The sequence below is a fragment of the Bacillus sp. SJ-10 genome, assembly GCF_002843505.1.
In the GTDB taxonomy this organism is placed as follows: Bacteria; Bacillota; Bacilli; order Bacillales; family Bacillaceae; genus Bacillus; species Bacillus velezensis.
This window is the reverse complement of the sequence record NZ_CP025258.1, coordinates 1561224-1791909: the sequence shown is the minus strand read 5'-3', so window position 1 is coordinate 1791909 and position 230686 is coordinate 1561224. Positions and strand designations below refer to the sequence as shown.

Here is a 230686-nt window from a genome sequence, read left to right as displayed (position 1 = left end):
TTTGCAATGCGCAGTGACGCATCTATAATTCCTTTTTCCGCGTTAATGATCGGAAAATCCGCGTCAGGAGCAAAGCCGATGTCAGGCATTTTTTCGTGTTTGAAGTAGTGATCCACGCATCTCCAATCACTTTCTTCATCCGTTCCGATGATGATTCTCACGCGTTTGGATAAAGGAAGCTGCATGTCTTTGACGATTTTCAGCGCATAAAACGCCGCCATTGTCGGCCCTTTATCATCAATGGCGCCTCTGGCATATATCCGGCCGTCCCTGATATCGGCTGAAAACGGATCGCTCGTCCAGCCGTCTCCGGGCGGAACGACATCGACGTGGCACAGAACGCCGACGATTTCGTCACCCGTTCCCCATTCAATATGGCCCGCATAGCCGTCAAGATTCTTTACGGTGAAGCCTTCTTTTTCACCGAATTCCAGCAGTGACGTCAGGCTGGCATTGACGCCTTCTCCAAACGGCCGGCCGGGACCGGCTGTTGTTTCGTCCATTACGCTGTTGATCTGCAAAAACTTCTGCGTGTCACGGATCAGATCTTCTTTGTTTCTGATGACTTCAACTTCCCAGTTCATCACAAATCCCCTTTCTTGATAAAGACTTGCAAAATGTCGATAAAACGAATAATATAGATGATGTTTTGAAAAAATGTTCGTCATTGGAGGTACTTATGTTTCATCTCGACAAGCATCAAACGACAATAAAAAGAGAAATTACCGCGGGATTGACCACCTTTTTCACAATGGTATATATCATTGTCGTCAATCCGGTGATCCTTTCCAATGCGGGAATTCCGTTTGACCAGGTGTTCACCGCGACGATTATCGCTTCCATTGTCGGAACTTTATGGATGGCTCTCGCTGCGAATTTTCCGATCGCCATTGCCCCCGGCATGGGCTTAAACGCGTATCTCGCCTTTCACGTTGTCGGCACAGGCAGCGGCATTACGTATCAGACGGCTTTCAGCGCCGTTTTTATCGCGGGAGTCATCTTTATTATTTTATCGTTAACGCCTTTAAGAAAACAACTTATAGAAGCGATTCCGGACAATTTAAAATACGGAATTACGACCGGCATCGGCTTATTTATCGCTTTTATCGGCTTACGCCAATCCGGAATCATCACCGCTGATAAATCTAATCTGGTCGCACTCGGCGATCTTCATTCGCCCGCCGTCATTTTAACGCTTATCGGACTTATCATCAGTATTGTACTGATGGTGCTGAATGTAAACGGGGCTCTGTTCATCGGAATGGCGCTGACCGCTATCATTGCCTTTTTGACCGGACAGATCCATTTCGCGAAAGGATTCATGTCCTTCCCGCACCTGCCGGAGGGGCTTTTGATCACAAATCCGTTCGGTGCCCTCGGGGATGTCGTGCATCACGGTCTGTACGCCGTTGTGTTTTCTTTTCTTCTCGTTACGATTTTTGACACGACCGGCACCATGATCGGTGTCGCCGAACAAGCGGGATTGATCAAAAACAATCAGCTGCCGAATGCCAGAAGAGCGCTTTTGGCTGATTCGACCGCTACGACGGTGGGAAGCATCTTCGGCACCAGCCCGACGACCGCGTTCGTTGAATCTTCAGCAGGTGTGGCGGCCGGCGGAAGAACGGGTCTGACGGCGCTGACGATAGCCGTTATGTTTGCCGTTTCCATGTTTTTCAGCCCGCTTGTCAGCGTCTTATCGGAAGTGTCCGCGATTACGTCACCGGCTCTGATTATTGTCGGCAGCCTGATGATGGGCGCAGTCTCAAATATCCGCTGGAATGAGCTTGATGAAGCGTTCCCGGCCTTTCTCGTCATTTTGGCGATGCCTTTAACGTCCAGTATTTCAACCGGAATCGCACTCGGCTTCATTTCATATCCGCTTGTTAAAGCAGCTAAGAAAAAATGGCGCGAAATCCATCCTCTAGTCATCATCTTCGCCGTGCTGTTTTTTATTCAGCTTTTTATTTTGAACGGACATTAAGAAAAATCCCTTTCCTTTTTCGGAAAGGGATTTTCACATATAAAGAACGGAAAGAATCGCGGCAATGAGACACCAGGCGGAACAGATGATTTGAATGACGGTTAATGCGCTGTTTCGCGCCCTGAAATAGTCATCACTGTCTCTCTTGATACCGCTTAAAACCGGTTTATCCGTGATCCGGTCAAATAAAAGCGACGCGGCATAGCGGCTGACGATCGCAAATAAAATAAGGACTGCCGGCTTCACTAAGAGCGGAAGAACGAGAATAAGAGCCGTAAAAGCCGCGGTTAAAAGGTAAAGCTGCCGGAGATACCCGCCGTTTCGGATCAGCACTTTAAAGAACAATTCTTTCCACGCCGTATACGCCGACCGTTTTGTAAAGATGTGCTTTGAGCCGGGATATAAAAACGGCTTGCTCCGCCCTTTATTTTTACCATTCGGGAGCTGCACATCATGGCTGAGCATCAAAACAGAGGCCGCGAATGAAAGCTTGCGCCTGTTCTCTTCAAGCACTTCTTCCTCAAAGGCTGATAATGTCTCCGTCCCTTTCCAAGTCAAAAGAGCGGAACAGATGAACAATATACAGCCCGCCGGCCAAAGCCAATACCATTCGGCGGCAAAGACGATCATAAAAAACGCCCCCGCCATCAGAACCATCACTTTCAGCCAGCCCGCCGCCTGATTCCCGAATGTCCGCCTGCTGTTTTTTCTGTGCCGGTGCACCGCTAATATTGCAGTATGGAAGCCGAACAGACAGCAAAACATACCTGAATATGCCGGTAAGGTACAGTCACCGTATTGGCGCCATAAGGGAAATAACAATACGGCAAGCGCACCCCATTTGATAAGGGAAAGGAACATCGAATACAAAAGCGCATACCGTTTCAGCTTTTGCATCAGATGTTTTGCATGCACCAAAAATACGTGATCCGCTTCCAGCAAAAAGGTATGAATAAAACCCGTGCACAACAGCAGGGCACTGAATACATACAGCCAGCCCCACCCTAATACTCCTGCCGCTCCATTAAGAAGCCCCCTGCCGTTCAGCCAATCAGCATATTGATAAACGGCAAATGCGGCAGCGGGAAGAACGATATACAGCGCGACCGTCCAATCAATGACCGTCTGGAACACCTTCCATTGATAGCGCCAATAATGAAACAGCCTTTGAAAAAACAAAGCCCGCCCGGTCATCGCTGACTGCTCCGAACCGCTGAATAAAAGCAATCCAGCAGTGAACGGCTCCCCGTTTTTTCCTGAAGCTCCTCTAACGTGCCTTGAAGAAGCAGAGCGCCCTGATCCAGCAAATAAAACCGGTCGCAGATTTTTTCCGCCGTATCCAGAACATGAGTGCACATCAAAATCCCCGCGCCCCTTTCTTTCTCAGCAATCAGCATGTCGGTAAACAGCTTCGTTGAGATCGGATCAAGTCCGATAAAAGGCTCATCAATGATGTAAATATCCGGCTTCGCCAAAAATGCCTGTATGAGCATCAATTTTTGCTGCATCCCTTTTGAAAAGCCGGAAGGCAAATCATGTTTTACAGAAGTCAGCGAAAACTCTTCAAGCAGCCGCCCTGCCCGCTCACGGCATTCTTCCCCTTCTATACCCCGCAATGACCCGGTCAGCTCGAGGTGCTCCCAAAGCGTCAGTTCATCGTAAAAACTCGGACGCTCCGGTATGTAAGCATAAGATGAATCATTCCACTCAATACCGCCTTCTATATCCCGGGACAGCCCGAGAACCGCCTTTATCACTGTACTTTTCCCCGCGCCGTTCGCTCCGATTAAACCGGCAATTTCACCAGCGTTGACTGACAGAGATACATCAGAAATCACCTTCGGCCTGTCAGCATAACCGGCGCAGACAATGTTTGCATTCAATAATTCTCCCAAACTTCTCACTCCCCCGTTTTCATACGGACATGTATAAAAAAAGTTTCAGTTTCCATAATAATAAAAGCGGACCGGACATAGTAATGCACCAAGGCGGCACCCATTTGGAAAAAATTATCTGCGCTTATTCCTAGATTCATGTCGTCCATATCGTGTATAATGGAGGCAGTTAAAAGAGAAAAAACAGAATGTCATCCTTTGTTGCTTATTCGTACGAAGTTTTAGAGTCGAAAGTTGTGGTATATCAAGTCCATCCGATCTTATGATAGGGAGTGGTTTTTTGAAACCTTCAACAAATCGTATGCTGACTCGGATTAAATCAGTTTACATGTTCATCCAGGAAAAAGGCCTTGTGACAACACAGGAACTGGTTGATGAATTCGGCATTACACCTAGAACCATTCAGCGAGACTTAAATGTGTTAGCATACAATGATCTTGTTCATAGTCCTAGCCGAGGCAAGTGGGAGACAACACGAAAAAAAGTGAAAATTACATCTTAAGCGAACAATTACATAAGGCCCTTTTCGGCCTGACATGCTGCAAGGCAAAGCAGCGTCTTTGCCTTGTTTTTTGTTCCTCTATATAAAAAGCCCAAAACAAATCTGTTTTGGGCTTTTCTGATATCGATTACACTTCAGCGCCTCTCAGCGTTTCGAGCTCCTCTTCAGTCAGCTCGCGGAATTCTCCCGGTTTAAGATCCGGGTCAAGAGAAACAGCCCCCATCGAAAGCCGCTTCAAATAAGCCACTTCATTTCCGACAGCCTTTGCCATCAGCTTCACCTGATGATATTTGCCTTCTGTAATGGTCAAGTGAATCACCGTTTCATCCGGGCTTTCTGTAATGATTTCAACGGCTGCCGGCTTCGTCTTATAGCCTCCTTCAATGACGACGCCTCTTTCCAGATGAACGATGTCTTCCGGTGACAGGGGTGAAGTTAACCGGACCTCATATGTTTTAGGCACATGCTTTTTCGGAGAAAGCAGGCGATGAGCGAGCTGCCCGTCATTGGTCAAAAGCAAAAAGCCTTCCGTATCCTTATCAAGACGTCCCGCCGGAAACGGTTCAAATCGCTGTTCTTCAGGCGTCAGCAGATCAACCACCGTTTGCTGGCGGCTGTCTTCGGTAGCGGACAGCACTCCTTGCGGCTTATTCATCATGACATAAATAAATTCACGATAATCTGCCGGCTCTCCGTATACCGTGATGTCCTGTTTTTCCGGATCGACATGGGTTTTCACATCTTTCGCCGGCTCTCCGTCAATCATGACAGCCCCAGCCTTGACGATTTTTTTCACATCTTTTCTTGAGCCGAATCCGCTGTTGGCAAGCAGCTTATCAAGTCTCATCCTGATCCTCTCCTTTAAAAAGAAAAGCCCGCGATAAGCGGACTATTCATTATTCTTAATGGGCGGAATGCCTGCCTCTTCTCAAAACGCGGGGCAGACGGTTTCCAAACATTTTCTGTAAAAATCCGATTCGGTACGCGGCAAACATGTACACCGCACCGCCGACAGCGGCGCAGACAAAGACGACAATCGCCGCATGCACCTGGCCGCTTTGGTATGTTACAAAGAAGCTGAGCAGCCATTGAGTCAGCTTGACCGCGACTCCCATCAGGACGGACAGGACTGCGATTAAAATGACCCGTTTTATAAGTACCGTATACGAATAGCCCGCATGGCGCTTAATCATGATAAAACCGTACAGAAGAGAAGCGATATAACCGAGCGCCGTTGCCAAGATGGCCCCGTCCCCCTGAAACAGCTTGATCAGCGGCACGTTCAGCACCACTTTTATAATGACGCCGATGAAAAGGCTCACGACAGCAAATTTCTGTTTATTAATCCCTTGCAGGATCGCGGCGTTTACGGTAAACAGAGAAAACAGAATCGCGACAGGCGCGTACCAGAACAATATATCCTGTCCGATATCCGGGCGAAGACTTTCAGAGCCGTAGAAGAACGTATAGGCCGGACCCGATAACACGGACATCCCGACAACGGCGGGAATAACCAAAAACAGAATGATTTGCATCGTCTGGTTAATCTGCTGGTTCAAAAGCTTATAATTCCTGCTCGTAAACGATTCAGTAATCGTCGGAATCAGCGTCAGACCGAAAGCGGTCGCCAGAGAAACCGGGATCATAACAAGCTTCGGCACATAAAGGGTGACAATCGCAAGCATGTCCTGGCTGATATCCTTATGGCCCGCCGCAATCATCGCTTTATTAAACGTATTCGTATCGATATATGAATACAAAGGAATCGCCAGTCCGACAAATACGTAAGGAGCGGCATAACTGAAAAGCTCAATGAACATTTTTTTATAACTTAAGTTCGCAGACGGGACGAGATTCGGCTTCATCGCCAGGAGATCGCCCTTCCGCTTATTCCAGTAAATATAAAGGACGACAAGCCCTCCGAATGATCCGATCAGCGCCGCGAAAGTCGCGTATCCGACCGCGATGACAAGGCCGCCGTTGATCACTCTTAAAATCAAATACGTTGCGCCCAATAAAAAGATGATCCGGGCAAGCTGCTCCACAACCTGTGAAACGGCTGTCGGCCCCATCATCTGGTGACCTTGGAAAAAACCGCGCACAAGACTCATAATCGGCACGACCAAAAGTGCCAGACTGACCATCCGGATGACATAAACGACGTGGTCAATCGTAAGTCCGTTGTTACTCGTGCCGCCGAGAGATGTTTCCGCAAAAAACGGCGCCGAAATATAAAGAATTGAAAAAGCGATCATCCCGGTTACGAGCATAACCGACATTCCCGCTCTCAGCATCCGCCTGCTCGTCTCATAGTCTCCTTTGGAGTTATATTTCGAGACAAATTTTGAAACCGCGGCGGGAAATCCCATCGTGGCAATGTTTAAAAACAGTGTATATTGATTATATCCGTATTGAAACAAAGCTCCGCCCGTCGCTCCGACCATCGCTCCGAACGGGATCAGATAAATCATCCCTAAAATCCGCGATATATAGGTGCCGAGCGTCAGCACGAACGTGCCCCTTAACAATTTGCTTGACATGTTTCCTCATCACCATTTTCTACGAAGATTCAACTTTTCTATTTTAACACAACTGGGCAATTAGACGGTAATAATTACAGCGGGAAACTTTTTGGGAAAACCCTTTAAAAAACAAAATACGTTTAAGGATTCCCTTTCTTTCGCTATAATAGCAGAAAGCGGACATTTCCGCCTATTATACGTGAAAAAGAAAGTTGTTGATGAAATATGAAACATTATGACGTGATTGTGATCGGCGGCGGTCCGTCCGGTTTAATGGCTGCGATTGCCGCAGGCGAAGAAGGGGCGGACGTATTATTAATCGATAAAGGAAACAAGCTGGGACGGAAGCTGGCGATTTCCGGCGGCGGGCGCTGCAACGTGACCAACCGCCTCCCCGTTGAAGAAATCATCAAACACATCCCCGGCAACGGCCGCTTTTTATACAGCGCGTTTTCCGAATTTAATAATGAAGATATCATCGCCTTTTTTGAAAAACTCGGCATTCAGCTGAAAGAAGAAGACCACGGGCGCATGTTCCCGGTGACGGACAAAGCGCAAAGCGTTGTCGATGCGCTTTTGAACCGATTAAAACAACTGAATGTCACCATCCGCACAAATGAAAAAATCAAAGAAGTGCGGTACGAGAACGGCAGGACAGCAGGCATTACGACAAACAATGACGAACACATTAACGCAGACGCCGTCATTATCGCGGTCGGCGGAAAATCAGTCCCGCATACCGGCAGCACCGGAGACGGCTATGCATGGGCGGAAGCGGCCGGTCATACCGTGACCGAACTCTTTCCGACGGAAGTGCCGGTTACGTCGTCAGAACCGTTTATTAAACAAAAAACACTTCAGGGGCTGTCTCTTAGAAACACGGCCGTCAGCGTCCTGAATAAAAAAGGCAAACCAATCGTCACACATGTGATGGACATGCTGTTTACCCATTTCGGCTTGTCAGGCCCCGCCATTCTCCGCTGCAGCCAATTTGTCGTCAAAGAACTGAAAAAGCAGCCAGAGGTCAAACTCCGCATCGATCTGTTTCCCGGCATCAACGAGGAAGAGTTATTTCAAAAGATGCACAAGGAACTGAAAGACGCACCGAAAAAAGCGCTCAAAAACGCGCTGAAGCCGTGGATGCAGGAACGGTACCTGCTTTTTCTTCTGGAACGGAACGGTCTTGATCCGCAGACAAGCTTTACGGAACTGCCGAAGGATCAATTCAGGGCTTTTGTCAAAGACTGCAAACAATTTACGGTTGCCGCTGACGGAACGCTTTCTTTGGACAAAGCGTTTGTCACAGGCGGAGGTGTTTCCGTAAAAGAGATTGAGCCGAAACAAATGGCGTCTAAAAAAATGGAAGGCTTATATTTTTGCGGAGAAATACTCGACATTCACGGCTATACCGGGGGCTACAATATCACTTCAGCCTTTGTCACGGGTCGTCTCGCCGGTTTGAATGCAGGACGTTTCTCACGCTCGCTCTAAATGGTTTAAAGCGCATTTACCTGAGCGTCCCCGTTGATAATTGACCAAAAACATGATAGAGTTTTCTGCGTTTTGTTTCACCTGATTGAGGGAATAGGAAGAAAGGAATGATCTGCAATCGTACGACCACACTAAAACAAAATGGCGTATTGAAAAAAATAGTCAGAGGGTGAGAACGTTTGAAGAAGAACATCTCCAGTGTTTTTTGGATTGTGATTGTCATCACAGCAGCTGCGGTTTTATGGGGGGCCATTTCTCCTGACAGCCTGCAGCAAGTCACTGATACGGCACAAAAATTTATTACGGATTCTTTCGGCTGGTATTATCTGCTGGTCGTTTCTATATTTGTCGGTTTCTGTCTCTTTCTCATTGTGAGTCCGATCGGCACAATAAAACTCGGAAAACCCGGGGAAAAACCGGAATTCGGCTTATTATCATGGTTTGCCATGCTTTTCAGCGCAGGCATGGGAATCGGTTTGGTATTTTACGGGGCTGCGGAACCGATCAGCCATTACGCCATCAGCTCTCCCTCAGGTGAAACAGAAACGCCCCAAGCATTTCGTGATGCGCTCCGGTACACATTTTTCCACTGGGGGCTGCACGCTTGGGCCATCTATGCGGTCGTCGCTTTATGTATCGCATATTTTCAATTCAGAAAAGACGCGCCCGGTTTGATCAGCAGCACACTGACACCGCTTTTGGGCGATAAAGTAAACGGGCCGATCGGCAAAGCGATTGACTGTATCGCGGTGTTTGCGACCGTTGTCGGTGTGGCGACAAGCTTAGGGCTCGGAGCGACTCAGATCAACGGCGGTCTGCATTATTTATTCGGCATTCCAAAAACATTTTCCATTCAGCTGATCCTGATCGCTGTCGTGACCGTGTTATTTTTGATTTCTGCGTGGAGCGGAATCGGCAAAGGGATTAAATACTTAAGCAATACCAACATGGCGCTCGCGGGTATTTTAATGATCTTTATGCTCATTGCAGGCCCGACGGTGCTGATTATGAACTCATTTACCGATTCTATCGGCCAATACATCCAAAATATCGTGCAGATGAGCTTTCGCTTGTCTCCGAATGATCCCCAAAAACGCGAATGGATTAACAGCTGGACCATTTTCTATTGGGCCTGGTGGATATCCTGGTCGCCGTTTGTCGGCATTTTTATCGCCCGTGTATCAAGGGGCCGGACGATCCGGGAATTTTTAATCGGGGTGTTGGTGACACCTTGTATATTGGCTTTCTTATGGTTTGCGATCTTCGGTGTATCCGCGATGGATCTTCAGCAGAAAGGCGTATTCAATGTCGCGGGAATGTCAACGGATACGATGCTGTTCGGCGCACTCAGCCACTATCCGCTGACAATGGTGACATCCGTATTAACGCTTGTTCTGATCGCTGTATTCTTTATTACATCAGCGGATTCAGCGACATTTGTGCTTGGAATGCAAACGTCTTACGGCTCATTAGACCCTTCAAACCGGGTGAAAATCATCTGGGGCATCATCCAGTCCGCCGTGGCAGCGGTATTATTATATTCCGGCGGTCTGGCCGCACTGCAAAACACGGCCATTCTCGCCGCGGTTCCGTTTTCAGTCGTGATCCTTCTGATGATCGTGTCTCTGTACAAGTCATTAGCGAGCGAGAGAAAAGGAATCAAACAAGCGGAGAAATACCAAAAACCGAGAAGTCCCCGCGTCAAAAAAGCATAATGCACAAAGAAGCCCGGCATTTCGTCCGGGCTTTTTTATTTTCGGTATAAAATGAGAGCGGAAAAACAATAAAGCTGCTCACCTTCAGGATCACAGGCCGCCGCTACCGTATATTTAATATCAACGAGCTGTTCATCAGAAATCCCCTTTAAAAATGTATTGACTTCAGTCTGCAGATCCTTTTCATGCTCCTCATCAAAAACAGCTATCTTCAGCACATCACCCTCTCCTTTCTCTATCAATTTATTCCGGTTCAATTGAAATATGATAGAGAAAAACAGATTTTCTTTTTTACTGATTTTTACTAAAAGCAACCAAAAATAGTTATTGAAAACGCTTACTAACGTATGATAATATCATTTTAACAATAACCAGGTCATTTCTGTTTAGTAAATATTTAGTAAAAAGGAGATGCGAAATGGTCCGTCTCAAAGATATTGCCTTACAGGCATCTGTATCCAGCGCGACAGTATCGAGAATTTTAAATAAGGATGACTCTTTGGCCGTGACTGATGAAACAAGAGAAAAAGTTCTGAGGATCGCCGATGAGCTGGGCTATCAGCCGTCGGCAAAAAAACGGAAGAACCGCAGCCGCAGCGATTCAGCGCCCCTGATCGGCGTTGTCAGCTGCCTGTCACCCGAAGAAGAACGGCAGGATCCTTATTTTTCGGCGATCCGAAAAGGCATTGAGGAAGAATGCTTTCGGCAAAAAGTTTTTATCACATCTTCTATCCATCTCGGTTCTTTTCAAGAGCATATGTTTCACGAACTGGACGGCGTCATCGTCATCGGCAGCCTGCAAGACGAGGCGCTTACGAATATCAGCGCCGCTTTCAGGCACGCGGTATTTGTTAACGGCACACCCGATCCCGCCCGCTACGATTCCGTCAGCGTGGATTTTTATGCCGCAGCGCAGAAGGCGATAGAACATCTTCTGTCGCTCGGTTATCAGCGGCTAGGTTATATCGGCGGCCGGGAGCGGGAGCATACCGTCATAGACGGCGTAAACAGCAATAAAACGATTGAGGATAAGCGTCTGACCGCTTTCTTACAAATGGCCGGCGCCGAGCCGGAGCATGTACTGATCGGCGAATACAGCATGCACGAAGGGTTCCGGCTGATGAATGAAGCCATCAAAGGCGGAAGTCTCCCCGATGCCTTTTTTATCGCAAGTGATTCGATGGCTGTCGGCGCTTTAAAAGCCTTGCAGGAAGCCGGCCTTCAAGTCCCGCGCGATGCGGCGGTTGTCAGCTTCAACGGAATTGATGAGGCAGAATACGCCAGCACGCCGTTATCAACGGTAAAAGTATACACGGAAGAGATGGGCAGGACGGGTGTCAAATTGCTTCTCGACCGTTTAAACGGCAGAACCGTCCCGCTGGCCGTGACGCTCCCCACTTCATTGATTGTCAGACAAAGCTGCGGCTCACAAGAAAGGAGGTGACGTGTCCCGCAGCGTTTATATCATATTTAAAGGAGGAAAAGATGAAACGCTTACTGGCTTTGTTTCTTTCTTTTACTTGCATGATACTTCCCGGCTGCTCGGCAGAACAGAGCGGCGCCGGAGAAAAGCAGAAAACATTGACAGTCTATTCCACAATATCCTCAGACAGCGAACGCGCCGTATTCAGAAAGTTGGCTGATTCATTCCAAAAAGAACATCCGGACATTCAAGTAAACGTTCATTTCCCAGGCAATGACTACGAAAATATGATGAGGGTCAGAATGGCGGCCGGTGACATGCCCGATCTTTTCGACACACACGGCTGGGCCAAAATCCGCTACGGAGAATATACCGCCGACCTCAGCGGGATGTCTTGGACGAAGCGGCTCGATCCGAATTTAAACAGCATGCTCAAAGACGCCAAAGGCAGAATATACGCCTTCCCTCTGAATCAGGCAAAGGACGGACTGGCCTACAACCGCACGTTGTTGGAAAAATACGGAATCAAACCGCCGGAAACAATGGATGATTTTATGAAGGCACTGAGACAGATTAAAGAAAAAAGCGGCGGAACAGTCACCCCCTTCTGGTTTGCCGGCTATGAGAAAAGCTCATTTGCCCAATATTACGATCAATTCGCCGCACCGCTTCTCATCACAGATCCCGCACACCGTTACAAAAAACAGCTGTTAAACGGAACCTTCCGCTGGACACACTTCACCTATTTATCTGACAAACTGAAAGAGATGCAAAAGGAAAACCTGCTCAATATAGATGCCGTGACGGCAAAACGATCCCAGCTCATTGAACTGATGGCGCAAAACAAAATCGCCTTTACGCTGCAGGGCGGCACCCTCGGCCAAGACGTCGCTCAAATCAATCCGAAGGTAAAAGTCGGCATCATACCGACCCCGGCCGTCCACAAGGGAGACGCGCCGGTTTGGATCGGAGGCGAACGTTACACGCTGGCGGCATTCAAGGATTCCCCGCGGCTTGAAGAAGCGAAACAGTTTATCGCATTTATGGCCCGACCCGAGCATGCAAAATCAATTGCCGAAGCGACCTCGCTTCCGGCCGGATTAGTGAATGTACAAACGGACATTTTCTACGCAAATGACTATAAGCGCTATCAGCATATTAAGGTGCAGCCTTATTTTGACCGCCTTTATTTGCCGAACGGAATGTGGGATGTGATGGGAACAGCCGGGCAGGAGCTGATGGCCGATATCTTAACCCCCGCTGAAATTTCAGCGAAACTCGGCAGGGAATATAAGCGGCTCCGGCTTCAATCTGATTCACGGGGAGCTGAAAAAGAATGAGTGATCTTGCAAGAGAAACCCAAGGATTTCAACATCAAAAGCCGGTAAAACCCGCGTCACTGTGGTGGATGTACGTTCCCGCTCTTGCCACGGTTTTTATTTTCATGATTTTTCCGTTTGTCAAAGGCGCTTTTATTACGTTCACAAACTGGAACGGCTTCTCACAAACGTATCAATGGGTGGGAGTCACTCAATATAAAAGGCTTTTTACAGATCCAGACACGTGGCTTGTTGTGAAAAACACTTTGCTTTACGGCATCGGAAGCACTTTTTTTCAGAATATGCTCGGACTTTTATATGCGCTGCTTTTGAATCAAAGCCTAAAAATGAAGGCGCTCACAAGAACGATCATCTACTTGCCCGTCATTATCAGTCCGCTGATAATGGGATACATTTGGTATTTTATTTTCTCATATGACGGGGGTGCGCTGAATGATGTGCTTGGCGCACTGGGAATCGGTCCTGTCAACGCCTTGGCAAGCCCTGCGGCAAACCCGTGGATTATCGTGATGATTAACACGTATCAATACGCAGGCATTGCGATGATTGTATATTTAGCGGGGCTGCAAAGCATTCCGAAAGATTATTACGAAGCCGCAAAAATGGATGGCGCTGGAGGTCTTCAGCCGTTTTTCACCATCACCCTGCCTTTATTGATGCCGGCTGTCACCATCAACATGGTCATCAATATCATCGGCGGGCTGAAGCTGTTTGATGTCATTTTCGCGCTGACCGCAGGCGGGCCGGGCAATTCCTCTCAATCGATGTCGACGTTTATGTATGATTTATATTTTAAACGGCAGGATGCGGGATATGCCGCCGCCCAAGGAGTATTTATGTCCGTCATTATTCTTATCATCAGCTTTTCGGCTCTCGTGTATTTCAAGCGAAAGGAGACGGAAATGTCATGAAAACAGCCCGAATGCGGATTTTTACGCTGTTGGCAGCCGTTATCTCGTGCGTTCATATTGTCCCCTTTTATATTTTGCTGACCACGTCATTAAAAGCAAAAGGAGACTACAGTTCAAAATGGTCGCTGCCATCCGTCTTTTCATTTCAGAATTTTCGTGAAGCATGGGAACGTGCCTCTCTCGGGCAATCCTTTCTGAACACGATCATCATTACAGCCGTTTCCGCCGCTTTGTTAATTTTCATGGGTTCGCTTGCCGCATACCCGCTCGCAAGAAGAAATACAAAGCTGAACAAAATCGTCTTCGGCCTTTTGATTTCAATCATGATCATCCCGCCTTTGACTTCCATGGTTCCTTTATACAAGATGGTCGCTGATGCGGGGCTGATCAATACGCATGCCGCAGCCATTCTCATTAATACGGCTGCATATATGCCGCTGACCGTTTTCTTATATTCAGGGTTTATCCGCTCTTCCATTCCGAAAGAGCTTGAGGAAGCCGCCAGGATGGACGGCGCGGGATTGATCAGGACTTTTTATACAATCGTGTTTCCTTTGTTGAAACCGATTACCGCAACGGTCTGCATTATTTCCTGCGTGTTTATCTGGAACGATTACCAATTTGCGATTTTCTTTTTACAAGATCAACAGGTGCAGACATTGACCGTGGCCATGGCGGGATTCTTCGGCGAAAACGCGAACAATCTTCACTTAGTCGCCGCAGCCGCGATTATGGCGATGCTGCCGATGGTCGTATTGTTTTTGGCGCTTCAAAAATATTTTATCTCAGGGCTGTCCTCCGGGGCGGTCAAAGGCTGAGAAGAAAAGGGAGGAATTTCTGTTGAAGAAAATTACGTTTATCGGAGCGGGAAGCACGATTTTCGCAAAAAATGTACTGGGGGACTGCTTACTGACTGAAGCATTAAACGGGTTTGAATTCGCGCTTTATGATATTGACGCTGTACGGCTGAAAGAATCCCAGCTCATGCTGGAAAACATGAGAGACCGCTACAATACGAGTATATCCATCATCTCCTACGATGACCGAAAACAGGCGCTTAAACACGCCGGCTATGTGATAAACGCCATTCAGGTCGGAGGCTATAAACCCGCGACGGTTATTGACTTTGACATCCCGAAGCGGTACGGTCTCCGCCAGACGATTGCCGATACCGTCGGAATAGGCGGCATTTTCCGTTCCCTTCGCACCATCCCCGTTTTATTTGACATCGCAAAAGACATGGAAGAGGTCTGCCCGGATGCGTGGCTGTTAAACTATACAAATCCGATGGCCTCTCTGACCGGAGCGATGCTCAGACATACAAATGTCAAAACGGTCGGCCTGTGCCACAGCGTCCAGGTATGTACCAAAGATCTGTTTGACTCACTCGGCATGGATCATGAAGGTACGGAAGAACGCATTGCCGGCATCAACCACATGGCTTGGCTTTTGGAGATTAAAAAAGATGGAATTGATTTATATCCGGAAATTAAAAGACGGGCACGCGAAAAACAAAAGACGAAACATAAGGACATGGTGCGGTTTGAGCTGATGGATAAATTCGGCTGCTACGTAACGGAATCATCTGAGCATAATGCCGAATATCACCCGTATTTTATAAAAAGCCGGTATCCGGAGCTGATAGATGAACTCCAAATTCCGCTTGATGAATATCCGAGGAGATGCGCGGAACAAATCAACAATTGGGAAACGATGAGAGACGGCATCATCAACAACCAAAACCTGACGCATGAACGCTCAAAAGAATACGGTTCGAGAATTATAGAAGCGATGGAGACGGGCCGTCCGTTCACATTCGGCGGCAATGTGCTGAATACCGGGCTGATACCGAATCTGCCGGCGAAAGCGGTCGTTGAAGTGCCTTGCACAGCCGTCAAAAACCACATTATGCCGTCCTATTCGGGCGAACTTCCGGAGCAGCTCGCGGCGCTCAACAGAACAAACATTAACACACAGCTTTTAACCATCGAAGCGGCCGTTACATTAAAAAAGGAAGCTGTATATCAGGCGGCCATGCTTGACCCGCATACGAGCGCCGAGCTTTCCATGAATGACATCATATCTTTGTGCGATGACTTATTCGAAGCGCACAAAGACCGGCTTCCGGCTTATCACTGATCATTCGCGATCCGGCCCCGGAAAGGCTGGATCGCTTTATATGTTCAGCACCAGTTTGACCGTCTGTAAGGTGTGTCCCCTAAAGTCTTCTTCAAATTCACATACCCATTGAAACCCTTTCGCTTGATAAAAGGACAAGGCGATGCGGTTCTCTTTTTCTGCATGGACATAAAGCTTTTTTACCCCGCCGGACTGCCTGATGCATTCTTTAAGGAGTGCCGTTCCTATCCCGCTTCCCTGGCAATCCGGGTCAATATAGATGGCGGTCAGCTCCGCATTTCCGTCTTTTTGAACCGGAGTGACATTTGCAAAACCGAGCACTCGCCCCTCTTCTTCTGCCACAAAGAACAGAGAATGCAAGAGCCGGCGTTCCATCATCTCATCCTGATAGGCGGATTCGAGAAACTGATCCTGAATGTGTCTGGGAATAATCCCTTCATACGTATGATGCCAGCTGCGTTCTGCGACTTGCCGGACCTGTTTGATATCGTTTGTTTTCATAGCGCGGATCATCGGTTTCACCTGATTCGCCTCCCGTTTTTTTATAAAAAAAGAAGAAAAAGACGCACGTCCCTTTTCTTCTTCCACTTCAAAGCGTTATTTCTTCGGCTTTGTTTCGCCTTCCCACTCCAGCATGCCGCCTTCAACATTAACCGTACGGAAGCCCTGCTCATGTAAATACATACAAACGTTCATGCTTCTTTTTCCGGAACGGCAGATAAATACATATTCCTTGTCCTTGTCTAACGCATCCATCTTCTCAGGGATGTCTCCCATGCGGATGTGAACGGCCTGCGGAATCATTCCTTCGGCAACTTCTTCGTCTTCTCTGACATCAATCAGATACAGCTCTTCTCCCGCTTTTAATTTTTCTTCCAGTGCGGCTGTGCTGATTTCATTTATTTTCAATGTGTGACACTCCCATTCATCTTTATGGTGTTAAGTATACCAAAGCCTGCGGTGCAATTTCTATGATAGAGGCCTGATAAAAAAGCCCCTCTCTGTAGGAGAGGGGCTTCGTCCGGTCAGTTTGCCACGATATTGACAAGCTTGCCCGGTACGGCAATGATTTTTCGGATCGTTTTTCCTTCAAGCTGCTCTTTTACTTTTTCGTCAGCTTGTGCGAGCTGTTCTAATACTGCTTTATCAGCATCAGCCGGAACCATTAATTTCGCTTTTACTTTTCCGTTCAGCTGGACGACGATTTCCACTTCATCATCCACCAGTTTTGATTCGTCATAAGCAGGCCAAGCCTCGTATGCAATCGAACCTTCGTGGCCGAGTTTTTCCCACAGTTCTTCCGCCAAATGCGGCGCAATAGGAGAAAGCAGCTTCACAAAACCTTCGATATATTCTCTCGGCAGTTCATTCGCTTTGTAGGCTTCATTAATGAAGACCATCAGCTGAGAAATGCCCGTGTTAAAACGAAGGGCTTCGAAGTTTTCTGTCACTTTCATGACCGTTTCATGATAGACGCGCTCAAGAGTTTCGCCCGCGCCTTCTGTCACTTTGCCCGTCAGCTCGCCGTTTTCCTCGATAAACAAACGCCATACGCGGTCAAGGAAGCGGCGCGCTCCGTCAAGACCTGATTCAGACCAGGCGATAGATGCGTCAAGCGGCCCCATAAACATTTCGTACAGGCGGAGCGTATCTGCTCCGTGAGACGCCACAATTTCATCCGGATTGACGACGTTTCCGCGGGATTTACTCATTTTTTCATTGTTTTCCCCGAGAATCATTCCTTGGTTATACAGCTTTTGGAACGGTTCTTTCGTCGGCACGACACCGATATCGTAGAGGAATTTATGCCAGAAACGCGCGTACAGAAGGTGAAGCACGGCATGCTCCGCTCCTCCGATGTAAATATCAACGGGCAGCCATTTATCCAGTTTCTCAGGTGAAGCGAGCTGATCCGGATTTTTCGGGTCGATAAAGCGGAGGAAATACCAGCAGCTTCCCGCCCATTGCGGCATCGTGTTCGTTTCTCTTCTGCCTTTTTTGCCCGTTTCAGGATCAGTGACTTCCACCCACTCTTTAATGTTGGCAAGCGGTGATTCACCTGTTCCGCTCGGTTTGATCTCATCGGTTTTCGGCAGAATCAGCGGCAGCTCTTCCGCAGGAACGGCTGTTGACGTGCCGTCTTCCCAATGAATAACCGGAATCGGCTCGCCCCAATAGCGCTGGCGGCTGAACAGCCAATCACGCAGGCGGTATGTCACTTTTTTCTCACCGTTTTTCGTTTCTTCAAGCCAGGCGATCATTTTTTCAATCGCTTCCGCTTTATTCAGTCCGTTCAGAAAGCCGGAATTGACATGCTCTCCGTCTCCCGTGTACGCTTCTTCTTCCGTGTTTCCGCCTTTTACGACTTCTTTGACAGGCAGGCTGAACACTTTGGCGAATTCAAAATCACGTTCATCATGCGCCGGCACGGCCATTACAGCGCCCGTTCCGTAAGAGGCGAGGACATAATCCGCTATCCAGATCGGCAGCTTTTCTCCGTTTGCAGGGTTTACGGCATATGCGCCCGTGAAGACGCCCGTTTTTGTTTTCGCAAGATCCGTCCGTTCCAGGTCACTTTTCGCCTGAACTTCTTTAACATAAGCGTCTACCGCTTCTTTTTGTTCAGGCGTCGTGATGGCCTCCACAAGCTCATGCTCAGGAGCCAGTACGGCATAAGCCGCGCCGAACAGCGTGTCCGGTCTTGTCGTAAACACCGTAAACGTGTCATCAGTGCCGTCGATCGCGAAATGCACGTTTGCGCCTTCTGAGCGTCCGATCCAGTTGCGCTGCATGTCTTTAATGCTTTCCGGCCAGTCAAGTTCTTCTAAATCTTCAAGAAGCCTGTCCGCATAAGCGGTGATTTTCAGCATCCATTGTCTCATCGGGCGGCGTTCAACCGGATGGCCGCCCCGCTCGCTTTTGCCGTCAATGACTTCTTCGTTCGCAAGCACCGTTCCGAGCGCCGGGCACCAGTTGACCGGCACTTCGTCTACGTAAGCGAGCCCTTTTTCGTACAGCTTAGTGAAGATCCACTGCGTCCATTTGTAATAGTCCGGATCAGTCGTATTGATTTCACGATCCCAATCATATGAAAATCCGAGTGATTGGATCTGGCGGCGGAAATTATCTATATTTTGTTTTGTGAACTCAGCCGGATCATTCCCCGTGTCAAGCGCGTATTGCTCGGCAGGAAGCCCGAACGCGTCCCATCCCATCGGATGAAGCACATTGTATCCTTGCATGCGTCTCATGCGCGAAAGGATATCGGTTGCCGTATAGCCTTCCGGATGTCCGACATGAAGGCCGGCTCCTGAAGGATACGGAAACATGTCAAGCGCGTAAAACTTCGGCTTGTCATTCTCTTCACTGACGGCAAACGTTTTATGATCCAACCAGTAATTCTGCCATTTCTTTTCTATTTTTTCGTGCTGAAAACTCAACGTAAAAACCTCCTTCTGATTGAATACGGCGTATGTAGTCCAAGTATTGACGGGATGAGGAAGATTATATTCAGATTATTCTAAAACTAAAAAAACTCCCTCATCCCAAAAAGGGACGAGAGATTTTTGTTTCCCGCGGTACCACCCTCGTTAGCGCGCTTTTAAGCCGCACTCACTTGATACTTTTAACGCAGTTATGCGTCAGCGGTTTTGCCGCTGCAACTCTGAGGCGAGTTCGGAAACAGACTTGATTGACTTGCACCGGCCGTCAACTCTCTGATTGCAAAATCTGCTTCTTACTGCTCCTCTTCACTGTTCTTATCGCTACCGTAATCTTACCTGTATTTTATAGAATTCTGTTCATAAGTGCAAGCAGGTTTGTATACAATGGGAATGTACCCGGAACGGGTCGTGAGCGGGGATATTATTTTGATGGAGGATTTTTTTGCTGGTGTGGTTTTGCTTCGGCCGAATCACTGTTTTGTTCTCTGACAAAATCAAAGCTCCTGAGAACAGCTTCTCCGCCGTAGCCTGCGATTATGGATAAGATGACGAGTTGAATTCCTGAATCGGGGTCAGCGGATAAGACAAGTAAGATGGAAGCAGCCATTCCGATAAAACCATCTTCCAAAAAACCGAGATAGATAAACCGCTTTGTCATTCTGGGTTTCTCCAGCCTGCCTCTCTTTTTCACATGACCGAGAACCCCCATGATTCCTCCAATTACACAAGCAATTATTACCTGATGCAGCATCTTCATCACCTTCCTAAAGCCCTTATTTAGTAAAGCGACTTCAGGCCATCCAGCCCCCTTACGAATACGATGATTTTCGATATCTACATACCGGCGATTGAGCAGGAAAGTAAAAAGCTTGTTTCTTCCATTATATGTGAACACATGATCGGTAAGCTTGATGCATTAGATTCATTTTTCACCCAGTGACAATGACCTAGTCACTTACTTAGCGATGATGTGCCTTCCCCTTATATATTCAGTGTATATGAGGACAAGCCCGAATGACAAATTGCAAACTTCGGCTGCTTGAATCAGAACATATGTTATGCTACGGTTACTGTAGATTCATTTAAAAAGGGGAGAAACAATGGCTGAAAAAGCGCGCAGCTTTACGGCCAAAAGGGGGTTTTACATGGCTGACTCAAATGTATTCGGAAAACTGGAGCAGCTGGAGCTTATCAAAAAGGCGCTTGATCACGCACGTATCGGCGTGGTGATTACAGACCCCTCTCTTGAGGACAATCCCATCATATATACAAATCAGGGATTTATGGATATGACAGGCTACTCTTCCGAAGAGATATTAGGTAAGAACTGCAGATTTCTGCAAAGCAAAGAAACCGACCGTCAACAAGTCGCGAAAATAAGAAAGAGCTTAAACCAGAAAGAAAAGATCACGGTGCGGCTGAAAAATGTCAAAAAAGACGGCACCCCATTTTGGAATGAACTCAACATTGATCCTCTGTATGTTGAAGACAAGCTCTATTTTGTCGGTTTTCAAAAAGACATCACAGAGCAGAAAGAATACGAAAAGCTCCTTGAGGATTCCCTCGCAGAAATCACGACGCTGTCAACGCCGATTGTTCCGATCCGAAACGGCATCTCCGCTTTGCCGTTAGTGGGAAACTTAACGGAAGAACGATTTGATTCAATCGTGACAACTTTGACGGACATATTAACCGCATCTAAAGATGATTACTTAATTATAGACTTATCAGGTCTGGCCGAGGTAAACGAACAGACCGCAGACCGGATTTTCAAATTGCACCACCTGCTTAAATTAATCGGCACGGAATTGATTATCACCGGGATCAAGCCTTCCCTCGCCATGAGAATGAATCAGCTTGATGCCAGCTTTTCTTCATTAAAGACATATTTAAACGTTAAGGACGCGGTCAACGTGCTTCCGGTCGTATAAACAAAAAAATCCCGCCGAAACAGCGGGATTTTTTTATGTCGTCATCGCACTTGGACGTTTTGTTTACTAACGGTTTTCAGGCGTTTGTCGTACAGTACCGTCGCTGCGATGCTGACAACAAGAAGCACCATCAGGATCAACAGCAGCACGCTCATTCCGTACTGATCGACCAGCACGCCGCCAAGGAGCGGCCCGATCATTCTGCCGCCCGTCGCCGCACTGTTGACGAATCCTTGGTAAAACCCTTCTTTCCCCTTAGGCGCAAGCTGATTGGCAATGGTAGGAACGGCAGGCCAGACAAGCATTTCTCCGACGGTTAAAATCACCATTGCGGTGAGGTACATCGGAAATTGCTTGGCGCTGAGAAGCACGCCGAACGAGACGATAAAAATACAAAAGCCGATGACCATCTGCGTTTTTAACGCACCGGACCATTTTTTCAGAACCGCTCCTATGAGAGGCTGTCCGGCGACAATTAATATTCCGTTTACGGTCCAGAGCACACTGTATAATGAAAGCGGCATACCGATGCTTTGAGTATGTGACGCAACGGTTGTGGACCACTGCGAATAGGCAATCCACCCGAGAACATACCCGCCGCTCAATATGAGAAGCGCCGTAAATTTCGTTCTGCTGCTGACAGGCTCGTAGTCCAGGACAGAAACCTGGCTCGCATTTCCGGTTTTGATATTTCGAAACCCGAAAAATACGATAAGGAAAAACAGCACATACAGCATAGCATTGGCTAAAAACACGTACGTAAACGAGTACGCCGCAACCATCCCGCCGAGTGCCGAGCCGACGGCGACACCTGCGTTCTGAGCTACATAAATCGCATTAAAAGCTCTCCGCCCGCCTTCTTTCCATACCGCTCCCGCCATGGCGTAACTGGCCGGAAACACGATACCGGAACCGAAGCCGACAATGATGAGCAGCCAAATATAAACAGGCCATTGGTGAAACAGAACGAGTCCGAGAAGACTTGCCAATGTGATCATAATGCCGAGCATAATGGATTTGAATCCGCCGATTTTATCAAACAAAAATCCGCCGCATAAATTCCCCGCCACACTGGCACCGGAATTCAGCATCAGAACAATCCCCGCAACAGTCAGCGATTTCCCTAAATGATTATGAATATAGATCGTATTCAGCGGCCACAAAAAAGATGCGCCCGTCACATTGATAAACATTCCGATGATTAATATCTTCAAAGCGCGCGGCATACCGATCCCCCTCTCTCTATAAAAAATCCCATGAAAAAACGGAAACCGCAAGCCGCGGCTCCGTATCGAACACGTTATCATAGCACATTCATTCTATCGCCGCGGACGTCTTTTTTCAACACCAGAATCTGAAAAAAATAATGCCGGAATGTTTAAAAAATTACAAATGATTGTATTCATAAAAACAGGCCGGCCTCATGCTCTTTTCCTCAGCAGCCAAAACGGGATATACAGAATGAAAAAGCTCAATATCACCGCCGCTTCCATTGATAGAAGATACCACGGCCAAGGTCCGAAAACGTTCAGAAGCGAAGCGGTCTTCGGTTTTTTCATTAAATATAGGTAATTTGCATTCAGCACACGGTCAATAAAAAAGACACACGCCCCGTACAGATTTACGATCAGCACCGATACCCACAGCCCGCGCGCCGACGGCCTGTACCTTTCTGAAGCGGCCATGAATAGACAGGTAAGAAAAACACAGCCGTGGGAGACGAAAAACACGATGTACCGAAAATGCGGGAAAGAATACGCCCCTAAATCAGGTGTTGCCATCGCCTGTACGGCGCTGCCCAAACCGGCAAAATAGAGGAAGGCGAACAGTTTTTCGCTTTTTGTCATGACCATCAGCATCGCCAAATAGACGGAAAGGTCGCTCAGCTGCAGCGGCAGAGCTGTTTTCAGCGACCAGGCATGATGACATAGCAGCCATATATGATAGCTGATCTGCGACACGGCAAGGAGAATGAATAGTACATAGCGGAAAACGCGATTCGGCCGCCTCTGGTTGAGCTTTTTCCGGAATACGATCACGCCCGTCCCCAGCAATCCGATGATCAACAGCGTGAAAATGTGTTCCTTGGAAAAAAGATGAAAGGCCCCTGTTTCAGATTTCAATTGAAAATATTTCTGCATAAGGCTCCCCCGCGCGAAAAAATGACGTATGTCTATTCTTTTAAAAATCGCTTTCTTCTATTCATACAAAAAAGCCTCCGCTTATGCGGAGGCTCCTCAACTTGTTTTACAAGGCGGATTGAATGACCTTTTTATAGTATAGCACCGACAGCATGCCGAAGATGGAGTACAGCAGCGTATACAGCGCCATGACGATGATCATCGGCGTCCACACTTCCGTTCCGAATAAAAACCATCCTGACTGAACGGCAAAATAGCTGTGGAACAGCCCGAGAACGAGCGGGATGCCGAAATGATACGCCTGCTTCCGGCGGATGCCTTTCAGCAGATCCCCCGTTGTGAAGCCGAGTTTCCGCAATATCGTGTAATCAGCCTTCTCATCCTCACACTCGCCCATTTGTTTAAAATAAAGGATACAGCCTGAGGTGATCAGAAAGGTTAATCCCAAAAAGCCGACAATAAACATGATCAGCCCCATGTTTTTCTTTTGGGTGTCAGCCGTTTCAAATTGCGAAAGCGCGCCGTCTGAATAGTGCTGCGCCTGAAACAGACCATCAGCTTTTTGGATGTCCTCTTCACGTTTGAGTGTAATGCCGAAAAACCGATTTGATTTTCCCTGAATGGACGGGTCGATATCTTTCTCGATCCGATCAAATACCTGCTGCGTGACGATAACGGTCGGCAGCCCTCCGCTTGTAAATGTATATGACAGGAGGAAGTCGTTCTTCAAGCCCTTATACGCCAGCGGTATTTTATCCGTTTTGCCGTTTATATCAATGGAACCTGACGTTTTCAGGTCGAGAAATCTTTTCATCATATCATTATATCCGGTAAACACGGCTTCTCCGTCAGAAAGCTCCGTCCCTTCTGCGTCTTTCTCGCTTATAATCGGCAGCGCCAAGCTGGACGGGTCTTGTTGAAAGCTTTTCATATCGCCGTTTATGATGTTCTTCATATTGACACCGGCTTGAATGGTCTTGATTGTTTTCACTTTGTGTTCAATTCCGTTTTTCTTCAATAAAGCGGTAAATGAGTCAGTCTCCTTTTGGTTATCAAACGCAAAGTCCGCGGCTGTATTTTGCTCAGCCGATTTTTCCGCGGAATAGTACGAGATATAGCTTAAAGACAGCAAACCGATTGCCAGCGCCGAAAGAGTCGTAATAATCGTCAGCAGGACGGCGTTTGACTTCATCCGGAACATGATGGATGACAAAGACAGCACTTCACTGACATTCAGATACCCGCCTTTTGATTTCCGGATGAGATTTGCCAGAAAGCTGACCGAACCTTTATAAAACAGATAGGTTCCGATAATGACCGAGCCGAGAATAAACACCATTGCCGAAAACAGTTCATTCATGCTCGTAAAACTGCCTCCGAATAAATCCGCGGACACGGCATAGCCGGCGATAATGGCCGCAATACCGACAACGCCGATCGACATCTGCACCCAAGAAAGCCGTCTTATGCCGCTTTCTGACGATGACGCGGTTTTAAATAAAGACAAAATGCTTTGCCGTTTAATAAATAAGTAATTCATCATCATAATCAGCAGGTAAATTGCCCCGAACACAATTAACGTCTGAACGAGCGCCTTGCTTGAAAAAAACAGTGAGACAGAGGCTTTCACACCGACTGTATGAAACAGCATCATCATACATAATTTCGAGAGAGAAAAGCCGGCAAAAATACCGATCCAAATCGATCCGAAATACAAAATGAAATTTTCTGCGCTGAGTATGCGGAAAATGTGCATTTTCGTCATGCCGATTAATCGGAATAAGCCGATTTCCCGGCCGCGCCGTTTAATAAAAATGGTGTTGGCGTATAAAAGAAATACCGACACGATCGCCACAAGCAGTACAGAGGCGGCCCGGATTGCCGCCGCTCCTTTTATGGAGCTTTTCATTTCATCAAGCGCCGGATCGTATTGCATCGTGACAAACGCGAAATAAAGGGCGGCGCTGAACACCAGCGCAAAAACGTAAAGGTAATAGTTTTTCATATTCTTTTTCAGGTTCTGGAAGATCAAATGATGAATACTCATACCTGAACTCCGCCCAATACACTTTGCGTTTTCATAATATCCTGAAAAAAGTCCGGTCTGTCCTGGCCGCCTTTATTCAGCTGTGTATACACACGGCCGTCTTTAATGAAAACCACACGTCCGGAATAGCTGGCGGCAACCGGATCATGCGTCACCATCACAATGGTGGCGCGGCGTTTTTGATTCAGACGGCTGAGTTTATTCAGTAAATCCATGGCAGCCTTTGAATCGAGCGCTCCGGTCGGCTCATCAGCAAAAATAATGCCCGGCTCGTGAATAACAGCTCTTGCGGCAGACGTCCGCTGTTTTTGCCCGCCGGAAATTTCACTCGGATACTTATGTCGCAAATCATAGATCCCAAGCTCCTCTGCCGTCTCGGCAAATCGCAGGTCCGCCTCTTTCTTAGACATTTTCGTAATGGATAACGGCAGGAGTATGTTTTCTTTCACGGTCAGGGTGTCCAATAAATTATAATCCTGAAAAATAAAGCCAAGATGCCGTTTTCTGAATTCGGCAAGCTGTTTTTCTTTCATGGATGTAATCTCCGTCTCATTCAGTTTAATGGTGCCCGCGCTCACTTTATCAATGGAGGAAAGCACATTCAAAAGGGTCGTTTTCCCTGATCCCGACGGGCCCATAATGCTGACGAATTCCCCTTTGTGAATCTGAAGATCAATTCCTTTCAGCACCTCTTGTCTATTCAGCTTGTTTCCGTAGCTTTTTTGTATATTGCCTGCTTCTAAAATCATCACGTTATGATTCTCCTTTTACATTGGTTATCTTTATTTTAAAAACAGAAACCGTTTTTTTCGTTTGATTAAGCGAACAAAAGAGAAAAGCATGTGACACTTTTGTCACACGCTGAACATGCTGACGGCATCGTTCTGTTTCGGAAACACCAAGGTAAAAACCGAGCCGCTTTCCGGCTCAGAGCGCACGCTGATCCGGATAAGAAGCGGAGCCGCGGCTTTTTGAGCCAAATACAGGCCCATCCCCGTTGACGCGTGATCACGCCTCATTCGCGTCGAGGTAAATCCCTTTTCAAAAATGCGCGGAAGATCTTTGGGCTCGATGCCGATGCCGCGGTCTTCGATATCCACATGCACCCGGCCGTTTTGTTCATAGCTCTTTAAGGTAATGTCATCCGCCTCACTGTATTTGACGGCATTGCTTAACAGCTGCCTGATGATGAAGGAAAGCCATTTTCCGTCACTGTGAACGTCTGGTGAATCAAGCTGAATGTCAAACCCGATCCCTTTTTGTATACACCATGATTGCAGATTTTTAATTTCTTTGAAAACGAGCGGTCTGAGCTGAATTCGCTGGAATGATAAATCATTTTCAATAAAGGACAATCGTTTCTGATGAAGCTGCTGGTCCAGGAGATGGTGAATCCGCAGCCATTCATACAGCAAAGGGGCTTTCAGCTGCTGTTCATCAAGGCGCTCGATCATGAGATGCATCGCTGTCAGCGGTGTTTTGACCTCGTGAATCCATGACATCAGATCGTCCTTTTCATGCTCTGACGCCGCCTGAAGATGAAGTGAGCTTTTTCTTAACTGCTCTGTCTGCCCTTCAATGCTTTCTTCAACGATAGACTCAAACGGACTGTCAGGCGCTTTAAGATAAGATATGTCTAAATTGGCGTCCCACTCTCTTAAGCTTTTATAATAGGCGGTCTCTTTACGATAGCGGAACAAGAGAAATACAAGAAACACAAGAAGCGACAGGTAAACGAAATACAGCACCGAAAAAAACGGAATAGACGGATCAATATATGCCGCAAAAAGGAGCACAGCCTGCTGCAAAAGAAACATCGCGATCCAGCTTTTTCTTTCGAGCAGAAATGACTTAATCATAAAGACCGTCTTCTTCCTTTGCGATGTATCCCTGCCCCACCTTGGTTTCAATCATTTTCCCGATGCCTAATTGATCGAGTTTTTTCCGCAGCCGGTTGACATTCACCGTCAGCGTATTATCACTGACGAAACGCTCATCATTCCATAGGCTTCTGATGAGTTCTTCCCGGCTGACGATTTTATTTTTCTGCTCAGCCAGCAGTTTTAAGATCAGCATTTCGTTTTTGGTCAGCTCGACCGAACCGTTTTTACGGCTGACCGTGTTGGTTTCTGTGTCAATGACCGCCCCGCACCATCTTTTCATCAGCGCCGGTTCTGTGCCGTATTGATGCACACGGCGGAACACCGCCTGTATTTTCGCGATTAACACATCAAAGTGAAAAGGCTTCTGAATAAAATCATCTGCCCCGAGCTGCATCGACATGACCATATCCGCGGGATGATCGCGCGAGGACAAAAAGAGAATCGGCACGTTTGATTGGGAGCGTATCATTCTGCACCAATGAAAGCCGTCAAATTTCGGCAGCTGTACATCAATGATCACCAAATCAGGCTTAATTTCGGAAAACTCCCGGATGACCCGGCTGAAATCTTTTATTCCGTGCACCGCAAATGACCAGCCCGTTAATCTCTCTTTCATCTCGTGAAACAAAGTGTTATCATCTTCTATTAACAAAATGTGAAACATGGTATCCGCCCTTTTCTGATAGATAGAGGAAAAACCGGCTGATGTCCAGCCGGCTTTTTTCCTTTACAGTTCTCTTCTTAATGCAGTCAGAACATTGGTTTTTGTCGCTTTGCGGGCCGGATTCATACCGGAAATCACCGCGACCCCCGCACAAATGACAACTGCGATCACAACGAGGCTGAGCGGGATATAGGAGAAGGTATAATGAAGATCTTCAGCTCCGGTGTTTCCCCCTACCGCTTTCAAGATAACCGGCACAGCCAGATTGACGGCAAAACTCACTCCGTAAGAAATGATAATCCCGATGACAGAACCTAATATCCCGATATAGGCGCTTTCCATCAGGAACATTCTGCGGATGATGGACGGGCTTGCGCCGATCGCTTTCATAATCCCGATTTCCTGCGTTCTTTCCGTAACCGCCATTGTCATCGTATTGAAAATACCGATGGCAGAAATCACGACGGCGATAAAGCCGACAAAGATCAGGCCGATTTTAAAGACGAGGAAAAAGGTATTGACGCCCTTCAGCTCGGTTGTGACAGACCTGACATAGAAGCCGTCATCCGTGAGGTCATGGGTAAGCTGATCGACATGATCGAATTTGTCCGCATACACATTGATGTTTTTTTCCACATTTCCATTCTTCAGATCCAAGAATGTTGAGAAGTCCTTCTTGAATTGATCACTCACAAAAATATTTGTATCTTCTATCCAATCTTGGGACGGTTTTTTTGTAATTCCGACTACTTTGAAGTCGTACGTTTTCGTTTTCTCAACGTCTCCGTCTTTGTTTGTTTTGGAGATGCTCAGCTGTATCGTTTTATTAAGCAGGTCTTTCGTATAGCCTTTTGGTTTTTTCACCTCCGACATGTCGCCTTGGTGATCCTTTAACTCTTTGTCGTAAGCGTCAGCCTCTTTTTTCGTCAATAGGTTCTTCGCAAAATCATAGCCGACCACGATTTCATTCTCTGTACGGGCGACCCTTCCCTGATCAAGCTCCATATTGGCTTTGACTTCATCGTTCATGTTTGTCAGCACAATGGCAGAATCTTCATTTGTTCGGTTTCCTAACGACGCTTTATTCGGTTCATACACTTGTGTTCTTTCAACGACAGACTTGACATTCTTATACTTTTCCAAGTCTGATTTCTTCACGGCTTTTCCGTTCTCTTGGCCGAGCACATTGATTTCCGTAACAATCTGCTGGCTCATCGTAATGTCTGTAATCGTTTTTTGGATGCCGAATCCGACGGACGCCAGCACGACCAAAAACGCGCACGCCATTGTCGTTGCCAGCACCGTCATGAAAACACGCAGCCGGTTTTTCTTCATATTTCTTCTGATAAAGTGAATCTGATCCTTAAATCTCAACAGTAACGCCCCCTTTTAATACACCGTCATGCAGCTGGAATTTTGAATGCGCGATCGAAGCGACTTCATCGTCATGCGTAATGATGACAAATGTAATCCCGCGCTCCCGGTTCAGCTGCTGAATTAACGCAAGCACCTCAAGCTCCGTTTCTGAATCGAGACTTCCCGTCGGCTCATCAGCTAAAATAATCGACGGATTTAAAATCAGGGCTCTTGCGATACTGACACGCTGCTGCTGGCCGCCTGACAGCTCATTCGGATAATGATTCGCATGATTCTCAAGTCCGACCCGTTTCAGCATGTCCGCGACTTTCTGCTTGCGTTCAGACGGTTTGACGCCTTTTAAGGCAAGCGGCATTTCAACATTTTCATAGGTTGTCAGACTCGGAATGAGCTGAAAACTTTGAAAAATAAAACCGAAATGCCCGAGGCGGAACTGCGCCCACTCTTTTTCACTGAAGCCCGTCACATCAGTGCCATTAATGACGATACGGCCCTTCGTCGGCGCTATGTATCCGGAAATTAAATTCAGAAGCGTTGATTTTCCGGAACCGCTCCGCCCGACGATACAGGCGATTTCCCCTTTTTCAACGGTCAAAGAAACATCCTTCAATACCGGAACCTCACTCTCTCTGCCTTTCCTGCCGATTTTAAATGAATGATCAATATGCTGTACTTCTATCATGTACACCACTCCCCCTTATATCTGTTTCGTTTTTTTATAGATGAAGTAATAACTGATGAAAAACCCGATCACCGCGCCGATAAGCATGCCGAATATGTAACCGGTATACGAACCGTTATAAGCATATCCGCATACCCCCGCACTTCCCAGCATACTGAGCACCATGACGAGCACTTGAATGGTGCGTTCAATGTGTTTGCTTAGGATAAAATGTCCGCTTCGTTCACTCGGCATTTTCAGGAAATTCGCATAGCCGAATAGATAGAAACAAAATCCCATAATTGCGGAAATTAACAATGCGTGTTTCATGTAATACATCCATGAGGTATGGATGTAAGCGGCAGGCATGAAATAGATCAGAAATCCGCTCCAAGGGAAATCAATATCCGGCACAGCCTGCCTGCCAAAAAGGAACTCAGCGTTTAACAAGTAAATCGTCATAACCACGATCGGAAAGACGGAAACCGTGAACGCCGTGATCAGCTGCGCCGCTAAATTGCCCGTTATCGTGCCAGCAGCTGTCACTAATGCATAAATCATCAAGCTGATGACCAGCATCCCTGAGCTGAATGATTGAAAATGATGGACAGCGTCAGGTTTAAGCGCTAGAAACAATAGGTCAGATACTCCGTAAGAAACAAACTGCGAGCCGGCTAACACGGCTGCTCCCAAGAAAAACTTCGTATGAAATATCCGGCTTCTCGAATACGGAAGACTCAGTGTAAACATCCTTTCAGCCCTGCCTCCTCTTATCAGAAAAAGCCCCATCATAACCGGAGGAATGAAATGCAGCCCAATCAAATTCCGATTGCTGTAATCAATGCTGAACGTACAAACTGAACCTGAATATTGATGAAGTGTTTTTAAACAATCCTTATAGTGAAAATACTCATTTATAATTGCCAAAGGGCCTAAAATAGCTAAGAACCCCGATGTAAGAAGCAGCAGCGTCTGCCGCTGCTTCCATTCTTTATAAAGCAAACCGCTAATCGGCACCTTGCCTTCCTCCAAACTGCTCATTTTCAAACAGATCTACATATGCTTTGACTTCCTGTAAACCGTAAAATAACTGATGAAAAACCCGATAATCGCGCCGAAGATAATGCCGGCTAAATAGCCGAACATCGTGTCTGTGACCCCATATCCGAAAACGCCGAAACCCATAACGGCAAAGGCAATCACCAAGATCTGCACCGGCCGGTCCAATTTTCTCCAAAGAAAGAATCTGCCGTTCCGTTCATTCGGATGTTTCAGAAAGCTGACGTAACCGATCAGATAAAAGACAAGGCTCATCACAATCGGAATGATTAAAATCAAATCCCTTTCTCTGATCCAGTCGTTAAACACATATCCAATAGGGGTTACAAATATAAAAAGACGGGATTCGATATAACTGCTGATAAAAGAAAATTGATCTCCGACACTAAAATCGAATACGACCTCCAAATTCGCGGCCGGCAGACCGATGAGTAAAAAGGGCAGAACTGTGACGGTAAACGCCGTTAACAGCTGGGCGAATATCTGTCCCGTTAATGCGCCGGATGCCATTAACAAGGCGTAAGCCATAAAACTGATGACAATCATTCCGATTGAAAAATGATCAAAATCGTACGTATGGCTCGGTTTCAGTAAAGATATCAGCAATGACGCCGCTCCATAGCCTATCGCCTGAGGAACAACAATGACTGCCCCGCCGAGCCAGAATTTCGTCTGAAAGATTTGGCCTCTGCTGTAAGGCATGCTTAACAAGGCATCCATCGTTCCCTTTGTCCGTTCCAAGCCTAATAAGAAGACGGCAATGATGACACTCACAATCCAGCTGAAGGAAAGAAGCGACCCATTCGTATAATTGACAACGAATTCACAATCTTGAAGAGCTGGGTTATTCAAACATTCTTGATATGTTGAGTAGTTGTTATAAACCATAAAAGGGTTTGCCGCCATTAAAAGAATGCCGCTGCATAAAAACAACCACTGATTTTTTTTCCATTCTGTGTACAACAATCCCCGCGGTATCATTCCGGTCCTCCTCTCTTACACATGCTTCGTTTTTTTATAAATCACAAAATAACTGACCAAAAATCCGATCGCTCCTCCGACCAGCATCCCGGCCACATACCCTGTCATCGTATGTCCCGTCGAGTACCCCGCCAGGCCAAAACCGAGAACGGCGATTATGATCACCACAATCTGAATGGGCCGGTCAAGCTGTCTCCAGAGAAAAAAACGGCCGTTCCGTTCCACCGGCTGCCTGACATAGCAAAAGTACCCGATGGCATAAAATACAATGCTCATCACTGCCGGAATGATTAATATATACTTGCTGGCAGATACCCAATCGGTATCACCGTACGTTATTGGATTCAGATATTGAAAAAAATTGTATACTTTGATATAAGCATCGACTGACGGCATCAGCTCATACATGCCGGCTCCGAAGATGACTTCTACATTGGACAATGGCAACGTAATGATCAAGTATGGTGATATCGACACAGTAAACGCCGTTAACAGCTGGGCGAACGTATTGCCCGTTAAGCAGCCTGCGCTCGCAACCAATGTAAAAGCCAAAACACTCACAATAATCTCTCCGACGCTGTAATGGTGAAAGAAATATACGCGCTCAGGCTTTAACAGAAGAATGAGCAGCTCAGCCAGCCCGTAGCCGATCACCTGAGCGCCGGTAATGAGCGCCGCTCCGAGCCAAAATTTAGTGTGAAACACCTGAGCGCGGGAATAAGGCAGACTGAACAGCGCATCAATCGTTCCTTTCGTACGCTCCAGTCCGAATAAGCAAACCGCCAAAATGACAGCGGGCGCCCAGTTCAAGTTCAGCATTCCGCTCTCCAAAGAATTCACATAAAACTTACAATATGCTCCGTGGGTATCCAGACAGCCCTGATAGACCAGATAGGTATTTAACACTTCAAATGGATTGACCGCCGCTAAAAAAATACCGACCATCACAAGAACAGTTCGATTCTGCACCCATTCTCTGTACAGCAATCCCCTGTCTACCATCTCCGGTTCCCTCCAAACTTCGCGATGAAGACTTCTTCTAAGTTCACAGGAAGTTCGTTCCATACTTTCGGCTGCAGCTCTTGCAGAAAGTTCTTTTTCTTTTCATCGTTCTTTTGAATCAGCACCGTATAAAACACACCGGCATGGTCGAGAATCGGTATGTTTTGTTCTCTGATCTTCAAGGCGACGTCCTCTTCAAATGCCATTTGGATTTTCATGTACTCTTCCTTCATATCATCCAAGTCCATCACATTCGTCAGCTGATTTCCTTCCAAAAACCCGATCCGGTTGCACATTCGCTCAATATCTTCTAAACGGTGTGAGGTAATCAGAATGCTCGTTTCCCGTTCAGCCACTTCATCCACCATAAGCTGAAGCACGTCATGACGCGTTACGGCGTCAATTCCGTCCGTCGGTTCATCCAAAAGGATAAGAGCCGGACGTGAAGCAAAGGCAAGGACGAGCGCAAGCTGTTTTTTCAGGCCTGTCGATAATTCACGGTATTTCTTCGTTTCCGGAATGCCGTACCTGTTCATCAGCTCATTGGCGTAAGTCACATCAAAATTCGGATAGATTCTGCTTACAATCGCAACAAGCTGCTTATATGTATACTTGTCATAAAAAGGATTTTCAACAGGCATATAAATGATGTTCTGTTTTACTTTCGGATGCCGCTTTATTTCCACCTGATTAAATAAAACCGTCCCTTGATCCGGCAGCAGAATCTGCTGAATGAGCCGGAGCAGCGTTGTTTTCCCTGATCCGTTTCGCCCGAGCAGCCCGAAAATTTCCCCTTTTCCGATGGTGAGCGAAATATCCTTGAGCACTTCTTTACCGTCTATTGTTTTTGAGAGATTCCGCAATTCAATCATGATCCTTGCCTCCTTTCAGATCAGCGCTGATTTCCTTTATCCATTCCTGCAGCTTCTCTAGCTCAACTCCCGCGTAATGGGCATCGATGATGAGCTGTTTCAATTGCTCTTTTATCATCGTCATCTTCCCTTCAACCAATGTCGTTTTTGCATTCTCCGATATATACGTTCCTCTTCCCCTCAGCGTTTCAATGACACCATCGCGTTCGAGCTCCTTGTACGCTTTGCTGACTGTGTTCGGATTGGCGATAATGATCGTTGCCAATTCCCTGACAGAAGGAAGTTTATCCCCCGGCTTCATGATCCCTTTTAAACAAAGCTCTTTCAGTTGCTGTATGATCTGCTCATAAATCGGAGTTGAGCTTCTCGGATCGATTTGAATCATTTACTTCCCTTCTTTCTTTTACGAGCTGCTCTCTTTCTTTAAATGTTCTGCCATTGAAATCCGATGACGACAAGAACGGCAAACAGACTGCTGGCCAAAACCGAGGCGGCGATAATAAGAGGCACATCTTGTTTTACGGATCTTTTGTTTTTCATGAAAGTTCCCCTTCCCTATGCTTAACATTTATATGTCGATTTCATTTTTTGAGTGTTTTATGTGTATTACATCAAGTAGTACACGTAATACAATAAACACACTCAGGCCTATTGTCAATTCTTTTTTAAAAGAAATACAAAAAAACCCGCCGGGATTCCGGCAGGTTTGCTGAACCATTTGAAACGGCGCGGTCAGTAATCAAAATTACGTTGCAAAATCATATTGTTTTGCAAGGTCTGCAGCTGCAATCTCATTCGGTAAAGCTGCTCTCTTTGCTGATCATTCGCAGATAATGACAGCTTGTTTAATTCATTCACCGCGTTTTCAAGCATCATTTGCGCTTCACTGTACTCATTATCATTATAATGCTCTTGTTTCGAAGCGGTCATAAATTGCTCATTCGCAAATTCATACGCCTGTTCGCTTCTTTGGAGATGTTCATCTACTGATTGTCTTGTTGCCAACGAAACCCCTCCTCAGTGAATGGGAAATCAAACTTAGTTTGAGCGGACCAAAAATAATAACACCCGAAGGTTGAAGGAAAGAGAACCAAATTTTCCGTGTTTAACTAAAGGAATGAGAATCCTGCCTGCAGTCATAATAAACAAAAGAAAGCCGCATCCTGTTTTCAGATTGTGAACCCCCATCATTCATGCTACAATTTTAGGATGCATCTGATGTGAGGGAGGCTTTTTGAACATTGAACGAGAATAACCCTTTTCCTTATTCAAATACGGAAAAACGGTACCATACATTAAATTATCATCTGCGGGAGCATTTCGGGCATAAAGTGTTTAAAGTCGCGCTTGACGGCGGTTTTGACTGCCCGAATCGGGACGGCACGGTTGCACACGGAGGCTGCACATTCTGCAGCGCGGCGGGCTCCGGCGATTTTGCCGGCAATCGGGCCGATGACTTACTCACGCAATTTCACGATATTAAAAACCGCATGCACGAAAAGTGGAAAGACGGCAAATATATCGCATATTTCCAAGCGTTCACGAATACGCATGCCCCGGTAGAGGAGCTGCGTGAAAAATTCGAATCCGTCCTCAAGCTTGACGGCGTTGTCGGCATGTCGATCGCGACCCGTCCGGACTGCCTGCCGGACGATGTCGTGGAATATTTGGCCGAACTGAATGAGCGGACCTATTTATGGGTTGAACTCGGGTTGCAGACCGTGTATGAGCGGACCGCCCTTCTGATCAACCGCGCCCATGATTTTGACTGCTATGTTGAGGGTGTCAATAAACTGAGGAAACACGGCATCCGCGTTTGTTCCCATATCATTAACGGGCTTCCGCTTGAAAACAGGGACATGATGATGGAGACGGCCAAAGCCGTCGCTGATTTGGATGTGCAAGGCATTAAAATTCACCTGCTTCACTTATTAAAAGGCACACCGATGGTGAAGCAATATGAAAAAGGAAAGCTGGAGTTCCTTTCTCAAGAAGAATATGTAAGTCTTGTATGTGATCAGCTCGAAATCATTCCCCCGGAAATGATTGTTCACCGCATTACGGGAGACGGGCCGATCGAATTAATGGTCGGACCGATGTGGAGCGTCAATAAGTGGGAAGTACTGGGCGCCATTCAAAAAGAGCTGGAAACACGGGGAAGCTATCAAGGGAAGCTCTTCAGAAAGATCGGGGAGGAGACCGCCCTATGACCTTGATGCACATCCTCCCTTTCAGTAAAGAATTGCTGAAGTCCGCCGCACAGGAAGGTGATATCACGGTTGACGCGACGATGGGCAACGGACATGATACATATTTTCTGGCCGGCCTTGTCGGTGAGACAGGACATGTTCATGCTTTTGATATTCAAGCGGACGCACTCGCTAAAACGAAGGAGCGGCTCGGTGCCGACTTCGGCCCGCGCGTCACGCTTCACCATAAGAGCCATGATCAAATAAAGGCATCGCTGCCTGAAGATGCGCACGGTCGTGTGGCTTGCGCCGTCTTTAATCTCGGCTATCTGCCCGGCGGCGATAAAAGCATTACGACAAACGGTCACTCAACCATTTCCGCGATCGAACAGCTCCTTGAACTGCTGAAGGAGAACGGGCTGATCGTTCTCGTTGTGTACCACGGGCATCCTGAAGGCAAGACGGAAAAAAGTGCATTACTGGAGTACTGCAGCAATCTTGATCAGGAAAAAGCGCGCGTGCTGAGCTACGGCTTTCTCAACCAGCGAAACGACCCGCCGTTTATTATAGCGATTGAAAAGAAATCTGCCGGCAAATAAAGAATCGGCCTGTCATAAGCGGGCCGACTCTTTTTGTGTTTACTTTTCAAGAAAAATCAATTACTATGAAATAATGGAAAAAAGCACATCTTTAAGTGTAACATCTGGGAGGAGCGGCAGTTTGAATATTCTTCGCATCATATTTTCAAGTGTTCCCTATGTGATGTTCGTCATCATTTTATCAAGACATTTAGGATTTGAGTTCGCGAAAACCTATTACTGGTGGTTTGCTGCATTTTTTGTCATCGGGCTGATCGGCAAATTCGCAATGCACCTTGCGGCAAAAAAGAAACCGTTAAAAAAAGAGACAGCGTAAAATGCGCATGTCTCTTTTTATTTACTGTTTTGCAGCACGCTGCGTGTATAAGCGGGATTGTTTGTAAAGACACCATCTGCTTTTTGTTTCAGCATAATAGGCGTCAGCGTATGCTCGTCTTCCTTATCAAAAAACACGTGCACTTTCATCTTATTGTGATGAATGCGCTTCACGACTGCTTCATTTGCCAATTTGGCGTTGAGCCCGACTGTATCAGCATACGTTCTGATGGTTTGCAGCTGCTTATCATTTATCTCCTCAGCCTCGTTATCTTTTAATAATCGAACAAGAGGAACTTTTTTATTCATAGATCGAACTTTCTTTAAGCTCTTCCCGCTAAAAGACTCAATGACTGCTTTATGGCTGGAAATCAGCTTATGTTTTTGTAATATGTCAATCAGTTTCTTTTCCATCACCAGGCTGCCGTTGCTTTCTCTTGTCTCAATATAGTAATTGGCAGTTTGTCCGAATTTCTGTATGATTTCTTCTAATGTTAAAATCTTTTCTCCTTTTCCCGCATTCAGTTTCTTAATCTGAGCCAAAGACAGATCATCTGTCATCCCTTTACCATCTGTTGTCCGATCTACCGTTTTATCGTGAATTGCAATCAGATGGCCGTCCTTTGTCTCCCGTAAGTCTATCTCAATATAATCTGCTTTGTCTTTAATGGCACGCGCATAAGACAAAGCTGTATGTTCCGGCTCAATCGAAGAAGAGCCCCTGTGCGCTATCAAGACAGGATGATAGCCGGCGGAAGCATGGATGACGGAGCAGCCTCCGGAAATGGAAAGTAATGCTATGACCGCTAAATACTTTAATTTTTTCATAAAATTAAAGTATCATATTCTGCAGGCGCAAACAATGTTTCATTTCATACTTCACGTCATAAATAAAAAACTGCGCCGTCATGATTTACACGAGAGGCGCAGTTCACCCATTACGAACTTTTCGTCCAAGCCATCTTCTGAAATTTGCGGTAGGCTCTTCCGTTGATATAAAAGAAAAATGACGTTTTTCCGCTTGCCCTGATCAGCTTTCGCGCGAGGCGGCCCATTTCTTTTTGGCCGGCGACTTTGTCATCGGATAAATAGACGCCGAGCAGCCCCCTGTTGATCAGCCGGTGAAAATTTTCATGCGGAATGCCTTTCAAATGTTCATCCGCTTTTTCAATAAAATGCTGCAGTCTCTGCATCATTTCTTCATGAGACTGATAATACGTACAGAAATTCAGATCGCCTTCAAGCAGATCCTCTTCCTGGTCAATTAAATAATCGAGCAGTATATGCAGCCCTTGTATGTACGGAAAATAACTGCTGCGGATTTTCTCAGCGGTATGTTCGTTAAAATCAGGCTGGAATGAGTAAGCAACGAGACAGAAAATGCCTAACGTCGATCCGGCGCAGGCCGAGAATTCAAACCACTCCATTTCCGGAAGCTGTGACCGGTACTGCTCAAACCAGCCTTTAAGCCTCGGAACGCGTTCATGCTCAACGACATGCTTATGAACCTGAAGATCGCAATAATAATCACATAGCTCAAGCAAATAAGGTTTAATGATACCGTAATGTTCTATTGACCCGAGCACCCGCTGGCATGTTCTGACCAGCTCATGAAGATAACCGCCGTCATCCCGCTCCTCTCTGTACTGATAGTACGGCCGCACCTCGGCACCGACCGTCAGCGCGTCACGCATGGAGAGATGAAGCATGCGGAAGTCCTCGGGATCAAGCGAGGTGCTGCGGTCGCACAGATTGTCCAGATAATCACTGATTGTCTGATACGCGATGATAAATTGCACGCATTTCTGTTTCTGCTCTCCCGAAAGCAGGGCTAAAATGCCGCCTCCTTCACAATGAAACGATTTATCGCGGATACTTGCGGCCGCCTGCTGCCGCAGTTCGGTATTTTTAATGGAATCTGATTTTTCCCGCCACATGTTCAATTCCTGATGAACGAGCGGAAAAATTTCCCGATACACTTTTGCCATAAGGTTAAAAGGATGTTCCGGTACTGTCAACATATGCACCCCCAGCGAATTCAAATATACTGATCTGTAAAGGCTTTTGCCGCCTTAAACACAGTTTCTCTTTCCGGTTCATTAAAAATTTCATGATAAAGCCCTTCCCATTCCCGGTACGATTTATTATGGGAAGCCACACCGGAAAACCATTTGCGGACCTTCATTTTATCGACGATTTTGTCATCACCGCCCTGCATAAGCAAAAGCGGCACCTTTAAAAACGCATCAGTCGGCACCATAGCGGCATCAATGGTTTTTAAAAGCTCTCTGTACCATCTTACGGATACCTTCGTGACATATAAAGAGTCGTTTTGATCCGCTTCAATCATATCCGCATTCCTCGTTGCCATATCAGGTGATAAGCCGGAATCCACTCTGAGGGACGGAGCGAGGACGTTCAGTCCTTTAGACGCAAAATCTAGGACTTTATTGACTTTTATTTGCAGACCCAGACAAGGTGATGATAAAATGAGTGCCGTAATGCGGGGATTTCTCTGCTGCTTAAACCATTCTATCGCAATCAGGCCGCCCATGCTGTGGCCCAAAAGGAAAACGGGCGCTTCAAGCGTTCTCGCTTTATCAATCCATATATCTACTTCATCAATGTATTCTTGGAAAGAGCGAATATGCCCTCTGGCGCGGGTCGACGTTCCCTGACCGGGCAAATCGCCCATCACCACGTTATATCCGGAAGATCTCCACATTTCAACGAGCCATTTATAACGCCCGTGGTATTCGCTCGCCCCGTGGATAATGACAATGGTACCGACGGGCCTGTCTGCTTTCCAAGTCCACATGCAGTTCACCTCTTACATAAATTTAGAGAAAGAAGGATGAGACATGATAATCTACCCTTATAAACAATTTACGCCGGACATACATCCTGAAGCGTTCATTGCGGATAACGCCGTCATTACGGGCGACGTCGTGATCGGAGAACAATCAAGCATTTGGTTCTCAGCCGTCATCCGGGGGGATGTTGCGCCGACAAGGATCGGAAAAAGAGTCAGCATACAAGACTTGAGCTGTCTGCATCAAAGTCCGAACCGCCCGCTTCTTATTGAAGATGACGTCACGATCGGCCATCAGGTTACACTGCACAGCGCAATCATCAAAAAGAATGCTTTAATCGGTATGGGCTCCGTCATTCTTGACGGGGCGGAAATCGGAGAAGGCGCGTTTATCGGCGCCGGAAGTCTCGTTCCTCCGGGCAAAACCATTCCTCCCGGCTGTCTTGCGTTCGGCCGGCCCGCAAAGGTTATCCGCCGGCTGACAGAAGAAGACATACGGGACATGGAAAGAATCAGAACGGAATATGTTGAAAAAGGGCGATATTATAAAACACTGCAAAAGAAATAAAAATAGATCAGCTTTGTTTTTACTACTGTACCATTTTTCAAAATATTATTTAAGTAAAAACCATTTGCATTCTCCCGATTGTCAGGAAACAGAAGCAAAATGTTCAGGAATTTGTTTTATTCTTCCCCCGCCGGCCCGATCCTATGAAAAAAAGAGCCCATGTCCCGGGCTCTTTTTTTACGCTTTTTCGGCGAATGTCTGTCCGTTTTCCAGATCTATGTCTTTTCTTTTATGGAAACCTTTCCCGTAATAGGCGGCTAATAATATACCGAACCAGACAGGACCGATGATGACGGCCACCCTGGTCTCTGCATCAAAAGCCATCAGCACAACGACAAAAGCCAGAAATGCCAGCGAGATATATGAGGAAAAGGGGTATAAAGGCATTTTATATTTCAGTTTTTTCCGTTGTTCCGGCTGTAAGCTTTTACGATATTTCATTTGGGAAAGCAAAATAATCGACCATGTCCAAATCGCCCCGAACGTCGCAATGCTCGTCACCCACGTAAACACTTTCGCCGGCACCACGTAGTTCAGCAAAACGCCGATGCATAACGCGCCCGCTGAAACCAATACCGCTTTTCCCGGCACACCGCCTTTTGTGACCGTACCGTATGCTTTAGGCGCTTCATTTTGTTCCGCCAGATTGAACAGCATGCGCCCCGTGCTGAAGATCCCGCTGTTGCAGGAAGAAAGAGCCGCCGTCAATACGACAAAATTAATGATTCCGGCTGCAGCGGGGATTCCGATTTTTTCAAATGTCAAAACAAACGGGCTTCCGCCTGAACCGATTTCCTGCCACGGATAAATTGACATAATGACAAACAAAGCTCCGACGTAAAAAATGAGAATGCGCCAAAAAACAGTATCTATGGCCCGCGCCAGTGATTTTTCCGGATTTTTGACCTCACCGGCTGTGACACCGATCAGCTCAATCCCGAGATAGGCAAACATGACCATTTGAAGCGACAGCAGCACCCCTTTAATCCCATTCGGGAAAAAGCCGCCGTGGCTCCATAAATTACTGATTCCGAGCGCAACGCCTCCGTTTCCGAGACCGAATACGATCATCACCAGACCGATCGCGATCATTGACAGAATCGCCAAGACTTTAATGAGCGCAAACCAGAATTCAAGCTCACCGTACGCTTTGACCGCCAGAAAGTTGACAGCCGTCATAATGACGAGTGCACAAAGCGCCCAGATCCATGACGGCACGTCAGGGAACCAGTAGCCCATATAAATGCCGACCGCGGTGATTTCCGCCATGCAGGTAACCACCCATAAAAACCAATAGTTCCAGCCTGTTAAAAATCCGGCAAGCGGACCGAGATAATCTCTGGCATACCGGCTGAATGAGCCGGCTACAGGCTTTTGAATCGCCATTTCCCCTAATGCCCGCATAATAAAAAACATAATCAGTCCGCTGCAGGCGTAAGCGGCTAAAATCCCCGGCCCGGCAAGCTTTATGGCAGAAGCCGACCCGAGAAACAGCCCGACTCCTATCGCGGCGCCCAACGACATAAGCGAGATATGCCGCTCTTCCAAGCCGCGGTGAAGCGTTTTTTCTTTGTTTTGCATAACTCTCCCTCCCCCTGATTTTGACAAAGAAACAACAAACCGAGACGAAATAGCCAGAAAACACTTTCCGGAATCTACCCGATTAGTCCTATTATAACCTTTTTCTGAATATTGCGTAATACTTTGTCGAAAACAGAGCGGAATAGACGGTTTACAAAAAAACAATAGAAAAAAGGCTTTCGATAACATCGAAAGCCTTTTGGATTAAACGAAAATGACTTCTTTCGGCTGATGATTCAGCTCTTCCGGCACCAGTCTTTTTTCAACATTGATGCTGTGCCAGATCATGAAGATCAGCACGGTCCAGATTTTGCGGCTGTTGTCCGCTCTGTCGGCACAATGATCTTCCAGAAGCTGAAGGACATAATCCTTTTCAATATAAGCATCTGTTTCACTTTCACGAATGATGTTGCGAACCCATTCGTTCATTTCATTTTTCAGCCAGTGGCGGATCGGCACAGGGAAGCCGAGTTTTTTGCGGTTAAGCACATGATCAGGCACTACCCCTTCAGCAGCTTTGCGCAGAAGGTATTTCGTCGTGCCGTTTTTCGTTTTCAGTTCATCCGGAATTTTAGAAGCCACGTCAAACACGACTTTATCAAGGAACGGCACGCGCAGTTCCAATGAGTTGGCCATCGTCATTTTGTCAGCCTTTAACAGGATGTCGCCGCGCATCCACGTATGGATGTCAACATACTGCATTTTATTAATGTCGCTGTATGAACGGCTTTCCGTAAAGTACGGCTTCGTGACATCACGGTATGAAAGCTCTGGATTGTAATGTTTGAGCAGCTGTTTTTTCACGGGCTCTTCAAAAATCTTCGCATTACCGATATAACGCTCCTCAAGCGGTGTGCAGCCGCGGACTAAGAGGCTTTTCCCTCTCATTCCTTCAGGCATGACGGACGCCACATGAAGAAGCATTTTTTTCAGACCGGACGGAATGCGTTCAAACGGTTTAAGCGAAAGCGGTTCGCGGTAAATATTGTACCCGCCGAACAGCTCGTCCGCGCCTTCCCCGGATAACGCGACCGTTACATGTTTTTTCGCTTCTTTTGCGACAAAGTACAAAGGAATCGCCGCCGGATCTGCAAGCGGGTCATCAAAGTGCCAGACGATTTTCGGAAGCTCGTTCATATACTCCTCAGGAGAAATGACTTTGCTGATGTTTTCAATCCCGAGCGCGGCAGCCGTTTCCTTCGCTACGTCAACCTCACTGAAGCCCTGCTGCTCAAAACCGACGGAAAATGTTTTAAGGCTCGGGTGAAATTCTTTCGCAACTGAGACGATAAAAGAGGAGTCGATACCTCCGGATAGAAACGAACCGACAGGAACGTCACTTCTCATGTGAACTTTGACAGAGTCAAAGATTGCGTCTCTGACTTCTTTCACCAATTTATCTTCATCAGACTGAACAGGCTTAAAGTTCGCTTTAAAATATGTTTTAAACGCGATGTCGCCTTCCGGGCGGATCGTAAACTGGCTGCCCGGCTCGACTTTTTTCACTTCAGCGTCAAGCGTGCTCGGTTCAGGAACGAATTGGAAAGACATATATTGCTGTAAAGAAGCTGTATCAAGATCAATGCCGTTTTGAGCGGCCATTAAACTTTTTCTTTCAGATGCAAAATATACTTTGTCCCCGATGGTTGTGTAATACAGCGGCTTAATGCCGAACGGGTCTCTCGCGCCGTACATGACGCGGTCAGCTTTGTTCCAGATTAAAAACGCAAACATTCCGCGAAGCTTTGAAGCGGCTTCTTCTTTATAATGACGGTATGTCGCAAGGAGCACTTCAGTATCGGAATCTGTATTGAAAGTGTAGCCTTTCGCTTCAAGCTCTTCTCTCAATTCAATGTAGTTATAGATTTCGCCGTTAAAAATGATCCAATATTTTTCGTCTTCATATGATAAAGGCTGTCCGCCGTTTTCTACGTCAATAATACTGAGCCGTCTGAAGCCGAATCCGACGTGCTCGTCATGATAATACCCATCGCTGTCAGGACCGCGGTGAACGATCATTTGGTTCATTTGTTTGATTAGCTCTTCTTGATCTGCGGTTTGAGTTAATGGATGCTTATTAAAAACACCGACAAATCCACACATAGTATAGCCTCCATAAGTGTAATTTTCTAATTGGACCCCCTTTTTATAGACGCTGTGTTACGCCATTGGTTTCACGCTATGTAAAAATAAGCATGGCAGCATCTACAAAAAGGGAAAGCCGCTTAAGTAAGCGGCTATAAAATTATTCTCCTAGTGCTTCTTTGCGAAGCGCATCCGCCTTGTCAGTACGCTCCCAAGGAAGATCCACATCATGACGTCCGAAGTGGCCGTAAGCAGCAGTCTGCTTATAGATCGGGCGGCGCAGATCAAGCATTTTAATAATGCCGGCAGGTCTCAGGTCGAAGTTATTCCGTACGACTTCGATCAGTTTTTCTTCAGATGCTTTTCCTGTATCAAATGTATTGATGGAAATAGAAACAGGCTGTGCCACGCCGATTGCGTATGCAAGCTGCACTTCACAAGAATCAGCAAGACCTGCTGCCACGATGTTTTTCGCTACGTATCTCGCAGCGTATGCCGCAGAACGGTCTACCTTCGTCGCATCCTTACCGGAGAATGCGCCGCCGCCGTGGCGTGCATATCCGCCGTATGTGTCAACGATGATTTTACGGCCGGTAAGACCCGCATCACCTTGAGGTCCGCCGATTACGAAACGTCCCGTAGGGTTGATGAAGTATTTTGTTTCTTCATCGATCAGTTCCTCAGGCACGACAGGGTTAATGACATGCTCTTTCAGATTGCGCTGAATCTGCTCAAGCGTAATTTCCGGGTGGTGCTGAGTTGAAATGACGATCGCGTCGATGCGGACCGGCTTGTTGTTTTCATCATATTCAACGGTAACTTGCGTTTTGCCGTCAGGGCGAAGGTACGGAAGAATGTCTTCTTTGCGGACTTCGCTCAAACGGCGGGCTAATTTATGCGCCAAAGAGATCGGAAGCGGCATAAGCTCTTTCGTTTCGTTACACGCATAACCGAACATCAGGCCTTGGTCTCCCGCTCCGATTGCTTCGATTTCAGCATCGCTCATTGTGCCTTCACGTGCTTCAAGAGCCTGATCGACACCCATTGCGATATCCGCAGACTGTTCATCAATTGATGTTAAAACAGCGCAAGTCTCCGCATCAAATCCGTATTTGGCGCGTGTGTAGCCGATTTCTTTAATCGTTTCACGGACTGTTTTCGGAATGTCAACGTATGTTGATGTAGTAATCTCTCCGCTTACCAGCACAAGTCCTGTCGTTACAGATGTTTCGCAGGCCACGCGCGCGTTCGGGTCATTTTTTAAAATCTCATCTAAGATACTGTCAGAAATTTGGTCACAGATTTTGTCCGGATGACCCTCAGTAACAGATTCAGATGTAAATAGTCGACGGTTTTTACTCATTCACTTTTCCTCCTGAAAAAAGATCTTTTGCAAGACCTTCTCATATGATACGGAACTCGCTCCCTCTTAATACAATGTCATACTATATCAGAGAATGTTAATTGGCATATTTTATGAAATAAAAAAACCTTTTCCACTCGAGGAAAGGGTTTGGTCTGTGTGCCTTTCACTCTTATCGCTCAAGGAAAATATTAAACCTTGCATCAGGTTAGCACCTTGGTTTCCCACAGTGTTTTCACCTGCTTTTTTACAGAGAAACCGGTTGCTGGGCTTCATCGGGCCTGTCCCTCCGCCAGCTCGGGATAAGAGTATCCGCTCAATGAAATATCTTATCGTAAAAGGGCGGAAAGTGTCAATATGAATTAAAGCGATTACGCGCCTTTATTTCGGGAAGCAATGGAAAAACACAAACAAAAAACCGTAAATAGTATAGACTATTTTCAGATATATGTTATACTAATTCCACATTCAGCGAAATACAAATAAACCGGCAAAGGAAGGTTTTTATGAAATTAGTTGATTTAACCGCAGATCTTCAAGCATTACTTGCAAGTCCGAATGTGCATCATAATTTATCGGCTCCAAAACTTACCGAAAAAGTGATCAGCCGAAATGAAGGAACGCTGACATCAACGGGCGCCGTACGCGCCACCACCGGCGCTTATACAGGCAGGTCACCTAAAGATAAATTTATCGTCCGTGAACAAAGCACAGAAAATCAAATTGATTGGGGCGCGGTGAATCAGCCCATTTCTGAAGAGGCGTTTGAAAAGCTGTACGCCAAAGTCGTCAGCTACTTAAAACAGCGGGATGAACTGTTTGTTTTTGAAGGATTCGCAGGAGCGGATGAAAAATACAGACTCCCGATTACGGTCGTAAATGAATTTGCATGGCACAATTTATTCGCACGCCAGCTGTTTATCAGACCGGAGACGGATGAAAGAGATCCGCAAGCGCAGCCTTTCACCATTCTCTCGGCTCCGCATTTTAAAGCAGATCCGGAGACGGACGGCACGCATTCGGAAACATTTATCATTGTCTCTTTCGAAAAGCGCGTCATTTTAATCGGCGGCACCGAATACGCCGGAGAAATGAAAAAATCAATATTCTCCATTATGAACTTCCTGCTTCCGCAGCAGGATATACTGCCGATGCACTGCTCAGCCAATGTCGGTGAAAAAGGCGATGTCGCCCTGTTTTTCGGTCTTTCCGGCACAGGGAAAACGACGCTTTCAGCCGATGCGGACCGCAAACTGATCGGCGATGACGAGCACGGCTGGTCAGATTCCGGCGTTTTCAACATTGAAGGCGGATGTTACGCTAAATGTATCAATCTGAGCGAGGAAAAAGAACCGCAGATTTTTCGTGCGATCCGCTTCGGGTCTGTTCTTGAGAATGTCGTGCTTGATGAAAAAACGGGTGAAGCGGATTACGATAATTCCTTCTACACGGAAAACACAAGAGCCGCATATCCGATTGAGATGATCGGCAATATCGTGCAGCCGAGCATTGCCGGCCATCCGCAGGCAATCGTCTTTTTAACGGCGGACGCATTCGGTGTGCTCCCTCCGATCAGCAAACTGACGAAGGAACAGGCGATGTATCACTTCTTAAGCGGGTACACCAGTAAACTCGCGGGAACCGAGCGCGGCGTGACATCTCCGCAAACGACTTTCTCGACGTGCTTCGGTTCACCGTTCCTTCCGCTTCCGGCGCATGTATATGCCGAAATGCTCGGGCATAAAATCGACGAACACGGCGTTCAAGTCTTCCTGGTCAACACAGGCTGGACCGGCGGAGGGTACGGAGTCGGAGAACGGATGAAACTTTCGTATACAAGAGCGATGGTCAAGGCCGCTATTGAAGGCAGACTGAACCAGACTGACATGACGGCAGACAGCATTTTCGGCCTGCGCAGTCCCGTTCATGTTCCGGGCGTTCCGGATGAAGTTCTTCAGCCTGAAAACACATGGAGCGATAAACAAGCATACAACGAAAAAGCGCTGTTTTTAGCCAATGAGTTTAAAGAAAACTTTAAAAAGTTTTCCCATGCAGACTCGATTGCCAAAGCCGGCGGACCTCTCGTGTAATCAAAAAAGCCAAGGGCGTTTATGCCCTCGGCTTTTGTTTTTTCAGTTTGTCGAATGAAGCGACGTGAGTCTGTATGTAATGCTTGTCCGGCCGTTCGCCCATTCGAGCTTTTGGACCTCGCCGGTGCCGGATTTCTCGCCGGTTTTCGTTTTGCGCACGTCCATCGGAATATCAAGAGGATAGACGCGATAGCCCTCTTTCTCCAATAAAAAGATATTTTCCTCTATCCGTTTTTCATTGCCTTTTGTCACAATCATGGTATTAAATTCAACAGGCATTCCCAAAATGAAAATCCCCTTTCATTCTCTTATTCTTTATTATCATATCATAAATCAGGCATCTTACCGTGTCTTCATCCATTCCGCCAGCCGCCGGACAATGCGTCTGTTTTCCTGCGGCGGAAAATAATGCGTAAAACCGCTGTAATACCAGGTTTCCACCGGTTTCCCCGCCTCTTTCAGCTTGTCCTCGATCATCCGGGCGTGTTCGATCGAAACATTCTCATCATTCTCTCCATGGATGAGCAGCACAGGGGCCTGAATGCGGTCTGCTTTTTCAAACGGCGAACGCCATCTGTATTCATCCGGCACCTTTTTCGGCGTGCCGCCGATCACACGCTTCATCATCCGCCGCATATCCTTCCGCTCTTCATAAGTAAGCACCATATCGCTCACACCGCCCCATGATACGAGCGAAGCCGCTTGATGCCCCATTTCAATCGCGGTCAAAAGCCCCATGATTCCGCCCCGGGAAAAACCGAAAATATGCACCCGCCCTTCCCTGACGTTCGGATGCTCCCGAAGCAGGCGAAAAGCGGAAAACGCGTCCTCTCTGTCCTCTCCCGCAAAATCTTCATTTCCCTCGCCGCCCTGGTTGCCTCTGTAATAAGGCGCAAACACGACAAAGCCTTGGGAAGCGAATTGAACGATTCTTCCGGGGCGTACCATGCCGACATTTTTTATGCCGCCGCGCAAATATAAAAAACCGTCATATGTTCCCGGCTCAGCAGGCTCGGCAAGGAGCCCCTTTACCTTCAGCCCTTCTGACTCATAGCATACCGCAAAGAGGCGGACATGCGGACTCGGAGACGGGAACCTTTTCTTTTCTACCAGCAAAACAATGAGCCTCCTTATATCATCAGTTTTTTTATTCTTTCCCAACGTGAATATGGGCACTCACACATTTTTTATACCCATCATACGATATGTAAAGCAGAAAAGGTTATTTTAACGCTTAAAACAAGGAGGTTACACCGTGAACAAATGGCTCAAAACGGGCTGCGTTTTTGTCATATGCGCCTTTTTCCTGCTCATTCTTCCGGCCTGCAGACAGGAAGAAAGTCTGACGAAGGTAAAGGTGGCGGAAGTCACACACTCCATCTTCTACACGCCTATGTATGTCGCTGAAGCAAAAGGTTTCTTTAAAAAAGAAGGGCTCCAAGTGTCACTTCAAACAACATGGGGCGGAGACAAAACGATGACATCGCTTTTGTCAAACGGGTCTGATATCGCGCTGGTCGGTTCTGAAACATCCATTTACGTGGAGGCGCAGGGAGCAAAAGATCCAGTCATCAACTTCGCGCAGCTGACACAGACGGACGGCACATTTCTCGTGTCGCGGAAGGATGAGAAATCATTCAAATGGAGCGATTTAAAAGGAAAAACATTTCTCGGCCAGCGAAAAGGCGGCATGCCTCAAATGGCCGGTGAGTACGTCCTGAAAAAGAATCACATAGAGCCGAAAAAAGACATTAACCTCGTTCAAAACATTGATTTCGCCAATATTTCCAACGCATTCGCATCCGGAACGGGTGATTATGTGCAGCTGTTTGAACCGACGGCATCCCAATTTGAAAAAGAAGGCATCGGCCATATCGTCGCATCCTTCGGAGAAGCTTCCGGCCAAGTGCCATACACAACCTTTATGGCAAAAGAAAGTTATTTGAAAAGCAATGAAAAGACGGCGGAAAAATTCACCCGCGCCATCTATCGCGCCCAGCAATGGGTGGAAAGCCATCCGGCCAAAGACATCGCAAAAACGATTCAGAAGGAATTTGCCGATACAGATCCGGCCATTATCGAAACATCAATAGAGCGCTATAAAAAACAAAAGTCATTCTCTGCAGACCCAGTTCTGCAAAAGGATGAATGGGAACAGCTTCAATCTATTATGGATGAAGCCGGAGAGCTCCCGAAACACATTCCGTACAGCAAACTCGTCAACACAAAAATCGCCAAAAAAGTCACCTCAGAACAATAGGAGGAACATGAATGTCTTTTTTACATGTCGATCATGTAACACATACTTATTTCTCGCTGAAAGAAAAGACAACCGCCGTGAAAGATATACATTTTCAGATTGAAAAAGGGGATTTCATCTCCTTTCTCGGGCCGAGCGGATGCGGAAAAACCACACTCCTGTCCATTCTGGCCGGCCTTATCACCCCTGCGCAAGGCCGGGTGCTGATTGAAGGAAGCGTGCCGAACCATAAAGAACACCAAATCGGTTATATGCTTCAGCAGGATTATTTATTTCCTTGGAAATCAATTGAGGAAAACGTGCTGCTCGGTTTACACATTTCAAAAACATTAACAGAAGAAAAAAGAGCTGAAGTTCTCAGCCTTCTGCCTAAGCTCGGATTAATCGGCGTTGAAAAGAAATACCCGAAAGAGCTGTCAGGCGGGATGCGGCAGCGGGCGGCACTTGCCAGAACTCTTGCGCCGGACCCGGGCCTGCTGCTCCTTGATGAACCGTTTTCCGCGCTGGACTTTCAAACGAAGCTTTCTTTAGAAAACCTTGTCTTCAGAACATTAAAGGATTTTCAAAAAACCGCCGTGCTCGTCACCCACGATATCGGTGAAGCCATCGCCATGAGCGATACGATCTATTTATTTTCGAATCAGCCGGGCACCATCCACCAAATATTCACCGTGCCTAAGGAGCTCGCGGCTTTAGATCCGTTTGACGCGCGTCAGGATCCGGCCTTTCAGCCGCTGTTTCAAACCATATGGAAGGAGCTGAATTCCCTTGAAAAACAGCAGCGGCACGATTGAACAGCTTCATCAGCAGTTTAAGAAAAGACACCAAAAAGAAAAGCTCCGGATCCGTGCGTATCAGGCCGCCATTTTCATCGTATTTTTTGCCGGATGGGAAATATCGAGCAGGGCGGGCTGGATCGATCCGTTAATCTTCAGCTCACCCTCCGCCGTTTGCAGGCTTTTAGTTGAAAAGATTGCGGACGGATCCCTTGCGGCGCACATCGGCGTAACCTTAGGAGAAACCGTTCTCGGCTTTTTGCTCGGCACGCTTCTCGGCACATGCCTCGCCGCTCTGTTATGGTGGTCAAACAGGCTCGCCCGGGTTTTAGACCCGTACCTCGTCATTTTAAACGCGATGCCGAAGGTCGCACTCGGACCGATTCTCATCGTGGCTCTCGGACCGAATTTCACAAGCATTGTCGCCATGGGAGCAGTCATCAGTGTCATTATCACGACAATCGTCGTCTTTACGGCTTTTCAGGAAGTGGATGAAAACTATATTAAGGTCATGAAAACCTTCGGAGCGAAAAGAAGCATCATGTTTAAAGAAGTCATTTTGCCGGCGTGCGCCCCCGCGATTATTTCCGCGCTTAAAGTGAACGTCGGTTTATCCTGGGTCGGTGTCATCGTCGGCGAGTTTCTCGTTTCCGAAAAAGGTCTGGGCTACATGATCATTTACGGATTCCAGGTCTTCAATTTCACTCTTGTGTTCTTAAGCCTTCTGATCATCGCGATTTTTGCGACATTGATGTATCAGGGAGTCGAACTGTTAGAAAGAAAATGGACGAAAGGAAAAATATAAAAAAGACCCGTGCGTAAACGCCGGGTCTTCGTTTTTATGATTGAAATACGCCGTCCTCTTTCAGCTTTTTCAGACTGATCGGAAGCACCGAATCTTTCATAATGAAACTGAATTTTTTATTTCGGGGGAGATTCTCCGGCAGTTCGCTGAACAGCACCGGCCCCTTTGTTTCAAAATAGTCAGCCTGTTTTTCAAGCTTTTCAATATCGGCAAAATAAATATTCTTCACGATTACCTTTTCCCTGCCGAGAACTTTATACTGTCCGACGTACTTCAGATGTCTTACCGCGGCGCCGGTTTCTTCTTTCACCTCGCGCAGGGCCGCTTCCTCCGCACATTCCATCGGCTCCACTTTTCCGCCCGGAAATTCAAACCCCCGGTCTTCATGCTCGGTCAAAAGCCACTTATCTCCATATCGGCATATGACCCATACGTGCTTCGGGCTGTCTGAAAAAGGCTGGTGTTCAAAGGAGAGCTGAACAGTGTTCTGATAATAGTCTTTAAACTCGTACATGTTTATCCCTCTAATCCGTTCCTTCATATCTTCCATACATCATACCACAGTTGCGTTTGTTCGGAAGCCCTTTATCAAAAATTCAGAGGAAAACCATCATACCCGCTAGTATAGCCTCCTTTGAAGCAAATGTTACGGTTTGCGCTTGAATTTATTTTTCAGGGTATCCAATAGGTCGACGAGCACCTGCGGAACCGGTATGCCCAGCGAGCTTGCCGTAATCACGATCTGAACCGATTCGTATAAGATATAAAACATGATAGCCAAATTACGGATGGCGCCTTCGGTATGAAGCAGCTGGTCAAAAAAATGGCAAACTGAGACTAATGCCAGGGTCACGATTTTTTTGACCAGCCGCGCAAAAAGCTTTCTTGCGCTCAGCTGCTGCAAAAGAGATTCTTTTAAGCTTGTACTGATAAACTCAATCGCCATGACCGATAGCAAAATCAGAAACGAATACTGAAAACCTCCGAAGAAAAACCCCGCTGCCGACACGATCACTGCAAAAAACGAAAAGATGCCAAAGTCTTTGCCCACTTGATCCAACATCCTTTCACAGAAACGGCCTTACATTATTCTATGAAAAGTGAATGGAACGGACTGGATTTTTCAGAAAAATGGACAACACCTCTCTTCGGCAGCCAAATAAAAGACCGAGTGCTTTATAGCCCCGGTCTTCCCTTGTTGATTATCCTAAATACGCTTTCAGCATCCAGTTATGTTTCTCGATATTCTGGTGAATGGCAAGCAGCATATCACCGGTCGTTTCGTCTCCTACCTCATCTGCGAGGTCCATGCCGCTTTTCAGCTCTTCCGCAATGACAGTGAAATCATCATAAATGTTCTGTACCATTTGTTCTGCGCTCTCATTGCCTTCCGCTTCTTTTACAGACGCTGTCTTCAATGATTCCGTCATTGTGCCGATCGGCTTGCCGTTTAATGCCAGCAGACGTTCTGCCAGATCATCAATATATGTAGCCGTTTCGTTATACAGCTCCTCGAACTTTTCATGCAATGTGAAAAAGTCCTTCCCTTTGACGTACCAATGATAGTTATGTAATTTCACATACATGACCGTCCAGTTTGCAACTTGCTTATTGACTGCATCCAATAGTTTTTCTGACATGCCTATCTTCCTCCTTTGGTTTACTATTGATATACCCTATATATCGTGTGTTAAAACATAAATTTTTAGCCCTTGATTTTACGGATGGAAAATATGTTATGATTTGTTAAAAAGGAGGGATTTCATGCTGCTTCTTCTGAGCTTCGGCTTTCTTATCGTGCTCGCCGTGCTGCTTTTATCCATCTGGTCGACTGTAAGAGCTTATAATGTAAAACATACGATTGACCCGCCGGAGGACGCATCAAAAGGCTTGACGGATAAAAAAAATCCTTAATGATGATGCGTCTGTTCCTTATGGCCGGAGGAATCATCGGCAGCTTCAGCATCCCCGACACGCACTTTTACAGTCGGCATATTATGCTGCTGTTTTGCCGTTACGTGGGATTGAACGGTATAGACACCCTCTTCATCAAATTCAGTCCGCAGGTGATACGCCCCTTTTTCCTCCTTGGCCTTGCTTGTTTTGCTGCTGCCTTTTTTTCCTTCTTTCCATACTTCAAACATGACTTCATCCGCATCCGTGACACGCTTGCCGCCGTAAAAAACCTCCGCCTTGTATTCCGCTTTTTCATGCGGTGCTGCCGTTTCCGGTCCTGTAAGCTTGACCTCAAGCGCTTTAGGCTCCTCATCCGCGGAGGTTTTGTCCGAATTACCCCCGCAGGAAGATAATAGAAATACCATACCGCACATACCTGCCAATACAGCCCGTTTCATCCCATCACTCCTTTATGTTTGCTTCTATTTTAGCAAACGCTTACACACAAGGTGTGACATTTTTTAGAAATATGTAAAAAAGCCTTTTTGCATGTCAGCAAAAAGGCCTGTTTTTTATCCGAACACTTTCAGCAAATCTTCTTTATCCTGTGACAGCCAGAAACGCATCAGGCGTTTCGCGCCTTCTAAATCATGAAGTTTCGCCTGGCCGCACTGTTTTTCGTTGGCCGCCGGAATCTCCGTAATATCGATGGCTTCTTTCAGCGTAGCGTCAAGCAGGTCTACAATTTCTTCCGCTGTCGGCTCGCCGCTGACAACAAGATAATAGCCTGTCTGGCAGCCCATCGGTGAGATATCTATGATGTCGAAGTGATCGTATTTCTCAGAATGTGTGCGAATCGTAAACGCAAGCAAGTGCTCAAGCGTATGAATCGTATCCGGCTTCATCGCCTGTTTGTTCGGCTGGCAGAAGCGAATGTCAAACTTATTCACGACGCCGTCTGTTCCGACTTTATGCACTCCGCAATGTCTTACATACGGAGCCACAACCGCATTATGGTCAAGCTCAAAACTTTCTACTGAAGGCATAATGGCACTCCCTTTTTTCAGAATATGCATCCATTATAACACAGTTTTCCGATAAGAATTGTGGCGGAAGCTTTTCAATCTGAAATTTTTTTTCTATACTAGCATCAGAAAGGTGGTTTTTTGATGAAAACCATAATGATTGCGTTCATCCGCGGATACCAGAAGTTCATCTCTCCGCTGACGCCGCCGTCATGCCGCTTTTATCCGACGTGTTCGCAGTACGGAATCGAAGCCGTCAAGACTCACGGCGCATTAAAAGGCGGATGGCTGACACTGAAACGGATTTTAAAGTGCCACCCTTTTCATCCGGGCGGTGTTGATCCCGTACCGGACAAAAAACAAAAACATTAGTCCATATGCTGGTAGCCGTCGATCACCAGATCAAGTTTACCGGTTTCAGGATCAATCACCAGACCGTGCACCGGCACATTGTCAGGGAATAGCGGATGGTGTTTAATGACGTTTACGCTGTCTGTAACACTCGCTTCTACTGAATCAAAGCTTTTCAGCCATTGATCAAGATCAACTCCTGAGTGCTTCAGCATGTCAATCCGCTCTTTCGGAATACCGCGGTCGATAATTTTATCAAGCATATCCTCGCTGTTGATTTTGCTCATGCCGCAATCATGGTGGCCGATAACGCAGACTTCATCGGCGTTTAATTCGTATACGGCCACTAAAAGGCTGCGCATGATACTTCCGAACGGGTGGGCGACAAGCGCGCCGGCACTTTTAATAATTTTCACATCGCCGTTTCGCATGTTCATCGCATGCGGAAGCAATTCTACAAGACGCGTGTCCATACAGGACAAAATCGCCATCTTTTTATCCGGGAATTTAGATGTTTGGTATTTTTCATAATCTTTGTTTTTAGTGAACTGCTCATTAAATTGCATGATATCGTTTAGAAGACTCATCTTGGTGTTTCCTTTCTGCTTTTTATTCACAATATAACATAAGGCGGGGCATTTCGTCACTCCCCGCACGAGATGACAAAGTGCTCAATAAATAAGACAAACCCCATTGGGCTTGTCTTATTTCCCCATATTGTATTTTTTGTTGAACTGTTCGACTCTCCCGCCTTTTTCGTTGAATTTTTGGCGGCCTGTATAAAACGGATGCGTATCTGAGCTGACTTCTACTTTAATCAGCGGGTATGTTTTTCCGTCTTCCCACTCTGCCGTTTCCTCTGACGTTTTCGTAGAATGGCTTAAAAAGCGGTAGCCGCTGTTCACATCTTGAAAAATCACCTGATGGTTATCCGGATGAATATCTTTTTTCATGCTGATCTCCCTTTCTCAAATCGTAATAATTACGTTTTATTTTAAACCTTAAATAACCGCTTGTCAATCATATATGCCCTGATCCCTTGGTTTCTAAACCCTGCACATATATGGAATCAGAAGAATAATCTAATCGCTTCAGCAAATAATATAACCACATTACATAAAACGGTAATTTAGAAAGGCGGTTTATGATCGTGGATGATTTAGTGTTAGCCAGAAGCCTGTTCGGGACAACCATGGGCTTTCATATTATTTTTGCGACGCTTGGTGTCGGCTTGCCTCTGATGATTTTAATGGCTGAATTGATTTATCAGAAAACAAAAGATCCGCATTATGCCATTATGGCGAAAAGGTGGACGAAGGCGCAGGCTGTTCTGCTCGGCGTGGCGATACCGACCGGAACGATCGCGGGTACACAGCTTGCCCTTTTGTGGCCCGGATTCATGGAAGTCATCGGCAGGGTGATGTCACTCCCGTTTCAGATTGAAATTTATGCTTTCTTTATCGAAGCGCTGTTTATGTCCATTTATGTCTACGCCGCTGACCGGCTGACTCCGGCGATGCGCATCATTGCCGTTATTTTCGTTTTGATCGGCGCCGCGGCATCCGCCGTCTTAATCACAAATGTTCACGCATTTGAAGGAACGCCGGCCGGCTTTAAAATTTTAAACGGCAAAATCACTGACGTCGAACCTTGGGCAGCGTTTTTTAATCCAAGCTTTTTCACCACCGCGGGCCATGTCGTACTGACGGCTTTCATGACCGGTGCATTTATCGTTGCGTCAGTTGCGGCTTATAAAATGCTGAGAACGAGAAAACAGGAGCAGGTATACCGCTTTCACCGAAAAGCGCTGCTGCTCGCCTTAACGATCGGCGGAATCTTTTCCATTCTTGCCTCTTTAAACGGTCACGAGTCAGCCCAGCTTCTTTACGAATACCAGCCTGAGAAGCTTGCGGGCGCAGAAGGGCTGTTTGAAACTAGATCACACGCTCCGCTTGCGATCGGGGGTTTTACTGACGCAAAAGAAGAAAAAGTAAAATGGGCGATAGAAGTACCCTGGGCTTTAAGCTTTTTGGCTGCAAACAGCTTTGATACCGTCGTCAAAGGATTGAACGCGTTTCCGAAAGACGAGTGGCCGCCTTTATTCATCCATACACTTTTTAACGGAATGGTCGGCATCGGGATGCTGCTCATTTTGTACTCAATCGTCGGCATCGTCTGGAGAAAAATTTTAAAGAAAGACAGCTTTCCGACTTGGCTTTTGATTTTATTTTTAACCGCAGGACCGCTTAGTCTGATCGGAATTGAATTCGGGTGGATATTCGCTTGTACGGGACGGCAGCCATGGGTGATTTACCATCTCCTGAAAACGTCTGATGTCGTCACGACAACCGGTTCAATCGGTTTGCTGTTCATCCTGTTTACGGTCGTTTACGCCATTTTGGCAGCCGCAGTCATTTATGTGCTGCTTTATTATTTCCGCAAACATCCCGTTGAGGAGGATGTAAAAGCGGCGGAATCCTAACAATAGAAAGGGCTGAATTGAAATGGACATTACCATGGATGCTCTCATTGCGATATCAATCGTATGGGGCTTCGTGTTTATCTACGCGGTCATGGCAACGATGGACTTCGGAGCAGGCTTTTGGTCGATGATTTATTTAAATAGAGAACAAACAAAGGCGACAAACATCGCCAACCGTTATTTGTCCCCGACATGGGAAGTGACCAACGTCTTTATCGTCGCGATCGTTGTCGCCCTATTCAGCTTCTTTCCAGGGGCAACCTTCGTGCTGGGAACCGTTTTATTGATCCCGGGGAGTATTATTTTGCTGCTTTTGGCCATCCGCAGCGGCTTTCTCGTCTTCTCCAATACGGCGAAGGAAAGAAAAATCATGAGATATATCTCCGGAATTTCGGGCTTCATTATTCCCGCTGTTCTGATTTTGGTCCTTCCGGTCACACACGGAGGATTTATTGAGAAGACGGGCGGAGTGTATCACCTGAATTTGGCAAATGTCTTTACAAGCCTTAATGCGTATGCGTTTATCGGCTTTGCCATTTTAAGCACTTTATTTTTATCTTCACTGCTTCTGGCCGATTTTTCAAATGTTGCGGAAGAGGAGCATGCGTACCGCATCTACAGACGGAGCTCTTTACTAACAGGGCCGCTGTCGCTTCTGTTTGCCTTCTTCATTATGCTGACATTACGCTCTGAAGCCGGCTGGCTGTATACGGGGATGATGAAAGACAAGACATGGCTCATTCTGTCTGTCATTACATTTATCATTGCCGGCGTGGCTCTGTTTTTGCCGAATAAGCGCTTCGGCCGCAACCTCGGCAAACCGAGAATCGCCATGATCGCCATTGCGCTTCAATACTTTCTGGCAAGCTATGCATACGGACGGGCGCATCTTCCTTATATGATTTATCCGGATATTACGGTCATGTCAGGATTTACGGAGCCGGCAACCTTCAGGGCGCTGTTTATGACGTATATCGTCGCTTTCATCATTTTGTTTCCCGGGTTTTATTTCTTCTGGAAGCTCTTTATGAAAGACAGACGTTATATCCGCCAGGAGGAATAACAGAAATCAGGGCGGCTCATACTAATGGCGTACCTTTTATCTTGGAGGGGAGCCAGCATGGACCAAAAAATTCTGTGTGAAGTCAATAACTGTTCATATTGGGGCAGAGGAAACAAATGCACGGCCGACGCTATTTATGTGGTCAGCCATACAGGCGAAACCGCTGAAAAAAGTGAAGAAACGGATTGCAAAACCTTTAAACCGCATGATTTATAAAAAAAAAGAGCTGTTTTATACAGCTCTTTTTAATTTCCGCGCCGCAAGCCTTTTTGAAATCAGCCCCTGAGCCGGAGAAAACAGAAAAGCCAGCAGAAAAAACACGCCGGTCATCGCAGCCATCGCACCTGAAATTGACACGTTGAGCCATGTGGCGGCGCCATATCCCAATACGGCTGACAGCCCGCCGATACCCGCGCTGATGAAAAGCATGGAAGAAAGGCGGTTTGTCAGTAAATAGGCGGCTGCAGGCGGTACAATCAGCATCGCAACGACTAAAACCGCTCCCACTGAATCAAAAGAAGCAACCGTCGTAAGCGACAGCATACCCATCTGCACATAATGAATGACCAGGACAGGAATGCCGATGGCTATCGCCATTTCCGGGTCAAAGGCGGCGATTTTAAATTCTTTATAGCAGCAGACAATCAGCAGCACATTGATGATAAGCACAGATAAAATCATCCAAAACGCTTTAGGGCCGATATCGAAGCCGAACAGCTGAGCTGTATTCCACGGAACGAAAGCAATTTCTCCCATAAGCGAATGTTCTATATCAAGATGTACATGCTTGCCGTATACAGACAGCAGAATGACGCCGACCGCAAACAAGGACGTAAAGACGACACCGATAGCCGCGTCAGACTGCACGCCTTTACTGTGCAGAAACTGTACGAAAAAAGCCGTCAGCAGCCCGGATGCCGCAGCCCCGATAAACATCGGAATTCCGTTAAGGGCTCCCGTCACAAGGAAAGCGCCGACAATTCCGAGCAGCACCGTGTGGCTGATCGCGTCAGCAAGCATCGCCATGTTTCTCAGCACAAGAAAAGTGCCGATTAACGCGCAGCTCACGCCGACTAAGATTCCCGTTGCGATAATCCACGCTTCATAACTCATTGTAAGCGCCTCCTTTCTCCTTTTGAAGTGATTCATTCGGCATTCGCCCGTGCAATCGTAAAAGCTGCAAAAGCTTTTCTTTCAGTTCTTTCGGCAGAAGATCCGGATGAAATTCGTCCCTGGCGGCCGTTTCTATACCGGCCAGTTCCGTTTCATGCATGAGGTAAACTTCATACATGCGCTGTGATAAGACAATTTCGTATCCCTTCGTCAGCCCTGCCTCCGTCATCCGCCATTGTTCGGCTCCGCTGCGCTTGAGGTATCCCTTTTTCTCCAGTTTCCTGATAGGGCGCTCCCATTCTTTTTTCAACATCTGCCCGGTGACTGAGGTTTCATTCGTTTGTTCACTCATCTCGTAAATAGCTGAGAGCGTTTGCTCAAAAGCGGTCTTTTTTCTCAGCCGGAAAAGTTTAACCGTCTTTGACACCAGTCCGCGATCCGGAGCGAATAATAGAGAAAACAGAAAAACGGAAGCCGCGCTTAAAATAATTAACGGCCCGGTCGCCATACCGTCCGTCGTCGTACTTAAAAGCGTTCCCGCCACACCGGATAACCCGCCGATTAATCCGGACAGCACGATCATGACCGTTAAACGCTCCGTCCAATACCTTGCGGCGATCGCCGGCGTAATAAGCATGGCCGCCATTAAGATGACACCGACCGTCTGCAGCCCGATCACAACCGCACAAACAATTAAAAAAACCAGCAGTCCGTTCAGAAACCTGACAGGCAGTCCCGCCCCTTTCGCAAATGCCATATCAAATGTGATCAATTTGAATTCCTTAAAAAAGACGGCGCACAATAAAAGCAGAACGGCAGAAATGACTCCGATGATGACAATGTCCTGTTTAACGAGTGACGCCGCCTGACCGAATAAAAAAGAATCAAGCCCGCTCTGGCTTCCGGAACCGAGTCTTTGAATATAGGTCAGAAGAATAATGCCGATCCCGAAAAACACGGACAATACGATGCCGATCGCAGAATCCTCCTTCGTTTTTGAATGCTCCGTGATGTTCTGGATGCACCAAGTTCCAGCAAGCCCCGCGGCAGCCGCTCCGATCAAGAAGAACAGCATCGTCTTTTCTCCGGCAATGAGAAACGCAAGACATACTCCGGGCAAAGCCGAATGAGCCATGGCGTCGCCGATCAGACTCTGCCTCCTGAGAAGCACAAAGCTTCCCAGCACGCCGCTTGCCATGCCGAGAAGCAAAGTTCCCGCCAACACCCATTGGGTATTCGGTTCCTGAAGCTGAAGCCATATATGATGCAGCGCCATCAGCCCGTTCCCCCTTCGGCCAGGAGGTGATCTTTCAAAAATGCAAGCCTTCCTCCGTACGTTTTTTGTAAATTTTCGATTGTAAACACGTGTTCAGTCGGTCCGAAAGCAATCTTTCTCATGTTCAGCAGCAGCATCCAATCGAAATACTCCTTTGCCGTCTGCAGGTCATGATGGACGACGAGCACGGTTTTTCCTTTTTGTTTTAATTCCGTCAACAGCGTGATAATCGCCCGCTCCGTAGCGGCGTCAACTCCCACAAACGGTTCATCCATAAAGTATATATCCGCATCCTGACATAAAGCCCGGGCCAGAAAAACCCGCTGCTGCTGGCCTCCTGAAAGCTGGCTGATCTGCCTTTTGGCATAATCAAGCATACCGATCTTATCCAAACAGGCTTCAGCAAAATCAATATCACGTTTTTTCGGACGCCTGCACCAGCCGATATGCCCATATCTTCCCATTAAAACGACATCCAGAGCGCTTGTCGGAAAATCCCAATCCACAGAACCGCGCTGCGGAACATAGCCGATCCTCTTCCGCTCCTTTTCTGATGATTTCCCATAAATAGAGACCGTTCCGGAGGCGCTTGGCGTTAATCCTAAAACAGCTTTTATCAACGTTGATTTTCCGGCTCCGTTCGGCCCGATAATCCCGATCAGTTTTCCTTCCGGCACCTGCATGGTGACGTTCTGCAGGACCGGTTTTTTGTGATAGGCTACCGTCACATTTTCAATGCTGACAGGATACACGTCATTCTCTCCCTTCCTGTTTATTTTAATGAGCTGACAATCGTATCTATGTTATGGGCGAACATACCGGCGTACGTGCCCTCTTTTGTCCCCTTTTCGCCCATGGCATCTGAATACAGCCAGCCGCCGACCGAAACATCATGACCTTTTTCTTTGGCGCCCTCAACAACCGCGTTTATTGACTTTTTCGATACGCTGCTTTCCGTAAACACAGCTTTAATTTCCTTATCCGCAAGCAGACTGACAAGCTTTTGAACATCTTTCAGTCCGTAATCAGAGTCCGTGCTCAGCCCTTGAAGTCCTCTGACCTCAAATCCGTATTCCTTGCCAAAATACGCAAAGGCATCATGTGCCGTAACTAGTACACGGCTTTTTTCGGGAATTGTCCCGATCTTTTCTCTCGATTTTTTATCTAAAGATTTCAAATTCTCTTTATACTCTTGGGCGTTTTTTGTAAAGTCGTCTGCATATTCCGGTTTTGCTTTTTTTAATTGCGCTTCGATTTCGTCAACGGCATACAGCCATAACGGAATGCTGAACCATACATGCGGATCATACATATTCTCACCCGCTGGAATCAATTTCTCCTTCGGTATTGATTCAGCCACTGCTGCGGACGGCTTTTGCCTGCTGATTTTCGTTAACATATGCTCCATTTTCCCCTCTAAGTGAAGTCCGCTGTATAAAACAACATCCGCCTCCGTTAATTTTTTCGTATCTCCTTGTGATGCTTTATAAAGATGCGGGTCGACTCCAGGCCCCATCAGTGACGTCACTTCAACATGGTCTCCGCCGATATGTTCAGCGGCGTCAGCCACCTGAGAAGTGGTAGCCGTAATCGTGAGCTTTCCTTTTTGTCCGCCTGAAGATTCAGAGCTGCATGAAGACAATGCAAAACAAACCATCAGCACAGACGCCATTACACTGCTTTTTTTCATATCCGTCCCCTTTCCTTTGTCCCGTTCTCTTTTAAATGTGATGTTGATGTCAGTCTTATGACAATTCTTTATATTTAAGAACAAATGATTGATACAGGACAAAAAGTTTCCTTTGTGCAAAATTATCGCACACACTCACATTTGTCAAGTGTCCGCTCATTAAAAAAACCGGCTGATACAGCCGGTTCAAACGGGGGAAGGGGTGATGATGAACAGTTTCAATATAACAGCAGCATACAGGCAGCTCAACTCGCTGAAATGTCTTTTTATCAGTTGTTTGTCGTAAAAACGTCCATTTGGGTGACGTATTTTCTCATTATTTCCTGATTGACTTCGACACCCAGTCCGGGACCGTCCGGAACAGAGATGAACCCCTCTTCGATATGGATGTCGGGAGTGACAATATCCTCCTCCCAGTATCGGTCTGATGAGGAAATATCACCCGGTATCGTAAATTGCGGCAGCGAAGCAAGCGCGACTGTCTGCGCTCTCGAAATGCCGGTTTCAAACATTCCGCCGCACCAAACCGGCATGTGATGCTCTCTGCATAAGTCATGTATTTTTAAAGCCTCTGTCAGGCCTCCTACACGCGCCGGTTTTATGTTAATGATTTTACAGCTCCCAAGCTCAATCGCCCGCCTTGCGTCATCATATGAGCATATGCTTTCATCAAGGCATACCGCGGTTCTCAAGTGTTTCTGCAGGTGGCGGTGATCGACAATATCATCTGCCTGAAGCGGCTGTTCTATCATCATGAGCTGGAATTCATCCAACTCTTTCAGCCTGCTGATGTCTTTCAGTTCATATGCCGAGTTGGCATCCGCCATCAGCGGTACGTTCGGAAAACGGCTGCGGATGGCTCTGACCAGATCAACGTCATGGCCGGGCTGAATTTTTATTTTTATACGTTGATAACCTTCTTTTACGTATTGCTCAATTTCCCGAAGCATCTCATCAGCCGAAGCCAGACCCACCGCCACGCCGGCGGGCACTTTATCTCTTTTGCCCCCTAAGGCTTCTGCGAGTGATATCCCTTTTTTCTTGGCATATAGATCCCACACGGCTGATTCAAGCCCCGCTTTTGCCATGCGGTTTCCTTTGAAACGCGCGAGACTGTCAGGCACCTCTGACGGATGGAAAAACTCGCGGCCTACGACATTCGGGATGAAAAAATCTCTCAGCATATGCGCGCATGTCTGAATCGTTTCTTCTGTATACCACGGAGAAGAAAACGCCGATACCTCCCCCCAGCCGGTTCTCCCGGTTTCATCGATCGCTTCCACGATCAAAAATTTACGGTCCTGCAGCGTTTCAATACTTGTTTTAAACGGTTTTTTCAGCCTCATACTTACATGATAAAGGGTGATTTTTTCAATCTTAATCATGACAATTCTCCTTTACGAAGCTCATTCAGCCGATGTCTCATCAGTTTATTGGACGCGTTCCGCGGGAGCTCGTCAACCTCGAAAAAAGCAGCCGGTATTTTATATTTTGCAAGCCGCTCACGGCAAAAGACGGTCAGCTCCTCAGAACTGACAGAAGAAGTCAGCACGAGAAAAGCATGCGGCACTTTCCCCCACTTCGGATCTTCGGCTCCCGAAACACCGGCCTCCGCTACAGCCGGATGGGCAAGCAGCGCCGCTTCCACTTCTGCCGGGTAGATGTTCTCTCCGCCTGAAATAATGAGGTCCGACCGCCTGTCCAGCACGTATAAAAACCCTTCATCATCCAAATAGCCAAGATCGCCCGTTTTAAACCATCCATTATGAAAAGCGGCCTGGTTTGCGTCGTCACGATGGTAATACCCTTTCATTACATTCGGGCCTTTCACCGTAATTTCACCGTGTTCAAACGGCGCACAAGGGTTTCCGTCTTTTTCAATTCTAATTTCGCATGAAAACAGCGGTTTACCGGCCGAGCCGAGCTTGTCCATGCTGAATTCCGGAGAAAGCGTGACAATCTGCGAGCAGGTTTCAGTCAAGCCGTAAGATTGGAATACCGGAAATTGTTTCCTGCGGCATTCTTCAAGGAGCGGCAGCGGTGCCGGCCCCCCGCCAAGCAGAATGCAGCGCAGTGATTCAGGACATTGTTCAGTTTCCGCAAGCAGGCCCGAAAGCATGGTCTGCACCGCTGAAATGATCGTGACCTGATGGGAGCTGATGCTGTCCAGCACATCGGTGACAGAAAATTTTTGATGAAGCACGACAGGCATGCCGTAAATGACCGACTTAAACAGCGCAGACAGACCGCTGATATGAAACAGCGGCAGCGCAATAAGCCAGCGGTCCCGCTCCGTGACCCCCAGATTCAGCGCAGACGATACAGCGCTGGAATAATGATTACCGAAAGTCTGCTGCACCCCCTTCGGCCTTCCCGTTGTTCCTGACGTATACATAAGAGTCGCCGTATCATCAAGCGTTACATAAGCTTCAGGTTCAATGTCTCCCGCGGCTTTGGCCTGCAGCTCGTCCACGTCCGCGGCGGCGACCGCAGATTCATAATCTTCGCGGCAAAAACCGTCCTCCGTCAATAAAAGCTTTGCCTGTGAATCTTCGAGCTGAAACAACCGTTCCTGTTTTGAGAGTTTCGTATTCAACAGCACAGCTTCCGCCCCTAATAAGAAGCATGCATGAACGGCATAAACCATTTCCGGTCTGTTAGAAAGCAAAATCGCGGCACGGTCTCCTTTTTTAAGCGAGCAGTATTTGGACAGCCGCGCGGCCATTTGTTTAGAAGCATGATATAATTCTCTGAATGTCATCTGTTTGTTTTCAAATATGAGAGCGATTCTCTCTGGTGTCAGCTGAGCCCTTTGAATGAGCCAATTCGGCTGTTCTGTCAGCATGTTATCATCTCCGAGGTAAAAGTACTTTTTTTGAAAAGAAAACAGCTTGGACCAGAGCGGCTCAAGCTGTTTCGTAGTGTCATCTGATCACGGAAAACGAGGGAATTGACCGAAATCGGGACTGCGTTTCTCTTTAAAGGAATCGCGGCCTTCTTTCGCTTCGTCAGTCGTGTAATAAAGAAGCGTTGCATCTCCTGCAAATTGCTGAATTCCGGCGAGGCCGTCTGTATCTGCGTTAAATGCCGCTTTAAGGAAACGAAGGGCTGTAGGGCTTTTCTCAAGCATTTCTTCACACCATTTAATTGTTTCCTCTTCAAGTTTCTCTAATGGGACAACCGTATTGACAAGCCCCATGTCGAGCGCTTCCTGCGCGTTGTATTGACGGCACAGGTACCAGATTTCACGGGCTTTCTTATGTCCGACGATACGCGCCAGGTAACCTGAGCCGTAACCGGCATCAAAGCTTCCCACTTTCGGTCCGGTTTGGCCGAAAATCGCGTTATCGGCTGCAATCGTTAAATCACAGACGATATGAAGCACATGGCCTCCGCCGATGGCATAGCCTGATACCATCGCTACGACCGGTTTAGGAATCACGCGGATCAAACGCTGAAGATCAAGCACATTCAGACGCGGGATCTGATCGTCTCCGACATATCCGCCGTGACCGCGGACTTTTTGGTCACCGCCTGAACAGAATGCTTTATCTCCCGCTCCCGCAAGAACGATAACACCAATATTGGAGTCATCACGCGCACAAGCAAACGCGTCAATCATTTCTGATACCGTCTTAGGAGTAAATGCGTTATGTACCTCCGGGCGGTTAATTGTTATTTTTGCAATACCGTTATACGTCTCGTACAGGATTTCATCGTACTGACGTTCACTTTTCCATTCTGCAGCCATTGATATGACCTCCTTCATTTTTGCCTGAGTCCGGCCGAAAAGCTATTTTCTTTATGCTTTACAAGCCGTATAAAAACTCACTTACTATCTTACCAAAAATTCGCGGCTGTTCCACATGTACCGTGTGCCCCGCCTGTTTGACAACCTCTATTTTACTTGATGGGAGCAGGTTATGCACCTTTTGATTAATAGCGCAAAACTTTTCATCCCATTCACCGCATATGAGCAGGACGGGCGCCTTGATGCGGTGTAATGCCTCCCACCAGGAAGGCTGTGAGCCCGTCCCCATTCCGAGCAGGCTTCCTGCAAGTCCGGACGGATTATTTTTCAGCCTGCCGGCACGGATGGACGCCTTTACGCTGTCCGGCAGAGAAAGCTGCGAGGCAAACAACGGAATGCCCTCCCAATAATCGACAAACGATGTTATACCTTCTCGCAATATAAAGTCAGCAAGCTTCCGGTCTGACTGAATCCGCTTTTTGCGTTCCTGAAGCGTGCTGAGGCCCGGGGTTGTACTTTCCAAAACAAGCGCTGACACCCGATGCGGAAATGCCTGTGCAAAGGAATACGCAAGTCTTCCCCCCATAGAATAACCAATAAGTTTCACTTTGTGAAGTTTTAATTGATCAAAAACGGCGGCAAGGTCCGCAACCTGCCGGCTCGCACTGTACCTTGCCGCTTGCACAGGCGCGTCTGTCTCCCCGTGACCCAGGCAGTCAATCATCACCATTCGTTCGCCGGGAAACATGCCGCGTAAAAACATCCATGATTCTTTGCTGCCCGTAAATCCATGCAGACAAACAATAGCTTCAGATGATTCGTGTCCGCTATCAGCAGCTCGATAGCATACGCCGTCGGCCGTTTTAACTGTTACAGTTTCCATTCTTTTTTCACTTCCCGCACTGCGGCCTGCAGCAGATCGCGATGGAATTGAACTCTTGATGTCCGATCTGTTTTCAGCTCGATTATATGAAGTCCGGGCTTGTCCGCCTGCGGCTGATACGCATCCTTAAATGCTTCCCATGTCTCAGGGCAAGTATACGTCCCGCCGTACAGTGCGGCGGCATGCCGGAAATCAAGACCCGTCGGCGTACCGAACAGTTCTTCAAAATGAGTCTTATCAGATGCCTGCGGCAAAAACGAGAAAATCCCGCCGCCATCATTGTTTATTAAAATAACCGTAAGCGGAATTCCAAGTTTTTTAGCCGCTAATAGCCCGTTTAAATCATGGTAAAACGATAAATCTCCAATTACAAGCGTGACAGGAGCTTTTGTACCCTCACACAGTCCCATAGCCGAGGAGACAACTCCGTCAATTCCGTTAGCGCCGCGGTTGGCATAGACACGGAAGGAGCGATCTTGTTTTTCAAAGAACGTATCCACGTCGCGAATCGGCATGCTGTTGCCGACAAAAATCGAACTGCCTTCAGGGACAAGGTGCTGAAGCTGACGATATACATTTCCTTCAAATGATAAATCATCCATGCTCGCGGCCTGTAAATGACTCCGGAACCGGTCATTGACAAATTGCCATTTCTCAAGCCATCCGGACGGCCGTTTTCCGGTTTCAGCTGAACGGACCGCTTCCAAAAACACAGACGGATGGCAATGAATCATATGCGCGCCGGCCTGGGTGGGATCTCTCCATCCTCCGCCTTCATCGACGATAAACTGCTCAATGGCAGGATCATCTCTGAGCCATAAAAAGAGCGGTTTGGAAACCGGCATCGGACCGAAGCGGATCACAGCGTCAGGGCGCAGCGCCTCTTTTATTTCTTCATCTTTTAAAAACGAGTCATAAGCATCAATAATCAGCGTCTTATCATGCTCCCCGTTTCGGAGGTTTGAAAGCGGATCAGCCAAAATCGGGAACTGAAGCATCTCGGCAAGCGCGATGATTTGCTGCTTTTCTGCTTCACCGTGAATTTCGCCGCAGACGATCATACCTCTTTCGGTCCCCGCGAGACGCTCTGTAATATGACAGAGAGAATCTTGATCAGCTGACTGAATCCCTGTTGTGACTGAGACGTGCCGCCCCTTTCTCATTCTTTCAAAAGGTCCGGCTGATAAATCCGGCATCAAAGGCTCTCTGAGCGGCACATTGATATGGACCGGCCCCATCGGGCGCTTCCCGGCTTCACTTACGGCTCTGCCGGCCAATGTTCTGATATAGCTCAGCATTTGAGGATTTTCCTCAGGCAGAGCCGAGTCTGTGAAAAACTTAACAAAGTTACCGAACAGAAAATGCTGGTTAATCGCCTGAGGCGCCCCCACTTCCCTCAATTCATGAGGCCGGTCAGCAGTCAGGACAATAAGAGGCACTCTTGAATAATGAGCTTCAATCACGGCCGGATAGAAGTTAGCCGCTGCCGTTCCTGACGTACAAATCAGCATGACCGGACGCTGGCGGGCTTTTGCAAGACCGAGTGCGAAAAAACCTGCGGATCGTTCATCAATCTGTATATGGACTTGAATATCCGGGTGGGCCGCCGCCAAAACCGCCAAGGGAGTTGACCTCGACCCCGGGCAAACAACCGCGTCGGTGACACCCGATAGAGCGAATTCATCAATAAAGCTTCCGATATAATGTGTAATCGGGTTTGTCAAAGCCTTTCACCTCCTAAAGCAGAGATCATCGGCTTTAGTTTAATTTGTGTTTCTTCATATTCTGATTGCGGATCTGAATCTTCAACAATGCCGCAGCCTGCGAAAAGCCGCGCACTTTTGCCTTCAATCAGTCCTGATCGGATAGCCACGACAAATTCTCCGTTTTCCCCGCCGTCCATCCAGCCGATCGGTGCCGCGTACCATCCGCGTGTCATCGGTTCAATATCAGCGATAACTTCAACAGCTTTCTGCTGGGGAGCTCCGCCCAATGCCGGTGTGGGATGCAGCTTTTCAATTAAATCAAACAGCGAAGCGGACGTTTTAAGATGGCCTGTGATCGGCGTATATAGATGCTGAACACTTTTTGTTTTATATAATTGCGGACCTGCAGGCTTTTTCACATCGCTGCAGCTCGACAAGAAAGAATCGTGTATCATCTGAACCACAAAATCATGTTCCGCGAGATTTTTTTCGTCATGCAGCAATTCCTTGCCGAGACGCTCATCTTCTTGTTGATTTTCTCCGCGCTTAATTGAACCTGCCAGACAGGTGGACATGACGTCTTTGCCGGATTTTTTGATCAGCCGTTCCGGTGAAGCGCCGACAAAGCATTTATCTCCCTGCTCAATCGCAAAAACATAGCTTGTCGTTTGGTCCGTCAAAAGCTTACGGACAACGCTCTCTGCCGGAATAGGCCCATCATATGACAAAACGACTTCCCTTGCCAGCACGACTTTATCATATTGATTTGCTTTCATATCATTTGTTGCTGTTTTAATGGCTTCAAGCCAGTTTTCCACATCAAGTTCTTCCGCTTTTGTTAAAACAGGATATTCTTCATACTCGATTGAAGAAACTGAAAAAGCTTCCGAAAAAGATTTCAGACGTTTCAGCGTATCTTCTGCCTGATTACCGTCTGCCGCCCATTGATTGACGGTTAAATAATCACCATCTGCCGTCTTTGTCAGCATGAGTGAGGGAATAAAGAACAGTCCTTCTTCGAACCCGTTCCATTCGTCTCCTCTCTCTTCAGCGGGATTAAATGAAAAGCCGCCGAATAAAACAGGGCCGACCGCGGTATGCGCCGCCTCTTCTTCTTCATGAATATGAAAAGCCGTCTTTTTAAAGCGCTCCCATTGTTCAAAAACGTCGTGATAACGCTTTCCATTTTTTTCATTCGATTGGAACAGCGCTTCTGTGCCAAGACCGACTATTGTTAATTCACTACCGGGTTCTGACCAAAAAAATCGTTTGCCTTTATATTTTTTTGCTCCGTCTTTGAAAAATGATAGAGGGTCTAAAGACGCAATACGTCTTGAATAGCTCAATAAGACAGCATGGTTGACTTGTTTGGCTTTATGTAATGCATGATCTGCTTCCTCTCGGAACGTATGCTGCACCGTTGTCACCATGAGACATTCCTCCATAATCCGTTAAATGCTTTTAATACAATACACCTGTGATGACTTTGTGTCAAACACACAGATTTGAGCACGACAAAATGCCTGCATTTCTTATTATAAACCTTTTTGCGCAAATGAATAAAGAAACAAACTTGAATTTTCTTTCCCCACTCTCGGCAATCACTGTATCCTTTTACTTCCTCATGGGAAAATGACTATTTTTATCCACCATTTTTCTGCGCAAAAGCGTTCATACTAACAGTAAGCATCACATAGAAACGAGGGATTGATGTGCTTACAAACGAACAGATCACACACTTAAAAAAAGAATTGGAAGAAGCCAGACATGATATTTTAAGCCGCTTTAAAGAAAATGATCAATTTCAGTTAACTGATGAATTCCCGTATCAGTCATCCGGCGAATTGTCTTCCTATGACAATCATCCCGGCGATCAGGCGACCGAATTATACGAGCGGGAAAAAGACCTGGCTCTGCTCGACCATGAACGGGAGCACCTTCGCGACATTGATTACTCTCTGAAACAAATTGAAAACGGCACATACGGCACATGTGAAGTCAGCGGCAAGGACATTCCTTATGACAGGCTCGAAGCTCTGCCGACGGCTACGACATTGGCGGAATATTCCTCTCAGGATGCCGTTTCCAAAGACAGGCCGATTGAAGAGGAAACACCGTTCGGACAGTTTGAATTTGATGATGATGAATCAATTCGGGCGGCTTACGATAGTGAAGATGCTTATCAGGATGTTGAGGAATACGGAAACTCAGAAACGCCTCAGGATTTAGAGGATCCGCCGCTCAGCTATGGGGATATGACAATGAACTCAGAAGAAAACATCGGCTATGCTGAGGATTATGAAAACTTTATCGCGACAGATATTACCGGCAAAAACATTTCCGTGTATCCAAGCAAAGCACACGAAAAATATGAACAGGAACTGGACAAAGAAGGAATAATGACGACCTTTGGCGATCTTCATGCTGATTAAAACCCCGGCCTGCCGGGGTTTTTGAATACAAATAAATGGTTTGCTGCATTTTCACACTGAAAACCCATACACTTAATGGTGCATGAACCTTTTAAAAGGTTTAATATTTCCAAAAAAGGGAACTAACGTATTAACATTGAATGGCGGAGGGAACAAATGAAAAAGAAGTATATCGGTGCGATTATTGTATTTATCATTACATATGTCTTGTTTTCTTTAGCGGGGTTTCTCTTTCCCATCGACCGGGAATGGTATGACGCGCTGCAAAAACCTGACTGGACGCCGAGCGGATCAGTGATCGGCATCATATGGGCGGTTTTGTTTGCGCTTATTTCGCTCTCAGCAGCCTTGATATACGCAAAGTTTTCATGTAAAGAATCCAAAGCTTTTTGGGTGATGCTTCTCATCAATTATATCGTGAATCAAGGATTCAGCTATTTTCAATTCACACAGAAAAATTTGCTTGCTGCATCTATCGATTGCCTGCTTGTGGCGGTGACAACACTCATTCTGTTGCTCATGGCCGGTAAATACAGTAAAGCTTCAGCCTGGCTTCTGGTTCCTTATTTATTATGGAGCGCTTTTGCCACATACCTGTCTTTTACCATTTACGCTATGAACGCATAATAAAAAACCTTGCATAGTATGCAAGGTTTTTTAATGACCCGTACGGGATTCGAACCCGTGTTACCGCCGTGAAAGGGCGGTGTCTTAACCGCTTGACCAACGGGCCTTATGGCGGAGAAGGAGGGATTTGAACCCTCGCGCCGCTTACACGGCCTACACCCTTAGCAGGGGCGCCTCTTCAGCCACTTGAGTACTTCTCCGTATGGCTCCACAGGCAGGATTCGAACCTGCGACCGATCGGTTAACAGCCGATAGCTCTACCACTGAGCTACTGTGGAAAAATCATCATGGTGGGCCTGAGTGGACTCGAACCACCGACCTCACGCTTATCAGGCGTGCGCTCTAACCAGCTGAGCTACAGGCCCATGACAATATAAAAATGGAGCGGGTGATGGGAATCGAACCCACGACATCAGCTTGGAAGGCTGAGGTTTTACCACTAAACTACACCCGCATGTTGTTTGGGGCGATTGATGGGAATCGAACCCACGAGTGCCAGAGCCACAATCTGGTGCGTTAACCACTTCGCCACAACCGCCAAAACAATATTAAATTAAATGGTGGCTCGGGACGGAATCGAACCGCCGACACACGGATTTTCAGTCCGTTGCTCTACCAACTGAGCTACCGAGCCTTTTTATAAATGGCGGTCCGGACGGGACTCGAACCCGCGACCTCCTGCGTGACAGGCAGGCATTCTAACCAACTGAACTACCGGACCATTTTTTGGTTGCGGGGGCAGGATTTGAACCTGCGACCTTCGGGTTATGAGCCCGACGAGCTACCGAACTGCTCCACCCCGCGATGATAATTAAATTAGATATGGCGGAGGAAGAGGGATTCGAACCCCCGCGGGCTTTGACACCCCTGTCGGTTTTCAAGACCGATCCCTTCAGCCAGACTTGGGTATTCCTCCGTATAAGTGGTGGACCTTGTAGGACTCGAACCTACGACCGGACGGTTATGAGCCGTCTGCTCTAACCAACTGAGCTAAAGGTCCAATGGTAGCGGCGGAGGGGATCGAACCCCCGACCTCACGGGTATGAACCGTACGCTCTAGCCAGCTGAGCTACACCGCCAAAAAACAATTAAAATCAAGTGGAGCCTAGCGGGATCGAACCGCTGACCTCCTGCGTGCAAAGCAGGCGCTCTCCCAGCTGAGCTAAGGCCCCAAAATGGTCGGGAAGACAGGATTCGAACCTGCGACCCCATGGTCCCAAACCATGTGCTCTACCAAGCTGAGCTACTTCCCGTTTTCAAAAGTATGTATGGCGCGCCCGAGAGGAGTCGAACCCCTAACCTTTTGATCCGTAGTCAAACGCTCTATCCAATTGAGCTACGGGCGCAACAATAAGTGCCGAGGGCCGGACTTGAACCGGCACGGTAGTCACCTACCGCAGGATTTTAAGTCCTGTGTGTCTGCCAATTCCACCACCCCGGCATGGATGTTATAGTATAGTTGGAGCGGAAGACGGGATTCGAACCCGCGACCCCCACCTTGGCAAGGTGATGTTCTACCACTGAACTACTTCCGCGTTTGGCAATGCGGATGAAGGGACTTGAACCCCCACGTCTGTAAAGACACTAGAGCCTGATTCTAGCGCGTCTGCCAATTCCGCCACATCCGCAAGAAAAACATGGTGAGCCATGAAGGACTCGAACCTTCGACCCTCTGATTAAAAGTCAGATGCTCTACCAACTGAGCTAATGGCTCTTATTACAAGAGACTTATATAGTATAACATATAAAGGTGGTGCCGGCAAGAGGACTTGAACCCCCAACCTACTGATTACAAGTCAGTTGCTCTACCAATTGAGCTACACCGGCTTAATACGCCAACTTATGTATGATAGGAATGGTGGAGGATGACGGGCTCGAACCGCCGACCCTCTGCTTGTAAGGCAGATGCTCTCCCAGCTGAGCTAATCCTCCATATATTACACTTACGTGTAATGGCTTGGCGGCGTCCTACTCTCACAGGGGGAAACCCCCGACTACCATCGGCGCTGAAGAGCTTAACTTCCGTGTTCGGCATGGGAACGGGTGTGACCTCTTCGCTATCGCCACCAAACCATTGAGAGTGTTCTCTCAAAACTAGATAACAGTAAGCATACATTCAAATTGGTTAAGTCCTCGATCGATTAGTATCTGTCAGCTCCATGTGTCGCCACACTTCCACCTCAGACCTATCAACCTGATCATCTTTCAGGGATCTTACTTCCTTGCGGAATGGGAAATCTCATCTTGAGGGGGGCTTCATGCTTAGATGCTTTCAGCACTTATCCCGTCCGCACATAGCTACCCAGCGATGCCCTTGGCAGAACAACTGGTACACCAGCGGTGCGTCCATCCCGGTCCTCTCGTACTAAGGACAGCTCCTCTCAAATTTCCTGCGCCCGCGACGGATAGGGACCGAACTGTCTCACGACGTTCTGAACCCAGCTCGCGTACCGCTTTAATGGGCGAACAGCCCAACCCTTGGGACCGACTACAGCCCCAGGATGCGATGAGCCGACATCGAGGTGCCAAACCTCCCCGTCGATGTGGACTCTTGGGGGAGATAAGCCTGTTATCCCCGGGGTAGCTTTTATCCGTTGAGCGATGGCCCTTCCATGCGGAACCACCGGATCACTAAGCCCGACTTTCGTCCCTGCTCGACTTGTAGGTCTCGCAGTCAAGCTCCCTTGTGCCTTTACACTCTGCGAATGATTTCCAACCATTCTGAGGGAACCTTTGGGCGCCTCCGTTACCTTTTAGGAGGCGACCGCCCCAGTCAAACTGCCCACCTGACACTGTCTCCCCGCCCGATAAGGGCGGCGGGTTAGAAGGTCAATACAGCCAGGGTAGTATCCCACCGATGCCTCCACCGAAGCTGGCGCTCCGGTTTCCAAGGCTCCTACCTATCCTGTACAAGCTGTACCAACATTCAATATCAGGCTGCAGTAAAGCTCCACGGGGTCTTTCCGTCCTGTCGCGGGTAACCTGCATCTTCACAGGTACTATAATTTCACCGAGTCTCTCGTTGAGACAGTGCCCAGATCGTTGCGCCTTTCGTGCGGGTCGGAACTTACCCGACAAGGAATTTCGCTACCTTAGGACCGTTATAGTTACGGCCGCCGTTTACTGGGGCTTCAATTCGCACCTTCGCTTACGCTAAGCGCTCCTCTTAACCTTCCAGCACCGGGCAGGCGTCAGCCCCTATACTTCGCCTTACGGCTTCGCAGAGACCTGTGTTTTTGCTAAACAGTCGCCTGGGCCTATTCACTGCGGCTCTCTCGGGCTTGCACCCTAACAGAGCACCCCTTCTCCCGAAGTTACGGGGTCATTTTGCCGAGTTCCTTAACGAGAGTTCTCTCGATCACCTTAGGATTCTCTCCTCGCCTACCTGTGTCGGTTTGCGGTACGGGCACCTCTCACCTCGCTAGAGGCTTTTCTTGGCAGTGTGGAATCAGGAACTTCGCTACTATAATTCGCTCGCCATCACAGCTCAGCCTTCACGGGAAACGGATTTGCCTATTTCCCAGCCTAACTGCTTGGACGCGGATATCCAATACCGCGCTTACCCTATCCTCCTGCGTCCCCCCATTGCTCAAATGGTGAGGAGGTGGTACAGGAATATCAACCTGTTATCCATCGCCTACGCCTTTCGGCCTCGGCTTAGGTCCCGACTAACCCTGAGCGGACGAGCCTTCCTCAGGAAACCTTAGGCATTCGGTGGAGGGGATTCTCACCCCTCTTTCGCTACTCATACCGGCATTCTCACTTCTAAGCGCTCCACAAGTCCTTCCGGTCTTGCTTCACAGCCCTTAGAACGCTCTCCTACCACTGTTCGAAGAACAGTCCGCAGCTTCGGTGATACGTTTAGCCCCGGTACATTTTCGGCGCAGAGTCACTCGACCAGTGAGCTATTACGCACTCTTTAAATGGTGGCTGCTTCTAAGCCAACATCCTGGTTGTCTAAGCAACTCCACATCCTTTTCCACTTAACGTATACTTTGGGACCTTAGCTGGCGGTCTGGGCTGTTTCCCTTTCGACTACGGATCTTATCACTCGCAGTCTGACTCCCAAGGATAAGTCATCGGCATTCGGAGTTTGACTGAATTCGGTAACCCGGTAGGGGCCCCTAGTCCAATCAGTGCTCTACCTCCGAGACTCTTACCTTGAGGCTAGCCCTAAAGCTATTTCGGAGAGAACCAGCTATCTCCAGGTTCGATTGGCATTTCACCCCTACCCACACCTCATCCCCGCACTTTTCAACGTGCGTGGGTTCGGGCCTCCATTCAGTGTTACCTGAACTTCACCCTGGACATGGGTAGATCACCTGGTTTCGGGTCTACGACCACGTACTCAATTCGCCCTATTCAGACTCGCTTTCGCTGCGGCTCCGCATCTTCTGCTTAACCTTGCACGGGATCGTAACTCGCCGGTTCATTCTACAAAAGGCACGCCATCACCCGTTAACGGGCTCTGACTACTTGTAGGCACACGGTTTCAGGATCTCTTTCACTCCCCTTCCGGGGTGCTTTTCACCTTTCCCTCACGGTACTGGTTCACTATCGGTCACTAGGGAGTATTTAGCCTTGGGAGATGGTCCTCCCGGATTCCGACGGAATTTCACGTGTTCCGCCGTACTCAGGATCCACTCAGGAGAGAACGAAGTTTTGACTACAGGGCTGTTACCTCCTATGGCGGGCCTTTCCAGACCTCTTCATCTACCTCGTTCCTTTGTAACTCCGTACAGAGTGTCCTACAACCCCAAGAGGCAAGCCTCTTGGTTTGGGCTGGTCCCGTTTCGCTCGCCGCTACTCAGGGAATCGCATTTGCTTTCTCTTCCTCCGGGTACTTAGATGTTTCAGTTCCCCGGGTCTGCCTTCTCATATCCTATGTATTCAGATATGGATACCACTCCATTACGAGTGGTGGGTTTCCCCATTCGGAAATCTCCGGATCAAAGCTTGCTTACAGCTCCCCGAAGCATATCGGTGTTCGTCCCGTCCTTCATCGGCTCCTAGTGCCAAGGCATCCACCGTGCGCCCTTTCTAACTTAACCGTTAAAAAGAATCACTACGTGATATCTTGCATTACTAATTGAATGTGAATTACTTCTGTTATCTAGTTTTCAAAGAACAACGCATAGGACATGCTAACACATGCGTTGCCACAGGAAGTGGCGCATTTAGCAGGTGTTCCTATGTTTTGAAGGAATGATCCTTCAAAACTAAACAAGACAGGGAACGTTCTGTTTATAAGACCCAAGGTCTTATATTCCGTTAAAATCCTTAGAAAGGAGGTGATCCAGCCGCACCTTCCGATACGGCTACCTTGTTACGACTTCACCCCAATCATCTGTCCCACCTTCGGCGGCTGGCTCCAAAAAGGTTACCTCACCGACTTCGGGTGTTACAAACTCTCGTGGTGTGACGGGCGGTGTGTACAAGGCCCGGGAACGTATTCACCGCGGCATGCTGATCCGCGATTACTAGCGATTCCAGCTTCACGCAGTCGAGTTGCAGACTGCGATCCGAACTGAGAACAGATTTGTGGGATTGGCTTAACCTCGCGGTTTCGCTGCCCTTTGTTCTGTCCATTGTAGCACGTGTGTAGCCCAGGTCATAAGGGGCATGATGATTTGACGTCATCCCCACCTTCCTCCGGTTTGTCACCGGCAGTCACCTTAGAGTGCCCAACTGAATGCTGGCAACTAAGATCAAGGGTTGCGCTCGTTGCGGGACTTAACCCAACATCTCACGACACGAGCTGACGACAACCATGCACCACCTGTCACTCTGCCCCCGAAGGGGACGTCCTATCTCTAGGATTGTCAGAGGATGTCAAGACCTGGTAAGGTTCTTCGCGTTGCTTCGAATTAAACCACATGCTCCACCGCTTGTGCGGGCCCCCGTCAATTCCTTTGAGTTTCAGTCTTGCGACCGTACTCCCCAGGCGGAGTGCTTAATGCGTTAGCTGCAGCACTAAGGGGCGGAAACCCCCTAACACTTAGCACTCATCGTTTACGGCGTGGACTACCAGGGTATCTAATCCTGTTCGCTCCCCACGCTTTCGCTCCTCAGCGTCAGTTACAGACCAGAGAGTCGCCTTCGCCACTGGTGTTCCTCCACATCTCTACGCATTTCACCGCTACACGTGGAATTCCACTCTCCTCTTCTGCACTCAAGTTCCCCAGTTTCCAATGACCCTCCCCGGTTGAGCCGGGGGCTTTCACATCAGACTTAAGAAACCGCCTGCGAGCCCTTTACGCCCAATAATTCCGGACAACGCTTGCCACCTACGTATTACCGCGGCTGCTGGCACGTAGTTAGCCGTGGCTTTCTGGTTAGGTACCGTCAAGGTGCCGCCCTATTTGAACGGCACTTGTTCTTCCCTAACAACAGAGCTTTACGATCCGAAAACCTTCATCACTCACGCGGCGTTGCTCCGTCAGACTTTCGTCCATTGCGGAAGATTCCCTACTGCTGCCTCCCGTAGGAGTCTGGGCCGTGTCTCAGTCCCAGTGTGGCCGATCACCCTCTCAGGTCGGCTACGCATCGTTGCCTTGGTGAGCCGTTACCTCACCAACTAGCTAATGCGCCGCGGGTCCATCTGTAAGTGGTAGCCGAAGCCACCTTTTATGTCTGAACCATGCGGTTCAAACAACCATCCGGTATTAGCCCCGGTTTCCCGGAGTTATCCCAGTCTTACAGGCAGGTTACCCACGTGTTACTCACCCGTCCGCCGCTAACATCAGGGAGCAAGCTCCCATCTGTCCGCTCGACTTGCATGTATTAGGCACGCCGCCAGCGTTCGTCCTGAGCCAGGATCAAACTCTCCGATAAAGTAGTTTGACTGACTACGCACATCGCTGTGCGATTTATTTAAAACTTTGAATTAACAGGTACGTTTTGTCTTGTTTAGTTTTCAAAGATCATTACCGCTTGTTGAAGCAGCTTTATTATCTTACCACTCAGCTTCTTTTATGTCAACAACTTTTTTAAGTTATTTCCGAAGCTTTTCGTTGTTGTCTGCTGTTCATCAGCGACGTTTAATAATATAACACCCTTTTGAAAATATGACAATAGTTTTTTTTAAAAAAATCATTAATTATTTTCTTTCATACTTATTTCAGTTTCTCTTCTATAGAAAGATAAGCTGTCTTGTGGTTTGGCATATTTTCTTGTATAGTAAGATTGAACTAAATACTTGATGACCACAAGGGGAGCATTAAAGCTGAGAGTGAACGTTTTGTTCTGACCCTTTGAACCTGTTAGTTAACGCTGGCGTAGGGATGTGGCAAAGCCAAATGATTTGCAGTTTATGTAAGCAGCGCGCGGACCTTTTCCCATCCTTCCCCGCGCTGCTTTTTTGTTTATCCTTGATACGGTTGTCTGACCAGGGGGAAAACTATGAATCATTCAACACAGCTTGTGCGCTTAATTGAAATAGCGATTATGACCGGGGCGGCTGTCATTCTTGACATTGTCTCAGGTATGTTTCTCCGGATGCCCCAAGGCGGTTCGGTCTCTATTATGATGATTCCGATTTTTTTGATTTCATTCCGCTGGGGAGTGAAGGCCGGGCTTACGACAGGCTTTTTAACAGGGTTTGTCCAGATCGCCATCGGCAATTTGTTTTTGCAGCATCCGGTGCAGCTATTTCTTGATTACATCGCGGCATTTGCAGTCCTCGGTTTCAGCGGCTTGTTTGCTTCCGGTGTACGGGAATCGGCATTGAATAAAAAAAGAGGCGCTTTAACGATGTATGTTATAGGCGGTGTTTTCATCGGCAGTGTGCTGCGTTATGCGGCACATGTGGTCTCCGGAGCTGTCTTTTTCGGAAGCTATGCTCCGAAGGGCACGCCGGTATGGATTTATTCGTCCGTCTATAACGCGACTTATATGATTCCTTCTTTTATCCTTTCGGCCATTGTCCTTATCTTATTATTCATGACTGCGCCGCGGCTTCTTGAAGCTAAGCGGACGAACTGAAACAGCAGGCGGTTTACGCCTGCTGTTTTTTTATTCCGGGCTGTGCCGTTCGTTTGAATCACTCAGTTCTTTTGTAAGTTCATTTATACTTTGTTTTATGTTTCCTTTGCCTGAAAAATTCTCAATAAGCTCTTTTACATTGATTCCGGAAGATGCTTTTAAGCTTTCCTGAAGACCGGCCATTAAATTGGTTGCGTAGCCTGTGACTTTATTGGCCCCGCCGTTTTCACCGCTTCCTCCCGTATCAACGACGGTTATTTTATCAATGTTGGAAAGAGGCGCTGAGACTTGCTTCGCATATTCAGGCAGCATTTTCACAATCATATCAAGGATTGCAGCCTGCCCGTATTTTTCGAATGCTTCGGCGATTTTTTCTTTAGCTTCAGCTTCTGCGAGACCTTTCAGGCGGATGACTTCCGCTTCGGTTTCTCCTCTCGCCTTTTCAGCCTCCGCTTTAGCAAGACCGTCAATTCTCACGCGTTCCGCTTCCGCCTTGGCCATCGCTTCGATGCTGTACTGCTCGGCATCCGCTTCGGCGAGCTGCTTCGCTTTTGCGGCTTCGGCCGCTTGTTCCACCGAGTAACGGTCAGCATCGGCTTTTTTCTTCACTTCAGAGTCATATTGGCGCTCACGGCGCAGGATTTCTTTTTCTTCCAATTCAATCTGCTTTTGCCGCTCAATAATTTTAATTTGCATTTCCTGCTCTGTCACCTGCTGGCGGGCTTTTGCTGTTTCAAGATCATATGCCTGATCGGCATTGGCTTTTGCTGTATCCTGCTCTCTTCTGTATTCCGCCATTTTCAGCTGATTGATTTTTTCCGCTTCAGCTATTTCCGTCGCCCGCTCCAGTTCTGATTTTTTTGCGTCTTTATCAGCGGCCGCGCGTTTAATCCTCGTCTCTTTATCCGCTTCTGCCGTGGCAATGTCCGCATCCCGCTTGACTTGGGCGATTCTCGGCTTACCTAATGATTCAAGATAGCCGTTTTTATCGCGGACGTCTTTAATCGTAAAAGAAACGATCATCAGCCCCATTTTAGCAAGATCCTGAGACGCGACCCGCTGGACTTCCTGAGAAAACTTTTCCCTGTTTTTATAAATCTCTTCAACGGTCATGGAGCCGAGGATGGAGCGCAGATGGCCTTCCAGCACCTCCCGTGCCTCCTGCTCACGGTCTTCCTTAGATTTCCCCAAAAATTGTTCAGCTGCTGTTGCGATTTCACCGATGGAGCCTCCGATTTTAATAATGGCGGTTCCGTCGGCCATTACCGGCACGCCTTGTTCTGTATAGACTTCAGGTGTAGAGACATCAAGTTTGCTTGACAGTAAACTGAGAGGTTCTGCCTGCTGGAATACCGGGAGCACAAAAGTTCCCCCGCCCCGGACGATTTTCAGACGATTTCCGCCTTCATCAATGTGGACGTTCTTATTTCCCAAATAACTTCCGGTCACGATAAGGGCTTCGTCCGGCCCCGCCGTCCGGTACTTCGTAATAAATACAGCAATAAGTGCGATGAGTAAAAAGAATACGATTCCGATAACGATGATAATCGGCATAGTCATAACAGTTCCCCCTTAGATATCAGATTGGTTCATGCGGCGTCACAAAAAGCACTCCGTCTTTCACGTCAATCACTAATACGGCCGTTCCGTACTTGATCTGTTCTTGATCAAAGCTGACGGCTGATTTAGAAATGGCGCCCCCTATTCCCTCTATGATCACTTCTCCATAGCCGTCTTTCGGGACGGAAGTAATGACCCTGCCGACTCTGCCCTTTAAATCCGTCTCCCGATATGCGAGCGATTCTTCCGCTGATGAAAGCGGGACAAGGACGAAGAAGTGAAGCAGGCTGACCAAAAGAACCGAAAGAACAAATGAAAGCAACGCAATGACAGGACTTGATAGCGGAGCGGCGATTTCGCCGATATAACCTGAGGCTGAAAAGATTGTTAAAAAAGACAGAATCAATGCAGGGTTTAAAAATGAAACAGGAATGGCTTCCGAGAGGCCGTGAAACACATCTTGAAAAAACAGAATCAAAAGCGTGAGACTTCCCGAAATAATCAATGTGTAAAGATAGACCGTTTCAAGCGGCAGATGAAATATGTTCATCTTCTATCCTCCTTTCGGCCGAGGTGTCGGAGTGTTACTTTATATACGGATGTAAAGGTAAATGGTTTCAATTTTCTGATAAGGAAGGCTGATTACATGATTATCCAATCCGGATATGATATGTTTACTCTAAAGGAGGAGATAGGATGAGCATTTTTAATGAAGCCAGACAGCAGACCTGGGAAGAACTGAAAGGACTCTCTGATGAGGAATTCAACCGAAAGCCCGCGGCTGATGAGTGGAGCGTGCGGGAAGTCCTTGACCATTTAAAGAAAATTGACGAAACAGCGCAGACCCTTTTATCAAAGCAGGCAAAAGACGCACCGTTTAAAAAAATCGAAGAAAAACCGATGGAGTTTATAGAGGACAGAACAAATAAACGGCCGGCGCCGTCACACCTAGAACCTGAGCAAAACCGAATATCAGTCATTGAAGCAAAACAAGAATTAGATACGGCAAGACAGCAGCTGACCGCAGTTATTTCATCATTAAACGAGGAAGACTTAGAACGTGTGCTTCCCCATCCTGTTTTTCAAGAACTGACGATCCGCCAGTGGATTGATTTTATCGGCCATCATGAAAAGCGTCACATCAATCAAATAGAAGAAATCAAACAAAAAATCGAAAAGGTCTGAGTCAGACCTTCTCGATTTTTTTCTTGGCGCGTTTCGGTTCATAAGAATGGATGGTGACCGCATCGCCCGTGCATATATCACCCGGGCGTTCAACAATACAGACAATTCCTCTTCTGCCCATCGCGTGCCTCACAAACGCCGCGGCGAGTTTTGGCTGATCCGGATAAAAGGATTGAATGACTTCTCCCGGCTGAATGCACGGATCATTTTCTCCCTCGCACAACAGAGACGCACCGCTTGGAAATATTATTCTGCTTCCTTCTTTAAGCGGCGTCAGTGCAGAAAAACCGCTGATTGCGATGTTAGCGCCGAGCCATTCGGGAAAGATATGAGAAATCCCCATCTTCTCCGCAATGTCATCACATTCCTCCATGGACACGATTGAAATTTGTCTCCGGTTAAAAATTTCTGTTCCTCTTTCATACATCGGCTCACGCGCGCCGGCCTTTTTTGTCAGTCCGAAATGCAGGTCACCGGGGAACCCGCCGTATTCCGCACGAAGCTTGTCCATCTTTTTGGTAACAAATTGTTCGGTATCCGCTATATATACGCCTTCCGTCTTTGCTGTTATGCGTTTCCACATCAGCCATCACCGCCTTTTTCTTGACATTATCCTTAAAAAACCCCGCTCTGTAAAGGAGCGGGGTTCATTTATTATACCGTTTTCGGCGTTAAGTCAAAGCAGCGTTTGTAAATCCAGTTGTATGCTTTCTCATTCAAATCTCTTGGATTTCCGAATGTTTGCGGATCTTTCATGGCTTCTTTTGATAAACGTTCAATCATGTCCGGAGACACACCTTGTTCTTCTAAACTCGGCACCTCTAAATCTTTTACAAGATCATACATCCAGTTGACGGACGCTTTTGCCGCTTCATCGGTTGTCATGTTGCTTGTATCGATTCCGAATGCTTTGGCGATGCGGGCGAATTTTTCCGGATAGCCTTTCCAGTTGTATTCCATTACCGGCCCCATCATAGCTGCGACGCATTGTCCGTGAGCGACAGGGATGATGCCGCCGAGCGTCTGGCTCATCGCATGCGCCGCGCCTGCTGATTCACTGCCGTATGAAAGGCCGGCAAGCATCGCCGCCTGCGCCATGCCGTATCTTGCTTCCAAATCCTCCCCGTCCGCAAACGCGCGCTTAATATAATGCGCCGCATATTCAATGGCCATTAAAGCGACGGCATCAGTGATCGGCTGCGCGAATTTCATCGTATAGCACTCGATGGCGTGCGCAAGTGCGTCAATACCTGTCATGGCCGTTACATGCGGAGGCATGGACGTGTGCAGCTCAGGGTCAATGACCGTTAAATGCGCGGCGATAAGCGGTCCGCCCGTATTGAATTTAAATTCTCTTTCTTCATCTGTAATGACCGCCCATTGTGTAACCTCTGAACCTGTTCCCGCAGTCGTCGGGATCGTTGTCAGCGGAGGAATACGGTTTTCCAGCGGCTTTTTGCCTTCCGCGGCTTCATAATCAAGCACGCTTCCTTCGTGTGTCGCTTCTACCCCGATCGCTTTCGCTGTATCCATGGAGCTTCCGCCGCCGACAGCCACAAGGCCGTTGCAGTTTTCTTTTTTATACAGTTCTGATCCTTCGTTTACAAGACGTACAGGCGGGTTCGGCTCCACTTTGTTAAACAGGACGACTTCGATGCCCGCTTCCTGCAAAGATTCAATGACCGGGTTTGCCACTCCCGCGTTATAAATTCCCGGGTCTGTTACGAGCAGCGCTTTTGTGACACCAAGCGCTCTGACTTCACTTCCCGCGTGCTGAATCGCGCCGATTCCGTGTTTAATGACTGTCGGGATTTCGAATGTATGGAATTTATGCATGCTTTCTACTTTCATATTTAATGTCATATTGTATCTCCTCCTCGTTATGCTTGAAACCAGTTCACAGCCGCAGGTTTCGTGTTGCGGTAAATATGTTTGATTTCCGTGTATTCTTCCAGGCCGATTTTGCCGAGTTCGCGGCCGAAGCCCGATTGTTTGTACCCGCCCCATGGCGCTTGCGCGAAATACGGGTGGAAATCATTGATCCATACCGTTCCCATCCGCAGTTTGGCGGCTACGCGTTCGCATTTTTCAATATCCTTTGACCATACCGCTCCGGCCAGCCCATAAATGGTATCGTTGGCAAGTCTGATCACTTCTTCTTCAGAAGAAAATGACTCAACTGTTAAAACGGGGCCGAAGATCTCCTCTTGGACTATCCGCATATCAGACTTGCAGTTTGAGAAAATAGTAGGTTCATAGAAAAAACCGTTTTGAAGGGCGGGATCATCAGGACGTTTGCCGCCTGTTTCCAGTTTTGCCCCTTCTTCGATGCCGATTTCTACGTATTTTTCGACTTTAGCCCGATGCTCGGCGGAAATCAGCGGACCGCTTTCCGTATCTTCATGAAAACCGTTTCCTAATTTGATGCGTTTCGTACGCTTGATCAGCTCGGCTAAAAATTCATCATGAATGGCTTCGTCCACCAATAGACGTGACCCTGCCGAACAAACTTGGCCGGCATGGAAAAACACGGCGTTCAGCGCTTGATCTGCAGCTGTTTCGAGATCTGCATCTTGAAATACGATATTCGGATTTTTGCCGCCAAGCTCCAGGGCAATCTTTTTCACGTTGCCGCTTGCCGCCTGCATGATTTTTTTGCCTGTTTCAATTCCGCCCGTAAAAGAGACCAAATCGACGTCGAGGTTTCTCGCCAGCTCGTCGCCGACAGAGGCGCCCGGCCCCAGTACGAGATTGGCGACCCCTTTCGGAATACCGGCTTCTTCTATTAATTGAAAGACTTTAATGGTTGTCAGCGGAGTAATCTCGCTCGGCTTTAAAACGATCGTGTTTCCGGCCGCAAGAGCGGGAGCGATTTTCCAGCTCGCCTGAAGGAGCGGATAATTCCACGGCGTAATTTGTCCGCATACGCCAATGGGCTCTCTGACGATTTTACTTACGGAATCAGGAATCGGAGATGAAATGACCTCGCCTCCGTCTTTATCCGCCAAACCGGCATAATATTGAAATACATTTGCGATATCATCCATATCGGCTTTACTTTCTTCAATCGTTTTTCCTGTATCGAGCGATTCCAGCTCAGCTAATTCGTTCAGATCGCGTCTGATTAATTCCGCAATTTTCAGAACAAATTGTCCGCGCTCGAGCCCGGAAAGCACCGGCCACTCCCCTTCATCAAATGCTTTTCTGGCTGCGGCGATGGCTTTCACCGCATCGTTCCGGTCTCCTTCGCATACCGTTGCAATTTCTTCTTGATTAAATGGATTAATGATACGGCGGGTCTGTTTTTTTTCTGCACTGATCCATTCGCCGCCGATATAAAGCGTTTTGCTCATAAGAGTCCTCCTTACCGAAAAGTAAGTTTGTTAAATAAAAATTTAATGTTTTTAACAATATTAATTTAACACATGTTTTTTGGCCTGTCAAAACCCGGTCAGTCCGTTTAGATTTTGACATTTTGTCATGATTCGTTAAGATTAAGAACATAAAGAAATGACTTAACAAATTTAAACTTCAAGAGGAAAAGAGGGACAATATGGATGAGAATCCAGAATTCGCAGCTATAGAACAAGCCAGGGATCTTGTCATTGATTCCATTGCAGAGACGATGGATCTTTACGGAATCACACGGAGTGTCGGGATTTTATACGGAACAATGTATATGAGGGATGAAATGACGCTTGACGAAATGCGTGAGGAACTGCAGATGAGCAAACCGAGTATGAGCACAGGCGTCAAAAAGCTGCAGGATTTAAATGTGGTCAAAAAAACCTTTCACCGCGGCACACGGAAGCATACGTTTGTAGCGGAAAAAGATTTCTTTACGTTTTTCACGAATTTCTTCCCACCGAAATGGGATCGTGAAGTTCAGGTGAATTTGTCCGCCATCGTACAGGCCCAGGCGGATTTGCAGTCCGTTTTGCTGGCCGAGGAAGGCAACGCGGAATTACAGGAAGAAGCGCGGCAGTTATATGATCAGCTTGAAAGTTCGAAAGCTTATTATGATTGGCTGAAGCGGCTCGCCGACTCGGTTCAGAGCGGGGAGATTTTTAAATTTATTCCGATAGAAACGGACGAAAAAAACGCCTGAATCAAAATCAGGCGTTTTTTGTCGTGATTTGATTATTTTTGAGAAAATATAGGAATATAACCCCATTTACTTCCATTAAAATTGATGGTAAATTTTTATAGGTATGGTCGTTCTTTTTTAAGAACAATCAGCAAATTTTTTTTAGGGGGATTTATGAAAATGAAACACAAGTTTTTCTCAACTGTCATGGCAAGTTTATTCGGCCTGGTTTTGCTTCTTTCTCTGCCGACAGCGTCATTCGCCGCTGAGTCAGGCTCAACCGTTCACGAGCCGGAAATGTCCACGAAAGCGACTGCTACCTTATTTGCAAAATATACAGGTGCCAGCCAGCAGGAATGGTCATTTTCTGATATCGAATTGACGTACCGTCCGAACACGATCCTGAGCTTAGGCGTTATGGAATTTACCCTTCCTAGCGGATTTGCGGCTACAACAAAAGATACAGTCAACGGACACGCTTTGCGTGAAAGACAAATTCTGAATAACGGCAAAACAGTCAGACTTCCGTTAAACATTGATTTGCTCGGCGCAGCGGAATTTAAGCTTTCTCTTAATAATAAAACATTGCCTGCTGCAGGTACATATAAGTTCCGTGCAGAAAATAAATCATTAAGCATCGGCTCTAAATTCTATGCTGAGGACACAATTGTTGTTCAAAAACGAAGCACACCGCCGACACAGCCTTGCGACTGCTAATAATTGCGAAAAAAGACCGGCACAAGCCCCTCGCTTGTCATCCGGTCTTTTTTTTGTGCTGTTTTCTTTCTTCCGGCCCTCGCATTGACAAACCCTTGAAACAGGAGTACATTCTTGTTTGTTGTATTTGGAGTGACGAAAACAGTTTCTTAAGGAGTTATGAGGATTGGGAAAAATCAAAAATAAACAATTTGCCGTCATCGGACTCGGCCGTTTCGGCGGAAGCATCTGTAAAGAGCTTTTTAAAATGGGGCATGAGGTGCTTGCGGTCGATATCAGCGAAGAGCGGGTCAACGCATACTCCTCTTATGCCACGCATGCTGTGCGGGCAAATTCAACGGAAGAAAGCGAGCTTCAGTCGCTCGGCATCAGAAATTTTGAATATGTCATCGTAGCAATCGGCGCCAACATTCAGGCAAGTACGCTGACGACGCTGTTATTGAAGGAGCTGAACATCCCTAATATTTGGGTGAAAGCGCAAAACTATTATCATCACAAAGTGCTTGAAAAGATCGGTGCTGATCGTATTATCCATCCCGAAAAGGATATGGGCGTGCGGATTGCGCAAAGCCTTTCGGATGAAAACGTCTTAAATTATATTGATTTGTCAGATGAATACAGCATCGTGGAGCTTTCAGCCACGAAAAAGCTGCATTTAAAATCCATTCTTGATCTCGGCGTCCGGGCCAGATTCGGCTGCACCATTCTTGCCGTGAAACATAACGGAGACATTCAGCTGTCCCCTTCTCCGGAGACTGTCATTCATGAATGTGACTGCCTTGTGCTGATGGGGCATAAACGTGATATTAAAAGGTTTGAAACTGAAGGGATGTAAAAAAAGCCGGCGGGCTGCCGGCTTTTTTTGATGCTTATGTTTCTTCACTTAACTGGACGGCGGTTTGGTCAACCCAGCCGATCAGCTCATCTTTCACTTGAATTTGGTACCAGACGGATTCTCCGTTTTGTTTTTCAGATACGACTTTAATATGCTGGCCGGTAAACTTTTGCGCCGATGCCAGTTTTATAGAATGCCGCTCTTTTGACGGCTTCGACCACACGTCTTCAATGGCGTGGTCTTTGATGGCGCCTTTCATATTAACTGCTTTAAGAGAGGCATTGATTTTGTCATATTCATTCAGGTTATAGGTTTCTATGACATCTTTAATTTTTTCAGCATAGCCGGGGTCTGTGGCGTAGCCGGATTTTTGAAGGGCAGCCGCCGCTGTTTTATAATTGTCCGCTTCAATGACGGGCTTGTACTTCTTTTTATTCCAAGACGTTCCGTTGACAAATAATTTGGCATGGTCATCCATTGACTCAAAAAACGTGCTGTATTTACGGAATTTTGCCCGAATCGTTTTTCGTTTTCCTTTTTCAAATTCATCCGTTTTCATCGTGACGTGTTTTCCTTTATAATCACCTTTTACACCGAACAGGTTGCGCGCTTTCCCCGCAAGCTCACTGTTCCCCCAGTCCGATTCGAGAATGGCCTGTGCGAGGGTGATGCTCGGAAGGACATGATATTTCTCATATAAAATTTGAGCATGCCCGGAAAGGCTGTCAATAAAGACCTGCTGCTCGTCCACCTCTTCAGGCGGTTTTTCTTCCGTCACTATGAATTTCGAAAACACCATTGATACCAGAAATAATCCGAATATAAGAGATACAGCAAAAAGGCACCCAAGCACCCTTTTGGTCTTTGCTTTCTTTTTCATATCAACCTTCCTTTAATTCCGGAATCACTAGATTTATAATTTTACTGGTCATTGATGAAAATTTCAATAAAATAGGGAAAAAGACGGAGAAAGAACACATTGTGCAAATAAAAAAGACTCCTTTTTGAGGAGTCTTTTTTGTTATGCCATGCTCAGCTGAGGGCCGAACAATTCATATTGAACGGAATCAGAGTCAAACCCGAGGGCAAGAACCATGTCTTTCATTTGTGTCATAAACTGCGCTGATCCGCACAAGTAAAATTCAGCATCTTGATTCAGATGAAGCTGCTCCAGGAAGGTTTGATCAATCCTGCCGCTGTAAAAAGGCTTGTCTCCTGATCGGTCTTGTTCTGCCGGTTCACTGTATACATAAATGACGTTAATATTCGGATGATTCTCCGCAGCTTGTTCAGCCTCTTTGCGGAACGCGGCGTACTCTCCGTTTTTCGCGGCATGAATAAAAGTAACGGAACGCTCCGGCTGTTTTTCGGCGGCTGTTTTCAGCATGCTCATCATCGGCGTGATTCCGGAGCCGGCACTGATAAGAACAACCGGTTTTTCGGAAGAAGACAGCTTGAAATCCCCGGCGGGTGCGCTGACTTCAAGTTTATCTCCCTCTTGAACTTCATTGTGGAGATGAGAAGAAACCGCTCCGTCCTTTTTCACAGAAATCCGATATGCCCCTTTTTGAGAAGCATCAGACAGGCTGTACTGGCGAATGTGCGTATAAGGAGAATCCGCAATCCGCACTTTAATGCTGATATATTGTCCCGCTTCAAATCCAGGAAGCGAAGAGCCGTCACTCGGTTTGATATAAAATGATGTAATATCTTTGCTTTCTTTCGTTTTCTGTATAACCGTAAATTCTTTATACCCCTGCCATCCGGCTTCATTGTACATGTCTTGTTCAATGCCGATGAAAGCCTCCGCAATAACACCGTAAGCTTTTTCCCATGCCTGCATAATCTCAGGAGTTGCGGCATCCTGCAGCACATCCTTAATTGCCAGAAGCAGATACTTTCCGACAATCGGATAATGTTCCGGTTTTACACCGATGCTTGTGTGTTTATGGCCGATCTGTCTGACCGCCGGAATGATTTGTTCTAATTGATCAATATTCGCCGCAGCCGCAATGACTGCATTTGCCAATGCTGCGCGCTGAGTCTGTTTCTTTTGGTTCGTTTGGTTAAACATATTTAACAGTTCGGGATGATCTTGAAACATCAGGTTATAAAAGCGTCCGGTGATGTTTTCTCCATGTGTTTTCAATACGGGTACTGTGCTTTTGATGATGTCTATTGTTCTCTCATCCAGCATGTTAATCCTCAACCCTTCTAAAGATGTATTTTCAATATATCTTTATAGTAAGAGATATTTCGAATAAAAGATATATTGAAAATGAATCTTTAAAAAAGTCGTCACAATATTGTGTTGGATTTGGAATTTATGGATTTCACCTCCTTTTTTTATCACCCGGTGAAACAGGGACACATATATTTGGGAATATACGTTTAAAGATGAAAGCGGGGGAGTGCATGGTTTCCGATATCGATTACACGTCTCCGAATACACAATTCACTTATGATGTGAATGAGAGCCGTTTTTTTACGAAAGATGCTCGGAACTTTATCAATGTATTGGGGATTAAACAGTTAAACACGCTTGAAAATATTTCATTATTAGATATCTTTCTGAGCAAAACAAATGTGATTGAACCGCATACCCATCAAAACGCCGCTGAATTGGTGTACTGTATTTCGGGTTCCGCGGTGGTGTCGATGCTGAATCCGTTCACCCAGAAAATACGGAATTATCCGATCTCTCCAGGACAAGTGGCGAATGTTCCGCAGGGGTGGTGGCATTATGAAGTCGCCACTTCAGACAAAACCCACCTTTTGGCCATATTTGACGCCCCTTCGCCTGAAGTGATATACGGCTCGGATATTCTCCGTCTGACGCCGCCTGAGATCATGGCGCATACGTACTGTCTGAATGAGCATGAGTGGGAAAAAGCCGTTTCACCGATCCGGCAATCAACTGTGATAGGTCCCGATAAATACTGCGGACAGACTGAAAACACGGGTATTCTTGATATGAATAAGCCTTATCAGCCAAATACGCATTATCCGAATGATCCGTATCGGCATTATGATACGCCGTTATATTGGGGATATTAAACGGAGAGCCGGAGCGGCATTCAGCTCGACAGAAAGAGCCCCTCATTGGAGAGGGGCTCTTGATCATTACGGTCCGGTTCCGCAGCTTACTTTGTACTCGCCTTCGGACGATTTTTTTGAATAACATACGTGCGGCGTCTGTCCGGTTTCATCTTTCCAATTGAACCAATTTACATAATAAAGGTTCCCGGCCTCTCCGCCGTCTTCTTCTTTTTGAAGAATCGCAAAGTAGCTTTGATACGGATATCCTTTTTTATAAATGTCATGCCTGATGGCTCCTTTTTCTGAAGCAGACGTGAAGATGACAGGAGAAAGAGCCAGAAGCGCTGTCAAAAAAAGCGCCAGTGCCGCTGACAGAGATAATATAAGATAGATTTTCTTTTTCATTTTCTCTCTTTCCTTTATTTTGAGTTGTTAGAAATGAAGCAGAACACAGAGGCTGCCGCAGAAGATGAAAAAACAAAAAAACCCTTATTTATAGAATAAGGGTTTAAAGGTATGGAGCCAAGGGGGCTCGAACCCCTGACCTCTACGCTGCCAGCGTAGCGCTCTCCCAGCTGAGCTATGGCCCCGTGCTGTAACGTCATGTTTTATTATAGACGAGTCTTCTTTGAATTTCAAGCAGAAAATTCAGTTTGCTCATATTTTCCTGAGACGTTTTTCGAACATAAAAAGAAGACCCTCCGGGGGCCTCTTCGTTTATCGCACGAGCATGATTAAAATGATGCCGAGGATGACACGGTAAATGGCGAACGGGACAAGCTTAATCCGATTGATGAGCCGAAGAAAAAACTTGACGACTAAGAGGGCGACGACAAAGGCGCAGATAAAGCCGACAAGAAAAAACGGAATCATGTCATAAGAAAGACTGCTCCAGTATTTCACCAGCTTCAGAAGGCTTGCGCCCGCCATAATCGGAATAGCCATAATAAATGTGAAGTCTGCGGCTGCCCGGTGATTCAAGCCGACAATGACACCTCCGGCAATCGTTGAGCCTGAGCGGGAAAATCCGGGCCATAAAGCGAGACACTGGAATAATCCGACACAGAAAGCCTGTTTGTAGGTGATTCTGTCCACCGTATCGATCGTTTCTTTCCTTTTATTGATCCAGTCCGCTATAAGCATAAGCACGGCTCCGGCAATTAATCCGTAAGCGACCGTTCTGACGGAGAATAAATAGCGGTCAATGAAATCCTCAAATAAAAAGCCGAGCACCGCCGCCGGAACAAGACCGACGGCGATTTGCGCGATGGTCAGCCTGTATCCCTTCTGCTGATCGCGCGTGACGTTTTTTTTGAGGCCGAGTAAATGTAATATCCGATCCTTAAACACAATGGCCACCGCCAGAATCGAACCGAGCTGAATCACCACTTTGAAGGAATTGGCGGCTTCCGGATTCATCAGGCTTCCGGATTTCAGCCAGATGTCATCCGCTATGATCATATGTCCCGTGGAAGAAACCGGCGCGTACTCCGTCAGCCCTTCCACGATTCCCAAAACGGCTGCTGTGAACATCTCCCATAGTGTCATCCCATTCTTCCCTTCATTCATCATTTACAAAAGAGAAGCTCTCCTCTGAAGGAAAGCCTGTCTTATAATAAATATCATGTCCGTTCCGGTTTTATGACTTCGATACAGCATCATTTTTTTCTTCTTCATATAAATGCGAACGCATTTTGAACCAATCAAACAGATGGGTCGTAACCACTTTGATGACCGCATACCCCGGGATGGCTAAAATAATGCCGACAACCCCGAACAGCTTTCCGGCGGTTAAAAGAACAAAGATGATGGTAATCGGGTGAATGTGAAGATTTTTCCCCATGATCTGCGGCGAAATTAATTTCCCTTCCACGAGCTGGACAACGGTCCATACAATCGCAAGCTTCAGCAGCATAAGGGGCGAAGTGACCAACGCGATAATAATCGCCGGCGTGATGGCAATGGTCGGCCCTAAATACGGAACAACGCTCGTACAAGCGGCAATGACCGCAAGCAGGGACGCATAATCAAGTCCGATAATCAGATAGCCGATAAATAATAAAAACCCGATGCAGAAGCTGACGATGACCTGTCCTCTGATATAGGAGCTTAATCTGTGGTTCATTTCACTCAGCATCGTATACGTTTGTTCTTTCAGACGGGTGGGCACAAACTTTAAGATATAGATTGGCAGTTTTTTGCCGTCTTTCAGCAAATAGAACAGAATAAACGGCACGGTTACAATCGAAATAATCACTTCCGTCAGCGCGCCGATAAAATTCCCGACTCCGGTAAATGTGCTGTTTGCAATTGTCGCCGCCTGCGCCGATACTTTATTAGCAAGATCGGAAATGTTGATATTCATCGTCTTTTGCGCCTGATTTACAAAATCGCTTCCGATCAGGCTTTTCGTCTGATCTTCAACAATATCCACATATTTCGGCAGGTTGTCGATCAGGCTCATGATCTGTTCCTTTAAAAACGGAATAATTGAAACGACCGTAATCGAAATCAGCCCGATAATAATGAGGTAAAGGAGCAGGATGGAATAGACTCTTTTCACTCTTATTTTTTCCAATATATCTACGATCGGATTAAGCAGATAATAAACAATTCCTGTCAAAATGACGGGGAGCGCAATCGTTTTGAGCAGGACGATAATAGGTGTGAAAATAAATGATGTCTTCATAAAGACAAGGATATTGAGACCGATGAGCAGCAATACAAGCAAAAACAAGACAAATTTATTGTCTAAGAAAAACTGTTTAAATCTGCCGCCCCATGTTTGCAATGTTTCCACTATTGTTCCTCCATCATATGTATTTTACTTAAATTGTACACTATCGTTCCTGTAATGAAAAATAATAACCGGTCTCTATGGGAATTTTTCCTATCCCTTTAGCTGGCAGCCTTTTTTCCATTTATGTTTCTCAGAAAAAAAGCTATAATGTAAGCCAATACATAGAAGGAGCGATAGCAATGATTCGATTTGCAACAGTCGGAACGAATTGGATTACAGAACGATTTCTGGAGGCGGCTTCTGCTATTGATGATTTTCAATTAACGGCGGTTTATTCCAGAACTGAGGAACGTGCGGCGGAATTCGCCGGCAAACACGGCGCTGCTCATTATTTCACCAGCCTGAAAGAAATGGCGGAAAGCGAAGCCTATGACGCGGTGTATCTCGCCAGCCCGAATGCATTTCACAAAGAGCAGGCGGTTCTTTTTATGGATCACGGCAAGCACGTACTGTGCGAAAAACCGTTTGCGTCTAACGCAAGGGAAACGGATGAAATGATTCACGCAGCCAAAACGAACGGCGTTCTCTTGATGGAAGCCATGAAAACAACGTTCCTGCCGAACTTCAGCATGCTTCAAAACCACTTACATAAAATCGGACCCGTCAGGAGATTCACGGCAAGCTACTGCCAATATTCATCACGATATGATGCATATAAAAACGGTACGGTGCTAAACGCGTTTAAGCCTGAATTATCGAACGGTTCGTTAATGGACATCGGCGTGTACTGCATTTATCCGGCCGTCGTCCTGTTCGGCAAACCGAAAAACGTCATTGCGACCGGTCATAAACTAGCATCCGGCGTTGACGGCGAAGGCACGGTAATTCTGTCATACGACGGATTTGAAGCGGTGCTGATGCATTCGAAAATCTCAAATTCGTTTGCCCCGGCGGAAATTCAGGGTGAGGACGGCACGATCGTGCTGGACAGCATTCACGGGCCGGAACGGGCGGAAATCCGCTATCGTGACGGAAGGACGGAAGACATTTCAGTCCCTGATCTGAAACCGTCGATGTACTACGAAACGGCTGAATTCATTTATCTTCTTCGAAACGGACAGCGGGAGTCTTCCGAAAATACATTTGAACGTTCTTTCATTACGGCAAGCATTATGGAAGAAGCGAGAAAACAAATCGGAATTGTCTTTCCCGCCGATCAAAACTAAAAACATCCGCCCAGATTCGGGCGGATGTTTTTTATTTGGACGCTAACAGATCAGCAAACGCTTTTGCATACTGCGGAAGGTCGGGCGGGCGGCGGCTTGATACAATGTGGCCGTCAGTTACGACAGCTTCATCCAGCCACTGTGCCCCTGCATTTGTCATGTCGTCTTTGATGCCGGGCGTGCTCGTTACTTTTTTTCCTGCGAGAATTCCGGCAGATATGAGCACCCAGCCCGCATGGCAGATCTGGCCGATCGGCTTTTTCTGCTCGTTCATCGTACGGATGATCTCCAAAACTTCAGGATATCTTCGCAGTTTGTCAGGAGCCCAGCCGCCAGGCACGAGCACGGCATCATACTCCTGAATAATCAGGCTCTTAAAATCGTAATCCGCCGTCGCGGGCACGCCGTATTTTCCTTTGTATGAACGGCCCGCTTCTTCTCCTATTAAATGAACGATCGCGCCTTCCTCTCTCAGCCGGTAGACGGGATACCAAAGCTCTAGGTCTTCAAAATCGTCACTGACAAGCGCTATGACTTTTTTGCCTTCTAATCTCATCACTGCCACTCCCTTCTTTTATATTAGTGTATCGCTTTTTTCAGATGAGGAAAAGAAACAGCTCGCTACAGCTGTTCTTCGTCTTCAGACTGAATCGTAAATTTCCGTGTGACCTGCTGCAGTTCTTCAGCCATATGCGCAAGCGTTTCGGCGGATGAACTGATTTCTTCCATGGAGGCCAGCTGCTCTTCAGCTGAGGCGGCGATGTCTTGAATGCCGGCGGACCCTTCTTTGGCGACTGAGGTAATGTCCTCCACCGCGTTTGTCACATTTTGCGACCCGGCTGCAAGCTTCTCAAGCGTTCCGTTCATATGCTGTAAGGCGCCTGAAATCTGAGTCGTCATTTCTGAGATTTTTTTGAAGCTTTCGGCCGTTTGATCCGTAATATCGAGGCCTTCCTTCACATCTTGATTCACCGCTTGGAATACGGAAAGCGATGTGGCGATTTCTTTGACGATTTCCTGAATCAGCGTTTCGATTTCCTTCGCGGAGCCGGCTGATTGTACGGCAAGCTTTCTCACTTCTTCCGCAACGACGGAGAAGCCCCGCCCGTATTCGCCTGCTCTGGCGGCTTCAATGGCAGCGTTTAAGGCAAGCAGATTTGTTTGATCGGCAATGCCGTTAATGACGTTCAGAATGCTCTTAATGTCGTGCGACTTCGTTTCCAGCCCTTTTACGACCGCTTCCGCCTGCTGTACGGAACGATCAATTGTTTTCATCTGGCCGACCGTTTTCGCCACTAATTCTTCTCCGCTTCCGGCCGTTTCAGAGGTTTGGATGGCGGATTCAGTGATTTCCGCCGATACATTCGCCGTCTCGGCAATGCCCGCATTCATTTGGGAAAGGTGATCAGCACTTTCTTCCAATTTCTCGCTTTGTGATTCGTTTCCGTTTGAGAATTGTTCAATCGCCAGTGTAATATGCTCTGTCGCCTTGCTTGTCTGTCCGGCGGATGCCGTCAGCTCTTCGGATGAAGAAGCGACATGTTCGACCGATGATTGGATGACGCCGATGACAGACCGGAGTGATGCCGACATCTCATTGAAGCTTTGGCTGAGCTGCCCGAATTCATTTTTTGACTTTATGTCAATGACTTCCGTTAAATCGCCGTCACTGATTTTAGCTGATGTCGAAACAAGTTTTTTGAGCGGTTTTGCAATCGAGCGAATGATAAAAAAGATTAAAACCCCGCCGACGATAAGAGAAACCGCCAGGATGATCAGCGCCATTTTCATGACAGGCGAGGCTGCGTCATGGATCTCACTGACAAAAAATGTGCCGGCGATTTTCCAGCCCGTCAGTTTGTTTGTCGTGAAGGCCATTTTCTTCTGCTGTCCTTCAAACATGTATTCAAACGAACCGCTCGATTTGGAAAACACTTCTTTCGTCCACTCTCCGGAGCCTTCCGTTCCCGCTTTTATAGTCGGATGAGCGATGTATTTTTTATCTCCCGTTGTAATGAAGGCAAATCCTTTATGACCGATCTGGACGCGTTCGGAAGCGTTCAGCAGGTCGCCAAGATTAATATCAAGCGCCACAACGCCTGATCCGTCTTTTGTCTGCTGGGCAATCGTAACGACCGTCTGTCCGGTTGCAGCGTCTTTATAAGGCTCGGTAAACATCGGCTGTCCGCTTTTTTCAACCGCTTTTGTATACCACTCGCGCGTGAGCGGATTATAATCGGACGGCATATCAGCGGACGGATATTTCACGAACGCTTTGTCGCGAGACGCGGCGTAAATTGACGCGACATCGTCATTTACGGTGACGTACTGCTTCATATTGTCGAGCAGTACCGATTTATTTTTTGTGTTCAGTTTTTCCTTAGTGATTGATTCGCTGTAGTAGTCAATCGCTTTGAGCTTGCCTTCGAGCATGTTTTCCAGCACGCTGTTCAGTTCGCTGACATTTCCCTGAGCGCTGTGGGTCAGTTCGCTTTCTAGTGAATTCCCCGCCGTTTGGTAGCTGAAGTAGGCGAGTATGCCGACCGGAAGCACCAATACGGCTAAAAATGCCGCGATCAGCGGCTTGCTGATGGATGGCTGTTTGATCCAATGTATCAGTTGTTTCATTTTTTCAGTCTCCTTCTTTGAAAAGCTAAATCTAATATCGTCAGATAGGACAAAAGATTTATTAAAAAAACTAAAAAAAACACCCAAACAGCACATTTGGGTGTTCTATGACCTATTAATCTATTTTAAATCGTTTCGTCATATCACGTAATTCTTCCGCCATTTGGGATAACGTTTCCGAAGACGAACTGATTTCTTCCATTGAAGCCAGCTGTTCTTCGGCGGAGGCCGCGATATCCTGAATGCTGGCGGAGCTTTCTTTTGCAATGGACGCGATTTGCTCAGAAGCTCCTGAAATCTGCTGAGATCCTGCTGTCAGCTGTTCTACCGTCGCATTCATATTTTGAATTTCTCCGGCGATCTGGTTCGTCATTTCAGAAATCCGTTTGAAGCTCGTTTCGGTCTGATTCGTAATATCCAGTCCGCTCTCCACCTCTTTGTTGACGGATTGGAACATGCCGAGAGATGTATTGATTTCGTTGACGATTTCTATAATTAAGCTTTCGATTTCTTTCGCTGAATCGGCAGACTGGACCGCAAGTTTTCTGACCTCTTCGGCGACGACTGAGAAGCCCCGGCCGTATTCACCCGCACGCGCGGCTTCAATTGCCGCGTTCAGCGCAAGAAGGTTTGTCTGATCAGCGATTCCGTTAATGACACGGAGAATGTTTGTAATGTCTTTTGATTTTGTTTCAAGTCCGCGCACCACTTGTTCAGCTTCTTTCACTGACCGGTCAATGACGTTCATTTGGCCGACCGTCTGGTGGACGAGCTTTCCGCCTGAATTGGCGACTTCCGCTGATGTGGCGGAGGATTCGGTAATGACGGCAGATGCTTTCGCCATATCTTTAAGCCCGCTGTTCATTTGGTAAATATGTTCCGCCGCGCTTTCAATATTTTCACTTTGGCTTTCATTTCCGTTAGAAAATTGTTCGATCGCCAATGTGATATGTTCGGTTGCCTTGCTTGTCTGCTCCGCTGAAGCCGTCAGCTCCTCTGAGGAAGATGCGACGTTATTCACGGAATCCTGGATGGCATGGATGAGAGACCTGAGCGAAGCGGCCATATTGTTAAAGCTTTTGCCAAGCTCGCCTAATTCATCTTTTGACTGGATCTCGATCGTTTCTGTTAAATCGCCTTCACTGATCTGTTTCGATGATGTCACAAGCTGCTTGAGCGGTTTTGTGATTGAACGGATAATCAGCACCATGACGATGGTTCCGATCACAATCGCTAATACGAGAACGAGCAGGGACAGATGAAGAATCGGCAGGGCCGCTTCATGAATTTCGTCCAGATACATCGTTCCGGTAATCTTCCAGCCTGTCAGCTTGTTCGTATCATAAACCATTTTCTTTTCCTGGCCGTCGTATTTGTATTGAAAATCACCTTTTTTGCTGGTGAACAGCCGTTCGGCCCACTCCCCGTTTAATACTGTGCCTGATGTGCGGTTCGGGTGGGCGACCACTTTTTTGTCTTTCGTCAGGATAAAAGCGTAGCCGGATTTTCCGATGTTCACTTTCTTTGTCGTTTTCAGAAGCTCATCGATTTTCATATTGATGGCGACGACTCCTGAGCCGTCTTTCGTCTGCTGAACGACCGTCACGACCATCGTATTGGTGGAAGCCGTGCGGTAAGGATCTGTTACAACAACTTTCCCCTTATTTTCCACGGCCTTTTTATACCAGTCTCTTTCAATCGGATTATATCCTTTAGGCATCTGCAGATCCGGATACCGTGTGAAATGTCCTTCCGTGTCACTCGTAAAAATGGATTCCACGTCTTTATTGATCTTCATGTACTCTGTGAATTTATCGGTAATTTGCGATTGGTTTTTCGGCTTGTACCGATCCTTTGTGAGCCAATCGCTGAAATATGCCGTTCCGTCTTCCTTTTGGCTGATGCTTGTGTTGATCATATCGTTAATCTGCTGCACATTATCTAATGCGCTTCCCATCATCTGCCTGTCAAGCGTGCTTACCGCCGATTGATAGGCGATAAAAGCCAGCGTTGAAATAGGAAGAATGAGAATGGCCAAAAAAGAAATGAGCAGTTTTCTTGTAAGCGATCTCTGCTTGATGATTTGCACAATTTTTTTCATCTGCTATATCTCCTCTTGCGTGTTTACCCTTCATATCGGCAATTATGGGTAATTATACACATCCAAAAAGAAGAAATATAACGAAACGTACTTTTTACCTATTGTTAAATTAGTCTTTTAGACTCAATTAAGAGTTTATCTTAAAACGCTTTGTCAGTTCGCGTAATTCTTCCGCCATTTTTTCCAGCGTGACGGCGGAGGAACTGATCTCCTCCATGGACGCAAGCTGCTCTTCAGCTGAAGCCGCGATGTCCTGAATGCCGGCCGCGCTTTGTCTGGAGACGGCCGCGATATCCTCTGAAGCGTTTGATACTTCCTGAGACCCGGCAGAAAGCTGTTCCACGGTTGCATTCATATTTTGCAGTTCACCGGCAATCTGATTTGTTTTAACGGAAATGTCCCGGAAGCTTTTTTCCGTTTCGTCCGTTAACTGAAGTCCGCTTTTCACCTCGTGATTGACGGATTCCAGCATTCCGAGCGAAGTATGAATTTCTTTGACGATTTCATGAATTAAGGATTCGATTTCTTTCGCTGAATCGGCGGATTGGACGGCAAGCTTTCTCACTTCTTCGGCAACGACTGAAAAACCGCGTCCGTATTCTCCCGCTCTTGCCGCTTCAATGGCTGCATTTAAAGCAAGGAGATTCGTTTGATCGGCAATGCCGTTAATGACGCGCAAAATGCTGTTGATGTCCTGCGATTTGAGTTCAAGCCCTTGTACGACTTGCTCCGCTTTGCTTACGGATTGGTCAATGGCGCCCATCTGGCCGGCTGTTTTCTTGACAAGCCGCTCACCGGCGCCGGATATCTCCGCCGATTCAATTGAAGTTTCCGTCACCACGGCTGCCGCTTCCGCCAGATCGCTGAGCCCGTCTTTCATCTCATTCACTTGGGCGGTCGCTTTATCAATACTCTCACTTTGGTCTTCCGTTCCATTAGAAAACTGTTCAATCGCAAGGGTGATATGTTCCGTTGCTTTGCTCGTCTGCTCAGCCGAAGCCGTCAGCTCCTCTGAGGAAGAAGCGACATGTTCAACAGAGTCCTGAATTCCTTGAATAAGCGAACGGAGTGAATCTGTCATATGATTAAAACTTTTCCCGAGCACGCCGAGCTCATCTTGAGAGCTGACATCAATGGTTTCCGTCAGATCTCCGCTGCTGATTTTTTCTGCTGAAGCTACGAGATGTTTTAACGGTTTGGTAATTGAGCGGATGACAAAATAAATGAAAATCATCCCTGCGGCAATGGCTATCGCCAATATGATAACGGCCAGAGTCAGAACCGGTCTTGCCGCATCTTTGATTTCATCCACAGACATGGTTCCGCTGATCTTCCAGCCCGTCGCTTCATTGGTCACGTACGCCATTTTTTTCGCTTTCCCGTTCAGCGTATATTCATAGACGCCTTTTTGCCCGCTGTATAATGTATCAACCCATTTTCCCGATACCGCCGAGCCGGCTTTTTCATCACTGTAGGCAACGGCTTTTTTATTTTTGCTGAGGATAAAGGCGTATCCTTCTTTTCCGATGTTCACTTCTTTTGTCATCGTGATGAGATCGTCGATTTTTATATCAATGGCGACGACGCCTGATCCGTCTTTCGCCGCGCGGGCCATGGTGACGACCATCTTTTTGTTTGAGATGGACTCATAAGGGTCCGTGATGATGGTTTGGCCTTTATTCTCCATGGCTTCCTGATACCATCTTCTTTCAAGCGGATTGAAATCGGCCGGCATATCGGCATGCGGATAACGGGTAAACGTTCCTTCCTTGCTGCTTGAAAATACGGCGGACGCTTTATCATTGCTTTCAATAAACTGCTTGAACCTTTCTTGCATTTCCGTTTGGTTTTTTTCTTTAAATTTAGCGCTTGTCGCCCATTCGCTGAAATATGCTGAGCTTTTTGTAAACATTCCGATCCGGTCATCAATCATATTGTTTAAGATTTGCACATTTCCTTCGGCGCTTTCCATCATTTGCTTTTCAACGGATGAAGCCGCCGAACGGTAGGCGCCGGCAGCCAATACTGCTACCGGAATAATTAAGATCAGTAAAAATGAAATGATAAGTTTTTTGGCTATTGATTTTCTGGCGATTTTTTTTGCTGTTTTTTTCAATTTTGTAAACCTCTTTCAATCATTTACTGTTTATATCGGCCGACTCCCTTTTTATTACATTGAAAATGAAGTCATAAATGAAAAATAGTTCTATGTACTCCCTTTGTATGCAAGACTTTTTATTTAATTATCCGGCTGTCACTATAAAAAAGGACGCCTTCCATCCGGAAAGCGTCCTTTTTTACTAGTTGATTTTAAATTGTTTCGTTAATTCCCGCAGTTCTTCGGCCATTTGCGCCAAAGTATCGGCTGATGTGCTGATTTCTTCCATTGATGCAAGCTGTTCTTCTGCAGATGCGGCAATATCCTGAATGCTTGCTGCGCTTTCCCTAGATACGTCCGCAATATCCGTCACCGCGGCTGAAACGTGCTGGGAGCTGTCTGACAGCTGTTCAACCGTGCCGTTCATCGATTGAAGCTTCTCGGCGATATCGTTTGTCATGCCGAAGATATTCTGGAAGCTTTCTTTCGTGCGGTCCGTTACGGCAAGTCCTGATTGAACTTCTTCATTAACGGATGTGAACATGTGAAGCGATGTATTAATCTCAGCCGTGATTTCCTGAATGAGTTTTTCAATCTCTTTGGCAGAACCGGCAGATTGGACGGCAAGCTTGCGCACTTCTTCGGCTACCACTGAGAAGCCTCGGCCGTATTCACCGGCTCTTGCCGCTTCAATGGCTGCATTTAACGCAAGCAGGTTTGTCTGATCGGCAATGCCGTTGATGACTCTTAAAATATGAGTGATGTCTTTTGATTTGGCCTCAAGGCCTTTTACAACCGCTTCCGCCTGCTGGACCGATTGATTGATGAGATTCATCTGCCCGACTGTTTGCTGCACATATTCTTCCCCGGTGCCGGCAGCTTCCTTCGATTGTTTAGATGCTTCCGTAATGGATGATGATGTGCGGGAAACGGCGGCGAGTCCGTCATTTATATGATTCAGCTTGACTGAGCTTGAATCGACTTTTTCGCTTTGCTCTTCGTTTCCGTTTGAAAACTGCTCAATCGCCATTGTAATATGTTCCGTCGCTTTGCTTGTCTGCGAAGCTGAAGCGGTCAGCTCTTCCGATGACGCGGCCACGTTGTCGACAGAGTTTTGGATCGCGCTGATCAGTCCGCGCAGAGATTCTCCCATTTCATTAAAGCTCGCGCCGAGTTCGCCCAATTCATCTTTCGAGCGGATATCAATGGTTTCGGTCAAGTCTCCGCCGCTGATTTGTTTAGAAGAGCGGACAAGCCGTTTCAGCGGTGACGTAATGGATCTGACAATCAACAGAATTAAAATGCCCCCGATGATAATGGATGCTGCAAGGACGATCATTCCCATCGTCAGCACCGGTTGTGAGGCGTCTTTAATTTCGTTGAGCTCCATGCTCCCTTCTATTTTCCATCCGGTCAGTTTATTTGTCGTAAACGCCATTTTTTTATTTTGATCATCGAGCTTGTATGAAATAATGCCGCTGTCTTTGCTGTATACCTCATTCAGCCACGGGGTTGAAACTTTATCGCCCGGTTTGTGGTCTTTATGCGCGACATAGGTTTTATTTTTGGACGTGATAAACACGAAGCCTTTTTGCCCGATTTTGATTCCCTGCATCTGCTTCAGCAGCTGGTCAATCGTAATATCCATGGCCACTACGCCTGTTCCGTCCTGCATCTGCTTTGCCACGGTGACGACCATCCTGCCGTCGCTTGCCGCGGTGTAAGGGTCGGTGACAACGAGCGTGCCGCCGGCCTTCACAGCGTCTTTATACCAAGTGCGTGTTCTCGGATCGTAATCGGCCGGAGTATTCTCCTTCGGCGCCTGTGCGTAGCTGCCGTCTTCCGTTCCTCCGTAAATGCGGGCTACGTCCTTATGAATAGACGTGTATTGCCCGAACTTTTCTTCAAGAGCAGACATGTTTTTCTTTGAGAAGGATGACCCTTTTAACGTTTCACTGAAAAATTCAATCGCCTTTGCTTTTGCGCCGATATCATTTGTAATCGTTGTGTTAAAAGATTCGATGTTATTTTTCGCGTTGCCTGAAATCTGATCATCCAGCGAATTGCTCGCCGTATGGTATGAACTGAATTCTAACACGAGAATCGGTATGATTAAGATCACGATAAATGAAATGATTAATTTACGTGAAATCGATGCCTTTGTGCACCAATTAATGAATTTTTTCATATTAAGCTGCTCCCTCAAGTGTGATACCTTATATATCGGCTCAGTCTTCACATTTTGTTAACATTTCCTCCTTTTTTATGACTTGATTTTCATTGCCCAAGCTTCCTGCATATCTTATAAAAAAAGAGAAAGGGGCGCGCAGATGATTATCATATCCGGCCAAGTGCTTCGGCCTCAGGACATCGCGAACTGGCAGACGGAAGAAAGCCTTGTTCCGTATATAAATGAACTGCTCAATTCTCCCGTACAATTCGATTACGGGTCGATTGCTGAACTGATGTTCGAGGTGCGGCTGCGCCGCCATATTGTGGAAGCCGCAAGAGAACTGCACGGATCAGGTGTGAAATTTGCAACTTTCGCCAAAACATACGGAAATACGGCTTATTGGAGAGTGACGCCGGAAGGAGCCTTGGAGCTGAAGTACAGAATCCCCGCTTCAAAAGCGATTCGGGACATTATTGAAAATGGGGCGTTTTACGCATTTGAATGCGCTACCGCCATTGTTGTGATTTATTATCTGGCCGTCTTAAAGACAATGGGTGAAGAACGGTTTAACCGGCGTTTCCGGGATATCACTTTGTATGACTGGCACTATGAGCATCTGCCGATCTACACGGAAACCGGCAGCCACTTTTTACGGGGAGATTGTTTATATTTTAAAAATCCTGATTTTAATCCTGCAAAGGCTCAGTGGCGGGGAGAGAATGTCATTGTGATGGGGAATGATCAATATTTCGCCCACGGTCTCGGGATTCTGACGGCTGAACAAATCATCCAGAGATTGAATTCTTTAAGAAAAAAAAATGCCGTGCAGCCGGCTTATCTGCTTAACCAGGCAACAAGGCTTGATGCACCCGCGCTTTATCAGATCATGCATTAAAACAATCCCATCGTCTGTCATTTTGACGATGGGATGCGGAATGCTTTTCTTTTCCGGTAAAAAGCCGTCGTGCCGAGCGCTTGGTTTGCAGCCCATTCAAACTTCTCTAAATCATGTCGGGTGACGGCTCTGTCCCGTCGGCTCCATTTAATGGCGCGGACAAAGTAATACCCTTTAATCGGCGCCATGGTGACTTTGGAATGCGGAAAATCTTCAAAGACAAACTCAATAGTCCCTCTTTTTTTGTAGGACATTTGAAGAATCTTCATCATCCATCACCTCACGATTTCTGGATTATGATTCGCACAATCCGTCCAAAACGGTTTTCACGTCTGTCGGCCCTTCAAGTTTCGCGGCGGACTGGCCGGCCCATAAAGACATATACTCCGCGTCTCCTGATTGAGCCGCGTGCCCGCGCATCGGCTTTGTCAGCGTATTATGCAGCGGATAAGGCAGCGTATTTCCCTCGTCAGCCTCATATGTTTTCATGAACTGATTCACGATTCCCCGCGCCTGTTTTCCCGAAAACAGGGTGGTCAGCCGCGTGTCGGCTCCTTTTGATTCGGCAATCGCTTTTTGATATGCCGGTGAGGCGCTGCTTTCTTCACAAAGGAGAAACGGTGTTCCTACTTGAACGCCGTCTGCACCCAAACATCGGGCCGCCTGCACGCCGCGGCGGTCAAAAATGCCGCCTGCCGCAATGACCGGGATATTCAGCGCGTCTTTAGCCTGCGGAATCAGCGCCATAAGGCCGAGAGCCGGTTCTCCTTTAACCGGCAGAAACGACCCGCGATGTCCGCCGGCTTCTATTCCCTGAAGGATAACGGCGTCCATCCCCCGTTCTTCAAAAGCCTTCGCTTCCTCCGGCGTTGTCGCCGTGCCGAAAAGGAAACAACCGCTTTTCTTCAGCTTTTCCGCCGTTTCTTCCGGCGGCAGGCCGAAGGTGAATGAACACGCTTTGACTCCGTAACGGATCAGAAGCTCCGCTTTTTCCTCGAAATCATTCCATTCTTCTTTCAGATCAGAGAACGGCTTGGCGTCTTTTGCCCTCGGGATGCGGGCTTTCCATTTTTCAACCAGTTCCGCCTCAGGCATCTGCCTTTCTTCCGGGACGAAAAGATTTACTTGAAAGGAGCGGTCCGTCAGGTCTTTCATCTCGATAAGCTGTTTTTCAAGCGCTTGCGGGCTGACGTATCCTGAAGCGAGGCTTCCGAGCGCCCCTTCATTTGATACCGCCGAAGCCAGACGCGGCGTGACCAGCCCGCCGGCCATCGGCGCCTGAATGACGGGCTTTGTTAATGATAATGCACTCATCCACTCACTCATTTGTGTTTTCCTCCGTTTCAGCCTGTATTTTGATATAACAGGTTCTGTTTCGCGGACCGTCAAATTCGCAAAAATAAACGCCCTGCCATGTTCCGAGTATCAGGCGCCCGTCTTCTATGATGACATGCTGGGAGGCGCCGGTTGTACTCGCTTTCATATGTGCCGCCGTATTTCCCTCCATATGCCGGTCCAGTTCGTGTTCCCACGGATACATTTCATCAAACCTTCTGAGCATATCCCTCTTCACATCCGGATCGGCATTTTCATTTATGGTAATGCCGGCGGTTGTATGGGGACAGTATATGAGCGCCAAACCGTTTTTTACGCCTGTTTTGCGGAGAAACGCTACAGCTTCATGTGTGATGTCGATCATTTCATCCCGTCTGTTTGTTTGAATCTGCAATTTTTTCAGCATATGAATGCCTCCTTTCTTTTTCTCTTCCTTTCCCATATTCGTTTCTGTATTTGTCTTTTCCTGTCGGATCGCGATGATAAACGCAGATCACAAAAAACTTCAGCCTCGGGACTGAAGTTTTTCACCATATATATACGCGGGCCTCATAAGGCTTTAAAAGAAAGGACGTCACATGGCGGTGCGCTTCTGTTTCCGCGTTTGCAAGCACGAGAGAATCGGAGTCAAGCGGATAACCGGGATGCCTGTATAAAGCGGGGGTTCGGGACAGATTTGTGATGATCAGGGCGGTTTTTGTTCCGTTTTTTCTTAGATAGGCATAAATCTGCCGGTCATTCGGAAGCAGCAATTCATATGTGCCGCTGATCAATACACCGTGTTCTTTTCTGAGGGCGAGCAGCCGTTTGTAGAAATGGTATACGGATGTTTCATCCTGCATTTGTGATGCAGCATTCAGCCATGTGTGGTTCGGATTCACTCCGAGCCACGGAGAAGCATCAGAAAACCCGCCGTTCGCCTCACCGCTCCATTGCATCGGTGTCCGTGAATTATCCCGGCCCTTCTTCCAGATGATCTTCATCACTTTTTCATGCGGAACGCCGCGGGACGTCTCTTTTTCATACAGATATTTCATTGCGGCGTCATCATAATCTTCAATGGATGGAAACGAAACATTGGTCATTCCGAGCTCCTGCCCCTGGTAAATAAACGGCGTGCCTTTCATCAGCATATACATCGCGGCGAGTGCCTTGGCGCTTTCTGTCAAAAACCGTTCGTCACCCCATACCGAGACGGAACGGGGCTGATCGTGGTTCTCCATAAACAACGCGTTCCAACCCTTTCCTTCAAGACTGTTCTGCCAGCCGGACAAGACGCGCTTAAGCGCCGGAATGGAAATGCTTTGATCATCTTCCGTATCCCAGAGGCCGAGATGTTCAAATTGAAAAATCATTTGAAAGACGCCGTTTTCTTCACCGGCCCAATCAGCCGCCTCCCAAGCCGCCACTCCGTTCGCCTCGCCGACCGTCATGATCGGATAGCGCGAAAATGTTTCCCGTTTCAGCTCTTTCAAGAGATCCATTATGCCTTCCCCATTCATATGATACGGGAAAGACGGGACGTATGGGAGACCGTCCGGATTCGGCATGTCAGGGAGCCCTTTTTTTTTCTTAATGTGAGAAATGGCATCCACCCGGAAGCCGTCTATGCCTTTATCAAGCCACCAGCGGACCATCTCATAAACGGACTGCCTCATCGCTTCGTTTTCCCAATTTAAATCAGGCTGTTTTTTGTCAAACAGGTGCAGGTAATACTGGCCGGTCTCTTGATCATATTCCCACGCCGATCCGCCGAAAATGCTTTCCCAATTGTTCGGCTCTTTGCCGTTTTTTCCGTCTCTCCAGATGTACCAGTCCCGTTTTTCGGAATCTTTCGCTGAGCGTGATTCGATAAACCAAGGGTGCTCATCGCTTGTATGGTTGATGACGAGGTCTATAATCAGCTTCATGCCGAGTGCATGGACATCCGCAAGGAGCCGGTCAAAATCCTCCATCGTCCCGAATTCGCCGGCAATTTGTTTATAATTCCGAATATCGTAGCCGTTGTCCGCGCCCGGCGAGTCAAAAACGGGACAAAGCCAGATCACATCCGCCCCCAACTCTTTTATGTAATGAAGCTTTGCTCTGATGCCGTTAATGTCGCCGATTCCGTCCCCGTTCGAATCCATAAAACTTCGGGGATAAATTTGATAGACGGCCGCCGTTTTCCACCAATCCGTTTTCATACCGACACTCCTTTCTTTACATCATATGAAGGAGCGGGACGAAGAAGCATTTTTCCCATAAAAAAAAGCCTCATTGCAAAAGCAGGAGGCTCAGAAATCAGTTTTTTTAATTTCAACGAAGCGGATATGATGGTCTTCCGCTTCCAGCACCTTAAATTCACACCCTTCGGCATGAAACACATCACCATTTTTCAGCTCCATTTTTTGTGTTAAGAGCCAGCCGGCAATCGTGTCAATGTCTTCATTTTCGATGGCGATATCAAGAAGATCATTCACCTCTTCTATGAGCGCCTTGCCGTCCATCACATAGTGGTGTTCGCCTTTTTTGACGATGTGGGGCATTTCATCCTGGTCATATTCATCACGGATTTCCCCGACGATTTCCTCCAATATGTCTTCGACGGTCACAAGCCCCGCCGTGCCGCCGTATTCGTCAACGAGAATCGCCATATGAATCCGCTCCTTCTGCATACGGATCAAAAGCTCCTGAACGGGGATGCTTTCAATGACTCTGATGACCGGACGCATAATTTCTTTTAATTCAATGGAGCGGCCGAGAAAATACGCTTTAAATAAATCCTTATTGTTAATAATGCCGAGAATGTGATCTTTGTCTTCCTTAATAACCGGATATCGCGTATACCGTTCGTTGATGATCAAATGTATGGCTTCATCAACTGACTGTTCAAGCGAGATGGCGGCGATTTCGGTGCGCGGCACCATGATTTCTCTGGCGACCCGGTTATCGAATTCAAATATCTTATTGACGTAACGGAATTCAGATTGATTGATTTGACCTTTTTTATAGCTTTCGGACAAAATCAGCCGCAATTCCTCTTCACTGACCACGACCTCATGTTCTTTCACCGAATGAAAACCGAACAGCTTGACCAAAAATCCGGCTGAGCCGTTTAACAGCTTAATAAACGGATACATCACTTTATAAAACAGAATGAGCGGTTTTGCCGTCCACAGACTGACGGCTTCGGCTTTTTGAATGGATATCGTTTTCGGCGCAAGCTCTCCGATGACGACGTGCAGATACGTAACGGCGATAAACGCCGCAATAAACGTGACGACGTGCGTAATAGATGACGGCATTCCGATCAGGCTGAAAACAGGATGAAGAAGCCGCTGAATCGTCGGTTCACCGAGCCAGCCGAGTCCGAGCGCCGTAATCGTAATGCCGAGCTGGCACGCTGATAAATATTCATCGAGATTTGAAATCACCCTGTGCGCCGCGAGCGCCCGGCTGTCTCCGGTTTCAACCAGCTCCGCAATTTTTGAACCGCGGATTTTGACAATCGCAAATTCCGCAGCGACAAAGATGGCCGTTAATCCGATTAACAGCATAATGAGAATCAGTTTTAATATAAGCAAAAAAACCCCTACCGCAAACGGTAAGGGGCCACCTCCTTCGTGTTAATTCTCATCACGACCATTTAAGAAAATCATCACAAAACGAAGCAGCTCGAATAATGAAACGAGCGCCGCAGCCACATACGTCAGCGCGGCGGCGTTCAGCACTTTATTCACGCCGTGTTCTTCACTGTTGCGAATGAATCCTTCCGACACGATAATCCGCTTCGCCCTCGCGCTGGCATTAAACTCGACAGGCAGTGTGACAAGCTGGAAAAAAACAGCGGCCGAAAACAAAATAATGCCGAGTCCGATTAAGTTCAAGCTGCCCAGGAGCATCCCGCCCAAGAAAAGCAGAGGGGCAACCCCGGAGGCAAAATTGACGACCGGAAAAATTTTGTGCCTCAGCACAAGCGCGCCGTATGATTCCTGATGCTGCAAAGCATGTCCGACTTCATGGGAAGCGACGGAAATGGCGGAAATGGAGCGGCCGTAATATACCGGCTCAGATAAACGCACCACCCGCTCCGTCGGGTCGTAATGGTCTGTTAAAGTGCCTCTTACCGGTTCTACCGGCACATCATATAAACCGTTAATATCAAGAATCCGTCTTGCCGTTTCCGCCCCCGTCCGCTGACTGGAAGCTTCTACGTCTGAGTATTTCTGAAAATTGCTTTTCACTTTAAATTGTGCCCAAAACGACAATCCCAATGCAGCAATTGTTAAAAAGATAAACAGCATATTATCCTCTTCCTTTTTCTCTTATATCGTACGATCTGCTTATATATTATTTTAATGATTGTCCGCTTTCCTGTACAGAAATCCGCTTCTTTTTTCTGACAGGAATCAATCCTCCGAGCATGATGAGGATACACCCGGCCATTCCGATGTAAAACGGAAACGTGCCTGCGGTCTCTTTTGCAAAAACAAGCCATGAAAATCCGCCGGACATATGATTGTGTCCATTCAAATCAAAAATAAGCAATACGGCCGCCGAAGCGAGCAGCTGCGCTCCGGCCAGCGCCGCCAGCAGTTTTTGAATGACTGTCATTCGACTCACCCTTTTTCGGTCCGCTTTCTTTATCATATGAAAAAATAAGGGTGAATATGTTTTCGTCGATTTTTGAAAGACATCAAACGAACTGGGACATACTGTATAAAAAAAGATACAGGTGTGATCGACATGAAAGTGACAAATGGCGAGAAAGAACAGCTGAGCAATGCGATAGACAGAATGAACGAGGGGCTTGACGCCTTTATCCAGCTCTATAATGAATCGGAAAACGACGAGCCTCTCATTCAGTTTGAAGATGAGACGGCCGATTTAATCAGACATGCGCGTGACTCATACGGCCAGGAACAGCTGGACGAAAAACTAAACACCATTATTAAGCAGATTTTATCCATCTCTCTGTCGAAAGAAGAGCCGGACGAATGAAATCAAACCGTATTTTTATTTCCTGGCTGAGATGGCCGTTATATGTTCGGATCGGACTGATCATTATCGCCTTGATCTTATTGTTCGGCCAACTCATTTACATGCTTGAACCGAAGCAATTCACGTCTGTGTTTGAAGGGGTTTGGTGGGCGGTTATTACGGTGGCCACGGTCGGCTACGGCGATTACGTTCCCCAGACGCCGCTCGGGCAGATTGCCGGCATGGTGCTTGTATTAAGCGGAGCGAGTTTTGTGACCGCCTATTTCGCCACGCTTTCTTCAGCCGTATTCAGCAAACAGCACCGCTATGTCGAAGGGAAGGTCGCCTTTAAAGGCAAAGGGCACGTCATTCTTATCGGATGGAATGAGAAATCGCATATGCTGCTGAAAGAACTGCAGCACATCGCGCCGTCAAAAACTGTCGTCCTGATTGATGATTCATTAAGGGAAGGGCCGCTTATTGAAAACGTCCATTTCATCCGCGGACATGCCGCTGATGACAGTACGCTCAATAAGGCGAATGTTACGGAAGCCGATACCGTCATTCTGACAGCGGATCAGCAGAAAAATGAATCCGAAGCTGATATGCTGTCGGTATTAACGCTTCTCGCCATCAAAGGGCTGCATCCGTCCGTTTATTGTATCGTGGAAATTTTAACGGAACGGTATGTCAAAAACGCCGAGCGCGCAGGAGCTAATAAGATTCTGTGCACATCACGGCTGTCGAGCCGGGTGATGTTTGAGCATTACCGGGTCAAGCTGCAGCTTGCCAAACCGCAAACGCTGTCAGATCTGACGCTGGAGAAAAAGGTTCGCATCATTCCCGTTCCCGGGGAATTAAAGGGCTCATCTTATCATGACTGTGCGCTCTATTATCTCAAACGGAATACCACGATCATCGGCATACAAAAAGAAGAGGGGCCAATGCTGACCCCTCCCCTGTCATACAAGGTGCTCGATACTGATCTGTTTTTGGCTCTTTAATGCAGCAGGACGTCTTCCAGCTCTTTCACAAGCGAGATGCCGATATCTGTATATGAGCGGTCAATTGCCGCATCCCGCCGTTTCGGCTCGGAGAATTGGTTGAATAATGACTCAAAAACACCGCCGCCTGCGTGATCATCCGTTGCCTGCTGATAGACGTGCCTCAGCAAAAAGGGTGTGCCGATTGTAACGGCGGCCCCCCGTTCATCCAGGTGTCCCTTATTTGCTTCAACAGGGATACGGAGAAATAAATAGCCGTCCTGATCGGAAATTTTGTAATCAAAGAAACCGCGGTCATACTCCCAGCCGCCTCCGATGGTATAACCGATCGGTTTCAGCACCTGTTCCAGTTCGCGGAGTAAAAACGATTGCCCTTCAAGTGAAGATGGTATGCTGATCATGTGCATATGCTCCTTTTTGTCTTTAGCGTCCCCGCTCTGCGGCATCTTCATACGGCGCCCGGGAAGAATCGGGAGCGGCAGACAGACGCCGGATAAAGATAACGGCGCATTCAATCAGAACATACGTCACAATTGCGGAGAGAACGGCTTCCGTTGAAATATAGAAAACGGCGGCATAGAGAGAGCACTTCGTGATCAGCGTATGCATCCGGCCAATCTTCAGTTTCAGCCGGACCATGTCCGTAAACAAGCCGAGAGGGAAAGCGAAAAACAGGATGGTTTGTAAGAGGGATTCAGGAGACAGTTTTAGTGCCGAATAGACAATAGCGGCGGAACAGACGGAAATGACGGCATGCTTACATAAGAGTCGTATCATTCATCAACACACCTTTCACGGTTTAAAAAAGGCTGACCCGTCATGCTGAGGGCCAGCCCTTCTTTTTATTTTTCAAGGCGTTTTTCAAGCTCTGCTTTTTTCTCTTCAAAGCCCGGTTTGCCGAGAAGCGCGAACATATTCACCTTATAGGCTTCAACACCCGGCTGATCAAACGGGTTGACTCCGAGCAGATAACCGCTCATCGCCACCGCTTTTTCAAAGAAATAGACGAGATATCCAAATGTATATGCATTAAGCTCCGGAATGTTGACAATTAAGTTCGGCACTTTTCCGTCTGTATGGGCAAGCATCGTGCCTTCGAACGCTTTTTTGTTGACGAAATCGACCGTTTTTCCGGCTAAGTAATTTAAGCCGTCGAGATCATTTTCCGCTTCTTCAATTGTCAGCTCATGCTTCGGTTTTTCAACGTTTAATACAGTTTCAAACAGATCGCGTCTGCCTTCCTGCACGTATTGACCGAGAGAGTGAAGGTCTGTTGAGAAGTTAGCGGAAGAAGGATAGATGCCTTTTTCATCTTTTCCTTCACTTTCGCCGAAGAGCTGCTTCCACCATTCCGCAAAGTATTGCAGCGCAGGCTCATAGTTGATGAGCATTTCAATGGTTCTTCCTTTATTATACAGAACGTTGCGGACGACGGCGTATTGGTAAGCCGCGTTCTCTTCTAATTCCGAGCTGGAAAAGTCTTTGCTTGCATCAAGAGCGCCTTTCATCATTTCATCGATATCAGCCCCGCTTACCGCAATCGGCAGAAGGCCTACCGCTGTCAGAACGGAGAAACGTCCGCCGACATCATCAGGAATAACGAATGATTCGAAGCCTTCTTCATTAGAAAGCGTTTTTAAAGCGCCGCGCTCTTTATCTGTCGTCGCGTAAATCCGCGCTTTCGCTTCTTCTTTTCCGTATTTTTCTTCAAGAAGTTTGCGGAAAATCCGGAAAGCGATTGCAGGTTCCGTCGTCGTGCCTGATTTAGAAATGACATTGATAGAGAAATCAGCGTCTTCTAAAAGATCCATAACATCTTTCATATAAGTTGAGCTGATATTGTTGCCGATAAAGATAACTTGAGGGTTTTTGCGCTTGTCTTTCGGCAGGACGTTATAGAAAGAATGATTGAGCGCTTCAATCGCCGCGCGGGCGCCTAAGTATGAACCGCCGATACCCACGACGAGAAGCACGTCTGAATCTGATTTGATTTTTTCAGCGCTTTTTTTAATGCGCGCGAATTCTTCTTTATCGTAGTTTTCAGGGAGGTCCACCCATCCTAAAAAGTCGCTTCCGGCGCCTGTTTTTTCATGGATATTATGGTGTGCCGTTTTTACGAAATCACGTGCGTATGTAAGTTCATGTTCATTGAAAAAAGGTAACGCTCTTGAGTAATCAAAGCGTACATGCGTCATTTGCTTGTCCCTCCATCACGGTGAATTGTTTTCTCTTTCACTTTATATGAACTCACCCGCTAAATCAAGTCATGAAGAAGGCCGGATGAATACGGGATTTGCGCTAAAGATGCGTTCATTTTTTATACAATATCCCGGATTCGATATGGTTATATTTGTAATAATCGTGAGAGGGGGAACGAATCGAATGTTGATGATCCAGGAACGTATCACCTTTACTTTGGAGCAGGATGACATCCATCGCCAATCCCGATGGGCCGGTTCTTTTTATATAGTACTCCTCTTGAGAGGCTGCCGCGAAGGCATATTAAGGCATAAATGTCCATTTTTAAAAATAGTGTCTATATTTGGAGTATCATGTTAAGATGAAAGTGATTTTAAACCGGGAGGTGATTTTATGACTAAAACCATTGGTCTTATTTGCGGAAGTTTACGAAAAAACTCGTATAATCGAGCAATTGCTCAATCATTGATTGACTTAGATAATGCGGCTCAATTTCGCTGGGTTGAAATAGACAGTCTTCCTTTTTTTAACGAAGATTTAGAAATTGCCGGAGCACCAGACTCCGTAACATCCTTTAGAGCTGATATACAAGACGTTGACGGCATCATCATTGTAAGTCCAGAGTACAATTCCGGAATCCCCGGGGTGTTAAAAAACGCATTGGACTGGGCATCGAGACCGCGGACCTCTTCTGTTTTAAACAGAAAACCGGTTGGCTTAATCGGAGCAACCCCCGGAGGGTTCGGCACTGCCTTTGGTCAAACGCAAATGAGGGAAGTACTCGAAGCTATGCAAGTCAATGTTTTGCCATTTCAAAAAATGCTGATTTCGCAAGTCCATGAGAAAATTGATTCCGCTCAAAACATACTTACGGATGAACAAACGAAATGTTATCTTCAACGCTATTTACAACAGTTCATCCATTGGATTGATTATGCTCCGGTTCCCGTTCCAGATTAATTGAAGGATCATCACCCTCACGAAAAGTCACCTCAGAAATAACTTTCTATCTATACAGCATATGAATAGATTTACCGTTTTCAATTCACAAACTTACTTGCCTTAATTCAAGGAGGATTATAAAATGTCTGATCTTTATTCCCGTCTTTCAAAAGATGATGCTGCCGTGCTTTTAGTTGACCATCAAACCGGCCTTATTTCCGGTCTCGTGCGTGACTATGGCGTTGATGAATTTAAAAACAATGTATTGGCTCTCGGTGATACGGCTAAATTCTTTGATTTACCGGTTATTTTAACAACCAGCTTTGAAAACGGACCCAACGGACCGCTCATGCAAGAACTCGTTGATCTCTTTCCTGATGCGCCAAAAATAGCCCGTCCCGGACAAATTAATGCATGGGACAATGAAGACTTTGTTAAAGCCATTGAAGCGACTGGCAAAAAACAGCTGATTATCGCAGGTGTAGTTACAGATGTCTGCGTTGCTTTTCCTGCGCTTTCTGCCATTAAAGCAGGCTACGAAGTGTTTGTTGTGACAGATGCTTCGGGGACGTTTAATAAGCAAGTAGCAGATGCATCACTAACCCGTATGGCTCATGGCGGCGCGCAGCTTATGAACTGGTTCAGCGTAGCATGCGAGCTTCAGCGTGATTGGCGCAACGATGTTGAAGGTTTTGGCGCATTAATCTCCAGTCATCTTCCCGGTTATCAAAACTTAATGGGAAGCTATATGGGGGCTCAGCGGGACCTTAGTACACAAAATGCATAAAAGGAGCGCTGATTGAATCAGCGCCCCTTTTTTAAATTCGAAGTATAGCAAGGCTCTTCATGATTTAGATTTTGTGTAAATAGATGATCGGCAATCGCAAAGTTAATTAATCCTTTTCTGCTAAATGTACAGAAACAGGGAGTCAAATCCGCAGCATGTGATTACATCTGCAGCTTGAAAATCTATTTCATCTTCACCCCGGCCGGGAATGTATCTTACAGTGACGCCTTTAAGATGGCAAGTACGTCATCTTTGTTCAGTTTTTGGAAATTGCCGAATCCGCCGTATTCCATTTCTTTTGCGGCGATGTCTGCGATCAGCTCAAGCTTGTCTTCACCGATGTCATAATCCGCAAGGCGGGACGGTGCACCGAGGCTTGTCCAGAACGCGGACAATTTATCGATCCCTTCAAGCGCAATTTCTTTATCCGTTTTGCCTTCAGTATCAATGTCAAACATGTTGAGCATCAGGTTTTTAAAACGGTCTACATTTGTATCCAGCGTGTATCTCATCCAGTTCGGGAACAGAATCGCAAGTCCTCCCGCGTGAGGGATGTCATACACCGCTGATACGGCGTGCTCCATCGTATGGGAAGCCCAATCGCCGAAATAGCCCATTTGCAGCGTGCCGTTTAATGCGATCGTACCCGCGTATAAAATCGTTTCACGGTGCTTATAGTTCTCAAGGTCTTCCAAAAGTTTCGGTGCTGTTTCAATTACCGTCTGAAGGACCGCAAAACACATTCTGTCCTGAAGCGGCGTGTTTTCAACATTGTGGAAGTATTGTTCAAATACGTGGCTCATCATATCCACCATGCCGTATACGGTTTGGTTTTCCGGAACGCTGAAAGTATTCTCAGGATCTAAAATGGAGAAACGCGGATGAGTGACATTGCTGCCCCATACGAATTTTTCGTTTGTTTCCCAATTTGTGATAACGGAATCAGGGTTCATTTCAGAGCCTGTCGCCGCAAGCGTCAGCACCGTGCCGAACGGGAGTGCGTCCTGCGCCGTTACTTTTTTGCTGTAAATGTCCCATGCGTCGCCGTCATATTTCGCACCGGCCGCAATCGCTTTTGTACAGTCGATGACACTTCCGCCGCCGACTGCGAGAAGGAAATCAATCTCATGCTGTCTGCACAGCTCAATTCCTTTATTTACCGTTTCCAGACGCGGGTTCGGTTCAACGCCCGCAAGCTCATGAACGGTTGCGCCTTCTTCTTTTAAGATGCCTGTTACTTGGTCATACAGGCCGTTTCGCTTAATGCTGCCGCCTCCGTAAACAAGCAGCACGTTTTTCCCGTATTGCTTCAGCTCTTTTTTCAATTGGTCGATTTGACCTTTTCCGAAAATCAGTTTCGTCGGATTGTAGTAAGTAAAGTTCTCCATTTATCATGACCTCCAAAAAAATCGTAAGGGAATTACTATAACACAGAAAAAAAGGAGCTGCCAATCCGGCCGCCCCCTTTATGTTATTACAATGATGCTTTCAGTATCGCAAGCACGTCTTCTTTCTGCAGTGACTTGAACTGTCCGAATGCTCCGTTTGCCATCGCTTTATCTGCAATCGTATCCAGCTTCTCATCAGAAATATCATAATCAGCGAGTCTGTTCGGAGCGCCGAGGCTCGTCCAGAAATCAGACAGCTTGCTGATTCCTTCAAGTGCGATCTCTTCATCTGATCTGCCTGTCTCGTCTATATCGAAAACACGGACGGCAAGCTGTTTAAAGCGGGCCGGATTTTCTTTGAGCACATGTCTCATCCAGTTCGGGAACAGAATCGCTAAACCTCCGGCGTGCGGTATATCGTAAACCGCTGATACCGCATGCTCGATGTTGTGTGTGGCCCAATCCCCTCTTGCGCCCATTGACAGCATTCCGTTTAATGCGATCGTGCCTGTATATAAAATCGTCTCACGAAGCTCGTAGTTCTCCAGATCATTGATCAGCTTCGGCGCTGTTTCAATCACCGTGCGCAGAAGCGATTCACACATCCGGTCCTGATACGGCGTGTTTGACGTGTGGTGGAAATATTGTTCAAACACATGGCTCATCATATCGACCATGCCGTAAATGGTGTGGTCTTTCGGAACGGTAAATGTGTTTACCGGATCGAGAATAGAGAATTTAGGGTAAACGAGCGGGCTCCCCCATCCGTATTTCTCTTGTGTCTCCCAGTTTGTGATGACTGATCCGGAGTTCATCTCCGAACCGGTTGCCGCAAGGGTCAGCACTGTTCCGAACGGCAGCGCTTCTTTCGGCTGGTGTTTTTTCGTGACGATATCCCACGCGTCGCCGTCATATTTAGCGCCCGCCGCGATGGCTTTCGTGCAGTCAATGACACTTCCGCCGCCGACGGCCAATAAGAAATCGATGCTGTTTTCTTTACAGAGCGCAACACCTTTGTTCACCGTTGAGACACGCGGATTCGGCTCTACGCCTGCCAATTCATGTACGGTAACTCCTGCTTTTTTCAGCAGTTCGGTTACTTGATCATAAAGACCGCTGCGCTTAATGCTGCCGCCCCCGTATACGAGCAGTACATTCTTTCCGTACGGCTTGATTTCTTCAGGAAGTTTTTCGACCTCTCCCTTTCCGAAAATCAATTTGGTCGGATTCCAATATGTAAAGTTTTGCATGACATCTCCTCCTTTGGCTTTATATTATGCAGAAAGATGACATTCAATGTAAAGCAATCCGCTTTTTTGACGGCACATCACGCGGTTTACAGACAGCGGCTTCCCGGGAAAGGCACTTGTACAGCTTGAGACAGTGTGTGATTTACACGGCGGAGAATGTAGTATGCATAGATTCTTTGCTTTGTCACAATCTATAACTGTTTCACGAATTCATAGAGGAGGTTGTTTACATGAGTGTTATTCAGCGTATCTGTCTCGTATTAACGATTATCGGCGCTATTAACTGGGGACTGATCGGATTTTTCCAATTTGATTTAGTAGCAGCCATCTTCGGCGGCCAAGGATCAGCTCTGTCGCGGATTATTTACGGTCTTGTCGGCATCGCCGGTCTGATCAATCTCGGCCTGCTGTTTAAGCCGAACGAAGAAACATCCCGCGAGGAAGCGGCAAATCCGGAAGTCAGATAAACATAAAAAAAGCACCGAACATACATATCCGGTGCTTTTTTTGATGATTATTTTTTGATAAGGTCTTTGCGGTTGGACTGTTCAATCCACTCTTCAAGCTTATCTTTCAATGTGTTGAAACCTTGCGGAGCAGATGTTTCTTCAGAAGCTTGAGCCGCTTTCGGTTTTCTTGGTTTGCTTTCTTTTCTTTCAGGCGCCGCTTGAGTCGCACGGATAGAAAGGCTGATTTTTCCTTTTTCTTCGTCAACCGCAAGTACTTTTACTTGTACTTCGTCACCGATAGAAAGGTGTTCGTTAATGTCTTTTACGAAACCGTGAGTGACTTCAGAAATGTGAACAAGTCCTTGAGTTTCTTCATCTAATGCAACAAACGCACCATACGCTTGTAATCCTGTTACTTTACCAGTGTAAACACTGCCCACTTCAAATTTTGCTGCCATTCATAACAACTCCTAAGTTAAATTAAATACAGATTATACGCAATTTAAAATTATATCATACAAGTTTGTTTTTCGCAAAGAGAACTTTTTTACATGATCATGTTTAAGGACAGAAAAATGGGGGTATACTATGATTACGAAGGCTTTCTAGTATTCCCCCCTTTTATTTGGATGCGAACCGGGTTCGTATCTTTTTTTATGCCCTTTTTTCAACAAACCGTTTGATTCTGACGAGCGCTTCCTGAATCTGCTCAATGGATGTCGCATAGGAACATCTGATGTAGCCTTCGCCGCTCGGGCCGAATACATTCCCCGGAACGACGGCTACTTTTTCCTCAATGAGCAGCTGTTCCGCGAATTCTTCTGAACTCATGCCGGTCGACTGAATGGAAGGAAAGGCGTAAAATGCTCCGCCGGGGTGGTGGCAGCCGAGTCCGATTTCGTTCAATGTCTCCACAATCAGGTTTCGGCGTCTCCGATAGCTTTTCTTCATTCTTTCGACGTCTTCCTGGCCGTTTTTCAGCCCTTCAAGCGCCGCGTACTGAGCCATGGAAGGCGCGCACATCATCGCGTGCTGATGAATTTTGAGCATGGCATCCCTGATCACGGGAGGCGCCGCCGTAAATCCGAGTCTCCACCCCGTCATGGCAAATGCTTTGGAGAAGCCGGAAATGAGAACCGTGCGTTCCTTCATGCCGCGGATGGCCCCCATGCTCGTAAATGGCTCATCATACGTCAGCTCGGCATAAATTTCATCGGCAAGCACGATCAAGTCGTGTTTTTCAGCGAAAGCAGCGATGGATTCAAGCTCTTCTTTCGAATAGACAGAACCTGTCGGATTTGACGGCGAACATAGAAGCAGCGCTTTTGTTTTGTCCGTCAGGGCTGCTTCAAAATCGGCTGCTGATGCTTTAAAACCTTTTGCAGCGACAGTCTGAATCGGCACCGGCTTCGCCCCCGTCAGGGTCACGAGTGATTCATATGCGACAAAACACGGTTCGGGAATTAACATTTCCTCCCCGGGATTCATAATGGCGCGGACAGCGAGATCAAGCGCCTGGCTTGCCCCTACCGTAACGATCAGTTCACTGTCAGGCGAATAACTCAGGCCGAACCGCTGATCTAAATAGCGGCTGATTTCTTCTCTCAGTTCATAAAGACCCGCATTTGCCGTATAAGCCGTATAACCCTGTTCTAAAGAAAGAATACTCGCTTCCCTCACGTTCCAGGCCGTCACAAAGTCAGGCTCTCCCACTCCCAATGAAATGACGCCTTCCATCGTAGCAGCCAGATCAAAGAATTTGCGGATGCCTGACGGTTTAATCTGCTGCACGTAGTCAGATAAATAAGAAGTCTTCGTTTCCATTTACGGAGACACCACGATTCTTTTGTCATCGTCTCCGCTTTCAAAGACTTTGCCGTCATGCTTATATTTTTTCAGGATAAAGTGCGTCGTCGTGGAAACGACGGACTCAAGGGTGGACAATTTTTCAGACACGAAGCTTGCCACGTCTGACATCGTGTTACCGCGAATAACGACAGATAAGTCATACACCCCTGACATCAGGTACACTGATTCAACTTCCTGGAATCTGTATATCCGCTCAGCGACTTCATCAAAGCCGACATTTCGTTTCGGAGTGACTTTTACGTCAATCATCGCCGTGACGCCTTCCAAACCGTCGACTTTGCGCCAGTCGATCATCGCCGCATAATCAATGATGACTTTTTCCTTTTCAAGCTTTTCAATGATGCTTTTGACTTCTTCAGCGGGAATGTTTGCCATTTTCGCAATCGTTTCCGCATCAACGCGGCTGTTTTCGTCTAAAATTTCTAATATTTCTGTTTCTTTTTCGGTCAGCTTCATACGTTTCACACCTTTGCATTATCAAAAATCTTCATGACATTATATCACGATTTTCGACAAATGCTAAGAAAAACCCGAAAGAAACCAGAGCTAAAATCTGACAATCAAAAAAGACTTTACATTACAACAAAGAAAGGACGGCGAAGGCTCTCATGGAAGCTGTTTCACCGATTAAACGGGCCGCGATAGACGGAGTTGAGCTGTATTACGAGCATTATGAAAATCCCGGCAGACAGACACTCGTCTGCGTACACGGTTTTTTATCTTCGGCATTCAGCTTCAGAAAACTGATCCCGCTGCTCAGAAACCATTATGATATTATCGCCGTTGACCTGCCTCCTTTCGGGCAATCGGAAAAGTCACGGACTTTCGTATATACTTACGCAAACCTCGCCAAGCTTCTGATCGGACTTCTGGAAAAGCTCGGTATCAGCCGGGCCGCACTCATCGGCCATTCAATGGGCGGCCAGATTTCCTTATCCGCGTCTCTTCTCAGACCCGAGCTTTTTTCTAAAATCGTCCTGCTGTGCAGCTCGGGGTATTTAAAGCGCTCGCACCCGTCGATTATATTCGGGACGCATCTCCCTTGTTTTGACCTGTATCTTAAGTATTGGCTTTCAAAAGACGGCGTGCTGAACAACCTGTTAAATGTCGTTCACGACCGGACGCTTATCGATCAGGAAATGATTGACGGTTACGAAAAACCATTTACAGACCGCCAGATTTTCAAAGCGATGACAAGGTTTATCAGACACAGGGAGGGCGATTTAGAGCCCGAGGATTTGAAGAAAGTGCAAAACCCCGCTCTTTTAATCTGGGGAGAAGAAGACCGGGTCGTTCCGGTCTCAGTCGGAAAACGGCTTCATGACGACCTGCCGGATTCCATTCTGTATTCACTGAAGGATACGGGGCACCTCGTACCCGAAGAGCGCCCGGAGTTTGTTTCGGAGCGGATTTTTGAATTTATTCAATAAAAAAACCGGCGGAACCGCCGGTTTTTAAGGGGTGCAGGAGCTGCTTTCTTTTATGGACAGAAGCTGCTCGGCGGCCTTTTGGCAGCCTTCGATCGGAAGCTTTTGCTCAAATGAAGCTTCAAAGATATCCTGAATGGCTGCTGCCAGCTTGTCGGCACGGTCTTCACTGTAGACGGCCTGAACGATGTCGACGGCTTCTGTCTCATAAAAATCTTCTCCATATTTAAACGGGTCCCACTTGGCAATGATTTTCATCATTTCCATGACCGCTTGGCTTTCTTCCATTTTCATCACCGCTTATAATAAAGTTTGCAATTCTATTTTATCATAGATACGCTGTGCAAAATAATGATACTACAGGAGTGACATACATGAACTTTGATCTTCGAGAAAACCGTCTTGGCACACAATCGGTGAAATGGGACAAGGCGGAAGCGTTATTCGGCGTATCGGATGCGCTTCCGATGTGGGTTGCCGATATGGATTTCCGCGCTCCCGAAGCGGTCACTGACGCCTTAAAAGCCCGCCTTGACCACGGCATATTCGGTTATACGTCTCCTGACGAAAACACAAGAGAAGCCGTCGCTTCATGGCTTGAGACGCGGCACGGCTACCGGCCCGATCCCGCAAGCATCGCGTTCAGTCCCGGTGTTGTCACGGCAATCAGCATGGCCGTACAAGCCTTTACCGAACCGGGCGATCCGGTGTTGATTCAATCACCGGTGTATACGCCTTTTTATCAGATGATCAAGGAAAACAAACGGCAGGTTTTACATAACCCATTACGGGAAGAAAATGGCGTCTACTGTATGGATTTTGAGGATCTTGAGAAAAAGCTGAACGATTCTGAGGTCAAGCTGATGATTCTTTGTAACCCCCACAATCCGTCCGGCAGAGCGTGGAGCCGGGATGAGCTTATGAAGCTCGGATCGCTGTGCGCCGCCCATAACGTCACCGTCGTTTCTGACGAGATACATTCCGACTTGATGCTGTACGGAAAGCCGCATACGCCTTTCGCTGCTCTGTCTGAGGAGTTTGCGCGGATTTCCGTTACTTGTGTCGCGCCGAGCAAGACGTTTAATATTGCCGGCATTCAGGCATCCGCCATTATCATTCCCGATCGGTATAAGCGGGCGAAATTCTCCGCCGCATTGCATCAGAACGGGATTTCCAGCCTCAACACATTTGCGGTTGCAGCAATCGAAGCGGCCTATACAAAGGGAGGCCCTTGGCTTGACGCGCTGATTCCTTACATTGAAGGGAATATGAAATTGGCTGAGGACTTTTTAAGACAAGAATTGCCGAAAGTCCGTATGATGAAGCCTGACGCTTCCTATTTGATCTGGATGGATTTCAGCGAGTACGGATTTTCGGATGCCGAGCTCAAAGAAAGAATGCTCAAAAAAGGGAAAATCATATTAGAGCCGGGAACAAAATACGGACCGGGCGGCGAAGGATTTATGAGACTTAATGTCGGCTGTTCAGCCGCCGCCGTAAAAGAAGGGCTTGAGAGAATGAAAGCAGCGCTCGCTTAGCAGCGGAAAGAACGCCTTTATCAGATGAGATAAGGGCGTTCGCTTTAGAGAAATATATACTTTTTTTTCCGGTAAAGATGTTATAATAGATTCATATTTACATAGGAAAGGATTTCGCATAAATGGAGATTGTAAAGGATTACCTGCTTCACTTCTCTTTTATTTTATTCCCTATTTTTCTTTATCAAGTCTTCTGGCTCAGCAAGCCCGATTTGCTTGTGCCGAGAGCGAACCGCCTGCTGGTCGCCGTATTTGCAGCGTCATCTTCCTTATTATGTACGGCTTTTCCCATCCAGGAGCTTCATTCCGTCCGTTACGGTTTGCAGCTGATTCCCATTATCGTCTGCCTGCTTTATTCCGGTACCGCCGCAGGACTTGCCGCAGGGGCGGCATCCGTTTTTTTTCAGCTCATATGGTTTGAACCTTCCGCTCTTTTTTTCTTATCCTTAATTCCTTTTTTAATCATCATCCCTATCCAGCTCCAAACGAAATGGCCTTTTTTTTCAAAGCGGAAGAAACTGCTTTTCGCTCTTCTCATCGGCTGCACTGAAACCGCCTTATTAACCGCATCTGTCTTCATCTATTCCGCGACCAATATTTTCAATTTTCAAAATCTACCTTCCGTTTATTATGAGGCGGCAGTATCTGTTTTTTTTCAAGTCAGCGCCCTTTTGCTGTGCATTTATTTGATTGAGATCATTGATGAGAATGCGTCCATGCGGGCAAGGCTGATTCACTCAGAAAAAATGGCCGTCGTCAGCGAGCTTGCGGCAAGCGTCGCCCATGAAGTCCGCAATCCGCTTACGGTCGTCAGAGGTTTTGTGCAGCTGCTGTTCAGCGGCGAGCAGCTTCAGGACAAATCCCACTCCGGATATCAGAAACTTGTGCTGTCCGAACTCGACCGGGCTCAGACGATCATTACGAATTATCTCGATATGGCGAAGCAGGATGACTATGAAAAAGAAAAGTTTGATATTTCTCTGCTCGTAAAGGAAACAGGTTCCTTAATGGAGTCTTATGCCCATTTTAAATCGGTGACCGTTACGGTTCGAAGCGAGCCTGATTTATATGTGTTCGGCGATGTAAAAAAACTGAAACAGGCCTTCATTAATCTGATTAAAAACAGTATTGAAGCCGTGCCCTCTGAAAACGGCCGAATCGAGGTCTCCGTCCAAAAACAGGAAGAGATGATTCTCATTCAGATTACGGATAACGGAATCGGCATGTCCGATGAAGAACTGCAGAAACTCGGCAAGCCGTATTATACGCTGAAAACGAACGGCACCGGGCTCGGGCTTACCGTGACATTCTCGATTATTCAGCATCATGAAGGCTCCGTCTGTTTCACCAGCGGCGAGCACTCGGGCACAACGGCCTCAGTCAGGCTTCCGGCAGCTGTTCACTAGCCAACCGCGTTGATCTTTTATAGAATAACTAGAGAGAGGTGAACGCTATGAATACGTTTGAAATCGGCACAATCGTAAAAGGGTTTTATAAAACAGGAGCATACATAGGGGAAGTGACAGACGTCAGGCCCAATCACTATTTAGTGAAAATTAAAGCCGTTCTGACGCATCCCGCTCAAGGAGATCTTCATCATCCGAAGCAGGCGGATGTTCCGTTTTTTCATGAAAGAAGAGCGCTTGCATTCGGGGAACAGACAAACATACCGCATCAGATGGTCAAACCGTTTGATGGCGAGGTGCCTGATTATACGGCTTCCTTACAAGCGGCGTCTGCCCGGCTGAAAGATCAGCTTACAGCGGACGGCTCAGAATGGGCGGAACGTTCGCTCGCCAACTTGGCCGCGTTAGAGCGTGACTATTTTAAAAGAACTTGACCCAGTCGGCATGATTGGGTTTTTTTATGTGGCCCGGCGAAACAGTTCAGTCAGATCGACGCGATCACCGATCGTCGGAGGTTTCGGTTTTTCAAGATATTGTTTATCCCGCTCGACAAGCTTGAATAATTTGTATGTCGTCTGCGCATCATCCAGCGCTTTATGATGCGTGCCCGTCCCTTTATCGCCATACTCTTCTGCCGCTTTCCAAAGGCCGGTCAATGTTCTGTCGCCGAAGAAGTTTTTGTATTCAAGGGACAGATCCCGAAGTTCTCCTTTGAACGGAAAAGGGATGTGGTTAAACATGCAATTTTGCTTTAACACTTTCATATCCATATTGCCCCAGGTGACGATCGTGCAGTTTTTATCAGGATCAAGCTCATTTAATTTGCGGATGAATTCATTAAACGTGATTCCGCCGTCCACGTCTTTTTGGGTGATGTTCAGAAAGGTTTTGCATCGTTTCGTCAGCTTCGGAAATTTTTTCGGTTTGATATAACTCGAAAACGTTTCAGTCACTTCATCATTCACCGTCTTGACAATCCCCGCTTCAATAATCTCGGGAAAGAAATTTTGCGGGCTGTATTTTCCGTCAGGCATTGTAAATTCAAAATCAATAATGAGCAGACTGCGCTGATCCACTTTTTTTACACCTGCCTTTCCTCCGATCAAAAATGATATTTTATGATAGTATATCAGTTTCCCCTCTGAAACTTTCTTCATTTTCTAAAAATAATGAATTTTCCTATATCCGCATCGAAAATACAAATACCGGATTCATTCCTATATACTTATGATTAGACACACGAAAAGTAAAGAAGGTGATGTTATTTCTGTCCGTAAGAAGAACTTCGTCGTCATTTGGATTACAAATTTCTTTATTTCCGCCAGCATGACCATGATTGTTCCGTTTCTTTCGTTATATATCGAAACGATCAGCCCCCATTCGGGCGGGTATGTGCAGAGATGGAGCGGGTATGTGTTCGGCGTCACGTTTTTAATGGCGTTTGTGATTTCCCCGTTTTGGGGAAGATTCGGCGATAAGCGCGGCTACAAAAAAATTCTCTTGATTACAGGAACCGGCATTGCCGTCAGCATTTTATTGATGGGGTTTGTGACATCCGTTTATCAGCTGTTTGTCCTGCGGCTGCTTATGGGTCTAGTAACAGGCTTTGTTCCGACATCGCTTGCCATGATTTCGGCGCAGACGCCGAAAGAGACTGCCGGGAAAACGCTCGGCACGCTGCAGATGGGTCAGGTGTCAGGCACTTTATTCGGACCGATGCTGGGCGGGCTACTCGCTGACAGCTTCGGGTTTACGTACACATTTTTTATTACGTCTTTTGTTATTTTCGCATCTGTGCTTCTCGTTTTATTTCAGGTGAATGAGCAGCCGCTCGGCGAGAAACAAAACAAGCGGAAAACCTACTCCAGAAAACAGGTGCTCTCTTATATTTTTCACCAGCCCGCGCTTTGGGCGATGATGGTGCTTACTATGATCGTGCAGACCGGCAATTTCAGTATTCAGCCGTTGCTCGCTTTATATGTCAATGAGCTGCACGGACCTGTTAATTTAGCTTTTTTCTCCGGAATGGCGTTTTCAGCGACCGGACTCGGAAGCTTACTGCTTGCCCGGAAATGGGGGGACTTCGGCGACCGCTTCGGCCACAGCCGGATCTTAATCGTGCTTTTGATTGCCTCAGCGGTGTTTTTCATTCCGCAGGCGCTCGCCTCCTCCCTCTCCATTCTGTTAGTCTTCAGATTTCTGTTCGGCATGGTCATGGGCGGCACGCTCCCCTGCATTACGGCCGCGATCCGCGTCAGGGCGCCGGGCAGCATCCAGGGAGAGGTGCTCGGCTATAACGTCAGCTTTCGCTTTCTCGGAAATGTGCTCGGCCCTCTGCTCGGAGGTGCGGTCTCAAGCGGTTTTTCCATTTCGGCTGTTTTCTACGTCACCGCCTTTCTCTTTTTAATAGGCGCGGGGCTTTTATGGATGGCGGGACATCTGCAAAAGGATACAGCGTCAAATGCGGGCTGACCGGCAGCGATCACGATTTCTTCTAAATTTAACCTTCTCGTATTCTTAAAAGAATGATACGATATGGCTAGAAATCAGGAGAAAAGAGAGTGACCATGGTACGTAAAATAATCGGATGGATTTTGCTGCTCGGCATTATCCCGTTGTGTGCATTTACAGTTATTGCTTCCGGCAAAGAGGTAAAACAAATCAAGCCTTTTGATCAGGTGCTCGATAAACATATTGATTTAAAAGCGATCAACCTGGTTCAAAACAGTTACATGTATGACAGGGACGGAAGCCTTGTTTCTGAGATTGTCAGCGATCATGAGAACCGCGTGATCGTGCCCTTTAATAAAATCCCGAATGAGGTAAAACAGCTGTTTTTAACCTCTGAAGACCGTCATTTTTATGAGCATAAAGGGTTTGACTTTATGGGGATGGTCAGGGCGGCCGCCTCCAATTTCAAAGATCATAAAATTGATCAGGGCGCCAGCACCATCACCCAGCAGCTGGCAAGGAATGTGTATTTAAGCCATGAACGCACCTTCAGCCGAAAACTGACGGAGCTGGCCTATTCCTATCAGCTTGAGAAAAAATACAGCAAAGATGAGATTTTAGAAGGCTACTTAAATACGATTTATTTTAATAACGGCGTATACGGTGTCGGTTCGGCGGCACAATTTTATTTCAGCAAGCCGCTGAAATCTCTCACTTTGGGAGAAATGGCCTTTATCTGCGCCATCCCTAATAACCCTACATTATATGATCCTCTCAAGCATTTTGATTATACGAAAAAACGACAAGTCAGATTGCTTAACGGATTGAAAAAAGCAGGCGTTATATCCGGGAAACAGCTGAAAAAAGCCGAAAAGGAAAAGATCAAGCTTGATATAAACGAAAAAACAAATAAATATCCTGACTATGTTTCCTATGTAAATGATGAATTCACACAGCTTGTTTCATCATCCGAAGGCTATGACAAACGTCTTGAAAAAGCTTCCGGAAAGGCGAAACAAAAAATACAGAGTGAGCTTTCCGACAGAGTCAGCACATTGTTAAAAGACGGCGTGAAGATTTATACGGCGCTGAATCCGTATATGCAAAACCAGGTCGTCGCCCAAGTGAATCAAAATCTGCCGTATGCAGGCGTCCAAGGCGGAGCGGCCGTGATTAATCATCAGACACATCAGATTATCGCGCTTTCAGGCGGGAAAGATTATCATAAATATGATTTCAACCGCGCCTATCAAGCATACAGACAGCCCGGTTCATCCATTAAGCCGCTGCTTGATTACGGACCTTACATTGAAAAGACCGGCGCAACGCCACACAGCAAGATTGACGCAAGCAAATTCTGCAGCGCGGATTACTGCCCGCAGAACTATAATAACCGCACGTACGGCACGGTCACGCTGGAAACGGCGTTTAAATACTCGTACAACACACCGGCCATCAGAATCATGGACCGCGTCGGCGTCAATAAGGCGTTCAGCTACCTTGAACCGTTTCATTTCGCGAAGCTGGTCAGCGCGGATTACCGTCTGCCTGCGGCGCTGGGCGGTTTTACAAACGGCATGACGCCGCTTGAAATGACCAATGCGTATACCACGTTCGGCAACAACGGCGTTTATACGCCGAGTCACGCGATTACAAAAGTGACTGATTTAAAAGGAAAAACGATATTAAAATGGAAAGATGAGCCGACGCAGGTATTCAGCGTGCGGACCAACATGCAGATCAAAGAAATGATGAAAGCCGTCGTCAAAAGCGGTACAGGAAAGAAAGCGAACTTTAAAGCTCCGTACGTCGGCGGAAAATCAGGAACGTCAAATGACTATCACGATATGTGGTTTGTCGGCCTGACGGACGCTTATACGATGGGGGTATGGGTCGGCAAGGATACACCGTCAAGCGTCGAATACCTTCATGACGCAAGCCCTCAGCTTTCGATCTGGAAAAACACGCTGCAGGCAGCTTACTAAAGATAACGGAGGGGATCCGCTTTGAAACCAGCTCAGCTTCCGGACCGCGTGCTTTTGTTTGACGGCGTCTGCAACTTATGCAGCGGCGCCGTTCAATTCATCATTAAACGCGATCCGGCCGGCAAAATCTCATTTGCTTCATTGCAATCAGATACCGCCCGGGAGCTTTTGGCATCAGAAGGACTTCCGACAGAACAATTTGACAGCATGATTTTTATCGAAAACGGGCGGATATACAAAAAATCCGCAGCCGTGTTAAAGGTTTCACGTCATCTCCGTGGAGCCTGGCGGCTGTCAGCGGTTTTTTTCGCAGTGCCCCGCCCCCTCAGGGACAGAGCCTATTCTTTCATCGCCCGGCGCCGTTACAAATGGTTCGGAAAAAGGGAAGCATGCATGCTCCCCTCCCCTGAGATCAAAAACAGATTTCTGTCTTAACAAAAATGGCTAGCTTACACAGGTAAGCTAGCCATTATGCTATTATAAAGCTTGATAAAGATGTACAAAATACCGATAACAAAAGTAAACCAAAACAGAATCTCAAGCAATATAAAACCGATCAGCGAAACGATAGAGAGTGTCGAATAGATTCTGTACACCATGAAAATCAAATAAACGAGCGTAACAACGGCAAATAACGCCGCAATCCAAAAACCATTCTGCACGAGCGCAAAGGAAAGAATTCCTCCGCCTACATAAATTAAAGAGCCTAATCTGATTTTTTTCAGATTGTCCCCTTCAGGGTCATTTGTGAAAAACAAAAGAGACAGCTCTGTCACTGTGTTTGCAATCAGCTTCAAAGCCGAAAAGAGCATAAAATACACAAGGGCGAACGCTGCAAAAAGCGCCAGTCTGATCCCTTTCTCAGAGAAATAATCCAGCATCCCCTGATACATGCCGAGCGTCTGAAGTATCTTCATGACATAAAGCGAGGTAGAAATGGATAATGACGAACTAAAAAGCAGAATCGCAACGAGCGGAAAATAACCCGTCCAATAAGTATTTTTCATATAAAAAGTCCCTTTCTGTAATCTACTTCACTTATTATGGAGGACTTAAAACACATTGACAAGATAAAAAATTCCATTTTTCCTCACTTTTACGAAATAAGGGCCTGATCTTCACAAACCGGCTTTTTCGGAGTAAAGTAGAACGCGGGAATGATAAACGTAAGGAAGGCTGTTATGAAAAAAACATTAAAATTGCAAACCCGATTAACGATATTCGTCTGTATTGTCGTCCTTATCGCACTTTGTATCACCTTTTTCACGATCAGCGTCCAAACAGCAGACCGCGTGAAAGAAGAAGAACGGACAACCGCGCTGCGCACCGCAAAGCTGGTCGCGGAAACACCGAGTGTCACGCAGGCATTGCAAACAAGAAAAGGGCTGAAAGAGCTCCGGGATTATACATTAGACGTCCAGCATACGACAGGAACCGAATTTGTTGTGGTGATGGATATGAACAGCATCCGCCTCACCCACCCCGACGCAAATAAAATCGGGAAGAAATTCACCGGCGGAGACGAACAGCCGGCGATGCACGGCCATATCAAAACGAGCACATCAGCGGGAACTCTCGGAAAATCCATGAGAGCCTTCGTACCGATCTATGGAAAAGATAAAAAACAAGTGGGCGTCGTTTCGGTCGGAATTTCGCTTAACAAAATACAGGATGTCGTCAGCCACAGTTTGAGACCGCTTTATTTCATCATCTGCGTAAGTATTTTTGTCGGCGTCATCGGAGCCGTCATTGTCGCCCGCACCGTCAAAAACATTATGTACGGTCTTGAGCCTTATGAAATCGCCACCCTGCTGGAAGAGCGGAGCGCCATGCTCGAATCAACGAAGGAAGGCATCCTGGCGGTTGACGCGCGGGGAAAAATTAAGCTTGCCAATGCGGAAGCGAAACGGCTTTTTATTAAAATGGGTATTCCGACTAATCCGGTCGATCAAGATGTGAACGATATTCTCCCGAAAAGCCGGCTGAAACAGGTGATTGAAACGAAAAAACCGCTTCAGGACAGGGATATCCGCATTAACGGGCTTGAGCTGGTCTTTAATGAGGTTCCGATTCATCTGAAAGGACAAACCGTCGGAGCGATCGCCACGTTCAGGGACAAAACGGAGGTCAAACATTTAGCAGAACAGCTGTCCGGTGTTAAAATGTATGCAAACGCATTAAGAGCCCAGTCTCATGAATTCATGAATAAGCTTCATGTCATTTTAGGGCTTGTCCAGTTAAAAGAATACGATGATCTCGGCACTTACATTAAAGACATTGCCATTCAGCAGAAGACGGAAACAAGCGAAATTATAAGTGATGTCAAAAGTCCGGTTCTCGCAGGGTTTCTTCTAGGAAAACAAAGCTACATACGCGAACAGGGTGCTGATCTGGACATTCAGCTAGGCAGCCTGATCCCGAATGCGGCAGATCCGGCCGTCATCCATGAGCTCATTACGATTATCGGAAACCTGTTAAACAACGCGCTCGACGCGGTGGCGCAGATGCCGAAAAAAAACATTACGTGCTCAATGCGGTTTCAGGATCGTCAGCTTGATATAGAGATTACGGACACGGGAGCCGGAATGTCTGCGGCAGACCAAGCCCGTATTTTTGAACAAGGTTATTCCACGAAAGGGACAAACCGGGGGTTCGGCCTCTATTTCACCCAGCAGGCAACAGAAAATTTAAAAGGCCATATGATTGTGACAAGTGAAAAGAATGAAGGAACGACTTTCAGTCTTCGCATTCCGTATGAACCGAAGGAGGAAAATGATGATTAATGTACTCATAGTTGAAGACGACCCCATGGTGGGTGAATTAAATAAACGCTATCTCAGCCAGATTGAAGGATTTCAGCTGAAAGGGATCGCATCATCCTTTCAAAGCGCGCTGCACGTGCTGAGCGAGCATCATATCGATCTCATCCTTCTTGACATTTACATGCCGGGAAAAAACGGGCTTGAGCTTTTAACGGAAATCCGCAAGCAAAATGAATCGGTTGATGTCATCGTCATTTCGGCCGCAAGCGAGCTGGACGTCATCAAAAAAACGCTTCGGTACGGCGCCGTCGATTATTTAATCAAACCATTTGAATTTGACCGCTTTCAAACCGCTCTTTCCGACTACAGACGCAAGCAGAAAGTTTATCAATCACACAGAAGCATGACACAGAAAGAATTGGATGCCGAGCTTTTTCAAAAGAAAGAAGCGGCGGAAAAGGTTCACCTTCCGAAGGGATTGACAAAAAGTACGCTTAAACTCATCTGGGCGAGCATTGAGTCTTTCGGTGACGGCTCTTTTACCACGGAAGATCTCGCCAAGCATACTGAAATCTCGCAAGTCTCCATCCGGAAATACCTTAAATTTCTGGAAGACATACAAGTGCTGAATGTAGAGATGGCGTACGGCACGATCGGCAGACCCGTCTTTCAATATCATATCAACACCGGCAATGTCAGCAGCATCAAACAATATTTATAATGTCAAAAAGCGCCGTTCCGCTGTGAACGGTGCTTTTTTACTGTCATATCCCGTAACAAAAGGATTGAGATTCCTTTTTTGTATGCTATATAAGGATAATGACTAGGCTGATCCTCCTCTGTTTTATCCAGATGAGGAAGCTGATTCATAAAATTGATATTTTTTAAAAAATAAGCAAATTTCTATTTATTTATGACGGGTAAAATGATAAATTATGATTGGTTAGCAGATCTTTTCAGATAAGTCATAAGTCCCGAACCCGGAAGAGACAGCCGCTCAAAGCGGGAAAAAGAGAGACGTCTCATCATTATTATCAGAAAGTTTTTTCGATTCTGCATCCGGTACGGGGACTCAAGTCTGAATTGAACGGCACAGCCATATTTTACAGGGGGGTTATATCTTTGAAAAAACGCAAAATCGGAATGGCGATGGCGCTCATCGCGGCGGCCGGAACCATATTAAGCGCATGCGGTTCAAGTGACAAAGCAAACGGCTCCGGCAGCAAAAACTTTACCGTCGGCATGGTAACGGATATCGGCGGTGTCGATGACAAATCATTTAACCAGTCCGCCTGGGAAGGTATTCAGGCATTCGGAAAAGACAACGGGCTTACAAAAGGCAAAAGCGGTTTTGACTATCTTCAATCAAAATCAGATGCGGATTATACAACGAACTTAAATAAATTAGCGCGGGAACACTTTGACCTGATTTACGGCGTCGGGTATCTGATGCAGGATTCCATCAGCGAAATCGCCGATCAGCGCAAAGACACAAATTTTGCGATCATTGACGCCGTTGTCAAAAAAGACAACGTGGCGAGCCTTACATTTAAAGAGCAGGAAGGTTCATTCCTCGTGGGAGCGGCCGCTGCGCTATCGAGCAAAACGGGAAAAGTCGGATTCGTGGGCGGAATGGAGTCTGAATTGATCAAAAAATTCGAAATCGGCTTCCGCGCGGGTGTACAAGCCGCAAATCCGAAAGCGACCGTCGAAGTGAAATATGCGGGCGGATTTGACAAAGCCGATGTCGGTAAGGCGACGGCTGAAAGCATGTACAAATCAGGCGTTGACGTCATTTATCACGCGGCCGGCGCAACGGGAACGGGCGTCTTCACAGAAGCGAAAAATCTGAAAAAAGAAGATCCGAAGCGGAACGTATGGGTTATCGGTGTTGATAAAGACCAGTACGCGGAAGGTCAAGTCAAAGGCACAAAAGACAATGTCACTCTCACATCAATGGTCAAAAAAGTGGATACAGCCGTAGAGGACTTAACGAAAAAAGCGAGTGACGGGAAATTCCCGGGCGGCAAAACATTAACATACGGTTTGGCGCAAGATGCAGTCGGCATCTCGGATCACAAGGAGAACCTTTCTGACGATGTCATCAAAGCAACAGACGATTGGAAGAAGAAAATCGCGGACGGGCTCGAGATCCCTTCAACTGAAAAAGAATTGAAATCCTTCAAGGCTGAGTAAGAACCAGGGGATAAGGAGACTTCCGTGCTTATCCCCTCTCTTTTATGAAAAGAGCGGTGAAGGAAAAGCTGCATCTCTTGCAGCTTTTCTTTTGCCAAGCTCTTTCTCATCAAAGTATCTCTGAAAAGGAGCGTCAAATCGGTGGATTATATCATTGAAATGCTTAATATACGCAAGGAGTTTCCCGGAATCGTCGCCAATGATGACGTCACGCTTCAAGTGAAAAAAGGCGAAATACACGCCCTTCTCGGTGAAAACGGCGCCGGAAAATCGACACTCATGAACGTTTTATTCGGCCTGTATCAGCCGGAAAAAGGCGAGATCCGGGTGCGGGGCGAGCGCGTTCACATCAACAGCCCGAACAAAGCCAACGATCTCGGCATCGGGATGGTGCACCAGCATTTTATGCTTGTGGATACCTTTACCGTCTCAGAAAATATCATTCTCGGAAAAGAGCCGAAAACATTCGGCCGGATTGACAGACAGCGCGCCGCCCGGGACGTGCGCGATATTTCCGACCGTTACGGCCTGCACATTGATCCTGAAGCCAAAGTTGCCGATATTTCCGTCGGTATGCAGCAGCGGGCGGAAATATTAAAGACCCTCTACCGGGGGGCCGACATTCTCATTTTTGACGAGCCGACCGCGGTGCTGACTCCGCACGAAATTCAAGAACTGATTCAGATTATGAAAAATCTTGTCAATGAAGGAAAATCAATTATCCTCATCACCCACAAATTAAAAGAGATTATGGAAGTCTGCGACCGTGTCACCATCATCCGGAAAGGAAAAGGCATTACAACACTCGATGTCGCACATACGGATCAAGATGAACTGGCAAGCCTGATGGTCGGACGCGAAGTGTCATTCAAGACGGATAAACAAGCGGCCGATCCGAAACAAGAAGTGCTTTCGCTTTCTGATGTAACGGTTAAAGACGCGCGCGGCGTTGAGGCGGTCAAGCAGCTCTCCCTCTCAGTCAGAGCCGGTGAAATCGTCGGCATTGCGGGCGTTGACGGAAACGGCCAGTCTGAATTAATTGAAGCCATTACAGGTCTCAGAAAAACAAATGCCGGCACGATCACGTTAAACGGCAAACAGCTGCAAAACATGCCGCCCAGGAAAGTCACTGAAGCCGGAATCGGGCATATACCGCAGGACAGGCATAAACACGGGCTCGTCCTTGATTTTCCGATCGGAGAAAATATCGTGCTGCAAAGTTATTACCAAAAGCCCTACTCTTCTTTCGGCATACTAAATAAACACACGATTTATGACAAAGCGCGAAGCCTGATTGAAGAATACGATGTCAGAACACCTGATGAATATACGCCTGCGCGCGCTCTCTCCGGGGGGAATCAGCAAAAGGCCATTATCGGCCGGGAAGTGGACAGAAATCCGGATCTTTTAATTGCGGCCCAGCCGACGCGGGGACTCGATGTCGGCGCGATTGAATTCGTCCATAAAAAGCTCATTGAGCAGCGTGATGCCGGTAAAGCGGTGCTTCTGTTATCTTTTGAACTTGATGAAATAATGAATCTCAGCGATCGCATCGCCGTCATCTTTGAAGGCAGCATCATCGCAAACGTCAATCCGCTTGAAACAAACGAGCAGGAGCTCGGACTTTTAATGGCGGGAAGTAAGCAAATGGAGGCGGGGAAAACACATGATTAATCGACTTTCTCATCTGGCTGTGCCGCTGATTGCGATCATCCTTGGGTTAGCTGCGGGTGCGGTCATCATGCTCGCCAGCGGCTACAATGTCGTAAGCGGGTATTCGGCTCTTTGGAGCGGCATTTTCGGTGAAGTGTATTACATCGGGGAATCGATCCGGCAGATTACGCCATATATTTTGTCCGGATTGGCCGTGGCATTCGCATTTCGGACCGGCCTGTTTAATATCGGGGTTGAAGGACAGCTCCTTGTCGGCTGGACCGCCGCGGTGTGGGTCGGCGCTTCCTTTGACGCCCCCGCTTACATCCACCTTCCGCTTTCGTTATTGGCGGCCGCGGCTGCGGGCGGCATGTGGGGCCTGATTCCCGGATTTTTAAAAGCCCGTTTTTTTGTCCACGAAGTGATTGTCACGATCATGATGAATTATATCGCTCTTCATTTAACCAATTATCTCATTTCCGATGTCATGACGGACCACCGGGACAAAACAGACAAAATTCATGAAAGCGCGTCGCTCCGCTCGCCGTTTTTAGAGCAGCTGACAGATTACTCCCGCCTTCACTGGGGCATTCTGATCGCTCTGTTTGCGGCAGTTCTCATGTGGTTTATCATTCATAAAACAAAAAGCGGATTTGAATTCCGGGCTGTCGGCTTTAACCAGCACGCCGCACAATACGCCGGAATGAGCGTCAGAAAAAATATGATGTACGCCATGATGATTTCCGGCGCCTTCGCAGGGCTTGCCGGCGCGATGGAAGGACTCGGAACCTTTCAATACGCGGCGGTTAAGGGCGCCTTTACCGGCGTCGGCTTCGACGGCATTGCGGTTGCGCTTCTCGGCGGCAGCACGGCAATCGGCGTTGTTCTGGCGGCATGTCTTCTCGGCGGCCTTAAAGTCGGGGCATTAAATATGCCGATTGAATCCGGGGTGCCTTCTGAAGTCGTTGACATCGTCATCGCCATTATTATTTTGTTTGTGGCATCAAGCTACGCCATCCGTCTCATCCTTGATAAATTGAAGAAAAAGGGGGCGAAGTAAGTGGACTTCCTGCAGATTTTATCCATTATTGTCCCGGCAACACTCGTATATGCGGCTCCGCTTATTTTAACCGCTCTCGGCGGCGTGTTTTCTGAAAGATCGGGAGTTGTCAACATCGGTCTTGAAGGACTGATGATTATCGGCGCCTTTACAAGCGTCATGTTCAACTTATTTTTCGGACGCGAGCTTGGCGCCGCCGCTCCGTGGCTCGCCTTGGCTGCGGCTATGATTGCCGGCGGACTGTTCTCACTGATCCACGCGGCTGCCGCGGTTTCTTTCCGCGCCGATCAGACGGTAACCGGTGTGGCGATCAATATGCTCGCGTTAGGAGCGACACTGTTTATCGTCAAGCTGATTTACGGAAAGGCCCAGACTGATAAAATCCCGGAGCCCTTTTACAAAACGAACATTCCCGGGTTAAGCGATATTCCGGTTTTAGGAAAGATTTTCTTTTCCGACGTATATTATACGTCGATTTTAGCCATCGTACTGGCCTTTGTTTCCTGGTTTATTTTATTCAAAACGCCGTTCGGCCTCCGCATCCGTTCTGTCGGGGAACATCCGATGGCGGCCGATACGATGGGAATCAATGTGTTCGGCATGCGCTATATCGGCGTTATGATCAGCGGGCTGTTCGGCGGGCTCGGCGGCGGTGTATATGCTTCCACGATCGCGCTTGATTTCACCCACTCCACCATTTCCGGGCAAGGCTTTATCGCTCTTGCCGCGCTGGTTTTCGGCAAATGGCATCCGATCGGCGCGCTCGGGGCGGCGCTGTTCTTCGGGTTTGCGCAGAGTTTGAGCATTATCGGCTCGCTTTTGCCCCTGTTCAAAGACATTCCGAATGTATACATGCTGATGGCTCCTTACATTCTGACCATTCTCGCGCTTGCCGGCTTCATCGGCCGCGCGGACGCGCCTAAAGCCAACGGCATCCCTTACATTAAAGGAAAACGCTGATTGCCACACAAAAAGAGTTCCGCACCCTGGTGCCGGAACTCTTTTCATCTATATACGATTCTGATATACTCACGCGGCTGAAACGGCGTTTGCATTGATTCAGCCGCACTCAGCTTGTCTTCTGCGTATTCCGCACCGAGAAAAAAACGCTCCCAATTATCCGCCTCCGTCTGCTGCCTCCCTTTGCAGAAATCGTCCGCTATGAATGTTCCTGCAATAATAGAACAAAATATTCCAATACAGGCCGCCGCCTTTCTCTTCATCTGACCAGCTCCTTTTTTAAAAGCTTGATCTGAAAGATAAATGTATATACAAAGATCAGGATATTTGATAAATTTATTTTGGGTTCAAAAGACCACAAAAACACAGAAAGGAATACATTATGCCGTAGCAGGGTAAAAAAAAGTGCGATATAATTTGTACTGGGTCCTATGACCGTGAATTGATTGATTCACTCTTACATAAAGCAGTTGCTTGATGAAAAACAAGCAAAGGAGGTCTTCTGTTGCAGCTGTTACATTTCGCGATTTTGGCGCCTTTTTTATTTGCATTTATCGTTCCCTTTCTTTATAAACGGGTAAAACAAGTCCATACAGGCTGGTTTGTGCTGATAGTGCCCGTTGTGCTGTTTGTTTACTTTATCAGCAAGCTCCCTGTCACAATGGCTGGGGAAACCGTCCGGTATGCGGCCGAATGGATTCCGTCCCTCGGTATTAACTATACCGTTTATATTGACGGACTCGGGCTGTTATTCGCTTTATTGATTACGGGCATCGGCTCTTTGGTGACGCTTTACAGTATTTTTTACTTATCGAAGGACAAAGAAAAGCTCGGCCCCTTTTATGTGTACCTGCTGATGTTTATGGGCGCGATGCTCGGCGTTGTGCTCGTCGATAACGTCATCGTGCTTTATATGTTCTGGGAGCTGACAAGCCTGTCATCCTTCTTATTAATCGGGTATTGGCATAAGCGGAAGAAATCACGCTACGGGGCGGAAAAGTCACTGCTGATTACCGTCGGCGGCGGACTGTGCATGCTCGGCGGCTTTATCCTGCTGTATCTGATGACGGATTCTTTCAGTATCAGGGAAATGGTCAACCAGGTGCATATTATCGCAGGCCATCCGTTCTTTATTCCGGCGATGGTTCTCCTGTTATTGGGGGCCTTTACGAAATCAGCGCAGTTTCCGTTTTATATCTGGCTGCCTGATGCCATGGAGGCGCCGACTCCTGTCAGCGCCTATCTGCACTCGGCTACAATGGTGAAAGCGGGCATTTATGTGATTGCCAGATTCAGTCCGGTTTTTGCATTTTCACCCGTCTGGTTTTGGACGGTTGCCTCAGTCGGTCTGATCACGATGGTATGGGCTTCCTTCAATGCGATTAAACAAACCGATTTAAAAGCGATTCTGGCATTTTCCACAGTCAGTCAGCTCGGTATGATTGTATCGATGCTCGGCGCAGGAGCCGCCGCGCTTCATTACCAGCATTCAGAGTATTTTACGGCGGCTGTCACCGCGGCTGTGTTTCACTTAATTAACCATGCTACTTTTAAAGGAAGTTTATTTATGGCGGTCGGCATTATCGACCATGAAACGGGAACACGGGACATCCGCAGGCTCGGCGGCCTGATGGCGCTTATGCCGGTAACGTTCACCGTTTCACTGATCGGAACGTTTTCCATGGCGGGCCTCCCTCCGTTTAACGGCTTTTTAAGTAAAGAAATGTTCTTTACAAGTATGCTGCGGATTGCTCATGCAGATATTTTCAGCCTGGATACGTGGGGCGTGCTGTTCCCCGTTCTCGCATGGATCGGGAGCGTCTTCACTTTCATCTACAGCATGAAGCTGTTTTTCAGAACGTTCAGCGGCGCGCGCAAACCTGATCAGCTTGAAAAGACGCCGCATGAAGCACCGCTCGGCATGCTGATTTCGCCGGTGATCCTTGCCGCTTGCGCCGTCAGTCTGTTTTTTGCACCGAACGTTTTGTCTTACAGCCTGATTGAACCGGCGATGAACTCCATTTATCCGGCTCTGTTAACCGGCGGAGATACATTCCATGTCCATATTTCCCAGTGGCACGGGGTGACGGCTGAGGTAATGATGACCCTCGGCATCATCATTGTCGGCACGATCGGTTACGTAACGCTATCTAAATGGGAGCGTTTGTACGGTCTGTTTCCGAAAAAACTGACGCTGAACAAGCTTTACGATGCGGTGACGGGCAGTATGGAAAAAAGATCTTACCAGCTGACGTCATCGTATATGACCGGATTTTTGCGGGATTATCTGCTGTATATTTTTGCGGCGTTTATCATTCTCATCGGAACGGCATTCGTCATGAAAGGCGGCTTTTCCATGACAGCGAAAGGCATGGCTGAAATCGGCCTGTATGAAATCGTGCTGTCCCTCGTTATGGTGAGCGCAACGATTGCGACTGTGTTCGCCAAATCGCGGCTGACGGCCATTATCTCACTCGGTGTTGTCGGGTACACACTCGCGCTGTTTTTCGTGATTTTCAGAGCGCCCGATCTGGCGCTCACGCAGCTCGTCATTGAGACGATATCTGTCGCCTTGTTTCTTCTTTGTTTTTACCATCTGCCGAAAATGCGGCGGAAAAAGAAGACAAGAACATTCCGGATGACGAATTTTATCATTTCTCTCGGTGTCGGCGTCATCGTGACAATGCTCGGAATCGCATCTTCCAGCGAAAAAACAAAAGACAGCATCTCCTCCTTTTTCACCGCTTACAGCCATAAGCTCGGGGGAGGAAACAATATCGTCAACGTCATCCTCGTTGATTTCAGGGGATTTGATACGATGTTTGAAATCACGGTGCTGTCGATTGCCGCACTCGGGATTTACGGCATGATCAGAACAAAAGTAAAAGAGGAGGGAGAAGAGCGTTGAGACAGCAAAAAACAAACGACATCATCCTTCAGACGGCAACGAAGCTTGTATCTTTTATCATTCTGCTTTTCTCTTTCTATTTATTTTTATCGGGGCATAACGCTCCCGGCGGAGGATTTGTCGGCGGACTGATTACGTCTTCGGCCATCGTGCTGTTGCTTTTGGCCTTTGATTTAAAAACCGTCAAATCGATTTTGCCCGTCAATTTTATTTATGTGGCGGGCGCGGGTCTGCTTATCGCGATTGCAACGGGTGCAGGTTCGTTCTTATTCGGAGCACCCTTTCTCACCCATACATTCGGCCATTTTCATCTCCCGGTGCTTGGGAATACGGAGCTTGCAACGGCCACTTTGTTTGATTTAGGTGTGTATCTCGTTGTTGTCGGCGTGACGATGACCATTATTCAAACGATTGGAGAGGAAGAATAATGGAAATCTTAATGTCTGTCATTGCCGGTATTTTGTTTATGGCGGCAACCTACCTGCTGCTTTCTAAAAGTCTGCTGCGCGTGATTATCGGCACCGCGCTTTTAAGCCACGGCGTCCATTTGCTGATCCTGACCATGGGCGGACTGAAAAAAGGCGCTCCTCCCATACTGGGCGGAAAAAGCTCGTCGTTTGTCGATCCGCTGCCGCAGGCACTCATACTGACGGCGATCGTTATTTCGTTCGGCGTCACGTCCTTCCTGCTTGTGATGGCGTTTCGCGCCTATCAGGAACTGAAAACGGACGATATGGATCGAATGAGGGGAAATGATCAACATGAATAACTTTGTGATATTGCCTATTCTGGTGCCGCTGCTTGCCGCAGTGCTGCTGATTTTTATGAACAGGCACGTGATGCTGATGCGGATATTCAGCACTGCCGCTTCCTGTGTCTCCATCGTCATCAGCGCCGCTCTCGTTCAGACCGTTTTCACACACGGGATTCAGACGCTGACACTCGGCGGCTGGAAAGCACCGTACGGCATTGTGCTCGCCGCGGATCAGCTCGCCGCACTGCTTGTTTTGACAACCGCCATAATCGGGCTGCTCGTCACCCTGTACTCCTTCCGCTCCATCGGAGAAAAAAGGGAGCGCGCTTTCTATTATTCAGGGGTGCAGTTTCTTCTGGCCGGCGTAAGCGGAGCGTTTTTGACGGGTGACCTGTTCAACATGTACGTCTTTTTTGAGCTTCTGCTTATCGCGTCCTACATGCTGATCGTGCTTGGCGGAACGAAAATTCAATTAAGAGAATCATTGAAGTATATCGTGTTTAACATTGTGTCATCAGCGTTTTTTGTCATCGGCGTCGGTTACTTATACGCGGTGACGGGCACGCTGAATATGGCTGATCTAAGCGTAAAAATAAGCGAATCGGGCCAGACCGGGCTGATCACCGTCATCGGCGTCCTTCTTCTCGTCGTTTTCGGTTTAAAGGGCGGAATATTCCCGCTGTATTTTTGGATGCCGGGCTCTTATTACGCCCCGCCGGCTGCAATTTCGGCTTTATTCGGGTCTCTTTTGACGAAAGTCGGCCTGTATGCAATTTTAAGAGTATTCACCCTGATCTTTATTCACGATACGGGCTTTACCCACCAATTGATGATGTGGCTTGCGATGCTGACGGTGCTATTCGGCGTAATCGGATCTATCGCCTTTTCGGATGTCATGAAAATTGTCATCTACAATATTATTACAGCCGTCGGCGTGATTTTGTTCGGCATTGCCATGAACACGCCGGCCTCCATTCAAGGAGCGGTTTATTACTTGATTCACGATATGCTGATTAAAGGAGCGCTGTTTATGCTTGCCGGCACGCTTATCGCATTGACAGGCACTGCCAGCATGCATAAAATGGGCGGACTGATCACCCGTTATCCCGTTTTAGGATGGATGTTCTTTATTTCAGCCATATCTTTGGCCGGCATCCCGCCGTTCAGCGGATTTGTGGGCAAGCTGAAGATCGCGGAAGGCGGGTTCGATAAGGGGGAAACATTGTTTTCCGTATTGATTCTCTTATCAAGCCTGCTTGTGCTCTATTCCGTGCTGAAGGTTTTTACGACGGCTTTTTGGGGGGAAGAAAAAGAAATCCCCGGCGCAGGCGGACGGTCCGCAAAAGGACTTCTTTATCCGGCAGCCGCTTTTCTCCTTTTGTCTCTTCTGTTCGGGCTCGGAACCGAATGGGTTTCACCGTATGTTAATCAGACGGCTGAGAATCTGCTGAATCCGGAAAAATACATTGAAGCTGTTTTGAAGGAGTAGATGGCATGGCTTTTCAACTATTATTAAATGTTCTTCTCGCTGTTTGCTGGATGTTTCTCACAAACAGCCTCAGCGCGGCGGGTTTTATGACCGGATTTATCGCGGGCTTGGCGGCGCTGTTTTTTTTCCGGCGCTTCTTCTCGCGGCCGTTTTATATTTGGAAAATATGGTCAGTCATCAAACTGGCGCTGGTCTTTATAAAAGAATTATATTTGGCCAATGTCAGCGTGCTGAAAACCGTTATATCGCCGAAACTGAACATCCGCCCGGGCATTTTCGCGTTTAAGACGGAATTGACGGAGGATTGGGAGATCACGCTGCTCTCGCTGTTAATCACTTTAACACCGGGTACGCTCGTGATGGATATCTCCGATGACCGGTCGATTCTCTATATACACGCCATGGACATTGAAGATGCGGAGAAAGCAATCCATGACATCCGCGTCTCTTTTGAGAAAGCCATTCAGGAGGTGAGCCGCTGATGTTTACGTTTATTCTGCAATTATCACTCGGCATTATGGCGGTTTCGACTCTTCTGTACGTCATTCGCGTCATAAAAGGGCCTACGATACCGGACCGGGTCGTCGCGCTTGATGGGATCGGCATTAATCTGATTGCCATGACCGCGCTTGTATCCATTCTCTTAAACACATCGGCCTTTTTGGACATCATACTGCTGCTCGGCATTTTATCGTTTATCGGCACGATTGCCTTTGCTAAGTTTTTGGAGAAAGGAGAGATTATCGAAAATGATCGAAATCGTTAAATGGGCCGTCGCCGTTTGTATTCTGATGGGATCGCTGATCTGCCTGGTCGCGTCTTTCGGCACACTCAGGCTTCCTGATGTGTATACGCGCGCCCACGCCTCTTCAAAAGGCTCGACACTCGGCGTTAATTTGGTATTGCTCGGGGTGTTAGGCTACTTGTGGATGCTGACCGGAGAAATTTCTGTAAAAATACTGCTCGGCATCATTTTTATCCTGCTGACGGCGCCGGTCGGAGCGCACCTCATATGCAGGGCCGCGTACAATTCGGGAGCGGCGCTTGATAAAAGAAGCGTTCAGGATGATTACAAAGGGATCAGAAACTTTGTGATCAAACGAAAAGAAGATTCATATTTGTAAAAACAAACAGCCGGACGATTCAGGGTTCCGGCTGTTTGTTTATTTTGTTATAACAGCCAGCGTGCAGCGGGAAACACAGATCAGCCTTTCCCGTTCATCGAAAATGTTAATCTCGTACACAATGGTTGCCCTGCCTGTGTGAACGGGTTTCGCAATCGCCGTGACCGTCCCGCCCTCTTTCACGGATTTTAAATGATTGGCATTAATCTCAAGCCCGACACACGCCTGTTTCGATCGGTCGATAAAATGCTGGGCCCCGACACTTGCAACAGTCTCCGCCAGCGCTGCTGACGCGCCCCCATGCAGATATCCGAAAGGCTGCACCGTTCTCTTATCCACCGGCATCACCGCCACGCATCTCTCCGGCGTGTTTTCAGTGATTTCAATACCGAGTGCGCCGAGCAATGTATTGTTCAGATTCATAGGTCATTCTCCCTTCAAGATTTATAGTACGTTATCTGACTTGGCGATCAACACCGCTTCAGTGCGGGAGCCGACATTCAGCTTGTTAAAAATGGATGTCAGGCTGTATTCAATCGACCGCTTGCTTAAGTGAAGCGCATCTGCGATTTCCTGATTGGTCAAACCTTTTTCGACCTCTTGGAGAATATGGCGCTCTCTCTGTGTTAACCGATCCTGCTCACTTTGAGGGGAAGAAGACGTTTTTGTTTTTTGCTGGGTCATCAGCTGTTTGAAATAGGAGAAATCAACTAAAATCTGTCCGTTGAGCACGTGATATATGTATTGCATGATTTTCTCTTTAGATTCGGTTTTGCTGATGGCGCCATGAAGGCCCGCGCGGATGGATTCTTCAAAATAATCTTCAACCTCATAGCCTGTGTAGACAATGATTTTACAGAGAGGATTCTCTTTTAAGATTTTCTTGGAAAGCTCTATGCCGCTGATGTCATCACCCAGATTTAAATCCATTAATATGAGATCGTAAGCTGAAAAATCATGCCGGAGAACGAATTGTTCACTGGCATCAGGACTGAGGCAATCGACAGAAAGATTCGTGTCCGTTTCCAGAATCGTCTTGGTGCCCTCCATGACAGCCGGATGATCATCAATCACTAGTATCTTTTTCATGGTTTCCTCCCTTTTACTCACTCATTTCCATTTTATTAAAAAGACTTGGCTTCTGCCAAGTCGATTTGGTGATAAATTGGTTACAATTCCATTTCAATATCCGCTTTAAAACCGTTTCCTTCACTTGTGTCGATTTTCATCCGTCCGTCAAGCGCCCGGACACGCTCCTTAATACCCGAAAGACCCATGCTCATCGACTGCCCGCCGCCTTCTTCCTGATTGCATCCGACACCGTCGTCTTCATAATGCAGAATCACTTTATTTTGAATGCTGATCAGCATAATCAGCACCTCATTCGCCTGTGAATGCTTCATGGCGTTCGAAAGAAATTCCTGAATGATGCGGTACAAATTCAGCTGTGTATCCAAATCCAGCGCCGCCGTAAACCGGCCCGTATTCAGACGGATATGAAACGGCGCACGCTCCTGCTGCTGTGCGGTAAGCTTGGACACCGCCTTGACCAGACCCAAATCATACAGCAGCTGAGGACGCAGCTCATGGCACGTCTCCCGGGTCATCAAAATGACATCCGACATCTGCTCATTCATCTGATGAAGCTTGTCCTGCACCTCTAACTGGCAAGGCTCCTCTTTCTTAAAATCGGCCAGAAACAGCTCACACTGGCGCTTCAAAGAAATCAAGTCCTGCAGCACTGAATCATGCAGATCACGGGCCAAATCCGAACGCTGCTTTTCCTCGATCGTAAACATCAGCTTTTTGAGCCAGACCGGGTTTGAGCCTTGTTGCTTTAGATCTTGTAAATGGTTCATGAGTTCTTCGATCTGCAATATGTTTTCCATCGAAACACTTGTATAAAAAGACAATGTCTTTAACCAAGATATCTCATCTCTTGTCAGTCTTGGAGTATTAATGCTCGACAAACAAAGCAGAACGTATGAGTTTGCCCCTCTTTCTCCAATCTTCATCAGAAAACCTTGATTTACTTCAATAATCTTGCCAATCTCTGATGTGACTTTATCAAATTCTTTTTTATACGGCTGCCAGTTCGGTTCACTGTTCTGTTTATCAAAATACAGAATGTCTCCGTCAGAATTGATTTCAAATATATAAGCTTTACTAACAGGCAAGACGTCCAAAATAGTCTTTTTCAAATTCATAAACACTTGATTTAAAGCTGATACGCTTTTAAGAAGCTGTGTATATTTAAATATGCTGTCTTGGTAATTGTATTTTTCAGAGAAACGCTTTAAGCGAAACTTAAAGTCTAGAACTTCTTTGAAATAAAAAACGGCTAGCATGATTAGAAATACAAACAATGTAATTTGGAAAGTGTCAAAATTTTTATTTTTGTTGATGAATACTACAAATACCCAAACGATTCCTATCGTCGGAATAACTGCTAACAAGCAATAATACCTCAAACGGCCTAACAAGAAATCAATGTTGTAAATCTTATTTACGACAAATTGATATACCAATGCTAAAGGTATGAGCAGAAGAAAAGGTGCAGTAACTACAGCGCTATATACATATTGTCCAAAAATAATCAATGGAGCAATATATAATAAAGAAAAGGGTAAAAAAGCAATTGTATTAGAAACCAGAAGTACTTTTAACAGGTAAGAGAAATCCTTTTTTCTATGTTTTATTTGATATAATATGAGACTAACATAAACTACAATCATTTCTAATAAAAATGTTAAAAGGTTAAGGCTTACAATTAAATGATGACCTATTCTATCTCTAAATAATTCAAGCAGGATATTAATTAGAGGAAGAAGGTACAATAAACCAACGTAAATTCCTCTCGAAAATTTCACTTTAAGTTCTTTGAAATATTGATGCAAGAAATTTAGATATAAAACAGGCACAGCTAAAAAGGTGTAAAGATTAATGTACCTATTAATACGATAACCTCTTGTAACCCCTCCTGCGCTTAAGTATGCAATAGAAATACACAGTAAAAAGCAAATAAGAATATACGCTGAGACGCTATCTTTTCTTAGGTTGACTTTAAATATATAAAATATGCATATTAAACTAAGAAGAAAAAAGATACACGGAATAATATACGAAAAGAAACTATATGGACTATCTAAATAAATGAATTCAATATTTTTAAGTTCTATTAAACGCCCGTCTCTCTCAACTTTTAAATACTTAATTTTCGCAAGGTATGAACCATAAATATTTTCTTTTTTAGGTTTTCCGCCATTTATTTCAGTAATTCTGTCCCCAATTTTTAGACCCATTATTCTTCCATAAGAAGATTTTGAAATATCCACAACTTTTAATTCTTGGTTAGAAGACTGAACTACTTTTGTTCCTATTAATATTCCATTCTGAGTATAATAAATTATAAAAGTAAAATAAAAAATTCCGAACAATAATAAAGCAACCGTAAAACATTTCAGCAATTGTCTCAAGGAACCACAACTCTCTTGTTTTTTAAGTAAACCAAGCTGGGTCATTTCTTCTTATTTTTACATTATTATCAAAAATCTCAAGAATAGTTGGGATAAGTGAATTTGGGATACTAAGTAAACTAACTTCTTCTTTTTTTAATTTCTCTAGTACTTCTGGGTTTTTCATTAAATAATTTACGATGTCTTGATTCATTATACTGTGCCCTCATTCAATGATTTGTAATGCAATAACTCAATTTCAATATTTATTTTGTTTAATTCATTCATTATTTTATCTTCATATAATTTAATCATGATAGAAATATATTGAATCACCCCAGCATCCCAAAGCTTTTGTTTGAACGCGTCTTTATCTGAAAGCAATAATTGATATTCCTGGTTTGAATTCATTATTTTAAGAATTAATACTGACATCGGATTAAATTTTCGTTTTAAGTATAATAAAACTAAGTTATTTCTTTTTTTGTTAATATCACTGCGTTCTTTATTAAATAACCCATAATAATCATTCTCTATTTGTTTCACAATTCCTAACAAGTAAGAATAATTCTCAACAGTCTCGTTATATTCCCCGGATGCAAGCATTGTTCCCAGTACACATGGCATCGCAGTAAGTGAACCTGATTTATGTTTTATCATTTCGAGGCACTCTTCTTCAGTCTCGGCCACATTCCTTAAGTCATCATGCTGCCCCTGCATTGCTTCTAATGCATATTTTAAGGCTAACTGAGAAAATTCGGAAACTGTACAAAGCGAATTAATGAGATGGAGACTAATTGTATAGAGAGATGTTGATGCATTTAGCGAAACTGAGCGGTCAATTTTCATCCAAAGAGCACTGTCATTATCCTCATCTTCATGGTCATCCAAGATATCAAATGATAAAATCAACAATTCAATTCCAACAGCCAGTAGCTCTATTTCTTTGAAATTTGCTCCGTTAAATGCTATGTAATGCTGATATGCCAGGTTTCCAAAAAAGAAGGATTCTTTTGTTTCAATGAAAGAGCACAGCAGACTGATCAAATCTGAATTGTAAAGATTATCATTTACAATTTCCTTCATCTTCTCTTTAATCGTTTCGGCATCTAAACACATTTGCTCAATAATTGTCTTCACCCTCCCATTCTATTTTACTAAATGCAGGTGATGAAAGACAGCAGGTTTTTCGTTTTTTAACAATCGTATAATACTTTATCCACGAAATGGATAAAAAATGCACAAAAAAAAGACTTGTTTCCAAGTCTTTTTAAGAAATTTTCATTGCATATGAGAATTTATCGAGCTGATCAATGCTTTTGTTAATGTTTCGTAATGAGTCGGTTGTTTCTCTGATATCATTTTCAAGTCGGAATAATAATTGCTTTACTTCTTCTAATTTGTTTTCCACCGTTTCCACACTCCTTTTTTTGAAAGATCAATGAATTGTGTATGGTGAACGAGTCCTAGGTATTTGATCTGTTACTAATAGTGTAAACGTTTTTGCGGGATTTTTCACCGAAAAGTATGTGTAAAAGTATCTGCGTGACACCGCAAACCGAGGTAATCCCATAGTCCCGAACGGAGCATTTAGCGAACAGGACTATATAACTACCAGAAAGGCAGACGTTTAGGATGAAGCAGACCAATCTGGCGGTTCTGCTGTTTTTTTAACGGTTTTCCGACAAACCGGCAAGGACTATAGTCCCTGCCGTCGCAATTTCAAAACAGAATGGGCGAACAACGTCGCATAACCACCGACAAACACCGAAAAGACCGCAACCCCCGCATTGTGGTCTTTTTGCATGTCATAACTCGTTATCACGCCGCCTATACTCATGTATAACGAATGTTTTCTCAGGAAGGAGGCCGCCGTATGCATTATGTGTATCCATGCTTCCCTGTTTTCGCCGCGCCATACCGGAATCCTGCGCCCAGTCCCCCGGTTCACGCAGATATTTTGACAGCGTCCGCAAAAGAAGCTGCGGGCATGCTGGAGGATGCGCGCCTGCTCCTTGCGCGTCTGTCGGCGTCAAAAGAGCTTGCGCGCCGCATTCTCACCGCAGCGCAATCATCTGACACCGCAGCGGTCAAGCGGCTCATTAAGCAGACCGGCATCAAAAATGATTTTGACGTGACGTATAATCCCGACGGCATCCGTGTCAGTCTGATCAGAGAGCAAAGCCGGTTTATCATCGCCCTCAGGTGGTCGGCTTAAAGCGGCTCAATCCACGATCAGCTGCCGGCACCATTCGATCGCCTGTAAGTAACATTCATACGCTTCTTCTTTGTTCAGTTCTTTTCCCCACTCGTCACAGTCCCAGTTGTTGCATTCAATGGCTTTGACGAGCGCGAGCATCTTATAATAATCGTTTTCATAACCGAGCAGCGCCTGTCCGACTTCATCGATTAAAGGCAGTTCTTTGATGATATCCTCCAGCTCCCTGTGGAGAAGCGTATCGATGAGCGAAAACATGCCGATCAGCATGTAAGAAGAGGGCTGGGGCCTTCCGGTTCTTTTCGCCAGCAGTTCGCACAGTTTGGCCCTGATTAAGGAAATCTTAATGATTTCTTTTTGGCTTGAGTGGCTTTTCGCCGTTAAATCTCTGAATGAAAGAATGTAAATCAAGCGCTTAATCTCATTCAGCCCGAGCATCATGATGGCCTGCTGGATGCTGTCTATCTTTTTTTTCAGCCTTGTTTGCGATCCGTTTAAAAAACGCAGAATCTGATACGATAAGCTGACGTCCCGCTCTATGTATTCCGTCACGCGCTTTATATTGGGCTGGTCATTGTTTAATTCGCTTAAAAGCTGGTAGTAAGAATGAAAATGAAACGTCAGATCATTTCCGCTGATGACACGCGGTTCACTGAAAAAATATCCTTGAAACAGGTGAAAGCCGTCTATGGCCGCCTGTTTATAATCTTTTCTCGTCTCCACTTTCTCCGCTAAATAAATCAGACTTTTACAGCTGTACGTCTGAATGATTTTTTTGCGCTCCAGACGCGAGGATTGCAAAAAGTCGATTTTTAAAATATCAATATATTTCATCAGCTGTTCCACTAACTCTTCATTTTCCGGATTGATGGCGTAAAAATCATCAAGTGCTAATGTATATCCTAATTTCTTCAGCTGTCTGCATCTTGAGATGAGTGCCGGAGTGATCGGTATGTCCTCAAGAATTTCGATAATAAGCTGGTCAGGATCAAAGGAGGTAGGGAGATCTGAAAACATCAGGCTTTCTGTAAAATTCACAAAGCAGCGTTTCCCCTCAGTCAGCTTTTCGATTCCGATGTTGATAAAGCTGTTAATAATGAGATCCGTCGTAGCTTTATCTCCGTCAGCGGCCGAATAACGGTTCTCTTCGCTCTCCCGGTAAAGAAGTTCATAAGCAACAACCTGTTCGTTTCTGTTGAAGATAGGCTGTCTCGCAACAAACACCTTCATTCATTTACCCCCTTAGATACGGCCTTCGAACATAAGTATATCAAATAATTTGACGAAATTTGTCTAAATGTGAAAAATATTATCACAACAAAAAGGCCTTTCCAGAGAAAGGAAAGGCCGCTTTGTCTTCTATTCAAGTTCCCGTTTCAGCTCGCTTTTGATTTCATGAATCCGCTGCATCTTGTTGCTCCAGCAGTCTTCGCTTAAATCGACCGGATATTCTTCCGGCTTGCTGATCCGTTTGTATTCCTCCCACAGAAGTTTGAGGTTATCCTGCACGTATTGCTGGATGTCGGTAATTTCGGGATTATCATAGCATAAAACGCCGTTTTCAAAGATCGGCTCATGCAGGTCTTTCGCATAGAAATCAGTGACGAATTTGCTGACGAACGTGTGGACGGGATGGAACATTTTTAAGCGTTTCTGATCATTTACCCGCTCGTCATAAAGCGCGATATAATCACCTTCCGAGTGGTGATTCAGCTTGTTGATAATCCGGTATACTCTCTTTCTTCCCGGCGTTGTCACTTTTTCAGGGTTTGACGAAATTTTAATGGTGTCAGTCAGCTTGCCGTCCTCTTCAATGGCGACAAGCTTGTAAACCGCGCCGAGGGCCGGCTGATCGTATGCGGTAATCAGCTTCGTGCCGATGCCCCACGTATCGATTTTCGCTCCTTGGGATTTCAGATTTAATATCGTGTGCTCGTCAAGATCGCTTGAAGCAATGACCTTTGCGTCTGTGAAACCCGCTTCATCAAGCATTTCACGCGCTTTTTTTGACAGGTACGCCAAGTCCCCGCTGTCCAAGCGGATGCCGATGAAGTTGATCCGGTCGCCGAATTCCTTTGCGACTTTAATCGCATTCGGCATGCCCGAACGGATCGTATCGTACGTATCTACGAGAAATACGCAGTCTTTGTGGGTCTCCGCATATTTCTTAAATGCCGTATATTCATCGCGGTACGCTTGTACGAGCGCATGAGCGTGCGTGCCGGATACCGGTATATTAAAACGCTTTCCGGCTCTTACATTACTCGTTGCGCTGAAGCCGCCGATCAGAGCCGCTCTCGCTCCCCACATAGCCGCATCCATTTCATGGGCGCGCCGCGTTCCGAATTCGAGGGCGTCTTCGTCACCGACAACGCCTTTAATGCGGGCCGCTTTCGTGGCGATTAATGTTTGGTAATTCACAATGTTAAGCAGAGCCGTCTCAATCAGCTGGGCTTCGATCAGGGGCGCTTCGACCCGCATAATCGGTTCGTTGTTAAAAACGAGCTCGCCTTCTTTCATGCTGTAAAGAGATCCGGTAAAAGAAAGATCCCGTAAATAATCAATGAAATCATCAGCATAGTGCAATTCCGTTTTTAAATAATTCAGATCGCTGTCGGTAAATTTGAAGTTCTCCAAGTATTCGATTGCTTTTTCTAAGCCCGCAAATACCGCATAGCCGTTTTCAAAGGGAAGCTTTCTGAAAAAAAGCTCAAAAATCGCTTTTTTCTCATGAATGCCGTCTCTCCAGTACGTTTCGGCCATATTAATTTGATAAAGATCTGTATGTAAAGACAAACTGTCGTCTTTAAAACCATGCTCCACCAAAATTATTTTCCCCTTCCTTACTCTGCCACTTGCGCTCCGATGCTGTTCTTAAAATGGGACAGGGCCCATTCATGCCCTTCCGGATTAAAGCTGGCCACAGCGTTTTGATGAATGACGATCTGAAAGCCCTTGTTGTAGGCGTCAACCGCCGTGTGAAGAACGCAGATGTCCGTGCACAGGCCCGCAAGATGCAGCTCAGTGATCTGCCGTTCCCGCAGTTTCAGCTCTAAATCCGTTCCCGCAAAAGCAGAATATCTCGTTTTTTCCATATAATTTACGTTTTTTGCGTGTTTATGTTTCTCATAAAGAGGCGATAGCCTTCCGTACAGCTCTTTGCCCTCCGTGCCGTTGATATTATGCGGAGGAAACAGGCGTGTCTCGGGATGAAAGTCATCGTCTGCATCATGCGAATCTACCGCAAAGACAACGTAATCACCGTTTTCTATAAATGCTTGCGTCAAACTGACAATCGTATCTTCAATCTGTCTCGCGGGTTCTCCGCAGGTTAATGCCCCGTTCTCTGCTGCAAAATCATTCGTATAATCAATGCATATAAATGCTTTTTTCATAGCCGGCCTCCCCGCCATTCATATGAAAACCATTATATCCTATCTCCACTTGTAAGTGAATTGGCATTGTAAAATGACAAACGGTGTTTTGCCCTTTTAAGATTTCAGGAGTGAGCGCTGAAAAATGTCATCCTGTACGTAAATGCCGTCAAGGTTCACGGCATAATCGGCGGCAAAAACCAGGCCGAGCGGCGTTTCGAATTGAAGGTCCGATATGACGGAGCTTCGGACACCGGCAAGTGCGGCAAGCTTCATATATGGTGAATAAGCATGATACGGGAGCCTTCCGTTTATATAGAGCACCGCGTCTTTTCGGCTTTTCAGCGCCTGTTTCACTTCTTCATAAGGCTGCTTTTGCAGCACCTGCCCCTTCGTCAGGGCAATGATGACTCTTTCACGCAGCGAGCCTAAAAATAAATGGCGTTCATCCGGTTTCGTCTGCAGAGGGCCGTACATCCCCTGCTGTAAATAAAGGTCAACCGTTTTGTCGCTCATCGGCCTGTCCCTCCTCAGCTTGTTTTACAATTATCTCCCCGGACGGGACGCGGTAAACCGCTTCGTTACATTTCAGCCACCCAATGGGAGATCTTGCCGGCGAGCTCTCCGGCGGGCTCTTCTTCAATCAGCTTGCTGAATGATTGTAAAAGCCGCTGCGCCAGCGCCTTTTTCTCTTCCTCATAGGAAATGATCGTGCTCCACTCAAGTTCCGGAACGGCTACAAGGGTATGCTGTTCTTTTTTATTTTCATGCAGATATACATCACCGATCATTCCGGACTGCACGGTAATATTCGCTTTTCTGATTTTCATAAAAATTCCCCTTTTATAAAGACTGATTCTATTATACTACAAAAAAGCGACAGCCTCCTAAAAGGAGGCTGTCACGCGTTAAACCAATCAGGTTCGTCAAACACATCGATGTCTTCAAAGCGCGTTTTGCTGAATTTATTAGTAACTTTGATAAAATCTCCGGAATGAAACGCCCCTGCCCCCGCGCCTGAGTGGTCAACGGCTTTGGGAGAAATGGCAAACACGTCACCGAAGCTCGCCGCAGCGTCTCCGGCTAAACTCATAATATAAATCGGTCCCACAATTGCAGGCATACCCACACCTCCGCTTTTCTTTACAGCATTTTATGCGCTGCATCGGGAGTTGTGCCCGTTTTTATTTCGGCTTGCGGCTGTCTTCGAGCTTTGACCGCTGACGAAGTTTGATAAGCCGGACGATATTTAAGACAAAAGCTTTTAAAACCGCGTAAACCGGCACGGCCAGAATCATTGCGAGAATGCCGCCGAAACTGCCCGCTCCGATAAGCAGAAGAATAATGGTGAGCGGGTGGGTATTCAGCCGTTTCCCGATGACAAGCGGAGAAAGCAGGTTCCCGTCAAGCTGCTGGACGACAACGACAACAATAACGGCAAACAGCGCCTTAGCCGGCGAATCCATAAACGCGATAATCACCGCGGGCGCCGCCCCGAGAAACGGCCCCAGGTACGGAATGATATTGGTGACGGCGATCACCATCCCGAGAATTAACGCATACTGCAGGCCGATGATCCAATATCCGATAAAGCATGCCGTTCCGACAAAGAGACAAATCAGCAGCTGGCCTTGGAAATAGGCGGCCAATGTGACATATAAGTCGTTAAATATTTTCCTGCCTTCCGCCCGGTAGGAAGAAGGCAGGATTTTGACCGCCAAGAGCGGAAACCGCCGGCCGTCCTTCAGCATATAAAACAAAATGAACGGAACGGTGATCACGACAAGCGTGATATTCGTAACGACGCCGAACACGGCCGACAGGCTTGCCGTAATATTTTGCGGAAGGCTTTGTAAAAATCCCGTCAGAGACTGCTGGATTTTTTCTATCGACACATAATCCTGCGTCATCATCCACGTAAACCATTTGGAATGGGATAATTGCGCCGTCAAGACTTGAATCTGATGAATGTAATCAGGGAAATTGTTAATCAGCCCCGTGACCTGGGAAGCCACAATCGGTCCGATGGCGGTGAACATAAAGGCAATCAGGCCGATGAAAACGAGATAAATGAGCAGGATCGCCAATGTCCGGGGGATTTTTTTCTCAAGCAGGCGCACGATCGGATTAAAAATGAAAAACAAAATGCCCGAGATCAAAATCGGGAAAAACAGAGTGGTGATAAAACCGAAAAACGGCTGAAAAATAAACGAGACTTTCGTTGATACGTAAATAATGAGCAAAACGAGCAAAATTTGCAGCGTCCAAAAATGGACCTTTGATTTCAACAAGCGGTTTCCTCCTATTGTTATGTGAACTTGTACTGTGATTGTACCAAAAAAAGCCGCCGTGCATCTATGTATCTCAAAAAGAAGACGCACCGGGGTTCTATAGGGCCGCCTCCGGTTTGCGCCTTATTCGGGCTGTTACACGCGTTCGGTATAATCAGGCATGACGGAAACCACATGGCGGTTTCTGATATAAAATACACGGTCATGCGTTTCTTCAATGGCGATGTGATCCGGAGTGGCATCAATCAGCCGTCCTCTGATAATGCGTCTGACGGTTTGAATAATAAACCTTGAGCCGATAAGCTTATGGATGGTCTGATAAACGTAAGGGTCCACTAACGAGACGATTTGCGGGCTTCCTTGATGGGCCATTTTCGCTGATCCCCTTTACTATGTTTTCCTTCAGCATATGCAGCGGACAAAGGCTTTGACACAGTACGTCTATCGGAGCGGAAAAGGTGTTAGTGAGCATGCGGAGTTATGTAAGGGGAAAAGGCCGCATGAGTGGCCTAGACTGAGCTTCTTATGGGATATTGGGCTTGGTCAATTAACTGATCAAGCTTTTGGATTTGTTTGAGCGCGGCCGTGTGATCCATTTGGCGGTAATGGTGATGTCCGCCGGGTTCTTCATCGAGTTCATCCGCTTGTTTCACGATTTGCTGGAGCGTATTCTTGTCCAGTTCGCCTTCAGGCAGATAGGAATCGGTGTGAAGCAGAATCGCCAGCGCAATGTCCTTCGCCGCTTTCGGTTCTTCACCGAGCCGGATGAGCAGCTTATGCGCCCGTTCCGCGCCTTTAATGGCATGGATATCGTTTCTTCTGTACTTTTCATAATCCCATTTGCCGTCTGTGTACCATTCATAATGGCCGACGTCATGCAGTAAAGCCGCTTTCGCCGCCAGATCCGGGCTGACACCTGCTTTTACGGCAAGACGGTATGCATGAAACGCGCAGGCGATCGCATGGGCGACACCGGAACGCTGTAAATACTTTTGTGCGATTGGATGGGTGAAGACATCCATTAACGTTACATTTCTCATGGAAACCCCTCCTTATTTATATTTTTAGAATCCTAACATAAATCGAGAAGAAACTCAATTCATCTGATACATTTCTTATACCCCTTATACGTTGTTTCATTCATCATATGCCGCCGGACTCCGAAGTGATTGTACAAACAAAAAAGAGCAGCGTGAACGCTGCTCTACAAAAATTCTTTGATATCGTATATCCGTCCGTTTTCCGGCTCGCCCGCGATCAGTGAGTGAATGACGCCGGCGATGTATTCAGGACTTCTGAGGTTTTTCGTTTCTTTCAGATTGCGGAACCGTTCGATGTCATGAAAATCTTCTTTTGACGAAGAACGGATGACAGCCTGCATGTCTGTATCCATCACTCCCGGCGAGAATGAGATCATGCGGACCGGCAGCTCTTCATCCTCCTGTTCAAACCCGAATGTTCTCGTAAACATATCAAGCCCCGCTTTTGAGCTGCAATACGCGCTCCAGCCTTTATAAGGATTTTTCGCCGCGCCCGATGTGATGTTGACAATTGTTTTGCTGCCGCTGAACGCTTCGAAACGCTTTGTGAACATTTGGCTGAGCAAAACGGGCGCCGTCAGATTAAGGGTGTAATGGCGGTTCAATTCTTCGGCGGAAGCCTCTTTCGCCCGCTTGATCGGTTCCACCATTCCGGCATTGTTGATCAGTGTGACGGCGGAGTATCCCTTCTCCTCTGCTTGATCAAGAATCGCCTTCATCTGCCGCCCGGTATCTGCCAGATCGGTTAAATCAACACTGTATTCTGTCAGTCCCTCGCGCTTTTCCCCGCTTATCGTTCTTGAAAGCGCGGCGACTTCGGCTCCTTCTTGAAGCGCCTGTTCCGTAAGCGCCCGGCCCAAGCCTTTTGACGCGCCTGTTATAAGAAAAAACTGCATGAAACTCCTCCTTTTTTTCTTATTTTACGGGCTGTCTTCCCGCAAACACAAGCGATCCGTTTACCGCTTTGCCTTTTCCTGCGCCGTGACTTTCGGGATCAGATAGATCATCGCCGCAATCCCGAGGAGGATCAAGACGGCATAAATGACAGGCAGCAGATAAGAAGTCTTTTTCTCTTCCGTTTCCATATCTGCCGAGGTACGCCTCACCGCCGGCTCGGCAAATGTGATACCCAGTTTTTTCGATTGCGCTTTGATCGTATTCGGCTCCGTGTCTGACGATGTAAACAAATTTGATATCAGTTTGTCATCCGGGTTTTCGGCCGGCTGATCAAACGTGATATCCTTCTGTTCTTTCGGAAGCGCCGTTTTTTCCTCGGAGTAGGCATCGTCGTGCAGGTAATCCGTACGAATTTCAATGTCTTTCTTTTCATATTCATTCGGCTTGACATCAGTATTTTCCTCATTCGCGGCTGCGGCTTGGGGAAGGAAAAGGAAAAAGGAGAGAGCAAACAGCAGCAATCCTTTTTCCATGAACGTGTTACGCCTCATAAGACTGATCACTTTCCTCCGTTTTTTCCGCAAACAGCCGAATGACGAGCGGAAGCGCCGCCGCAATCAGCGCAATGATCGCAAGAACCGTTACCCCCATCGCAAACAGATGGCCCGTTCCGTATTGAATATCGATATAGACTTTCGAAACCGGACTGTCAAAGGTGAAGTTCGGCATAATCAGGTCGATCAAAGGCGCCACATAAAAGAGAATGAGCGCTGATGATGCGATCCATCCGGTAATCGAGCTGAAGACAAAGGCTGCCCGGATAAAAGCTGAACTCGCCGCAAGCAAGAGAATCGTAAAGACTGACCATTTAATCGTCTGATCGTCCGGAAGCGAGTAGATATTCAGACCGAACAGACTGATCATCAATCCGACCATAATGTTTAAAATCCCAAAGAGCGCGCCTTTGACAAGAAGCGGCGCCTGCTGATAATACGAGCTGAAATAGCCGATCAGAAGACTGCTGATCAGGACGATCACCAAAATGACGACCGGCGGAACATTCTGAACCCGGTCTTCCGGCACCTCTCCGCTGATTTTAAGCGGGTTGGCGAGATAATCATAAACGTAGCCGTTTTCCTGTCCGTCAACGAGCGCGTTCCCTAAAATGCCGTACACGTCATTTCTGATCAATTTCGTGGAATCGACGTTTTTGCCCCAGTTGCTGTTTAAGGTGTCAGCTTTTTGCTGGACGTCATTTACGCTTTGCTGCATATTGTCGGTATAGCTGATGATGCCGGACTGGCGTTCTGACAGATGGCCCATCGTGTCAGACATTTGCAGGACTTCGCGGCCGACGGTATCCTGAGCGCCGAGCGCCATCGTTCCGGTTAATCCGTCTCCGCTGAACGCGGCCGCTTCCTGCACAGCGCCTTCAGCCAGCTGATCGGATGCTTTCGCCGCGCTGTCTGAAATGCTGGCGAGCTCATCGAGCACTCCGGCTTGTTCATCTCTGATATACGAGCTGTAGTTATCCGAGAATTCGGTCATGCCTTTAATGAAATTGCTGATGTCTTCATCTGTCTGCATTTTGTTGTTTTTCAGATTTTCCCAGCTTGCCGTTTCTTCCGGTTTGATCGCGAGAACGGTTTGGACTTCGCCTTGCTGGGCTTTCAGCACCCTGTTTTTCACATCAGGCAGCGAGCCCGCGTCAAGAGAGTGATAGAGTGTCGCCTCATACAGGGATAAATCATTATAGTAACTCATTAAATCGGATATTTCTTTTGTATTGATGACAGCGGCAAATATCTGTTCAAGAGCAGATTTGCGGCCGCCATCCAATGACGGGTAGTTCAGAATGTTCTGTTCTGTTTTTACAATCATTCTGTAAATGGTATTGAAGTCTTGTTCTCTCTTTCCTTCTGATTCTTCCAGCTTTTTCTTTAATTTGTCTGCCCGTTTTTTGACGTCATCAATCTGGTCTTTAAGGCCTTGGATTTCTTCATCAAGAGCATCGAGACGTTTTTTCAGTTCTTCATTATGAGTCTGCTGTTTTTCTTCCAGCTCTTTTTCAATTTGCTGAATGCGCTCTGCGGCTTGGTTCAGCCTTTCTTTCGCCTCAGATATGTCTGTGCCGCCGTCCCCTTCAGAATCGTTCGGATCGTCTGCCGGCTCATCAGCAGGCGGAATGACGTTTTTAGCGGCAGTGGCGGTTTGGACGGTTTTTGGCTCCTGATCGCTTGTGTTATCGGAAGCAGGCTGCTCTTCTTTTGTACCGTCTTCCGTTTTTCCGTCTTCTCCGGGATTCGTTCCGTTATTCGGATCGGTATCGCCGGAGTTTTCACCGTCATCGCCTTGGCCCGGTTTTTCAGGGGCCGGATTTTCTTTTTCCGGTTCTTTTAATCCGTCAGAAATGTGATTAATTTCAGCGGAGATGCGCTTTAATTCGTCACGCTGATCGTCAAGGTCAATTTTCAAATCGCCGGGTTTTTCTTCTTCCGGTTTTTCTTCTTCTTTCGGTTCATCCGAGCCGTCATCACCCGGGTCCTTTTCCGGAACGGTTAATGCCTGCCGATCCCTTTTCATAAGGGTTTGGATGCTGTTCAGTGTTTCAAATCTTGCTTGAGCTTTATATTGAGTCAAATAATTGTTCAGTAAATTGGATTGAATATCTGCCATCCCGTGTTCCTGCTCAGGAACCTGCGCTTCTCTCACCTGTTGGGCGGCAAGAAGAGCCGATCCCGTCTGGTCAAGCTGTGTCTGCGCCTGGTTTATGCCTGAAGACAGCCCGCTCATCATCGTGCTGAACTGGTTGGCGGCCTGCTGTGCTTTAATGGCATTCAGTCCTGTTGTGATTTGCTTTTGATTTTGTTCCTGCGCGGCCATCAGCAGTTTTTTCTGATTTTCTTGATATTGTTTATAGCGCTCGACCGTATCGGCAAAGTCTTTGAGCGTGGTTTTGGCTTCATCTGCCGAGGTCAATTTTTCTTTTGCCGCGCCCTGCGCTTCATTCATTGATTTTTTCAGTTCGTCAATCAGGTCTTTTTGCCGTTTGATTTCACCTGCCAAGTCATTGGAGCTCGGCTTGTAAAAATTGTACATAACGTTTTGAAATTCTGATTCTTTATTGACGATCTTGTCAAAATCGCCTCGGACATTGTTCACTTTTTGTGAGACGAAATTCCAATATAATGCTGACATTTTTTTATTCATTGATTTTTGGGCGTCTTCTAGCTCACGCTGCACCTTTTCTTTGTTGACGGCGTTCAGGTTGCTTTGAATATTGAATGTCAGCGTGGCTTTTTGCGGACGCTCCTTGTCATAGCTTAAGATATCTTTTGAAAAATCGGATGGAATGTAAACGACGGCGTCATACTTCTTAGCCGCCAGACCGTTTTCAGCCGCGCTCCTGTTGACAACCGTCCATGAATAATCCGGACGGCCGCCGAGAGCGGCCGCTACTTCTTTGCCGAAATGGACGGATTCCTCTTCCTCATTTTCATCTGTTTGTAAGCCCATGTCTTCATTCACGACTGCGATTTGGCGGGTGGCGTTGATTTTTTGTTTTCCCGGGTCATCGCCGATAAACCGGAAAAACAGCACCGGCAGCAGCAGAATGATGACGACCGCGGCTATTAATTTGATCAGGCTTTTTCGTTGTTCAGTCATCTGACGGCCTCCCTTTCCGCTGAACATAAAGGTATTTGGATTTTTTGCTCCTTCCCGTTTTCAACCAAATAGCCGAAGCCCGGCTGAATGTCCGGTTCCTGCCTTTGGTAAGGCAGCGGAATGACATTTTGTTCGGATTTTTTCACAAGCAGCATCGCGTGGCGGATCTGTTTCATTTCCGTCGTTAAGGAATCATAGCCTTTTGAGAATTCGCTGTGATTGCCCGCCGGAATAAAACTGAAGCCCACATGCGCGTAAGATTTCATAAACATCGCCAGTTTGTCCTGAATGGCGGTGTCGATCGTCTGCTGGAATCTTGTAATGCCGTCGGCCATTAACACGACCGGAGAGAAACTGAGTTTGTGCACATCGCCATTTTTGACGGCCTGCGCATACTGAGCTTCGCGCTCCGTGAAAATGGCTTCTGCCGTTTCGATCCACTGCCGGACGTCTTCTTTTGTGTCCAGATAGCTGACCTTTGTTTCCTGCGCATACTGCGACAGTCCGCGGTCAATCGAGTCAAACAGCCCGACCCGTTCCGTACCTTCACGCAGCAGGTGATTCAGCATCACTTTCAGGATGTTTGTTTTTCCACGCTGTGTCTGGCCCAAAATAAGACAATGTTTATTTTTGCCCAGATCAAAGTACACAGGGCTGACCTTTTCCTCATGAAGCCCGACAGGAATGCGGAACGGTTCTTGATGCGGGCCGAGACGGAGTGAAAATTCGCCGGCCGTCAGCCTATCCGGAAGCATCGGAATCGGGTCTGGGCCGGCTGTTCCGGCGTGGCGCTCAGCTAAAGCTTTGACATCATCTTTCAGCGCCTGGAACATCTCAAGGTCATTTTCCGCTTCAGCCGGAAGAAACATTTGCGCGAAATACAGTTCTTCTTTTTGGATCATGACGCGGCCCGGGATCGGTTCGAGACTGAACGGCGGACGCCCGTAAATGGAGTATCCTTCTGACTGATCCATTAAATAATGGACGACTTTCGTTTTTATGTTGTTTAACAGCGACTGGCGGACGGCGTTTACCCTCGTTGCGGTCAGCAGGAAGTAAATGCCTAAGCTTTGCCCGTCGCGTGAAATCTGGATAAATTCTGTTTCTAATTCATGCATTTCATCTTTTACGATGTCGAAATTGTCAATTGTGATAAATATAAATGGCAGCTCTTCTTCACTGAGCGAATTGTACATTTTGATATGGCTGACTTCTTTTTCTCTGAACAGCCGTTTCCGCCGCTCGATTTCTTCCTTGATGCGGATCATGAATTTTTCGATCTTTCTCATTTGATCCATTAAGAAATAGTCTGCGGTGTGCGGAAGCTTTGCCAATGGCAGAAGCGTGCCGTTTCCGAAATCAAAGATGTACATATGAAGCTCTTCTGGCGTGTATCCTTCCGCGAAGTTCATCAGGAAGGTGATGGCAGCCACTGACTTGCCGTAGCCGGATGAGCCGAAAATGCCGATATTGCCGTCATCCATCATCGTATAAGCGAGAGGCGCCTGTCTTTGCTGATCAGGCTCATCCACGCAGGCGATGAAGAAGCGGTCTTTTTCCTGCGCAGGGTAAAGCGTGCGCGGGATACGTTCGGCAAGCGGCGGAAGCCACGGGCTCGGCAGCTTTTCAATGCCCATTTCATTTTGAATCCGCTCGATTTCTTCGACTACGGCTTCTATTTCTGCCGGGGCGTCTTTTTTCGCCGCATCATCCGCGTCCACCTCAGACAGCGGAATTAAGCCGGTATCGGTAACGATGGCAATGTCATCCTCGGTGCCGTATACATCTTCCATGTAAGGCGCGCCGCTCCAGGCAGATTGGAACTGCTCATACACTTCGTTATTTCCGACTTGCAAGTAGCCGCGTCCGGTGACCGTAATATTTGCCGCATCACTGTTTTTCAGGATTTCTTTACTGTCACTTGCATCCTGCACTTTCAGCGCGACCTTAAAGCGTGAGTTGCTCCATATTTGGTCGTCAATGATGCCGCCCGGCTTTTGCGTGGCGAGAATTAAATGCACACCAAGGCTCCGTCCGATGCGGGCCGCGCTGACAAGCTCCCTGATAAAGTCAGGCTCTTCGCTTTTCAACTCGGCGAATTCATCTGAAATCAAAAACAGGTGCGGCATCGGAATATCCGTTTCTCCCTGTTTATACAGCTTTGTATAGTCATTGATGTGATTGACGCGATATTGATCAAACAGCCGCTGCCGTTTTTTCAGCTCGCTTTTAATGGATGCAAGCGCCCTGATACTGAAGTTTCTGCTTCCTTCAATATTCGTGATGGTCCCGAGAAGGTGCGGCATCTTGCGAAACGGCTGGGCCATTCCTCCGCCCTTATAGTCAATCAGCAAAAACGCCGCTTCATGCGGGTGGAAGTGAACGGCCAATGACAGGATGTACGTTTGCAGAAATTCACTTTTCCCGGAGCCGGTCGTTCCCGCCAGCAATCCGTGCGGCCCGTGCGCTTTTTCATGCAGGTTTAAATAGACGATGTCGTCTTTTCCTTTATAGCCGATCGGAACAGCCAGCGATTTTGCAGACTCACTTGTCTCCCACTTCTGCCTGATGCCGATTTCTTTTACTTCCTTCGCATGAAACAGCTCCAGAAATGAGACCGTTTCAGGAATGGAATTCGTCATTCCGACCTGATGGTGCAATGTCCGAAGCGTCCGGGAAAACCGCTCGTTGTTTGTCCGTTCGTGCCTGTCCAGCTTAAACGGGATCTGTACCGCTTTTTTCTGCTGAATGAGAATGTCTCCCTCATCTTCATTAATGTAGCGGACGAGGGTGTGAATGTTTTCCGCCAGGCTTTCCTTCGTTTCCGCAGCGATGATTGCCGAGATGCCGAGATGCTCATGCCGGCCTTCGATATATTCTAAAATGACGTGCTCTGCGATCAGCTGCTGATTTGTGATGACAAAGACAAAATGCGGCTGGAAGATCTTCTTTTCTTTATCTTCTTCCAAATCCCGCTCACGCAGCAGCTCGTAAATGGACGATAACAATTGATCGCGGGTCTGTTCATTGTAAATAAATCCTTTCGCATACATATGAGGCAGCTGAAATTGCGGCAGCCACTTCATCCATTCCCATTCCTTATATTCGTCCTCATGAAAGATAAAGACAAACCGCAGGTCATGGTAGCTGTTGAAGAACGCGAGCTGGCCGATCAGCTGGTGAATTTCATTTTTGACGATCTGGGGTTTCCCGACAAGCCCCATCGGCCCTTCTTGTAAATCAACGGTCACGGGCGCATGGCGGATATCTTTATACACACGCTGCATGTGCTGCGACTGCTCCATCAAGTCATCCACATCGCGGTTCGCCAGGTCTCCGCCGCTCATTGAAATCTCGTAGCTTGCCGGGACCGTGCCCGTTCCAAGCCGAAGCATCAGAAAATCCCTGCTTTCCAGCGATTTCTCCCAAATGCGGCCGCTGATTTCAGAAGTTAAATATTTCATTTTTTCAAACGGGGGAAAATGATGCGTCAGCACTTGCAGCTGTTTTTCCGACAGCGTCTGAAGCTCTTTTCGTTTGCTTTCCAAATACTGCTTGTACACACGCTCCCGTTTTTCCTCCCGTTTTTTCCGCTGGTTTTTTTCACGGAAATACTGCACGGTGGACGTAATGAGAGTCATCATAAACATCGCCAAAGAGACAAGGATGAATATGCCCCTCGGCTGTATAATGGCGACAACCCCCATTACAATCAGCATGACCAAAGGAGGCAGAATGACGAGCCACAGCCCCCGGTTATTCTGTTCGCTTTCCTGCGAGGGAAAGCTGAATGAAACGCGGTCTTCGGGAAGATCGTAGACCATGCGCGGCGTTCTTCGATATTGCGGGTATTTCTTTTTCATTTCGGTGCTTGGTTTTACCGTTTTGGTTAAACCGGTTTGAAGCTTTTCGTGATGAACGACTTCTAAAAGGTCGTCCTCCGTCAGCCTCACACGCAGAAAATTCCACAGCAGCTCATCTCCCGTGCGGAGCCTTTCGGGAGCTTCTGCAAGCTTTCCGTTCACATAAACGTCCTGGCCATCAGGGACGACAGACCAGCATCCTGCCGACTTTCGCAGATAAAAAGCCCCTGTTTGAGCGGAGGACGGCTCTTTGTATATATCCGCTTCCTCTGTTTCTGATGAGAAAACGATCTCATCCTTCCCGCCGATAAAATAGACGGAGGATTCTTCCCGGTCAGGGGTGAGCAGAAGCCGCATCGTCTCTTCTTCAATCCGGCAGGGCATTTCATTTCCTATTGTCAATTCGCCGGCACAGTTATTTCCCAGGAAAACATCATAACGATCTGTTTCTTTTCGATAAAGGGTTGCGGCGTTTTGCCGTAACGGAAGTGTGCCGAACGTGATTGTATCTTTCATATCCGGACCGATCGTAATCGGCTGAGACGGCGGGAGTTCAGACAGCTGAATCTTTTGTACGTGCTCTCGGTAAAAGACCCATAACAGACTCATATGGCGAACCTCCTGACAGCCTGATCGTTACCTGCGGCCATTTGATGTGTGCTGTTATTTTTTTTCATCTTTTTTCTCATCTTTCTTGTCGTTCTCTTTGTTATCTTTCGCTTTGTCTTGTTTGCTTTCATCCTGTCCGGCGGAAGCTTCGGCGGTGTCACCGTTTTCCTTCGCTTCTTTATGCTGTTCCTCCGCCTCTTTTTTCGCCTTCGCAAGCTCGCTTTCCACGGCGTCCAGTTCTTTCTGCTTTTCGTCGTCTTTCATACTGTCATCCGCTAATAATTGCTGTTTATATTTTGTAAGTCCGAGCCAGATGTACGGGTTGTACTCAAGATTGCGGCCGATTTTGATGGCTTCTTCATTTTCCCCTCTGCCGATATCAATCCAATAAAGGAAATGCTTCGGGTCTGATTGCAGCGTGACCAGATTCCCGATGTTTTTCCGTTGCTCTTCCCTCAGATTTTCAACTGCCACATAAGAGGAAGCAAGCTCATACTGCACAGATTCCGGGAGGCTTTCCGCATCGTATTTAGCGAGTGTGTCAATGACTTTGCTGTACTGCTGATTTAAAAAATAGCGGTTGCTTTCTGTAATTGCCTCTTGCTTCGGCTGGGCGAAAAACAGAACGTATAAGGAGTAAAGAAGTGTCGGCACAAGGAGGACGGCAAGCGCCAGACCAGCGTATCTTTGGATTTTCCATTTCTTTTTCGGCAGTTTTATGTATGTCTTGTCCCTTTCTTCGAGGGAATCAATTGCGGTTTGAATGGTTTCTTCCAGTTCTTCAATCGTCTCCGCCTCTAGCACGCTTTTCACCTCAGGAGAGAAGTGAAGCGTCTCCTTGTACTTCAAATATTCATCGAAGGTGTACGCCCCGTCAGCTGCAAGCGCCGCACAGGCTTTGAGCTCTTTTAACACCCTTTCTCTATCTTCCTCATAAGGCGGAAGGCTCTCCTTTACGCCGTAATGAAGAAAGTAAGGCGTCAGCGCTTTATCAAACACGATATTTTCAGGGGCGGCAATCAGATTGAGACGTTTCAGCTTATGCTGTTTCACGGCTTGGACGAGACGGTAGGCAAATTGCCACCTGCTTTTTTTATCTTTTCCTTTTATATAGCGGAAAGCCTGATAAGAAGAAGGAGGTTTGATTGTGATGGTTACTTCGTCTTCTGAAACTGAGACCTCTTTTTGAAAAAAAGGATCAGCATCTTTAATCACGTTTGCTTCCAGCCCGTCAAGAAGCTTGATTTTTTCCCGCTGGAAGGTGAACGTGAAGCCTGATTCGGTTTCTTCCCGGACGGCGTCTAATTCTGTTTCTAAATAAGATCTGTTATGACCTGTCATTCCACCATGTCCTTTCATAAAATTTCAAGGCGGTCTCCGTTCGTAATGCCGCAGTCAGATAGTTTTTGTTCTCCGGAAAAAACCGTTTCTTTATTGACCACTCTGATCCAATAGCCTTCACGCGGCGGAACGGATACATGCTGAGCCTGCCGGGCAATATCAATGACTTTTTTCACAGAATGGTAATCTGACAATCTGAGATCGAAGACGCTGCCGTTATAATGTGTTAAATCTATTGTAATATCGATATACATATTCATATCACCCTTACATAGAAAGAGCGCCGTCTTCTTGATTGAATCAGGCGCTCCGTTTCTTCATTCATCTTATTATCCGCGAATTTGGTTAGCGATATCTTGGTCAGTAGACTCAAGCGTATTTGCCGTTTGATCGAGCTGATGATTCACATCTTGAAGCAATTCAGACATTTTAATAAATGAAGGTTTCAGCTGCTCATATTGATCCGCAAATGCTTCACTTGAAGCACCTTCCCACATGCCTTTCAAATCAGAAATCATGCGGTTCAGGCGGTCAACCTGATTCATGACTTCCTGACTTTCAACGCCATATTGCTTAGCCATCGCTCTTAGCTCTTCGGGTGTGACACGAATTAATCCAGACATATTCCTTATACCCTCCTGTGTCATCAGCCTAAATATGGGCTAATTCACTTATTTTTTGAACGTCATTATTATAAAAACAACCATTCGGCACAGTCAAACAAATCTGTTTTAATTTTACAAAATGAGTCTTATGATATATTGGATTTTTCGTCACATTTACACATTTTGTAAATACAATAGTATGATTTTCTTATTATTTTCGATTTCATCGAATGATCTTATTGTCCTAGTCTATTTCCCTGCAAAGATGCCTTTCAGTCTGAAAAGCAAGATGGTAAGATCAAGATATGAAGCTATGAAAAAGTAGGGATACAGATGACCAATCCAAAGGATCCATTTAAGTACAGTTTCGACAGGCTTGAAGATGTTGCCGACCATATCAGTGAAGTTCTTCAATGCCCCATTACAATAGAAGACGTTAATCATAAACTGCTTGCATACAGCACGCACAGCGATTGTACAGATCCGGCCCGGACGTCGACGATTATCGGGCGGAGGGTGCCGGAAAAAGTCATCAACAAACTGTGGAAAGACGGAACCATTCCGGCCCTTTTAAAAACGGACCAGCCGATCAAAGTGAAAGAAATTGACGAGGTGGGCCTGAGCAACCGCGTGGCGATTTCCATCTGGAAAAACAGTCAGGTTCTCGGATTTATTTGGGCGCTTGAGATCAAAAAAAAGCTCAATGACGAAGATCTGAAGACACTTCAGCTGGCAGCCAAAGCGGTGCGGAACAAACTTTTGCACCTGCAGATCCGCAAAACGAAAATCGAAGAGCGGGGCCAGGAGTTTTTTTGGAAAATGCTGACCGGCCATATTTATCAGGAAGCCGAGATGGCCGAAGGGTTTCATAAGCTCGGAATGGCGCTGCCGTCCGTGTTCAGCGTCATGATCATCCGTTTACATGATGAGCTGACTGAAAAGACGGAACAGCAGCTGCAATATTTGCAGGAAACGACACAGCAGATTCATGTCATGCTGGCGACTGTTGATTCAAATGAATTAATCTTATTAGCCGCGCCGAAAACCGATCAGCCTTTTAAAGATTTAAAGCACTTCGCCCTTCATATTCAAAAACAGCTGAAGGAACGATATAAAATTGAGGATGCGTCGATTGCGGTCGGCGGTATTTACGAATCGATTTCTTATGTTTACCGCTCCTATCAGGAAGCGCTTTCCGTATTAAAAGCGAAAGAGCGGTTTGTGAGAGAAACCAAACACCTTTTCAGCTTTTCGGAACTCGGCATTTATCAGTACCTGGATGTGTTGGATGAAAAACGCAAGCACAGCGGCTATATGAACTATTCCCTCTCAAAGCTTGAGCAGTATGACAGGGAGCACCAAGCCGATATGGTAAAAACGCTCGAACATTTTATTGATGCCGACAGCAACGTCAACACCGCCGCTAAAGCGCTTAACATCCATGTCAATACATTGAATTACAGGCTGAAAAGAATCAGCCAGATCGCAGAAATCGACTTAAAAAATGTAAATGAAAAGTTTACGATTTACCTTGATATCAAACTTCGCAGCATGGGTTCGTGAAATTTCACAAATCCGTGTTTTTTTATTTTCTGTTTCAAACAAAGAATTTTCGCAAAAATCGCGCTACACTTGAAGCATCACACAAACATTGGGGGAAACAGACATGATTATCGGGGTTCCAAAGGAAATCAAAAACAATGAAAATCGAGTGGCATTAACACCTGGAGGCGTTTCACAGCTTATCGGAAACGGCCATCGGGTTCTTGTGGAATCCGGAGCGGGACTCGGAAGCGGCTTTACAAATGAAGATTACGTATCAGCAGGGGCGGAAATTCTGGAGGACAGAAAGCAAGTATGGGATGCGGAAATGGTCATGAAGGTAAAAGAACCGCTGGCTGAAGAGTATGCGTATTTCCGTCAAGGTCTGGTCTTATTCACTTACCTTCATTTAGCTGCAGAGCCGGAATTAGCTAAAGCGCTTACAGAAAAAGGCGTGACAGCTATCGCGTACGAAACGGTAACGGACGGACGTTCCCTTCCGCTGCTTACGCCGATGTCCGAAGTGGCCGGCAGAATGGCCGCTCAAATCGGAGCTCAGTTTCTTGAAAAACCAAAGGGCGGAAAAGGAATTTTATTAGCCGGCGTACCGGGTGTATCCCGCGGAAAAGTCACGATCATCGGAGGGGGCGGCGTCGGAACAAATGCCGCGAAAATGGCTGTCGGACTCGGTGCCGATGTGACAATGATCGATTTGAACGCAGACCGCCTGCGTCAGCTTGATGATATTTTCGGGCATCAGATTAAAACATTGATGTCAAACCCTGTAAATATTGCAGATTCCGTCGCGGAAGCGGATCTTCTGATCTGCGCCGTGCTCATCCCGGGAGCCAAAGCGCCGACTCTCGTTACGGAAGAAATGGTTAAACAAATGAAACCGGGTTCCGTCATTGTTGATGTTGCCATCGATCAGGGCGGCATTGTGGAAACCGTTGATCATATTACAACCCACGATAATCCGACTTACGAAAAACACGGCGTCGTTCACTACGCTGTCGCCAATATGCCGGGCGCCGTACCGCGTACGTCTACGCTCGCATTAACGAATGTAACCGTTCCTTACGCGCTTCAAATCGCCAATAAAGGCGCGGCACAAGCCATTGCAGACAGCCCTGCGCTTAAAGCGGGCTTAAATACGGCTAACGGACATGTCACGTATGAAGCCGTAGCCAAAGACTTAGGCTATGACTACGTGCCTGCTGAAAAAGCAATGCAAGGTTCGGCTGCAAAAGCTTAATAGATATTGAAGAGGACAGCCTGATCAGCGGGCTGTCCTTTTTTCTTTCTCATAAAAGGAAAAACGGCCCCCTGTCTCGAATATCAATTCATATCCCGGAAGAAAAAGGAGGATTCATATGGCTGTTCAGCACTATGGTGTATTAAAAGGCACTGTGTCAGATATGAAAAGGGAAACAGATGATGATTCTCCGCATTTTCAAGTCGAGGTGCTAGGCGAGCCTGATACGCGCTATCGCTGTGCGATCAATGTCATGTCAAGTTCAAAAGAATCAGAGGTTCTGTATGCGGCACGCGATCATTTTGACGCAAGCGCGATCACCCTGCTGCCCAACATTCCGTATGGATATACCCCAATTGATGAAACCAGCCGTGAGCTGGCGCTGGATTATGTCCGCGGCGGATTGTTTGATCCCCGGAACATGGTGCCCCTCCCGCATGAAGTCACCGGTCCGGATAATGACTTAAATGACTTTATTGAGACGTACATGCAAAAAGCCAAATCAGAAAAAGCCACCGTCTATATTTACGGCTCTAAATTCGGGCCGGAGCCGGGCGCTGATAAGATTTTCGGGTTCAAGCCGACAAACGGCATGCATAATATTCATATGAATCAGGGAAACCCAATTGATACACGCTGGAAGAAGGATAACGGAACGTGGCACGACGGCGGTATTTTAATCCAGTTTGCAGACCAGTGGGCCGCGGTCTTTTTGGCTTTTCTGTCTCAGTCATGGTGCACGAATGAAGAAGGCCACCCTTATACATTCTGTGATCATACACAGCTTAACGGCTGATGTCCGCATAAAAAGCCTGCCGAAATAACGGCAGGCTTTTCTTATTACATTTTAGCGGCTTCGGCCTGTTTCAGGCTTTCCGGCCTCATATCACGCCAGTTTGTCTCAATATATTCGAGACAAACGGGGCGGGTTTCATTCGTGAGGCGGGTTTCCCAGCCGTCCGGCACATCCAGATAGGCCGGCCACAGTGAGTACTGGCCTTCAGCATTGACGAGCACGTGGTATGAGCCGTCTTCCCGTTCAAATGGATTTGTCATATCATCTCTTTCCTTTCTTTACCGGACTGTACGCCGTCCGTTTAATTTCTCTGCCAGAATCGCGCCGATGTCGGCAAGCGGGCCCGGCTGGCACATATCTTTATGGCGGCAGTCTAAGTCATACCGCTCGATTTTCCCCGTAATATACGGTTTCCAAGTATCCGGCTCAATCGGGTCAAACCACTCCGGAATAATCGTGGATCTGAAGAACAGCACATCTCCGTGGAACGGCTTCGGCTTGTATGTTCCTAACAGCCCGACAGAATTAACGTACGTGTCTTTCAGATTCATCATCACTGACTCGTCCAGACTGGCTAATGCGCTTCCCTCACGGCGGAGAATGGTCAGCGCAGTGTCAAAATCAAGCGGCTGATCCCCGAGGCTGTCCGGGTCGTACCCTCCCAGGGCAAGCAGCGCGATGACGGCTTCCTCGTCATCAGGCGCATTTTTTATCGGCAGAAAATGATTCGGATACGCGTCAAGCATCACCAAAAGCGAAACCTCTTCACCCCGGCTCTGTAATTGTGTCGCCATGGCCTGAATGACATTCCCTCCGAGAGACCAGCCGAGCAGACGGTACGGCCCTTTCGGCTGCACGGTGCGGATTTTTTCAATATAATCCGCCGCCATGTCATCTAAGCTTTGCGGAAGCGGTTCTTTTTTTCCGATGCCTCTCGCCTGTAAGCCGTATATCGGATAATCAGCCTCTAAAGAAGACATCAGCCCGGCATAACACCAGCTGAGACCGCCGGCCGGATGGACACAGAACAACGGTGTTTCTTCTCCTGCCGTTCTGAGCGGAAGAAGAACATCAAGCGCGCTTGTGCCCGTTCCTGACTCAAGTCTTTCAGCAAGGCTTGCCACCGTAGGAGCTTCAAATAATGTTCCGATACTCAGCTCGGCTCCCATCGCTTCCCGAATACGGCTCATTAAATGAACCGCAAGCAAAGAATGGCCGCCTAAATCAAAGAATCTGTCATCAATACCGACACGCGGCAGGTGAAGCACCTCTGCGAACAGCTCACACAGCATTTCTTCCTGCGGCGTTCTCGGTCCCCGGCCGGTGACCTCCGTTTGGAAGTCAGGCGCAGGGAGCGCTTTTCGGTCAAGCTTTCCATTCGGTGTCAGCGGCAGTTCATTCATTTGGACAAAAGCTGACGGAACCATGTAATCCGGCAGGCTTTCTTCGGTAAACCGGCGCACGTCCCCCGTGTCCAAGGTGCTGCCGGCAGATCGGACAAGGTAGGCGGCCAGCCGTTTATCTCCCGGCCGGTCTTCACGGACGACTACGGCAGCATCCTCGACATCCGGATGTTTGACGAGAACCGCTTCGATTTCTCCCAATTCAATCCGGAAGCCGCGGATTTTAATCTGGTGGTCCGCTCTGCCCATATAATCAAGAGAACCGTCCGTCCGCAGACGGGCTAAATCCCCTGTCCGGTACATTCTCGTCCCCGGCGGGCCGTACGGATCAGCCACAAAGCGTTCGGCGGTCAGGCTTTGCCGCCCTAAGTAACCGCGTGCCACGCCTCCTCCGGCCACATACATTTCGCCCGTGATGCCCGGAGGCACAGGCTCCAGCCGGTCATCAAGCACATATACGTTCAGATCAGGAATGCCGCAGCCGATGAGGCTGTTTGCCTTCAGTTCGGCAATGTTTTTGTCTAATTCAAGGTAACTGACGTGCACCGTCGTTTCCGTAATGCCGTACATATTCACGAGCACCGGCTGATTGTCCGCGTGGCGGCTGTACCAATCCTCAAGCCGGCTCAGCTCAAGCGCCTCGCCGCCGAAGATGATATATCTGAGTGCGAGCTGACGCCCCAGCTCTTTGTGTTCTTTTTCCGCATGCATCAGCTGGTAAAACGCTGACGGCGTTTGGTTAAGCACGGTCACCCGCTCTTTCACGAGGAGATGTAAAAACGCTTTCGGCGATCTGCTGATGTCATGCGGCACGACGACGAGACGTCCGCCGTGAAGCAACGGCCCCCACATTTCCCAGACAGAGAAATCGAAAGCGTAGGAGTGAAACATCGTCCATACATCATCAGAATGAAAGTGATACCAATGCCGCGTCGACTCAAACAGCCTGATAACATTGCTGTGCGGAATGATGACACCTTTCGGCACACCTGTTGATCCCGACGTGTAAATGACATAGGCCGGGTGAAGCGGTGACAGCGGATGAATCCGGTCAGCGTCCGCAGGGTTCGTGACGGCATATCGCTCAAGTGTTTCTTTATTCTGCGGGTCATCCAGGATGAAGGCCGGCATGCCGCTTTCGATAGAGAGCTTACTTGCGCCTTCACGGTTGGTGAGCATAAATACAGGCTTGGCATCATGTAACATAAAAGCAATGCGGTCCGCGGGATAATCGGGATCAAGCGGCAAATACGCTGCCCCCGTCTTCAGGACGGCTAACAGCCCGACAATCATATCTAAAGAACGCGGCAGCGCCAGTGCGACAAACTGCTCAGGGCCGACGCCGCGGGCAATCATCATGTGCGCGAGCTGATTGGCTCTTTCATTCAGCTCTTTATAAGTGAGCCCGCTCTCTCCAAATACTGCCGCCGTTTCATCCGATTTTGCGGCGGCCTGTATTTCAAACAATTCAGGCAGTGTCTGCCGAGGCTGAATATGCTGTTTTGCCCGTTTAACCGGCAAAAGCTTCCGGCGCTCTTCATCAGAAAGAATGGTTAAGCTTCCGATCGATTTTTCCGGATGTGATGCAGCATCTTCGAGCAGAAGAAGCAGGCGTCCGGCAAGTGCTTCGGCCGTTTCTTTTCTGAATAAGTCCGTACTGAACTCCAGCAGGCCTTCAATACCGGCAGGCGTGCCGTCGTCATGGCGCTGTTCAGCCAATTCCAGCGTCAAATCAAATTTGGACGATCCGACACTGCTGATTTGCAGGCTTGTTTCCATATCAGGAAGACTGAGTACAGGGTCAGGCGTATTTTGGAATGCGAGCATCACTTGGAACAGCGGATGTCTTGACCGGGAACGAACCGGATTCAATTCTTCCACGAGACGTTCAAACGGCACGTCCTGATGTTCATATGCTGCGAGATTCATTTCCCTGACCCTTTCAAGGAGCTCACAAAAGCTCGGATCGCCAGAGGTATCGGTTCTCAGTACGAGTGTATTAATGAACATACCCACAAGGTCTCCCAATGCGTCATCACTGCGGCCGGCTATCGGACTGCCGATCGGAATATCGGTCCCTGCACCGAGCCGGGTCAGTAACGCGGAAAGCCCTGATTGAAGCACCATAAACAGGCTTACGCGCTGATTTCTGGCAAGTGAGAGAAGACGGGCATGAAGCTCTTGGCCAATGTTGACCGGAATGACGCCGCCCCTGTAGCTTGATTCAGCAGGACGCGGAAAATCAGACGGCAGCTCCAGCTGATCCGGTACATTTTCAAGCGTTTTCTTCCAGAAATCCAGCTGGCGCGCAATTAAGCTCTCAGAATCAGACGCGCTGCCTAAAAGCTGCTGCTGCCAAAGCGCATAATCCGCATATTGAACCGCCAGCGGCGCCCATTCTGCTTTTTTACCTGTTTGCCGGGCGATATAGGCTATGGATAAGTCACGCATGAGCGGATTCAAGGACCAGCCGTCACCTGCGATGTGATGCAGGAGAATCATCAGCGTATACTTGCCGTCACCAAGATCAAACAGCTCAGCCCGGACGGCCGGCTCTTTAGCGAGATCAAACCGATATCGTGCCGCAGCGGCAAGCATGTCTTGGAGCTCGTTTTTGTCCGCACGTGTCACTGTAAACACAGGGCGGGCTTCTTCAGCAGATAAAATGAGCTGATGAGATGATCCCTTATTTTCCGGAAAAACGGTGCGCAAGCTTTCATGACGGCTGACAACATCGTAAAAGGCGTGTTTCAGCGCTGATTGGTCAAGCTTGCCTGACATGCGGACAATCACCGGAATGTTGTAAGTCGGGCTTGGCCCTTCAAGACAGTAGAGAAACCAAAGACGCAGCTGCGCAAATGACAGCGGGATATGCTCCGGCCGGTCAAACGGCTTGAGCTTAGGCCGCGCACTCTTTGCGGTGTCAAGCTGTGCGGCGAGCCCGGCAACGGTCGGCGTATCAAACAGACGGCCGATGCCAATCTCTGCGCCCATCGTCTCCCGGACCCGGCTCATCAGGCGTCCGGCTAAGAGCGAATGTCCGCCCAATTCAAAGAACCCGTCATCAATTCCGACCCGCGCGAGACCGAGAACCTCGGCAAACAGATCGCATAATATTTCTTCCTGCGGCGTCCGCGGCCCTCTGTCAGACAGGACAGCGGAAAAATCAGGTGCAGGCAGAGCGCTGCGATCGAGCTTCTTATTCGGTGTCAGCGGCAATTCTTTCAGCTGTACAAACGCGCCCGGCACCATATAATCCGGCAGGCTTTCGGCCATATATGCACGAAGTCCGCCGATATCAAGGGGCTGATCCGCGACAGCGTAAGCCGCCAGCCGCTTATCTCCCGGCTGGTCTTCACGGACAATGACGGCGGCCTGCGAAATACCCGGATATTTCGACAGCACTAACTCAATTTCTCCTAATTCTATCCGGAACCCGCGGATTTTAATTTGGTGATCGGCTCTGCTGATATAATCAAGCGAGCCGTCCTCACGCCAGCGCACGAGATCTCCCGTCCGGTACATCCTCGCGCCCGCGGGCCCGTACGGATCGGCAATGAATCTTTCAGCTGTTAAATCAGGACGGTTATAATAACCTCTGGCAAGCCCCTCGCCCGCGATATAAAGCTCGCCCGCGATTCCCGGCGGGACGGGCTGCAATGCGGCGTCCAGCACATATACCCGCGTGTTCCAAATCGGCGTTCCGATCGGAGGCGCCCCCGTATGGTCTTTTGCAAGCGGCTGTGCGGCCGACCAGATTGTTGTTTCAGTCGGCCCGTACAGATTCGTCACCGTACAGCCTGATTCAAGCAGAGCATGCATAAGCGCGTTCGGAAGCGCCTCACCTCCGACAAGCACCCGCAGCGCCCGGAGAGAATCCGGTTCATTGGTGACTAATGAATGCCACAATGTCGGCGTTGCCTGCATGATTGAAATACCGTATGAGTGAATCATGTGCGCAAGCGCCCGCGGTTCCTGAATCGTCTCTTTACGTGCGATGACGCACCCCGCCCCGCTGATGAGCGGAAGGAAGAGCTCAAGTCCGGAAATATCAAACGCCGCAGTCGTAACGGCAAGCAGGCGGTCTTGTTCGCCGAGCGGGAACATTTCCCGCATGGATAAGAGGAAATTGCTTACGCTTTTTAATGTGACGACTACGCCTTTCGGTTTGCCCGTTGAGCCCGATGTATAAATGATATAAGCGGGGTGCAAAGGCGAACATTCCGCCTGAGCGGGACAGTCAGCATTTTGAGCGGCAACGGTTTTTACCGTATCCGGGTCATCGAGAATGATCCTTTTTGCATCACTGTCTTCCGGCATGCGGCCGGATAATTCCATCGTTGTAATCAGGCATGCAGGCTGTGCATCTTTGAGCATGTATGCGATCCGCTCAGAAGGAAAATCAGGATCAAGCGGCAGGTATGCGGCTCCCGTTTTCAAAACGGCCAGCATACTCACGGCCAACTCCTGTGACCGCGGAAGCAGCAAAGCGGCAAATTGTTCCGGTCCGAGCCCCTTTTCCTTTAGCATGCCGGCAAGCTGGTTCGCGCGCTTGTTCAATTCGGCATAGCTGAGCTCTTCGTTTTCGGTGATGATTGCCGGCCGGTCCGGTGTTTTTACGGCCTGTTCGTAAAACAGCTCCGGCAGACTTTTCTGCTTCTCGGCCTTGCGCGTGTCATTCCAGCTTTCCAGTACGCGGAGACGTTCACTTTCAAGCAGAAGGTTGAGTGTGCCGATTTTTTGTGTCTGGTCTTTCACAGCGGATTCCAACAGAAGCAGGAATCGTTTTTGATGGTTTTCAATATCTTCGGTGCTGTACACTTCCGGATTCGCATCAAAGTCCACACGCATTCCGCTTCCGTCCGCTCTGTCGTAAACGTTAATTGACAAATCATCAACGGGCCCTGCTGATAAATTATGAACGGTGCCCGGCGCTCCGGCGAAATCAAGCGCGTAATCAAACGGCATCACATTGACTTGCGGGCCGAACAGCCTGCGATTTTCTCCGAGCAATTTAAGGTCGCGGCGCATATCTTCATGGCGGTATTTCTGATGGCGCCGGATGTTTCGGATTTCTTTTGCCACTTGGCTGACGGCCTCATGAAAATTCATATCCGGGCGAAGAGAAAGCCGTAAAGGCATAAGATTCATGACCATACTCGGAATATTCAGTGAAATCGAGCCGATCCGCCCCATCATCGGTAAGCCGAGTACGATATCCCCCGCGTTTGTCATCCGATGGACATATACCGCCGCTGCGGCCGTGACGGCTTCATGCCAGTTCGGAATCGCTTTTACATGCTGTAAAGCCGTTTCAGAAAGATAAGCCGTGCTTCTCCGAAAACGTGTTGACGTTCTCGGCGCTCTTTCCGCCAAACTGACGACATCAGGTTCATCCGCAAATTTCTCCATCCAAAATTCCCGATCTTTCAGGAATTGATCAGACGCGCGGTACTCTTGATCTTCTTTTACCAGATCCTCCAAAGAACCGAAGGAGCGCCCGTTATCCGGACGTCCCTCCCGTATTGCGGTGTACACTTGCGCCGTACGCCGTGCCAGCAGTGAAAAACCGTAGCCGTCTATCGCAATGTGGTGAATGCGCTGATACCAGAAAAAGCGTTCCGGTCCCGCCTGAAATAAAATGTCGCGGAACAGAGGCCCGGCCGCCATATCGACGGGCTCAGCCAAATCTGTCTGCATGAGTCTGAGTGCGGCCTGCTTCGGATCAGCTTCTGAACTCACATCTATGACATCGATCGCAGCCTCAAATGGAGGATTGATGATCTGCTTCGGCCCGTCTGCCCCCTCTTCGAAGCGGGCGTGTAATGACGCGGCTTCCGTCAGCACGCGGTCGAGAGCGGTTTTAAATATGTTCACATCGATCGCGCCGTTTATCTCAACGTACTCGCCTGTATTGTAAATCGGATTATCAGGATCAAGCTGCTGCGCAAACCAGATACCGGCCTGTGCGCCTGTCAGAGGCAGCTGTTGTGTATCATGCATTCTATTCTCTCCCTTTATAAATAATCTGCGTTCGGCAAGACTTTTTGAGATCGGGAAGAAAGAAGTCTCCACCACTCTTCCAGCGTCCGGTTCTCCGCCAGTTCCACAAACGTCACTTCAGCTCCGTCACGGCGCCATTGTTCGACAAGGCTCATGATTCTGACGGAGTCAAGACCTCTGTCCAGCAGGTCTTCATGATCCGGAATATCAGACGGTGATTCTTGAAGAATCGCCGCAATTTGTTCCCGCACCCGGTCTTTTGTCAATACGGCGGAAGTCTTCTCTGCTCCTTCAGAAACCGGCGCGCCGCCCAGCAGCTCCAGTACTTCGTTTGTCAAAGCCGTGTAAGCGCAGCGCTGAGACGCATATTCGATGGCCATCTTATGTTTTTCTGAAGAAAAATCAGCAACGGCGTCTCCGATAAAGAAGCTTTGGATATCATCCATAAATGCTTCACAGGCTGTGACGAGGCAGCCGATGTGTGCATAAATTCCCGTAATCATGAGCTGGTCTCTGCCGCTTTCACGCATGATCTCAAGGAGATTCGTCCGTTTAAACGCGCTGTATCTCCACTTTGTGAGGACAATGTCCTGATCATCCGGGGCAAGCTCCGGAATGACCTTTTCTTCATAAGGCCCGCTTTTTAGCCCCGGCCCCCAAAAATCCGTCAGCAGCGCGCGGTCCGCCGGGTCTTGGCTGCCCGGCTGCGCGGTATACACCACCGGAATGCCGAGTGCTTTGCATTGCTCTTTTATTTTTTTGATATTCTCAGCCGCCTCCGTGATCGGAGCTTCACCTTTCGCAAAAGCATCGACGAAATAATTCTGCATGTCATGGATCAGAAGCACCGCGCGTTTCGGATTCAGCGTCCACGATACTTTATTTTCAGGCATATCTGACGCTGTCGGCAGCGCATATGCGGGAATAGACGGTATAGCCAATGTAAACACTTCCTTTTTTTAAGATTGTTTGATTTCAGCCGGCTTTACTTTTTGGGCGATCGTTTCGCGAAGATCCTTTTTACTGACCTTGCCGACGCCGGTTTTCGGGAAAGAAGCGATAAATTCAATCCGGTCGGGGATTTTATATGCCGCCAATCCGCGCTCACGTAAAAATGCTTTCAGCTCTCCCGGTTTCGGCGCTTCTCCTTTCGGGATGACGAACACACAGGATCTCTCCCCGAGAAAATCATCCGGCATTGAAACCATGGCCGCATCATGAACGGCAGGATGCGCAAGAAGGTGATTTTCCACCTCCTCAGCGGCTATTTTTTCACCGCCCCGATTGATTTGATCTTTCGCACGTCCTTCGACGATGATATAGCCGTCCGCCGTCAGTTTGACGATATCGCCGGTCTGATAAAATCCGTCGGCTGTGAATGATCTTTCATTATGTTCAGGCGCTTTATAATATCCGCGAATCGTGTAAGGGCCGCGTGTAAACAAATGTCCCGCTTCACCGGGGGCGACATCCCGCCCGTTATCGTCTAAAACCCTGACCTCATCAAAAGGTGACATCGGTCTGCCTTGCGTATTGACAATGATCTCTTCAGGATCATCCAGTCTCGTATAATTCACCAATCCTTCCGCCATTCCGAAAACCTGCTGAAGGGTGCATCCGAAAGCGCTCTTCACGCGGCGGGCCGCCTCAGCGCTGAATTTGGCGCCTCCCACCTGCAGCACTTGAAGGCTTGATAAATCATCACTTCGCGAACCGGATGCGTCCATCCACACCATCGCAAGCGGCGGGACGAGCGCTGTAATTGTGACACGTTCTTTTTCAATTAACGGGAAGCAGTCATCCGGACTCGGCGTCGGTGACAGAACAACCCGGCCTCCGGCATATAAAGTTCCCAGCACACCCGGCGAGCTGAGCGGATAATTATGCGCTGTCGGCAGAGCGGCCAAATAAACGCTGTGATGATCCAAGCCGCATATTTCCGCGCTGATGCGCAAACTGTATATGTAATCGTCGTGTGTTCGCGGAATCAGCTTGGACAGCCCCGTACTGCCTCCTGAAAGCTGTAAAAAGGCGACTTCCGCCGGGCTTATATCTTCCAGCTGAACCGGCTCTCTATGCAGGCTGCTCAGTTCTTGAAACTCTTCAGCTTCGCCGGCCACAATGACATGCGCCAAATCCGGAAGTTTGTCTTTCACCTGTCTGGCAAGCGCTCTGTAATCAAAACCTGAATGCATATCAGGAATGATGTATGCTTTCGCCTCTGCAAACTCGCAGAAATACGTAATCTCACTGCTTCTATGGGAAGGCAGTGCGAAAACGGGCAGCGCTCCGAGCCTGAACAGCGCGAAAATCACTTCAAAAAACTCAGCGATATTCGGCAGCTGAACGACAACGCGGTCTTCCTTTTGAATTCCGAGCTTATGCAGTCCCGCCGCTAAACGATCGGCCCTTTCATCTAATTCTTTGTAGCTCCAATGTACATCTTTACACGTCACGGCAGTTTGATTTCCGTATAAAGCCGCGCGCTCTTTCAGCATTCCTCCGAACGTCTCACCCTTCCAGCAGCCGTCTTTTCGGTATTTGTCAGCCCATTCTTCCGGCCATGGCGTAAATCCAGTCAGCACGATCCGTTCCCTCCTTTTTTACAACTCATCTTGGTAAAGCCCCATCGCCCGGAGCATGGTGCGAAATTTCGCCGATGTTTCGTCCAATTCATCCTGCGGCTTTGATCCGGCGACAATCCCGGCACCCGCAAAGAGCCGAAGAGACCTTGTTTTCGCTTCGGCGCAGCGAAGTGCGATAATCCATTCTCCGTCACCCTCAGCATCACACCAGCCCGCCATTCCCGTGTAGAAATTGCGGTCAAACGGCTCAATATCCTGAATCGCTTCTCTCGCCGCATCCGTCGGCGTTCCGCATACCGCAGGTGTCGGATGCAGGGCGATGGCCAGCTCAAGTGATGTCGTTGACGGATCACGCAGCTCTCCCTTTACCTCGGTGGACAGGTGCCACATCGCCTCAGTTTTAATGAGTGACGGTTTTTCCGGCACATCAAGTACACGGCAGAACGGTTTAAGGGCGGCGGCCACGGCGGCCACGACTACGGCATGTTCATGCAGATCTTTTGCTGATTGCAGCAGTTCTTCCGCTCTTCTCTGATCCTCGGCGGGATCTGTGCTGCGAGGTCTGGAACCTGCCAGCGGATTGGACAGAATCGATGTTCCGTTTTTGGACAGCAGCAGTTCAGGACTTGCGCCGAAAAGCGTTTTTCTTGTTTCTGACGTTCCCGTCACATCCGCAGCGAATGTATAGCCGCGCGGGTTGTGCTGCGCCAAATGCTTGACGGCCTGAGGAATGTCGATATCCTTTTCAGCGGTCAGATGAAGCGTCCTTGACAGCACGATTTTGCTGAGCGGACCGTCCGTAATGTTGAATACGCCTTGTTCCACACCGCTCATAAAGCCCTCAGGCTCCGGAACGGGACAGATGTCATATGTATTGGATTGCGGCTTTTCTGCGGAAGATACCGCAAACGAAAGCGGGCCTGCCGTATGGACATTCTTCGGTACAAAAAGCCGGGAAGCTTTTCTGCTGTCAAAAGGAATGGCGCCGGCCGCAATCGGATGTTTGATGCCGGCTTGCTTTGCCTCAAGAAGCGTCTGTCTCACGCGTTCAGGCAGTGAATCCAGCTGATTTTCCGCGTCTGTATCAGGCACTTCCGCAAACATTCCTTCCGCAAGCATCGTACTTTTCGGGGAAGCTAAAAAGAACGCCCCGGGCTTGTAAGCGTCCAGCACCTCTTTTGCTGACACTTCCGCCAATAAATGTTGATTTGTCATGTTTGTCCCTCCTTCTCGTTAAATCAAACGCCTAAAGTAGCGCCGCCATCAACGCATAAATCATGCATCGTAATATGGTTTGCCTGTTCAGAAGCCAGAAACAAAACGGCATTTGCAATATCAGAAGGCTTCGCCAGCTTTTGAAGCGGAATTCCCGTTTTATATGTATCAAGCGAACCTCTGATGACGTCCCGGGCTCCATTCTCGTCCTGCCACAGCGCCCGCTGCATGTCGGTTTCCGTTGAACCCGGAGATACGATGTTGCAGCGGATATGATGGGCCGCAAGCTCCAGTCCGAGGCATTTCGTAAACATGACGGCAGCCGCTTTTGACGCCGCATAAGCCGCCATGGAAGCACGCGGAACGCCGGCTGCATTCGAACCGACCGTAACGATGGCGCCTTTTTGACGCTCAATCATGTACCGGCTTACAGCCCGCGATACATGAAAAACGCCGGTCGTATTAACAGAAAATGTTTGATCCCAATCTTCATCACTGAGGGATTGCACCGGACCCGGCCGCAGCACGCCCGCAACGTTCGCCAATATTTCAATAGGCCCCATGTCGCGTTCAACGGCGGCGATGATATCATTGACAGCCGCACTGTCAGATACATCTGCGGCAAACCCCTGCGCCTGCACGCCTTTTTTCCGAAGTCTGTCAGTAAGCCCGAGAAGCAGGTCTTCATTTGTATCTATAGCTGCCACATTTACGCCTTGTTCAGCAAGGGCAAGCGCTGTTGCTTCTCCGATGCCTTGAGCGGCGCCGGTGACAACGGCCGTTTTCCCTTTCATTCCCAATGCGTCCATATTATCATTCCCTTTCTATATTGATAATGATTATCATTATCAATTATGATTCAAGACAATCATATCCAAATCAAAACACGCAGTCAATTAGAAAATTAGAATCAGCCGCATTTAGTTCGAAGGGCCTGTTTTTTCTCATGCGGGAGAATACGGGGTATGCGGCCCTCCCGGATTCAGGCAGAAACGCAGTGCCCTGCTGATTAAAACGGGCAGGACAGAAATATGGCCCTCTCCTTCAAACTCGCTGTATTCAGCACGGACTCCATCATCTTCAAACCCGCATAATAAAGAGTACAGCGCCTCTGCGTGCTGCGGGATTCTGCTTTTATGTGTTTTTTCAATTTCTCCCGCAGCCAGCAATACGCTGACTTGAAGATTTTCCGCAGAGAGCCGGTCTGACAAACGTTCCGCTTTTTCCTGAATAAAACGCTTGTTCCAGTGAATTGACGGACTCCCGGCAACATAGGTCTGAAACATGTCCGGCCTCGTCAAAAGCACTTGCAGCACAAAAAGACCGCCCAGCGAATGGCCGAAAATCGTCTGCCTGCCTCTGTCGATCGGATAATCCCGCTCCATCGCGGGCTTTACTTCTTCTTCTATAAACTCCAGAAATGCTTCCGCCCCTCCCTGTTCGGGCCATGCCGCGCCGCGCGGATGCACCGGCAGTTCTGATTCAGAAAGCGGCATCGTAAAATCACTGTGACGTTCGGCGGAAAACGGCTGATCTGTCGGGTAGCCGATTCCGACAATCACCGCCGGAACAACGCCTGTTTTTTCAGGCCGTCGGCTTTGCACCCGCAAAGCTTCGGCCATTGTGCCGAACACGGAATTCGCATCGAGCAGGTATATGACGGGGAAGCCGGATGCAGGCGGTTCTTCCTGAGGAAAAGAGGCAAAGATACGATACGTACGGCCTCCTTTTGAGCGCATTTCTCTTACTTCTGTGCCCGGAACCGCGTATCGGCCGGCCGGCGCGAAACCCCGCTTTATTTGTTTTCCGTCCATTATGTGTTCATCCCCTTTGCGGCAATTGCTTTATCTATGCTTATTGATAATGATTTTCAATATCAAAAGACACCTCAAATAATAGGTTTTTTGCCAAACAAAGTCAATGGATTTTTGATATAAAAAAAGCACCTTATTTCAATAAGGTACCTAAGAACTATATAGTGATAGGAGGCTTAATCCCATGTAAAGCGCTCATTCTTCCATGGATCTCCCCTCATATGGTAGCCGTTTTTCTCCCAAAAGCCGGGGTGGTTTTCCTTTGTAAACTGAATGCCGCGCAGCCATTTTGCGCTTTTCCAAAAATAAAGATGGGGGAAAACGCCTCTTAGCGGATAGCCGTGCTCTGGCGTTAACGGCTCGCCGTTATGCGCATATGCCAGCAGGGATGTTTCCCGCGTAAAATCAGAAAGCGGCAGGTTGGCCGTCCAGCCCTCTTCAGCGTGCAGAATGACGAATCCCGCTTCTTTGTGCACGCCCGCTTTCTCAGCGATGTCTTTGGCGCGTATTCCCTGCCAGATATTATCAAGACGGGACCAGCCCGTGACGCAATGAATATCATTTTTCACTTCGGCTTCCGGAAAGGCTTTGATATCTTCAAAGCTTAACAGCATAGGACGGTCAACAAGTCCGTACACTTGCAGATTCCATTTTGACATATCTTCATAATAAGGAACATTTCCGGCGTGAAGCACGGGAAACTTCGTTGTGACATTTTGGTTTGGCGGAATCCGTTCCGACTGTTTTGTTTGTTTCGTTTTCCCGAAAAACATATGGCTCCCTCCATTTAGTAAACCTGCATTAAATCTTTGTTGACAATCAATCACCCTTCGATTACGCTAATCTGGTACAAGTGTAAGGGGGAAAAACAAATGAAACAACGCAACCTTCGTGCGGGCGATATGGCGCTTATCGGCATGTTTGCCGCACTGATGGCCGTCGGCGCCAACATTACATCAATGGCTCCTTTTTTGCAAGTTGCGGGAATTCCGTTATCGCTGCAGCCTTTCTTTTGTCTGTTAGCCGCGATGCTTCTCGGCGCCAGACGGGCAGCCATTGCAATGACGGTATACGCATTGGCCGGACTCGCGGGGGCGCCTGTTTTCGCCCAATTCTCAGCAGGCTTTGCGCCGTTTATCGGAAAGAGCGGCGGATTTATTCTCGCTTACATCCCGGCGGCATTTGCAGCCGGATGGCTGCTGGAAAAAACAAAAAAACCCGGCCGCCTGCATTATGCATGGGCCTCTTTGATCGGTACCGCCGTCATTTATATCATTGGCACGACCTATACGTATATTGCGCTGAAATTATGGCTTCATGCTCCGATCAGCTACGGAATGGCCTGGTTTTACATGATATGGTTTTTCATAAAAGATATCGTTTTAGCACTGTTATTGGCATCAATCGCGCCTGCCGTATACAGGTCTATTCATAAAGCGACGGGGTTCAGCAGAAATCCGGCGTAAGATGTTCTCAGCATACAAAAAGGCTCCCCTTTCCGGGAGCCTTTTTTTTACAGGACAAGCGCGGCAATCCAGCCGAATATCACAAGCGGAATGTTATAGAAAATAAATGTCGGTACGCACGTATCCCAAATGTGGTGGTGCTGTCCGTCGGCGCTGAGGCCTGACGTCGGCCCGAGCGTACTGTCACTTGCAGGAGAACCCGCATCACCGACCGCGGCGGCCGCTCCGATTACGGCGATCGTCGCCATCGGGCTGAATCCGAGCTGAGCGCACAGCGGGACAAATATGGTCGTAATGACGGGTACGGTTGCAAATGATGATCCGATTCCCATCGTGATTAATAAACCGACCACCAGCATCAGGAGCGCGCCTAATGATTGGCTGTGGCCGATAAAGCCTGTTGATGCTTTGACCAAGGAAGCCACATCGCCCGTTTTATTCAATACATTTGAAAAACCGGCTGCAACAAGCATGACAAACCCGATAAAAGCCATCAGAATCATGCCGTCCGTGATCAGCTTATCCGCTTCATTGCGCTTCATGACTCCGCTGATAAACAGCGTAAACAAGCCGGCAAGCGCGCCCATGATCATACCTTCCACTCCGAGCACCTGTGACAGATAGAGCTGAACGGCAAGCGACACGGCAATGGAGATCAGGGCGATGGCAATGCTTTTTTTCGTATAAGGAGAAGACGATAGTCCGGCAATCTCCTTCGTCTCATATTTCTTCGGTTTCCGGAAGACGATGACGGCTAAAATTAAACCGACCGCCATCCCGGCCGTCGGGATGATTAAAGCATACGGGATATCACTGAGCGGCACCTTTAAACCGGCTGACGCCATATTATCTCTCAGCATCCCCTGGAAAATCTGTCCGAATCCGACAGGCAGAACGATATACGGCGCAGTCAGTCCGAATGTCATCACACACGCGATCAGCCTGCGGTCTATTTCAAGTTCATTAAATATTTTTAAAAGCGGCGGAATCAATACAGGAATAAACGCAATATGAACGGGCACCACGTTTTGCGAGAAACAGGATATGATTAAAATAATCAGTACGATTAATACTTTTGACAGTGCTTTTTTCCGCGAATCTTCCTTTTTTCCGATTAGTTTGACAGACGCTTCCACCATTGCATCGGGAAGCCCCGTCTTTGTCAGCGCCGCGGCAAATGCTCCGAGCAGCGCGTAGCTGACCGCGACGGTGGCATTTCCGCCGAGACCGTCCGTAAAAGCCTTCACCGTCTCTCCGAGGCCTAAGCCGCCGGTCAGCCCGCCGGCAAGCGCGCCGATCATTAAAGCTATAATAATATTGACACGCAGCAGGCTTAAGACGAGCATAAGCAATACTGCGACAACAACAGCATTCATTGATGAGTCCCTCCAAAAATCCTTTAGTTTGCTAATGTAGTAGATAATTAAAGTTACCATAGATTCTGCGCTTTAGTCAACTAAAGATTTTGGAAATCAAAAAACCCGCTGCATCAAGGCAGCGGGTTGCTGTTATCTTTCGGGCGTAAACCGCTCAGTCAAAACAGCCAACGTCCTTGCCATGACGCCTGTTGCGCCGGCAGGGCCGAAGCATGTCGCTTTATTCGCCGTTGCGGTTCCCGCAATATCGAGATGAACCCACGGCGTGTTTTCCGCGAATTCACCAATGAATGCCCCCGCCATAATCGCGTGGCCTTCTCTTCCCGGAGAATTGTTCAAATCAGCCATCTGACTGTTTCTCACCCGTTTTTTATCCTTTTCTGTAATCGGAAGCTGCCAGATCGGCTCGCCGGATTCTTTCGCCGATTCCGCCACCTGTTCATAAAACGCGGCGTGATTAGTCATAGCGCCCGTCATTTCGTTCCCTAAGGCGACAATGACACCGCCCGTTAACGTTGCGACGTCTACGAGGACAGAGGCTCCGTGCTGCTTGGCGTATGTGATGCCGTCGGCAAGCACGAGACGCCCTTCCGCATCGGTGTTCAGGATCTCAATGGTTTTTCCGCTGAGCGAAACGATGACATCATCCGGCTTCATCGCATCGGACGAAATCATGTTGTCCGTAGACGGTATGACAGCGAGCACGTTTTGTTCAGGCCGCAGTTCGCCGATAATCTCCATTGCCCCTAATACCGAGGCGGCCCCTCCCATATCGCTTTTCATGCCGACAATGCCGGTTTTCGGCTTAATTGAATATCCGCCCGTATCAAAGGTAATTCCTTTACCGACCAGGCCGATGACGTCTTCCCACTGATCTTTGCCCTGATACTTCAGAACGATCATTTTCGGCGGTTCGGATGAGCCCTTGTTAACAGCAAGCAGCCCTCCCATGCCGAGCTCTTCCATTTCATCTTTTTCTAAAATTTCACACTCGAAATCGTATTTCGCCGCAAGCTCAGCGGCATATGACGCCAAATCAGTGGCCGTCAGCATATTACCCGGCATATTCACAAGCGTGCGGGCTGAATTCGTCCCTTGGCCGTATGCCGCTCCGACGTTCAGGCCGGCCTGCACTTCCCTCAGGTCTTCTTCGGTCACGGCGCAGACTGATTTCAGTTCCTGATCCGGCTCATTCGATTTATGTTTATAATCCTGCACTTCGTAAACCGCAAGCAGACAGCTTTCTGAAAGCGCATGAGCGGCATCGGCGGCAGGCACTTCACCGGAGACGAATGTATCGAGCAACACGGATACTTCCTGTTTTTTATCTTGATGAACCTGCTGAAATACTCGTGCAAAGCATTCTTTCGTATCTTCAAACGAATAATCCGCTTCTCTTCCCAGGCCGATAAAATAAATACGTTTCATACCGGTCGCAGCCGGAGGGTATACTTTTGATACACGATTGCGTTTGGCGGACACATCACCATCCTTTAACAGCTGGGTCAGATGACCGTCCAATTTATCATCCAATTCCTTCGTAAATCCGTTCAGCGTGCTTTTTTGAAAAAGACCGATGACCAGTGTTTCGGGATGCCGCAGTTGATCAGATGCATAAAACATGAGTACACACTCCTTATGTGGGTATTTGTTATGTAAAGTGGTATAATGAAAAAACATTTTTCATTGATTTTATTTTACCAAACTAAGGGCGTTTTCTGCAGTTTTTCGATGCGATCGGAATCAGCAGATACAGAAAGGATGTCGCATATGGATGTACTTATGAATTTTCCTTTACTGGCGAGTTTTGCCGCCATTATTTTTGCCCAAGTTGTAAAAGTGCCTATTCAATTTATCGTATCCAAAAAACTTGACTGGTCTCTTGTGACGAGCACAGGCGGCATGCCGAGCTCCCATTCCGCCGCCGTCACTGCGCTGTCAACCGGAGTCGCTTTGCAACAGGGGCTGGACTCGCCCCTGTTTGCAGTCGCCGCGATTTTCGCCGTCATTACGATGTTCGACGCTACAGGTGTCAGGCGGCATGCGGGTGAACAGGCGACGGTCATTAATAAACTTGTCATCGACTTTAATCGGTTTGTCAGCGAAGCGAAGGACTTTCAGAAAGCGGAAGAGAAGGAAAAACAGAAGAAACTGAAAGAACTGCTCGGCCATCAGCCGATTGAAGTATTCTTCGGCGGCGTCACCGGTATTGTGCTGACATTGATTTTAGATTATCTCTTTATGTAAAAAACGCTTCAGCGGATGCTGAAGCGTTTTTATTCTTTTACCGTTTTGTATTGATTTCTGAACACTTGCAGCGACTTGGTTTCGTTCAGCTTTACAAGTTCGTCCTCGGTCACTGTGCCGTTCCCTTTTTTAATAATGTAGACCTCAAGTGTTTTTTTGCCCCAATTGTTATAGACGTCCTTGACGGTGTCAAAGTAGAGGTCAAGGCGGCTGCCTTTAATTTTTGAGCCGGTATCGGCGACAACCCCGTAACCGTAATTCGGTATAAACAGAATCGTCCCGATCGGGAAAACAGACGGATCGGCCGCAACAGTTGAATATAAATCTCGTTTGACCTTCACGCCTGAATATGTAATTCCGTACTGCGGATGCCCCGGAGATTTTCCGGTAGATTCCGCTCCGGCGGTATAACCGGTGGCCGTCACCTTTTGTGACGGATAGCGTTCCCAGTCAAAAGCTTCTTCCAGCGGTTTTATCCTGCCTGATGCCTTCTTTTCCGGCTGATTCTGTAAGGATTGAAACGGAGTTGCGATGTTTTTCAAAACGGCGCCGCGATGTTCCGTCATCCAATTTGTCAGATCCTTTGCTTCAACACCGGTTATGGAAAAGTATGTCGCATGGCATGCGCCCAAAAAGAGCACGATCATGAATACGCGTCTGATTATCGTCAATCTGAAATCACTCTCCTCCGAGTCATTGTTCCCAACTCGGTGAGGTGCTATACAAAAAGCGCCGCGACACAAAAAAAGCTTTCTCGAATAAGAAAGCGGCTTAAAACATTTGATATCCTCTTTTTCTGAGCGCCTTTATGGCAATGCCTGACATGATGGCTCCCGCCAGTCCGCCCGCCAAAATCACAACATCCGCAACCGCTAATGACATGATGCGCTGAAACAGGCTTTGAAAGGATTCCCCCGGCGCCTGCACGTAACTGATCATCTTTTTATTGCTGATAATGAAAAGGCATACAATCGGATAGACAACAGCCATAATCCACGACATTCTAAGCAGCATGTTCAACAGAAAGCCTATGCCGAAAAACAGTACAAAAAATAGTACGATTGAGATCAGGACAACCGGCAAACTAATCACAAACATCCACCCCCTACAGCACTTTCAGTGTACCTCGGGGACGGTAAAAAAGTCAACGTCTGGAAAAATCATCGTCTCTCTTTGCCGCTTCCCTGGCAGGAGGGACATGTTTCGGAGCCGCCAAGAAGCAATTGAAAATACCCTTTACCTGAGCAGAACGGACACGCCGCCGTGCTTTTTGCTGTCGTTTTCATGCGGATCACCCTTTTTCTAAATTTTCTGATAATATATCATATTTACTTGTCAAGCAACAAGTCAGAATATGTGACAAAACAACTCATGTAAGCGGAAACATTCTTTATTTTCTTTTACATGCTTTTTATAGCGCTCTTTTTTAAAAGAAGAGAAAACCCGCGGGCGCGGGTTTTCAGAAGAATTTAAACTTCCCTTTTTTCAGCGTCAGGCCCAGACCGCCGATCATAAAGAGCGAGCGGTTGTCAATGACCTTTTTCATAAAGGACGCCGGCATGCCTTTGAGCTTCCTGCCGTATACGACTCCGACGGCGTTATGCTCACCGAGGGAGGCGACGGTTCCTTTAATGTCAGGCTTGAACTCTTCAAGCTGGCCTCCTTTAATCAAACCGCCCAGATTTTTGGCGACCGTTTCTCCTTGCTGCATCGCGATCTGAGCAGTCGGCGGGTACGGCCGTTCCGTCTCTTCATTGATAAAGAGCGAGCTGTCGCCGAGAATAAAAACGTCATCATGTCCCGGCGCCCGAAGATCAGGGTTGACCTTGACACGGCCGCGCATATTTTCAAAACCCGCTTCCTCCACGATCGGATGTCCGCGCACGCCCGCGGCCCAGACAACGGTCTGCGATTTGATTTCTTCCGGTTCTTCATCTTTCTTGCCGACTGTGACACCGTCTGCGCGGCATTCTTGAACCGCGGTGCCGATTTTAAATTCAACGCCTTTGCTCTCAAGGTATTGAACGGCGTAATCGACAAGCTCCGGATCAAATCCCGGCAAAACCGTCGGGGCGGCCTCGACACAGACGATCCGGACGAGACTTTCATCTATATCATAATATCTGCATAACTCCGGCTTGCGGTTCGCAAGTTCACCGAGAAATTCAATTCCCGTAAAGCCCGCTCCGCCGACAACGATGGTTAAGCGGTCAGGGCGTTTTTCAGCCTCCGTATTGTATGTCGCAAATTGGAGCTCAATATGGTCTTTCAGCTGGCGCGACGTATTAATATTCGCGATCGGAAAAGCGAATTCTTTTAAGCCTTTAATCCCGAATGTTTCAGGGACGGCGCCAAGCCCGATGACAAGATAATCATAAGGGATGTCCCCTTGTGAAAGCGTCACCTTTTTATTTTGCACATCTATCGCTTTTACGGTATCCTGCACAAATTTGACCCGTGATTCATTGATTACATCTTTTATTTGATATCTGCAGCGGTCATGATGCAGCGTTCCTGCGCTCGCTTCATGCATCCATGTCGTTTCATAATGATAATTGTGTTTATTGACCAAAGTAATGTCAGCGTCATTTGCCCCGATATGCTTCGGAAGCCTTGTTACTGTCATTAATCCACCATAACCTGCACCTAAAACCACGATTTTGGGTTTATTCAATGCCATCACATCCACCTTCTTTTTTTTGCTGTTAGACGCATAATCAAATCAACATTTGTATTAGCTTCAGCTTATTGGCGGGATTTTATGAAATGAAATATAAAATTTTTTAGAAAACCGCACATGTCTGCATATCACCATACTATCCGGAAGAATCAGAAAACATTCAGGAAAAAACAGATTGGAATTTGTCCCCATATTAGCGGCGGCCGCAATTTTTTTCAAGAATGAAGCGGCCGGGCGGTTTTCGGCACTCGTCATCCTTTTAAATTGTATGTTATAATTAATAACAATTTTCAATTAGGAGGCAATTTGGTATGCAAGAGGATTCAAAGGTTTATGATATTACGGTCATCGGCGGCGGCCCGGTCGGCCTGTTTACCGCTTTTTACGGGGGAATGAGACAGGCGAGCGTCAAAATCATCGAGAGCCTGCCTCAGCTTGGCGGCCAGCTCAGCGCGCTGTACCCTGAAAAATATATTTATGATGTAGCCGGATTCCCGAAAATCCGCGCCCAAGAACTTGTGAACAACTTAAAAGAGCAAATGGCAAAGTTCGATCAGACCATCTGCTTAGAGCAGGCCGTTGAATCTGTTGAAAAACAGGCGGACGGTGTGTTTAAGCTTGTCACGAATTCAGAAACGCATTATTCAAAAACGGTTATTATTACAGCGGGAAACGGCGCATTTAAGCCGAGAAAGCTTGAGCTGGAATCAGCGGAACAATATGAGGGCAAAAACCTGCACTACTTCATTGACGACCTCAATCAATTCGCAGGCAGACGCGTTGCCGTTCTGGGCGGCGGCGATTCCGCGGTGGACTGGGCGCTCATGCTTGAGCCGATCGCCAAAGAAGTCAGCATCATCCACCGCCGTGATAAATTCCGCGCGCATGAGCACAGTGTCGAAAACCTGCATAATTCTAAAGTCAACGTGCTGACACCGTTTGTTCCCGCTGAACTTGTCGGTGAAGACCGGATCGAACAGCTCGTTCTCGAAGAAGTGAAAGGCGACCGTAAAGAAATCATTGAAATTGATGACCTGATCGTAAACTACGGCTTTGTTTCTTCTCTCGGCCCGATTAAAAACTGGGGCCTTGAAATCGAGAAAAATTCCATCGTCGTCAAAAGCACAATGGAAACGAATATCGAAGGCTTCTTTGCCGCCGGAGATATCTGCACATATGAAGGCAAGGTCAAGCTGATCGCCAGCGGTTTCGGCGAAGCTCCGACAGCCGTGAACAACGCGAAGGCTTACATGGACCCGAAAGCGCGCGTCCAGCCTCTGCATTCTACAAGCATGTTTGAAAAATAATAAAAAAGAGTCTGTGTCATACCGGCACAGACTCTTTTTTATTTAAACATCCAAATATAATTCATGACGGTTCCGACAACAAGCGCAATGACAAGCGCCGACACGACCCAAATCGTGCCTAAAATAATCCGGTCCTGAATTTTTTGGGCTTTCGGGCTGTGCCCGGGCTGTTTTTGTTCCACACCGGCCCCTCCCTTCTTCTGCAAATCTATCTATCGTAACAAATGTCTTACAACACCCAATACTACTATGATAACCAAACTGCAAATGGATGACAAGCTGACCGCATATGAGGCGGCATGAAATCATTTGACATTCCTGACAAAACAAAGTACATTATAAAAAGACGAACATTTCAATTTTATTTAATTATATTATTCGCTTTTAGGGGTGTTATATATGGAAAATGTATTTGATTACGAAGATATTCAGCTGATTCCTGCAAAATGCATTGTTGAAAGCCGATCTGAATGTGATACATCAGTTACGTTGGGCGGACACACGTTTAAACTTCCGGTCGTACCGGCCAACATGCAGACGATTATAGATGAAAACATCGCGGCCTGGCTCGCGGAAAACGGGTATTTTTATATCATGCACCGCTTCGAGCCGGAAAAACGCCTGGCTTTTGTCCGGGATATGAAAGCGCGCGGACTGATTTCTTCCATCAGTGTCGGCGTGAAGGAAAATGACTATGAATTCATCCGGGAGCTGAAAGAACAGGAGCTGGTGCCGGATTATATTACCATTGATATCGCGCACGGCCATTCCAATGCCGTGATCAGCATGATTCAATTTATTAAAGAACATGTCCCGGAAAGCTTTGTCATCGCAGGGAATGTCGGGACGCCTGAAGCTGTAAGGGAGCTTGAACGCGCGGGCGCTGACGCGACAAAAGTGGGAATCGGCCCCGGGAAAGTCTGCATCACCAAAATTAAAACCGGCTTCGGAACCGGCGGGTGGCAATTAGCCGCGCTTCGCTGGTGCGCAAAAGCGGCGAGCAAACCGATCATTGCTGACGGCGGTATCCGCACGCACGGCGATATCGCGAAATCCATCCGTTTCGGCGCATCTATGGTCATGATCGGATCATTATTCGCCGGCCACGAAGAATCACCGGGACAAACGATCGAAATCGATGGAAAGCTTTACAAAGAATATTTCGGCTCCGCTTCTGAATTTCAAAAAGGCGAAAAGAAAAACGTCGAAGGCAAAAAAATGCATGTCGAACATAAAGGGTCTTTACAGGACACGCTGGTTGAAATGGAGCAGGATCTGCAATCTTCCATCTCTTACGCCGGCGGCAATACACTCGAAGCCATCCGCAATGTCGACTACGTGATCGTAAAAAACTCTATTTTCAACGGCGACAGATTTTAACACGCAGCAGAGCCGCAAAAAAGATAAAAAAATGACATTCAATATGAATGTCATTTTTTTATTAAATACCGAAATAAAGAGCCGCACTGGCTAACAGATTAATCACAAAAATAAACAAAAAGATGTAACGAATGAATTTATTTTGCACCGGAGCAAATATAAAGAGATATAGTCCTGCCACCCCAAAAGTAAGAACAGGAAACAGCCACTCAAAGGATAAAGAAATGATATAACCGATAATCATAACAATCGGCACACCGATTAATGATAATTTACTTCTCATATGATTTCTGCCCCTTTTACTTAAAAATTGGTGTGATGTAAGCTTCAATAATGGCAGCGGCGATCAGCAGACAAATAATTATGAGCACCAATATTCCAATATGCCTGAACATTGAAGCCATTATCTTTTTTTCCTTAGAAAAACACAGCCTGATGACCAATTCAACGCCCTTAAAACCAATGGCGCCACTTAATAATAACGCGGGAACTTCAAATATACCATGAGGAATTAGCAGTAAAAAAATCCGATAAAAAGGAACCCCGCTATGCACATTTTCTATAATAGAGCCGCTTAAAATAAACCCGTTGGTGAATAAATAAAAGATTGAGGTCAATCCAAAGGTAAAAAAACCCGCGGCTAAAAACAGACAAGCGATTGCATTGTTTTTCAGCAGTTCAACCGCGCCTGACGAGCCGTTGTAAGACGCTGATGAAACAAAGTGATCGGAAAAAAACGCAGCGATCACACCGCCTGAAAAAAACAGCAATGACGCGGTTAACGGAATGACAGACGTCCTGATTGCCGGCAACATGCGGTTCATCATGTATAGATACTCTCAGCCAATTCTTCAATCTCTTCTAATGAATGCTCGGATGACTGATACTCCGCCGCAAAAACGCCCTCATGTATAATACCGATCGTATCGCACAGCGAATGTGCCAGCTCCAGCAGGTGAGTCGATAACAGGACCGTATTTCCCTGCTTGACGTACTCCTTTAATAACGTCCGTATCGTTTTACCGCTGATTAAATCAATGCCCGTCAGCGGCTCGTCAAGAATTAATATCTTTGGCTGATGAATGAGCGCGGCCGCAATTGATAATTTTTGTTTCATTCCGTGTGAATATGTTTTAATCAGCTGATTTCCGTCTTGAGCAAGCTTCAGCGTCTCTAACATATTCTTTATATAATCATTTGTCCGCTGAGACGGCACTTGAAACATCTCCGCTGTAAAACGCAAGTATTCGACTCCCGTTAAGTAATCATATAAAAAAGCATGGTCGGGCACAAAACCGATATCAGCCGATAGTTGCCCCCCCTCTTCTGAATCCAGTTCCTTGCCGTCAATCATGACGCGGCCTGAAGTCGGTTTAAGCAGGCCCGAAATGATTTTCAAAGTCGTTGTTTTCCCGACTCCATTAGTCCCCAGCAAAGCATAAATTGAGCCTTTTTTCACCTCAAACGAAATATCTTTCAACACCTGTTTTTCACTATAGTTTTTTTGTATATTCACTAATTTAATCATTGTTCGCAAACCTTTCCGCCATATTGATTCTGCGAAGAAACAGAAACATGACTCCATAGTTTAATAGTGTGAACAGGACAAAAATACCTGATGCAGAATGAATAAGCATCGTTTCAAGTTCCGGCTTTTTATAGATAAAATACGATGTGATCGCAGCGATTTGAAGCGACACAATGAAAATGAAAGAACTGTATAAGTTGTTATACGTCTTTGCTTTCCCCGCTTCTCCAATTTCGTACAGATGCTCCCAGTTTTTCTTAGGATACAGGGCGGTGCTTGAAATCTGGACAAGACTGTATAAAAAACCCGAACATAAAAACACAATAAACAAGTAGATCGTCAGCGCCGCAGAAGACGGAAAAAACACCGTAATCAAAATGGTGATGATGAACGAATAGATAAGAGCGGCGAGATTATAAATACATACTTTCGGAAACACCAGCTGCCACGCATGTTTGATATTCCGGTGAAACAAATGCTGATTTTTTATTTCCCCGTCCACTGATAATACTGTTTTGAGCGCATCTCCGACGAGCTGATACGAAAAGTTCGCAATGATAACCGCCGCAGACACGATGGCGGCTGCCGAATACCCGATAAAGTGATGCGATAAAAGCGGAATACAAAAACCTAAAAACAGCATGAACAAATACAGCATACTGCCGAAATTCCTGATAAAAAACCCGTCAATTCTCGATAAGAACAGGAGGTCCTTTTGAAAAACGGCATGAAATATTTTGTTATTTCTATATAATTTCAGCTTTGGCGCAAAATCTGCGTTTGTCAAAAACATATAAGGAATAAGGTCCATTTTCTTCAGGGTGGCCGACCACAGTTTAAACATTCCCGCCGTTAAAAGGACGCCGGCCGCAAACACCGCAGCGAAAACGAGCACGAAATGTGAGCGGAATGCTAACCATACATACGGCGTATTCATGAGGATGTTCCGGAAAGCCGGTGACTCCGTAAAGCTAGAAATATCCTTTGCGGTATACTCCCCAAACACGAGAAGATAAACGGCATACCCGACTGCAAGCGGAACCAGCAGGCTGACGCTGAATAAAATGCCTTTCATGATTTTCAAGTAAAACAATTTGCTCCACATATTTGTAAGAAGATAAACAACATAAGAAAACAGCATAGATAAAAATAAATTGAGAAGAAAATAAACGAAGCCCAAGAAAAATACGATGATCGCCGCAGACCCGGTCATGCCTGCGCTTGATAAAAACAAAAAGACCGGAAAAACAAAAAGATACCATACGAAAATGGTTTTTTTGATCGCCTGGCCGGCAAAAACAGAAAACAGCTGTAAAAAACGAACCTTTTTTAATTGATGAATAACCTTGCGCGTATCCAGCAGAAAGGCATTGTGATGTTCTTTAAAGAAGCCGGCAGCCCAAAAAAGCTGCTCAAGTGAAACGGCGATTAAAACAAATTGCCCCCATGCGCTGAGGGGCAGCTGAATCAGTTTTGTCCCGAATACAACACCGCATCCCAGGAAAACGAGATATAAACATAACAGAGAAATAATAATGGCAGACAGCAGTTTGCTGTTGAGTTGAGGAATGCCCCAATCTTCCTTTCTTTTTCGAAACGATGACAGGGTATTATATTTGATAAGAGCCGCAATTTGTTTGACTATCATACTTTCAATCCTTACATATGTATTTGGGAGAGAGGCTCTTTTTGCAGCTTGTACAAAAAGAGCAATTATTTATTGATCGATTTTACCAAGCAGCTGCGTATTTTTTGCCGTATTTCTTAATCATTGTTTTTGCTGTTGCAACGATTGCATAAGAAATCGCGCCTGCGCCTGTAACGATACCGATAAGAGAAATGATAGAAGCAATTGTTGATGCCGCATCAATAATATCAATTGCTTTTTTAGCTGCTGCTGTAGAGATGCCGAGAGTAGAAGCTAATTCAGCATTGGCTGAGAATGCATGAGCCGCCGCCACGTTTAATTCAGTTCCCGTTAATAATAGTGCATAAACCAATGTTGCTGCAGCAAGAGCCGCGCCAAACAAAATGAAAGACTTTTTATTAGATTTTACTAAGTTCATCATAACATCTCCCTACTCTGTTTTTTTAATTTATAATAAAATTCAGCTTAATTGACTCTCTCCCGAGCTAAATTTTATCCGCCATAAAATAGTTTAAAAAAATAGTAAAGAGTTTTAGTAAAACAAAACATCCAGTCAAAATGATTCTCTTGCCTTTACTGAGATCGGTCAGTTTTCCTGCGGCAGCATAAAGAGCCGCGATTGATATGAGCAGAAATGGGTCCAGCAGCTGCAGACTCAAGCTGGTGCCGCCGGCAGAATATATAAGCGAGGAATCAGCCGTTAAGTAGTTAACAACTGAAAGAATCAACATTTTAAATGCCGAGATTAAAGAAGTCAGCGTATATAGAAGCAAATAATTTTTTTTCGGTTTCTTTGTGCCGAGAATAAAAGCGGCAACGAATAACAGAAATCCGCCTATCAGAATTTCCACAAAAGTTGTGAAGATCATAAATCCTTGCAGAAACATGACAATCGTACGAACACTTTTCTCCCCGATATCGTAGGTACTTTCTCCGACGGAAGAATAATACGACTGCAGAACTTTATCTGAAATACTGAATTGGAAGAGTAATGAACAGATCAAAATGATGAAAAAAGAACTTAAAAATATTTTTTTATTGCTCAATTGACCTATCATATTATCATCCTTTTCTTACAAAATAAATTAACTATTCTATACTTTTACAATTTAGTTTAATCCTATCAAAAAATCAATATCCTTTCGAAAAATATGACTTTAGAACGTGTTGACAATGAGCACATCTTTCAGAGTTTTCAGTTCTATATACCCTTTATTTTTTTTTGAATTTGCAAATAGTATGATTCAAACAATTGATTTGAAGTTTTAGGAAGAACCTGTCGAAAGAGACGAAGGATATAAAAAAGGAGGATATCGTCATGTATCCTCCGGATGTATGATCGCCAGCACCTGATGATCTTCCCATTTTCCATTTATTTTTACATTTTTTCTCGCAATGCCTTCTTTATGAAAGCCAGCTTTTTCGAGCACCCGGATTGACGCCTTATTGTGCGGCATGACTCCGGCTTCTATCCGATGCAGTTTCAGCTCATTGAATGCATAATCGACTGCCAGCTTGACAGCCTTCGTCGCATAGCCTTTCCCGTTATGTTTGCCATCTAAAAAATAACCGATAAAAGCGCTTTGGAGGGAACCCCGAACCACCTGAAAAAGGCTGATCGTGCCAATCAGGGTCTGATCCTGAAGAAAAATGCCGAAGCTGTATTCTGTGTCATTTTCCGCATTCTTCAGTGATTGTTCAATTCGTTTTTTCCGGCCTTCCAGCGTATAAAAATCCTCTTGTCTCGACATGGCAAACCGTTCAAAAAACATGCGGTTTTCCGTCTGCAAAACCAGTTCCTGCTCTGCATCATTCAGGCTGAGCGGCCTGATATCAACGCTGTTTCCTTCCTGCACATGTATCGCCGTCCTTTTGTTTTGGTTTTTTAATTGCCTCTCACCCATGTGATACGGTACGCTTTATCGCATCAAGAAAATTCCAAGACTTTACAGGTCACCTTTCCTTTCGTGACCTATGTCTGATGTGAGTAACCGAAACGGAATCACAAGATTCTTTTGTTGACTTAAACCGTGCTTTAAGCCGTATCATCATATTGTGACAAGGAAAGAATAGTTTTGGCGGGTTTCCCGATGATCTAAAAATCAATTTTACAGAATCACTGCTGTCTTATTTCATGCCTATTTGCGGGATGAATATATTGATTGGATCAAAGCTGAAATGTTGACAAAGAAATGTAAAAACAATCGGAAAAGAGGAGTTAATATGAAACTGACGGGAAATACAATACTGATTACAGGCGGAAATGCCGGAATAGGATTGGCTTTCGCAGAACGGTTTTTAAAAGCGGGAAATAAAGTCATTGTGACCGGACGGCGTGAGCACGCTCTTCAAAAAGCAAAGGAAACATTCCCGGATCTTATTACATATGTCAGTGATTTGAGCATTCCATCTGAACGTATATCACTGTTTGATTGGGTGAAAGAAAATTATCCGGAAGTGAATGTGTTAGTAAACAACGCGGGGATTCAACAACGTTTTCACGTGCTGAAAGCGGATGCGAAGGACAATTGGGACTATTTCAATAAAGAAATCACAACGAACATTGAAGCTCCCTTCCACCTGTCTATGCTGTTCGCTCCGTTTTTTGCCGAAAAAAAAGATGCGGCTGTCATTAACGTCTCTTCGGGATTGGCTTTTACACCGCTTGCTATTGCACCGATCTATTCAGCAACGAAAGCAGCGCTTCATTCATTTACAATGAGTCTGAGACATCAGCTTTCTGATTCATCTGTAGAAGTGATTGAAGTTGCGCCTCCGGCGGTGAATACAGATTTAGGCGGAGCAGGGCTGCATACTCAAGGAGAACCGCTGGATGAATTCGCTGATGGGATTTTTAAAGGACTGAAAGAGGGCAAACTAGAAATCGGATATGGTTCTTCAGCGGAACGGCTGCGCATGTCACGGGATAAAGCCGATGAACATACGGCAAATATGTACAATGCAATGAAACATACAATTGAATAACATCTTTAAAAAAGCAAAACCCGCTTCTGTTGAGCGGGTTTTATTTTTATTAAACAGATAAACGCCTTTCTTAACAATGGTGCAAGCGCCACCGAAAAGAAAGACGTCATATTTTTTCATCCTAAGAATGGCGGGTTGACCCTTAGCACTCTTCCGGCGTACCGGCGTTTTTGGCCGTGCGGAAAGATGAACCGCAGCCGCAGGAAGCGATGGCGTTCGGGTTGTCAATGGTGAAACCGCCGCCCATCATGGACTGTTTGAAGTCAATGATCGTGCCGGTCATGATATCGAGGCTTTCGCTGTCGACCAAGACGGTGATTCCGTGCTGTTCAAACATGCTGTCTTTTTCGCCTTTTTCATGCTCAAATCCCATCCCGTAAGACAGGCCGCTGCAGCCGCCGCCTTTTACGCCCACACGAAGGAACGCGTTTTCTTCTTCATGCTCTTTCATCATATCTTTTATATGCAAAGCCGCTGCTTCAGTGATGGTTACTGGAACACTCATAGGTAGACCTCCTTTTTTAAAAACAATGCTGATATCTATTATAAACCTTGAGGAGAGTATTTCTCAAACGAGCTGTTTACAAATAAAAGACGCCGCTGCATACGGTTTCGGCGGGTCCCGTCATCAGCACGTGCCCGTTGTCCTGCCAATTAATCACAAGGTCGCCTCCCGCTAAATGAACGGTGATATCCCGGTTTCGTTCGGAAACACCGTTCAATACGGATGCGACAGCCGCCGCACAGGCGCCTGTTCCGCAAGCCTGTGTAATGCCGGAGCCGCGTTCCCATACGCGGAAATGAAGTTCATCGGCGCTGACGGTTTCCACAAATTCGACATTGACGCCTTCCGGAAATCTCGGGTCTTTTTCAATGACGGGACCGAGCGTTGTAAGAGGCGCTTGATTGATATCCGCAACCGGAAAAACAATATGGGGGTTTCCCATTGATACGGCTGTTCCGGAAAGCTCCGTTTCTCCAAAAACAAAGGTTTCATCGATCGTCCGTTCATCTTCATTGCCGAGCATCGGCAGCTCTTTTTTGGTGAGGCGCGGTTCGCCCATATCGACGGCGACTTCACGCACAATCCCGTTGTCCTCTGTAATGTCTGCTTTCACAAGACCTGAAAGCGTCTCAATGAAAAAGGACGTTTCTTCTGTCAGCTTATGTTCGTATGCGTACTTTGCCACACAGCGAAGGCCGTTGCCGCAATTTTTCCCTTCTGAGCCGTCATTATTAAAAATCCGCATTTTGACGGGCGCTTTTTCTGACGGACAGATGAGGATCATTCCGTCAGAGCCGATGCCCGTGTGAATGCTGGACACTTTAACGGCAATCTCAGCCAGCCGTTCTTCCGGCAGCTGTTCTTCAAATTGATTTACATATATATAACTGTTTCCAAGACCGTGCATCTTGGTAAAACGGAATGAATTCATATCGGCCTCCAACTTTTTTTCTTTTACTTAGTATAAAAGCTCTTCTGCTCGGACACAATACAAATATCCCCCGTTTTTCATACATAAAAGCTCCCTGCATATGCAGGGAGCTTTTATCGTTTACTAAATAAACATGCCGGCAATCGCCGCGCTGAGAAGGTTTGCGAGTGTTCCCGCAATAACCGCTCTTAATCCGAGGCGCGCAATGTCCGAACGGCGGCTTGGGGCCAATCCGCCCAGTGTGCCGAGCATAATCGCAATCGAAGAGAAGTTGGCAAATCCGCACAGCGCAAAGCTGATAATCGTAGACGTTTTTTTAGAAAAGTCCGCAATATGCGGCCCGAAGTTTGAATAAGCGACAAACTCATTCAGCACAAGTTTCTGTCCGATATAGCTTCCCGCTCCGAGCGCTTCATGCCAAGGAACGCCGATTACAAATGCGATCGGTGAAAACACGTAACCGAGAATGGATTCCAATGTAATATGTTTGAAACCGAACCAGCCGCCGATTCCGCCGAGAATTCCGTTCACTACGGCGATGAGCGCAACAAACGCAAGCAGCATGGCGCCGACATTTAGAGCAATCTGAAGGCCCGTGGACGCGCCTTTTGCCGCTGCATCAATCACGTTAGCGGCGCCTTCGCCTTCTTCGTCCATATTAAAATCGCCTTTTATCGTCTGCGTTTTTTCCGTTTCAGGTATTAACATTTTTCCGAACACGAGACCGGCGGGAGCCGCCATAAAGCTGGCCGCCAGCAGGTATTCGATCGGAATGCCTAACAGGGCGTAACCGAAAAGCGTCGAACCCGCTACAGCTGAAAGGCCGCTCGTCATAATCGTAAACAGCTCGGAACGGGTCAATCCCGCAATCAGCGGTTTAATGGCAAGCGGTGATTCAGACTGTCCGACAAAAATATTCGCAGCCGCCGCAAGCGATTCCGTTCTGCTTGTCCCAAGAAGTTTTGACAGTCCGCCTCCGATGACGCGAAAGATGAGCTGCATGATTTTCAAGTGATACAAAACGGCAATCAGCGCTGAGAAAAAGATAATGACCGGCAGAACGCTCAGCGCAAAAGCCGGGCTGCTGCCCACTTTTAACAGCGGGCCAAAAATAAAGCTGATGCCTTCGTTCGCATAATCAATGAGAAGCTGCACACGGCTTGAGAACCATAAAAATACGGCCCGGCCGGCGTCCCACTTTAATACGATGAATCCGAAGGCCATTTGTAAACATAAACCGACAATAACGGTTCGCAGGTTAATTTTGCTTTTCTTCTCTGATAACAAAAAAGCAATGGCTAATATAGCAACTGCCCCGAGCAGCCCCCAAACGATATTCAATGAATCCACCTCTAAAATTTTATTTAAAAAAAGTCTTTATTAAGATAACAATATTTATTTTTGCTGTCTACAAATTTTTTATTTTGCCAAAACCCGGGGCGCAATAAAAAAGAGACCCCGTTCGGAGCCTCTGATTAAAACATCGGATTTTCTTCTATGAATGTATATATGTTGTCAACCAGTTCAGCAGGCGTGCCTCCCGTGACCACTTCGCCGTTAACCAGGGCGAACAGGGACTCCATGCATTTCCCGCAATAGCTTAAACAGCCGTATTCAAGCACGTCCAAGTTCGGATCCTTCTCTAAGATCTCAAGTGCTTCCTGGGAACCGCGCGCTAAATTGCTGACACAGAATTCAATCATCGGATTCATGCGGTTTCACCTCACATATGTACCTTATCCTAACGGAATTTCCTCTATTCGTCAAAGATCCGGTTTCACGCTCAATGTTATCGTAACATATTAATTCAGGTTAAAGGTTTTACTATTACGTGTTTTCTGGTCAATTTGTAGGTTATTTTAAAACTATTATTGTGGTTTTAGATCAAATTCGATATAATTCTAGATGTTATTTTACATAGTTCGTTATTTTGTAACAACATTGACTACCATATTTTTCGGGCAAAAGGGGAATCATTATGAAAAAATTGGTCTTGATCGGCGGGGGTTACGGAAACATGCGGGTGCTGCACCGCTTACTGCCGAACCAGCTTCCGTCAGATATATCCATCACGCTGATTGACAGAAACCCGTATCACTGCTTAAAAACAGAATATTATGCGCTCGCCGCCGGCACGATTTCTGATCATCATATCAGGGTGTCTTTTCCTGAGCATCCGAATCTGGATGTTCAATACGGTGAGGTGGCTTCCGTCGACACGAAAAACAAACAGGTTCTGTTTCATGACCGCGAACCGATTTCTTACGATGACGCGGTGATCGGACTGGGCTGCGAGGATAAGTATCATAACGTGCCCGGCGCGCCGGAACATACTTACAGCATTCAGACCATTGATCAGTCACGCGAAGCCTATCAAAAGCTGAACAACCTCGGCGCCAATGCATCTGTCGCTATCGTCGGAGCGGGATTAAGCGGCGTGGAGCTTGCCAGTGAATTAAGAGAGAGCCGTGACGATCTGAAGATTATGTTATTTGACCGGGGCGACCTGATTTTATCAAGCTTTCCGAAAAGACTCAGCAAGTATGTTCAGAAATGGTTTGAAGAACACGGCGTCGCCATTATCAATAATGCGAATATTACAAAAGTGGAAGACGGGATCGTTTATAATCATGATGAAGGAATACCGGCCGATGCCATCGTGTGGACGGCGGGAATTCAGCCGAATAAAGCCGTCAGAGAAATGGACGCTGAAAAAGATCCGCAGGGCCGCATCGTTTTAACACCGCACCACAATCTACCGGGCGATGAGCATGTTTACGTCGTCGGTGATTGCGCGAGCCTGCCGCATGCGCCGAGCGCCCAGCTGGCTGAAGCACAAGCGGAACAAATTGTGCAGATCCTCCTGAAACGCTGGAACAATGAAGAGCTGCCGGAAACAATGCCGCAATTTAAGCTGAAAGGCGTTCTCGGTTCACTCGGAAAAAAAGCGGGCTTCGGTCTTGTCAACGACCGTCCGCTCATTGGGCGTGTGCCCCGTTTATTAAAATCAGGCCTTTTATGGATGTACAAGCATCATAACGGCTGATAAGAAAAAAGCCGCTGATTGCGATCAGCGGCCATTTTTAAGAGCCCGCCACATAGCCGCGCTTTTCCATTTCTTCATATATATCTTTTAAATGCGGATTCCCTTCCCCCACAATGACATCCTCCACCAGCACGAGCGGATAGAAAAATTCATCGTTTCTGATGCGCTCCGCAAGCTCTTCTGTCTCCTTTTGCTGAGGCGGTGCGTCAATATCAATATACCGCATGTTAAAAGGCTGCTCCGGGTATTTCCGTTTCAGCGCCGCCTCCAGCCATTCAAACGTATCTTTGGCGCTCGGCATATTCACGCAGCTTGCGCAAAGCGTTTCAGCGCCGTAAACACTGAGCGTAACCGGCTTTGTCATGTATATCATCCCCTTTACACCAGTATACAAAGGACGGGGCAGCTTTTGTATAAAAAACGGTTTTTATGTTCAAGTTTAAATATGCTATAATGGAGAAAGCAGCTTTGCAAACCAAACATTAGATTTTTACCGTTACTGTGAATATAATGGTTTTATGTATATGAAAGGAGCGAATCTCATGACTGAGGTTGAAATGAAAGAGCAAGTACAGGAAGTATTGGATAAATTACGTCCGTTTCTGCTTCGTGACGGCGGTGACTGTGAGCTTGTTGATGTAGACGAAGGCATTGTAAAGCTTCGCCTCCTTGGCGCATGCGGCAGCTGCCCAAGTTCAACGATTACGCTGAAAGCCGGAATCGAACGCGCCCTTCTTGAAGAAGTACCGGGTGTCGTTGAAGTAGAACAAGTATTTTAATCATAAAACCAGGCTGTATGACAGCCTGGTTTTTTTATTTTTTACAAATAGTCATCAAACCATGAACAAATATAACGGATGCGTTTCATCCGCTGTTCCGGATGGCCGCTTCTCGACAGCTCATGCGTGGCTTTCGGAAATCGGATGAACGACGTCGTTTTGTTCAGTTTCTTCAACGCGGTAAAGAGCTGCTCGGCCTGCTCTATCGGACAGCGGTCATCGCGCTCACCGTGCAGAATCAAAAGCGGCGTCGAAACGCGGGACGCATATTTTACAGGAGAACGACCCCAAAGCTTATCCGCTTCCTCAAACAAATCATGTCCGAGCTGCCAGTCGGTAAAAAAGAAACCGATATCGCTGACACCGTGGAAGCTGAACCAATTTGAAATGGAGCGCTGCGTGACGGCTGCTTTAAAACGGCCTGTCTGCCCGACAATCCAATTCGTCATAAACCCTCCGTAGCTTCCGCCCGTCACACCGAGACGGCCGCTGTCAATAAACGGATACGCCTGAACGGCTTCATCCACCGCCTGCATGACATCACGGTAATCTCCGCCTCCGTAATCACCCCTGACACGATTGACAAAATCCTGTCCGTAGCCGTGGCTTCCTCTCGGGTTGACATACACGACAGCATATCCTTGTGCGGCCAGCACTTGGAATTCGTGAAAATACGTATGGCCGTACATCATGTGAGGCCCGCCGTGTATGTATAGAATGAGCGGATAAGTTTGATCCTCTTCAAAAACGGCGGGCTTTAAAAACCAGCCGTTTACCGTCAGCCCGTCCTTTGTTTCATATTGCAGCTTTTCCGGCACGGATATGATGCGCTCCTCAATAAACCGATCATTGTCGGATGTCAATTGCTTCTCTTCCCCATCTTCGAGCGAAATGCTGTAAAGCTCGGAAGGCTGTGCGGGTTTGGCAATGACAGCGATACAGCTTTTCTGATCAGGATGAAAAGCAAAACCGTTCACGTACTCTTCTTCTAATCGGATCGGATATACGAGGCCGTCAATCGAGATATAATAAATACCGGTGCTTCCCTGCTCGCTCCCGAGAACGTAAAAACCCTGCCCGTCGTTTGTCCATACCGGCCGGGGCGCCACTCCTCCTATGATTGAATCCGCAATCAGCGCATCGCTCAAATGAACATCCAGCATGTCGGTCAGGCAGGTGAGCCGCTCAGTTTTCACGTCGTACAGCCACGCTTTTTCTAAAGTCGCATTGCGAAATTCATTTTCATGGCCCAGCATCGCGATATAAGAACCGTCCGGTGAAAACACGCAGGAACCGAAAGAACCGCGGTGCGGCGTAATCTGCTTCAGGCTTCCATCCGCCAGATTCATCAGATAGACATCGCTCGGCTTTCCGGCGTCACCCGGCTCGCATAAATTGGCGGTAAACGCAAGCTGCCTGCCATCCGGTGAAAAGGCCGCGCCATAATGATCCGCTTCATGATCCGTCAGCTGCTGAATCTCCCCCGTTTCAAGATGAATCAGCACAAGCTGGGCCCAGCTTCCGTTCAGCAGGCCTTTCCCGTCACGTTTATATGTTAATGACTGAATGTCAACCGGCTCATACTCGTCATGCTTCTTTTTTTCTTTCTCATCGGCGCGCTCCGCTGATGTCAGACTGACGGACACAAGCACGGATCTGCCGTCGGGCGCCCATATCGGATCTGATACGCCCCAAGGAATATCGGCCGCCTGTTCCGCCTCTCCGCCGGCAGCGTCGATGATGTACAGGTGAGGGACGCCGTTCTCCCTGTCAGAAACAAAGGCGAGGCGCCGTCCGTCAGGCGACCACCGCGGACTTGTATTTCTATTGTCCCCGAAAGTCCACGGGTTTGAGATGCCGGATTCTGTGTCATAGACCATAATGGCTGAGGAATAGGAATCACGCTTATGATTGACTGTTGTCCGGACGTAAGCGGCTCTTCTGCCGTCAGGGGCATATTGCGGGTCTGTCACGGATACGAGTGACGCAATGTCCTCCTCGGTTATGAGTTTTTTCAATCGTATCTCCTCCTTTTCTTTTTTATTTCGCTTCCCTAAATAAAAATCCTTCTCCAGAAAAAGAAAGCGTCCTTCTCTGATGGGAAGAACGCTTTTTTATCATTATACACTTTTCACCTGCTCTAAAGGATTCCGTTCAATTACGCTTCCTTCTGACGGGACGGTAAGCGCCGCAATCTCACAGTGAGGGAAATGCTCAGAAAGCTGTTTTCTCAGCTCTTCTCCCTTTCCTTTTTCAATCAGAACAAGAATCGTCGGTCCCGCTCCGCTCAGCGCCGTTCCGTAAGCGCCTTTCATTTCGGCCGCATGTTCCACCTTTGAAAGCTCAGGAACAAGCATGGCGCGGTACGGCTGATGGAGCATGTCTTTTCTCATCATTTTCCCGGCGAGCGCCCAGTCATTTGACATGATCGCAGCAACGAGAAGGTTGCTGACGGCGCTTGCTTTAACGGCGTGCCGGTACGGCAGCTCTTTCGGGAGCACGTCTCTTGCGTCCCTGGTCAGAACTTCGTAAAACGGAATCACTGCCACAACATCGATATCCGCTTCGGCAACACGCACGATATGTGTTTCATCTTCTTCGTGAAGGCCGATCACAAGCCCTCCTGCAAGGGAAGCAGCGGCATTATCAGGGTGTCCCTCTTCAAGACTGGCTAAGTGCAGCTTGTCGCTTTCCGAAAGCTGCAGGCCGCATAACTCATCCGCAAGCTCAATGGCGGCGACGATAGCGGCCGCGCTGCTTCCGAGACCCCGCGCAAGGGGGATGTCACTCCATACTTTGACATGGGCGGGCGGCAGCTCTTTCTGATAGCGGTCAGCCGTCCGTTTGGCGACTTGGTAGATGAGGTTGTCCGTTCCTTGAGGGATGCCCGCGACAGTTTCAGTTTCCGCCGAGAACTGCCATTCATCGTTTCGGAAAACCGAAAGCTTCAAATATCTGCTGAGCGCCATCCCGACGGAATCAAACCCGGGCCCTAAGTTGGCGGTGCTTCCCGGAACCGTAATGGAAAACAGCATCTCCGCCTCATTCATACACGCGCCGCTCCATTTAAGTATTCCAGAATACTGTCCTCATCTGTCGGCAGCGTAATCGGTTTTATGTCAGAAACGTCCACAGCCGTGTTCGGATCTTTCAGGCCGTTTCCGGTCAAAACTGCGACAACCTTGCTGCCTTTTGGAATTTCACCGGATTTCACCTGTTTCAAAACGCCGGCGATGGATGCACAGGAGCCCGGTTCGGCAAACACGCCTTCTTCACGGGCAATCAGCTGATAAGCGTGAAGAATTTCTTCATCTGTGACTTCATCAATTTTTCCGGCTGATTCTTCCGCAGCGAGCACCGCTTTGTCCCAGCTGGCAGGATTCCCGATTCGGATTGCCGTCGCAACGGTCTCTGGATTTTTAATGACTTCGCCGCGGACGATAGCCGCAGAACCTTCCGCCTCAAAACCGCGCATCTTCGGAAGTCCGGTGCCGTTTTTCTCATGGTATTCTTTGAACCCTTTCCAGTAGGCCGTGATATTCCCGGCGTTTCCTACCGGGATCGCCAGAATGTCCGGCGCTCCGCCGAGCTGTTCGCATACTTCAAAGGCCGCTGTTTTTTGCCCTTCAATCCGGTAAGGGTTTACTGAATTCACTAATGCAATCGGTGATTTTTCGCAAATTGACCGGACGATGGCCAGCGCGTCGTCAAAGTTTCCGTCAATCGCAATGATTTCCGCACCGTACATGACGGCCTGCGCAAGTTTTCCGAAGGCGATTTTTCCGTCCGGGATGATGACGATGCATTTCATGCCGGCTCTCGCCGCGTATGCCGCAGCCGCGGCGGATGTGTTGCCTGTAGAGGCGCACATGATGGTATCATTGCCTTCTTCTTTCGCTTTGGCGACCGCCATGACCATGCCGCGGTCCTTAAAGGACCCCGTCGGATTAACGCCCTCTGTTTTCACATGCAGTTCAATTCCGAGCTTTTCAGAAAGCTTCGGCAGGTGAATCAGCGGCGTGTTGCCTTCATGTAATGTCAGGGCCGGCGTCCGATCCGTCACCGGCAGAAATTCTTTATATTGATGGATAAGTCCTTTCCACATTAGCTCCAACCGTTCCCTTCTACGCGATATGTGCTTTTTACTTCTTGTACGACTTCGAGGTCATTTAAGTTTTGCAGAATGTCACTGAAATCTTCTTCCGATGTATGATGCGTGACGATGACGATTTCCGCGAGGTCGTCGTGGCCTTTGATCGGCAGCTGCAGAATTTTTTCAAAGCTTACGCCGCGCTCTGAGAAGGCCGATGTGATTTTTGAAAAAGAGCCGACCTGGTCTTTGACGTGAATTCTTAAAAACTGCTGGGCATAGATATCAGACGGCTGCTTCAGATTTCTTTCAAACTGCGGGGCGACAAAGCTGTTTCCGTTTACGCCGAGACGCATGTTTTTCATGACCGCGACCAGATCGGAAACGACCGATGTCGCAGTCGGCATGCTTCCGGCTCCGGGGCCGTAAAACATCGTTTCGCCGACGGCTTCTCCGTACACGTAAACGGCATTGAACTCGTTATGCACCGCAGAGAGCGGATGATGATCCGGAAGCAGTGTCGGCTGAACGCTGACTTCGATTTTATTGTCATCACGCTGGGCGATGCCGATCAGCTTCATCGTATAGCCGAGCCGTTTGCTGAAGCTGATGTCTTCATCCGTGATCCGGGAAATTCCTTTTACTTTGACATCGTCCAGATCAACGTCCATAGAGAAGCCGAGACGGGCTAAAATCGCCATCTTGCGCGCGGCATCGAGCCCTTCTACATCGGCGGTCGGGTCCGCTTCCGCGAATCCGAGATCCTGCGCTTCTTTCAGCACTTCCTCATACGGGCTTTTTTCTTTAATCATTTTCGTTAAGATGAAGTTCGTCGTTCCGTTGACGATTCCCATCATTTTTGTGATCCGGTCAGAGGAAAGGCCTTCTTCGAGCGTGCGTAAAATCGGGATTCCGCCGGCGACACTCGCTTCATAATACAAGTCACAGCCATTTTCCTTTGCGGCGGCTAAAAGCTCTGAGCCATATACGGCGATCAGATCTTTATTTGCGGTCACAACATGTTTTTTCGCTTTCAAGGCATCAAGAAGATATTGCTTCGTCTGTTCGACACCGCCGATGACTTCAATAATCACGTCGACCTCAGGGTCATCGATTACATCATAGACTTCTGTCGTCAGCACTTCTTTCGGCAGGTCTGCGTCTCGTTTTTTATCAATATCTTTAACTAGCACTTTTTTGATCGTCACCGGACAGCCGACCTGGTGCATAAGCTTATCCTGATGATCTTGTATAATTTTGACGACACCGCTTCCCACGGTTCCCAGTCCTAACAGTCCAATACGAATCGCTTCCAAAGAGAAACTCCACCTTTCTTCCTTTTGTCCACTAGAAAAGGACAATTGTTAACCCTTCACAGACATTTAAGTTACAAATATTATATAAGCCCGCATTTGTTTTGACAAGCGGCTGAATATTGTTTCTACAGCTATGAAAACGCTTAACACACTGATATGACAAGATTCCCTATTTTCTAAATATTTTTACGTCATATTTTCTTACGAACTGATTCCTTTTCCGAGCCACGCCACAGGCGGGACAAAAACCTGCGCCGACCTGACATTCATCATGTCGTGACATGTCTGTAAAAACTGTTCATAGCGGGTGCAGTCGGCAAGAATGTAGTCAAGCTGCTGTTCGTAAAACTGTTTTTCAGAATCATGAGAAATGTAATAGCTCTCCACCGTCTCGAAGAAATGGAGCGGAAACAGCAGGCGGCTGTAAAACAGGCGCTTGGAAAAGGAGGATAACGGCGTAACTTGCTCATATTCCTGCAGAAACAAAAACCCATTTTTGAGCAGGTCGTCACGATGATACAAATATGTGCTGCGCATATATTCCGCAATATCACGGGCGGCATGGTCGAATACCCAATCGCCCGGAATGCGGATCAATGATTCCTCCGACCAGGTATCCCGTTCCATCCGCTGATGGCAGATTGTCCCCGAGTCCTCTGCGCCGGGATTGTCATCCAGCTCCGTATCCACTAAATATTGAATGGCGTTTTCCGCTAAGCCTGAATAATAAGGAAATGCTTCGATCATTTTCTTTTCGAACGGTTCAAGCGGAGACATATGAATTTTCTGCATCCAGAATGATTCCAGCTGATCCACCCGTTTTCCCCATAAGTCCTTCCATTGGCCGATCCTGCCCGCTTCTTTCACTTCGTACGGAAAACCCCGCCCTTTTCTGTGAAATTCGGCAAGCTCCCCTCCGACAGAAAACGACCGGTTTGAGACGGGAATCGGCGCTTTTAAGAGCGCATACGTTTTGCCTTCGTCCTCAAAGGTCAGTTCTCCTTCCTTCGTAAAGATAAACACTGAAACGTATGGGTCACTTTGTTCTTGTAAATACTGACTCATGTAGTAAAGCTCCGTCAGCTCTGATTGCGAAAACCCGGAGACGGGAATAATAAGAAAGAAGGAATTGGGCGTCTGGAAGCATTGGTATTTCTGATAAACGGAGAGCTGTCTGACGTGGATGCCGTACTTTTCTTTAATGATGCTTTTCATCATAATCACCTGCCTGAAAAATTAGAGCTATTCACATCGTAGTCATACGCCGGCGGAATTATGAATACATATTGTAATCCTTTGAATAAGTGGAGAAACATCGTACACATCGGAAGGATGTTGTATAAACTAGTAAAAAAAGATTGGGTGAAGCAAATGTCAGAAAAGGAACAACTGAATCAGGTGGAAGCTGTCGCCAGGGCGCGTTTAAAAGAACGGGGGGTTGAGACGGACGATATTGCCGAGCTGGTGTATTTCCTTCAAAAAAAATATCATCCTGATTTGACGATGGAGGTATGCAGGCTCAATGTGGACCGTGTCATCGCAAAACGCGAGGTGCAAAACGCCATTTTAACGGGAATAGAATTAGATGTGCTCGCCGAACAAAAAAAGCTGTCTGAACCGCTTCAGACCATTCTGGCGATTGATGAAAGCCTGTATGGGGTTGACGAGGTGCTCGCCTTCTCTATCGTGAATATATACGGCTCAATCGGCTTTACGAATTACGGCTACATTGACAAAGAAAAACCCGGCATTCTCGGGCGGTTAAATGATAAATCTACGGGCGAATGCCATACGTTTCTTGATGATATCGTCGGCGCAATCGCAGCAGCGGCTTCAAGCCGGCTTGCTCACAGCGCCAGAAATACAGAATAAGGACGGCCGTCATGGCCGTCCCTTTTTTTATAGATGTTCAATCCATTCGGTTAAAGAGTCAATCGCATATGTCGGCTTCTGGTCGTAATCTGCCATATGCTCACGCTTTGTCACTCCGGTATGAACCAGCAGCGTATCCATGCCCGCATTGATGCCGGCCATAATATCCGTGGCATAGTTATCGCCGACCATGAGTGTTTCGGAAATATCCGTTCCGAGCACACGCATCGCCTGTTCCATAATAATGGATTCAGGCTTGCCGATAAAGACAGGCTCAACGCCCGTTGACACCGTCAAAACGGATGTGAGCGAACCGTTCCCTGGTAAAAGCCCTCTTTCAGTCGGAATGGCGACGTCGCCGTTTGTTGAAATGAACCGGGCGCCGTTTCTGATCGCAAGGCATCCCGTTGCCAACTTTTCATATGTAATGCCGCGGTCGATTCCCACAACGACAAAGTCCGCGTTTTCTTCTCCGAAGCTCAGCCCGTTTTCTTCAATGGCCTGACGGATGCCTTCTTCGCCGATCACATATACCGACGCGTCTTTTTTCTGCTGGGCGATATGCTGCGCAGTCGCCATGCTCGTCGTGAAGACCTGCTCTTCAGATGCCGGAATGTCAAAGCTCATCAGCTTGTCCGCCACCTGCTTCGGCGTCCGGGAAGAATTGTTCGTCACGAATAAATACGGAATGCCGCGCGCTTTAAGCGTTCTCACAAATTCACACGCTTCTTCGATTTTTTCCGTCCCGTTGTACATTGTGCCGTCTAAATCTATCAAATATCCTTTATAATCCTTCATACTCAACACTCCTGTGGATTTTCTCACTCGTTGTTATTTAAATGCGGAAACAGGCCCTAATTCTGTTTCCAGGTAGGTTCTTACACGGGCCGGAAAGGCTTTCAGCACATCTCTGTTTAACGTGATCAGCGTTAACAGCTCCTGATGGTCGGCGTGCTGATATTCCTGTACAAGCTGCTTTCTGGAAGAGATCAGTTGCTTCAGCTTATTTCCTTCATCCTCAGCTACCACCTTTTCATCCGTCAGAATATCCATGATGTCGTCATAACTCCCCGGATCGCGCATGATAAAGCCGTCAATCATATCATTTCCGACATCGAGAATGCATTCGATCATAAGATGGCTGATCCGCTCAAGCGCCCTTTTTTCGATTTCGCTCTGCCATGCAGGCGTGCTGTCAAACAGCGCCAGCTGGGTCTCAAAAAAACGGAGTGTTTGTTCGATATTATTTCTGTCAACAAAATACACGTGACAGCATCCCCTTCTGCATCAATTATTTTCTGATTCGTTTTAAAACAAAATACGCGCAGCCGAAATTGCAGTATTCGTAAATGTATTCGTCCAATGTGCTGATTTTCGTTTCAAAGGTTGCTTTTTGATTCTGGTCATCAAAGAAGCCTTTGAGCCGCAGCTGACTGTATCCCCAGTCTCCCACAATGTAATCATATTTATTTAATATGTCCGAATAGCGGGCTTTGAACGCTTCTTCATTAAAGCCGTTTTTAAAATCGTGTACGAGTTCAAACTCGGCATTTTGAATAAGAATCATGTCTTCACCTCTTTTATCACTCTTTACTATCATAATTCATTGACTTCTGTCCATCAATTGCAAAATGAGACGGTTCGGACGGACGGAGAATTTTTCCTCTTTATATCCAGTGTAGCGGTTCAGACGATCCTTATTCAAGAATGACTTTTTCCCTGCAAAAACGGCTCCATCACAAAAAACCCAAAACCTGCGGCGTTTTGGGTTTTTTCAGCTTATCTTATGCTTGGGCCTGGCGTTTTTTAGACGCTTCGTTCACTTGTTCATCCGCATGGTAGGAAGAACGGACAAGCGGGCCTGCTTCACAGTGGCTGAAGCCTTTTTGCATTGCGATTTCTTTCAGTTCGGCAAATTCGTCCGGATGATAATATTTTTGGACTTTTAAATGTTTTTTCGACGGCTGCAGGTATTGGCCGATCGCCATAATGTCGACATTGTTCGCAAGCAGGTCGTCCATCACTTCAATAATTTCTTCCTTCGTTTCGCCGAGACCGATCATAATGCTTGATTTCGTCGGGATGTCAGGCTGCATTTCTTTCGCACGGCGCAAGAATTCCAAAGAACGGTCATATGTTGCGCGGGCCCGGACTCTCGGTGTCAGGCGGCGGACGGTTTCAATGTTGTGGTTCAGAATATCAGGACGGGTATCCATTAATGTTTTCAGGTTGTCGTAATTTCCGCCCATATCGGATGGCAGCACTTCAATTGTCGTGAACGGGCTTTTTCTGCGGATCGCCCGGACCGTTTCCGCAAAGACGCCTGCTCCGCCGTCTTTCTGATCATCACGCGCTACGGCCGTGATGACGGCGTGTTTTAAATTCATCAGCGCGACGGAATCAGCTACGCGTTCCGGTTCCTGCAGATCCAGCTCAGTCGGCAGACCCGTTTTTACAGCGCAGAAGCGGCATGCTCTCGTACAGACGGAACCGAGAATCATGAACGTCGCCGTACGTCTGACAGCCCAGCATTCATGGATGTTCGGGCATTTTGCTTCTTCACATACGGTATGCAGATTATTTTCACGCATTAATTTTTTCAGACCCGTATAGTTTTCATTCGTGTTCAGCTTTATTTTGAGCCATTCCGGCTTTCTCAGATGCTCGTCTTTCTTTGCCATTTCCCCATCATCTCCATTATCCCTTTATTCATGTTCGTGTGCGAAAAATTTCTATTTCACGATGGATATAAAACTTGCGGATTTCTATTCAATAGTCACTTTAACATAGGAAAAATTTCTCGACAAGGGAAGAGAATTACTTACATTTTCTCGGATTGTTGCCGCAAACTATGTGTATTCAATCCTGAAAGGAGATCATGTTGTGAAAGTTCTGTTATCTGCCCTTCTCCTTTTATCAGTTTTCTGTCCGGCTGCAAGCGGGAAAGAACAATCGGCTCCTGTTTACGGCGAACGGATGCAGTTGTACCGCAAAGCCGAAGCAGTCACGCAGATTCCTTGGTATGTGCTTGCGGCGGTTGATCAATATGAAGAAAATGTCCGCTCGAACCGAAAGGATCTGCCGGAAAAAGCGGGAATCATCAGCATTTATATTCCGGATCATTTGTGGAGCGGCCCTGAAAATCCAAATCCTAAGGACGATGCGCCTCTCAGCATTAAAGTATTTGACGGGATCGGCCTTGACGGCGACGGCGACGGAAAAGCCGAGGTCAGCAATGATGAGGATATCCTTTATACATTTGCACAGTATTTAGCGGGATTCGGAACGGATCTTGACCATATCCGCATCGGCCTCTGGAATTATTACCGCCGTGATCAGACGGTCGGCATTATCACCGAATTCATGACACTGTTTAAAACGTTCGGCCGCCTTGATCTCGGAGAGCACGCCTTTCCGCTTCCCGTGAAGACGGATTACAGCTACCGCAGCACGTGGGGCGCCGCCCGGGGTTTCGGCGGGCGCCGGATTCACGAAGGAACGGATCTGTTCGCCAATTACGGGCTCCCCGTCAGATCGACCTGCTACGGTATTGTTGAAATGAAAGGCTGGAACCGTTTCGGAGGCTGGAGAATCGGCATCAGGGATATCAATAACACGTATCACTACTTCGCTCACCTGAACGGCTTTGCAAAAGGTATGCATAAAGGCCGGATCGTCAAACCCGGAGAGGTGATCGGGTCTGTCGGAAGCTCCGGATACGGACCGCCGGGCACCGCAGGAAAATTTCCGCCGCATCTTCACTACGGGATGTATAAAGATAACGGCAGATCGGAATGGTCCTTTGACCCGTATCCCCATTTAAGGGCATGGGAACGAAAAGAAATCCGCAGGAAAAAGTAAACACACAGCCGCCAGGAAAGATTGCGGCTGTGTGTTTTTATTTATCTTTCTTCTGTTTTTCATTCGGCAGCTGGACGGAAGGCGTCACACCTGACCCGCCGCTTCCGTTATAAAACTGCGGCACCTCTCCTTGAATCGCTTTAATGGAGACCGGAATATTATTTGTCACGACTGATGTCTTACTGGCAAACGGAATAATGACCTTTACTTTAATTTCCACAAAAATACTGATATCGATCAGGGCATTGTTAATGCCGTACGGCTTTATTTTTGTTTTCACATCAGTTAACGCATCTCCGATCAGGTTAAAGCGCACGGGGATTTTCGGCCCGAGATTTCCGAGAATGCTGTTTCCCGTGACCTGCCCTAAGGGAATATCGATCATAATTTCATCGGCCGTTTTCGCGCCTTTTTCTGTTTCATGCTGCTTATTGTTCGACTCCGCTTCCTTCAGATGAGCCTGAAGCTGCTTTGTCACTTTCGCCTTCATGCTGTTGACCATTTGTGTATTAAAATCCATCGTTGTGACTTTTCCGTTTTCATCCGTTTTCATATCGACCATATCTTTCACATTGTCGCTGTGAGACATGTATTCTTCAATGGATTCCGTAATGACCTCTGTCGCCACCCGTTTGGTTTCCATTTCTCCGATGTTCATCAGCACCGGTTTGATTGAGGAGTTGATCATCCAAAGGCTGATGACCGTCGATATGATAAAAAAAGCAAACGACAGAAGAAGCACATATCGAAAAGGCAAAGGCCCTCTCTTGCGAAGAGCGCTCCGGTATCTAGGCAAGAAAAATCCCCCCTTACATATCACAATGTATGCTTGTAAGAGGGGACATAGTATTTTATTTTTACTCTTAAAAAGTCCCGCTTACCTTTACTCGGATGAGATGGAACGGCGGGCAGCTATACGACATTACGGCTGCCGCGCGAGCTTCCAGGCGAGCAGATCCCTTAAAAACTCAGGCATAAAGTATTGTTTTTCTTTTGAATCGCGGATGTAAGGGAACAGCTTTCCGAGTGTAAACATGTCGAGAACGGCAACCGAGTATATCCGCTCCGGATCAATCTCTTCTCCGTTCACTTTCACATTGAGGAGATGCGTCACACCGTCTTCAAGAATGCCGGCCTCTGCCTCCGCTCCGGCATATACCATCCTGCCCATCACTTCCCCGCGGAAGCCGAGACCTTTTATCCGCAGCTGCTCCATTTGTTCCGAGGCGGCCTGGCTGATTGTTTCCTGGAGTTCCCTGCCTGAAAGACGAACGGCCACCGGATTGATCGGATGAGGGCAGATGCGGTGCAGGTCAAGCTTTGTGACAGGCCCCTTCTGTAAAGGCCCCAAAATGACGCCTGAATTCACCATGCTGACTTCACAGCCGCACCAGCTTTTCAGCGCTTCGGCTAATAGAAGCGGGAGCGGCGATTCCTCAAACCACTTCACGCCGGCTTCTTCATTCAGGTTGGCGACTTGTTCGGAGAGCAGGTTTTCCGCTTCCCTTTCTTTCTCTTTCAGAAAAGCCGCCGTATCTTCAGATTCCCCGTGCCAATCAGCCATTTTCTGTACAGATGCCTGTTTGCTGACAATGGTTCGTGATTCACTTTCTATCGTCAGCTCGACACAGCCGACATAGTTCCCGTATTTCTCCGCACATGCAAGCAATACACCGTTTATGTCCTGTCCGTCCTCAAGAAGGTGGTGCGTATGTGATTCAAGAATGACATCGATGTCGGGAAATTTTTCCGCTGCGGCCCGGTCATCGATCAGGCCTAAATGAGAAAGCAGAATGATGATATCCGCTTTGCCCTTGATATCGTCAAGTGATTCTTGAATGCTTTTTTCCGCATCCGTCACCGTCCAGCCTAGTTTTTGATAGACGGGATAATACGGCACCGTGACGCCCAGTATGCCGGCGGTCATCCCGTTTTTCAGCGTTTTGATCACGTAGGGCTCGGCCCATTCCGGCCGCTGTCCGTCCGCGTCAAACAGGTTGGACACAATGACGGGAAACGCGGCATGGGTATATAAATCCGCCAGCTCATCGTGAGGCAGCGTAATTCCTTCATTATTCCCGACGGCAGCCGCATCAATCTCAAGCCGATTTAACAAGTCGACATTCGCTTTGCCGAAGGTCGCTTCCGTTATCATTTGGAATCGGTCCATATGATCGCCGATGTCGAATACGAGTGTTTCCTCCCCGTCTTTTTCATGTTCATTTCTCTTCTGCTCAATATAATGTACGATTTTCGGCCAATTTTCGAAATGGCTGTGCAAATCATTCGTATGATATAAACGGAGCTTCTCTAACATACCATCTCTCCTACCTTTTAGCTGAATATCCCTTGATAAATCAATTCACAGCCGATCAAAATCAAGACGACCCGCATGAAAAGCACGATCGTTTTCGTCTGCACCCGCTTATTGACCCACGCGCCCATTTTGCCGCCGAACCACGCGCCCGGAACGAGGCACAGCGCATACAGCCAATTGACATGGCCCTCTGCGATATGTGACACGGAACCCGTCACGGAGGATAAGAAAATAATGAGCATTGACGTCGCCACAGCCACTTTCGGCGGGAACAAAAATAACAGCATCATGGCCGGAACCATAAGAGAGCCGCCGCCAATGCCGAAAAGACCGCCCAATAAACCGACGAAAAAGGCAATCACGATACCGGTGAAAATACGGTACGAATATGTATAAAGCTCACCTGATTCATCCTCATATGTCCGGATCATGCCTTTATGCGCTTTATTGACCGGTTTTGCTTTCGCCTTCAGCATTAATGTAATGGAAATCAAAATCATAAAAAGTCCGAACCAGACGGAAAACGTATGCGCATTAAAAAGTTTAGACAAATACGCGCCGATGATGCTTCCCGGGCCGGAGCCGATAAAAAATATCAGTCCGCTTTTGTAGTCAACGGTTTTATATTTCATATAGGCCAGAGTTGATGACAGGCCCGTAAAAATAATCACCAAAAGGGACGTGCCGATGGCAGTCTGCGGTGTTACGTCATGAAAAAACGGAGTCATCGTGCTTAAATAGAGCATCGCCGGCACGATGATAATTCCTCCCCCAAGCCCGATCAGGCTGCCGACCGTTCCCGCGATAAATCCTAATATGATCAAAATAAGATAAGACATGTGTCTTGAAACCTCTTTTCTAGCTGAATAGGTCGAGCTGCTTCGGAGCAAGCCCGGTATATGAGATATCTAACATTTCAAGCATCTCAAGCCCGTTATCGGCGGCGTCTCCGCCTGAGTTATTGTTGAAGAGCACATACAGATTGCGCGACTGCTTTTTCAGCTCCTGAAGATTGTTTTTCCAATCTTTGAGCTCCTGTTTGTTATAGCGGTATAAATATCTGACTTCACGCCAGTTTTGTCCGCCGTCTGGTTTGATCCAGCCCTGCTTGTTCCGTCCGTGAAAACGGACAAGCGTTTTTTCTTCATCCGTTGCTTTCAGGACGGTCGGAATGCTGCCCTCGCCGATTTGCGGCTCGTCACATATGCTGTGAATCCAGCCTTCCTCCTTCATAAAGGAAAGCGTCTGCTCGTAAAATGGCGGGGAAAACCAAGACCGGTTGCGGAATTCAAGCGCGCACGGAATATCGCCCATCTGCTGCCTGCACCATCTTAAATATGCGACGTTTTCTTTCTTGCAGTCAAACCACGGCGGGAATTGGAACAGCACCATGGCAAGCTTTCCATGCTCTATATACGGCGATAATGACAGCTTAAACGCCTCAAACATTTCTTCCTTCGATTCAAAGGGAATATCGCCGCGCTGATGGCCCGTCATTCCTTGATATGCCTTAATGACAAATTGAAAAGATTCCGGCGTCTCTTTGACCCATCTTTCATTATTGCGGGCGGGCTGTATCGCGTAAAAGCTCGCGTCCAGCTCAACGATGGGAAAATGGGAGGAATACGCCTGCAGTTTTTGCGGGCCCGCCGTTTTAGGCGGATAGATGCTGTCATGATCCCCCCACCCCGTCAGTCCGATATAAATCACAATCCTTCACCTCTCACTCTAGTTTATCACAGGTGTTTTTCTCTTTCCGTTTCCATGTTTTTTCTGAATGCACTTTTCAGGAACCGGTATTGATGTTCATTGGTGTCCGAAAATGCCTCATCTCTGGAAGAAAGAATGTGCTGATAGACGATCGGCTCTGAAAACTGACCGCTCGTGAAATCATATATCTCCCCGTCTATTCGGTTATAAAAATGCCAGCTTGTGCCGGTTTTTGTTTTGAGAATGTCACCGCCGTAAACATCTTGGATGACTAAAGCCGTCACGCCGCACTGGCCTTTGGCCGGGCAATCTTCCGTCCATTTTGTACTAGTCTTGCGCGACCACGATGCCGTTAATATGTTCAAGATTTGATCATACAATGTGTTTTACTCCTTTTTATAAAAAGATACCACGAGACCCGCTTTCCAAACGACAAAAAAAGCCGATTCTCATCAGAGAATCGGCTCTTTTATTTCAGAAGGCTTCAGGAATGTTCCGAAAGCCCCGCTCTGCTTACGACCGCCATCCTGGTACACACAGCGCCCCTTGCTGTAGGTCGCAGCAATTCGGTATGGAAAGGTGCGGCCTTCATACAGGCTTTGCTTATGTTTGGAAAACATCGTTTCTTTTGTGACGGTAAAAGGTTCCGGCCGAACAATGGCAAAATCAGCGTCAAATCCTTCTTCAAGCCGTCCTTTATTCGTTAAACCGAAGCGCTCGGCCGGTGCTTCGGCCGTCCATCGGGCCACATGTTCAAACGGAATCCCATGATCGATCGCTAATTGAATCATGCCGAGAAGCGTAAATTGGCCTCCGCTGATCCCGCCCCACGACAGAAACATATTATCCTCGCGTTTCAAAGACGGATGACAGGGAGAATGATCCGAAGACACCATATCAATCAGGCCCTCAGCCAAAACCCCGATCAATTCCTCTTTATCAGCCTCTGAGCGGAGCGGCGGAGCGCATTTGGCAGCCGCCCCTTTTTTGAGGAAGTCTTCAAAGCTGAATAATAAGTAGTGCGGACACGTTTCAACGGTGACATCCAATCCGTCTTTTTTCGCCTGCTGAATGGAGAGCACGGCCCGTTTCGTGCTGATATGTACAAAATGAAGCGCGCATCCCGTCGCTCTTGCATACTCAATCGCCCGCTGCACAGCCTCGCATTCGGCCTCTTCCGGACGTGAGGAAGCGTAAGCGCGGGCATCAATTTTCCCTTGGAGCGCGTACTCGGCTTCAAGGAATCGGGTGAGGGCGTCGCTTTCTGCGTGCAGAGCCAAAACCTTGCCGCACGCCGCGATTTCCTTCATTCCCTTTAAAAGAGTCCGTTCATCGGCTGATTGAAATTCATCCGTTCCCGATTTAGACAGAAACGCTTTAAACCCGATTGCCCCCGCTTCTGCCATCGGCCGGATATGTTCGGTATATCCGGGCATCAAACCGCCCCAAAGCGCAAAATCAACCGCTGACTTTCGTTCGGCGATTTCCGCCTTTGCCAGCAGGTTTTCAGCAGTTACCGTCGAAGGGATGCAGTTAAGCGGCATATCAAAATAAGACGTACAGCCGCCGGCAGCCAGCATGTTTGAGCCGGTTTCAATGCCTTCCCATTCTTCGCGGCCGGGTTCATTGAAATGCACGTGACAATCGACCGCTCCCGGAAACACATACATGCCGTCCGCCTGCACCACTTGTTCCGCCTTTTCGTCAATGCCGGGCCCGATTAAGGCAATTTTCCCGTCCTTGACGGCGATATCAACCCGCTCTGTTCCGCCTTTTCGCACAGCTTTCGCACCCTTTACAATTACGTCATAGGCCATTTTATCTTCCTCCCTGTAAGGATGACGATTTTCTGTCAGTTTTTATCACAACATGCGTCTATGATTGCCAGTTTACTGCTACTATGATCGTAATACATCAGCAAAACCGCTATAATTTTTGATGATTTTTATTCATATTAACCAATGGTTGTCTTTAGAACCTGAAAGGAGATTGACTGATGAATATTTATGATGTGATGAAGATTCCCGCTTATGAGCGGGCCGCATTAATCGCAGGCAAATCCGGCGGCTGGAGGGAGGTGCAGCACGTCAACATGATGGATGCGCCGGACATCGCTGATTTTTTACATAAAAACGAATTGCTCGTCACGACGGCTTACCACTTGAAGGACCGCCCGCAGCTGTTGAAAGATTTGATCCGCCTCATGGCAAAACGGGGCTGCGCGGGACTGGGGATCAAAACGAAACGTTATCTTAATGTCATTCCGAAAGATGCCGCGGAGCTTGCCGACCGGTATGAATTTCCGATTATTGAGCTGCCGGAAGACATCAGGCTCGGAGATATCGTCAACGCCACTCTGAGCCATATTCTTGATATGCGTTCAAATGAGCTCCAGCAGGCCATTTACGCCCATAAAAAATTTACAAACCACATCATGAGCGGCAAGGGGCTGCAATCCCTGCTTAAGAAGCTCTCAGACATTCTCCGGCTTCCCGTGCTGCTTTTGGATCAGCATACAAAACTCTTATCATCGTCCCACCGCATACCCATTGACACGTCTTTATTGAAAAACATCTGTTATTCCCTTTCCGGGCCTTATTTCACCTGCTTTTCCATGCTGTCTGACAGAAAGGCGTATTCTGTCCTTCCGATTCTGAATGTTGAAAAAAACTGCGGTTATCTGGTGATTCCGGAGCTGGTGCAGACCGCTGATAAAGGCATGATTTTGACAATTGAACAGGCGGCCAACGTCATTTCCTTTGAACTGCTGAAAGAAAATGCCGTCAAACAATTCGGCAGACGGGCGCGCAATGAATTTTTCAGCAATTTCATCGACCGCTCGTTTACCGGCCATGAAGAAATCAAAAGCCGCGCCAAAGAATTCCGGCTCCGCTGGGATCAGAAATACATGTGCATTTGCGGAAAACTTGACCGAAATGAGAAAACGATCAGCTTTACCGAAAATCAGCTCGTTTCCGATCATGTATTTGATCTGCTTGAAGGAGAGCTGTCATCCTTTCCGTTTCCCCCTCATCTCTTTATTAAAGGAAATGTCGGTATTCTTTTAATTGAAGCGACAGACAGCTGGAATGAAATGCACGCGTCTGTCATCAGCTTTTTGGAGCAGTTTCAAAAGCAGGTCCGGACGCAGTTTAAACGGACTGTCTCCTTCGGCATCTCAAACATATGCCAAAAGCTGATCGACGTCCCTGACGCTTTTACCGAAGCTTCAGACGCCATTTCATCCGGGCATTTGTCCAGAAGCGCGGAGTTTATTCAAATCTATCATGCCAAAGACGTGCCGGAGCTGCTCCGCCTGCTTCCCGCGGAAGATGTGAAAAAGTTTTACGAAGCCACCCTCCAAAGCCTGGCCGACCGGCAAAAGGAGGACCAGAGCCTGCTTCATACGCTGTCTGTTTACCTGGAGACCCACTGCCAGATTTCAGAAACGGCTAAGCGCCTGTACGTCCATCGAAATACGGTGATCTATCGTTTAGAAAAATGCGAGGAACTGCTCGGCAAAAGCTTAAAAGATCCGGAAACGACGATGCGCCTGCGGCTCGCGCTGAGAATGCAGCGGCTGATCGGTTAAGAAATCGTTAGAGACAGGGATGCGGGTGTTCTCCCGCATCCTATTTAAGTGGGATTGATTCAGCTTAATTCTCAAAAAATGCTGCCGTCAAAATCTGCTTCCATTGACATCATCAGCCGTTAGTTATGATTTTCAGCAGACTCTAATCTAAACTAAAAAAGCCTTTCCCGAAGAAAAGGCTTTTGCTGTTCAAGTCTGAAAACGATCCGAAGCAGTTTGAAAGGTATCATGTGTTTTTTCCACTGTGTTCACACCCAATCCGCATACTAAAGATAACGACAGACCCAAAATAATGAAGATGCTTTTTTTAAAATTCATACAGGCATTCTCCCCTTTGAATTTGTGTTTGCGTATCTACCATTTTTTTATGATAAAAATAAGACGTTTCAAATTCCTTTGAATCTGCATAAATCGAAGCAGTTTCACAGGCGATGTCTTCAACATATGAATAATTCTTATTTTTCTCCAGGTATTCGATCGTATCGTTTATCCCTTGCTGATTCACAGCGTCTACATAAAGAGCTTTGAGATAGCCTTGTAGTGACTCAAAAAGCTTATCCCCTTGGGATACTGCTGCCGATAATCCTTTCTTACTCGCTTGCATTCCTTCAGCCATTTTCCCTTGTTTAAAAAGAACCTTCGCATAAGAAAACAAGGAATGAGGTAAGTTACTCAGCTTTGCTTTTTCTGTAATTTCAACAGCTTGTTTCAAGAAGTTTTCAGCCTGTGAATGTTCTCCCCTATCAGCGTAATTTGCACCCAAATTATAAAGAGCAGAACTAATCAACCTACTATTATCTAACTCTTTCGATAATTTAAGAGCCTTTTCAAGGTGCGGCTGACTCTTCTCATAACGTTTAAAATCACAATAATTCCCTGATATGACAAATAGACATTGAATTTTCCGGACCTTATACAACTCATACTGATCGTAAATATCGAGCGCTTGCTTTACGTGATGCATGGAGACGTGGCTTTGTTTCATACCGTAATATGCTTCAGCCAGTTTAAAATGAAACTCCGCTCTCTCAATTTCATCATGCACATGAACGAGTTGTTTTTCAGCCTCTTTATAAAAGCCGATCGCCTTTACATACTGCTTTTGATCAAATTCATACATGCCGCGGAAAAATAAAGAATAATAGCACAGCAGGCCGGAAATTCCTTTATTTGATGCTTCAATTTTTTCCAGCAGCTCGTCAATTGTCGGTCTCACGCGGGTAGTCACCGGTTCTAAATAATCCAGCATAAGCTGATGGCGGAATTTCATGAGGGTGTAGTAAATCAGTAGATACTCGTCTTCTTCCATCTCATTTATTTCTTGTTCCACTTCCGCTTTCAAAATCTCCGCATCCGGAACACTGAACTGACGTATCATTTTGTACCATTCATTAATCTTAACGCCAACCTCCGATGATGGTAAAACAGAACTCACAAGGCCACTCCTCCTTTTATATCATATTCTAACATTTCCAAAATTATGTATGTCCGCAATAAAACCGCAAAATTTCATTTGTCTTGATCATAAATCTTAGTTTTGAGTTTTAAGTCTACAACAAAAAAGAAGGCCTTATGCAGCCTGCTTTTTTTTGAGAAATTTATCTAAGATGAAAATAAATAATGTGAATAATAGAGACATCATCAACATGTCCAGTATAGTTGCATTAGAATTTTCTTTTACTAAGAAGAACCAGAGAAGCTGTAAAACGAAAGAAATCACAAAATACAATATGTACCTAATACTATTCATGTCAATCCATCCCTTCAATGATCCTTATTGTCCTATACAGCGTACACTGAACCATGCTGGAATCTCCCGGTAATGATGAGTAAATATATGCAGAATGAACTGGAGCTGATCTAATCACCTAAACTTATTTTAAAATTTCAAAACGTGCAATTTCCCACTCTTTTTTTGCTTTTAGCGGGATTGTTTTTAGCTTTTTGCCTGATTTCAAATCATAAGACGTGATGTCTCCAAGCTTCTTATCGCGCTGGATATCAAAGTTTTTGAGTAAAACATACATCTCTCTGTCAGTGAATTGAACATCATTCATTAATTTGTTATCATCCCCAGCATAAAAATCAAAAGAGTTTTTCTTAACCATTTTTTTATCAAATATCTGCAGCTTCCCATCAAAAGAAACGGCTAAGACTTTATCTTTTACTATTTTCAATTTTGCAGGATGAAACCCTTTCTCCATCTCGACTTCTTTTTTCACCTTTAGCGTCTCTTTGTCTATTAATATGAGCTTAGAAATCTCTTTCTCATTCACGTTATCATTAACTGCCAGTACAAATGTATTTTCATCTAAAGCTTGGAATGCATCCTTTTCATCCATGAAGTATATCCCTTTATTCGGTATGGATGCCTTGTTCTCTTGCTTATTTGTCTCTGGGTTAATTGAAAGGATGGACATACTTTCTTCATCACTTGAAATGACATAAATTTTATTTTTAGCGACGATTGCTGATCCAAGTTCTCCGTCAAGCTTTATTTGTTTCTTGTTTTTTCGGCTGTTTTCCTTCCAATATACCAATTCACTCTCCAGCCCTTTGTCTGTATATCCAACGTTAATGTCATGGATGATATAACCGTCAGAACTTCTTATAAAGAAAGCACCTTCATCCTCAGTTGTTTTTGACAAACTCTTTTCATTTATTTTGTTTATTGTTCCGGTTTTATTGTCTATCATCAAGTGATTATTGCTTCTATTTGATGAGAAGTACGTATCGTTTTTGTTATGTGAAGACATCGTAAAATTTATACCACCTTTCAATTCCAAGCTATCCATTTTAGTACCATCTTCACTGTAAACCCCAATCTCACTTCCCCTATCTAAAGTGTTGGAAAAACCAACAATAAAACTCGCATTGTCAATATCCTTTAATACAGTCTTTTGATTGCTGCTTTTTTCCTCTTTTTCATTCCCAGTTGGGATGAGACCGCAAGAGGTTGTGACGATCAGTATGCAAATGAAAATAAACAGGGTTTTAAGTCTATTCATTTTTTTCCTCCCTATGAGATAGCAAAAAGCCTCCGGATACCCGGAGGCTTTTGATTCTTATCCTTGCTGCGTGAACGGCCGGGTCTGTGTCTTTTTGCCCCAGCCAAGCGCGGCCAGAAAACTGATGGCGAGAATGGCCGCTCCCAGCATATACGGAAATTCCATATTTACATCAAAGAGAAAACCGGCGGCTGACGGTCCGGCGATATTCGCTAAGCTGATGAATGAGGTGTTCATCCCTCCGGCAAACCCCTGCTGGTCACCGGCGAGCTTCGACAGCATCGTATTAACCGCCGGCCGGAGCAGCGATGTCAGCGTCAGAAAAAAGATTGCCGCAGCAAAAACAGTCCAATAGGAACCCGCAAACCGGCACCACACAAGTCCTGCAGCAGCCCCGATCAACGTCACGTTAATGACGCGCTTTTCCCCGAACTTGCGGACGAGATAACTGACGCCGACCGCCTGCACAAACACGCCGATGAGACCCGCAGCCGTAATAATAAAGGCAATATCAGAGGCTTTAAATCCGTGTTTATGGTCAACGTAAAGGCCGAAAACAGATTCAAAGTTCATAATTCCGAAGTTCAGCACAAAAACCAGAATCAGCATAAACGCGAACGGCGACTTGAGCGCGCGTGACATTTGCTTAAACAGATGCTCACGTTTTTCCGTTTTTGCCCGGGCTTCCAGCTGCTTTTCACGTCCCAGCGTTTCGGGCAGAAAGAAAAATGAAAGCACACTTGAAAACCAGGCGAGACTTGCAGACACGATGAACGGCACAGACATGCCGTAATGAACCAAATAGCCTCCGACACCGGGCCCGATGACGACACCGAGCGTCATCGCCGCGCTGAACAGCCCCATTCCTTTCCCGCGTTCTTCTTCGGTCGTAATATCCGCTATGTAAGCGAACATTGACGGCATTAAAAACGCCGCGCCCATTCCGCCTAAAAGCCGGGATGCGAACAGTTGCCACAGGCTTCCGGCAAAGGCGAAGATCAGTTGTGACACGGCAAAGGCGGCGATGCCGAAAATAATCAGTTTCCGCCGTCCGTATTTGTCGGTTATTTCCCCGGCAATAGGCGCAAATAAAAGCTGTGTAAGCCCCGCCGCCGCAACAAGCAGACCCATCGTGCTCCCCGTCGCACCGAATTCGGTAATATATGCGGGCATAATCGGAATAATCAATCCGATTCCAAGCATCGCAATAAACATATTCAGCATTAAAATTGACAATCGGCCTATGTACGCCATGATTTCTTACCTTCTCCCCAGACAAACAGATGACCATTCCATATTTGTCATTTTTTATACCATTCAGTATAACGGGCAAAAGGGAAAAAAGTCCAGATGATTTCAATCTCGTTTTCATGTTTCATGACAGCACACCGGTTTCAGCCGGCAGATCATATATGTCAAGGGCCGCCTGCAGCGCTTCCCCGGCTTTAACGGCAACACCGTGTCTGATCAGAATCGCTTCAAGTCCGGCCAGCACAAACAGTACATTTTCCTTTCTGCAGCTGTAGCCCATCGTTCCGATTCTCCAAATTTTCCCCTGCAGCGGACCGAACGAGCTGGCGATTTCAATTCCGAATTGAGACAAAAGCATCCTTCTGATCGATTCGCCGTCTGCTTCCGGCGGAATCTTCACACATGTGACGACAGGCAGCTTCGCCTCCGGATCGCCGAATAAATCAAGGCCCATCGCTGCAAGTCCCGCCGTAAGCGCTTTTTCATGACGCCGATGCCTGCGGAACCGTTCTTCAAGTCCTTCTTCCAGGACAAGGCGCACACCCTCCCGCAGCGCATAAAGCATTGCTGTCGCTTCTGTATGGTGATTCAGCCTTCTTTCACTCCAATAATCTTCGAGCTGGCTCAGATCAAAATAGTTGCTCGTAATGGGCCGATGACCGGACAGCATTTTGCCGTCAGCCGCCGTCGCAATGCCCCGTTCTACCTTTTTACGCGCGGCAATGACAGCGGCCGTCCGGTCATTATAAGTAATCGGCGCCATTCCGGAAGGGACCGATAGGCATTTTTGCGTTCCCCCGATGACTGCGTCAATCTTCCATTCATCCGTTTTTACGGCGCAGCCTCCGATCGTGGCCACGGCATCCACGATAAAGAGTGCGTCTTGGGCGCGGCACGCTTCTCCGATTTCTTTCAGCGGCTGAATCCGCCCCG

General features: G+C 47.2%; 223 protein-coding genes, 22 tRNA genes, 3 rRNA genes, 2 riboswitches and 1 other annotated feature (2 of these 251 only partly in view). Of the genes, 72 read left to right on the top strand and 176 right to left on the bottom strand.

Annotated features, from left to right (window positions below):
* Positions 1–584 carry the beginning of a dipeptidase PepV gene (pepV, locus tag CXL14_RS09170; protein WP_014418667.1) on the bottom strand. It extends 808 nt beyond the left edge of the window, so 584 of the gene's 1392 nt are visible here — the first part of the coding sequence; the start codon lies at positions 582–584; its stop codon lies beyond the left edge, outside the window.
* Between the two features lie 95 nt (positions 585–679).
* Here pepV and CXL14_RS09165 point away from each other — a divergent pair, with 95 nt between their 5' ends.
* Positions 680–1984: an NCS2 family permease gene (locus CXL14_RS09165; protein ID WP_014418668.1), complete on the top strand. Its 1305-nt coding sequence runs from the start codon at positions 680–682 to the stop codon at positions 1982–1984.
* 33 nt (positions 1985–2017) lie between these two features.
* Here CXL14_RS09165 and CXL14_RS09160 read toward each other — a convergent pair whose 3' ends face one another.
* Both CXL14_RS09160 and CXL14_RS09155 read right to left on the bottom strand, forming a co-directional pair.
* Entirely contained in the window at positions 2018–3178 is a 1161-nt protein-coding gene (locus CXL14_RS09160) for an ABC transporter permease (protein ID WP_014418669.1), read from the bottom strand.
* Complete coding sequence (locus CXL14_RS09155; RefSeq protein ID WP_014418670.1) at positions 3175–3879, bottom strand: ABC transporter ATP-binding protein; 705 nt, start codon at positions 3877–3879, stop codon at positions 3175–3177. Before CXL14_RS09155 ends, CXL14_RS09160 begins: the two co-directional genes overlap by 4 nt.
* 280 nt (positions 3880–4159) lie before the next feature.
* On the opposite strand from CXL14_RS09155, the gene CXL14_RS09150 reads away from it, so the two are divergent.
* Positions 4160–4381, top strand: a complete 222-nt coding sequence (locus tag CXL14_RS09150) for a DeoR family transcriptional regulator (protein WP_003152337.1) — start codon at positions 4160–4162, stop codon at positions 4379–4381.
* Positions 4382–4508: 127 nt separating this feature from the next.
* Here the strand turns inward: CXL14_RS09150 and CXL14_RS09145 are convergent, their stop codons facing one another.
* Positions 4509–5228, bottom strand: coding sequence for a pseudouridine synthase (locus tag CXL14_RS09145; RefSeq protein ID WP_007408795.1), 720 nt, complete (start codon positions 5226–5228; stop codon positions 4509–4511).
* A gap of 55 nt (positions 5229–5283) precedes the next feature.
* Positions 5284–6921, bottom strand: a complete 1638-nt coding sequence (locus CXL14_RS09140; RefSeq protein WP_014418671.1) for a putative polysaccharide biosynthesis protein — start codon at positions 6919–6921, stop codon at positions 5284–5286.
* A 207-nt stretch (positions 6922–7128) separates the two neighbouring features.
* On the opposite strand from CXL14_RS09140, the gene CXL14_RS09135 reads away from it, so the two are divergent.
* Complete coding sequence (locus CXL14_RS09135; protein WP_014418672.1) at positions 7129–8394, top strand: BaiN/RdsA family NAD(P)/FAD-dependent oxidoreductase; 1266 nt, start codon at positions 7129–7131, stop codon at positions 8392–8394.
* Between the two features lie 179 nt (positions 8395–8573).
* On the top strand, positions 8574–10109 hold the full coding sequence (gene opuD / locus CXL14_RS09130; protein ID WP_014418673.1) for a glycine betaine transporter OpuD: 1536 nt from the start codon (positions 8574–8576) through the stop codon (positions 10107–10109).
* A gap of 35 nt (positions 10110–10144) precedes the next feature.
* On the opposite strand, the gene CXL14_RS09125 is transcribed toward opuD, so the two are convergent.
* The gene (locus CXL14_RS09125; protein WP_003152309.1) at positions 10145–10327 is read right to left on the bottom strand and encodes a sporulation protein Cse60; all 183 of its coding nucleotides are present in this window, start codon (positions 10325–10327) and stop codon (positions 10145–10147) included.
* Positions 10328–10527: 200 nt separating this feature from the next.
* Between CXL14_RS09125 and CXL14_RS09120 the strand changes: the two genes are divergently transcribed.
* Genes CXL14_RS09120 through melA form a run of 5 tightly spaced genes read left to right on the top strand, consistent with a single transcriptional unit; the run spans position 10528 to position 15922 of the window.
* Positions 10528–11553, top strand: coding sequence for a LacI family DNA-binding transcriptional regulator (locus tag CXL14_RS09120; RefSeq protein WP_014418674.1), 1026 nt, complete (start codon positions 10528–10530; stop codon positions 11551–11553).
* A gap of 41 nt (positions 11554–11594) precedes the next feature.
* A complete protein-coding gene (locus CXL14_RS09115; RefSeq protein WP_007408801.1) occupies positions 11595–12872 on the top strand; it encodes an ABC transporter substrate-binding protein in 1278 nt (425 codons plus the stop codon).
* Positions 12869–13783 (top strand): carbohydrate ABC transporter permease, encoded by a 915-nt coding sequence (locus CXL14_RS09110; RefSeq protein ID WP_014418675.1) that lies wholly within the window; start codon positions 12869–12871, stop codon positions 13781–13783. Before CXL14_RS09115 ends, CXL14_RS09110 begins: the two co-directional genes overlap by 4 nt.
* Entirely contained in the window at positions 13780–14601 is an 822-nt protein-coding gene (locus CXL14_RS09105) for a carbohydrate ABC transporter permease (protein WP_014418676.1), read from the top strand. The genes CXL14_RS09110 and CXL14_RS09105 overlap by 4 nt, the downstream gene beginning before the upstream one ends.
* A 22-nt stretch (positions 14602–14623) precedes the next feature.
* Complete coding sequence (gene melA, locus CXL14_RS09100; RefSeq protein WP_014418677.1) at positions 14624–15922, top strand: alpha-galactosidase MelA; 1299 nt, start codon at positions 14624–14626, stop codon at positions 15920–15922.
* A gap of 36 nt (positions 15923–15958) precedes the next feature.
* On the opposite strand, the gene CXL14_RS09095 is transcribed toward melA, so the two are convergent.
* From CXL14_RS09095 to CXL14_RS09080, 4 genes are all read right to left on the bottom strand, one after another.
* On the bottom strand, positions 15959–16435 hold the full coding sequence (locus CXL14_RS09095; protein WP_014418678.1) for a GNAT family N-acetyltransferase: 477 nt from the start codon (positions 16433–16435) through the stop codon (positions 15959–15961).
* A gap of 84 nt (positions 16436–16519) precedes the next feature.
* A complete protein-coding gene (locus tag CXL14_RS09090) occupies positions 16520–16831 on the bottom strand; it encodes a rhodanese-like domain-containing protein (RefSeq protein ID WP_007613212.1) in 312 nt (103 codons plus the stop codon).
* Between the two features lie 116 nt (positions 16832–16947).
* Positions 16948–19362, bottom strand: coding sequence for a leucine--tRNA ligase (gene leuS, locus CXL14_RS09085; RefSeq protein ID WP_014418679.1), 2415 nt, complete (start codon positions 19360–19362; stop codon positions 16948–16950).
* A 108-nt stretch (positions 19363–19470) separates the two neighbouring features.
* Positions 19471–19684 (bottom strand) — a binding site (T-box leader).
* 102 nt (positions 19685–19786) lie between these two features.
* The gene (locus CXL14_RS09080) at positions 19787–20122 is read right to left on the bottom strand and encodes a DUF4257 domain-containing protein (RefSeq protein WP_015418038.1); all 336 of its coding nucleotides are present in this window, start codon (positions 20120–20122) and stop codon (positions 19787–19789) included.
* A 388-nt stretch (positions 20123–20510) separates the two neighbouring features.
* Here CXL14_RS09080 and CXL14_RS09075 point away from each other — a divergent pair, with 388 nt between their 5' ends.
* A complete protein-coding gene (locus CXL14_RS09075; protein ID WP_022553638.1) occupies positions 20511–21296 on the top strand; it encodes a YtvA family blue-light photoreceptor in 786 nt (261 codons plus the stop codon).
* Between the two features lie 41 nt (positions 21297–21337).
* Here the strand turns inward: CXL14_RS09075 and CXL14_RS09070 are convergent, their stop codons facing one another.
* The 14 genes from CXL14_RS09070 to CXL14_RS09005 all read right to left on the bottom strand — a co-directional run bounded on the left by CXL14_RS09070 (position 21338) and on the right by CXL14_RS09005 (position 34988).
* Positions 21338–22522 (bottom strand): MDR family MFS transporter, encoded by a 1185-nt coding sequence (locus tag CXL14_RS09070; protein WP_014418681.1) that lies wholly within the window; start codon positions 22520–22522, stop codon positions 21338–21340.
* 195 nt (positions 22523–22717) lie between these two features.
* Positions 22718–23437: a YwaF family protein gene (locus tag CXL14_RS09065; protein WP_014418682.1), complete on the bottom strand. Its 720-nt coding sequence runs from the start codon at positions 23435–23437 to the stop codon at positions 22718–22720.
* Between the two features lie 106 nt (positions 23438–23543).
* Entirely contained in the window at positions 23544–25484 is a 1941-nt protein-coding gene (locus CXL14_RS09060) for an FtsX-like permease family protein (RefSeq protein ID WP_014418683.1), read from the bottom strand.
* The gene (locus CXL14_RS09055) at positions 25481–26236 is read right to left on the bottom strand and encodes an ABC transporter ATP-binding protein (RefSeq protein WP_032863527.1); all 756 of its coding nucleotides are present in this window, start codon (positions 26234–26236) and stop codon (positions 25481–25483) included. The genes CXL14_RS09060 and CXL14_RS09055 overlap by 4 nt, the downstream gene beginning before the upstream one ends.
* A 102-nt stretch (positions 26237–26338) precedes the next feature.
* Complete coding sequence (locus CXL14_RS09050) at positions 26339–27343, bottom strand: sensor histidine kinase (protein WP_014721692.1); 1005 nt, start codon at positions 27341–27343, stop codon at positions 26339–26341.
* On the bottom strand, positions 27336–28031 hold the full coding sequence (locus CXL14_RS09045; protein WP_014418686.1) for a response regulator transcription factor: 696 nt from the start codon (positions 28029–28031) through the stop codon (positions 27336–27338). Before CXL14_RS09045 ends, CXL14_RS09050 begins: the two co-directional genes overlap by 8 nt.
* 63 nt (positions 28032–28094) lie before the next feature.
* Complete coding sequence (locus tag CXL14_RS09040; RefSeq protein WP_014418687.1) at positions 28095–29405, bottom strand: ABC transporter permease; 1311 nt, start codon at positions 29403–29405, stop codon at positions 28095–28097.
* Positions 29395–30090 (bottom strand): ABC transporter ATP-binding protein, encoded by a 696-nt coding sequence (locus tag CXL14_RS09035; protein ID WP_007408816.1) that lies wholly within the window; start codon positions 30088–30090, stop codon positions 29395–29397. Before CXL14_RS09035 ends, CXL14_RS09040 begins: the two co-directional genes overlap by 11 nt.
* 15 nt (positions 30091–30105) lie before the next feature.
* Positions 30106–31086: a hypothetical protein gene (locus CXL14_RS09030; RefSeq protein ID WP_014418688.1), complete on the bottom strand. Its 981-nt coding sequence runs from the start codon at positions 31084–31086 to the stop codon at positions 30106–30108.
* Between the two features lie 36 nt (positions 31087–31122).
* Positions 31123–32109 carry an ABC transporter permease gene (locus CXL14_RS09025; protein ID WP_014418689.1) on the bottom strand — a complete coding sequence of 329 codons (987 nt, stop codon included), beginning with the start codon at positions 32107–32109 and terminating at the stop codon, positions 31123–31125.
* Positions 32110–32124: 15 nt separating this feature from the next.
* Positions 32125–33111 (bottom strand): ABC transporter permease subunit, encoded by a 987-nt coding sequence (locus CXL14_RS09020; protein ID WP_014418690.1) that lies wholly within the window; start codon positions 33109–33111, stop codon positions 32125–32127.
* On the bottom strand, positions 33105–33983 hold the full coding sequence (locus CXL14_RS09015) for an ABC transporter ATP-binding protein (protein WP_003152276.1): 879 nt from the start codon (positions 33981–33983) through the stop codon (positions 33105–33107). Before CXL14_RS09015 ends, CXL14_RS09020 begins: the two co-directional genes overlap by 7 nt.
* Positions 33976–34368, bottom strand: a complete 393-nt coding sequence (gene ytrA, locus CXL14_RS09010) for a GntR family transcriptional regulator YtrA (protein WP_014418691.1) — start codon at positions 34366–34368, stop codon at positions 33976–33978. Before ytrA ends, CXL14_RS09015 begins: the two co-directional genes overlap by 8 nt.
* 347 nt (positions 34369–34715) lie before the next feature.
* A complete protein-coding gene (locus CXL14_RS09005; RefSeq protein WP_003152272.1) occupies positions 34716–34988 on the bottom strand; it encodes a YtzC family protein in 273 nt (90 codons plus the stop codon).
* Positions 34989–35224: 236 nt separating this feature from the next.
* On the opposite strand from CXL14_RS09005, the gene CXL14_RS09000 reads away from it, so the two are divergent.
* The 3 genes from CXL14_RS09000 to CXL14_RS08990 all read left to right on the top strand — a co-directional run bounded on the left by CXL14_RS09000 (position 35225) and on the right by CXL14_RS08990 (position 37087).
* On the top strand, positions 35225–36193 hold the full coding sequence (locus tag CXL14_RS09000; protein WP_101287769.1) for a tRNA modification radical SAM protein MnmL/YtqA: 969 nt from the start codon (positions 35225–35227) through the stop codon (positions 36191–36193).
* Positions 36190–36771, top strand: a complete 582-nt coding sequence (locus tag CXL14_RS08995; protein ID WP_007613246.1) for a tRNA 5-(aminomethyl)-2-thiouridylate-methyltransferase MnmM — start codon at positions 36190–36192, stop codon at positions 36769–36771. The genes CXL14_RS09000 and CXL14_RS08995 overlap by 4 nt, the downstream gene beginning before the upstream one ends.
* Positions 36772–36892: 121 nt before the next feature.
* Positions 36893–37087, top strand: a complete 195-nt coding sequence (locus CXL14_RS08990; protein WP_003152265.1) for a hypothetical protein — start codon at positions 36893–36895, stop codon at positions 37085–37087.
* Between the two features lie 17 nt (positions 37088–37104).
* On the opposite strand, the gene CXL14_RS08985 is transcribed toward CXL14_RS08990, so the two are convergent.
* From CXL14_RS08985 to CXL14_RS08975, 3 genes are all read right to left on the bottom strand, one after another.
* The gene (locus tag CXL14_RS08985) at positions 37105–37914 is read right to left on the bottom strand and encodes a glycerophosphodiester phosphodiesterase family protein (RefSeq protein ID WP_014418692.1); all 810 of its coding nucleotides are present in this window, start codon (positions 37912–37914) and stop codon (positions 37105–37107) included.
* A gap of 110 nt (positions 37915–38024) precedes the next feature.
* Positions 38025–39104: a tetraprenyl-beta-curcumene synthase family protein gene (locus CXL14_RS08980; protein ID WP_032863656.1), complete on the bottom strand. Its 1080-nt coding sequence runs from the start codon at positions 39102–39104 to the stop codon at positions 38025–38027.
* A 20-nt stretch (positions 39105–39124) separates the two neighbouring features.
* On the bottom strand, positions 39125–39904 hold the full coding sequence (locus CXL14_RS08975) for an alpha/beta hydrolase (RefSeq protein ID WP_003152261.1): 780 nt from the start codon (positions 39902–39904) through the stop codon (positions 39125–39127).
* A gap of 46 nt (positions 39905–39950) precedes the next feature.
* On the opposite strand from CXL14_RS08975, the gene CXL14_RS08970 reads away from it, so the two are divergent.
* On the top strand, positions 39951–40466 hold the full coding sequence (locus CXL14_RS08970) for a gamma carbonic anhydrase (RefSeq protein WP_032863655.1): 516 nt from the start codon (positions 39951–39953) through the stop codon (positions 40464–40466).
* A gap of 177 nt (positions 40467–40643) precedes the next feature.
* On the opposite strand, the gene alaP is transcribed toward CXL14_RS08970, so the two are convergent.
* The 3 genes from alaP to metK form a co-directional block, all read right to left on the bottom strand.
* Complete coding sequence (alaP, locus tag CXL14_RS08965; protein ID WP_014418695.1) at positions 40644–42047, bottom strand: alanine permease AlaP; 1404 nt, start codon at positions 42045–42047, stop codon at positions 40644–40646.
* Between the two features lie 204 nt (positions 42048–42251).
* Entirely contained in the window at positions 42252–44150 is a 1899-nt protein-coding gene (gene asnB / locus CXL14_RS08960) for an asparagine synthase (glutamine-hydrolyzing) (protein WP_003152255.1), read from the bottom strand.
* A gap of 142 nt (positions 44151–44292) precedes the next feature.
* Positions 44293–45495: a methionine adenosyltransferase gene (gene metK / locus CXL14_RS08955; protein ID WP_003152253.1), complete on the bottom strand. Its 1203-nt coding sequence runs from the start codon at positions 45493–45495 to the stop codon at positions 44293–44295.
* 169 nt (positions 45496–45664) lie between these two features.
* A riboswitch (SAM riboswitch) is annotated at positions 45665–45804 on the bottom strand.
* 197 nt (positions 45805–46001) lie between these two features.
* On the opposite strand from metK, the gene pckA reads away from it, so the two are divergent.
* Positions 46002–47585 carry a phosphoenolpyruvate carboxykinase (ATP) gene (gene pckA, locus CXL14_RS08950; protein ID WP_007613256.1) on the top strand — a complete coding sequence of 528 codons (1584 nt, stop codon included), beginning with the start codon at positions 46002–46004 and terminating at the stop codon, positions 47583–47585.
* Positions 47586–47627: 42 nt separating this feature from the next.
* Here pckA and CXL14_RS08945 read toward each other — a convergent pair whose 3' ends face one another.
* The gene (locus CXL14_RS08945) at positions 47628–47870 is read right to left on the bottom strand and encodes a DUF2584 domain-containing protein (protein ID WP_003152249.1); all 243 of its coding nucleotides are present in this window, start codon (positions 47868–47870) and stop codon (positions 47628–47630) included.
* A gap of 57 nt (positions 47871–47927) precedes the next feature.
* Positions 47928–48701, bottom strand: a complete 774-nt coding sequence (locus CXL14_RS08940; RefSeq protein ID WP_014418696.1) for an alpha/beta hydrolase family protein — start codon at positions 48699–48701, stop codon at positions 47928–47930.
* Between the two features lie 139 nt (positions 48702–48840).
* On the opposite strand from CXL14_RS08940, the gene CXL14_RS08935 reads away from it, so the two are divergent.
* From CXL14_RS08935 to CXL14_RS08925, 3 genes are read left to right on the top strand one after another with little or no spacing between them, the layout of a single operon-like run.
* A complete protein-coding gene (locus tag CXL14_RS08935) occupies positions 48841–49845 on the top strand; it encodes an ABC transporter substrate-binding protein (RefSeq protein WP_014418697.1) in 1005 nt (334 codons plus the stop codon).
* An 11-nt stretch (positions 49846–49856) separates the two neighbouring features.
* Positions 49857–50639: an ABC transporter ATP-binding protein gene (locus tag CXL14_RS08930; RefSeq protein ID WP_003152246.1), complete on the top strand. Its 783-nt coding sequence runs from the start codon at positions 49857–49859 to the stop codon at positions 50637–50639.
* On the top strand, positions 50614–51426 hold the full coding sequence (locus CXL14_RS08925) for an ABC transporter permease (RefSeq protein WP_014418698.1): 813 nt from the start codon (positions 50614–50616) through the stop codon (positions 51424–51426). The genes CXL14_RS08930 and CXL14_RS08925 overlap by 26 nt, the downstream gene beginning before the upstream one ends.
* Before the next feature lie 34 nt (positions 51427–51460).
* Here the strand turns inward: CXL14_RS08925 and ytkD are convergent, their stop codons facing one another.
* The 3 genes from ytkD to CXL14_RS08910 form a co-directional block, all read right to left on the bottom strand.
* A complete protein-coding gene (gene ytkD / locus CXL14_RS08920; RefSeq protein ID WP_003152244.1) occupies positions 51461–51940 on the bottom strand; it encodes an RNA deprotection pyrophosphohydrolase in 480 nt (159 codons plus the stop codon).
* Positions 51941–52072: 132 nt separating this feature from the next.
* Positions 52073–52477, bottom strand: a complete 405-nt coding sequence (locus tag CXL14_RS08915) for a phage holin family protein (RefSeq protein ID WP_007408834.1) — start codon at positions 52475–52477, stop codon at positions 52073–52075.
* Positions 52478–52628: 151 nt separating this feature from the next.
* Complete coding sequence (locus CXL14_RS08910) at positions 52629–53066, bottom strand: Dps family protein (protein WP_007408835.1); 438 nt, start codon at positions 53064–53066, stop codon at positions 52629–52631.
* 124 nt (positions 53067–53190) lie between these two features.
* On the opposite strand from CXL14_RS08910, the gene ytzI reads away from it, so the two are divergent.
* Positions 53191–53340 (top strand): YtzI protein, encoded by a 150-nt coding sequence (gene ytzI / locus CXL14_RS08905; RefSeq protein WP_007408836.1) that lies wholly within the window; start codon positions 53191–53193, stop codon positions 53338–53340.
* On the opposite strand, the gene CXL14_RS08900 is transcribed toward ytzI, so the two are convergent.
* Entirely contained in the window at positions 53337–53780 is a 444-nt protein-coding gene (locus CXL14_RS08900) for a FixH family protein (protein WP_029974113.1), read from the bottom strand. The genes ytzI and CXL14_RS08900 overlap by 4 nt on opposite strands.
* A 114-nt stretch (positions 53781–53894) precedes the next feature.
* Positions 53895–54368 carry an S-ribosylhomocysteine lyase gene (locus tag CXL14_RS08895; protein WP_003152237.1) on the bottom strand — a complete coding sequence of 158 codons (474 nt, stop codon included), beginning with the start codon at positions 54366–54368 and terminating at the stop codon, positions 53895–53897.
* 123 nt (positions 54369–54491) lie between these two features.
* Here CXL14_RS08895 and yidD point away from each other — a divergent pair, with 123 nt between their 5' ends.
* Positions 54492–54719, top strand: coding sequence for a membrane protein insertion efficiency factor YidD (gene yidD, locus CXL14_RS08890; RefSeq protein ID WP_007408838.1), 228 nt, complete (start codon positions 54492–54494; stop codon positions 54717–54719).
* On the opposite strand, the gene CXL14_RS08885 is transcribed toward yidD, so the two are convergent.
* Both CXL14_RS08885 and CXL14_RS08880 read right to left on the bottom strand, forming a co-directional pair.
* Positions 54716–55285 (bottom strand): beta-class carbonic anhydrase, encoded by a 570-nt coding sequence (locus CXL14_RS08885; RefSeq protein ID WP_003152233.1) that lies wholly within the window; start codon positions 55283–55285, stop codon positions 54716–54718. The two genes, yidD and CXL14_RS08885, sit on opposite strands and share 4 nt — an antisense overlap.
* 117 nt (positions 55286–55402) lie before the next feature.
* The gene (locus tag CXL14_RS08880) at positions 55403–55651 is read right to left on the bottom strand and encodes a type B 50S ribosomal protein L31 (RefSeq protein WP_003152229.1); all 249 of its coding nucleotides are present in this window, start codon (positions 55649–55651) and stop codon (positions 55403–55405) included.
* 197 nt (positions 55652–55848) lie between these two features.
* On the opposite strand from CXL14_RS08880, the gene CXL14_RS08875 reads away from it, so the two are divergent.
* From CXL14_RS08875 to CXL14_RS08865, 3 genes are read left to right on the top strand one after another with little or no spacing between them, the layout of a single operon-like run.
* Positions 55849–57180 (top strand): cytochrome ubiquinol oxidase subunit I, encoded by a 1332-nt coding sequence (locus CXL14_RS08875; protein ID WP_025649757.1) that lies wholly within the window; start codon positions 55849–55851, stop codon positions 57178–57180.
* A 22-nt stretch (positions 57181–57202) separates the two neighbouring features.
* Positions 57203–58243: a cytochrome d ubiquinol oxidase subunit II gene (locus tag CXL14_RS08870; protein WP_014418703.1), complete on the top strand. Its 1041-nt coding sequence runs from the start codon at positions 57203–57205 to the stop codon at positions 58241–58243.
* A gap of 57 nt (positions 58244–58300) precedes the next feature.
* Positions 58301–58459 (top strand): DUF1540 domain-containing protein, encoded by a 159-nt coding sequence (locus CXL14_RS08865; protein WP_007408842.1) that lies wholly within the window; start codon positions 58301–58303, stop codon positions 58457–58459.
* Positions 58460–58474: 15 nt separating this feature from the next.
* Here the strand turns inward: CXL14_RS08865 and CXL14_RS08860 are convergent, their stop codons facing one another.
* The 10 genes from CXL14_RS08860 to CXL14_RS08815 all read right to left on the bottom strand — a co-directional run bounded on the left by CXL14_RS08860 (position 58475) and on the right by CXL14_RS08815 (position 70092).
* Positions 58475–59356: a metal ABC transporter permease gene (locus CXL14_RS08860; RefSeq protein WP_014418705.1), complete on the bottom strand. Its 882-nt coding sequence runs from the start codon at positions 59354–59356 to the stop codon at positions 58475–58477.
* The gene (locus CXL14_RS08855) at positions 59346–60632 is read right to left on the bottom strand and encodes a metal ABC transporter permease (protein WP_017418425.1); all 1287 of its coding nucleotides are present in this window, start codon (positions 60630–60632) and stop codon (positions 59346–59348) included. Before CXL14_RS08855 ends, CXL14_RS08860 begins: the two co-directional genes overlap by 11 nt.
* Positions 60632–61384, bottom strand: a complete 753-nt coding sequence (locus CXL14_RS08850; RefSeq protein WP_072177721.1) for a metal ABC transporter ATP-binding protein — start codon at positions 61382–61384, stop codon at positions 60632–60634. Before CXL14_RS08850 ends, CXL14_RS08855 begins: the two co-directional genes overlap by 1 nt.
* A 20-nt stretch (positions 61385–61404) precedes the next feature.
* Positions 61405–62322, bottom strand: coding sequence for a metal ABC transporter solute-binding protein, Zn/Mn family (locus tag CXL14_RS08845; protein ID WP_014418708.1), 918 nt, complete (start codon positions 62320–62322; stop codon positions 61405–61407).
* A 269-nt stretch (positions 62323–62591) separates the two neighbouring features.
* Positions 62592–63707, bottom strand: coding sequence for an o-succinylbenzoate synthase (gene menC, locus CXL14_RS08840; RefSeq protein WP_025649760.1), 1116 nt, complete (start codon positions 63705–63707; stop codon positions 62592–62594).
* Positions 63704–65167: an o-succinylbenzoate--CoA ligase gene (locus CXL14_RS08835; protein ID WP_014418710.1), complete on the bottom strand. Its 1464-nt coding sequence runs from the start codon at positions 65165–65167 to the stop codon at positions 63704–63706. The genes menC and CXL14_RS08835 overlap by 4 nt, the downstream gene beginning before the upstream one ends.
* Before the next feature lie 87 nt (positions 65168–65254).
* Complete coding sequence (gene menB, locus CXL14_RS08830; RefSeq protein ID WP_003152221.1) at positions 65255–66073, bottom strand: 1,4-dihydroxy-2-naphthoyl-CoA synthase; 819 nt, start codon at positions 66071–66073, stop codon at positions 65255–65257.
* A 58-nt stretch (positions 66074–66131) separates the two neighbouring features.
* A complete protein-coding gene (menH, locus tag CXL14_RS08825) occupies positions 66132–66956 on the bottom strand; it encodes a 2-succinyl-6-hydroxy-2,4-cyclohexadiene-1-carboxylate synthase (protein ID WP_088056435.1) in 825 nt (274 codons plus the stop codon).
* Positions 66944–68680: a 2-succinyl-5-enolpyruvyl-6-hydroxy-3-cyclohexene-1-carboxylic-acid synthase gene (menD, locus tag CXL14_RS08820; protein ID WP_088056434.1), complete on the bottom strand. Its 1737-nt coding sequence runs from the start codon at positions 68678–68680 to the stop codon at positions 66944–66946. The genes menH and menD overlap by 13 nt, the downstream gene beginning before the upstream one ends.
* Positions 68677–70092, bottom strand: coding sequence for an isochorismate synthase (locus CXL14_RS08815; RefSeq protein WP_053284964.1), 1416 nt, complete (start codon positions 70090–70092; stop codon positions 68677–68679). Before CXL14_RS08815 ends, menD begins: the two co-directional genes overlap by 4 nt.
* Positions 70093–70374: 282 nt before the next feature.
* Here CXL14_RS08815 and CXL14_RS08810 point away from each other — a divergent pair, with 282 nt between their 5' ends.
* Positions 70375–71094: a TraR/DksA C4-type zinc finger protein gene (locus CXL14_RS08810; protein WP_053284965.1), complete on the top strand. Its 720-nt coding sequence runs from the start codon at positions 70375–70377 to the stop codon at positions 71092–71094.
* Positions 71095–71250: 156 nt separating this feature from the next.
* Positions 71251–71721 carry a TspO/MBR family protein gene (locus CXL14_RS08805; RefSeq protein ID WP_053284966.1) on the top strand — a complete coding sequence of 157 codons (471 nt, stop codon included), beginning with the start codon at positions 71251–71253 and terminating at the stop codon, positions 71719–71721.
* Between the two features lie 34 nt (positions 71722–71755).
* On the opposite strand, the gene CXL14_RS08800 is transcribed toward CXL14_RS08805, so the two are convergent.
* From CXL14_RS08800 to CXL14_RS08685, 24 genes are all read right to left on the bottom strand, one after another.
* Positions 71756–71827 (bottom strand) — tRNA-Glu (locus tag CXL14_RS08800).
* Between the two features lie 3 nt (positions 71828–71830).
* Positions 71831–71921: transfer RNA gene (locus CXL14_RS08795), tRNA-Ser, on the bottom strand.
* A gap of 3 nt (positions 71922–71924) precedes the next feature.
* A tRNA-Asn gene (locus CXL14_RS08790) sits at positions 71925–71999 on the bottom strand.
* Positions 72000–72009: 10 nt separating this feature from the next.
* Positions 72010–72086: transfer RNA gene (locus CXL14_RS08785), tRNA-Ile, on the bottom strand.
* Between the two features lie 15 nt (positions 72087–72101).
* Positions 72102–72175: transfer RNA gene (locus CXL14_RS08780), tRNA-Gly, on the bottom strand.
* A gap of 8 nt (positions 72176–72183) precedes the next feature.
* Positions 72184–72259, bottom strand: a tRNA-His gene (locus tag CXL14_RS08775).
* Between the two features lie 20 nt (positions 72260–72279).
* Positions 72280–72355: transfer RNA gene (locus CXL14_RS08770), tRNA-Phe, on the bottom strand.
* Positions 72356–72365: 10 nt separating this feature from the next.
* Positions 72366–72442 (bottom strand) — tRNA-Asp (locus CXL14_RS08765).
* Positions 72443–72448: 6 nt separating this feature from the next.
* Positions 72449–72525 (bottom strand) — tRNA-Met (locus tag CXL14_RS08760).
* A gap of 19 nt (positions 72526–72544) precedes the next feature.
* Positions 72545–72637: transfer RNA gene (locus tag CXL14_RS08755), tRNA-Ser, on the bottom strand.
* A 7-nt stretch (positions 72638–72644) separates the two neighbouring features.
* Positions 72645–72721 (bottom strand) — tRNA-Ile (locus tag CXL14_RS08750).
* A gap of 2 nt (positions 72722–72723) precedes the next feature.
* Positions 72724–72800, bottom strand: a tRNA-Met gene (locus CXL14_RS08745).
* Between the two features lie 20 nt (positions 72801–72820).
* Positions 72821–72893 (bottom strand) — tRNA-Ala (locus CXL14_RS08740).
* A 4-nt stretch (positions 72894–72897) separates the two neighbouring features.
* Positions 72898–72974: transfer RNA gene (locus CXL14_RS08735), tRNA-Pro, on the bottom strand.
* Positions 72975–72990: 16 nt separating this feature from the next.
* Positions 72991–73067 (bottom strand) — tRNA-Arg (locus tag CXL14_RS08730).
* A gap of 9 nt (positions 73068–73076) precedes the next feature.
* Positions 73077–73162 (bottom strand) — tRNA-Leu (locus tag CXL14_RS08725).
* 19 nt (positions 73163–73181) lie between these two features.
* Positions 73182–73256: transfer RNA gene (locus CXL14_RS08720), tRNA-Gly, on the bottom strand.
* A gap of 9 nt (positions 73257–73265) precedes the next feature.
* A tRNA-Leu gene (locus tag CXL14_RS08715) sits at positions 73266–73349 on the bottom strand.
* A gap of 10 nt (positions 73350–73359) precedes the next feature.
* Positions 73360–73435, bottom strand: a tRNA-Lys gene (locus CXL14_RS08710).
* Positions 73436–73472: 37 nt separating this feature from the next.
* Positions 73473–73548 (bottom strand) — tRNA-Thr (locus CXL14_RS08705).
* A gap of 29 nt (positions 73549–73577) precedes the next feature.
* Positions 73578–73653 (bottom strand) — tRNA-Val (locus CXL14_RS08700).
* 23 nt (positions 73654–73676) lie between these two features.
* Positions 73677–73792: ribosomal RNA gene (gene rrf, locus CXL14_RS08695) — 5S ribosomal RNA — on the bottom strand.
* A gap of 50 nt (positions 73793–73842) precedes the next feature.
* Positions 73843–76772, bottom strand: a 23S ribosomal RNA gene (locus tag CXL14_RS08690).
* 233 nt (positions 76773–77005) lie between these two features.
* Positions 77006–78555: ribosomal RNA gene (locus CXL14_RS08685) — 16S ribosomal RNA — on the bottom strand.
* The 16S, 23S and 5S rRNA genes sit together here with 21 tRNA genes alongside, the layout of an rRNA operon.
* Before the next feature lie 366 nt (positions 78556–78921).
* Positions 78922–79022: riboswitch (TPP riboswitch) on the top strand.
* A gap of 100 nt (positions 79023–79122) precedes the next feature.
* On the opposite strand from CXL14_RS08685, the gene thiT reads away from it, so the two are divergent.
* Positions 79123–79704 (top strand): energy-coupled thiamine transporter ThiT, encoded by a 582-nt coding sequence (gene thiT, locus CXL14_RS08680; protein ID WP_053285199.1) that lies wholly within the window; start codon positions 79123–79125, stop codon positions 79702–79704.
* 30 nt (positions 79705–79734) lie between these two features.
* On the opposite strand, the gene CXL14_RS08675 is transcribed toward thiT, so the two are convergent.
* Together CXL14_RS08675 and CXL14_RS08670 are read right to left on the bottom strand one after the other, a co-directional pair.
* Entirely contained in the window at positions 79735–81264 is a 1530-nt protein-coding gene (locus CXL14_RS08675) for a flotillin lipid rafts scaffold protein FloT (protein WP_014418715.1), read from the bottom strand.
* Between the two features lie 19 nt (positions 81265–81283).
* Positions 81284–81814, bottom strand: coding sequence for an NfeD family protein (locus CXL14_RS08670; RefSeq protein WP_017419514.1), 531 nt, complete (start codon positions 81812–81814; stop codon positions 81284–81286).
* Between the two features lie 146 nt (positions 81815–81960).
* On the opposite strand from CXL14_RS08670, the gene CXL14_RS08665 reads away from it, so the two are divergent.
* A complete protein-coding gene (locus CXL14_RS08665; protein WP_017419515.1) occupies positions 81961–82449 on the top strand; it encodes a DinB family protein in 489 nt (162 codons plus the stop codon).
* A 1-nt stretch (position 82450) separates the two neighbouring features.
* Here the strand turns inward: CXL14_RS08665 and CXL14_RS08660 are convergent, their stop codons facing one another.
* The 3 genes from CXL14_RS08660 to betB all read right to left on the bottom strand — a co-directional run bounded on the left by CXL14_RS08660 (position 82451) and on the right by betB (position 85802).
* Positions 82451–83032, bottom strand: a complete 582-nt coding sequence (locus CXL14_RS08660; protein WP_017419516.1) for an MOSC domain-containing protein — start codon at positions 83030–83032, stop codon at positions 82451–82453.
* Positions 83033–83103: 71 nt separating this feature from the next.
* Positions 83104–84312, bottom strand: coding sequence for a choline dehydrogenase (gene gbsB, locus CXL14_RS08655; protein WP_014418719.1), 1209 nt, complete (start codon positions 84310–84312; stop codon positions 83104–83106).
* A gap of 17 nt (positions 84313–84329) precedes the next feature.
* Positions 84330–85802 (bottom strand): betaine-aldehyde dehydrogenase, encoded by a 1473-nt coding sequence (gene betB / locus CXL14_RS08650; RefSeq protein WP_032876872.1) that lies wholly within the window; start codon positions 85800–85802, stop codon positions 84330–84332.
* Between the two features lie 200 nt (positions 85803–86002).
* Here betB and cudC point away from each other — a divergent pair, with 200 nt between their 5' ends.
* The 3 genes from cudC (at position 86003) to CXL14_RS08635 (ending at position 88088) form a co-directional block, all read left to right on the top strand.
* Positions 86003–86557, top strand: coding sequence for a transcriptional regulator GbsR (gene cudC, locus CXL14_RS08645; protein ID WP_014418721.1), 555 nt, complete (start codon positions 86003–86005; stop codon positions 86555–86557).
* Between the two features lie 159 nt (positions 86558–86716).
* On the top strand, positions 86717–87253 hold the full coding sequence (bslA, locus tag CXL14_RS08640; protein ID WP_025650408.1) for a biofilm surface layer hydrophobin BslA: 537 nt from the start codon (positions 86717–86719) through the stop codon (positions 87251–87253).
* A 166-nt stretch (positions 87254–87419) separates the two neighbouring features.
* Positions 87420–88088, top strand: coding sequence for a potassium uptake protein KtrA (locus tag CXL14_RS08635; protein WP_014418723.1), 669 nt, complete (start codon positions 87420–87422; stop codon positions 88086–88088).
* A gap of 34 nt (positions 88089–88122) precedes the next feature.
* Here CXL14_RS08635 and CXL14_RS08630 read toward each other — a convergent pair whose 3' ends face one another.
* Both CXL14_RS08630 and hmpA read right to left on the bottom strand, forming a co-directional pair.
* On the bottom strand, positions 88123–88968 hold the full coding sequence (locus tag CXL14_RS08630; protein WP_061862517.1) for a glucosaminidase domain-containing protein: 846 nt from the start codon (positions 88966–88968) through the stop codon (positions 88123–88125).
* Between the two features lie 141 nt (positions 88969–89109).
* Positions 89110–90285 (bottom strand): NO-inducible flavohemoprotein, encoded by a 1176-nt coding sequence (hmpA, locus tag CXL14_RS08625; RefSeq protein ID WP_101287767.1) that lies wholly within the window; start codon positions 90283–90285, stop codon positions 89110–89112.
* A gap of 218 nt (positions 90286–90503) precedes the next feature.
* Here hmpA and CXL14_RS08620 point away from each other — a divergent pair, with 218 nt between their 5' ends.
* Positions 90504–91145, top strand: coding sequence for a cupin domain-containing protein (locus CXL14_RS08620; RefSeq protein ID WP_021495345.1), 642 nt, complete (start codon positions 90504–90506; stop codon positions 91143–91145).
* 66 nt (positions 91146–91211) lie between these two features.
* Here the strand turns inward: CXL14_RS08620 and CXL14_RS08615 are convergent, their stop codons facing one another.
* From CXL14_RS08615 to CXL14_RS08600, 4 genes are all read right to left on the bottom strand, one after another.
* On the bottom strand, positions 91212–91532 hold the full coding sequence (locus CXL14_RS08615; RefSeq protein WP_101287765.1) for a hypothetical protein: 321 nt from the start codon (positions 91530–91532) through the stop codon (positions 91212–91214).
* Between the two features lie 112 nt (positions 91533–91644).
* Positions 91645–91717, bottom strand: a tRNA-Ala gene (locus tag CXL14_RS08610).
* A 127-nt stretch (positions 91718–91844) separates the two neighbouring features.
* The gene (locus CXL14_RS08605) at positions 91845–92675 is read right to left on the bottom strand and encodes an undecaprenyl-diphosphate phosphatase (RefSeq protein ID WP_007613337.1); all 831 of its coding nucleotides are present in this window, start codon (positions 92673–92675) and stop codon (positions 91845–91847) included.
* A 91-nt stretch (positions 92676–92766) separates the two neighbouring features.
* Positions 92767–93927 (bottom strand): AI-2E family transporter, encoded by a 1161-nt coding sequence (locus tag CXL14_RS08600; RefSeq protein WP_014305691.1) that lies wholly within the window; start codon positions 93925–93927, stop codon positions 92767–92769.
* Positions 93928–94106: 179 nt separating this feature from the next.
* Between CXL14_RS08600 and CXL14_RS08595 the strand changes: the two genes are divergently transcribed.
* Entirely contained in the window at positions 94107–95093 is a 987-nt protein-coding gene (locus tag CXL14_RS08595; protein ID WP_053285197.1) for a Gfo/Idh/MocA family protein, read from the top strand.
* 31 nt (positions 95094–95124) lie between these two features.
* Here the strand turns inward: CXL14_RS08595 and CXL14_RS08590 are convergent, their stop codons facing one another.
* The 5 genes from CXL14_RS08590 to tlpB (CXL14_RS08570) all read right to left on the bottom strand — a co-directional run bounded on the left by CXL14_RS08590 (position 95125) and on the right by tlpB (CXL14_RS08570) (position 104108).
* Positions 95125–95649 carry a type 1 glutamine amidotransferase domain-containing protein gene (locus tag CXL14_RS08590; RefSeq protein WP_014418730.1) on the bottom strand — a complete coding sequence of 175 codons (525 nt, stop codon included), beginning with the start codon at positions 95647–95649 and terminating at the stop codon, positions 95125–95127.
* A 65-nt stretch (positions 95650–95714) separates the two neighbouring features.
* The gene (gene tlpB, locus CXL14_RS08585; protein ID WP_088056433.1) at positions 95715–97721 is read right to left on the bottom strand and encodes a methyl-accepting chemotaxis protein; all 2007 of its coding nucleotides are present in this window, start codon (positions 97719–97721) and stop codon (positions 95715–95717) included.
* A gap of 115 nt (positions 97722–97836) precedes the next feature.
* On the bottom strand, positions 97837–99822 hold the full coding sequence (tlpB, locus tag CXL14_RS08580) for a methyl-accepting chemotaxis protein (RefSeq protein ID WP_014418732.1): 1986 nt from the start codon (positions 99820–99822) through the stop codon (positions 97837–97839).
* Positions 99823–99949: 127 nt separating this feature from the next.
* A complete protein-coding gene (gene tlpB / locus CXL14_RS08575) occupies positions 99950–101938 on the bottom strand; it encodes a methyl-accepting chemotaxis protein (protein ID WP_088056432.1) in 1989 nt (662 codons plus the stop codon).
* Positions 101939–102122: 184 nt separating this feature from the next.
* Positions 102123–104108 carry a methyl-accepting chemotaxis protein gene (gene tlpB / locus CXL14_RS08570; protein WP_053285196.1) on the bottom strand — a complete coding sequence of 662 codons (1986 nt, stop codon included), beginning with the start codon at positions 104106–104108 and terminating at the stop codon, positions 102123–102125.
* A 142-nt stretch (positions 104109–104250) separates the two neighbouring features.
* Between tlpB (CXL14_RS08570) and CXL14_RS08565 the strand changes: the two genes are divergently transcribed.
* Complete coding sequence (locus CXL14_RS08565; protein ID WP_053285195.1) at positions 104251–104988, top strand: protein-glutamine gamma-glutamyltransferase; 738 nt, start codon at positions 104251–104253, stop codon at positions 104986–104988.
* Positions 104989–105005: 17 nt separating this feature from the next.
* On the opposite strand, the gene CXL14_RS08560 is transcribed toward CXL14_RS08565, so the two are convergent.
* From CXL14_RS08560 to CXL14_RS08530, 7 genes are all read right to left on the bottom strand, one after another.
* Positions 105006–105257 (bottom strand): hypothetical protein, encoded by a 252-nt coding sequence (locus CXL14_RS08560; RefSeq protein ID WP_014418736.1) that lies wholly within the window; start codon positions 105255–105257, stop codon positions 105006–105008.
* Between the two features lie 25 nt (positions 105258–105282).
* Positions 105283–106314: a nitronate monooxygenase gene (locus CXL14_RS08555; RefSeq protein ID WP_014418737.1), complete on the bottom strand. Its 1032-nt coding sequence runs from the start codon at positions 106312–106314 to the stop codon at positions 105283–105285.
* Positions 106307–106729 (bottom strand): secondary thiamine-phosphate synthase enzyme YjbQ, encoded by a 423-nt coding sequence (locus CXL14_RS08550; protein ID WP_014418738.1) that lies wholly within the window; start codon positions 106727–106729, stop codon positions 106307–106309. Before CXL14_RS08550 ends, CXL14_RS08555 begins: the two co-directional genes overlap by 8 nt.
* 121 nt (positions 106730–106850) lie before the next feature.
* Complete coding sequence (locus tag CXL14_RS08545) at positions 106851–108509, bottom strand: glycoside hydrolase family 13 protein (RefSeq protein WP_014418739.1); 1659 nt, start codon at positions 108507–108509, stop codon at positions 106851–106853.
* Positions 108510–108599: 90 nt separating this feature from the next.
* Complete coding sequence (locus tag CXL14_RS08540) at positions 108600–109889, bottom strand: hemolysin family protein (RefSeq protein ID WP_007408640.1); 1290 nt, start codon at positions 109887–109889, stop codon at positions 108600–108602.
* 42 nt (positions 109890–109931) lie between these two features.
* Positions 109932–110609: a zinc metallopeptidase gene (locus tag CXL14_RS08535; RefSeq protein WP_003152125.1), complete on the bottom strand. Its 678-nt coding sequence runs from the start codon at positions 110607–110609 to the stop codon at positions 109932–109934.
* 46 nt (positions 110610–110655) lie between these two features.
* Positions 110656–110919, bottom strand: a complete 264-nt coding sequence (locus CXL14_RS08530) for a YuzI family membrane protein (protein ID WP_014418740.1) — start codon at positions 110917–110919, stop codon at positions 110656–110658.
* Positions 110920–111051: 132 nt separating this feature from the next.
* Here CXL14_RS08530 and CXL14_RS08525 point away from each other — a divergent pair, with 132 nt between their 5' ends.
* Both CXL14_RS08525 and CXL14_RS08520 read left to right on the top strand, forming a co-directional pair.
* A complete protein-coding gene (locus tag CXL14_RS08525; RefSeq protein WP_003152123.1) occupies positions 111052–111306 on the top strand; it encodes a protein mistic in 255 nt (84 codons plus the stop codon).
* Positions 111303–112289 (top strand): potassium channel family protein, encoded by a 987-nt coding sequence (locus CXL14_RS08520; RefSeq protein ID WP_014418741.1) that lies wholly within the window; start codon positions 111303–111305, stop codon positions 112287–112289. The genes CXL14_RS08525 and CXL14_RS08520 overlap by 4 nt, the downstream gene beginning before the upstream one ends.
* Here CXL14_RS08520 and CXL14_RS08515 read toward each other — a convergent pair.
* From CXL14_RS08515 to CXL14_RS08505, 3 genes are all read right to left on the bottom strand, one after another.
* Positions 112286–112690: a YugN-like family protein gene (locus CXL14_RS08515; protein WP_014418742.1), complete on the bottom strand. Its 405-nt coding sequence runs from the start codon at positions 112688–112690 to the stop codon at positions 112286–112288. The two genes, CXL14_RS08520 and CXL14_RS08515, sit on opposite strands and share 4 nt — an antisense overlap.
* A 22-nt stretch (positions 112691–112712) precedes the next feature.
* Entirely contained in the window at positions 112713–113066 is a 354-nt protein-coding gene (locus tag CXL14_RS08510; RefSeq protein WP_014418743.1) for a hypothetical protein, read from the bottom strand.
* A 65-nt stretch (positions 113067–113131) separates the two neighbouring features.
* Complete coding sequence (locus CXL14_RS08505) at positions 113132–114484, bottom strand: glucose-6-phosphate isomerase (RefSeq protein WP_007408647.1); 1353 nt, start codon at positions 114482–114484, stop codon at positions 113132–113134.
* A 397-nt stretch (positions 114485–114881) separates the two neighbouring features.
* Here CXL14_RS08505 and CXL14_RS08495 point away from each other — a divergent pair, with 397 nt between their 5' ends.
* Positions 114882–115448, top strand: coding sequence for an NADPH-dependent FMN reductase (locus CXL14_RS08495; RefSeq protein ID WP_014418744.1), 567 nt, complete (start codon positions 114882–114884; stop codon positions 115446–115448).
* 124 nt (positions 115449–115572) lie between these two features.
* Positions 115573–116217 carry an isochorismate family cysteine hydrolase YcaC gene (gene ycaC / locus CXL14_RS08490; protein WP_014418745.1) on the top strand — a complete coding sequence of 215 codons (645 nt, stop codon included), beginning with the start codon at positions 115573–115575 and terminating at the stop codon, positions 116215–116217.
* 215 nt (positions 116218–116432) lie between these two features.
* Here ycaC and CXL14_RS08485 read toward each other — a convergent pair whose 3' ends face one another.
* Positions 116433–117605: an iron-containing alcohol dehydrogenase gene (locus CXL14_RS08485; protein WP_003152109.1), complete on the bottom strand. Its 1173-nt coding sequence runs from the start codon at positions 117603–117605 to the stop codon at positions 116433–116435.
* Positions 117606–117691: 86 nt separating this feature from the next.
* Complete coding sequence (locus CXL14_RS08480) at positions 117692–118855, bottom strand: iron-containing alcohol dehydrogenase (RefSeq protein ID WP_014418746.1); 1164 nt, start codon at positions 118853–118855, stop codon at positions 117692–117694.
* 230 nt (positions 118856–119085) lie between these two features.
* Between CXL14_RS08480 and CXL14_RS08475 the strand changes: the two genes are divergently transcribed.
* A complete protein-coding gene (locus CXL14_RS08475; RefSeq protein WP_003152104.1) occupies positions 119086–119322 on the top strand; it encodes a DUF378 domain-containing protein in 237 nt (78 codons plus the stop codon).
* Between the two features lie 47 nt (positions 119323–119369).
* On the opposite strand, the gene yugI is transcribed toward CXL14_RS08475, so the two are convergent.
* From yugI to CXL14_RS08460, 3 genes are all read right to left on the bottom strand, one after another.
* Entirely contained in the window at positions 119370–119762 is a 393-nt protein-coding gene (yugI, locus tag CXL14_RS08470; RefSeq protein WP_007408653.1) for a S1 domain-containing post-transcriptional regulator GSP13, read from the bottom strand.
* A gap of 196 nt (positions 119763–119958) precedes the next feature.
* Positions 119959–121128 (bottom strand): aminotransferase, encoded by a 1170-nt coding sequence (locus CXL14_RS08465; protein ID WP_025285179.1) that lies wholly within the window; start codon positions 121126–121128, stop codon positions 119959–119961.
* On the bottom strand, positions 121129–121629 hold the full coding sequence (locus CXL14_RS08460; RefSeq protein ID WP_003152098.1) for an Lrp/AsnC family transcriptional regulator: 501 nt from the start codon (positions 121627–121629) through the stop codon (positions 121129–121131).
* 152 nt (positions 121630–121781) lie between these two features.
* Here CXL14_RS08460 and CXL14_RS08455 point away from each other — a divergent pair, with 152 nt between their 5' ends.
* The gene (locus CXL14_RS08455) at positions 121782–122603 is read left to right on the top strand and encodes an alpha/beta fold hydrolase (RefSeq protein ID WP_007408654.1); all 822 of its coding nucleotides are present in this window, start codon (positions 121782–121784) and stop codon (positions 122601–122603) included.
* A gap of 24 nt (positions 122604–122627) precedes the next feature.
* Here CXL14_RS08455 and CXL14_RS08450 read toward each other — a convergent pair whose 3' ends face one another.
* The gene (locus CXL14_RS08450) at positions 122628–122888 is read right to left on the bottom strand and encodes a DUF1871 family protein (protein WP_014418748.1); all 261 of its coding nucleotides are present in this window, start codon (positions 122886–122888) and stop codon (positions 122628–122630) included.
* A gap of 86 nt (positions 122889–122974) precedes the next feature.
* Between CXL14_RS08450 and CXL14_RS08445 the strand changes: the two genes are divergently transcribed.
* From CXL14_RS08445 to CXL14_RS08435, 3 genes are all read left to right on the top strand, one after another.
* Positions 122975–124138 (top strand): MalY/PatB family protein, encoded by a 1164-nt coding sequence (locus CXL14_RS08445; protein WP_014418749.1) that lies wholly within the window; start codon positions 122975–122977, stop codon positions 124136–124138.
* Between the two features lie 122 nt (positions 124139–124260).
* The gene (locus CXL14_RS08440) at positions 124261–125544 is read left to right on the top strand and encodes a sensor histidine kinase (protein WP_014418750.1); all 1284 of its coding nucleotides are present in this window, start codon (positions 124261–124263) and stop codon (positions 125542–125544) included.
* A gap of 47 nt (positions 125545–125591) precedes the next feature.
* A complete protein-coding gene (locus tag CXL14_RS08435; protein ID WP_021495358.1) occupies positions 125592–125978 on the top strand; it encodes a kinase-associated lipoprotein KapB in 387 nt (128 codons plus the stop codon).
* A gap of 24 nt (positions 125979–126002) precedes the next feature.
* On the opposite strand, the gene kapD is transcribed toward CXL14_RS08435, so the two are convergent.
* Complete coding sequence (gene kapD, locus CXL14_RS08430) at positions 126003–126620, bottom strand: 3'-5' exonuclease KapD (RefSeq protein WP_029575323.1); 618 nt, start codon at positions 126618–126620, stop codon at positions 126003–126005.
* Positions 126621–126771: 151 nt separating this feature from the next.
* Here kapD and CXL14_RS08425 point away from each other — a divergent pair, with 151 nt between their 5' ends.
* The 3 genes from CXL14_RS08425 to CXL14_RS08415 all read left to right on the top strand — a co-directional run bounded on the left by CXL14_RS08425 (position 126772) and on the right by CXL14_RS08415 (position 130415).
* Positions 126772–128016, top strand: a complete 1245-nt coding sequence (locus tag CXL14_RS08425) for a multidrug efflux MFS transporter (protein WP_076983608.1) — start codon at positions 126772–126774, stop codon at positions 128014–128016.
* 89 nt (positions 128017–128105) lie between these two features.
* Complete coding sequence (locus CXL14_RS08420; protein WP_012118304.1) at positions 128106–129980, top strand: transglycosylase domain-containing protein; 1875 nt, start codon at positions 128106–128108, stop codon at positions 129978–129980.
* A gap of 21 nt (positions 129981–130001) precedes the next feature.
* Entirely contained in the window at positions 130002–130415 is a 414-nt protein-coding gene (locus tag CXL14_RS08415; RefSeq protein WP_014305710.1) for a thiol-disulfide oxidoreductase DCC family protein, read from the top strand.
* A 14-nt stretch (positions 130416–130429) separates the two neighbouring features.
* Here the strand turns inward: CXL14_RS08415 and CXL14_RS08410 are convergent, their stop codons facing one another.
* Positions 130430–130987, bottom strand: a complete 558-nt coding sequence (locus CXL14_RS08410; protein WP_007408662.1) for a YufK family protein — start codon at positions 130985–130987, stop codon at positions 130430–130432.
* A 174-nt stretch (positions 130988–131161) separates the two neighbouring features.
* Between CXL14_RS08410 and malK the strand changes: the two genes are divergently transcribed.
* The 6 genes from malK (at position 131162) to nupQ (ending at position 138611) form a co-directional block, all read left to right on the top strand.
* Positions 131162–132763 carry a malate sensor histidine kinase MalK gene (gene malK / locus CXL14_RS08405; protein WP_014418754.1) on the top strand — a complete coding sequence of 534 codons (1602 nt, stop codon included), beginning with the start codon at positions 131162–131164 and terminating at the stop codon, positions 132761–132763.
* On the top strand, positions 132756–133463 hold the full coding sequence (locus CXL14_RS08400; RefSeq protein WP_003152077.1) for a response regulator: 708 nt from the start codon (positions 132756–132758) through the stop codon (positions 133461–133463). Before malK ends, CXL14_RS08400 begins: the two co-directional genes overlap by 8 nt.
* 401 nt (positions 133464–133864) lie before the next feature.
* On the top strand, positions 133865–134938 hold the full coding sequence (locus CXL14_RS08395; RefSeq protein ID WP_007408665.1) for a BMP family lipoprotein: 1074 nt from the start codon (positions 133865–133867) through the stop codon (positions 134936–134938).
* Between the two features lie 141 nt (positions 134939–135079).
* Positions 135080–136612: an ABC transporter ATP-binding protein gene (locus tag CXL14_RS08390; protein WP_014418755.1), complete on the top strand. Its 1533-nt coding sequence runs from the start codon at positions 135080–135082 to the stop codon at positions 136610–136612.
* On the top strand, positions 136605–137651 hold the full coding sequence (locus CXL14_RS08385) for an ABC transporter permease (protein ID WP_014418756.1): 1047 nt from the start codon (positions 136605–136607) through the stop codon (positions 137649–137651). Before CXL14_RS08390 ends, CXL14_RS08385 begins: the two co-directional genes overlap by 8 nt.
* A complete protein-coding gene (gene nupQ / locus CXL14_RS08380) occupies positions 137652–138611 on the top strand; it encodes a guanosine ABC transporter permease NupQ (RefSeq protein WP_003152071.1) in 960 nt (319 codons plus the stop codon).
* Between the two features lie 44 nt (positions 138612–138655).
* Here nupQ and CXL14_RS08375 read toward each other — a convergent pair whose 3' ends face one another.
* On the bottom strand, positions 138656–138874 hold the full coding sequence (locus CXL14_RS08375) for a hypothetical protein (RefSeq protein WP_014721737.1): 219 nt from the start codon (positions 138872–138874) through the stop codon (positions 138656–138658).
* 242 nt (positions 138875–139116) lie between these two features.
* Between CXL14_RS08375 and CXL14_RS08370 the strand changes: the two genes are divergently transcribed.
* The 7 genes from CXL14_RS08370 to mnhG are packed head-to-tail and all read left to right on the top strand — an operon-like array spanning position 139117 to position 144886.
* On the top strand, positions 139117–141519 hold the full coding sequence (locus tag CXL14_RS08370; RefSeq protein ID WP_014418757.1) for a Na+/H+ antiporter subunit A: 2403 nt from the start codon (positions 139117–139119) through the stop codon (positions 141517–141519).
* The gene (locus CXL14_RS08365; RefSeq protein ID WP_007613424.1) at positions 141516–141947 is read left to right on the top strand and encodes a Na(+)/H(+) antiporter subunit B; all 432 of its coding nucleotides are present in this window, start codon (positions 141516–141518) and stop codon (positions 141945–141947) included. The genes CXL14_RS08370 and CXL14_RS08365 overlap by 4 nt, the downstream gene beginning before the upstream one ends.
* Entirely contained in the window at positions 141947–142288 is a 342-nt protein-coding gene (locus tag CXL14_RS08360) for a Na(+)/H(+) antiporter subunit C (RefSeq protein ID WP_014418758.1), read from the top strand. Before CXL14_RS08365 ends, CXL14_RS08360 begins: the two co-directional genes overlap by 1 nt.
* Entirely contained in the window at positions 142281–143762 is a 1482-nt protein-coding gene (locus CXL14_RS08355; RefSeq protein WP_032863920.1) for a Na+/H+ antiporter subunit D, read from the top strand. Before CXL14_RS08360 ends, CXL14_RS08355 begins: the two co-directional genes overlap by 8 nt.
* A 5-nt stretch (positions 143763–143767) precedes the next feature.
* Positions 143768–144244 carry a Na+/H+ antiporter subunit E gene (locus tag CXL14_RS08350; protein WP_014418760.1) on the top strand — a complete coding sequence of 159 codons (477 nt, stop codon included), beginning with the start codon at positions 143768–143770 and terminating at the stop codon, positions 144242–144244.
* A complete protein-coding gene (locus CXL14_RS08345) occupies positions 144244–144528 on the top strand; it encodes a Na(+)/H(+) antiporter subunit F1 (RefSeq protein WP_012118311.1) in 285 nt (94 codons plus the stop codon). Before CXL14_RS08350 ends, CXL14_RS08345 begins: the two co-directional genes overlap by 1 nt.
* Positions 144512–144886 (top strand): monovalent cation/H(+) antiporter subunit G, encoded by a 375-nt coding sequence (mnhG, locus tag CXL14_RS08340; RefSeq protein WP_003152056.1) that lies wholly within the window; start codon positions 144512–144514, stop codon positions 144884–144886. Before CXL14_RS08345 ends, mnhG begins: the two co-directional genes overlap by 17 nt.
* Positions 144887–144925: 39 nt before the next feature.
* Here mnhG and CXL14_RS08335 read toward each other — a convergent pair whose 3' ends face one another.
* The 6 genes from CXL14_RS08335 to degQ all read right to left on the bottom strand — a co-directional run bounded on the left by CXL14_RS08335 (position 144926) and on the right by degQ (position 149752).
* Positions 144926–145309: a hotdog fold thioesterase gene (locus CXL14_RS08335; RefSeq protein ID WP_014418761.1), complete on the bottom strand. Its 384-nt coding sequence runs from the start codon at positions 145307–145309 to the stop codon at positions 144926–144928.
* A 21-nt stretch (positions 145310–145330) separates the two neighbouring features.
* The gene (locus CXL14_RS08330; RefSeq protein ID WP_014418762.1) at positions 145331–145975 is read right to left on the bottom strand and encodes a two-component system response regulator ComA; all 645 of its coding nucleotides are present in this window, start codon (positions 145973–145975) and stop codon (positions 145331–145333) included.
* An 80-nt stretch (positions 145976–146055) separates the two neighbouring features.
* Positions 146056–148407, bottom strand: coding sequence for a sensor histidine kinase (locus CXL14_RS08325; protein ID WP_269800792.1), 2352 nt, complete (start codon positions 148405–148407; stop codon positions 146056–146058).
* Complete coding sequence (gene comX / locus CXL14_RS08320; RefSeq protein ID WP_032863917.1) at positions 148385–148555, bottom strand: competence pheromone ComX; 171 nt, start codon at positions 148553–148555, stop codon at positions 148385–148387. The genes CXL14_RS08325 and comX overlap by 23 nt, the downstream gene beginning before the upstream one ends.
* Positions 148555–149460, bottom strand: a complete 906-nt coding sequence (locus tag CXL14_RS08315) for a polyprenyl synthetase family protein (RefSeq protein WP_014418764.1) — start codon at positions 149458–149460, stop codon at positions 148555–148557. Before CXL14_RS08315 ends, comX begins: the two co-directional genes overlap by 1 nt.
* Positions 149461–149611: 151 nt before the next feature.
* Complete coding sequence (gene degQ, locus CXL14_RS08310) at positions 149612–149752, bottom strand: degradation enzyme regulation protein DegQ (RefSeq protein WP_003152043.1); 141 nt, start codon at positions 149750–149752, stop codon at positions 149612–149614.
* A gap of 465 nt (positions 149753–150217) precedes the next feature.
* Between degQ and CXL14_RS08300 the strand changes: the two genes are divergently transcribed.
* The gene (locus CXL14_RS08300; protein ID WP_014418765.1) at positions 150218–150559 is read left to right on the top strand and encodes a YuzC family spore coat inner layer protein; all 342 of its coding nucleotides are present in this window, start codon (positions 150218–150220) and stop codon (positions 150557–150559) included.
* 6 nt (positions 150560–150565) lie between these two features.
* On the opposite strand, the gene CXL14_RS08295 is transcribed toward CXL14_RS08300, so the two are convergent.
* The 16 genes from CXL14_RS08295 to CXL14_RS08220 all read right to left on the bottom strand — a co-directional run bounded on the left by CXL14_RS08295 (position 150566) and on the right by CXL14_RS08220 (position 168263).
* On the bottom strand, positions 150566–151789 hold the full coding sequence (locus CXL14_RS08295) for an EAL and HDOD domain-containing protein (protein ID WP_014418766.1): 1224 nt from the start codon (positions 151787–151789) through the stop codon (positions 150566–150568).
* 129 nt (positions 151790–151918) lie between these two features.
* Positions 151919–153385: a nicotinate phosphoribosyltransferase gene (locus CXL14_RS08290; RefSeq protein WP_014418767.1), complete on the bottom strand. Its 1467-nt coding sequence runs from the start codon at positions 153383–153385 to the stop codon at positions 151919–151921.
* A 17-nt stretch (positions 153386–153402) separates the two neighbouring features.
* Complete coding sequence (locus tag CXL14_RS08285) at positions 153403–153954, bottom strand: cysteine hydrolase family protein (RefSeq protein WP_003152033.1); 552 nt, start codon at positions 153952–153954, stop codon at positions 153403–153405.
* A 96-nt stretch (positions 153955–154050) separates the two neighbouring features.
* Positions 154051–154449, bottom strand: a complete 399-nt coding sequence (locus tag CXL14_RS08280; protein ID WP_003152031.1) for a YueI family protein — start codon at positions 154447–154449, stop codon at positions 154051–154053.
* Positions 154450–154514: 65 nt separating this feature from the next.
* Complete coding sequence (locus tag CXL14_RS08275) at positions 154515–154763, bottom strand: YueH family protein (protein WP_003152028.1); 249 nt, start codon at positions 154761–154763, stop codon at positions 154515–154517.
* Between the two features lie 71 nt (positions 154764–154834).
* Entirely contained in the window at positions 154835–155056 is a 222-nt protein-coding gene (locus CXL14_RS08270; RefSeq protein WP_014418768.1) for a spore germination protein, read from the bottom strand.
* Between the two features lie 61 nt (positions 155057–155117).
* Entirely contained in the window at positions 155118–156224 is a 1107-nt protein-coding gene (locus tag CXL14_RS08265; RefSeq protein WP_014418769.1) for an AI-2E family transporter, read from the bottom strand.
* Between the two features lie 135 nt (positions 156225–156359).
* Positions 156360–156596, bottom strand: coding sequence for a DUF2642 domain-containing protein (locus CXL14_RS08260; RefSeq protein ID WP_014418770.1), 237 nt, complete (start codon positions 156594–156596; stop codon positions 156360–156362).
* Between the two features lie 137 nt (positions 156597–156733).
* Positions 156734–157264: an HD domain-containing protein gene (locus CXL14_RS08255; RefSeq protein WP_007613450.1), complete on the bottom strand. Its 531-nt coding sequence runs from the start codon at positions 157262–157264 to the stop codon at positions 156734–156736.
* A gap of 164 nt (positions 157265–157428) precedes the next feature.
* The gene (locus CXL14_RS08250; RefSeq protein ID WP_007408685.1) at positions 157429–158160 is read right to left on the bottom strand and encodes a (S)-benzoin forming benzil reductase; all 732 of its coding nucleotides are present in this window, start codon (positions 158158–158160) and stop codon (positions 157429–157431) included.
* A 60-nt stretch (positions 158161–158220) separates the two neighbouring features.
* Positions 158221–158694: a type VII secretion protein EssA gene (essA, locus tag CXL14_RS08245; RefSeq protein WP_014418771.1), complete on the bottom strand. Its 474-nt coding sequence runs from the start codon at positions 158692–158694 to the stop codon at positions 158221–158223.
* A gap of 7 nt (positions 158695–158701) precedes the next feature.
* On the bottom strand, positions 158702–161827 hold the full coding sequence (gene esaA, locus CXL14_RS08240) for a type VII secretion protein EsaA (protein ID WP_014418772.1): 3126 nt from the start codon (positions 161825–161827) through the stop codon (positions 158702–158704).
* Positions 161824–166299, bottom strand: coding sequence for a type VII secretion protein EssC (gene essC / locus CXL14_RS08235; protein WP_101287763.1), 4476 nt, complete (start codon positions 166297–166299; stop codon positions 161824–161826). Before essC ends, esaA begins: the two co-directional genes overlap by 4 nt.
* A gap of 54 nt (positions 166300–166353) precedes the next feature.
* Positions 166354–167640, bottom strand: coding sequence for a type VII secretion protein EssB (gene essB / locus CXL14_RS08230; protein WP_014418774.1), 1287 nt, complete (start codon positions 167638–167640; stop codon positions 166354–166356).
* A 14-nt stretch (positions 167641–167654) separates the two neighbouring features.
* Positions 167655–167894 carry an ESX secretion system protein YukD gene (locus tag CXL14_RS08225; RefSeq protein WP_003152015.1) on the bottom strand — a complete coding sequence of 80 codons (240 nt, stop codon included), beginning with the start codon at positions 167892–167894 and terminating at the stop codon, positions 167655–167657.
* Positions 167895–167969: 75 nt separating this feature from the next.
* A complete protein-coding gene (locus tag CXL14_RS08220; RefSeq protein WP_003152013.1) occupies positions 167970–168263 on the bottom strand; it encodes a WXG100 family type VII secretion target in 294 nt (97 codons plus the stop codon).
* A gap of 315 nt (positions 168264–168578) precedes the next feature.
* Here CXL14_RS08220 and CXL14_RS08215 point away from each other — a divergent pair, with 315 nt between their 5' ends.
* The 3 genes from CXL14_RS08215 (at position 168579) to CXL14_RS08205 (ending at position 171838) form a co-directional block, all read left to right on the top strand.
* Complete coding sequence (locus tag CXL14_RS08215) at positions 168579–169808, top strand: sporulation transcriptional activator AdeR (protein WP_014418775.1); 1230 nt, start codon at positions 168579–168581, stop codon at positions 169806–169808.
* A gap of 103 nt (positions 169809–169911) precedes the next feature.
* The gene (gene ald / locus CXL14_RS08210) at positions 169912–171042 is read left to right on the top strand and encodes an alanine dehydrogenase (RefSeq protein ID WP_003152011.1); all 1131 of its coding nucleotides are present in this window, start codon (positions 169912–169914) and stop codon (positions 171040–171042) included.
* Between the two features lie 118 nt (positions 171043–171160).
* Positions 171161–171838: a YukJ family protein gene (locus CXL14_RS08205; protein ID WP_007613467.1), complete on the top strand. Its 678-nt coding sequence runs from the start codon at positions 171161–171163 to the stop codon at positions 171836–171838.
* A 44-nt stretch (positions 171839–171882) separates the two neighbouring features.
* Here the strand turns inward: CXL14_RS08205 and CXL14_RS08200 are convergent, their stop codons facing one another.
* The 8 genes from CXL14_RS08200 to CXL14_RS08165 all read right to left on the bottom strand — a co-directional run bounded on the left by CXL14_RS08200 (position 171883) and on the right by CXL14_RS08165 (position 185631).
* Positions 171883–172098 (bottom strand): MbtH family protein, encoded by a 216-nt coding sequence (locus CXL14_RS08200; protein WP_007408694.1) that lies wholly within the window; start codon positions 172096–172098, stop codon positions 171883–171885.
* Positions 172099–172116: 18 nt separating this feature from the next.
* Complete coding sequence (locus CXL14_RS08195) at positions 172117–179244, bottom strand: amino acid adenylation domain-containing protein (protein ID WP_101287761.1); 7128 nt, start codon at positions 179242–179244, stop codon at positions 172117–172119.
* Between the two features lie 14 nt (positions 179245–179258).
* A complete protein-coding gene (locus tag CXL14_RS08190; RefSeq protein ID WP_014418777.1) occupies positions 179259–180185 on the bottom strand; it encodes an isochorismatase family protein in 927 nt (308 codons plus the stop codon).
* Between the two features lie 18 nt (positions 180186–180203).
* Positions 180204–181829, bottom strand: a complete 1626-nt coding sequence (locus CXL14_RS08185) for a (2,3-dihydroxybenzoyl)adenylate synthase (RefSeq protein WP_014418778.1) — start codon at positions 181827–181829, stop codon at positions 180204–180206.
* Between the two features lie 18 nt (positions 181830–181847).
* Complete coding sequence (gene dhbC / locus CXL14_RS08180) at positions 181848–183044, bottom strand: isochorismate synthase DhbC (protein WP_014418779.1); 1197 nt, start codon at positions 183042–183044, stop codon at positions 181848–181850.
* 23 nt (positions 183045–183067) lie between these two features.
* Positions 183068–183853 carry a 2,3-dihydro-2,3-dihydroxybenzoate dehydrogenase gene (locus CXL14_RS08175; RefSeq protein ID WP_014418780.1) on the bottom strand — a complete coding sequence of 262 codons (786 nt, stop codon included), beginning with the start codon at positions 183851–183853 and terminating at the stop codon, positions 183068–183070.
* A gap of 135 nt (positions 183854–183988) precedes the next feature.
* Positions 183989–184858, bottom strand: a complete 870-nt coding sequence (locus CXL14_RS08170) for an alpha/beta hydrolase (protein WP_014418781.1) — start codon at positions 184856–184858, stop codon at positions 183989–183991.
* A gap of 176 nt (positions 184859–185034) precedes the next feature.
* Positions 185035–185631: a sulfite oxidase-like oxidoreductase gene (locus CXL14_RS08165; protein WP_012118333.1), complete on the bottom strand. Its 597-nt coding sequence runs from the start codon at positions 185629–185631 to the stop codon at positions 185035–185037.
* 99 nt (positions 185632–185730) lie between these two features.
* On the opposite strand from CXL14_RS08165, the gene CXL14_RS08160 reads away from it, so the two are divergent.
* Positions 185731–186324 carry a biotin transporter BioY gene (locus CXL14_RS08160; protein ID WP_007408702.1) on the top strand — a complete coding sequence of 198 codons (594 nt, stop codon included), beginning with the start codon at positions 185731–185733 and terminating at the stop codon, positions 186322–186324.
* Positions 186325–186371: 47 nt separating this feature from the next.
* Here the strand turns inward: CXL14_RS08160 and CXL14_RS08155 are convergent, their stop codons facing one another.
* Positions 186372–187700: a Na+/H+ antiporter NhaC family protein gene (locus tag CXL14_RS08155; RefSeq protein ID WP_007613482.1), complete on the bottom strand. Its 1329-nt coding sequence runs from the start codon at positions 187698–187700 to the stop codon at positions 186372–186374.
* Between the two features lie 132 nt (positions 187701–187832).
* The gene (locus CXL14_RS08150; protein WP_007408704.1) at positions 187833–189323 is read right to left on the bottom strand and encodes a leucyl aminopeptidase; all 1491 of its coding nucleotides are present in this window, start codon (positions 189321–189323) and stop codon (positions 187833–187835) included.
* Positions 189324–189470: 147 nt separating this feature from the next.
* Between CXL14_RS08150 and CXL14_RS08145 the strand changes: the two genes are divergently transcribed.
* Entirely contained in the window at positions 189471–189947 is a 477-nt protein-coding gene (locus tag CXL14_RS08145; protein ID WP_014418782.1) for a divergent PAP2 family protein, read from the top strand.
* Between the two features lie 29 nt (positions 189948–189976).
* Here the strand turns inward: CXL14_RS08145 and CXL14_RS08140 are convergent, their stop codons facing one another.
* The 4 genes from CXL14_RS08140 to CXL14_RS08125 form a co-directional block, all read right to left on the bottom strand.
* Positions 189977–190618: a 3D domain-containing protein gene (locus CXL14_RS08140; RefSeq protein WP_014418783.1), complete on the bottom strand. Its 642-nt coding sequence runs from the start codon at positions 190616–190618 to the stop codon at positions 189977–189979.
* Between the two features lie 100 nt (positions 190619–190718).
* The gene (locus tag CXL14_RS08135; RefSeq protein ID WP_003151989.1) at positions 190719–191039 is read right to left on the bottom strand and encodes a YuiB family protein; all 321 of its coding nucleotides are present in this window, start codon (positions 191037–191039) and stop codon (positions 190719–190721) included.
* A gap of 68 nt (positions 191040–191107) precedes the next feature.
* Complete coding sequence (locus CXL14_RS08130) at positions 191108–191233, bottom strand: YuiA family protein (RefSeq protein WP_007408708.1); 126 nt, start codon at positions 191231–191233, stop codon at positions 191108–191110.
* A gap of 173 nt (positions 191234–191406) precedes the next feature.
* Positions 191407–192627, bottom strand: coding sequence for an NAD(P)/FAD-dependent oxidoreductase (locus CXL14_RS08125; protein ID WP_007408709.1), 1221 nt, complete (start codon positions 192625–192627; stop codon positions 191407–191409).
* A 311-nt stretch (positions 192628–192938) separates the two neighbouring features.
* On the opposite strand from CXL14_RS08125, the gene yumC reads away from it, so the two are divergent.
* Positions 192939–193934 (top strand): ferredoxin--NADP reductase 2, encoded by a 996-nt coding sequence (yumC, locus tag CXL14_RS08115; protein ID WP_007613496.1) that lies wholly within the window; start codon positions 192939–192941, stop codon positions 193932–193934.
* Positions 193935–193972: 38 nt separating this feature from the next.
* On the opposite strand, the gene CXL14_RS20160 is transcribed toward yumC, so the two are convergent.
* Positions 193973–194116 (bottom strand): hypothetical protein, encoded by a 144-nt coding sequence (locus CXL14_RS20160; protein ID WP_003151982.1) that lies wholly within the window; start codon positions 194114–194116, stop codon positions 193973–193975.
* Between the two features lie 217 nt (positions 194117–194333).
* Here CXL14_RS20160 and guaC point away from each other — a divergent pair, with 217 nt between their 5' ends.
* On the top strand, positions 194334–195314 hold the full coding sequence (guaC, locus tag CXL14_RS08110) for a GMP reductase (protein ID WP_031378398.1): 981 nt from the start codon (positions 194334–194336) through the stop codon (positions 195312–195314).
* Positions 195315–195375: 61 nt separating this feature from the next.
* On the opposite strand, the gene CXL14_RS08105 is transcribed toward guaC, so the two are convergent.
* From CXL14_RS08105 to CXL14_RS08075, 7 genes are all read right to left on the bottom strand, one after another.
* The gene (locus CXL14_RS08105) at positions 195376–195597 is read right to left on the bottom strand and encodes a DUF5970 family protein (RefSeq protein ID WP_003151978.1); all 222 of its coding nucleotides are present in this window, start codon (positions 195595–195597) and stop codon (positions 195376–195378) included.
* Positions 195598–195613: 16 nt separating this feature from the next.
* Positions 195614–196141: a stage II sporulation protein M gene (locus tag CXL14_RS08100; RefSeq protein WP_101287760.1), complete on the bottom strand. Its 528-nt coding sequence runs from the start codon at positions 196139–196141 to the stop codon at positions 195614–195616.
* On the bottom strand, positions 196138–196842 hold the full coding sequence (locus tag CXL14_RS08095) for an ABC transporter ATP-binding protein (protein ID WP_017419446.1): 705 nt from the start codon (positions 196840–196842) through the stop codon (positions 196138–196140). Before CXL14_RS08095 ends, CXL14_RS08100 begins: the two co-directional genes overlap by 4 nt.
* Entirely contained in the window at positions 196835–198490 is a 1656-nt protein-coding gene (locus tag CXL14_RS08090) for a hypothetical protein (RefSeq protein ID WP_101287758.1), read from the bottom strand. The genes CXL14_RS08095 and CXL14_RS08090 overlap by 8 nt, the downstream gene beginning before the upstream one ends.
* A gap of 82 nt (positions 198491–198572) precedes the next feature.
* Positions 198573–198908, bottom strand: coding sequence for an uberolysin/carnocyclin family circular bacteriocin (locus tag CXL14_RS08085; protein ID WP_003151973.1), 336 nt, complete (start codon positions 198906–198908; stop codon positions 198573–198575).
* 67 nt (positions 198909–198975) lie between these two features.
* Positions 198976–199548 carry a hypothetical protein gene (locus CXL14_RS08080; RefSeq protein ID WP_021495383.1) on the bottom strand — a complete coding sequence of 191 codons (573 nt, stop codon included), beginning with the start codon at positions 199546–199548 and terminating at the stop codon, positions 198976–198978.
* Positions 199549–199806: 258 nt separating this feature from the next.
* Positions 199807–200394, bottom strand: a complete 588-nt coding sequence (locus CXL14_RS08075) for a GNAT family N-acetyltransferase (protein WP_052018772.1) — start codon at positions 200392–200394, stop codon at positions 199807–199809.
* A gap of 319 nt (positions 200395–200713) precedes the next feature.
* Here CXL14_RS08075 and CXL14_RS08070 point away from each other — a divergent pair, with 319 nt between their 5' ends.
* Positions 200714–201475, top strand: coding sequence for an SDR family oxidoreductase (locus CXL14_RS08070; protein WP_017419451.1), 762 nt, complete (start codon positions 200714–200716; stop codon positions 201473–201475).
* Positions 201476–201617: 142 nt separating this feature from the next.
* Here CXL14_RS08070 and CXL14_RS08065 read toward each other — a convergent pair whose 3' ends face one another.
* The 4 genes from CXL14_RS08065 to CXL14_RS08050 form a co-directional block, all read right to left on the bottom strand.
* Positions 201618–201980 (bottom strand): HesB/IscA family protein, encoded by a 363-nt coding sequence (locus tag CXL14_RS08065; RefSeq protein WP_003151967.1) that lies wholly within the window; start codon positions 201978–201980, stop codon positions 201618–201620.
* A 76-nt stretch (positions 201981–202056) separates the two neighbouring features.
* A complete protein-coding gene (gene dapF, locus CXL14_RS08060) occupies positions 202057–202911 on the bottom strand; it encodes a diaminopimelate epimerase (RefSeq protein WP_014418790.1) in 855 nt (284 codons plus the stop codon).
* A 123-nt stretch (positions 202912–203034) separates the two neighbouring features.
* The gene (locus CXL14_RS08055) at positions 203035–204252 is read right to left on the bottom strand and encodes a NupC/NupG family nucleoside CNT transporter (RefSeq protein ID WP_024085753.1); all 1218 of its coding nucleotides are present in this window, start codon (positions 204250–204252) and stop codon (positions 203035–203037) included.
* A 134-nt stretch (positions 204253–204386) separates the two neighbouring features.
* Positions 204387–204623: a YuzB family protein gene (locus CXL14_RS08050; RefSeq protein WP_007408721.1), complete on the bottom strand. Its 237-nt coding sequence runs from the start codon at positions 204621–204623 to the stop codon at positions 204387–204389.
* A 266-nt stretch (positions 204624–204889) separates the two neighbouring features.
* On the opposite strand from CXL14_RS08050, the gene CXL14_RS08045 reads away from it, so the two are divergent.
* The gene (locus CXL14_RS08045; RefSeq protein WP_101287756.1) at positions 204890–205957 is read left to right on the top strand and encodes an NAD(P)/FAD-dependent oxidoreductase; all 1068 of its coding nucleotides are present in this window, start codon (positions 204890–204892) and stop codon (positions 205955–205957) included.
* 37 nt (positions 205958–205994) lie between these two features.
* Here the strand turns inward: CXL14_RS08045 and CXL14_RS08040 are convergent, their stop codons facing one another.
* Complete coding sequence (locus tag CXL14_RS08040; RefSeq protein ID WP_017419453.1) at positions 205995–206321, bottom strand: YuzD family protein; 327 nt, start codon at positions 206319–206321, stop codon at positions 205995–205997.
* Between the two features lie 79 nt (positions 206322–206400).
* On the opposite strand from CXL14_RS08040, the gene CXL14_RS08035 reads away from it, so the two are divergent.
* The gene (locus CXL14_RS08035; protein ID WP_169510385.1) at positions 206401–206736 is read left to right on the top strand and encodes a NifU family protein; all 336 of its coding nucleotides are present in this window, start codon (positions 206401–206403) and stop codon (positions 206734–206736) included.
* A 41-nt stretch (positions 206737–206777) separates the two neighbouring features.
* On the opposite strand, the gene CXL14_RS08030 is transcribed toward CXL14_RS08035, so the two are convergent.
* The 5 genes from CXL14_RS08030 to yutH form a co-directional block, all read right to left on the bottom strand.
* Positions 206778–208754, bottom strand: a complete 1977-nt coding sequence (locus CXL14_RS08030; RefSeq protein ID WP_101287754.1) for a S9 family peptidase — start codon at positions 208752–208754, stop codon at positions 206778–206780.
* A 102-nt stretch (positions 208755–208856) separates the two neighbouring features.
* Positions 208857–209786 (bottom strand): homoserine kinase, encoded by a 930-nt coding sequence (gene thrB / locus CXL14_RS08025; protein ID WP_014418794.1) that lies wholly within the window; start codon positions 209784–209786, stop codon positions 208857–208859.
* Positions 209783–210841 carry a threonine synthase gene (gene thrC / locus CXL14_RS08020; protein WP_014721762.1) on the bottom strand — a complete coding sequence of 353 codons (1059 nt, stop codon included), beginning with the start codon at positions 210839–210841 and terminating at the stop codon, positions 209783–209785. The genes thrB and thrC overlap by 4 nt, the downstream gene beginning before the upstream one ends.
* Complete coding sequence (locus CXL14_RS08015) at positions 210841–212142, bottom strand: homoserine dehydrogenase (protein ID WP_007613551.1); 1302 nt, start codon at positions 212140–212142, stop codon at positions 210841–210843. The genes thrC and CXL14_RS08015 overlap by 1 nt, the downstream gene beginning before the upstream one ends.
* Positions 212143–212343: 201 nt before the next feature.
* On the bottom strand, positions 212344–213360 hold the full coding sequence (gene yutH, locus CXL14_RS08010) for a spore coat-associated protein CotNH (RefSeq protein ID WP_031304103.1): 1017 nt from the start codon (positions 213358–213360) through the stop codon (positions 212344–212346).
* Between the two features lie 153 nt (positions 213361–213513).
* Here yutH and CXL14_RS08005 point away from each other — a divergent pair, with 153 nt between their 5' ends.
* Entirely contained in the window at positions 213514–214014 is a 501-nt protein-coding gene (locus CXL14_RS08005; RefSeq protein WP_003151934.1) for a phosphatidylglycerophosphatase A family protein, read from the top strand.
* 27 nt (positions 214015–214041) lie between these two features.
* Here the strand turns inward: CXL14_RS08005 and CXL14_RS08000 are convergent, their stop codons facing one another.
* The 4 genes from CXL14_RS08000 to lipA all read right to left on the bottom strand — a co-directional run bounded on the left by CXL14_RS08000 (position 214042) and on the right by lipA (position 216695).
* Positions 214042–214812: a TIGR01457 family HAD-type hydrolase gene (locus tag CXL14_RS08000; RefSeq protein ID WP_007613557.1), complete on the bottom strand. Its 771-nt coding sequence runs from the start codon at positions 214810–214812 to the stop codon at positions 214042–214044.
* 33 nt (positions 214813–214845) lie between these two features.
* Positions 214846–215280, bottom strand: a complete 435-nt coding sequence (locus CXL14_RS07995; RefSeq protein ID WP_014418798.1) for a DUF86 domain-containing protein — start codon at positions 215278–215280, stop codon at positions 214846–214848.
* Positions 215281–215305: 25 nt separating this feature from the next.
* Positions 215306–215581: a YutD family protein gene (locus CXL14_RS07990; RefSeq protein ID WP_003151928.1), complete on the bottom strand. Its 276-nt coding sequence runs from the start codon at positions 215579–215581 to the stop codon at positions 215306–215308.
* Between the two features lie 217 nt (positions 215582–215798).
* Positions 215799–216695, bottom strand: coding sequence for a lipoyl synthase (gene lipA, locus CXL14_RS07980; protein WP_003151923.1), 897 nt, complete (start codon positions 216693–216695; stop codon positions 215799–215801).
* A gap of 202 nt (positions 216696–216897) precedes the next feature.
* On the opposite strand from lipA, the gene lytH reads away from it, so the two are divergent.
* Entirely contained in the window at positions 216898–217875 is a 978-nt protein-coding gene (lytH, locus tag CXL14_RS07975; RefSeq protein WP_014418799.1) for an L-Ala--D-Glu endopeptidase, read from the top strand.
* 37 nt (positions 217876–217912) lie between these two features.
* On the opposite strand, the gene yunB is transcribed toward lytH, so the two are convergent.
* From yunB to CXL14_RS07945, 6 genes are all read right to left on the bottom strand, one after another.
* Positions 217913–218671 carry a sporulation protein YunB gene (gene yunB / locus CXL14_RS07970; protein WP_014418800.1) on the bottom strand — a complete coding sequence of 253 codons (759 nt, stop codon included), beginning with the start codon at positions 218669–218671 and terminating at the stop codon, positions 217913–217915.
* Positions 218672–218797: 126 nt separating this feature from the next.
* Complete coding sequence (locus CXL14_RS07965) at positions 218798–220192, bottom strand: bifunctional metallophosphatase/5'-nucleotidase (RefSeq protein ID WP_014418801.1); 1395 nt, start codon at positions 220190–220192, stop codon at positions 218798–218800.
* A gap of 17 nt (positions 220193–220209) precedes the next feature.
* Entirely contained in the window at positions 220210–221031 is an 822-nt protein-coding gene (locus CXL14_RS07960; protein WP_007613562.1) for a sulfite exporter TauE/SafE family protein, read from the bottom strand.
* A gap of 19 nt (positions 221032–221050) precedes the next feature.
* A complete protein-coding gene (locus tag CXL14_RS07955; protein WP_014418802.1) occupies positions 221051–221902 on the bottom strand; it encodes a DUF72 domain-containing protein in 852 nt (283 codons plus the stop codon).
* Positions 221903–221928: 26 nt separating this feature from the next.
* Complete coding sequence (locus CXL14_RS07950) at positions 221929–222282, bottom strand: YunG family protein (RefSeq protein ID WP_007408736.1); 354 nt, start codon at positions 222280–222282, stop codon at positions 221929–221931.
* 72 nt (positions 222283–222354) lie between these two features.
* Positions 222355–223719 carry an allantoinase gene (locus CXL14_RS07945; protein WP_014418803.1) on the bottom strand — a complete coding sequence of 455 codons (1365 nt, stop codon included), beginning with the start codon at positions 223717–223719 and terminating at the stop codon, positions 222355–222357.
* A gap of 179 nt (positions 223720–223898) precedes the next feature.
* Here CXL14_RS07945 and CXL14_RS07940 point away from each other — a divergent pair, with 179 nt between their 5' ends.
* Complete coding sequence (locus tag CXL14_RS07940) at positions 223899–225494, top strand: PucR family transcriptional regulator (RefSeq protein WP_014418804.1); 1596 nt, start codon at positions 223899–223901, stop codon at positions 225492–225494.
* Between the two features lie 307 nt (positions 225495–225801).
* Here CXL14_RS07940 and CXL14_RS07935 read toward each other — a convergent pair whose 3' ends face one another.
* The 4 genes from CXL14_RS07935 to CXL14_RS07915 all read right to left on the bottom strand — a co-directional run.
* A complete protein-coding gene (locus CXL14_RS07935; RefSeq protein ID WP_014418805.1) occupies positions 225802–226929 on the bottom strand; it encodes a Rap family tetratricopeptide repeat protein in 1128 nt (375 codons plus the stop codon).
* A 439-nt stretch (positions 226930–227368) separates the two neighbouring features.
* Entirely contained in the window at positions 227369–228502 is a 1134-nt protein-coding gene (locus CXL14_RS07925; protein ID WP_014418806.1) for a hypothetical protein, read from the bottom strand.
* Positions 228503–228559: 57 nt separating this feature from the next.
* Positions 228560–229756, bottom strand: a complete 1197-nt coding sequence (locus tag CXL14_RS07920; RefSeq protein ID WP_101287752.1) for an MFS transporter — start codon at positions 229754–229756, stop codon at positions 228560–228562.
* A gap of 121 nt (positions 229757–229877) precedes the next feature.
* Positions 229878–230686 carry the 3' portion of a pyridoxal-phosphate-dependent aminotransferase family protein gene (locus tag CXL14_RS07915; protein WP_014418808.1) on the bottom strand. The gene runs 445 nt beyond the window's last position, so 809 of the gene's 1254 nt are visible here — the last part of the coding sequence; the start codon falls outside the window, past its right edge; its stop codon occupies positions 229878–229880.

Coding starts and splice junctions, on each gene's coding strand:
- CXL14_RS07960 (WP_007613562.1), bottom strand. CDS start 221,031: ATGTCTTATCTTATTTTGATCATATTAGGATTTATCGCGGGAACGGTC.
- thrB (WP_014418794.1), bottom strand. CDS start 209,786: ATGAATGAGGCGGAGATGCTGTTTTCCATTACGGTTCCGGGAAGCACC.
- CXL14_RS08050 (WP_007408721.1), bottom strand. CDS start 204,623: ATGAATCCGATGATTGAATTCTGTGTCAGCAATTTAGCGCGCGGTTCC.
- CXL14_RS08480 (WP_014418746.1), bottom strand. CDS start 118,855: ATGCAAAACTTTACATATTGGAATCCGACCAAATTGATTTTCGGAAAG.
- ald (WP_003152011.1), top strand. CDS start 169,912: ATGATTATCGGGGTTCCAAAGGAAATCAAAAACAATGAAAATCGAGTG.
- CXL14_RS08855 (WP_017418425.1), bottom strand. CDS start 60,632: ATGGCGCTGCATCATATATGGCTTCAGCTTCAGGAACCGAATACCCAA.
- cudC (WP_014418721.1), top strand. CDS start 86,003: ATGGATGAGAATCCAGAATTCGCAGCTATAGAACAAGCCAGGGATCTT.
- CXL14_RS09105 (WP_014418676.1), top strand. CDS start 13,780: ATGAAAACAGCCCGAATGCGGATTTTTACGCTGTTGGCAGCCGTTATC.
- CXL14_RS08475 (WP_003152104.1), top strand. CDS start 119,086: ATGAGTGTTATTCAGCGTATCTGTCTCGTATTAACGATTATCGGCGCT.
- comX (WP_032863917.1), bottom strand. CDS start 148,555: ATGAATCAAGACATCGTAAATTATTTAATGAAAAACCCAGAAGTACTA.
- CXL14_RS08565 (WP_053285195.1), top strand. CDS start 104,251: ATGATTATCATATCCGGCCAAGTGCTTCGGCCTCAGGACATCGCGAAC.
- CXL14_RS08410 (WP_007408662.1), bottom strand. CDS start 130,987: ATGAAAAATACTTATTGGACGGGTTATTTTCCGCTCGTTGCGATTCTG.
- CXL14_RS08385 (WP_014418756.1), top strand. CDS start 136,605: ATGATTAATCGACTTTCTCATCTGGCTGTGCCGCTGATTGCGATCATC.
- CXL14_RS09095 (WP_014418678.1), bottom strand. CDS start 16,435: ATGATCCGCGCTATGAAAACAAACGATATCAAACAGGTCCGGCAAGTC.
- CXL14_RS08040 (WP_017419453.1), bottom strand. CDS start 206,321: ATGACAAAGCCGGTTACGCTCAGTGTTTACGGCGCTGAAACGCTTTGC.
- ytkD (WP_003152244.1), bottom strand. CDS start 51,940: ATGTACGAGTTTAAAGACTATTATCAGAACACTGTTCAGCTCTCCTTT.
- CXL14_RS08225 (WP_003152015.1), bottom strand. CDS start 167,894: ATGTATATCGATATTACAATAGATTTAACACATTATAACGGCAGCGTC.
- thiT (WP_053285199.1), top strand. CDS start 79,123: ATGAATCATTCAACACAGCTTGTGCGCTTAATTGAAATAGCGATTATG.
- tlpB (WP_053285196.1), bottom strand. CDS start 104,108: ATGAAAAAATTCATTAATTGGTGCACAAAGGCATCGATTTCACGTAAA.
- CXL14_RS08080 (WP_021495383.1), bottom strand. CDS start 199,548: ATGATAGGTCAATTGAGCAATAAAAAAATATTTTTAAGTTCTTTTTTC.
- CXL14_RS08165 (WP_012118333.1), bottom strand. CDS start 185,631: ATGTTTTTCGGGAAAACGAAACAAACAAAACAGTCGGAACGGATTCCG.
- CXL14_RS08350 (WP_014418760.1), top strand. CDS start 143,768: ATGGCTTTTCAACTATTATTAAATGTTCTTCTCGCTGTTTGCTGGATG.
- CXL14_RS08505 (WP_007408647.1), bottom strand. CDS start 114,484: ATGACGCATGTACGCTTTGATTACTCAAGAGCGTTACCTTTTTTCAAT.
- menC (WP_025649760.1), bottom strand. CDS start 63,707: ATGATTAAGATTGAAAAAATCACCCTTTATCATGTAAGTATGAGGCTG.
- CXL14_RS09065 (WP_014418682.1), bottom strand. CDS start 23,437: ATGCAGAAATATTTTCAATTGAAATCTGAAACAGGGGCCTTTCATCTT.
- CXL14_RS08985 (WP_014418692.1), bottom strand. CDS start 37,914: ATGAAAAAATTAAAGTATTTAGCGGTCATAGCATTACTTTCCATTTCC.
- CXL14_RS08215 (WP_014418775.1), top strand. CDS start 168,579: ATGACCAATCCAAAGGATCCATTTAAGTACAGTTTCGACAGGCTTGAA.
- CXL14_RS08205 (WP_007613467.1), top strand. CDS start 171,161: ATGGCTGTTCAGCACTATGGTGTATTAAAAGGCACTGTGTCAGATATG.
- CXL14_RS08150 (WP_007408704.1), bottom strand. CDS start 189,323: ATGTTTTATGCATCTGATCAACTGCGGCATCCCGAAACACTGGTCATC.
- CXL14_RS08455 (WP_007408654.1), top strand. CDS start 121,782: ATGGAAGCTGTTTCACCGATTAAACGGGCCGCGATAGACGGAGTTGAG.
- CXL14_RS08085 (WP_003151973.1), bottom strand. CDS start 198,908: ATGAACTTAGTAAAATCTAATAAAAAGTCTTTCATTTTGTTTGGCGCG.
- CXL14_RS08095 (WP_017419446.1), bottom strand. CDS start 196,842: ATGATTAAATTAGTGAATATACAAAAAAACTATAGTGAAAAACAGGTG.
- asnB (WP_003152255.1), bottom strand. CDS start 44,150: ATGTGTGGATTTGTCGGTGTTTTTAATAAGCATCCATTAACTCAAACC.
- CXL14_RS08160 (WP_007408702.1), top strand. CDS start 185,731: ATGAAACAACGCAACCTTCGTGCGGGCGATATGGCGCTTATCGGCATG.
- CXL14_RS08895 (WP_003152237.1), bottom strand. CDS start 54,368: ATGCCTTCAGTAGAAAGTTTTGAGCTTGACCATAATGCGGTTGTGGCT.
- CXL14_RS08550 (WP_014418738.1), bottom strand. CDS start 106,729: ATGCTGAAAAAATTGCAGATTCAAACAAACAGACGGGATGAAATGATC.
- alaP (WP_014418695.1), bottom strand. CDS start 42,047: ATGCAAAACAAAGAAAAAACGCTTCACCGCGGCTTGGAAGAGCGGCAT.
- CXL14_RS08670 (WP_017419514.1), bottom strand. CDS start 81,814: ATGAACATATTTCATCTGCCGCTTGAAACGGTCTATCTTTACACATTG.
- essA (WP_014418771.1), bottom strand. CDS start 158,694: ATGGAAAAAGGATTGCTGCTGTTTGCTCTCTCCTTTTTCCTTTTCCTT.
- metK (WP_003152253.1), bottom strand. CDS start 45,495: ATGAGTAAAAACCGTCGACTATTTACATCTGAATCTGTTACTGAGGGT.
- CXL14_RS08930 (WP_003152246.1), top strand. CDS start 49,857: ATGTCTTTTTTACATGTCGATCATGTAACACATACTTATTTCTCGCTG.
- CXL14_RS08995 (WP_007613246.1), top strand. CDS start 36,190: ATGACCTTGATGCACATCCTCCCTTTCAGTAAAGAATTGCTGAAGTCC.
- dhbC (WP_014418779.1), bottom strand. CDS start 183,044: ATGACAAATCAACATTTATTGGCGGAAGTGTCAGCAAAAGAGGTGCTG.
- CXL14_RS08195 (WP_101287761.1), bottom strand. CDS start 179,244: ATGCATGATACACAACAGCTGCCTCTGACAGGCGCACAGGCCGGTATC.
- CXL14_RS08275 (WP_003152028.1), bottom strand. CDS start 154,763: ATGAAAATCAGAAAAGCGAATATTACCGTGCAGTCCGGAATGATCGGT.
- CXL14_RS08615 (WP_101287765.1), bottom strand. CDS start 91,532: ATGAAAAAGAAAATCTATCTTATATTATCTCTGTCAGCGGCACTGGCG.
- CXL14_RS08590 (WP_014418730.1), bottom strand. CDS start 95,649: ATGAGATTAGAAGGCAAAAAAGTCATAGCGCTTGTCAGTGACGATTTT.
- CXL14_RS09160 (WP_014418669.1), bottom strand. CDS start 3,178: ATGACCGGGCGGGCTTTGTTTTTTCAAAGGCTGTTTCATTATTGGCGC.
- CXL14_RS08300 (WP_014418765.1), top strand. CDS start 150,218: ATGCATTATGTGTATCCATGCTTCCCTGTTTTCGCCGCGCCATACCGG.
- CXL14_RS08355 (WP_032863920.1), top strand. CDS start 142,281: ATGAATAACTTTGTGATATTGCCTATTCTGGTGCCGCTGCTTGCCGCA.
- CXL14_RS08545 (WP_014418739.1), bottom strand. CDS start 108,509: ATGAAAACGGATTGGTGGAAAACGGCGGCCGTCTATCAAATTTATCCC.
- thrC (WP_014721762.1), bottom strand. CDS start 210,841: ATGTGGAAAGGACTTATCCATCAATATAAAGAATTTCTGCCGGTGACG.
- yugI (WP_007408653.1), bottom strand. CDS start 119,762: ATGGCAGCAAAATTTGAAGTGGGCAGTGTTTACACTGGTAAAGTAACA.
- CXL14_RS09165 (WP_014418668.1), top strand. CDS start 680: ATGTTTCATCTCGACAAGCATCAAACGACAATAAAAAGAGAAATTACC.
- CXL14_RS08880 (WP_003152229.1), bottom strand. CDS start 55,651: ATGAAAAAAGATATTCATCCGGATAACCATCAGGTGATTTTTCAAGAT.
- malK (WP_014418754.1), top strand. CDS start 131,162: ATGAAAAAAACATTAAAATTGCAAACCCGATTAACGATATTCGTCTGT.
- essC (WP_101287763.1), bottom strand. CDS start 166,299: ATGAGTCTGTTATGGGTCTTTTACCGAGAGCACGTACAAAAGATTCAG.
- yutH (WP_031304103.1), bottom strand. CDS start 213,360: ATGATGAAAAGCATCATTAAAGAAAAGTACGGCATCCACGTCAGACAG.
- CXL14_RS08045 (WP_101287756.1), top strand. CDS start 204,890: ATGAAAAAATTGGTCTTGATCGGCGGGGGTTACGGAAACATGCGGGTG.
- CXL14_RS08100 (WP_101287760.1), bottom strand. CDS start 196,141: ATGATGAACCGCATGTTGCCGGCAATCAGGACGTCTGTCATTCCGTTA.
- CXL14_RS08335 (WP_014418761.1), bottom strand. CDS start 145,309: ATGAATCTGAACAATACATTGCTCGGCGCACTCGGTATTGAAATCACT.
- CXL14_RS07990 (WP_003151928.1), bottom strand. CDS start 215,581: ATGATTCTTATTCAAAATGCCGAGTTTGAACTCGTACACGATTTTAAA.
- essB (WP_014418774.1), bottom strand. CDS start 167,640: ATGACAGGTCATAACAGATCTTATTTAGAAACAGAATTAGACGCCGTC.
- CXL14_RS08440 (WP_014418750.1), top strand. CDS start 124,261: ATGGAGATTGTAAAGGATTACCTGCTTCACTTCTCTTTTATTTTATTC.
- CXL14_RS08445 (WP_014418749.1), top strand. CDS start 122,975: ATGAACTTTGATCTTCGAGAAAACCGTCTTGGCACACAATCGGTGAAA.
- betB (WP_032876872.1), bottom strand. CDS start 85,802: ATGAGCAAAACGCTTTATATCGGCGGCGAATGGATCAGTGCAGAAAAA.
- ytzI (WP_007408836.1), top strand. CDS start 53,191: ATGCTGCTTCTTCTGAGCTTCGGCTTTCTTATCGTGCTCGCCGTGCTG.
- ycaC (WP_014418745.1), top strand. CDS start 115,573: ATGTCTGATCTTTATTCCCGTCTTTCAAAAGATGATGCTGCCGTGCTT.
- CXL14_RS08660 (WP_017419516.1), bottom strand. CDS start 83,032: ATGTGGAAACGCATAACAGCAAAGACGGAAGGCGTATATATAGCGGAT.
- CXL14_RS08375 (WP_014721737.1), bottom strand. CDS start 138,874: ATGAAGAGAAAGGCGGCGGCCTGTATTGGAATATTTTGTTCTATTATT.
- CXL14_RS08900 (WP_029974113.1), bottom strand. CDS start 53,780: ATGAAACGGGCTGTATTGGCAGGTATGTGCGGTATGGTATTTCTATTA.
- CXL14_RS08520 (WP_014418741.1), top strand. CDS start 111,303: ATGAAATCAAACCGTATTTTTATTTCCTGGCTGAGATGGCCGTTATAT.
- CXL14_RS08260 (WP_014418770.1), bottom strand. CDS start 156,596: ATGGCCCATCAAGGAAGCCCGCAAATCGTCTCGTTAGTGGACCCTTAC.
- CXL14_RS09145 (WP_007408795.1), bottom strand. CDS start 5,228: ATGAGACTTGATAAGCTGCTTGCCAACAGCGGATTCGGCTCAAGAAAA.
- CXL14_RS08815 (WP_053284964.1), bottom strand. CDS start 70,092: ATGGTGACAACGGTGCAGCATACGTTCCGAGAGGAAGCAGATCATGCA.
- CXL14_RS08200 (WP_007408694.1), bottom strand. CDS start 172,098: ATGACAAATCCATTTGAACGGGAAGACGGCTCATACCACGTGCTCGTC.
- CXL14_RS09140 (WP_014418671.1), bottom strand. CDS start 6,921: ATGTCAAGCAAATTGTTAAGGGGCACGTTCGTGCTGACGCTCGGCACC.
- CXL14_RS08465 (WP_025285179.1), bottom strand. CDS start 121,128: ATGGAAACGAAGACTTCTTATTTATCTGACTACGTGCAGCAGATTAAA.
- CXL14_RS08270 (WP_014418768.1), bottom strand. CDS start 155,056: ATGCCTGCAATTGTGGGACCGATTTATATTATGAGTTTAGCCGGAGAC.
- ytrA (WP_014418691.1), bottom strand. CDS start 34,368: ATGATTCAAATCGATCCGAGAAGCTCAACTCCGATTTATGAGCAGATC.
- yumC (WP_007613496.1), top strand. CDS start 192,939: ATGCAAGAGGATTCAAAGGTTTATGATATTACGGTCATCGGCGGCGGC.
- CXL14_RS08090 (WP_101287758.1), bottom strand. CDS start 198,490: ATGATAGTCAAACAAATTGCGGCTCTTATCAAATATAATACCCTGTCA.
- lipA (WP_003151923.1), bottom strand. CDS start 216,695: ATGGCAAAGAAAGACGAGCATCTGAGAAAGCCGGAATGGCTCAAAATA.
- CXL14_RS08315 (WP_014418764.1), bottom strand. CDS start 149,460: ATGTGTTTAGATGCCGAAACGATTAAAGAGAAGATGAAGGAAATTGTA.
- tlpB (WP_014418732.1), bottom strand. CDS start 99,822: ATGAAAAAAATTGTGCAAATCATCAAGCAGAGATCGCTTACAAGAAAA.
- CXL14_RS08250 (WP_007408685.1), bottom strand. CDS start 158,160: ATGCAGTTTTTTCTTATAACAGGCGCGTCAAAAGGCTTGGGCCGGGCG.
- pckA (WP_007613256.1), top strand. CDS start 46,002: ATGAAATTAGTTGATTTAACCGCAGATCTTCAAGCATTACTTGCAAGT.
- CXL14_RS08485 (WP_003152109.1), bottom strand. CDS start 117,605: ATGGAGAACTTTACTTACTACAATCCGACGAAACTGATTTTCGGAAAA.
- CXL14_RS09070 (WP_014418681.1), bottom strand. CDS start 22,522: ATGCCGCGCGCTTTGAAGATATTAATCATCGGAATGTTTATCAATGTG.
- CXL14_RS09135 (WP_014418672.1), top strand. CDS start 7,129: ATGAAACATTATGACGTGATTGTGATCGGCGGCGGTCCGTCCGGTTTA.
- CXL14_RS08860 (WP_014418705.1), bottom strand. CDS start 59,356: ATGAGTTATGAAGCGTGGATTATCGCAACGGGAATCTTAGTCGGCGTG.
- CXL14_RS08530 (WP_014418740.1), bottom strand. CDS start 110,919: ATGACAGTCATTCAAAAACTGCTGGCGGCGCTGGCCGGAGCGCAGCTG.
- CXL14_RS08130 (WP_007408708.1), bottom strand. CDS start 191,233: ATGAAAACGACAGCAAAAAGCACGGCGGCGTGTCCGTTCTGCTCAGGT.
- CXL14_RS08665 (WP_017419515.1), top strand. CDS start 81,961: ATGAGCATTTTTAATGAAGCCAGACAGCAGACCTGGGAAGAACTGAAA.
- CXL14_RS08105 (WP_003151978.1), bottom strand. CDS start 195,597: ATGAGAAGTAAATTATCATTAATCGGTGTGCCGATTGTTATGATTATC.
- CXL14_RS08345 (WP_012118311.1), top strand. CDS start 144,244: ATGTTTACGTTTATTCTGCAATTATCACTCGGCATTATGGCGGTTTCG.
- CXL14_RS08075 (WP_052018772.1), bottom strand. CDS start 200,394: ATGGGTGAGAGGCAATTAAAAAACCAAAACAAAAGGACGGCGATACAT.
- CXL14_RS08255 (WP_007613450.1), bottom strand. CDS start 157,264: ATGAGAAATGTAACGTTAATGGATGTCTTCACCCATCCAATCGCACAA.
- CXL14_RS08560 (WP_014418736.1), bottom strand. CDS start 105,257: ATGAAGATTCTTCAAATGTCCTACAAAAAAAGAGGGACTATTGAGTTT.
- CXL14_RS08145 (WP_014418782.1), top strand. CDS start 189,471: ATGGATGTACTTATGAATTTTCCTTTACTGGCGAGTTTTGCCGCCATT.
- esaA (WP_014418772.1), bottom strand. CDS start 161,827: ATGACTGAACAACGAAAAAGCCTGATCAAATTAATAGCCGCGGTCGTC.
- CXL14_RS08495 (WP_014418744.1), top strand. CDS start 114,882: ATGACTAAAACCATTGGTCTTATTTGCGGAAGTTTACGAAAAAACTCG.
- CXL14_RS08675 (WP_014418715.1), bottom strand. CDS start 81,264: ATGACTATGCCGATTATCATCGTTATCGGAATCGTATTCTTTTTACTC.
- dapF (WP_014418790.1), bottom strand. CDS start 202,911: ATGAATTCATTCCGTTTTACCAAGATGCACGGTCTTGGAAACAGTTAT.
- CXL14_RS08535 (WP_003152125.1), bottom strand. CDS start 110,609: ATGCTGTTTATCTTTTTAACAATTGCTGCATTGGGATTGTCGTTTTGG.
- CXL14_RS07940 (WP_014418804.1), top strand. CDS start 223,899: ATGAATATTTATGATGTGATGAAGATTCCCGCTTATGAGCGGGCCGCA.
- CXL14_RS09075 (WP_022553638.1), top strand. CDS start 20,511: ATGGCTGACTCAAATGTATTCGGAAAACTGGAGCAGCTGGAGCTTATC.
- CXL14_RS08280 (WP_003152031.1), bottom strand. CDS start 154,449: ATGAGCGACAAAACGGTTGACCTTTATTTACAGCAGGGGATGTACGGC.
- CXL14_RS09025 (WP_014418689.1), bottom strand. CDS start 32,109: ATGATACCGCGGGGATTGTTGTACACAGAATGGAAAAAAAATCAGTGG.
- CXL14_RS08425 (WP_076983608.1), top strand. CDS start 126,772: ATGATTAGACACACGAAAAGTAAAGAAGGTGATGTTATTTCTGTCCGT.
- hmpA (WP_101287767.1), bottom strand. CDS start 90,285: ATGCTGGATGAGAGAACAATAGACATCATCAAAAGCACAGTACCCGTA.
- CXL14_RS09120 (WP_014418674.1), top strand. CDS start 10,528: ATGGTCCGTCTCAAAGATATTGCCTTACAGGCATCTGTATCCAGCGCG.
- CXL14_RS08065 (WP_003151967.1), bottom strand. CDS start 201,980: ATGAGTGTTCCAGTAACCATCACTGAAGCAGCGGCTTTGCATATAAAA.
- CXL14_RS08595 (WP_053285197.1), top strand. CDS start 94,107: ATGATTCGATTTGCAACAGTCGGAACGAATTGGATTACAGAACGATTT.
- CXL14_RS08325 (WP_269800792.1), bottom strand. CDS start 148,407: ATGACCCAGCTTGGTTTACTTAAAAAACAAGAGAGTTGTGGTTCCTTG.
- CXL14_RS08805 (WP_053284966.1), top strand. CDS start 71,251: ATGAAAAAGAAGTATATCGGTGCGATTATTGTATTTATCATTACATAT.
- guaC (WP_031378398.1), top strand. CDS start 194,334: ATGGAAAATGTATTTGATTACGAAGATATTCAGCTGATTCCTGCAAAA.
- CXL14_RS08865 (WP_007408842.1), top strand. CDS start 58,301: ATGGACCAAAAAATTCTGTGTGAAGTCAATAACTGTTCATATTGGGGC.
- CXL14_RS09045 (WP_014418686.1), bottom strand. CDS start 28,031: ATGTTTCACATTTTGTTAATAGAAGATGATAACACTTTGTTTCACGAG.
- CXL14_RS07920 (WP_101287752.1), bottom strand. CDS start 229,756: ATGGCGTACATAGGCCGATTGTCAATTTTAATGCTGAATATGTTTATT.
- CXL14_RS08330 (WP_014418762.1), bottom strand. CDS start 145,975: ATGAAAAAGATACTAGTGATTGATGATCATCCGGCTGTCATGGAGGGC.
- CXL14_RS07925 (WP_014418806.1), bottom strand. CDS start 228,502: ATGAATAGACTTAAAACCCTGTTTATTTTCATTTGCATACTGATCGTC.
- CXL14_RS08175 (WP_014418780.1), bottom strand. CDS start 183,853: ATGGACGCATTGGGAATGAAAGGGAAAACGGCCGTTGTCACCGGCGCC.
- CXL14_RS08295 (WP_014418766.1), bottom strand. CDS start 151,789: ATGAAGGTGTTTGTTGCGAGACAGCCTATCTTCAACAGAAACGAACAG.
- CXL14_RS07945 (WP_014418803.1), bottom strand. CDS start 223,719: ATGGCCTATGACGTAATTGTAAAGGGTGCGAAAGCTGTGCGAAAAGGC.
- CXL14_RS09080 (WP_015418038.1), bottom strand. CDS start 20,122: ATGAAGATGCTGCATCAGGTAATAATTGCTTGTGTAATTGGAGGAATC.
- CXL14_RS08220 (WP_003152013.1), bottom strand. CDS start 168,263: ATGTCTGGATTAATTCGTGTCACACCCGAAGAGCTAAGAGCGATGGCT.
- menB (WP_003152221.1), bottom strand. CDS start 66,073: ATGGCTGCAGAATGGAAAAGTGAACGTCAGTACGATGAAATCCTGTAC.
- CXL14_RS09020 (WP_014418690.1), bottom strand. CDS start 33,111: ATGGTAGACAGGGGATTGCTGTACAGAGAATGGGTGCAGAATCGAACT.
- menH (WP_088056435.1), bottom strand. CDS start 66,956: ATGGAAACTGTAACAGTTAAAACGGCCGACGGCGTATGCTATCGAGCT.
- CXL14_RS08835 (WP_014418710.1), bottom strand. CDS start 65,167: ATGCTGACAGAACAGCCGAATTGGCTCATTCAAAGGGCTCAGCTGACA.
- CXL14_RS08510 (WP_014418743.1), bottom strand. CDS start 113,066: ATGATACGACTCTTATGTAAGCATGCCGTCATTTCCGTCTGTTCCGCC.
- CXL14_RS08125 (WP_007408709.1), bottom strand. CDS start 192,627: ATGGCATTGAATAAACCCAAAATCGTGGTTTTAGGTGCAGGTTATGGT.
- CXL14_RS08070 (WP_017419451.1), top strand. CDS start 200,714: ATGAAACTGACGGGAAATACAATACTGATTACAGGCGGAAATGCCGGA.
- CXL14_RS08630 (WP_061862517.1), bottom strand. CDS start 88,968: ATGAAAAAGAAAGCAAAGACCAAAAGGGTGCTTGGGTGCCTTTTTGCT.
- CXL14_RS08360 (WP_014418758.1), top strand. CDS start 141,947: ATGGAAATCTTAATGTCTGTCATTGCCGGTATTTTGTTTATGGCGGCA.
- yidD (WP_007408838.1), top strand. CDS start 54,492: ATGAAAACCATAATGATTGCGTTCATCCGCGGATACCAGAAGTTCATC.
- mnhG (WP_003152056.1), top strand. CDS start 144,512: ATGATCGAAATCGTTAAATGGGCCGTCGCCGTTTGTATTCTGATGGGA.
- CXL14_RS08450 (WP_014418748.1), bottom strand. CDS start 122,888: ATGGAAGAAAGCCAAGCGGTCATGGAAATGATGAAAATCATTGCCAAG.
- CXL14_RS08620 (WP_021495345.1), top strand. CDS start 90,504: ATGGTTTCCGATATCGATTACACGTCTCCGAATACACAATTCACTTAT.
- CXL14_RS09035 (WP_007408816.1), bottom strand. CDS start 30,090: ATGATAGAAGTACAGCATATTGATCATTCATTTAAAATCGGCAGGAAA.
- CXL14_RS08975 (WP_003152261.1), bottom strand. CDS start 39,904: ATGTGGACTTGGAAAGCAGACAGGCCCGTCGGTACCATTGTCATTATC.
- CXL14_RS08005 (WP_003151934.1), top strand. CDS start 213,514: ATGTCAGAAAAGGAACAACTGAATCAGGTGGAAGCTGTCGCCAGGGCG.
- CXL14_RS09015 (WP_003152276.1), bottom strand. CDS start 33,983: ATGATTGAATTGCGGAATCTCTCAAAAACAATAGACGGTAAAGAAGTG.
- CXL14_RS08170 (WP_014418781.1), bottom strand. CDS start 184,858: ATGGACGGAAAACAAATAAAGCGGGGTTTCGCGCCGGCCGGCCGATAC.
- CXL14_RS08435 (WP_021495358.1), top strand. CDS start 125,592: ATGAATACGTTTGAAATCGGCACAATCGTAAAAGGGTTTTATAAAACA.
- CXL14_RS08555 (WP_014418737.1), bottom strand. CDS start 106,314: ATGAGTGAGTGGATGAGTGCATTATCATTAACAAAGCCCGTCATTCAG.
- CXL14_RS08910 (WP_007408835.1), bottom strand. CDS start 53,066: ATGTCAGAAAAACTATTGGATGCAGTCAATAAGCAAGTTGCAAACTGG.
- CXL14_RS08000 (WP_007613557.1), bottom strand. CDS start 214,812: ATGAAGGATTATAAAGGATATTTGATAGATTTAGACGGCACAATGTAC.
- CXL14_RS08845 (WP_014418708.1), bottom strand. CDS start 62,322: ATGAAAAAAAGCAGTGTAATGGCGTCTGTGCTGATGGTTTGTTTTGCA.
- CXL14_RS07965 (WP_014418801.1), bottom strand. CDS start 220,192: ATGTTAGAGAAGCTCCGTTTATATCATACGAATGATTTGCACAGCCAT.
- CXL14_RS09060 (WP_014418683.1), bottom strand. CDS start 25,484: ATGAGTATTCATCATTTGATCTTCCAGAACCTGAAAAAGAATATGAAA.
- CXL14_RS09050 (WP_014721692.1), bottom strand. CDS start 27,343: ATGATTAAGTCATTTCTGCTCGAAAGAAAAAGCTGGATCGCGATGTTT.
- CXL14_RS08285 (WP_003152033.1), bottom strand. CDS start 153,954: ATGAAAAAAGCATTTATATGCATTGATTATACGAATGATTTTGCAGCA.
- gbsB (WP_014418719.1), bottom strand. CDS start 84,312: ATGACATTAAATATGAAAGTAGAAAGCATGCATAAATTCCATACATTC.
- CXL14_RS08155 (WP_007613482.1), bottom strand. CDS start 187,700: ATGAATGCTGTTGTTGTCGCAGTATTGCTTATGCTCGTCTTAAGCCTG.
- bslA (WP_025650408.1), top strand. CDS start 86,717: ATGAAACACAAGTTTTTCTCAACTGTCATGGCAAGTTTATTCGGCCTG.
- CXL14_RS09110 (WP_014418675.1), top strand. CDS start 12,869: ATGAGTGATCTTGCAAGAGAAACCCAAGGATTTCAACATCAAAAGCCG.
- CXL14_RS08515 (WP_014418742.1), bottom strand. CDS start 112,690: ATGATCAGCATACCATCTTCACTTGAAGGGCAATCGTTTTTACTCCGC.
- CXL14_RS08460 (WP_003152098.1), bottom strand. CDS start 121,629: ATGAAGCTGACCGAAAAAGAAACAGAAATATTAGAAATTTTAGACGAA.
- CXL14_RS09115 (WP_007408801.1), top strand. CDS start 11,595: ATGAAACGCTTACTGGCTTTGTTTCTTTCTTTTACTTGCATGATACTT.
- CXL14_RS08605 (WP_007613337.1), bottom strand. CDS start 92,675: ATGACACTATGGGAGATGTTCACAGCAGCCGTTTTGGGAATCGTGGAA.
- CXL14_RS08885 (WP_003152233.1), bottom strand. CDS start 55,285: ATGAGTCTTCTAAACGATATCATGCAATTTAATGAGCAGTTCACTAAA.
- CXL14_RS08870 (WP_014418703.1), top strand. CDS start 57,203: ATGGACATTACCATGGATGCTCTCATTGCGATATCAATCGTATGGGGC.
- CXL14_RS08400 (WP_003152077.1), top strand. CDS start 132,756: ATGATTAATGTACTCATAGTTGAAGACGACCCCATGGTGGGTGAATTA.
- tlpB (WP_088056433.1), bottom strand. CDS start 97,721: ATGAAACAACTGATACATTGGATCAAACAGCCATCCATCAGCAAGCCG.
- CXL14_RS08525 (WP_003152123.1), top strand. CDS start 111,052: ATGAAAGTGACAAATGGCGAGAAAGAACAGCTGAGCAATGCGATAGAC.